Raw genomic sequence first — 230,686 nt, 5'->3', positions numbered from 1 at the left:
GCTGGCATATTTGCACGGTTTCGGATGGCATTCACTGCTTCTCTAGCACTCAATGCACTTGCTCCTGATGCTTTAGATGGTACTGCTGCATCCGCTCCTACAGAATTGTAAGCCGCTTCTGCAAAGTTTAAATACAACTCTCCTAATCTGAAAATTTTCATTAAACCATCCTGATCAACGGTAACACTTGATTTGTAGTTATTAAATTTCCTTAAATAATATCCCGTTCTTGTAAACCTAGTTTCAGTTAAGTCGGATGAGATTCTCGCATTTCCTCCAACAAATGTTTCCACTGGAACAGGTGCTGGTGGTGGAGTAAAACTTTCGATTTGGAAATTACGAATGGTAATTTCATAACCTGGATCACCGCTAGCATCGAAACGTAAGAAGTGATTCGAAGGAGCTTGACCTCCACTATTATTTACACCAAAGCCAAAAGTATTGATAGCATCAGTCAAATCAAATTCAAAACGCTTCCATTCTGTAGAACCATCAATACGGATGTTTTCTGGTGAAGAAACACCACCTGCTGGTCCACCTGCCACACAATAAAAGAACTGTGCATTCGTAACGGTTTTGTTACTTTTATATTCAAACGTAACTAAACGTTTTTCTCCTGCTGGAATTTCTTTCCCTAATAAGGAAGTAAAAATCCACGGATCACCTCCAGTAGTGTTAATTTTCGTTTCTCCATTCGTTGTATTAAACGTTATATTATTTAATGGCGAACGGAAAGACATTGGAATCAATTGCTTATCAACGTTTCCTGTGGAAAGTGATCTAGGAGAATTATTATAATAAATAGAAGCATAAAACCGCGGATCTCTTCCTACATAAGGGTTCGCTGCATCATATCCAGAAGCTTGATTGATAATCGGTTGTAAATGTTGTGCATCTGAATACCCTGTGATAGGCATTTCTCCTGTGGCCTGCATTCCATAAGCATCTACTAATTCCTGTGAAGGACCAGAACCAGCCTTTTCAACACCAGCCATAAACGGGGTACCCGCCCACTTCCATACATTGCTACGAGCTGCAGTAGTTTCAAATATTGTTTCTTTATCGATAGCTCTACTTGGATCTGAACGATTAATGAAATAATAAGCATATGCATTTTGAGCGATATCTCCTGCTGGAGCTAAATCAAACAATTCAAAACCATGGGCTAAACATTGATCCAATGCTTCTTTGGTAATTTCAGTCGCTTTTTCCCAAGTATATTTACTTCCTGAAGTATTATACAATGGACTTGCAGCAAATAAGGCTGCTTGAGATTTTACCGCATAGGCAAATGCACGAGTTACAGAGCCACGATCACCATCATTGATATTCCATCTAAAACCAATATTTGCATCGGAAGTTTCAGGAATTGCTAATGCCGCATCACAATCTGCCAAAATAAAATCGATACACTCTTCAATAGTTGCACGTTTATCTTGTGAAAAATCATGGTTTACTTCATATGGAGCTGTAATCAAAGGTACTCCACCATAGCGCTTCACTAACTGAAGGTAAAAGTATGCTCTCAAAACCAATACCTCACCTATCCAACCATTCTTTTCAATTTCTTTTATCTGAGCAGTAGCAATAGCTGGGTCGTTGATGCTACTTAAAAAGGTATTACATTTTCGGATTCCTTGGAAAAAATGATTCCATCCATAAGCACCATCCACTGGATTATTGGTCGATGATGCACGGTTATTATACCAATCATTCACATCACCATTTACCCCATCACTTGCATCATGTGCTTCATCACTAAATGAAGCTAATGGAGTACGTTGACCCTGGTACATAAATCCCACCTGAGGAATATAGGATTTACAAATTTCATAGTAATTTTTTGTTCTTGGATAAGTACTAAATAGATCATTTAATGCCAACCTACCATCAGAAGGTAAATCAAGATCAGCACATGATTCCAAAGTCATTAAACCCAAAGCAACAACACATATTTTAATTATACTTCTTTTCATGATCTTAAATTTTAGAAGTTTGCACTTAAACCAAGATTAAATACTCGATAGGGTTGAAAAGTACCTCTACTACCAATTTCTGGATCGATATATTTAGTCTTCATTTTGTTAATGGTAAATAAATTCTGAGCAGTAAAAGCAATACGAATATTATTTGAATGTATTTTTTCCGATATATGCTCAGGTAATGTATAGGCTAATTCTACATTTTTCAATCTCCAGAAAGACCTGTTATTTAAGAAAAAGTCACTGGCAACATGATTAGTTGTTGGTGATAAAGATAGTGCAGGAAAGGAAATCGCTTCACCTGCAGCATAACGATCCGCCGTCCAAGAATTTAAATGAATATCATTAAATATTCCTCTTCCTTGGTTCTCGTATACACCCATTCCGCTTAAGAAGTTTGAATAATTACTCACTCCATGAATAAGGAAAGAGAATTCAAAGCTTTTATAGTTTGCGCCTCCAAGAATGGAATACTCTTGACGTGGTGAACTTGGATTTCCCATAGGAGCCAAATCTTTTACATCCACAACACCATCACCAGTTAAGTCTTTATAGATTAAATCACCTACTCGTGGTGTACCAAATGCATAAGTAACTCCAGCATTTGCTAATTCTGTTGCAGAATTAAACATACCTGTACCATTGCTATAGTCTACTTGATACCCCCATAATTGACCAACTTGATATCCTTCCGTTCTACGGCTATAAGCATAATCATCTCCTAATGAAGCTTCATTTATGGAAACTACTTTATTTTTGGTATCCATAAAGTTTCCTTGCACATATACCGAGAAATCCTGATTTACATTTTTATTAAAACCTAATGAAATTTCATATCCACGATTTTCCATTTTACCATTATTCAATTTAGGGTAAAATCCCAACGGAATACCTTGATAGTCAGGAATCATAGCGCTACTACTGATCAACATATTATCCACTTTATTGTCGAAGTATTCCGCATCGATCGTAAACATGTTGAATAAACCAAGATTCACACCAACATTCGCTTTTTTGATTTTTTCAGCTTGCAGTAATGGATTTCCTCTTTCTAACTCTGATCCATTTGAACGAATGTTATCCAAGTATAAGAAACGAGCACCACCTAACTGATCATTCGCACTAACACCATATGAAGCCTTAAATTTCAATAATGAAATGATATCATCGTTAAAGAAATCTTCTTTTGAGGCTATCCAAGCTGCAGAAATTGCCGGTGTCATTGTGTACCTGTGATCTGGATGGAATTGTTCTGAACCTGAATATCCCAAATCTCCTTTTAAGAAATAGCGATCTTTATATCCATATAATGCAGACACACCAAAATTTTGACGCATGTATGGTAACACATTATTTCCACCACCTGCAGATTCAATCTCTTGCTTCAAGTAATAAGTATGAGCAGAAGCATCTATACTGTGATCTCCAAAACGACGATTATAATCCAGTCTAGCAAGCAAGTTTAGGTAATAAAAGAAAGTCGAACCCTTTCCATATGCTAATGGAGTGTTTTCGAAACTTTTGTAGATGGAAAAATCATCTAATTTAGATAAATCATCTCCTCTTAATACTCTTCTAAAATTTTGACTAGTAACAGTTTCGTTTCTAACATACGTTTGATAAGCCATCCCTCCGGAAGCTGATAAACCCTTTGTTAAAAAGTCCATGTTCAGCTTAAGGCCTGCTTGTGCTATGATGTTGGTTTCAATAACCGTATTATATCCTGAACGATTTAATCGACCATATATCGGTGTATCAAATCCATCTACGGTTACCACTTGATTACTAATATCTTCTTGACCTTCAATGATTGGAGATAAAGGACCATATACCGTAGATGGTATATTGAACATACTGCTGTAAATATCCCAACCCATTTGACCACCTGCTAACTTTTCACGTTTTAGATTACCCGTTAAGCGCATATATCCTGATAAATAATCATTGAACTTCACATCCATATTGGTTCTAAAATTACCAATATTCACATGTGGAGTTGGATCATACTTACGGTCCGCTTCATCAGCTATTTTGAAAGGTTGTTGTTGATTGACAAAACTTAGGTTTGAATAATATTTAAATTTATCCGTTCCTCCTGAAGCATTTACACCTACACGCTGACGGTTGACCATATCACGCATAAACATGTCATACCAATCGTTATTTGGATAGGCTGGATCTTCTCCAGATTTAAACATATCAATCTCCGATTGAGTATATTGCGAATAATCTCCTAAACCATCATTTTTTCCTGCCAAATTCCGCAATTCTGCATATTGACCCGAATTGACAAACAATGGCTTAGTAGTTAATTGTTGAACGGTTTGATCAACATAGGCTTCTACTTTTAATGGACTATTATTACCACGTTTGGTGCTGATGACGATCATACCAGCCGCGCCTTGGATTCCATACGCCGCAGTTGCTGACGCATCTTTCAATACCGTTATGGTCTCAATTTCCTTTGGGGAAATAAATTCCAAATATTGTGTAGGTGCTATCACTCCGTCGATAATAATCGTTGGTGAATTGCCATTTACGGAAGAATAACCGCGTATAGATCTCGAATAATTTCCATATCCAAAAAAGGTTAATTCAGCGATATTATTTTTAACGGTTAATCCTGGCAATCTACCTTGATAGGTGTCAGACAACACATTGCTAGGTGTCCTGTTCAAAACATCTCCTGAAACTACGGATACCGAACCCGTTAATGATTCTTTAGAATATTTTTGGTAACCAAAATCTATATATCCTCCAGTTCCATGGGAATCAAATGCCAATTGAATTTCTCCACTCGAAACCAATTGACTGATTTCAATTCGTTGATTTTGATAACCGGGAGCAGAAATAATGACATACTTATTTTTTGCATCTACTATATTTTCAAATACCCCTTCTTGATTGGTTACTAATGTTAAGTCAGCTCCCTCAACCACGATAGTTGCACCTTTTATAGGCTGATTATAAACATTAACTACACGTGTGCTCGAACCAGTATTGCTCTGCCCATAAGATTGAGCAGATATCATTGAACCTAATATACAAAGTGCAATGAATTTTATATTTTTCTTCATACGTTTTCTATCTCATGAAATTTTACCATCCTGGGTTTTGCCATGGCGTACCAGTTACTGCCTCCAATGTTGCCGCTTCTTCTAATGGTAATGGCAACAATAAATCCCTGTTTTGCCAACCTCCACGTGGATTATTAGTGATATTTCTTCTCGTGTAAGTAAATGAGCCGTTTGGATTTTTCTTAATATCCATGGCTGTAAAGTATTTACTGGTTTCAGCTAAATCTCCATTTGGACTTTCCCATCTTCGGATATCGAAATAACGATTCTCTTCCCACGCTAATTCCACCCGACGCTCATTTCTGATTCGTAAAATCAAATCTTCTTTACTTAATGATGCTGGTAAATTTGGCATTCCAGAACGTGAACGAACCTCATTAGCAGCTGTTCTAGCTTCTGCTAATCGACCTGATTCTGCTGCGGCCTCTGCAAGATCCAATAACGTTTCACCTAAACGATAATATTTCCAATTCGCATTATTATGTTGCACTTCATTACTTGATCCTGGACGAGTCATCTTCGCTTGGTAATAGCCTGTCCTGGTACGTGAACGATTGGTTACATCCCAACTCGGTGCATTATCTCCACCTTGATAGATTTCTGCAACATGCGGCACGTTATTCCAGTAAACAATTGAACCATTACGTATTACCGTTTGCTCCATACGTGGATCACGATTTACATAAGGATTTTCTTTATCATACTGCGTATTAGCGGTGTTAAAATTCGGCTGCAAATGTTTCTCGTCCAAATAAGGTTTAGCTAAATTTAATACAGGCTCTCCATTAATGGTCTCAAAAGCATCCACCAGCTCTTGTGTTGGAGCTGTTCCAGTTTTATAAACTCCTGGAAATCGTGATCCTGAAATATAGCCTATATGCCAAATAAAATTACTACCATCTTTAGCTTGAAAAATAGTCTCCTTATCTCTTGGTGAAGCTGAAAAATCAGCGTTTTGAGTCATTAATTGTCTTAATGCTGCTGCTGGGCCTGTCCCATAAACTGCTGGCTGCGTGGTTGTTTTAAACAATTCATAACCATTTGATTTAAGTTTTGTTACCGCGTCTAAAGCTACAGTATAGGCTTCATCCCAATGATTTTGACCTTCATTATGCAATGGGCTTGCAGCAAATAACATCGCTTTAGCTTTTAAAGCTGCTGCTAATGCCTTGGTCACACGCATGGCGTCATTCTCATTGTCAATACGCCATGGCAAACTAGCTTCTGCAAGTGCTGCATCACAATCTGCGATTATAAATTTGGCTACATCATAAACTGAATTACGTGTCAATGTGGTAAAGTCTGCGTCAAATGGTATAGTTGCATCCAATACCGGAACCTTTCCAAACCATTTAACCAACTCCATGTAAAAGAAAGCTCTTAAAACTCTTGCCTCTGCCTTAAACCTACCTCTATTGGATTCTGAATGTACAGCCGCATTATCAATAACTTCTATAAATTGAGAACATAGTCGAATTTGTTGCCAATACCTAGACCAATAATTATTTAAATAAGTATTTGGATGTCCATCATCTGCATCCCTGATAGCATGATTTGAAGCACTGTTATTATCATTATAAAGTCGAGTAGATGGAACTCCCTGTGCTTCATCTGAGGTATAGCCATCATCACTCGCCGCTACAACCAATGATTCAAAAAACCAATAGTGATAACCTTTTCTAGGAATATTCTCATAACATCTGTTCAGTAATCCTTCTACACGATCAGGATTAGATAAAATATCTTCCATTTGCATATTGCCATCAGGCGCCATATCTAACACATCTGAACAAGATGTACTAAATAACATCATGGCAATCGCAGGTGCTATTATATATTTAAACTTCATTTCAAAAAATTTTAAAAATTAAAATGCAACATTTAACCCAAAGTTGAACATCTTAGTAATTGGATAAGCCAATACTCCTGGTTGTTCTGGATCCACGGTATCAATAGGCATTTTATCAAATGTTAATAAATTATTCCCATTTACATAAACACGAATTCGCTCTACCCCAATAGGATCTAATAAGGACTTAGGTAAATTATAACCCAATTCAATATTTTTTAGTCTTAAGAATGATCTGTTCATAATAAATACAGAATTGGCTTTATGACTGACACCACCTTCAGAAACACTTAATGCTGGATATAAAATTTCTTCGCCATTTGCATAGCGGTCAGCTGTCCAAGCTTGATTATGCCAACCACTGAAAAAACCTACTAAACCAAATTCAGTTACTCCCCATCCAGCAGTATGTCTATGCGTTTGACCAACACCTGATACTAAGAAAGATACGTCAAATTGCTTATACGTCACTGCTCCAGAAACCCCATAAGTTACTCTTGGAATGGAAGGCTTACCAATTGGCACTAAATCACGGTCATTAATCACGCCATCTCCTGTAATATCTTTGTATTTAAAATCTCCTAATCTTGGAATTCCCCCAACTTGATAATCAGGTAAATTATCCAATTCTTCTTGGGTATTGATATAACCATTTCCATTTGAATAATCTATTTCATATCCAAAACTCTGACCTATACTAAAACCAGTAGATCTTAAACGGTAAGCATAATCGGAACCAAATTGAACCTCATCCGCAAAAACAACGGTATTGTTATTGTAAGCAAAGTTTCCTTTCGCTAGAATGGATAAATCAGAGCTTAATGATTTACGATAGGTTAATTCGGCTTCAAACCCTTTATTATCAACCTTACCGATATTCACTTTAGGTATATTTCCTAATGGTACACCTTGTAATACCGGAATAGTACGACGTGAAATTAAAATTTTATCACGTTTTTCTTGGAAGAAATCGACGGTTAATGATAAAGACTTATATAATTCTAAATCAAGACCAATATTTGATTTTTTAGCCATTTCCCATTGAATTGCCTGATTACCCAATGCACCTTGCACCACAGATTGACCGCGACCAAGTGATGGGAAAATCCCTCCTGACATATTTAGAAAACTTTGATACAAAAATCTATTTCCGCCTAATTTATCATTACCTGTTAGACCAAATGATCCTCTAATCTTTAAACTAGTAACTATAGGATTATCCTTTAAAAAGGATTCATTACTAGCAACCCATCCCAAAGAAAATGCTGGGAATGATCCAAAACGATTTGATGGTGCAAACTGCTCAGAACCATTATAACCATAATTAAACTCTGCTAAATAGCGATCATCATAATTATAAGTAGTACGACCAACAAAACCAACAATATTATACGGTAAACCAGCACCATATTGATCCCAGTTATCACGTTGAGTCAATGCCATACCGGTTACATTATGTTTACCAAAAGATCTTGAATAATTCAAAGAAAGTTGATAATTCGTAAAATAACGAGTCTGCATACCTTTAATCAAAGTAATTGCAGGGTCAGCATTGGTTACTAATGGTGCATAAAAACTTGTTTCAGAAGCATCTCTTGCTACCTTAAAGGAATAAGAATCCAATGCCTTATAACCTTGTAATACGGTTCTTCCTTGACTGTCGAAAGCAACCAAACCTTTCATAGATAAACCTTTCGTCACAAAATCCAATCCCCAATCAAAATTAAATGAAGAATTTAAATTGTTATTCATCTCCTGACGATATCCCCTACGGTTGATTTCTCCATAAGTATTACGGTCTTGGCCTGATTGAGCAATAATTTCATCAGCTGGAAATCCATATCCTTCTACAGTAACTGGTCCCACATCTGTTGGCGGAGTCGCCCAGGTATACGCGATCATATTGGTAACCATATTATCATTATTTTCTCCAAATAATGCAACAGTCTGAGGCGTATTCATACGTTCCAAATAGGTGGCTATATTTAAGGAGGTCTTTAAATTACTGGCAATTTTATAATCAATATTCCCCCTGAAGTTGTAACGATCCATTTTATAACTTGGATCGTATCCCAATTTCTCTTTAGGTTCCGTCTTAAAATTACCTCCCTGGCCAATGTATCCAACATTTAGAAAATAGGTAAATTTATCACCTCCACCATTAAAGTTTGAATTTAAACGAGTTTGAGGTGCCCAATCTTTAAAATAATCATGGAAGACATCACGATCTGGATAAAACACTCGGTCTGCCCCACTTTTATACATATCAATCATGTATTGCGTAAATGGTAAATCTCCATCGACAGCTGTAGGATTATCATTTCTAAATGCCTGATTTCTTAATTCGGCAAATTCCCAAGAATGGGTTCTATCAGCTTTTGCCAAAAATCCTTGATAGGTACGATCTAAGGAAATATTCAATTCAGCCTTTCCTGCTTGGCCACGACGAGTGGTAATGATAATAACTCCATTTGCACCACGCACACCAAATGCAGCAGTAGCTGATGCATCCTTCAATATACTTACTGATTCCACCTCATTTGGATCCATTTTACTAATATTTGATCGTGGAACCCCATCGATTAATATCAATGGTGAAGCATCATTTAAAGTTCCAACACCACGTAAGTATAAATTTACAAGGTCATTTCCTGGCTGTCCAGAAGTCTGAACGGTAGTTAAACCCGGTAATCTACCTGATAAGGCAGATGCTAAATTGGGTGCTGCACTTTGTTTCAAATCCTTCGTCTCTATCGTTGATATTGCGCCAGTAACGGAGATTTTTTTCTGTTGACCATAACCAACCACAACAACCTCATCAATATTTTCACCATCTTTCAATAATTGAATGGTTAATTTTCTTGATGAATTCACTTGGACTTCTTGGTTTTGATAGCCTAAAAAAGATATAATCAGTGTTCCTGCTTTTGGCATTTCCAACTCAAAATATCCTTGATCATTGGTAGACGTTGCAATAGTACTATTTTGCAATCGTATAGTAGCGCCTGAAACTGCTTCTTTTGTCTCTGAATCAACAACAGTACCATCTACTTTTATTCCAGTTTGCGCTTGCAATGGAAAACTTCTAATCAATAGAAGTAGTAAAAGACCTAATGTCTTTACCATTAAATTTTTTCGGTAAATACTTTCTTTCATTTTTTTGTGGTTAGCTTTTAAAAAGGGTAAAACCATTTTTAACATAATGTTTCTAACATTATAATTGTAGGGGGAAATCCGTTTTTATTAAACGTATTGAATCCCGAAATTTTACTCTTCAACACCCAAGAGTGGAATGAGTACATTTTAGGTTTAGTATTAAGTTATATCCATAAGCAGTCAATTATTTAATATAGGTTTATTGGTTTAGATTGATTATCTACGTGGAGTAAAAATAAACGCTAAGGCTCCATCGCTCATAAATTCTTTTTATTTAAAATATACTTTTCGCACGAATGAAATCCTTAAAGGAAATTCGGTGTAATTGGAAATTTGGTTTAACAATATTTGTTTTTCTAAGATAGATTATTGTGAATCAATAATAACATCAAATGGCTTACAATTAATTTAATCTCTATATTCAAATATAATAAGGTAAAATCAAACTAGCATCCTGCCCTATCCTGTCAAATTAAACAATAAACGCCAAAATATTAACCACGTTTTATCGATGTAAATATTTGAAAATAAAGAAGTTAAAACATATATGTAAATTTAAAAAAATACAAAACAGTGCTTTAAGGCGATTTTTCAAACCTTACTCATTTCGTAAAATAAAAATAGCTAACCTGGCGGTTAGCTATTTAAAATTAAGGCTGGGTTGATCACCTATTAGATGATGATCGGATCAAAATTGCTGTCATCACTTTGATTCAGCGGATATATTAAAAAAATAAACTTCTTTTTAAGCCCTGAAATAACGTAATTCGATTAAGTTATTCGGGATAGGTTGACTATTCCATTCCTCATGAATAACGAGTGCAGCTCCAATGGCAGTTGCCTGCGCCATCGAAGCAGCATAGATTTCCAATTGAGGATATGCTCTAGCCAATAAATTCATATAAATAAGATTCTTACTAAAACCACCATCCACAAAGATGCGAGTAGCTTTCGAATCTCCTAACACCAAATTCGTCGATTTAAGCTGTGCCTTCACTAAATGTAACATCAACGAGTGATAAGCAACAACATAGTCAGAAAACTGACTTAAATCCAATTTGGAAAAAGCATCTAATTCTTCTTCAACAGTACCTTGCTCTAACGTAGCGATCAAGGCCCAGTCAATATCTAAATTTTTAAACTTTGCCGTTGTAGTTCCAAAGAAATCAACAATTCGTTTAGCCTGATTATCATGTTCAAACCCTGCAAATAAACGAGACGCTTTCACTGGAGTTCCCGCATAAGATAGATAAAACAAACAATCCTGATCCAATTCGCTCTTTGTTAAAGCAGAATCGTTAAAAGGGTTCAATGAAATACACCAAGTTCCTGTAGAAATTAATACAAAAGGTTCGTGAAAATTCAACAAGTAAGGTATCAAAGCAGAAGAACTATCATGAAGCCCTACACCGATCTTGAACGTACTACCAGGAAAATTTGCTGGGAATACCTCATTCGCAGGTACAATAGGAGCAAATTTCTCAGCCAAGCCTGAATCCTTAACCCATTGGTGATAATCTTTGGTATTAAAATCCCATAATGCCGTATGACAACCAATACTAGTCATGTCTGTATAAGTCTGACCCGACAATAAAAAACTTAGATATTGCGGAAGATGCAAAGCATATTTCACTTGATCAAAAAGTGCTGGTCTTTCTTGTAAAAGACGGTAAACTTGAAGACCTGAGTTCAAACTTCCTAATACAGGAGAAGCTGTTTCCAAAGAAAATTCAGCAGTACCACCGTATTTCGTATGTAAGTTTTGCATCATTTCCTCTGGAAAAGTTTTTAAATAATTATACAATGGCGTAAGTGGCTGACCACTATCATTAATATAAACAAAACTAGCTCCGTAGGAAGTGAAATTTATGGCTTTAACGTCAAATTCTGTTTTCCTAAATATCTCATGTAAGGAATCGAATACAGAAAGACGTAGACTTTCCAGGTTTTCACATGGATCGCCATCTTCGTCATTGGTTTCTAAAAACCGCGCTGATTTTTCGAATACGATTTGGTAATGCTCATCAAAAAGGAACAATTTCTTATTCGTTTTTCCTACATCGAAAACTGCAACTACCGGTATACGTTGTTTTTCCTTCATGCTATAACTTATAATCCAGTTGCTACTGAATTGCTTCCTCTTTCACCAACCAATTGACCACGAACATCCAATTCATTAAACAATGCAAGAGGATCTAATGCTGCACCGCTACGTAAGCGAGACTCGGCAACAATAGCACGAACATCTGTACGGAAAGTATCTTGTAATATTTGTTGTGCTTTCACCAAATCATTCGCTTGTTGTGCAGCTTTAAGGGCGGCGCGATCAACTAACAAAGCTTGTGCGTAAGCAATCGTAATAGCATCTACAGATTGTAATAAATCTACTAATGGATCTTTTAAGTTATGAGATGCATCAATCATCCATCCTAAACCAGAAGCATGATCTAATCCTTGAGCATCCATACCTTCCACCAATTCATTAAAAATTAAGAACAATTGGTAAGGTTTAATACTTCCAGCAGTTAAATCATCATCTGCATATTTACTATCGTTGAAGTGGAATCCACCTAGTTTACCTTCCATTAATAATAAAGCAACAATTTGCTCAATATTCGCATTCGGTAAATGGTGACCTAAGTCTACCAAGGTATATGCTTGAGGACCTAATTTGTTTGCTAATAATAAAGATTGTCCCCAATCTCCGATAGTCATCGAATAAAAATAAGGCTCAAATGCTTTATACTCAACAAATAATTTCCAATCAGCAGGTAAATGAGCATAGATTTCTTTCAAACTTTCCAACGTATTTTGGAATGCCTCTCTAAAATTCAATTGACCAGGAAACGATGAACCATCCGCTAACCATACAGTCAATGCTTTTGAACCCAAAGCAATCCCTTGATTAATAACGTCAATATTATGATCTACTGCTTGTTTACGTACTTTTGGATCCACATGATGTAAGGAGCCAAATTTATAACTATACGCTTGATCTGCTTGATCCTGAAAAGTATTGGAGTTTACTGCATCAAATACTAAATTATACGATGCTGCCAATTCTTTAATTTTTTCAGCATCTTGAGGGATATCCCAAGGAATATGCAATGAAATAGCGCCACTTGAATTATTTAAAGCATGTAATAAACCAACATCTTCTATTTTTTGCTCCAAATTTCCCGGTTCTCCAGGTCCAGAATATCTTCCAAATCGTGTACCACCAGTACCTAAAGCCCAGCTAGGAATAGCAATTTGAAATTTCTGTAATTTGGCAATAACTTCTTCTACTTGACTTATATCTTCAGCAATGAAATTGAAAGCACGCTCATGCTTCGCTTTCAATTGTGCATTGTGTTTTTCTATTTGTTCTTTTTGAATTCTCATTACAATTTATTGTTAATCAACCTACGAGAGGTAAATTTTTATTATCTAACAAAAGCCATAGCTACACCACCATCCACATTCAATATGTTTCCTGTAGATTTATTTAACAAGCCACCGACAAAAGCAAAACATGCATTTGCAATATCATCTGGTAAAATAACCTCATTTAATAAGGTACGCTTAGCATAAAACGAAGGTAATTCAGCTACAGTAATACCGTACGCTTTAGCACGACCTTCTGCCCATCCACCTGCCCAGATATTACTATCTGAAATTACAGCATCCGGATTTACAACATTAACACGGATTTTATCTGCACCTAATTCAGCTGCATTCAATCTACTTAAATGTAATTGAGCTGCTTTAGCACTTCCGTAACCAGCATTATTTGGACCACTTACCAAAGCATTTTTACTAACTACATTCACGATATCTCCACCAACTTGCTGTGCTTTCATCACTTTAACACATTCTTGAGTGATAAAAAACTGACCTTTTACTAACACATCGTAAAGTAAATCCATGTCTTTCGCGGAATGATCTTCAATCGATTTAGAGATGGACAATCCAGCGTTGTTTACAACAATATCAATACCACCAAAACTAATGGCTGCTTTCGCAAATGCCGCTTGAATTTGTTCCACATTAGTAACATCCAATTGCGCAGTGATCACGTTATCCCTACCGAATGCATTCACAAATTCTTCTTCTGTACCGGCTAAACGTTCCAAATTCAAATCATTCAACACGATAACAGCACCTTCGTTTGCAAATTTCTTCGCAATCGCTTTACCAATACCACCAGCACTTCCAGTCACTAAAGCAATCTTTCCAGACAAGGCTTTCGGTTTAGGCATGCGTTGTAATTTAGCTTCCTCTAACAACCAATATTCAATATTGAAAGCTTCTTGACGAGGTAAAGAAGTATATTCACTTACCGCTTCCGATCCTTTCATCACATTGATTGCATTCGTATAGAATTCTGCAGCAACACGAGCAGTTTGTTTATCTTTTGCAAAAGCAAACATCCCCACTCCAGGGTAAATAATAATTACAGGATTTCTATCACGAATTGCTGGACTATTCTCATGTTTACACGACTCATAATATTCGGTATACATAGCTCTATAATCTTCGAATAATGGCTGTAATTTTTCTTTTAATGCAGCAACATCACTTAGATCATCATTTTTATCCAAATTCAAAATTAATGGTTGAATTTTCGTTCTAAGGAAATGGTCTGGACAACTTGTTCCCAATGGAGCCAAACGTTCCAAATCATTCGAATTAATGTATTCCAATACACGAGCATCATCTGTAAAATGACCAATCATATGGCGTTCACTTGAACAGAATCCACGCAAAATTGGTGCAATTTTAGATGCTTGAGCTTGACGATCTTCCGCAGAAAGACTTTCTACTTTTTGACCTCCAAATACAGGTCTAGTTTTACCAAAGTTTTCCTCTAAATAAGCGGCACAAGCTTCAATAACATCCAAAGAATTTACATAACATTCGTATGCTGTATCTCCCCAAGTAAATAAACCGTGAGATCCTAACATGATCCCTCTAATACCTGGGTTAGCTGCTAAACAGTCTCTTAATTGCAAGCCTAAATCAAAACCAGGTTTTTGCCAATCAACCCATCCGATAGTACCATTAAATAATTCTTCCGTTATTTTTTTACCATCTTTCGCTGCAGCAATTGCTATGGCAGCATCTGGATGAAGGTGATCGATATGTGCAAATGGTAAGAACCCATGCAATGGTGTATCAATAGATGGCGCTTTAGAGCTTAGGTCATAAATGCAATGATTGAACAATTCAACCATTTCATCCTCATGCTCAATGCCACGATACACATTCTCTAAGTTTCTCAATCGATCTACATACAAAGCGGCAAGTCCAGATTTTTTCAATGTTCCGATATCGCCTCCGGAACCTTTAATCCACATCACTTCCACTTCTTCTCCAGTTAAGGGGTCTTTATCCACCAACTTACAGGACGTATTTCCACCCCCATAATTTGTGATTCTTAAATCCGAACCCAATAAATTCGAACGGTATAATAGTAGAGCTACTTCATCCCCAACTAAGGATTGAGCTTTCTCTTCGTTCCACAAATAATTTACATGCTTGTATGTTCTCACTGTTTTGAAATTTTTAAGTTATTATTCTAGTGTTTTAGCAAATCCAACTATACATATAGACAGTATAATGGTAACAATACCGGCTATAATCGCCCTATATGTTGGCTTACTAACGCCTTTCCATTCTTTTAACGCAATTCCCCAAGCATTGGATATCAAGATGATAAATGCCATATGAAGAATCCATGAGCTTGCTCCATTCCCTAAACGACTCTCTCCCATTCCATAGAAAAAGAATTGTAAATACCAGGTCGTACCTGCAACGGCACATAGGAGAAAATTCTTACCTAGTGGTGTCGATGATTTGGTATAATCACCAAAACTTCTGTTCTTAAATAATAAATATAAACACCATATAAAATTGGTGGTAAAACCACCCCACAAAATCACAATGTAGGTAACATTGTTTTGGTATAAAAACTCGCCTTCTCCAGGATTTGCAGCTTTCCATAAATTATTAGCTACCTCTGCCATGGGTTTGCCTGACTCAATTCCGAAGTTAAAACATGCGCTTAATACGCCTGATACGATCGCAACAATTATTCCCAATCCAAAGTTATATTCTGTTGAATTTTCATTGGTTGAATTGGCTAAACCTTTCTCCTTTAACACACCAGCCTTTCCACACAAATAAATACCTAACACACAGACCATCAAACCTATCAAAACACATATCCCTGCACTTTCAGTAAAGAAATAGTCTATACCATGCTTTCCATCAGCTTTGTTAAAAAAGTAATATATGGCTGGCATTAAAGACCCAAAAACCATACTTAAACCTAATATAACACTACTTCCGAGCGAGACACCAAGGTATCGAACCCCAAGTCCATAGGTTAATCCTCCGATTCCCCATAGGGTACCAAATAAAAACGTATATCCTAAAATACTACGCTCTGTATTACTTATAATTTCTACAAAATTTGGAATAGTTAAATACGCGGCGATAGGTGGAACAATGATCCAGGAAAACAATCCCCCCAATATCCACATCGCTTCCCAAGACCAGCCTTTGACTTTCTTGTACGGAACATAAAAACTTCCGGATGCAAATCCTCCAATTAAATGAAATATAACACCTGCTAATGCATTCATAACTTCCTTTTAAAAATATTTTAGGTTATAACTTAATCCGAAGATATTCTAATTTTTATTTTTAACTGTTATGGACTGTCATGGTATTTTACTATAGCAAAAATTAACTTGTTTGATCGTTTGAATAGAAATTATTCAAAATGAGAAATTTAAACCATAAAATAAGACCAAGTATTTACTTGGTCTTAGCTCGCAATAAAAAATATCTTTAATAAATCAATTTTCCCGCGGTACTCTTTTTTACCTCTTCTAAGGATACCCCTTCATGCAACTCGATTAATACAAAACCTCCTGAAGGATGAATATCATAAACAGCCAATTCAGTAACTATTCGCTTGACACATCGTATCCCCGTTAGTGGAAGTTCGCATGCCGGCAGTAACTTAGATTCCCCTAGTTTATTCACCTGTTGCATAGCAACAATGATATGATCAGCACTGGCCACCAAATCCATTGCTCCTCCCATGCCTTTCACCATTTTCCCCGGTATTTTCCAATTCGCTATGTCTCCATGTTCGGAAACTTCCATGGCACCTAGAATAGTGAGATCAATTTTTCGGGATCGGATCATCCCAAAACTCATGGAAGAATCAAAAAATGCAGCCCCCGGCAAAGAGGTGATGGTTTGTTTTCCCGCATTGATGTAATCCGCATCCTCCTCTCCTTCCCAAGGAAAAGGCCCCATACCCAACATGCCATTTTCACTTTGCAATACCACTTGCATATCCTTTGGTATATAATTCGCCACCAAGGTCGGAATTCCTATTCCTAAGTTGACATAATATTTATCTTTGATTTCTTGCGCTATACGCTTTGCAATTCCAAACTTATCTAACATATCCTAGCATTTTTTAATAATCATGGCACTCGCGCCACCACCACCATTACAGATAGATGCCAATCCATAAGAACCATTTTCTTGTTGTAGAATATGGCATAAAGTCACCAATATCCGAGCACCTGAACAACCTAGGGGATGTCCCAAAGAAACAGCTCCTCCATACACATTGAGTTGATCTGTCGAAACCCGAAGTATTTTCGCATTTGCTAAAGCCACCACAGAGAATGCTTCATTAAATTCAAAATAATCTATATCATCAATGACCATATCGACTTTTTGCAATACTTTTTGTACTGCCAAAGCAGGACTCGTTGTAAACCATTCAGGAGTTTGCTCCGCATCCGCATAGCCGATAATCTCAGCCAATGGTTTAACCCCTAATTCCAACATTTTCTGTTCACTCATTAAGATTACTGCTGCAGCCCCATCACTTAATGTCGATGAATTGGCTGCAGTAAGGGTACCCTCTCGATCAAATGCAGGCTTCAACTGCGCAATTTTTTCAAAATTGACTTGCTTATACTCTTCATCCTGTTGTATTATTACGTTACCCATCCGGTTTTCGATCATCAAAGGAGTTATTTCCGCATTAAATTTTCCAGTTTCCCAAGCTATTTTACTCCGGGTATAAGACTGGATAGCATATTGATCTTGATCCGCTCGACTAAATCCATATTCCTTTGCACAAATTTCCGCACATGAACCCATTGCTTGCTGACTATACACATCAGTCAAACCATCTTTTACAATTCCGTCAATTAGTATTTGGTCTCCAAACTTAGCTCCCCACCTATTGGAGCTTTGATAATATGGAACTAAACTCATATTTTCCATTCCTCCGGCTGCAACCACCTCTGCATCTCCTAATAGAATTTGTTGCAAACCTACCGCAATCGCTTTCATTCCACTTGCACAGACTTTATTGATCGTAGTTGCTGGAATATGATCCCCAAAACCTGCATATTTTGATGCTTGTCTAGCTGGTGCCTGCCCCAGGTTCGCTTGAAGAACAGACCCCATATAAACTTCATCTATATGATCCGAAGTAATCCCTGCAGCATCTACAGCGGCAGTTAACACGTGCGCACCTAATTTCGTTGCCGGAATTTTGGATAAACTTCCTCCAAAAGATCCAATCGCCGTCCTTTTAGCTGCGACAATAAATACACGTTTAAGCATAATCTTCTTTTTTTCTTACTGTACGTTGTTCTATCCTTTTTTCATAATTAGCCCCTTGGAATATTCGATGAACAAAAACTCCAGGGGTATGAATAAAATTAGGATCGAGTTCACCAGGTTCTACTAATTCTTCCACCTCGGCAATCGTAATTTTACCACACATCGCCATAGCATGATTGAAATTTTGAGCAGTACCACGATAAACCAAGTTTCCAGACCGATCCCCTTTCCAAGCTTTCACAAATGCAAAATCAGGCTCAAAAGCATATTCCATTAAATAATCTTTCTCCACTCCATGAAAAGTAAATCGACGTTGTTCTTTGCCATCGGCTAATTCTGTTCCTATTCCCGCTGGCGTATAAATAACAGGAAAACCATATCCACCAGCCATGAGTCTACTCGCCAATGTGCCTTGAGGAATAAGTTCAACTTCCAATTCGCCACTTAGCATCTGCCGTTCAAATTCTGCATTTTCACCAACATAGGAAGCAATCATTTTTCTTACTTGTCGATTCTTCAATAAAATACCCAATCCAAAATCGTCTATACCAGCGTTATTGCTGATGCAGCATAATTCTTTTATACCTTTTTGCCACAATGCTTGAATTAAATTCTCCGGGATCCCACATAATCCAAATCCTCCAAAGGAAATGGTCATTCCATCTCTTACGTCTTGGATGGCGGCAAAAGCATGCTCTACAGTTTTATCTATCATCTCAAAAAATTGAAAAATTAACTTGTATTCAATTCTCTTAAACAAGCAGATTCCTTCAACCCAAACCTTACCCTTCTTACTGCTTTATCAAAGAATCCTGATCCTGATTCATCGGCTTAACTAGAATTATGGAACTCTTCCCATTACTGAAAACCAATGGTTTAATACGTTTATAATCAGGTTAAAGTTAATTAAAATTCATGCACAGGAAGTTGGAAGAGCTATTTTTACTAATCCTTTAAAAGAATAGAAACATTATTTAAAACTTGATATTAAATAAGTTTAGCTACTGAAAAAAAAGAAATAACTGAACGTAGAATCGCTAAAGAACAATCGCATTCCTTAAGATTAAGTAATTTTAAAAAAGTATTAATCTATTTATTAAACAGGTTAAATTTGAGTTTATTTTAGATTTTTTAATTAAATTGCTAAACTTGATTTTATTAAGCGAGAAAAACATTTTTAATATGCGAATTTTATCTTTTTTAGTATTGTTTTGGGTGTTAACACCTACAGTGTTTGGTCAAACACTTCAACAAAAATTACGGTCAACAAGTCTAGATAGCCAATTTGTGATTTTAAACATTCAATCTAGATCTCAAGATGCGGACTTCAAAATAATTAGGAAAAGCAATTTGGACATCATCCGCCAAAATGTAAAAGATTCCTTAAGTAGATACAAAAAAGAAATCACCGAGCTGAATGGTAGTGCATCTTCTTCCGCTGGAAGTATCAAAGGATTGAAGGATTCTGTGCAGCATTTATCCGCAAGCTTAGAAGTAGAGCAAAATAAAACCGACAGCATCAGTTTTTTGGGTATTAATTTCTCCAAAAGTTCCTATCATACCTTAGTATGGTCAATTATTATCGTTCTCGGATTAGCTTTCTTTGCAACTTTGGTTGCTTTCCGAAAAGCGAAAGTAGATACCGACGAAAGTAAAAACACCGTAGACCAATTACAGGAAGAACTGCAAAATCTCCGTAAAAAATCTATGGAAAAGGAACAATTGCTCAAACGCCAATTATTGGACGAACAATTGAAACGAAATTCTTAAATTCTAAGAGATTAGATTTTAGTAATTAAAACATAAGCCTGAGCTGTACGCTCAGGCTTTTTTATTTCTAAGCATGTCTTAGTGTTTATTTAAAAACGTTTAAAAATCATTCAATACTCCATTGGATTAACTATGGAGATTCATCGGAAATTTACAAATAAGATCCAAACGATGTCCGACGAAGATCCGAAGGAGAAGCGTCTAAAAGCTGAAAAAGATTCTATGATGCGGACGATGGAATGTGGTAGATCCGCTTGCGGAGAAAAGTAGAAGATGGTCAGCATTCACCTATGCATTTAATAATCCAATCAGATTTATAGATCCTGATAAAAGAGATCCTATTTATGTTAAGAATTTTTGGGAGACTGTTAAACTTATTGGAGATGACGGTAAGTCCGACGATACGTCTTTCTAGTCAAAGGATCTGTTAAAAGAGAAGTAAAGCAGTCAACAAAAGCGGGCGAAAACTATCGAGGAGATTTGTCTGAAGGTAAAATGTTATGAAAGTACCTAAAGGTGGTGTTTGATGTTTGCTTTAATAGGTTTGTGTATCTCATGCACGTCGATGCAATGTACTGTTAATAAGAATAATCTTAAACTTTGGGATATTCGATATCTGTATTCGATATCTGTAGGTAAAAGGATTGAAAGCCCGATCTCTCTAGTTCGGGCTTTTTACGTTAGTATCGCCTGCATCTTATTTTTGGCGAGGAACGCATCGAGCAGTGCAAACACGTACTGCTTTTCACCTTCGTCAAGCGGGTATAACTGTTGAAGATGTAGAAGGGTATTTAAGAAGCTGTACGTTATCCGTTGCCGATTTTTTTATAAATGTGGTGCTACTAGCTCAAGCGTAGCTTCCTAAGGTTAAACGTCTTTTCGAGGATAGTGTTGAACCACTGATTACCTGATTATACTTATTTTAATTAAGGATAAATAATATTCAGTTCTTTTCAGAATAATCATTTCCTCTGTGGTTCGAAATCGAGTTAATGTACTTGAATATATCATCGCGAGCTTGCTTCGCAAGCTCGCGATGACGGCAGCAGTTGATCTGGCGGAGCCTGAGCTACCCTTCAGACTTCACCTGATGCTCTACTTTACCTCCTTTAGCGCTATCAATAATAATTTTAAGGTTTGCTGGTTTTCCTTTCACAATCCATCTTACTTTTACCGCAGACATCCCTTCAATACTAGGCACTTCAATTTGAGCGGGTTGAAAACGTTGTTCTACTGTTTCATTAAAATCCGCGTTCAAGACGCGCATACCGGTCAATACTTGTGCGCCTTCTAAATGAATAAGGTTTGGTCTTTCAATTTTATAACGCACATCATGATCGGAGTGAGTTGGAATAATCCGATCGTTCCATATCGTGGCATTAACTTCATATAAATTAGCACCCAAGGATTTTACCGTCGTTTCCAACACTTCTAACTTGGGCATATGGTAGGCATGATAAATGGTAAATGCGGCATTTCGATGAGCATCTTCTAATAATAAAAATCCTGGATGATTTCGAGTATAGTTCTTTTTAGCACCCCCTATTTCGATTTTACCAAATTGCGGATGGTCATATTCCTTCCAAGGCACATAGGCATCACCAAACATCAGGTATTTATCAAAATCAATATATTCATCCGAACCTCTTAATCCAGCATCTTCCTTGTTGTTAAACAGTTTATAACTGGTCATTAATTCATTGGAGAAGGTAAATATCCCACGAGTTAAAGCCAGAAAATCAATTTCACCACCATACACCGTATATAAATCTTTATGGATTACAATGTAATTATAACCTGGTAACATCTTAGCTCCTGCCGTTCCTAGCGCATCATATACTTGAATATCCTTTCGAGAATAAAATTGTTGATCTTCAGCTGCTCCAGGCCCCCTTAAAATCATTCCTCCATAATTATGGTAAGATTGTGCTCCTGCAATATTGGGATGTGCATAAATAAATTTCTTAACGGCTTGAGTTTCTGGCAATGTACCTGGATAATATAAGGCTCCATGCTGTACATAACTAGGCTGCCAATTCCATCCCCAATCGCGATTAGGATCATAGGTACCTGTTATATCCTCATTAACCAATCCATCTCCATCATTATCAATCCCTTCAAAACCCAACATTTCATACGCTCCAATTTCCCCAGGTTTAACCATCAGCATGCGGTTAGGATTTTCCGGATCTACTTTATATTTTCCGGTTTTAGTTTTTCGACGCATCATCACAATTTGACCATCATCATCTAAATCATCGTATAAATCTTCAGCAACCAACCCGTCACCATCATTATCAAATGGTCGTCGACCTGTCCTTGAAGAATGCATGTTGTTTGGTTCATAAATAAAGTATTCTCGAGAATCAGGGTTGATGGTTGGCGCAATATAAAACACTTTATCTTTCAATAAGTCCCGAATAAAATCTACTGTATGTACATTCTCTACTAAATACCAAGCCGTATACATAGCGATTTCGGAACCTTGCAATTCATTGGCATGGATATTCCCATCGATCCACATAGCAGGTTTACGATTGGCATCCCCATGTTTAAAATCTGTAACAGTCAATACAAATATATCTCGGCCTTCATAACTTTTACCAATAGATTCATATTTGACATATTCTGGGTAGGCTTTTTGCAGATCCTTATAAAATTGTTCCATTTGCTTTAAGTCATGATAGCGACTCCAATTCATTTGTACCTTAGGATTGGAGGGCGATCCTACAGCGCGTAGGCCAGCAATTTCTTCCTGAATATCGCTTTTTTTCTGTTGTGCATACCCATCAAAGATCCCAAACAAAAAAACTAATAGGGAAATTTTTATTATTAATTTCATCATGATATGGCTTAAAGATTAATGCTAATTGTTTTTTCTCCAGCGGATGGACACCCCACCGTTAACTGGACCTTACCTTTGCCTTTCACTAACCAAGAAAAGCTTTTCGATTCACCCGCCTTCAAGGATGGATGTAATTGAAGGCGCTTTCCACTTAAAAACTGCTGACTTTTTTGTAAATCCAAGATGGATTTCATTTTCGACACCTGTTTCAGTCGGTCTGCAATTTCTGGATAGGTTGGCATTTCACCTGTATTATACACGTTTATTTCTATTCGATAAATATCCTCTCCTAAAGCTTCAATCTTTGGTTCTGTGAATTCAAGGACGGCCATTGCTTTCAACAAGCGAACAATAAACCGTGTATGTAGGGTAGCCGACTCTTCTAAAAAATTCAGAGGAGGATTATGTATAAATCGTTCAACAACACCACCTACTTCCACCTCTTGATTTGGAAAAGCAGGATGATTTACTTTTGTCCATGGTAAAATGGCTCCTTGTATGGACTGATCTTTTACCCATAACATAAACTTCTCTTCAGGCTTACTCGTGGGTAAATTTATTTTTTGTGCACTAGAATCTTTTACCGCTGGCACCCACCAGGTAGGAGTAACAAAGCTAAATTTACCAGTATGGTAATATATGGTATTACTTAAATTACCTTTATTGGGATTCAACTTTGAGGCCTCTCCCAATGGTTTCATATGTTCATTGTAAAATTGACTAACCAAGTTAGATACTTGCACATCCTGATTGGTCCAGGATTGCACAATACGTTCGGATGCTTTTCGCTGATCAAATTGTTCTGCAATGGATAAATTATTCTGTAACCCAAAATGAAGTACTGTTGCAATTTGTGGATGATTGAAAATTAAATCAACGATAGCCTTAGTCTCTGGTTCAGATGCTGCATAATCGCCAGATTCTTGTTCAAAAAACGGATAATCAAAAGTAAAATTACGATCAATATTTACCCCTCCCTCGCCATCTTCTCCAAACCATTCATCCATATCGGCGTTTAACCCTTCTGCATAGAGTTCATAATTTCCTTTATCCCCTTTATTAGTTTCCACCCGTTGCATATAGTCTGCATTCAAAACATGGGGTTTATATGGGCCTACGGGCATTTTCACCCGCATCTGAGCGATTACTCCGTCGTTATTTAAGTCTTGAGGAGGATCTTCGTCCAATCGACCATCTCGATCATTGTCAATATTACGTGCATTCCCTGAGGACCAATGCAAGGCATTGCTATTTCGCTTATACGCATCAGGGTTTAATAAAGGCACTATCCAAATCGATTTTTTATCCAATAGTACATTCAGCTCATCAGCAGGCAATGATAGTAACTGTTGACTAACATTTAATGCATTAATAATTCCTGCAGGATGTTTACCATCTACGCCAGCAATGATTAATAAAGTAGGTTTAATCGCTGTTCCTTGTTGGATTTTAATAATAGGAATGTCTTCATGAGCATAACTTTTTCCTATGTTAGTGACCGTAGATTGTTTCAAAGATCCTATGGATTTAATTTGTTGTTGAAGTGCTTGGTATGTCGGATAATTCCATTGCGCAGAAAGCATTCCTGGAAAACTCAGACAACAGCATAGAAGCAGCAGATATTTCATAAATAAGGGACTTAGTTCCTTATAAAACTAAGGATTCTAAGACGCATATTCTGTCCTTTTGTAATAAAAACTAAAATTGTTTTAAGGAAATAGCATCATAAATGTGGATTCTGTTCTACCGACGAGTTAAAAAGTCCATGCAATAACTTAAAAAACAAGCGTCAAAAGTTAAAATGAATGGGTTTCTGAAAAAATAAAAATTAAATATGCTTATCTCTTTTGGTTTTAACTAGATAAAACTTATTTTTGCATTCCAAAATGGAGCCTGTAAAAAGGCTGTATTTAAATTGATTAATAAATTTTAGTCCCCAGAATATGCCCAATATTGGTAAAATAGCACAGATTATCGGCCCAGTGGTTGACGTCAACTTTGCCGACAATGAAAATCTTCCTAAGATTTACGATGCATTGTACATTGAAAAAGAAAATGGACAACGTGTTGTATTAGAGGTTCAACAACACTTAGGTGAAGAACGTGTACGTACAATTGCGATGGATGCTACCGAAGGTTTAGTTCGTGGTATGAAAGTGGTTGACACAGGTGCCCCAATCAAAATGCCTGTAGGTGAAGAAATTAAAGGTCGTGTATTTAATGTTGTTGGAGATCCAATTGATGGGATCAAAAGCTTGGATAAATCAAACGGTCGTTCGATTCACAATGTTCCTCCAAGGTTTGAGGATTTATCTACAGAATCAGAAGTATTATTCACTGGTATTAAGGTTATCGATTTATTGGAACCTTATTCGAAAGGAGGAAAAATTGGATTGTTCGGTGGAGCGGGTGTTGGTAAAACAGTATTAATTCAAGAGTTAATCAACAATATCGCTAAAGGTCACGGTGGTCTATCCGTTTTTGCTGGTGTTGGTGAGCGTACTCGTGAAGGAAACGATTTACTTCGTGAAATGTTGGAATCTGGTATTATTAAATACGGAGATCATTTCATGGAAGAAATGGAAAAAGGTCAATGGCCATTAGATACCGTTGATTTAGAATTAATGAAAGAATCAAAATGTACGTTTGTATTCGGTCAAATGAATGAGCCTCCAGGTGCACGTGCTCGTGTAGCATTATCTGGACTTACTATAGCGGAATATTTCCGTGATGGTGATGGCCAAGGAAAAGGTCGTGACGTATTATTTTTTATCGATAATATCTTCCGTTTTACACAAGCAGGTTCTGAAGTATCGGCATTATTAGGTCGTATGCCTTCAGCAGTAGGTTACCAACCTACCCTAGCTACTGAAATGGGACTTATGCAAGAGCGTATTACATCCACTAAAAACGGATCAATTACTTCCGTACAAGCGGTATATGTACCTGCAGATGATTTAACTGACCCTGCGCCAGCTACAACATTTGCTCACTTGGATGCAACAACAGTATTATCACGTAAGATTTCGGAATTAGGTATCTATCCAGCAGTGGATCCATTAGATTCAACTTCTCGTATTCTTTCTCCAGCGGTTTTAGGTGATGAGCATTATAATACTGCACAACGTGTGAAAGAAATTCTACAACGTTATAAAGAATTGCAAGATATCATCGCCATCTTAGGTATGGACGAATTATCTGAAGAAGATAAATTAACAGTACACCGCGCACGTCGTGTTCAACGTTTCTTATCTCAACCTTTCCACGTAGCAGAGCAATTTACAGGCTTAAAAGGATGTTTAGTAGATATCAAAGACACCATTAAAGGATTTAACATGATCATTGATGGAGAAGTTGATGAATATCCTGAAGCTTCTTTCAACCTAGTAGGAAGTATTGATGAAGCGATTGAAAAAGGTAAAAAATTATTAGCAGAGGCTGTTTAAGTTTTAAAAAAGATTGCTGACAAGAGCTATGGGATTTGAGAATATAATTTAATATTGTATTCTCAAATTTTTAAAGATCTCAGATCTCCTGTCGAACATCTCACATCTCAATATCGAATGAAATTAACTATAATTACTCCAGACAAACTAGCTTATGAAGGTGAAGTAACTGCGGTTACCGTACCAGGATCGGCAGGATCTTTTCAAATTTTGAAAGATCACGCGGCTATTGTGTCTACGCTAGAAGATGGTAAGGTCATTGTCAAGAATAATAATGAGGAAATTGTCATTATTATTAAAGGTGGTGTGGTCGAAGTTAAGGAAAACAATATCGTCATATTAGCTGAAGGAATATCCGGATAATAGCGCTATAAAAGATTATAAAAGCCCTTAAGACTTCCAGTTTTAAGGGCTTTTTATTTACAGTAAGATTTTCCTAAAATAAGTCCAGTTTTTCATCAAATCCAGTTCACCCATGCGCTTAGATTTTAAATAAAAATATACCCCATTTTTGATTTTTAGGAAGAATTTGGATAGAAATTGAAAAAAATAGCCATTTTAAAAAATATACCAATTTTAATTCGAGTCTACAGACTACAAAATTATATTAACAATAATAGCTATATTAGTAAAATATAATTTTCCAAAAATTATAAATACGAAATAATAAACTTATTCAAAATAATTAGATTGCCTATTGTAAAGAATTTTTATTCGGCTTAACTTACCATTGTATTAAATAAGAAGCCTTGTGTTTGCCTAAGTATTATGCTGACATAAGAAAACCATTGAGGGATTTATGGAATATTATAATCAAGACACGTTAATCTATTTAAACACTGATTTTGTGCAAGCAAGCAGTGCAGGAATAGATATGTTTGGACAATCCCTACATTATGGTTATGGTGCCTTCGAAGGATTGCGTGCCTATAGTACCCATAACGGGACAAGAATATTCAAAGCAGAGGAACATTTTGCACGATTAGCAAAATCATGTGAGACCATCGGACTTCCCTTTGAATGGGATAATCGAACGCTTATAGAAAAGTCCTATGAATTATTAGAACTGAACAATCTGCGGGAGGCTTATATCCGTCCCTTGGTTTTTTCAGGTTCAAACATGCATTTAACATCTTCAAACGTTGCCAACATCATGATTGCTGCTTGGGAATGGGGCCCTTATTTAGGACAAAACTTATTACGCGTAAATATTTCAAAGATTGAGCGACCAAATCCAAAATCCTTCCCTACTGAAGCGAAGGTTTCTGGGCAGTACATCAATTCTATTTTAGCAACTAGTGATGCGATAAAAAATGGATTTGATGAGGCCTTATTATTGGATCAAGATGGCTTTGTAGCTCAGGCATCAAGTGAAAACTTATTTATAGAAAAAGATTTCAAAATTTACACCCCACCATTGGGCAATATATTCCCAGGAATTACGAGGGAAACGGTGATTGAAATCTGTAAGAGCTTGAATTTTGAAATAATAGAAAAACGACTAACCATCAAACATATATACGAAGCTGATAGTGCCTTTTTAAGTGGCACTGCAGCTGGTATAATAGGAATTAAACAAATCGACAATATGATCTTCTCCGAAGATTGGGAAGATAGTATTGGCGCATCTATTCAACGAAAATATAAAAACTTAGTATTAGAGCAAGAGAATTATGAAGTCATCATCTAATAACGAAAAGGGGATCAATAAGTACAGCCGTATCTTCACCCAAGATGAAACACAACCAGCAGCTAAAGCCATGCTTTATGGAATTGGGCTTACGGATGCAGATATGGAAAAAGCACAGGTCGGTATTGCCAGCATGGGTTATGATGGAAATACCTGTAACATGCATTTAAATGACTTGGCACAAGTCGTTAAAAAAGGCATTTGGAACAATGACTTAGTGGGATTAACTTTTGGAACCATTGGCGTAAGTGATGGGATGAGTAATGGTACTGAAGGAATGCGTTATTCATTGGTATCAAGAGATGTTATTGCAGATAGTATCGAAACCATTTGTGGTGGACAGTATTATGATGGAGTAATTGCAATACCTGGCTGTGATAAGAATATGCCTGGCGCAATTATGGCTATGGGTCGCTTAGATAGACCTGCTATCATGGTTTATGGTGGTACTATTGCTCCTGGTCATTATAAAGGTGAAGAATTAAATATCGTATCCGCTTTTGAAGCTTTAGGTAAAAAGATTGCAGGAACAATATCAGACGAAGATTATGATGGCGTTATCCGACATACTTGTCCCGGTGCAGGAGCATGTGGAGGTATGTATACAGCAAACACGATGGCCTCTGCAATTGAAGCTATGGGAATGAGCTTACCTTATTCTTCCTCTAATCCTGCGACTTCGGAGGATAAAAAACAAGAATGTTTAGAAGTAGGTAAATACATTAAAATTCTATTAGAAAAAGATATTAAACCTTCCGATATCATGACTCGTAAAGCATTCGAAAATGCAATGAGAGCAATTGTGATATTAGGTGGTTCTACCAATGCAGTATTACATTTTATAGCAATGGGTAAATCAGTGGGTGTAGATATTAGCCCTGATGATTTCCAACGTATGTCTGATGAGACTCCAGTATTAGCAGATTTTAAACCTTCTGGTCAATATCTGATGCAGGATTTACATCAATATGGTGGTATTCCTGCTGTATTGAAATATTTATTGGATGAAGGCTTATTACACGGGGATTGTTTAACCGTGACGGGAAAGACCGTTGCAGAGAACTTAGCAGACGTAAAATCCATCATGGATTATAATCAAGCTATTATTCACCCTTTAAATAAACCAATCAAAGCTACTGGTCACTTGCAGATTTTATACGGAAATCTTGCCGAGCAAGGTTCTGTAGCGAAAATCTCTGGAAAGGAAGGGGAAAAATTTGTTGGTCCTGCACGTGTATTTGATGGAGAGCAGGATTTAGTAAAAGGCTTGGAAACAGGAAGAATTCAAAAAGGCGATGTTATCGTTATTAAAAATGAAGGTCCTAAGGGAGCACCAGGAATGCCTGAAATGCTTAAACCAACTTCATTGATTATTGGCGCTGGATTAGGTAGTACCGTTGCACTAATCACCGACGGTAGATTTTCAGGCGGAACACATGGTTTCGTTGTGGGACATATCACCCCTGAAGCTTTTGAAGGTGGATTAATTGGATTGGTACAAGATGACGACATCATTGAAATTGATGCTGTAAACAACAGCATTAATTTGCAAGTTTCGGAAGAAGAAATTGCCAATAGACGTTCAACTTGGACCCAACCTGCATTAAAAGTTACCAAAGGGGTATTGTATAAATATGCTAAAACAGTAGCAAATGCCTCACAAGGTTGTGTGACAGATTTATAAAGGAGAAATGCGAGGTGAGATTTTATAATTTGCGCTCATTTCGAATGTTTGAAATCTCTATATAATTTAAATAGTAAACAAAATACATTTATTCGGCAGAAATTGTTCTAAAACAAAATGTCTGAAGGCTAATGTTTAACAATAAAAACTAAAAAATGAGTACACTTGAAAAAACGGAAACTATGGAACCAAAAACCATAGCTGCCAAAACCCAAATCTCGGGTTCCCAAGCTGTATTAGAAGCTTTAATCCACGAGGGGGTGGATACCATATTTGGGTATCCTGGAGGGGCTATTATGCCAATTTATGATGCATTGTATGATTACAATGAGCAATTAAAGCATATTCTGGTCCGTCACGAACAAGGTGGAGTACATGCTGCACAAGGTTATGCACGTACCTCAGGACGTGTGGGTGTGGCTTTTGCTACCTCTGGACCTGGAGCAACCAACCTGGTCACTGGATTAGCAGATGCAATGATCGATAGTAATCCTATAGTCTGTGTCACCGGCCAAGTATTTGCATCCTTGTTAGGAACAGATGCTTTCCAAGAAACAGATGTCATCAATATTACCACTCCAGTTACGAAGTGGAATTATCAAGTTACGGATGCAACGGAAATACCTAGTGTATTGGCAAAAGCATTTTATATTGCCCGAACAGGAAGACCTGGACCCGTATTGATTGATATTACGAAAAACGCTCAAATTCAACTGTTTGATTACGAGGGCTATGAACGCTGTAATCATGTACGCAGTTATCGTCCGACTCCGATTGTTCGAAAAGAATATGTAGAGGAAGCGGCAAAATTAATTAATGAAGCAAAAAAACCTTTTGTTTTATTTGGACAAGGGATAATTCTTGGAAAAGCAGAACAAGATTTCAAAAATTTCATTGAGAAGGGTGGTTTCCCTGCCGCAAGTACCGTCATGGGATTAAGCGCCTTGGAGACTGATCACCCATTACACGTTGGTATGCTTGGGATGCATGGAAACTATGCTCCTAATGTAATGACAAACGAATGTGATGTATTAATAGCCATAGGAATGCGTTTCGATGACCGTGTCACTGGTCGATTGGATAAATATGCCAAACAGGCGAAAGTTATTCATTTGGATATTGATCCCGCGGAGATTGATAAAAATGTTAAATCGACAGTTCCAGTTTGGGGTGATTGTAAAGAAACATTACCGATGTTGACAGACCTGTTAGTGAAACAAGACCATACGGCTTGGGTTCAAAAATTTAGAGCACTAGAGCAAGAGGAAATCAAAGAAGTCATTCAAGAAGAATTAAATCCAAGTTCAGACATTTTGACCATGGGTGAAGTCATCAAAGTATTGAATGAATTATCTGGTGGAAATGCGGTAATCGTTACGGATGTAGGTCAACACCAAATGGTAACTTGTAGGTATGCAAAATTTAATAGTTCCAAATCCAATGTAACCTCAGGAGGTTTGGGTACTATGGGTTTTGGTTTACCAGCAGCTATAGGCGCCTGGTATGGTGCTCCGGAACGTGATGTTGTAGCAATCATCGGTGATGGTGGAATACAAATGACAATTCAAGAATTAGGAACCATTATGCAATTTGGCGCCAAAGTAAAGATCTTAATTTTAAACAATGAGTTCTTAGGTATGGTACGCCAATGGCAACAACTTTTTCATGATAAACGCTATTCATTTGTGAATATCACGAGTCCAGATTTTGTTGCAGTAGCCAAAGGATACTATATCGATGGAAATAAAATTTCCGAACGTAAAGATTTGAGAAATGCATTAAAAACGATGCTGGATCATGATGGAGCTTATTTATTGGAAGTCATGGTTGGCAAAGAAAACAATGTATTCCCTATGGTCGCACAAGGAACATCCGTTTCTGAAATAAGATTGAAATAACATGGAAAAACAAGAATATACCATCACCTTATATACTGAAAATTCCATTGGAATGATCGGTCGTATATCAGGGATATTTTCAAGACGCAAAATCAATATTGAAAGCTTAAACACCTCCCCTTCAGAAGTCGATGGAATACATCGCTTCACGATTTTAATTACAGAATCGGAAGAAGTGGTGAGAAAACTATGTCGTCAGATTGAAAAACAAGTGGAAGTTCTTAAAGCCTATTACAATACCAACGAGGAATTAATATGGCAAGAACAAGCTTTATATAAAGTTCCAGCAGATGTTATCGCAGAAAAAGCGTATGTGGAACGTCTATTACGCCAATATGGAGCTAATGTAGTCGTGATCAGAAACGATTATATCGTTTTTGAAACTGCAGGGCATCGCGAGGAAATAGACCGGCTGACCGAAGAATTGGGTAAATACAGTTTAATTGAGTTTGTACGCGGAGCTCGCATTGCAATCATCAAGGACAGTGCAGGTTTTCATACTAAATTAAAGCAATTCGAAAAAGAAGAGCCCGCACCAGAAATGGTGGAGAATGAATTCTTGGATCAACAAGATAAAGTTTTCACGATGTAATTGGGTTTTCAATAACCTATAGTTAACAATATAATGGATAACGTATTTAAATTTATAATAGCAAGTAGAAAAGCATTTATTCAGTTGATTGATAGTTTAACAATCGATCAGTTGAACCATATTCCAACAGGATTCAATAATAATATCATTTGGAATTTTGGGCATATCGTCGTGAGTACCCAAACATTATGCTATGTACGTACAGGCATTTGGGAAAATGCAGATTCAGTGAAATATGTTTCTGCGTATGCAAAAGGCACAAAGCCTACTTACATCGTTAGTCAAGCGGAAGTAGACGAATTAAAAACGCTCGCTATTGATAGCATCGTGCAAATAGAAAAAGATTATCAAGCAGGTGTTTTTAAGCACATTACACCTTACGATACAGCAACATATGGCAATGTACTACAGAGCTTTGAGGATGTTATTGCAACTACATCTGGCCATGATAATGTACATTTCGGATATGCTATCGCTCAAAAACGAATCATTAACAACAAATAAAAATCTAAACTGAAAAAATATTTTAAATAGTATTACAATGGCAAATTATTTCAACACATTACCTCTTAGAGAACAACTCAATCAATTAGGAGTAGCAGAATTTATGGACTCAGCAGAATTTGCTGATGGAATAAATGCTTTAAAAGGTAAAAAAATCGTAATCGTAGGTGCTGGTGCTCAAGGATTAAATCAAGGATTAAACTTAAGAGATAGCGGACTCGATGTATCTTACGCGTTGCGTAAAGAAGCTATTGAACAAAAAAGAGATTCTTGGAAAAATGCTACTGATAATAATTTTACAGTAGGTACCTATGATGAATTAATTTCCTCAGCAGACTTAGTTATTAATTTAACGCCAGATAAACAACATACAGCTGTCATCAATGCAGTTATGCCATTGATGAAACAAGGAGCTACTCTATCCTATTCACATGGTTTTAATATTGTGGAGGAAGGTATGCAAATTAGAAAAGATATTACGGTGATCATGGTGGCTCCAAAATGTCCAGGCTCAGAAGTTCGTGCGGAATACTTGAGAGGATTTGGGGTTCCAACACTTATCGCGGTTCACCCTGAAAATGACCCACAAGGAAAAGGTTGGGCAGAAGCGAAAGCCTATTGTGTAGGTACAGGAGGTCACAAGGCAGGTGTTTTGAAATCATCGTTTGTAGCGGAAGTAAAATCTGATTTAATGGGTGAACAAACTATTCTATGTGGTTTGTTGCAAACTGGATCTATCCTATCATTTGATAAAATGATTGAGAAAGGTCTTGATGCAGGATATGCTTCTAAATTGGTTCAATATGGTGTTGAAGTCATTACTGAAGCCTTGAAGCATGGTGGTGTAAGTGGAATGTTAGACCGCTTAAGCAATCCTGCAAAAGTTAAAGCTTTCCAACTTTCGGAAGAATTGAAAGATATCATGCGTCCATTATTCCAGAAGCATCAGGATGATATTATGTCTGGCGAATTTAGCAAGACCATGATGGAAGATTGGGCGAATGGCGATGCAAACTTGTTAAAATGGCGTGCCGAAACTGGCGAAACTGCGTTTGAAAAAACTGCAGCTGGTGACGTGAAAATTGATGAACAAGCGTATTTCGATAATTACTTATTAATGGTTGCATTCGTACGTGCAGGTGTGGAATTAGCATTTGAAACGATGGTAGAGGCTGGAATTAAACCAGAATCTGCATATTATGAATCATTACATGAAACCCCGCTTATCGCGAACACCATTGCTCGTAAAAAATTATTCGAAATGAATCGTGTTATTTCCGACACGGCTGAATATGGTTGTTACTTATTCGATCAAGCATGTAAACCATTATTAACGGATTTCATGAAAAAAATAGACAGCGATGTAGTTGGTAAAAATTACAATGAAGGTAGAGATGCATCGGTAGATAATATTACATTGGTTCAAATCAATGAAGTATTGCGTAACCATCCTGTTGAAATTGTAGGTAGAAAATTGCGTAAAGCTATGACTGCGATGAAAGCTATTAAAACTATTTAATTACTATTTAATTTTTCATAAATTAGAATGTAAGTTAAGGGGTAAAATTGTCGATTTCACATTTTACCCCCTATATTATTTAAAAAAGATAACAGAATACGAGAGATATGGGAAAAACATTAGTTGAAAAAATTTGGGATGCACATGTCGTCAAGAGTCAAGAAGGGTTTCCGGATATGATTTATATCGATACCCACTTGATCCATGAAGTCACATCTCCACAAGCTTTTGATGGATTAAGAAAAAGAGGATTGCCTGTTTTTCGCCCTACCCAAACCGTGGCAACGGCTGACCATAACGTTCCTACATTAGATCAGCATTTACCCATAAAAGAAGAACTTTCCCGTTACCAAGTAGATATGCTTAGCAAAAACTGCAAAGAATTTGGTATAGAGTTGTACGGATTAGGTCACCCCTATCAAGGAATTGTGCACGTAATTGGTCCAGAACTAGGCATTACCCAACCCGGGAAAACGATGGTCTGCGGAGATAGCCATACTTCAACACATGGTGCCTTCGGAGCAATCGCTTTTGGTATAGGAACTTCTCAAGTAGAGCAAGTCTTTGCAACACAATGTCTCCTTCAACAAAAACCGAAAACCATGAAAATCGAAGTCAATGGTGAATTAGGAAAAGGTGTTGGAGCTAAAGATATTATCCTTTATATCATTTCAAAAATATCGGCGGCTGGTGGCACTGGATACTTTGTAGAGTACGCCGGATCCGCTATTCGTGCTTTAAGTATGGAAGGTCGGATGACCATCTGTAATATGAGTATAGAAATGGGCGCAAGAGGAGGATTAATTGCACCAGATCAAACTACATTTGATTATGTTGAAGGACGTGAGTTTGCGCCTAAAGGTGCAGAATGGGAAAAATCCCTAGCTTATTGGAAAACACTGTATTCGGATGATGATGCTACATTTGATGCGGTATTAACTTATGATGCTGAAGCTATTCAACCGATGATTACCTATGGTACGAATCCTGGAATGGGTATAGGCGTTACGGAGCAAATACCAACAACAATTTCTCAACCAGATTCTGAAAAACCATCCTTTCAAAAAGCTTTGGATTATATGGGCTTCCATGATGGTGAACAAGTGCTAGGCAAACCCGTAGATTATGTATTTATAGGAAGCTGTACCAACTCCAGAATCGAAGATTTACGCCAAGTTGCAGCCTTCGTTCAAGGTAAACAAAAGGCGAGTAATGTCGAAGTTTGGATTGTTCCTGGATCGAAGCAAGTAGAGGCTCAAGCTAAATTAGAAGGAATCGATAAAATCTTTGAGGAAGCTGGCTTTATGTTGCGTGAACCTGGATGTTCTGCCTGTTTAGGGATGAATGAGGACAAAATTCCTGCTGGAAAATATTGTATTTCTACTTCGAATAGAAATTTTGAAGGAAGACAGGGACCAAATGCAAGGACCTTATTGGTTAGTCCTCTCACAGCAGCTGCCGCTGCCGTAACTGGAAAAATTGTAGATGTAAGAGAATTGGTATAATTAGAGTGTATGAAAAAATTTGAAAAACTTTCCTCTCGTGTAGTACCTCTACCGATTGAAAATATTGATACCGACCAAATCATTCCGGCACGCTTTTTAAAAGCAACAACACGGGAAGGTTTTGGCAACAACTTATTCCGTGATTGGCGTTATGACAGCAATGATCAGCCTAAAGCAGACTTTGTTATGAATAATCCAACTTATCAAGGAAAAATATTGGTAGCTGGGAAAAACTTTGGCTGCGGATCTTCTCGTGAACATGCTGCATGGGCGATTCAAGATTTTGGTTTTGATGTAGTGGTAAGTTCATTCTTTGCAGATATATTTAAAGGAAATGCGTTGAATAACGGTGTATTACCAATTACAGTTTCTGAAGAGTTTTTGGAAAAAATATTTGACCAAATCTTTGCAAAACCAGACGCGGAAATCGAAGTTGATTTAGAAGCTCAAACGATCCGTATAGTTGCGACTGATGATCAGTATGAATTTGAAATTAATCCATATAAAAAATCTTGTTTGATCAATGGATATGATGATATTGATTTTATATTAAGTCATAAAGCAGAAATAGAAATTTTCGAACAACAACGATAATGAAACCCTTTGTCCAAATACACAATCTATCTATTGCATATGCAGGAATTCCCGTATTGCAGGATTTGTCATGGACAATTTACCCTGGTGAACAGGTTGTGTTAGGCGGTCAAAGTGGTTCAGGTAAAACCACATTAGCCAAAGCATTGGCTGAACAAATGAACAGCAATGCTTTGGTTCAAGTAAATTATGCGAGCAACAGTCAATTAGCTTCCAAAACGATCTATATCTCCAATTGGTATCAGTTCACGAATTTGGAGGGTGACCGAAACTTCTATTATCAACAACGCTATAATAAGCATCAAGGTCATGATACCTTGACAGTACAGGCTGAATTACAGCATTATGCACATAAAGAAAATCTAAACTGGGAATCTTTATTACCAAAAATTCAACAATTTGGATTTACAGAACTTCTGTCTTCTCAACTGATCGAATTATCAAGCGGAGAACACAAAAAATTACAATTATTAAAAGGGCTTTGGTTAAAGCCTCAATTACTGCTTATTGATGAACCATATACTGGCTTAGATAAAGCTTCTAGGCAAGTATTGAACTGCTGGTTGGATGAACTTGTTGAAGAAGGTGTTCAATTAATTTTAATAAGCAATGACCAACAATATCCATCGTCCATCAATAGCTTTGCACATATTGTTGAAGGAAAGCTTGAACGTGTTTCAAAATATGAGGATTTGGTTCAAGACCGACCTCGGGAACGTAAGGAGCTACCAAGCTTTTTAAAAATAGCTCCTAATACACCTTTTGAATATGTTGCAAGATTACGAAACATCGTAATTCGTTATGACGAAAAACAAGTCTTAAAAAATGTTTCATGGGATATAAAAGTTGGGGAGCGCTGGTTATTACAGGGTCCAAATGGATCAGGAAAGTCTACCCTACTTAGTATTCTGAATGGAGATCACCCTCAGTCCTATGGTTTAGATATCGAACTTTTTGGACATAAAAGGGGCACTGGTGAGAGTATATGGGATATTAAACAGAAGATCGGTATGATCTCTCCAGAAATGCATTGGTATTTTGATCCACATGCTACGGTATGGCATACTATTGCATCTGGTTTTTATGATAGTATAGGTTGGTTTATAGACGTGAAATTTCAAGAAAAGAAACAGTTGGACGACATATTGGATTTTTTTGAATTGACGAACTATAAAAATCAGCTATTACATACGTTACCCTTAGGAAAACAACGCTTAGCCATGTTAGCTAGGTGTATCATTAAGAATCCTGCATTGTTAGTATTGGATGAACCTTGTCAGGGATTGGATGCCCAGCAGGCCCAATATTTCAATGATGTAGTAGATGAGTTAAGCCATTTTGGGAAAACCCTCATTTACGTAGGGCATTATGAAAGTCAGTTACCAAATAACTTGACTCATCAAATTCGATTAGAAAGAGGCGCAGTTGTAGCCCTAGAAAATATAGAAGAAAACGTTTTATAATTTATGAAGAAGAATATTCTTATTATTCCAGGAGATGGAATTGGACAAGAAGTCACCACCTGGGGTAAACAAGTACTCCAACATATTGCCACTCTATACGGCCATGAATTCAGTTTTGACGAGGCCATAATGGGCCATACCGCTATTGAAGCTACTGGCGACCCATTACCTGAAGAAACTCTTTCAAAAGCTAAAGCAGCGGATGCGATATTATTCGGTGCGATAGGCCACGCTAAGTACGATAATGATCCTTCTGCTAAAGTTAGACCAGAACAGGGTTTATTAAAAATTCGTAAAGAATTAGGATTATATGCCAACTTGCGTCCAATCTTGTTATTTGATGAATTGCTGGATGCTTCTAGCTTAAAACCTGAAGTATTAAAAGGTACTGACATCTTATTCTTTAGAGAATTAACAGGAGACGTTTATTTTGGCGAAAAGAAAAGAAATGAGGATAATACATTTGCTTCAGATTTGATGAATTATCACCGTTACGAAGTGGAACGGATAGCACGTAAAGCATTTGAAGCTGCGAGAACTCGTGGTAAAAAACTTTGTTCTGTGGATAAGGCCAATGTACTAGAAACCTCTAGACTTTGGAGAGAAGTCGTTCAGGAACTTGCGAAAGAGTATTCAGATGTAGAAACAGAACATATGTTTATCGACAATGCGGCTATGCAATTGGTAAAGAATCCGAAGAAATTTGATGTGGTATTAACCGCAAATTTATTTGGTGACATTCTAACTGATGAGGCATCTCAGATAGCCGGTTCTATGGGTATGTTAGCATCCGCATCAATAGGAGATGGAACAGGATTTTTTGAGCCTATTCATGGTTCTGCACACGACATAGCTGGACAAAATAAAGCGAATCCATTAGCATCAATTTTATCCGTGGCCTTAATGTTGGATATTGCATTTGGCCTCCAAGAAGAAGCTAAAACCGTAACTAATGCTGTTGCAGAAACACTGAAAGCTGGTTGGAGAACTGGTGATATAGCCAATGCTGACACCGCTGCTGCAAACATCTTAGGCACCCAAGAAATGGGCGCTAAGGTATTGGAATTTTTAACAAAGAATTAATTAAGGTATAAACATAAACAGTAAACGTATGTTACACGATCCTAATCACTTATATATTTTCGACACAACTTTACGCGATGGTGAGCAAGTACCTGGCTGCCAATTAACGACCAATGAAAAAGTCGATATTGCCAAAGATTTGGAACGTCTAGGTGTAGATATCATCGAAGCTGGCTTTCCTGTATCTAGTCCAGGCGACTTTCAATCTGTTGTCGAGCTTTCGAAAGCTGTTAATGATGTAATTATCTGTGCGCTTACTCGAGCGAATAAAAATGATATTGATGTTGCTGCAGAGGCACTAAAATATGCGAAGAGACCACGTATCCATACGGGTATAGGTTCATCGGACATGCATATCAAGTACAAATTCAACAGCACACGTGAAGAAATTTTGGAACGTGCCATACAAGCAGTGAAACATGCAAAATCCTATGTTGAGGATGTGGAATTTTATGCAGAAGACGCAGGTCGTGCAGATTTAGCATTTCTGGCCCAAATGGTCGAAGCGGTAATTGCTGCAGGAGCAACAGTAGTAAATATTCCTGATACCAATGGTTATTGCCTTCCCGATCAATATGGAGCAAAGATTAAATATTTGACTGAACATGTGCGCAATATTGATCAAGCCATCATTTCTGCACATTGCCATAATGATTTGGGTTTAGCTACAGCAAACTCTATATCGGCGATTCAAAATGGTGCTAGACAAGTGGAATGTACCATCAATGGAATCGGAGAACGCGCTGGAAATACATCTTTAGAAGAAGTGGCCATGATTTTGAAAGTTCATAATCAAGTTTTTGGCGGATTAACATCTAATATTGACAGCAAAATGTTTACCTATATCTCTCGCAAAGTGAGTGATATGATGAATATGCCTGTTCAGCCTAATAAAGCTATTGTGGGTCGAAACGCGTTTGCCCATAGTTCTGGAATACATCAGGATGGATTTTTAAAACATCGTGAGAACTATGAAATCATTAGACCTGAGGACGTAGGTTTACTGGAAGCAGATATTATCTTAACAGCAAGATCTGGTCGTCATGCATTGAAACATCATTTAGAACGTTTAGGTTATCATTTAGATAAAGATTCTTTAGCGGATTGCTACCAACGTTTTTTGATATTAGCCGATGCTAAAAAAGAAATAGTCGATGAGGATTTATTAATCCTAGTCAAAAATAATTAATTTAAAGGCTGTAGCAATACAGCCTTTAAATCTACCTATCAAATCTAATAATCAGCATGAGCTTAGATCTAACTACTTTAAACATAGACTCTATACAAGCAAAGGAAAGAATTAAGGATGTGGTTACACGTACACCCTTGCAATATAACCATCATCTTTCGGAGAAGTATGGGGCAGAAATTTATCTTAAACGAGAGGATTTACAAGTAGTACGTTCCTATAAATTACGCGGAGCATATAATAAAATAAGCAGCTTATCTGCGGAAGAACTAGCCCACGGCGTGGTTTGTGCAAGTGCAGGAAACCATGCTCAAGGTGTCGCATTGTCTTGTAAAAGATTGGGTATTCGGGGGGTAATTTTTATGCCTGGCCCTACTCCACGTCAAAAAATTACGCAAACTGAAATGTGGGGGAATGGCAATATTGATATCGTATTAACTGGAGATACTTTTGATGATTGTCAAATAGCTGCTATTGCTTATGCAAATGAGCATATCATGACTTTTATTCCTCCATTTGATGATTTAAAGATTATTGAAGGGCAAGGAACTGTTGCTGTAGAAATACTTGAAGATCTTCCAAATGTTGACGCCATCTTTATCCCTATTGGTGGTGGCGGTCTATCGTCGGGTGTTTCATACCACCTGAGCCAAGTAGCACCTCATGTGAAGTGTTATGGGGTAGAACCCGAAGGTGCTCCTTCCATGCAAGCCGCAATGGAAAATCAAGGACCCATCGAGTTGCAACAAATTAACAAATTTGTGGATGGTGCTGCCGTAAAAAAAATTGGGAAATTAAACTACGATATAAGTTCGCAATTACTTAGTAGTGTTAAATCCATTCCAGAAGGCAAAATATGTACGACCATTTTAGAGCTCTACAATAAAGATGCAATTGTCGCAGAGCCGGCAGGTGCCTTGTCAATAGCTGCCCTGGAGTTTCATAAGGAAGAAATAAAAGGAAAAAAAATAGTTTGTATAGTTTCTGGAGGAAATAATGACATCGATCGCATGAGCGAGATTAAAGAAATGTCTTTACTATACGAAGGATTCAAACATTATTTTATTGTTCGATTCCCTCAAAGACCTGGTGCTTTACGATTGCTCGTGACAGAAGTTTTAGGTCCTAAAGATGATATTACTCGTTTCGAATATATTAAAAAAACCGAAAGAGAACGCGGTCCAGCATTAATAGGTATTGAATTAAACGATCCAAATGACTATATTTCATTTATAGAACGTTTGAAAGCATATAAATTTGACTATATAGAAATCAATAAAGACCAGACATTGTTTGAATATCTGGTTTAAAAGGAACTAACCCTCCAAATAATAGTTAATGTAACGGCCGGTGATTTCACTGGCCGTTGCTTGTTTATAGTGCGTTTATAAATTAGTTTGTTACAAAAGGAGTGGTTTTCTACGATTATTATTTTTGAGTCCATGAATGTTTTATTTTTATTCACTCGAACTTTCCACTCTTCGAGGAATAAAGAAGAAATTACTTCGTTTAAATGCCTGAGAATGGATATAACTTGAGGCTATCAACCCAGGCTCTGTAATAACGTTTAAGTTGAGAATTATTTCCTAATAAAAAATAAACAAATTTCATACAACAATTCTTGATATTTTAGGTTATCTATATGATTACCAATTAATAAGGAGGTACATATGAAAGCTACAACATTAATTATTGTGCTTATTTGCACAATCAGCACTGCATTCTCGCAGATTAAATTAAAAGCTCCAAAGACTAGTCCTACAGACAGTTCACACGTAAAAACGAATGATGGAGTACAAATAATGATTAAATATGGCAGTCCATCTTTGAAAGGAAGGGCCATAGGAACAGATTTAGCGACTTTCGGTCAACGCTGGAGGACTGGAGCAAATGAAACTACGACTGTAACGTTTGATCAAGACGTTACCATCAATGGCAAAAAACTTGCAGCTGGTAAATATGGTCTGAATACAATTCCTGGTAAGGCTAAAACAACCTTGATTTTTAATAAAAACTGGGATCAATGGGGAACCAAGTTTGATGAGTCTGCCGATGTCTTAAAGCTGGATGTAGATAATAAATCGGATGGCAAAAATCAAGAACGCCTGAAAATCAATGCAGAAAAATCAGGAAAAATTAATCTAAATTGGGGTGACTACGGTTGGTCTGTTCAGGTAAAACCTGATTAAAGAATTTATAAATGCATAAAGTGACCTAAAAATCCTCGTCATTTTATGCATTTAACTTAAATCCTGTTTTTCAATCAGGCATGTCCATCCTTTTTGGATTGGATTGACTTTTCGAGTAAATCAATTTTATGATTCAACGTTTTAATGAGCTGAAATTGTGCTTCCTGGGTTTCATACAGCCCTTTGATCTGCTCTTCTAACAATACATCCATTTTTTGGTGAAGACTTCTTATTTCCAATTCAGCTTTCAAATTAATCATATAATCATTCTCATTCCTCATCCTATCTTTCTCTTCTTGCCGGTTTTGACTCATCATAATTACAGGTGCTTGTATTGCAGCAATACAAGAAAGAATTAAATTCATCAAAATGAAGGGGAAAGGATCAAATTGATCTTTGGAAGGAACCATACTGTTGTAGATAATCCAACTAATGAGTATCACCGCAAACAGAATAATAAAAGACCAACTTCCACCAAATCGCGCTACTTTGTCGGATACTTTTTGTCCTTTTGTTAATATTTCTTTGCTTGGATGGATGAGTTTGTCCATTAAAACCTCTTCTTCGTCTATCGTACCCCTAACAATAGTATGTAGCTTTGCTATATATTCAGAATTCTTCTGAATTATTTTGTGAAAATCCTTATTACTTTCCATAATATGCTTGCTTTTCTGGTTTAATTGTTATTAAATATTAGGTATAAAACAATTAGAACGTCAACAAAGATTTTATTTTGGAAAATAATTTTTTTTGTGGATCTGAGGCTTATTGAAAAAGAAAATTAATCCTTATTATTCGCTTATATTTTAGAATGATGCAATCTATTTTTTTGAATCTCATCAATTCAAATACAAAAGATTGCATTTTAAAAAATTTCGTATGAGTTTGTTCAATTTCAATTGAATTTAGTTGATAAAGGCCTGTACAGGAATTTTTTATTTTATAAAATGAAAGGTTATTATTATATACAAAATTTGCTGTAATATCACAATATTTTTCATCTATTTTGACAATAAAAAAACGAAGTATTTACTTGTTCAAATTGGGCTATAAAATAGCTCACACAAGTTATCCACATACTTACTGGTTTGAAAAACAAAGACTTATCAAAGTATAGATGTTTCCTGACGTGTTTTAACCCAATTGTTAATTCAGATGTGGAAAAGTATAGTTAGCACTCGGGAAGAAATTATGGGATATTTGTTCTACTTGAGAATATAACCTCTCAATTCAAACGTTTTTTATATTACTAAAGAGTAACGCTAATTAAGTGATATTCTTTTAAATCTTAACATAACATGGCAAGAATCATTAAGTTCGAAAAAAATGACTGTGCGCCATGCGCACAAGTATCGGCATACCTTGACAATAAAGGATTAGCCTATGAAACTATTAACCCATTTGATGAGCCTGAATTAGCTGTTAAGTTTAAAGTTCGTACGGTCCCTACTGTCATAGTATTGGAAGACGAAGAGATTAAAAATCGTATTATTGGATTTAAACCTGAAGAATTAGATCAAATCGCTTTATAATTAATCACCTAATCCGTTTAGCCACATGATTAACTTATATTACGACTCAAGAACTGGAAATGTGGAACGCTTTATTCATAAAGTGATTCAGATTACAGGATGGACTGCCACCCGAATCGAGGAAGGCATGGAAATTACTGAACCAGGACATTTGGTGACTTATACCACCAATTTTGGGAAAATACCGGAAAAAACACAACAATTATTAGCTACACAAAGCCAATTGATTTATTCAGTGAGCTCCAGTGGAAATCGTAATTGGGGTAGAAATTATGCCATCGCTGCCGACAAAATCGTTGAAGAATATGCAATTCCATTTGCATTAAAATTCGAATTGTCAGGAACAATGGAAGATATTAATTTATTTATTGACATCATCAAAAATCAATACTATGATCGCAAACGAGGTAGCGAAAAGCTGGATATTGCTTAACAACGAAATCATGATCAAACATGAGGACGAGTATAGCTTACATAAAGATAAAGAAGCTGTACGCGCCTATTTTCTTGAATATGTAAATAAGAATACGGTATTCTTCTATACATTGAAAGAAAAAATCGACTATTTGGTAGAAAACAACTATTATATTGATTTCTATCAATGGTTTACGTTTGAGCAGATGGAGGAGGTTTTTAATTTTGTATATGCCAAGAAATTTCGCTTTCAGTCGTTCATGGCTGCCTTTAAATTTTTCCAAAGTTATGCGTTGAGAGACGATTCTGGCGAGAAGTTTTTAGAACGCTACGAAGACCGTGTTGTTGCGGTATCGTTATTTTTAGCGAGAGAAGAAGGTGTTAAAAAAGCGATTGAATACGCTGAAATAATGATCAACCAAGAATACCAACCCGCTACGCCTACTTTCTTAAACGCAGGAAAGAAACGTTCAGGAGAATTGGTGTCTTGTTTCTTGGATGAGATTGGTGATAATTTGAATGGAATTGGTTATGCCGTAGACTCGGCTATGAAACTGTCATCTATCGGTGGTGGTGTTTCCTTTAACATTTCTAAAATTCGTGCACGAGGTGAAGCTATCAAAGGAGTAGATGGTCGTGCTGGCGGTGTATTGCCAATTATGAAAATCATGGAAGATACGTTTTCCTATGCAAATCAATTAGGCCAACGCCCAGGTGCTGGAGCAGTTTATTTAAATATATTCCACTCCGACATTGAAGAGTTTTTAGATTGTAAAAAAATCAATGCTGACGAGAAAGTTCGTATAAAATCCCTTTCCATTGGAATTATTGTTCCTGACAAGTTTATGGAATTAGCAGAGAAAGACGAACCATGTTATTTAATCTACCCGCATACGGTGATGCAAGAGTATGGTCAGTTTTTGGATGAAATGGATATGGATTTAATGTATGACGAGTTAATTACAAATCCAAACGTTAAGAAAAAGAAAATTAATGCCCGCCATTTATTGGTTAAAATAGCACAAACTCAAAAAGAATCTGGATATCCTTACATCTTCTTCAAAGAGAATACCAACAGAGCACATGCCTTAAACGGTATAGGCCGTGTAAAATTCTCTAATTTATGTACTGAAATCATGCAAGTTTCTGAGGTTTCAGATATCAATATTTACGGTCAAGAGGATACAATTCGCTATGGTATATCGTGTAACCTTGGCTCATTAAACATTGCGACAGTAATGGATAATAAACGCATCAAAGAATCTGTAAAAACAGCCATGCGTGCCTTAACAGTTGTTACAGATGTAACCGACATCCAAATGGTTCCTTCCATCGCTAAAGCAAACCGTGAATTACATTCAGTAGGTCTTGGAGCGATGAATTTACATGGCTTCTTAGCAAAAAGCTTTATCATGTATGAATCTTCTGAAGCATTAGATTTCGCGAATACATTTTTCATGATGATGAATTATTATTCCTTGGAAGCTTCTATGGAAATCGCTAAAGAAAGACAACGTACCTTCGTTGGATTTGAAAAATCTGCTTATGCAGATGGATCCTATTTTGACATGTACTTAAATCGTGATTACAATCCAAAAACTGATAAAGTCAAAGAATTATTTGGAGATATTTATATACCAACGGTTGAAGATTGGAATAAATTAAAAGCGCAAGTGGCAGAACATGGCATTTATCATGCTTATCGTTTGGCTATTGCTCCAAATCAATCTACATCTTACATCATGAATGCTACCGCATCGGTGATGCCTATAGTAGATATCATCGAAGTCCGTGAATATGGTGATAGTACGACTTACTACCCTATGCCTTACTTGACCAATGATAATTACTTCTATTTTAAATCGGCATACGATATGGATCAGATGAAAGTATTGAAACTGATATCTGTTATTCAACGTCATATCGACCAAGGGGTTTCAACCATATTACATACCAATTCAAAGGATTCTACACGTGATTTGGCTAAATATTACATTTATGCGCATAAATTAGGATTGAAATCCTTGTATTACACGCGTACTCGTAAATCAACAATCGAAGAATGTATCTCTTGTTCAGCATAAGCAGATTAATAAATCCTAGATAAACAAGAAACGATTATAGTACAATTTGAGCTGAATTGATGGAGTCACACGACTTACTCAGTTCAGCTTCTTTAACAACAGACAAGCTACATCATGAGTAAACAATATACTGCGGTAAACTGGAATACACCAGATAATGACTATGCGTTAATGTTTTGGGAGCAAAACATTAGACAGTTTTGGATTGATACAGAGTACATTCCTTCGAAAGATATCGATAGCTGGAAAGGTTTGTCCTGGGATATGAAAGAATGTTATAAAAAAGCATTAGGTGGTTTAACCTTACTTGACACCTTACAAAGTCATACAGGTATGCCTAAAATTATTGATCATATCGATTCCTTACAAAACAAAGCGGTATTGTCTTATATGTGTATGATGGAAGCCATTCATGCGAAATCATATTCTACCATTTTTACTACAGTATCTACCACCAATGAGATCAATGATGTATTCGGATGGGTTTCTCAGAATAAGTTTTTACAATTTAAAGCGGCAACCATAGATTCCTATTATCGTACTATAGATAAAGAGAACGTAAGTAATGAAGAATTGTTTATGGCCTTAGCAGCTTCTGTTTTATTAGAATCTTTTCTGTTTTACTCAGGTTTCTTCCTACCACTGTGGTTATGCGGACAGGGCCAAATGGTTGCATCTGCTGACATTATTAAAAAGATTATCGCCGATGAATCTATTCATGGGGTATTCGTAGGTTTAATAGCGCAAGAGGTATTTGCTAAATTGCCAAATAAAGAGGAAGTAAAACAACGCTTCTTAGCTTTATTAAACGAGCTTTATGAGAATGAAATTAAATATACTGAAGAGTTGTATACGGTAGTCGGTTTGACTGCTGAAGTAAAAGAATATGTACGATACAATGGAAATAAAGCGTTAATGAACTTAGGTTTCGATCCTATATTCGAAGTAAAACAAGTCAATCCAATTGTATTAAATGGATTGAATACGGAAACAACACAACATGATTTCTTTTCGAAAAAATCCACCAACTACGAGAAAGCCACAGAGATTGTTCATCTAAAAAATGAAGATTTCTTTATGGATGCTACCGTAGAAGTTTAAGATAAATTCTCTTTGTTATCAAAAAGCCCTCTCTACTTCTGTATTGAGGGCTTTTTTTATCCCATTTAAATAGTTTAAAAATAAAAGCTTGGGTAATTACCCAAGCTTTACATTATTTACTAAAACACTATTGTCCTGATGGGTATCCAGGATTTTGTTTCAAATTAGGATTTATAGCCAATTGCGTTTGAGGAATTGGAAATAATTCTAAATGTTCTTTATTTGTCGCTTCGTGATCCCACCAATTGCCGGAGGTAAATTTCCCAAAACGGATTAAATCCGTTCTACGTTTCCCTTCAAATATAAACTCCCTACCTCGTTCAGCTAATAACTCATCCAAGGTTAATGAAGCTACAGTATACCGATTGGCCGCCCAATCGGCAGCCGCAAAGGCCCTTTGTTTGGATTGATTAATTAAATCAACTGCTTCTGCATTGGCATTACCTCCATTTTTCCGCATAATAGCCTCAGCCTTATTAAAATAAAGCTCTGTTAACCGGTAAATCAGGTAATCATTCTCTTGGTAATTGTCATCGGATGTTCTACCCGATTTATATTTATTAAATCGAGCTCCTGAGTTTTCTTCCCCAAATTCCATTCCTCCTTGACCGGTCAGGTCTCCTTCGCTCTCCCTACGAATAGAATTCACAAAGACTAAAGGTTTTCCAGCATATTCCTCCGTACCTAATACCGGAGTATTGGTACCCAGTTTATACTGTGGCCCGAATAAAAACCATTCTTTCTTACGAAGATCTTTTGCCGAATACGCATCAAATGCCGTAGGGATTACAACGAATGCGTTCCAGCCCCCATAACTCACCCCTAAAGCTTCCTTCATGTAATCGTAACCCATATAAAAGCCACCCCAATCAAAAGTAAAACCTCCTTTTCTACTAAATTGAAATTGAAATATACCTTCTGAATGCATATTATTGGTATTGCTAAAAACCGTATTGATATCGGTGGCCAATTTAGGCCCTCCTGCTACAGCTCCAGCCTCTCCAGAAATCACTTTATTACTTGCAGCAATACATTCATCCCACATGGCAGTTCCTGACCATTTCTGCGCATTTAAATAAAGCTCAGATAACATTGCATACCCAGCTGCTTTATTTACTTTTCCAACAGTCTCCCCATTCAAAGCTGGAAGATTTGGCACTTCGGTTTCTAATTCTTGTTTAATAAAATCAAACACCTCTTTTCTACTCTTGGTTTCCGGATTTATAGGTTGGTCTACCATTTCACTGGAAATTGGGATATTCCCCCATAGGTCTATTAATCGGATATAGTGGTAAGCTCTTAAAACCTTCAGCTGAGAAACCGTCGATTTGATTTCTTCCGCAGTCATTCCAATTTGGGTTGGATCTAGCACTTCAATATCAGCGATGGCATTATTAATAAACCCTACGCCCGTCCACATTAATTCCCAACCAGAACGCATTCTATTTTCCGTATCAGTCCAAGTATGATAATGCAATCTAAAATGATCACCTCCATCATAACCATGTCTACCTTTTTGCGGCCATGCAACTTGATCTGCCGATAACTCAGAATGATAATAATAGCCATTATTTCCAGTAGGCGCTAACCAAGCTTGCATATGGGTAAATGGGCGTAATGCTGCTTGAGCTACCTCCAATTTATTTTTATAAAACCTATCTTTTTCTAAAGTACTATATAGGTTTTCACTCAAATCTGTACAACTATTTAATGAGGCTATAGCCAATAATCCGACGGTAGCCATGCGTAAACTCTTCTTATGATTAAGTTTCATGATAATTTCTCCTTAAAATCCAATATTTAAACCCATAGACCATGATTGCGTTCTTGGATAAAATCCTCTAGCATCAATTCCTCCATCAAAACCAGTATCTTGCAGTTCCGGATCAATCCCTGAATACGAAGTAATGGTTGCTAAATTACGTGCCGTTAAATAGACGTATAGATTTCGAACTAATGCGGTTTTCATATTGAAATTATAACCCAAAGTCACATTATCGATTTTAACAAATGATCCATTTTCTAAGTAATAGTCCGAATATTGTGGGCCTTCAGCGAGATCAGCATGTTTCCCAAATGCGGAGGATAGCACATTATTAGGCAACCATTTTTGGTTACCAAAGAATAAATCCGAAGTATTTAGAATGCTGTACTTAAATTTACCTCTTAAAAACACGGTTAGGTCAAAACCTTTATAACTGAAACGGTTACCTAACGATGCTTGAAATTTCGGAATACCGTTGCCTAAATATACTTTGTCCTCATCATTCGTATCGCCGGTCAAAGCTGTTGAGCCATCCGCTTTATGGAATAACCAACGGCCTTCATCGTCAAAGCCTGCAAATCGTTTTCCATAAAAATTCCCTACTTCACCCCCTTCTTCTAAGCGTATCGTATTACCTAAATTCCCTGGTGAAGGAAGTCCACCAAACTCGATCCAATTGCTCTTAAACAAATCACTCGATAATTTGGTCAACACATTCTTTTGGTAATTTCCTGTAAAATCAACCTGCCAAGTGAAACGTTCATTAGCAATAGGTCTACCTGACAATTGCAATTCCACCCCTTTGTTCACCACTTCCCCTACATTATACCATATACTTGGTTGCACATAGGAGGGTTGTTGCGCACGATATTCATACAATAAATCAGTAGTCTTCCGATGATAAACATCCAAGGCACCTGTGAGTCGATTATTAAACATGGCGAAGTCTACACCGATGTTTGTCTCTGCTTTTTGTTCCCATTTCAAATCGGGATTTTGATTAGCCGCTAAACCATAAGTTTGATAATAAACATCATCCTGAGGATATACTCCACCCGTTCCAAGCCTCAAAATAGATTGATAATTGGGTAAACCCTGATTACCCGTCACCCCATAACCAACGCGTAGCTTCAACTCATTAACCACTTCTTTATTGCTAAAGAAATCCTCATTACTGATGGTCCAACCTGCAGATATTGCAGGAAAGTTACCCCATTTATTATTCATACCAAATCGGGAAGAACCCTCACGTCTAAGAATTGCTGTTGCGAAATATTTTCCAGCATAATTATAATTTACCCTTCCAAAGAATGCAATTAAAGTATTATCCTCTTTAAAAGACCCTAAGCTTGGTCGAGGAAGTTTATCATTACGTATAGCTGTTCCAGAATTCATATCCCAGTCCAAAAATCCATCCGTAGTAAAACCGTTATTGTCCATACTAAAATTCTCTCCCGTAGCATATTGATAACTATAGCCCAACAAACCGGTGAGGGTATGCACATCATTAAAAGTTTTATTATAATCGATGGTACTTTCAAATGTTTTGGTCCAATTCACATCATTCCTTTTAGAAGCATAAGCCATCCCTTGATAATCCGTACCCACCCGTTGATCCCAATCTAGGGTAGAACGATATTGTCGGTCATTCCAGTTATCACGCACGTAAGATCCAAATGCAGAAACACTTAATTCATCGATTATTTGAAACTTCAATCGCGCATCACCCGAAAACGTTTGTTGATTTCGTTCTTCAATTCGATGAGCTAAACGACTAAGCGGATTGTAATTATTAAATTCTTGCGTTTGGTAGAATGTGCCATCAGGATTAACGATTGGCGCCGTAGGGTTACGTTGAATAGCTTGTTCAAAGTCACCAGTTTTACCCCCTAATAAATCGGCTTTATTAAAATTTGCAGCTAAATTAGCAGACATCGTAAGGCGATTATCCAAACCCGTTTGGTTGAAATTTATCCTTCCCCCAAATTGCTCTCTCCCGTTTTGTTTGGCAATACCATTCGCTTGTTCATAATTGAAAGAAGCTCGGTAAGTGGAATTTTCACCACCTCCACTGGCAATGAAATTATGAAAATGAGAAAAATTATTTTTATTGATTAGCTCATCGTATAAATCTGTACTTGCCCCTAAATCATAATTAGGTTTGTTCAAGCCATTTACCACTTTATCCCTAAATTCAGCGGCAGATAGCATGGTTGGTCTACGATTTACAATTTCAGTTTGACCGTAGGTCAGGTATTCAAATTGTGCTGCTCCTGCTTTTCCTTTTTTTGTCGTCACTAAAATAACTCCACCATTACCACGAGTACCATAAATCGCCGCAGCAGACCCGTCTTTTAACACATCAATCGATTCGATATCTCCTTGTTTAATCAAGTCAAGATTTCCCCCTGGAATACCATCGATAACCACCAAAGGACTATTCGTTCCTTTTAGTGAGGCCATACCCCGCAATTGAATGCTTGTACCCGCATTGGGATTACTCCCCTGCGTACGCGTAATATTTAGGCCCGCCACTTTACCTTGCACCAATTCCATCGGGCTTCGCATTCCTCCTCGGTTAAAATCTTTTTCCTTAACGGAGGCCACGGCAGATGTTATTTCCTTTTTCTTTTGTGTGCCATAACCCACGACTACCACTTCATCAATAGCCTCTTCTTCGGGGCTTAGATTAATTTGAACTTCAGCAGCACTCACTTGAATTTCCTGATTCATAAATCCGATGGAACTTATCTGTAAGATATCCCCTAGCACAGCTTCAATGGAAAATTTCCCTTGACTATCGGATTGAGTGGACACATTTTTCCCTTTTACACGGATCGTAGCTCCTGCAATGGAAGAACCTGTAGCAGTATTCTTAATAACTCCAGTAACAGATTGTTGGAAGCTCATGGACAAGGATGTATAGGAAGTTTCCTTTAGTTTCTCCGCAGAAAAACCATAGCTGCTTGCCAATAGCGCAAAACAGAGTAAACTCCCCCTTACATATCCATTGCCATGAATTTTTGTAAAGTAAATAGTCGGCATATTAGTATATGTTAGTTAATAAATAATAATTAAAAAATAAGGTTTATAAACAAAGATCCCACAGTTAAAACGTTTTAGTTTTTGATTCAAATCAATACATTTTAACTAAATACTAAAATACATAACGTAAAAACGTTTATTTTATTACAAAATGTTTAAAAACAAAGGGAGAATTTTCCAATTCTCCCTTTAAAATTCTTATAAGAAATTATTTTTTGTTATTTATCTAAAACACACTAATAAACAGTGTATAAATTAACTCCCTAATAATGAGCTAATCGAGCATACATTTCCACAAAAGCCAATTGATCCAACAACCATTTTTTATTTGGCTTTTTTTGTGTTGTCCAATCTTTAATAAATAAACCATTTTTATCACGCATATGGTTCCATGCATAGGTTAGATTGGCTTTAAAACTATTGATATATATTGGGTTTTGATCGATTTCAAATAAGGATGCATAGCCTCTCATCATAATTGCAATAAACCAGATATCCGAATTTTTCAATAGCTTAAACGATGATGCGCCGTGAGTTTCTGCTGTATTAAAGAAAAATTGATGTCCCGCTTCCCCTATTTCCTTTGCCTCCTTTAAATACCGCGCTTCCTTGGTTTCTGTATATAGTAAAACGGCGGCCTGAAGCATTTGCCCAGAATTATACGGATACTTAGCTTTCCCAATCTTACCAGTCAACTGGATATTATCAAAATAAATGAAATCTGTAGGATCCTGTAAATTCTTTTTCGTCCAATCGTACAACGATTTAGCTAAATCCAAATACCGCTTATTTTTCGTGCCTTGATACAATTTCACTAAATAGACAACTCCAGGTGCATTTGAACAGGTGTTTTTAGATTCCTTACGTTGCTCACACCAATAAATGCCACCGCCTAATTTATCGTCCATACCACTCTCCACAAATTTCCATATCTCTTCTGCCTTCTTTAAATACTGCTTTTTGCCCGTCTCTAAATAAAGATCTGCAAAATCAATACCTAACCATACATTATCGTCATAGAAACGATCTGATTGTTTAGCCGTATTGATGTAAGAAGCATAGCCATGCGGACTACGTTTATCGTAATATTGTGCTAATCCTGGTAAAACTTGATTATTAATAGCTTTCAATACAGAAGCCGATTGATCTATTTCATACAATGCTACTTGCGCAGATAAAGAACCCGAGAAAGGCCATAAATAGGAATAAGCATTGCCTGCATTTTGAGGTTCATTTGTCCCTAGATACGAGGCTTGATATCCTTGATCAAAAGGATAATTTTCCCTTAAAAGAGAACTGTTTTTTACCGAGTAATATTTATATACCGAATCGAGCGTTGCTTTCGCTTTTTCTTGAAAATCTTTGGCATTAAATGTTACTTGACTAAATCCCAAGGGGATTGACAGGATAAATACATAAAGTAAAAGTAAATTTTTCTTCATCATTCTGGTGTTATAGCGTTGGTTAAAGGTTGATTTAAAAAATTGCCACGGCTTTCAATATTCCGATGAACGCCGTGGCAATTGATACATATAGGTTTGCCTTACTCTGTCGTTAAACAGGCAAGGTGATGCAAGTTATAGATTTCCTTTTTTCAATTCTTCCACAGCAAAATCAACCGCACGTGCAGAAAATGCCATATACGTTAAGGATGGGTTTTGGGTAGCTGTTGAGGTCATACTTGCCCCATCAGTAACAAAAACATTTTTACAAGCATGCAATTGGTGCCATTTGTTTAGCATAGAAGTCTTTGGATCTAAGCCCATACGAACCCCGCCCATTTCATGAATATCTATACCTGGAGCTTTAACATGTTCGTGGCGCCCTATGTTTTTAAATCCAGCAGCAGTAAACATCTCTTCCATGGTGTCTAAATAGTCTTTCTGCATCTTTCTATCGTTCTCATCATAATCGACCGATATTTTTAATAAAGGCATCCCCCACTCGTCTTTTTGCGTAGCATCTAAAGTCACAAAATTACTTTCTTTCGGAATTGTTTCGCCCATCATGTGCGAGCCCACACCCCAATTTCCGTATTTTGGAGTATGAATTGAATTTTTCAACTCTTCACCCAAACCCGATTCATCTGACCAGGTAGAACGATATGCACCAAAGCCTGCTGCATAGCCCCGTAGGAAATCAGTTTCTTGTTTATGTAAATTTCTAAATCTTGGAATATAGCCTCCACCAGCAGGATTTCTTCCATCAGTTTTATAATCTAAAAATCCTTCATATTCACCAGAAATAGTCGCACTGTAGTTATGAAATGCCACATATTTCCCTAAAGTTTCACTGTCATTTCCAAGACCATTCTGAAAACGATTTGATTTAGAATTCAATAAAATAAGATTCGAATTCAATGCCGCTGCGTTCAAGAAAATTACTTTTGCAAAAAAATCTATTTCTTCTTTGCTCTCCTTATCGATTACTTTCACACCTATGGCTTTGCCTTTACTTTCATCATAAAGAATAGAATGCACCACCGAATTAGGTCTTAGAGTTAAATTGCCCGTTTTAGCTGCCCAAGGTAGTGTAGAAGAATTTGAACTGAAATACCCCCCAAATGGACAGCCTCGTTGGCATAAAGTTCTATTTTGACATTGCGCTCTTCCTTGATCCAAATGGATCTGATTCGGCTTTGAAATATGTGCACATCGAGCAGAAATAACGGACCTTCCCGGAAATTTTTCTGCCACTTGTTGTTTGAAATATTTTTCCACAATATTAAGTGGATACGCTGGTAAAAATTCTCCATCAGGCAATTCTGGTAAACCATCGTTATTTCCAGATATACCAGCAAATCGCTCTACATGATCATACCAAGGCTTGATATCCGCATAACGAATAGGCCAATCAACTGCAAAACCATCCCTTGCTGGACCTTCAAAGTCAAAATCAGACCAACGTTGAGTCTGACGAGCCCACATTAAAGACTTTCCGCCAACTTGATAGCCCCTAATCCAGTCAAATGGCTTTTCTTGAACATAAGGATGCTCCTTATCCTTTACAAAGAAATGGGTTGCATCTTCATTAAAGGCATAGCACCGACTTACAATTGGATTCTCTTGCTTTATTGCAAAAGGAACCTCACCACGATGTTCAAATTCCCAAGGATACATATTCGTTGTTGGGTAATCTTTAATGTGTTGAACATCACGCCCCCTTTCCAGCACCAATGTTTTTAATCCTTTTTCACATAATTCTTTAGCAGACCATCCGCCACTAATACCAGAACCTATTACGATTGCGTCATAGGTTGTGTTTTTCTCCGCATCTATATTAAAATTGGCCATAATTATGCGTTGATTAAAAATTCACCATTATACCTTCCAGGTACTAATTCATATTTTAATTTATTCTTCATCACGTATTCTGAATTTTTGTACCCTTGAATAGTACGCCATTTAAGAATGGAAAAGAATTTATCACCCTCAGGCAATCCTTTTAGGTAGGCTAATATCTCCTCAGCAGTATTTGCCTTTTGCTCATGAGCTGCTTTGAGGCTTTCCAAAAATAATTTTTGATCTTCAGGGCTGCTGCAATCGTCTAACATCTTCATAACAAAAAGATGTAAATTCAATTCTTTTGCACCAGGACTATCTGTTTTAGGTAGGATAGCTTCGACATAGGCTGCCAATAACTGCTCATCCTTTTTGACCATTTGGATATTCTTCAATTCAATGCTCGTCGCATTAGAACTCAAATCACAAGAGGTCGCAATAGCTATTCCCCCTGCTATAATAAATAATTGTTTTATTGCAGATCGTCTATTCATAGGTTTAGTAATCAGACTTAAATCTACGAATAAAGAGTGAATAATTTAAATCGAATTTAATTAAACATGTATTTTTCTACTTCTGCTAAATCGTTTAATAATTTATCTGCATGATTTAAACGTGCTCTTTCTATTTCGTGCATACTCACCCCCAAACAAAAAAGTCCAGCTGCTTTTGCAGAAGTACATCCGGTACTCGTATCTTCAATAACCACTATTTCCGATTTCGCTAAACCCAATTTCTCCACAGCGAGCAAATAGGGCTCTGGATTAGGTTTTGGAATTTCCACTAATTCTCGGGTTATAAAAAAAGAAAAATAACCTAATAAATTATGTTTACCTAAAACCGCATCAACCGTTGTTTTATAACTTGAAGTCACTAAACCAATGATCAAATCCTCTTTTTTTACACGGTCCAGAATTTCCTTTGCAAAAGGCATAAGGCGAATATTTTCCATATTTGCTTTCGCATAACTCGCTCGAGTAGCAAAAAAGATATCTTCCTCATCCACTGTAAGATTATATTGCTCTCTCAAGGTGAGCACATTATGATGTAAGGTATGTCCCGCAAAATCAGTAATCCAATCTTTAAAATCAATCTTCAATCCATAATCTTCCTCAAGTATTTTACTCCAATTGGTAAAATAGAAATATTCCGAATCTATTAGCGTACCATCTAAATCAAAGAGTATTGCTTTTCTTTTATTCATACTGCAAATTTACGGATATCAATATTAACTTTTCGTTAAGAAGTTTTTTTACAACTTCTAGAACCTTTAATCTTTTACAGAACCAAGGAACTTAATCATACCGCCATTTTTTAGAATTTTGGTTAACAAGTGTGGTTTTAGTAAGTTTGTTACCAGGAAAACTATTTGTGACATTTCCACCAAATAATAATTAAGAACTCCATGAAAATCATTGCTGTAGGAAGAAATTACGTAGATCACGCGAAAGAGCTAAACAATCCTGTTCCCGAAAAACCGGTTATCTTTTTAAAACCAGATACCGCTATTTTAAAAGATAACAAAGATTTTTATTTCCCAGAATTCTCAAAAGATGTTCATTATGAAGTTGAAGTTGTATTACGCATTTGCAATGAAGGCAAGCATGTGGCGCATAAATTTGCCCATAAATATTATGATGCGATAGGATTAGGGATTGATTTTACAGCAAGAGACCTTCAATCGGAATACAAAGCAAAAGGATTACCTTGGGAATTGGCCAAAGCCTTTGACCATTCTGCCGTGATTAGCCAATTAATCCCAAAAGAAGAATTTCAAGATTTAAAAAACCTCTCATTCTCATTGACTAAGAATCAACAAATTGTTCAAGAAGGCAATACCAAAGATATGTTATTTGATTATGATACACTGATAACGTTTATATCACAATATATTACCTTAAGAAAAGGTGATTTAATTTACACAGGAACACCTGTTGGCGTTGGCCCCATACAAATTAACGATGTATTGGAAGGGTTTTTGGAAGGAACCAGCATGTTTACATGCCACATTAAATAAACATGAATAAAATAAGTCAAATTTTAATTGCCTTCCTCACGACGATAACCGTCCTACAAGCGCAAAATAAAAACATCATCACCTCCAGGAATTACCCACAAGGATACTTCCGGAATCCATTGAATATTGAACAAGATGCATCTGGAACCTTTGGAGAACTGCGTTCCACACATTTTCATGCCGGAGATGATTATCGCACACAACAGCGTATTGGTCTCCCATTGCACGCGGCGGCCGAAGGATACGTTTCTCGAGTGCGGGTACAGATTGGAGGAGGAGGAAATTCCGTTTACATCACACATCCGAATGGCTTTAGCACCGTCTATTTGCATATGGAAGACTTTAACGATGCTTTAACCGCCATCGTAAGAGAAGAACAATATAAATTAAAAAGATTCGATGTAGACATTCCATTAACGGAAGAACGAATCAAATTATCCAAAGGTCAATTTATTGGGCGTGCTGGGAATACAGGTGGATCTGGAGGACCACATTTACATTTTGAAATAAGAGAATCTGCATCTCAAAAACCCTTAAACCCACAATTATTCGGCTTAAAATTTAAAGACCAATTTGCTCCAACCATTCAGGGTTTAATGATTTATGATCTCCAACAATCGTATTTTAATGAACAGACAGGAAGAAGAGCAATCCCCTTAAAAGCCGCTGCTGCAGGACGATATACATTGAGTAATAACCAAGCAATTCCAGTGAATGGTAAATTTGGCTTAGGAATTAACACCATCGACAGACACCGTGCAGGTGGGTTTCAAAATGGCGTTTATTCCATCGAATTGTTTTTAGATGGTAAAGCAATCTCGACGGTAATATTTGAAGAATTGGACTTTAGTACTTCTAGCGCTATACATTCCTATATAGATTATCCACAATTCAAAAAAACTAAATCCAAAATCCAAAAAAGCTTTAAAGATCCAGGAAATCCTATTCAAATATTCAAACATTTAGACCAGCATGGAATTATAGAATTGACAGATAATGCCGTTCACGAAGTTAAATATGTCGTAAAGGATGTACAAGGAAACTGCAGCGAGCTGAATTTCAGCGTTCAAAATAGCGCAAATTATAAGCCTAAAGAATATGCAGCGAAAGGAACTTTATTCAGCTACAATAAGTCGAATTCATTCGAATCCGAGGACATCAACCTTCAAATTCCCGAAGGCGCACTTTATACTGATGTGGACTTTACCTACCAACAGGCAGCGCCATTGGCCAATAGTTACTCGAATGTCCATCACGTTCATAATACACTTACTCCTTTGTTTTCAACCTATCATTTAAAAATAAAGCCGACTTCTTTACCTCCACAGCTTGAAAGCAAAGCATTAATCAGCAGTGTAGAATCAGGTTCCATTGGCGGAAAATTTGAAGATGGCTATGTTTCCGTAAACACAAAACTATTTGGTTCTTTTTACATCACTGTAGATACCATACCGCCAACGATAATTGCTAGAAATCTTACCCATGGTAAGCGTGTGAGCAACCAAGCAAAATTAAGCTTCAGCATCGCCGACAATTTCTCAGGAATTCAATCCTTTAATGCCTATATCGATGACCAATGGGTATTAATGGAATACGATTCAAAAACAAGACATGTTTGGCATACCTTCACCAATGCAACTACAAGCGGAACCCACAAATTCAAATTGGTAGTCAACGATTGGAAGGACAATGAACAAATTTATGAAGCAAGTTTTATAAGATAAAAATAGGATTACCATGTCAACATTAACTATTGGTGAACAGGCACCAGCTATTAAAGCGACCAACCAACAAGGGCAAGAAATCAATTTAAGTGATTTTCTAGGCAAAACTGTTATTCTTTATTTCTACCCAAAAGACAATACCCCTGGTTGTACAACGGAAGCTTGTAATTTCAGAGATAATTACCAAAGCTTAGTAAAAGATGGTTTTGAAATTATTGGAGTGAGCATAGATAGTGAACAATCTCATCAAAAATTTATTGCTAAATATGAATTACCCTTTCATTTATTAGCCGATGTAAATCAAAAAATCGTGCAAGATTATGGGGTATGGGTAGAAAAAAACATGTATGGTAAAAAATATATGGGAACCGCTAGAACTACTTTTATTATCGATAAAAATGGTATTATCCAACATATTATTAAAAAGGTAGATAACAAAAACGCTAGTCAACAAATTCGAGACTTATTGAACAAATAAGTCATTCGAATACATTATATTTGCCCCTTATGAGCAAGCAAACAGACGATTTTTTCAAAAATATTATTTCGCATGCTAAGGAATATGGTTTTGTATTTCCTTCGAGCGAAATCTATGACGGATTAAGTGCCGTATACGATTACGGTCAATTGGGTTCAGAACTTAAGAACAACCTAAAGACCTACTGGTGGAAATCCATGGTCCAGTTGAATGAAAACATTGTAGGCATCGATGCCGCAATCTTTATGCATCCAACCACTTGGAAAGCCTCAGGCCATGTGGATGGCTTCAACGATCCCATGATTGACAATAAAGATTCTAAAAAAAGATATCGTGCCGATCAATTAATTGAAGATAAAATTGATCGTTACGAAAAAGATGGTAAAACCGAAAAAGCAGCGCAACTGCAAAAAGATTTAGATGATGCCCTAAATGCAGATGATTTAGGCCGTTTAAAAACTATTATCGAAGACCATAATATCGTATGTCCTATATCCGGCACAAAGAATTGGACGGATGTCCGTCAATTTAATTTGATGTTCGCAACACAAATGGGTGCCATGGCAGATGGGGCTGAACAAGTGTATTTGCGTCCGGAAACTGCACAAGGTATTTTTGTAAACTTCTTGAATGTTCAAAAAACAGGAAGAATGAAGATCCCTTTTGGTATAGCACAAATCGGAAAAGCTTTTCGTAACGAAGTCATTGCCCGCCAGTTTATCATGCGTATGCGTGAATTTGAACAAATGGAATTGCAATTCTTTGTAAGGCCAGGTTCCGAGTTAGCGTGGTATAAGCAATGGAAAGAAACCCGACTTAAATGGCATTTAGCCTTAGGAGCAGATCGTACTAAATATAGATTTCATGACCATGTTAAATTAGCGCATTACGCTAATGCTGCCGTGGATATTGAATATGAATTCCCATTTGGATTTAAAGAAGTGGAGGGTATCCATTCTCGTACAGATTTTGACTTGAAACAACATCAGGAATTCTCAGGAAAGAAACTACAATATTTCGATCCGGAAATCAATCAAAGCTATATTCCTTATGTCATTGAAACTTCTATCGGTTTAGACCGTTTATTCTTGACCGTATTAGCGAATTGTTTAGTTCAAGAAGACCTATCCACCGAAGAAAAACAAGATGCAAGGGTTGTGCTTAAATTCCATCCTGCTATTGCACCAGTTAAGGCTGCTATCTTACCGTTAACCAAAAAAGATGGCCTTCCCGAGAAAGCAAGAGAAATCATGGCTAAATTGAAATTAGATTATAACATCCAATACGATGAAAAAGATTCTATTGGAAAACGTTATCGTCGTCAAGATGCCATCGGTACTCCATTCTGTGTGACAGTAGATCATCAAACGTTAGAAGATAATACCGTGACTATTCGTCATCGAGACAGTATGCAACAAGAAAGAGTCAATGCCGACAATTTGGAACAAATTATTGGAAATTTAGTAAGTATGAGCAGTTTACTCAAACAACTACAATAAGATCCATCCAAACATAAATAGAGAACCTGCTTTTATCAAAGCAGGTTCTTTTTTTTTAACAATATAATAAGAAGGGTTAGTTACAGGTTGATTTTAACACCTCATATTTCAACTTGAAAACATTTTAAGCAAAGGAACACGCAATTGCTATCAAGGTATTCCTTCTACTAACTTTTTACTTCCTGTGCAGGATAACAGCCCTATACTTAAAGCAATGAACCATAACTCCTTAAATTTTTGCAATCAATAACTAGAGCTAACCAAAAATCATAGATCCTGTGAAAAATTTTCAATGCAGGATAGCACTGGAAATTGTTCCTGCGTTCAACCGCAAAGTGCTTAGCTTGCACCTGTTTTATTTCTACCTGTTTATTCCTTTTAGTTGCTATTTTTTTTTCTATTACCTTTTTAAGTCTGTTAAAGTGAGAATGAATACCCTCCCTTTGTTTAGTTGATAACTGGTAATTTAACTGAGACTGTGCTACCCACAGTTTACTGTGTTTTTTGAAGACCAATTTTTTACCCCCTAGAAAATAAATAAGTATCAGCAAAACCAATGTTGCATAAATGGCTTCTGAAAAGGTATGCCAGGTATTAAAGTCATAAAATAAACTTGAAAATACGGTCATACTTATAATCACTAATTTTATATAATATAGTCTTCTAGCCAATTGACCATCGATAGAAGCCACTAATCGATTTCCATTGTTTTTTTTACCCTGAAATAACACCCAATCATACAGCATGCTAAATGCGAGTAAACTAGATTGAGCTTTCACAAAAAAGAAGTCTAGAATCACGTAAACATCTCCCTTATAGAGCTCAAATGCGAAAATATGGTGAAAGACATAGAATATGTAAAACAACGTAAATGGAAACATGGCTAAAAAAACCAAATAAATTGAAGTCCTGCTTTCCCAAACCACTTGCCGAAGAAATAAAGACGAAAATGAAGCGAGTGATAATCCGATGCTACAACTGAAATATTGCTGAATATTACCTTGGAATATTGGGTTTATGAATGTATTAAATAAAATGATGGTGGCAGTTATAATTAATATTTGAACAAATATTCGACGCTCAGCCCGGAGAGATCTCAGCCGATAAAAGCTATTAATCATCAGCACATGGATTAGAGTCAATGAAATGATTATGGACATGCAACAATTATAAGGCAATACTATTAACTAATTAAAAAGGCTTGGTTAAATTTTCCTTGTAATTCTATTCATCTAAAAAAACTTATCAATTTCAGTCCACTGAAGTTAAACTTCCATCCAATAATCCCAAGATATGATAGGCATAAGAAATTTTAGAAGCATTCCTTCCAATACCCAAATTGTTGCCAGGACTATTAATTACCGAACTAGATGATTTTAAATAATAGTATAATATATGTTCTAACATATAAAAAAACAATTATTATGCGGAATAAACAGATTTCAAGCCTAACAATTAATATATTTATACTTCATTTTAAAAAAACCTATCTACTATGAAAAAATTTACCCACTATGTATCTTTTGTTGCACTGCTGTTAACATTAGCTTCCTGCTCAAAAAGTGAAAGCCCACCACAAGAACAACCTGCAAAAGAAGAAACTGCTGATTTAGATCAAAATGTTCCAGCAATAATTCCCCATATCACTATTGATATAGAAAACAATCAAGAAGTGGTCGATAAAGACACTTATTTAAAAGCCAAAGTATCTATAAATGGGAATAAAGTCAATACAGATTTAGCTGAAGTAACAACACGTATTAAGGGTCGTGGGAACAGCACTTGGAGTAAACCTAAAAAACCTTATCGACTTAAACTAGATAATGATGCCAGTGTATTAGGACTACCTGCTGCAAAAGACTGGGTTTTATTAGCAAATTATCAAGATTACTCCTTTATGTGTAATGCCGTAGCAATGAAGATCGGACAGCAACTTGCGATGCCTTTTACCAATACTGTCATTCCAGTTGACTTAACAATCAATGGTCAATATCGTGGTAGCTATATGCTAACCCAGCAAATTGAAGTAAAACAAAATAGGGTAAATGTTGGTGATGATGGCTATCTATTAGAATTTGACACCAATTACGATGAAGAATTTCAATTTAGATCGGCAAACTTTAATCTACCAATTATGATTAAAAGTCCAGATATCAAAAGTGATGATCAATTCAATGCCATTAAAGATGAAATTGAAAACTTAGAAGCGTTGGTGTTTAGCAATCAGTTCCCAAATAATGATTATGGAAAAATATTTGATAAACAACAATTAGTAAATTATTTTATCGTTTATACGCTTACAGGAAATAGGGAATTGACACATCCTAAAAGTGTGTATATGCATAAATCCAACACAGGTAAATTTACCATGGGGCCAATATGGGATTTCGATTGGGGATTCGGATTCAATGAGGAAACTAAAAAATACTTTGACTTTACTGAAATTCCTTTAATAACAGACAATGATACGCGTATAGGAGCAACATTTTTCAGAAAATTCTTATCCGATCCGGAGATAAAACAATTATATAAAACAACTTGGACGAGCTATAAGAATAATCAATTTCAATCTTTGTTGAATTATGTGGAGGAATACGCAGCGCGTATCCGAGAATCGCAAAAAAAGGATTATACCCTTTGGAAAATTGGAGAATCTAATTTAGGCGAAACTAAGAAATCCATGAAAAACTATTTGAAGAAACGAGCTGCTTATATGGATAGTTTTGTTTCAAAATTATAATAAGAACTAAAGCATATTTAAAATGATAAAAGGTTACCAGCTCCAGAGCTAGTAACCTTTTATCATTTTAAATGCAACACGAATTCTCCACAAATAATGATTTTCTACTGATATTCTACCACATCTTCCCCATCCCAATCTTCGTTTAAGGAAGATATAAAATGTCCAAATCCCTCTTCCTTTGGATTTAATAATCCTTTAAAAGTTAATTGTACGTTATTTTTTATACTAGCCGTTACTTGAAAATTGCGAACAGCCTGCTTATCATCCCAAACTTCTACTTGATAACGAATTATTTTGGGTTTATCGACATTTCCAATAAATTGATTAAATACTGCCGATGGATCCATAGAAAAGTTTTTAACGATTTCAATCGGTTTCTCATTAAAATTTAAGGTATGCAGTAGGATGCTATTTGAAAATGGGGACCATAGTATAGGTTCATGCAGTGGGTAAATCACTAATTTTTTCACTTCCGACAAGTCCGATAAATCCGTAAAAGAAAATTTTATCAAGCTGTATAATCGTTTCATTGGTAAATCTCTCTTAAAACTTTGCGATACCTGAATTTGATCCAAATTAGAAAAAACACGGGCATGTTTATTATTAGGTTGAATACTCAAGTAAAAGTCCGTTTGAAAGTTGATATCATTGGATACTAATAAATCCTCTTCGGATTGATTGTAAACAAATAAATTTTCAAAATCCCCATAGGGCAATTTTATTACTAAGTTGGATAAATCACCCTTCTGTTCTACAATGCCTTTGCTAAATAGCTTCTTATTCTCTTTTTGAAAAACATAATAATGAAATTTAGCTAGCTTAGGTAGGGCAATATTATTTAAATATCCATGTATTTTTATATTATCGATCAGGACCGTTCCTCGATCGACCACAACACTGGTTTCTTTATCATCGGGGTTTGGTAAAAATGAAATCAATAATTTAATCTCTGTTTGATCAATGGGAAGTTTACTGAGATCAAATCGAGCGTTGTGCACTTTGAATGGCGTCTTTCTATCCATTAGTTTAAAATCTTCAGAATAATATTGAATAGTCTGTCCTTGATTATTTTGCACCTTTAAGTTTATTAATTTCGGACTTTGATTTCCAGAGGCGATATCAAATTCCAACACATCCAGTCTCTTCACATGCTTAACATTGATCTCGATATAAAATGTTTTTATTCCAGTCTCCTGAATTGCAAAATCTGAAGGGTTATTGATGGAATTAAATCCGGGCACATAATTGATCGTTTGCTTATCAAAATACAATTTGCTACTTATAGTATTGCTAAAATTGGGATCAAGTTTCTTGGAATCAAAATTCCAAGAATAAAGCAGGCGTCTTGCTTCCAAATTTTTAGCATCTGCTCGCTTGTCTAAAATGGTATTTATGCTGGATTTACCAGCAGATAGAGGAGGTCCAATATTTCCATATTCCTTTTCAAAACCTGAAAAGTCATATTGAATTTCATAGAGTTGTTTATCTTCTATTACTTTGGGTATTTTTTCCTTGCACGATAGCAAGCCGAGACAACAGCAAACAAACAATTTAAAAAGCAAAGCAATAAATTTCACAACAAAAAAATTAAAGTATTTAACCGATACTTTAAAGTTATAACTTCAATGAAATAAAAACTAAGCGGGTCTGAAATGGTAATAAAAGGTTAACAATCTTGTAATTTCCCCAACCTATAAATCCAATATAGAAATTGGGGAAATAAAATACTTATAAGACCAACGAGACTTGTTCTTGATTAACTAACACGTTTACCTTTGATCCTTTTTTTCCGCGCACTTGATAATCAATTACCTTTCCATTTTCCCAACGAAAATCAACTTCAAAATTGCCACGTGCTTTTAGTCCTTTCACTGAACCATTCTTCCAAGCTTTTGGTAATGCGGGCAGTAAATGCACATAACCATCGTGACTTTGCAAAATCATTTCGGAAATTCCTGCAGAACCTCCAAAATTTCCATCGATTTGAAAAGGGGGATGTGCACAAAATAAATTAGGGTATGTACCGGCTTGGGCACCAGCATATGCCACCTTTGAATCAAATGCAGGTTGAAGAAGTTGCCTTAATATTTCCAAGGCATGATCGCCATCGTGCAATCTTGCCCAAAACAAAATTTTCCACGCTCTAGACCAACCTGTTCCTTCATCCCCACGTACGGTTAAGGTCTTTTTTGCAGCATCTGCCCACTCTGGGGAACTTACTGGAGATATAAAGTTGGCCGGATATAATCCATACAAATGCGAAACGTGTCTATGTTTTGGCTCTGGCTCTTGGTAATCGATTAACCATTCCATGACTCTACCCGATGAACTTACCTGAACCGCTGGTGGCAACTGTTGAATAGCTCGTTCTAAGCTTTCCGCAAAGGGATCTGCTAATGCTAATAATTGATTCGCTTTGATAACAGATTCATATAATTCACGAACAATTTGATGATCTATGGTAGGTCCCATTACTACAGATGCCCGTTTGCCATTTGCCATCTGAAATGAATTTTCGGGTGAAACCGACGGGGAAGTCACTAACCAACCCGTTTTAGGATCAGTAATTAGGGTTGCCTGATAAAAAATCGCAGCTTCTTTTAAAATCGGATAAACATCCTTTAAATACGTTAAGTCTTGGGTAAACTGAAAATGTTCCCACAAATGATTACATAACCAACCCGAGGCAGTACTCGCTCCCCATGACGCTTGTTCTCCAGGTGCCGTGTATCCCCAAATATTACTCATCATGAAAACTACCCATCCTGGGGCATTGTAATACGCTTTTGCGGTATTTTTACCCTCTTTAGAAAGTCGGCGAATAAATTCGATAAAGGGTACATGATATTCAGAAAGGTTTCCAACCTCCAATCCCCAATGATTCATTTGTGCATTTATATTCAAATGATAATCCCCATTCCATGGCGTTTGGATTTGATGAGCCCATAAACCTTGCAAATTGGGAGGTAATGCTTTGGGATGATTTGGGGAGGTGCTAGATAAGGTTAAATAGCGACCAAATTGATAATACAATACGGCTAACGCATTATCTTGACCAGGAGACTTGTAAAAATTCTCCAATCGTTCCGAAGTTTGAAACAAGGAGTTATCCCTTACATCCTCAATAGTTAACGATACGCGATTGAATAAAGGTTCATATTTTTTCAAATGGGCTTTTTTTAAAGCCTTAAAATTGGATTTTTCAGCAAATCGAAGCTGTTCATCGACTATTTGAACAGGATCTCGATCGTAATAACTGGTTGATAAGGACAAAAGAATGGTTGCTTCATCTGCATTTTTCAAAATCAATTGATTATCATGTTGCGTTAATTCACCTGATCGCGAAAGCACCTTTATTTTAGCTGCAAATTTCAACCCATTGCCCCCAAACCCATTAGGCAGGTATCCAGAAATTAGAATTTCGTTTCCCCTAATTTGATAACTGCTTACACGTTCATCTCGATAAAAATGCAAAGCAAATCCAATGGATTTCTTTTGACTAGCTGTCAACTGAATGACGCCAACATTTTGATCAAAAGACGTAAAGTAGTCTCTTTTATACGCAATTCCACGACTCTTAAAACTGGTTTCAGCCATCGCAGATTTTAAGTCTAATGTTCGTTTATAATCACTTACTTCTTCCTGATCAAAGTGCAAAATATTTAAAAAACCAAAATTCTGATAACATCCATAAGGTACGTTTGCACCGTTACCAAAACCAGAACCTTGACCAGAACACACAAAATTCTTATTAACTAATTGCTCTGCTTCTAAATTTTTACCTTGAAGTAATAAGGATTGTATTTCCTTCAAAGCACCGTTTGCTTGGTAATTATTTGCATCTTCAGGCGAACCAGACCACAGGGAAATTTCATTTAAAACAATGCTTTCATCAGACACCTTTCCATCTGGCATCATTCCAATAAATCCATTGCCTAATGGTAAAGTCTCTTCCCATATTTTTGCGGGTTGATGATACTTCAACTTTAAATCTTGCGCAAAGCTCCCAAAAACGGAAACTACTGCGCAAATGGCTAAGCCTATCCTTTTCATCAATTTAAATAAAATTCAAATTCCGCAACAGCGAATTGCCGATTTTCACTTAGGTTATTTAATGGAATAAACCGAATATAATGGGCTTCAATTGGCTTATCAAATACGATTTCTTGGGCTATAGGATTACTCTTAATATTTGAAAATTCGCCCTCTTTCGCTAAGGTCCATTTCTTTCCATCCACACTTAGTTCTACACGGTATTGTGTTGGAACACCTTGGTTATTTTTATCCTGACGAGGCAAATACTGCATCCCTTGGATGGTATAGGTTTTAGACAATCTAAATTCCACATACTTCGCATTGCCTAACACACTTTCCCAAATGCTATTTGGATCCGCATCCAACGCTTTCTTCCAATCTTTATCGGAAGAAATAATATTAATTTCTGAGTTTGCTAATTTATTTTTCTTCTTTCCTTCAAATTGAAAATCAGAAAATGATTCTTTAAAAAGAGCAAAATCACTGAGTGCTGGAGACACAGGTGCAAATAATTGCAGACGCAATTTTTTGGCTTTGACTAGCTTTTCCAATTTAATAATTCGGGTTGCCCCAATACTTGTCGCTGATGCTAACGGTTCCCATTGATTATTTTTCCAAACATCAATCTTCACACTATCTATTCGTTGTCCAAGTTTTATGTTTTCTCTTAATCGTATCAAATCAAATTCTTGTTCCTGACTTAAAACTATTTCAATCGTTGGATTTAACACCTTGTCATCTGATGCGTAATACGTATATCGATCCTTGTCAAACAACTTTTGCGCAGAGAAAAACGAATGATTTTCTCGAACATTGGACGCTTTAGCTTGAGCCCCTTCTGCCAAGTTTACCGCAAACGTATTTTTTATCTTCTCTCCAAAAGCTGTTAACGACTGTACATCATGCTCGTGAAGGTAACCTGCTGGCATAGGCGCTAATCCTAAATTCATACCCCCTCCGCGTCCCACAGACTTTAGGTAAATTTCAAACAATTGATTTGGGGTTTTTACTAAATGGTTTTGATTTTCATGATAAAACCATCCTGGTCGTTGAGGCACATCACATTCTGCAGGAATCCAATGCTTTCCATGGCGATCACCAGTAGATAAATTAGATTCATTTACAGCGCCAGGTACGGCAGGTTTACCATCCTGTCCTTCAGGTGTTAAAGTAGCCCAACTGGTCTCCGCAGCGAAGCCTTTTTCATTTCCAACCCAACGCATATCAGGACCTACATCGGAGAATATCATGGCCATAGGTTGCAATTTTCTTACGATAGGCCAAGTTTTTTCATGCCATTCATAATAGGTTGTTCTATCAATGGTTCTTTTCTCTTTTTTACCTCCATAATACCCATCTCCTCCATTCGCCCCATCATGCCAAGAGGTGAATAACTCTCCATAATTGCTCATTAATTCAGTCAATTGCTTTCTATAAGCTTCGGCATAGGCGGGAGTACCATAACGCTCATCATTACGATCCCAAGCAGATAGGTAAACACCAAACTTCAATCCATAGTTTACAGATGCATCGCGGAATTCCTTGACCATATCCCCTTGACCATTTTTCCACCCGGAACTGCTAATGCTATAGCTTGTCGTTTGGGTGGGCCATAAACAAAAACCATCGTGATGTTTGGCCACTGAAATCAAGCCTTTAAAACCACCAGCGGCAGCCGCGGCAGCAATTTGATTCGCATCAAAATGCGAAGGATTAAAAATTTTAGGATCTGCATCGCCAAAACCCCATTCTTTATCTTGAAAGGTCGTTGGAGTATAATGGATTAAGGTATACATTTCCATTTCATGCCATTTTATTTGACGTTCGCTTGGTAATGCACCATAGGGTTTAGGTTCCGTTTGCGATTGAGATAAAAATGGGTACAGCAAAATTAAACTAAATAGTATAGACGTTCTCTTCATAGCTAGGATTTTAAAGTCTCAATATACATATTTTGCTCCAAGTAATTTAAAGTTAATATTTAGTTTTTAGAAAGAATTTTATGGAACTTCCTTGATCTTCTTCGGATCTCCTTTGGATATAAGACGGATTTTACTCGCATACTGCACGGAATACGCCGAACAATATCCGATGAAAGTGCAGACTTGATGCACTGATTGAAGCCAGAAAACCAATACACTTATGCTTTTTAACAGCTGTTTTCGCGAATCTAATTACTCGGTTTTCTTTGTTTCACGTTTACCGAAGAAATAAGTTCTACATCTGCATATTTCCAGGCTTCTAAGAATTCAGCTTTTACTTGGGCGGCCTCATTTATTTTTTGTTGAGCTTCTAAACTTAGCTGCAAACCTTTTAAAGCCCAGCCATTCTTTTTCCATTTTTTTAAATCTTCTTGGTATACTTCAACGGACTGATCATAATGTTTTGCCTGAAAAAGTGCTTCCCCAAGATAATGCCTTACTGAAAAGAACCAGTCTGGAGGTTCATTGTAATTTAGGTTATCTTCCATCGCTACGGCTTCCTTTAAATATTGGATTTCATCCTGATGTTGACCTTGGAATCTGGCGATTTTCCCGACTAAAATTCGTTCAGCAATTCCTACTAAATCAGCACAAGTATTGATGCCCCAAATTGTCAATTCCTGTAATGAGGTATCTGCAGCGATTATTTTTAGTTTGGCATATTCCTCTTTTGCTAAGGAAAGATCATTATTACCTAAGAATGCCATTCCTCTAGCATAATGCCAAATTGCATTGGGATAATGCAATTTTTTATCAGGTGCAGCTGCTGTTAAAACTTTATCCCACATTTCAAATTTTACCGCAATGTATAAATCACTGATATAATAATGCTGCAAGGTAGACCAAGCTACTTGATCCATATAGGAAACAGCCGTATGTTCACGTAATTTCACCGCGGCATGCCAAGCTAATGCGGCATCCCCAGCCAAGCTGGCCGTTGCTGCCAAAAAATGATAATTATGAGGATATAATGCCATTGGATATATTCCTTGCGCATGACATGCGGCAGTATAAATACTATCCATTTGGATCGCTTTGATATTGGCTAAGCTTCCTAGATGATAATCTCCTGTATTGATGTAAATATGGGAAGGCATATGTAAAAGATGACCTGCGCCAGGAACGAGATTCGTCAACAATTCAGCGCTTTGAAGTGCTTTTTCGGGTTCATTGGAAGCCTCCATTGCATGGATATAGAGGTGATGTGCGGCAGGATGCTTAGGAAATTTTTGAATTAAATTCTCTAAAGTTGCAACGATTTCTGAAGTCCACGCTTTTGGTTTTTTAGTATGTTTATCGTACAAGTCCCAAGGATGAAGATCCATTAACGATTCTACATATAGGGAACCAATATCTGGATCATTTGGGTATTGCTCATACACTTGTTTCATAGCAGCTGCATAGTCTATATCCAGCGAAGCTCTGTCGGAAGAATTTTGCAATTTATACCGCTTGGATAAGGCCTTAATTAAAGCTTGCTCTTTCAGACTCGCAGAATGAGCATACGAAAGTGCTTTCTGACTCGCATCATAGGCTCGTGGAATGTGAGCTTTCTCCATGGCCGCATTGTAGTTTGGCCCTAATACTAAGGCAAAACCCCAATACGCAATTGCACAGGTACTATCCAACCGAATTGCTTCATAAAAAGAACGGGCAGCTTCTGCATGATTGAATGCATGGGATAACATTAAGCCTTGATTAACGTAGGCTTTAACACTATCCTTTTCACTGCTAACCTCAAAATTTAAGCCTTCCAATCCTGGTAATAACAAGGCTTTCTTGCCTGATTCATACCAGGCTAAATCATGATCTGTTGGCCGGTAACAACGTGTTTCAGTTGTAACAATATTCTTAGGTTTTTCATGGATGCAAGCAACAATTAACCAAATAATGATGCTGTAACTATAGCTTATTCTCATAACGAAATTTTTAAAAAATTATGGAAATGAATGCTTTAAGTCGGTAAAATTGGGAATTCTTGAATGTAGATTTTGAAGGAGATGTTATTTCTTCAGCGCAAGAGCTAATATGCAATACTGAAATTTACATAAATAAAATTAAAGGATAAAATTTTCCTTTTAAAAAATAATATAAAAATCAAGTATTGCTTGCTGATTTAGTATTTTGCTTTTTTTTATGACACTTAGCCCAATCGCGGATATCTAAATCATTTAGTGGTGAAAACAGCACATAAAAAAAAACGCTAGCAATTCGAATGAATCCCACTAGCGTTTTATTAATTAATTGGTTTGGTAATACCTTCATGTAATGTTTATTCCTACAATCACATTATTCTCCGCTTCAGTTTACCAGTGCGGAAACAATCTTTATTCGTTTTCCTTTAAATAATCGCTAATTGGGTAAAAAACGATAGTATTAATATTAAATCAAGCTAATTGAAAACACTAGGCTTCTATTTTAATACTTGATAGGCAGAAAATGAATACCTTCGAACTAACCTATAAATGTCTGATAAGACCGTTTTCTCTTACCTAAACATTTTTGGAAACAAACCAGAATAGGTCAGTGATTATTTCCTTCACAAAAAAAGGAATTATTGTTCGAATATGTGGAATAACAAGGGTGGACAAAAGGTGGACAATTCAACTTATACGGGTTAAACAATTGATTATTAATGCAATAAACAATAGTTACCAGAATTACTTATCATCCTTCTAAATTTAGGCATAGCCTACCTACTCAATGAGGCTAAACAGAATAATAGTAATGTTTTTGGTAAAAAAACTACCTTTTTACAAATAATATTTTGGATACCTTCCTGTTTTAATTTAAAAGTAGATAAATTTGCAAATCATGAATAACGAACAATCCAAAATCATACGTGAACAAGCTCAACGCTCTTCCCTTAGGGAACATTCCGTACCACTATACCTAACATCAAGTTTTATTTTCGACAGTGCCGAACAGGGTCGAGCGGTCTTTGCGGAAGAAGAAGAAGCAATGGTCTATTCTCGATATGCGAATCCGAATACCACTGAATTCATTAATAAAGTATGCCTATTAGAACAAGCGGAGGCAGGATTAGCATTTGCATCAGGTATGGGCGCTGTTTTTGCAACCTTTGCAGGATTTATTCAACAAGGTGATCATATTGTTTCATCGAGAGCAATTTTTGGTTCTACCCATCAGTTATTCACGCAACTATTCCCGAAATGGGGAGTTACGACCACCTACGTAGATGCCATAGACCAAGATTCTTGGGAAAATGCCATTCAAGAAAATACAAAATTTATATTTTTAGAATCCCCATCTAATCCAGGATTAGAATTAGTAGACCTTGCTTGGTTAGGTGGATTAAAAAAGAAATATCCGCACATCATATTTGCTATTGACAACTGTTTTGCCACGCCCTATTTACAAAAGCCATTAAATTATGGTTTTGATTTATCCATACATTCGGCTACCAAATATATGGATGGCCAAGGCCGTGTTTTGGGAGGTGTCATCGTTGGAAAACAGGAGTTAATTGATAAACTAATGTTTTTCATTCGTCACACTGGTCCAGCCATGTCCCCATTCAATGCCTGGGTATTATCCAAAAGTATTGAAACATTGGGTTTACGGATGGATAGACATTGCTCTAATGCATTAGCTGTAGCTCAAGCATTAGAATCACATCCGGAAATTATTTCTGTAAAATACCCATTCCTTCCTTCCCATCCTCAATTCGAATTAGCTAAAAAACAAATGAAAGCTGGCGGCGGAATTGTGACGATTGAAGTAAAGGGTGGAAAAGAACGTGCCTTTACATTTTTAGATGCACTAACTATGATTCTATACACTTCAAATCTGGGTGATGCAAGAAGTATAGCTACGCATCCTGGATCCACCACGCATTCTAAATTATCGGAAGAAGAACGAGAAAAACTAGGAATTAAGCCTGGTTCTATTCGATTATCTATAGGGATTGAAGATCAATCGGATATCCTTAATGATATTTTACAAGCCCTAGATGCTAGTAAATAGCATCCGGAAAAAGTTATTCAAATAAAAAGGGGGAGTATCGATACTCCCCCTTTTTATTTGAATATTTTTTTTTGAGAAAAAAAACCTAGAAAGGTTTTTAGTTCATCTTATTTATTATAAAGCTGCTAAAGCTAAATCATATTGTGGTTCATTCACGGTCTCTTCCACTTGTTCAGTATAACTTACTTTACCTTCTTCATCAATAACAACGACAGATCTACTCAATAAACCAGTTAGTGGTCCATCAACAAATTTAACTCCATAGGCTTCATTGAAAGAATCGTCTTTGAAATCGGATAGACTAACAACATTTTCTAATCCTTCAGCTGCACAAAAGCGACTTTGAGCAAAAGGTAAATCTTTAGAAATACAAAGTACAACGGTATTATCTAATTTGGATGCTTCTTCATTAAAATGTCTTACTGATGCAGCACATGTGCCCGTATCAACACTTGGGAAAATGTTTAAAATTACTTTCTTCCCTTTAAAATCTGCTAATGATTTTTGTGACAGATCGCCTGCAGTCAATGTGAAATCTGGAGCAGTAGTACCTTTAGCTGGTAATTGACCACTGGTATGTACTGGATTGCCTTTAAATAATACTTGAGCCATAAATAGTTTATTTTATACCTATAAAACTAAACAATATAAGCCAATTTATGTTCTATTAAGTGAAAATATATTGTGGAATATTTATTAATTATTGTCAAAAACTTGCAATTATAAACAAAAATTTACTATGTTAGCATATTAAATTGATATAAAGATAAACGCTAATCAATATTTTTATGAAACAATTGTTACTGAGTATATTACTACTCTCGCCCTATTTCCTATTTGCGCAGGGATCACAGGTTAACACTCAGAGCCAGAAGGCTGTAGGTATGGCCGGAGCAGGTTCTGCGTTATTTATAGATGAAGCCTCTATTGTTTACAATCCTGGTGCTTTGGTTAAAATGGATCATAACGCTATTCAATTGGGCGGTAGTGCTGTCATGTATCGATCAGCCTTTCAAGAGGCTGGAAGTACCCAAACACATCATACCCGTTTTCAAATATCACCACCTTTTGCGGCCTATGCCACATTTGGCCCTAAAGGATCTTGGTGGAAAGCAGGAATTGGGGTATACACACCTTTCGGTGGTGCAGTAGATTGGGGGAAAGAATGGCCTGGACGATTTTCATTAACGCATTTATCCTTACGCGCGATTTATATCCAACCGACATTGAGTTTTAAATTGACAGAAGAATTTTCTGTGGGTGGAGGTTTTGTTTATAATGTAGGTTTGGTAGATTTAGGACGAGCACTACCCGTTTTTGATAACAATGGCAAGGCCGGACAAGCAAATCTAAAGGGCACAGGTACCGGAATGGGTTTTAATTTAGGGGTACACTATAATTTGGGCGACCAATTTGCCATTTCCTTAAACTACCGATCGAAAGTTATTACGAAACTAGAAAATGGCGATGCTAATTTTGAGGTTCCAAGTTCCTTGGCAGCGAACTTCCCAAATGGCAAATTTAATGCTGAATTACCTTTGCCTTCTTCCTTTAATATCGGCCTAGCATTCCCATTATCTGAAAAAGTTAAGGCAGCCCTTGATGCCTCATTTATCGATTATAGCATCTACAAAGAATTAGTTTTTGATTATGAAAACAATACTCCTAGTTTACCTGATACGCGTTCCGTTAAAAAATATCAGAATTCATTCTCCGGTAAAGTAGGTATTAATTACGATGTGAATGAAAAATTAGCCTTGCGTACCGGTGTTGGATACGTCTATACTCCCGTTCAGCCGAAATATGTCTATCCAGAAACTCCGGATAACAACCGCATCATGGCTGCTGCTGGCTTAACATACAAGTTTAATCCGAATTGGAATATGTCTGCAGCCTATGTATTTCAAAATATATTGAAACGTACTACCACGAATGCAGAGACCAATTTACGCGGCGCTTACGAAACTTACATTCATGCTCCTGGCATTTCGGTATCCTACAATTGGTAAACACTAAAATGAATTAAAGATGAAAAAGAATTACAAATTTTATATAGGAATAGGAATTTTAGGATTTGCTTGTTCCTGCGCGCCTACACTAGAGGAATACCAAGTCAAAAAAGGGTCTGCTGATTTTACAAAATATATTGCCATAGGAAATTCCTTGACCGCAGGATTTGCTGATGGCGGATTGTATTTGGAAGGACAACAAGTTGCCTTTCCAAATTTAATCGCAGAACAAGCAAAATCTGTAGGCGGCGGAAACTTTACCTCGCCATTTTTTTCTGCGGATCAATCGAATGGATCAGGATATATTAGTTTAAAGGCTTTGGTAAACGGAAATCCAGTAACCGAAAATGTGACTACGAATCTTGCCATTAGAGGATTAAATGCGGCAAATAAACCCCTATATACGAAGTTTACTGATCCGGTGAATAATATTGGAGTTCCTGGTATGCGATTAGATTTAGCCTTTATACCAGAATTTGGATCCACATTGGGAAACCCCTATTTTGAGCGGCTATTACCTGATGCAGATGCTGGTACTAAATCTTATTTTACTTATGCTACTAGCCAAGGACACAGCTTCTTTTCGTTTTGGTTGGGCAATAATGATGTCTTAGGTTATGCGACGAATGGCGCAGTAAGCAATCCACAAGACCCAACAACCACCCTTACTTCGGAAGCACAGTTTGCCCAATTGTATCCAACATTTTTAGCTAAACTAACCGAAAATGGCCAAAAAGGTGTGGTTGCTACCATACCTGATGTTGCATCAATTCCATATTTTAAAACAGTTACAGTTGCCAGAATTAATGCAGCATTAGCCGCAAATCCTGCAACGGCAAATTTTAAATTATTGATACAAACCAAATTAGCGGTGAGACCAGCGACTGATGAAGATTTAATTGGATTGACATTTAAAACCGACACTATTGGCAAAACAAATGCTAATGGCCCTTTTTATGGTTTATCTCCTAATAACCCCATATCTGACCAACAAGTTTTAGATAAAGACGAAGTTGCAGCTGTTTCAGCACATACCAATAAATTAAACAAAATCATCAGCGATGCCGCTAAAGAAAAAGGTTTAGCAGTTGCGGACACGCATGGATTGTTAAATAAAGTAAAAGCAGGATACCTATACAATGGCGTTGGTATAAATTCCTCTTATATTACGGGTAATGTGTTTTCATTAGATGGAATCCATTTGACTCCTATGGGAAATGCTATTTTAGCGAATCTATTCATAGATGCCATCAACAAAACTTATAATTCAAAAATTTCTAAAATAGATATTAGCACCTACCGTGGGGTTAAGTTTCCAACTGGACAATAAACGGATATACTAATTAATAGTATTTGGGTATAGTTTCGGGGGATGTTTAACCACATCCCCCCTTTTTTACCTTTGAACCATTTGGTAATAGCAGGTTCAAATTCAACTGTATTCTGATAAAGCCAGCGTACATTATGCATTTAAATTGGTAAATTTGACTGTATTAAATGGAATATACATGATGAAAATAAATTTATCTAGAAAGAATCAAGCCGTTCATTTTGAAGCATCAAGCGAACTTTCAGCTATTAAAGTTCAAATAGATGGATCGGAGGCAATTGGTGGTGAAGGAAAAGGCGTAAGACCAATGGAATTGGTATTAATGGCATTAGGATCTTGCAGTATTTTTGATTTGACTAGTATTCTTCAGAAACAGCGCCAAGATATTCAAGACATTCAAGTTGAAGTGCGTGGAGATCGCCGTGATGAAATTCCAAACATCTTCACGAACATCCACATCTCTTTTACATTAGTGGGAAATATAGATGAAACTAAAGCCTTGAAAGCAGCAGAATTAGCTGTAAAAAAATATTGTTCCGTCCATGACATGTTGGCCAATGGAGGAGTAGACATCACCTATAGTTTAAAAATTAACTAATTTATTTCAAGACTAATTTAGATGGAAAGACTACGTGTTGAGGTGTAAGCACATGGTCTTTCTTTTCGATGCAATCAAATAAGATTTCAGCCGCTTTTTGAGCCTGCCGGTCTGGATATTGCTCTATACTTCCCATAGGTGGATTATCCATATATTTCCATAGGGGATAATTGGCATAGCTAATAAAAAACATATCTTGATTTAACATAATTCCTTTATGTTTCGCATAGCGAATGACATCAAGAGTGACGAAATCATTGAAAGAAACTACAGCAGAAGGTCTATCCACTAAATTGCACAATTTCTCCATAGCTTCCTCATTTCCTTGTTCTGTTAAATCCGTGTGGACCACATAACTTTCTTGCGGATCAATACCTTGTTTTTTCAAAGCATGAAGAAATGCATTAGAACGTTCCTTAGAAGCTAACAAAGCTTCAGGCCCATTAATTAACGCTATTTTGCGATGACCTCGCTCCACAAATGCTTCGATCGCTTCAGCCATTCCAGAAGATAAATCACTAAAGACTTTATGGACGTTCCCTAAATCAGGAACACAATCAAAAAAAACGATGGGTATTTCAGACTTCGCTAGGATATCTACAAAATCAGTGTCTCGAGTATTTTTTCCTAGGGATATCAGAATCCCATCTACTCGATGGTTTTTAAAAGTCTGAATTATACTCGCTTCACGCAATTCATTATCTAATGATTGTCCTAAGAGTACCGTATACTTCTTGTCCTCAGCATAGGATTCAATAGCACTAATGGCATTAGAAAAGAAAGGTTCAGAAAGTTTAGGTAGAATCACCCCAATAGTAAATGTTTTACGCTGTTTAAAAAAAATAGCCGTTTGATTCGGCTCATAAGCCATTTCTTCAGCCATCTTCTTTACCCTCATCGTAGTCACTAAGCCAATACTGGGATGGTCATTTAGGGCACGAGAAACAGTAGAAGGTGATATTTTTAACTTGCGGGCAATCTCTTTGATTGTCGTGGGTTTATTTCCTGCCATGAAGTAAATATAATGAATTAATACCTATTTTCTATCCTTAATTAAATTACGTTCCCGTATTTTATTAACTGGTTGAGGCTTATCGGTTCTTGTATTTGTCGTTCTAGCACCTATTCTTGCTGATGGAGACCTACTTGGATAAACTCCAGTTTCAATATGTGCGAGGGCCATAGCCGTCATCGATTCCCTAGTATCTCCAAAATCTTTGCTTATATCATCTAAAACGTTCTTCTTGTCTGCTTCTATTCCATCCCAATAATCCGAATATCCCGCTGAATTAACAACCTTAAAAGAAGCAGCCCAAAGATTAATCTTATCCATTATTTTTTGAGGGAAGAATCCTACTGGTTTTCCATAAGTACTAGAAACTTCAGCAATGATTTGAACATTCATATATGGTTTTAATACTGAAATCAGTATTTCACTAGCAGAGGCCGTATAATCACTGACTAAAAAATACACATTTTGTATTTCGGTATTATTATTCTTACGGAAATTAACATCCTTAAAACTACCTTGACCGGAACGCTCGGATTGCAAGTTTTTGTTCACGTCATAGCTAAACATCAGTTTATTATTTCCAGCTGTATTGATGACTTTATTAGCTAAATAGGTCGCTGTACTCACATATCCCCCACCGTTGTAACGGATATCTATGATGATATCTTTGATATTATTTATGGCGAATTTGCTGAAAATACGTTCTAAATCGGTTCTCATTTTTGTAAATGAACCATCATCATATGCGAGTTCTTCAAACGAAGAATAGGCTAAATAACCTACCTTTTTATCAGCAACTGTAAATACTGAATCTTTGACTATCGGATATATTTCATACTCTTTAGAATCAATACCAACGGTAATACTCGTTTGATTGCCTCTCAATACCACCAGATCCAAGTGCGTTTTATTCAATTGGTTGTTTACATAACTAAAATTTGAATAAGTGATATTTGTATTGCCATTTAGGGAGGTAATTTTATCCCCTCTTTTTAATCCAGCATCATCTGCTGGAGAACCGCCTTCTACAAATCCAATATACAATGGAGCAGCAGGTTCAGTGGATTCAAAGACGACAAATAAGCCAAACCCGTCATATGTGTCAGCTTTACCTGAATTTTCAGAGCTCGCACTGATATCTTCTATAAATGAAAACCGATCAAATGGTCCATTATAATCTTTATGAAATACATAATCGTTTTTTAATGGAGTTTGTCCCATCAAATAATTTAATAAAGACTGATTGCCTGTGTATTTATCTGTGAGTGTTGAAATAGGGTTCACGACCTCAATGGATGATTCCCAGTACGATTGCATTTTATAATAATAGTATATACTATCTTTAATTTTTTGAGCTTCTGTACGATTATCAACTGGCTCCACAGGTTTTGGAGGAGATGGAATACGGGTAGGATCTTTTTGACAACTGATTATAGCAATTGATAAAAGCATTATCCATAAGCAGTTTGACAGATGTAGTTTCATTGAAATAAGCTAAGTAAATAGTAATAGCAAAAATGTGACCATTTATATAGATTCCACTCTAATCTATAAGTTTAATTTAATGAGGCACATTTGGTAAAAATTGTTTTGAAAACTTATACATACCTATTTTATACAAATCCTTTGGCTGTCCAGCTTGTTCAATGATATACTTATCTTTTGTTTTTGTAGATTTCTTTAGCGATGCGCTGGCGGATAAGGTTCGATAGGTATCGAAATTTATATGATACAAAGCTTCATTCAATAAACCTTCATTGCTATCTCCAAGTTGAAGACTGAAAGATTCATTCGCATTTTTCTTTGTTCCAGATAAACCTTGAAAATAATCTCCAAAGCCGGCTTTATTGGTCATTTTAAATGAAGTAATGTATAAATCAGCGTAACCATTAACCACAGGTAAGGCAAAATATCCCACCGGTTTTCCATAGGTTCCCATATTCTGAGTACTTATGATTTGTACATCCATGTAAGGACGAAGTACATTGATGACCAATTCACTAGCAGAAGCGGTGCTCTCTGTAACCAAAAAATAGACTCTTTGTAAATCCAACTGATTCGTTTTGTTAAAATAAACGGGCAGAAAAGGCGCCGATGTATTCTTTGGATCATTCCATCCCCACGCAGTTAAATACCTGTTGATTTGGTAATCGTACATTTTATCTTTATTTGCCGTTTTAGGTGCAATTAAATTCGCTAGTAGTTCTGCTGTTTCTGTAGAACCTCCCCCATTATACCGTAAATCGACCACCAACTCATCAATACCTGCCGTTTCATAGGTCTTGAAATTATTGATTAAATCTTGATAATAAGAATTTGGTTGATTTTGGGTTGTGACAGAAATAAAGGAACTATAAGCCAAATACCCAACTTTTTTATCATTCAAATTAATGATGCTGCTTAGTTTGATGGGATTCATTTTATAATCAGAACCAGTGACCGTGATGGTACTTGTTTTATTATCAACGGTGAGTACTTCAAGTTTCAAGGTCTCTCCACTATAAAACTTATAGAACAGCTTATGACCATTGCTACGTCCTGAATTGAAATCAACCTTATTATCTCCATTTATACTTAATATCTTCATGCCCCTGACTAAGCCAGCACGGTCTGCTGGAGATCCTTTTTGAACAAATTTAATGTAAAGATTAGCATTGCTGGAATTTTCTGAATCCAGTAAATAAATGGGGTTCACCCCTGTTTCTTTAAATACTCCTTGACCAATTTGTGTACTTACACTTTTTTCCCGATCAATAAAACTAAATCGATCATCAGGCATATAATTCTTTTTAAGATCAGTAAGCACCGCCTCCGCATCATTAAATTTATTGGTATACTTTTTTAAATCGATTTCATCCTCCGATAACATGGATGGCTCTGGAATTTTATCGGTCCATAAAGAAATTAGAAAACTGTAGTAATAGGTTGAATCTTTCAGAAGGATTTCATTTTCATAATTCTTATCAATCTTTTCCTCCTTTTTACAGGAATAAAACAATATGGTCAAGAGACCGAAGATCAGGAGTGTATTTTTCATTATTTAACAAGTTAATTGGCTTGTAACGAAAAACAATTCACCGTTAAGCAAACTGTTTTCTGAAGCAATATAGTTAATAGGATCTAAATTTCGAAATTCTAGTTCATCTACAAAATATACCTTAATATCTTTATCAAAACCTTTCCAATCGATATGCTTTAATTTGTTCAATTGTAAAGCAGGATTTCCTTTGGTTAATATGCCAATTTTAGCATCTCTTTCTAAAATGGAAGCAAATAATAATTGGATTTCCTTAAATAATAATAGTTTTAAAGGTAAATGTGCATTGACCTCTAATCGCTCATAATTCTCGCGATAATTATTTGTAAATTCATAATTCATAGCCAGGGCTGGAATGACAGCCTCCTCTCCTTGTTCTAAATACACATTTTTCATGAACTCCACCAATTCACCAGCAATTGTTTTCGCCTCATTGAATTCAACAAATTGAGCAAACAAATAATACACTTGTAAAAGGTAATCTTGCTTAGGAAATAGCACATCATCTACTTCAAACAGATACATTTGTTTATCTACTGGAACATCCTTTATATTCATATACCTAATTTATATTGTACATAATGCCAATTCTCCTTCATCGTCAGAAGTTGCAAATAAACCACTGATATTAACAATCAACGAATTATTGGAGGTTAAACTTTTTCCCGCTAAATAGATATCCGCTTGCACATTATTACTAGGGTTTTCCATAATCAGTATATCTGTCAACTGATCTAATTCAGGACATAACACCGCAATTCCATATTCCTCAAAGAGCAATTTAGTCGCTGACAGCGCTTTAATTTCTTCTAGGCCTAACGGTAAAACATACTGGATTTGATGATCTAGGCAAAACTTTAATAATTCATGAGAAAAAGTAGGATTAGCACCTGTTGGTATTGGCAAAAATTTCGAGGTTAAAAAGCGAGGCACTTCTTCGGAAGTAGCCATCAATAGCTCAAAATCATGTTCAAACTGATTCGCTAAACGTTGTGAAAATGCGCGTGTGCCAAAGGTAAGCAGCATCTTTTTCATAAATAATGTCCTTATAGTAATTAATAAATAAAACCATCCCGCATATGGATCGTACGATCGGAAATACGTGCTAGTTCTTCATTATGGGTAACAATGATAAAAGTTTGTTGCATCTGATCTCGAAGATCAAAAAATAGTTGGTGCAATGCTGTCGCATTTTCAGAATCTAGATTTCCCGAAGGTTCATCCGCAAGTATTAAAGTTGGATTATTTATTAAAGCTCTAGCTACAGAAACTCGCTGTTGCTCACCACCTGACATCGCTGAAGGTTTATGCTGTGCACGATGGGCGACCCCTAAGATATCTAATAATTCCAGCGCTCTTTTTTCCACCGCTTTACGATCCTGACCAGAAATATAACCTGGAATAGCTACATTTTCTAATGCTGTAAATTCAGGAAGTAAATGGTGAAATTGAAAAACAAAACCAATATGCTTATTTCTAAAATCACTTAGTTGTCTTTCATTCATAGAAAAGATATCTTTTCCTTCGATAATTACAGTGCCACGGTCAGGCTTGTCCAAGGTGCCAATAATGTGTAGCAAGGTACTTTTACCTGCACCAGAGGCTCCGACAATGGAAACAATTTCGCCCTTATTCACAGAAATACTTACTCCTTTAAGGATTTCTAATTCTCCATAGGCTTTAAAAATCGTATTGGCTTGTAAAATCATCTGGCTAAATTAATAAAAATACTTTAGGCCTTTTGTGCTAGAAAAAGTAAATATTTAGATAAGGCACCTGTCTTTTCATTAAAGCTTTAGGTTAAATCCCTTCTATTAAGAATAAATATAGGGGGATTTCAACTAAATTTATGCAAATATAAACTTGCCCCTTCGGAATAAATACGCTATTTTTACATCAAATTTTTTTATCAATGAACATTCACGAATATCAAGGAAAAGAAATACTTAAAAGTTTTGGAGTAAGAGTACAAGAAGGTATTGTTGCCGAAACCCCTGAGCAAGCTGTAGAGGCTGCAAAAAGACTGAAAGAAGATTTCAACTCGGATTGGGTTGTTGTAAAAGCTCAAATTCATGCTGGTGGACGTGGTAAAGGTGGTGGTGTGAAGTTGGCTAAAAACCATGACGAAGTTTTACAACGCGCTACCGACATCATAGGAATGCAATTAGTGACTCCTCAAACCGGTCCTGAAGGTAAGAAAGTAAACAAAGTGTTAGTCGCACAAGATGTTTACTATCCTGGAGAAAGTGATACAAAAGAATTTTACATGTCTGTATTATTAGATCGTGCAAGCGGTCGTAACATCATCATGTATTCTACAGAAGGTGGTATGGATATCGAAGAGGTAGCAGAAAAAACTCCTCACCTAATTTTTAAAGAAGAAATCGATCCTAAAGTAGGAATTCAAGGTTTTCAAGCACGTAAAATTGCATTTAACCTAGGATTATCTGGAACTGCACATAAAGACATGGTAAAATTCGTAGCGGCTTTATACAAAGCTTATGATTCTATCGATGCTTCTATGTTTGAAATCAATCCTGTATTGAAAACTTCTGATGACAAAATCTTAGCTGTAGATGCCAAAGTTAACTTGGATGAAAACGCTTTGTACCGTCATGCTGATATCGCAGCAATGCGTGATGTAACGGAAGAAGATCCTACCGAAGTTGAAGCTGGTGAATCCAACCTAAACTACGTAAAACTAGATGGTAACGTAGGTTGTATGGTAAACGGTGCTGGTTTAGCAATGGCTACTATGGACATTATTAAAATTGCTGGTGGCGAGCCTGCAAACTTTTTAGATGTAGGTGGTACTGCAAATGCAGAAACGGTAAAAGCTGGGTTCAATATTATCTTAAAAGACCCTAACGTTAAAGCAATTTTGATTAATATCTTTGGTGGTATTGTTCGTTGTGACCGTGTAGCTCAAGGTGTTATTGATGCATACAATGAAATAGGTAACATTCCAGTTCCAATTATTGTACGTCTTCAAGGTACCAATGCTGCTGAAGCAAAAACACTAATCGATGAGTCAGGATTGAAAGTATATTCTGCAATCTTATTGAAAGAAGCTGCTGAGTTAGTTACTCAAGTATTAAATGAGGGTAAATAATTTCAGCATAAAATAAAAAAAAGGCTACCTGTTCGGTAGCCTTTTTTTTATGAAATATGAATTTGATTTTAAAATCTAACATTCAAGTCATAAAGGAGATTAATCTTCTTGATATTGTATCTTAATTTTCCATAGTACAATCTAAATACTAATTTTGTGTCAAAACAATTCTAATAAAAATGAATACATCTGTACCCGATATTTCTAGGGATAAATCAACTGCATTATTTGAGAAAGCTAAAGAATATTTCCCTGGAGGAGTTAACTCTCCAGTCCGTGCATTTAAATCTGTTTACGGCTCCCCCCTATTCATAGAGCGTGGAGATAAAGCTCATCTTTGGGATGCTGATGGAAATGAATTTATAGATTTTTGTTGTTCTTGGGGGCCCTTAATTTTAGGTCATAATAATCAGGAAATTAGAGAGGCTATTCAAAATCAATTGGGCAAAGGACTTAGTTTTGGTGCTCCAACAGCCTTAGAAAATCAATTGGCGGAACTCATCCTAACCCATAATAAAAAGATTGAGAAGATCCGTTTTGTAAGCTCAGGTACTGAAGCAGTAATGTCGGCCATCCGATTAGCTAGAGGCTACACAAAACGAGATAAAATTGTAAAATTTGAAGGTTGCTACCATGGACATTCCGATTCTTTGTTAGTGAAAGCTGGTTCTGGATTAGTAACTTTTGGTGAAACTTCTTCTGCAGGGGTACCAAAAGCTTTTGCAGATGAAACATTGGTACTCGCACTAAATGACAAAGAAGCATTAGATAAGGTATTCACAGACTATAAAGACCAGATAGCTGCAGTGATTATAGAAGGTATACCTGCAAATAATGGTTTATTAATTCAGGATAAGGCTTATATCTCTTATTTAAGAGAATTGACTGCTTCTCATGGCACTTTATTAATATTTGATGAAGTTATTACAGGTTTTCGTTTGGGATTTGAGGGAGCTGCTCAATATTATGATATACAACCAGATATACTTACCTACGGAAAGATTATTGGTGGAGGAATGCCTGTTGGTGCTTATGGTGCATCTAAGGAATTGATGAGTTGTATTTCACCAGACGGAGCAGTATACCAAGCAGGAACTTTATCTGGGAACCCTGTGGCGATGGCAGCAGGTATCGCAGCATTAAGCATTTTATCGCAACCTGGTTTTTATGAAAGCTTAAAAATTACGACTGAAAAGTTTGTTTCAGACCTTAGGGAATTTATTGAACAGAAGCAATATGATGTTCAAATATTCACGATAGGATCTATCTTTTGGTTTGCCTTTTCAAATAATTCATCTATTCAACGTGCAGATGAAATTGACCCTGAGTCTATGACCAACTACAAAGTAATGCACCGAGAATTATTAAATAGAGGAATATATTTTGGTCCTTCAGGTTATGAAGTAGGGTTTATTTCTGCTGCTCATACCGAAGATGACTTGGATAAGACAAAAATTGCGTTAAAAGAAGCATTGAATATTGTGTTTCAATAAAAACATAAACAATTAAAAATTATATTTGTTAAACAATTAGAAATATTGACTAAATATATAATCATGAAAACACTAAAATCAGCATTCGCAGTAATCGCTGCATCACTAGTACTTGCTTCATGCAACAATTCTACTAAAAATCAAGATGGTGGAGTGAAAGATTCAATTAATCTTAATGATTCATTGGGAGCAATTGCCGTTAATCCATTAGCGCATGCCAAAGATTTCCCTGGTGCTACATTAACTGTATCATCCTTAACTTCTGAGAAATTAGGGACAGATTCAGCTAAAATCACCATTAAATACGCTGTTCAGAACTTCAATCTAACGGATCAAACTGAGCACAATCATCATATGGCAAACTCTCACGATGGTCAACATATTCATTTTATCCTAGATAATAAACCATACGTAGCGTTGTACAAACCTGAACATACGTTTACCGTACCTGTTAATTCAGAGCATTACTTATTATCTTTCTTATCTCGTTCATTCCACGAATCCATTAAAACAGCTGATGCTTCTAAATTGCAAAAATTTAAAGTTGCTGCCAATGGTAAAATTGAGGAATTACCTACTCCAACGGAGGCTTCTATTTTTTATAGCAGACCAAAAGGAGATTACAAAGGTGATGACACCAACATCTTATTGTTAGACTTCTTTGTTTCAAATACTACGCTTGGAGCTGATGGCAACAAGGTTAAGGCTTCAATCAATGGGCAAGAATTCACATTGGATCAATGGGCACCCTATGAAGTTTTAAATCTTCCAAAAGGTGAGAACACCATCAAACTAAGTTTAATTGACAAAGATGGTAATGCTATCACTGGCGACAATGTATCGGTGGAAAGAAAAATCAATTTGTTAGATAAATAATCTTTCAATATATATATACAAAAAAGGCTTCAAGTATACTTGAAGCCTTTTTTGTATATATCGAATTATACCTATTTAAAAGCCTACAGATTTTAAATTTAATCCTGTTCGCTCATCTAAGCCAAACATCAGGTTCATATTCTGAACAGCTTGCCCAGAGGCTCCTTTTAAGAGGTTGTCTGTGGCATTCAAAATAAGCAAGTGACTTCCATGCTTCTCGATATGAATAATGCTTTTGTTTGTATTTATTACCTGCTTTAAATCAATATTAGCTTTAGAAACATGCGTAAATGCATGGGTAGCATAGTAAGATTCGTATAAAGCATAAGCTTCCTCCTCAGACAAGTTACACTCCACATAACTGGAAGAAAATATTCCTCTTGTAAAATCACCGCGTTGAGGAATAAAATTAATTTTTTGAGCGGCCTTTGCTAAAAGCGATTCATCTCCTGAGGATAGAAAGCCATCCTGTAGCTGATCTAAAGATTCTGAAATCTCTTGCAAGTGTTGATGCTCAAAAGCTTTATATGCGGATAGGTTATTGTTTCTCCATGAAAAATGTGAAGTAGCATTTGGTTTTTGACCTGCGCCAGTAGAACCTGTGGTTGCCTGTACATGAATTTGATTAGGTAATAAACCTTTACTAGCTAAAGGTAATAAGGCCAGTTGGATGTTAGTCGCAAAACAACCAGGATTAGCAATATATTGTGCCGATTTAATAGCTTCACGATTCAACTCAGGTAATCCATAGATAAAATCTTGGCCTTGGAATTCGTGATGATCGCGTAAACGATAATCTTGTGATAAATCAATAATTTTCACTGTTTTATCCAGGGTATTTGCTTCCAAAAATCTCTTCGCATCCCCGTGCCCTACACATAAAAATAAGACATCAATATTTGAATGAAAATCAGAAGAGAAGGTTAAATCGGTATCTCCAAACAAATCATTATGCACATCGGAAATTTTATTCCCTGCATTCGAGGCACTGTTTGCAAAAACGATATCAACTTGGGGATGATAAATGAGGATTCTCAATAATTCACCACCTGTATATCCTGCAGAACCAACAATTCCTACTTTAATTTTTTTCATAGTTAAGAAATATATATCGACTAATAAAAGCAAACCAAGGTCCTTAAGAATAAGCCACCTTGGTTTGTCAATAAATGTTATAAAATAGACGTTACTATTTAGTCTTTTGAATTTACTTTATGCCAAATGATGGTTTGATTTCCAAAAATCTTCGAGAAGCCTTTTACATCATCACCTGTATACCCTTTATTCATTTCACCATAGCTTCCAAATTTATTAGACATTAAATCATGTTCAGATTCAATACCAATAATTACGAATCGGTGTGGATGAAGTTCAACAAAAACGCGACCTGTTACTGTGCCTTGAGAGCTTTGTAAGAAAGCTTCAAAATCACGCATTACTGGATCATGCATCTGCCCTTCATGCATATAGTTACCATAAAATGCAGCCAATTGATCTTTCCAAGACAATTGCCATTTGGTTAAGGTATGTTTTTCTAAAGTATGGTGAGCTTTTATGATGATCACTGAAGCTGCGGCTTCAAATCCAACGCGACCTTTAATACCAATAATCGTATCACCGACATGAATATCGCGACCGATACCATAAGGTTGAGCAATAGCCTGTAATTCTTGAATAACTTTTACCGCTCCAATTTTGTCACCATTTAGGGCTACAGGTTCCCCTTGTTCAAAATCTATCGTAATTTGACGAGGTTCAGTAGCTGTTATCGGCGTAGGCCAAGCTGATTCTGGCAAGTATTGATTGGAAGTCAAAGTCTCGGCACCTCCTACAGAGGTTCCCCATAAACCTTTATTGATTGAATATTTCGCCTTTTCAGCAGAATATTCCACCCCATGCTTATTTAAATATTCAATTTCATCCTCACGGGATAATTTCAAATCACGGATTGGCGTGATGATTTCAATACCAGGTACTAGTGTATGAAAAATCATATCAAACCGTACTTGATCATTCCCAGCACCAGTAGAACCATGCGCTACACATGAAGCACCTATCTTTTTAGCGTAATTTGCAATTGCAGTAGCTTGTGATACCCGTTCAGCTGATACAGAAAGTGGATAGGTTGCGTTTTTCAACACATTACCAAAAATGAGGTATTTAATGGTATTGCGGTAATAATCTTCTGTTTCATCAATAGTAGTGTGTGATTTTACCCCTAACTCATAGGCTCTTTTTTCGATTGTCTGTAATTCCTCCTCAGAAAAACCACCGGTATTTACAATTACGGAATGTACTTCTAATCCTAAATCACGTGATAAATAAATACAACAAAATGAAGTATCTAATCCACCACTAAATGCTAAAACTACTTTTTTCATCTTAAAACGATTAATATGCTGATAATAACAAAAATACAATTAAAAACCTTTTGCGGGTCTAGTACCCACAGGAATAATCGCAGAAACGAACTTTTTACTCGATTTCCACAATTTAGCCTCTATCCTTTTCAATAACGATTGTTTCTTAGAAATACGATCTAAGCGCTCCTTTGCTTCTGCTCTTCGTTGAATTTTTTCTTTCAATTCCCGTTCTTTCTCTACGGGATCCCAAAGCATCGCTGTACACATACAATTCTTGCGTTCTTTGGACATTAGAATATCATAATTCACACAAGATTGACAACCTTTCCAAAATTCTTCATCTTGGGTTAATTCCGAATAGGTAACAGGTTCGTATCCCAAATCAGAATTTATTTTCATCACCGCTAAACCAGTAGTTAATCCGAAAATTTTTGCTTTCGGATATTTCTCTCTAGACAATTCAAACACTCGTTTTTTAATTGCCTTAGCAAGACCTACCTTACGAAAAACAGGATTTACAATAAGGCCTGAATTGGCCACGTAATCCCCATGACTCCAAGTTTCAATATAACAAAATCCGGCCCAAGTACCGTCTTTGTGCAAAGCGATTACCGCCTTACCTTCTTCCATCTTACGCGCAACATATTCTGGTTTTCTGCGCGCAATACCCGTCCCACGAGCTTTTGCGGATTCAAACATTTCATTGCAGATGTCCTCCGCATAGTGAATGTGATCTGCAGCGGCTGGAATAATTATAAAATCTGAAAGTGTCATTAATTGTGTCGACCTAAAAAATGAATACCGAAGTATTTGAATTATTTAATTTTTAATATCGTTCATCGAGCTAGATGAACCATTTTTTGGAAAGCTTGCCTGCCTCGTTATCAAGCTCGAGGCAGAATAGGTCGTCGGAATCGTAGAACCGGACAATTAAACGTTTTTAAGGCCGTCCATACCATCTCCACAAGCCTATGTAAAGCTTGCCCCAATGATGTGATATATACCTTATTACAATTCATTTAATATCTAGTTTTTACCTCTTGGATTAGACTGCGCAAAAGTAATCAAATATTTTTTTCTTTTATACAATATTAATGTAGTTTTTTTAATTAATAACCAATCCAAGTCATCTGTAATTGTAAACCTTTCAATTAGACTTCCTATTTATTACAACGTTTAAAATTATTCATTATTTTGTAAGATTTTCTTCGAGGAGCGATCCTATGGTGGATTACTTAAATAAATCCTTAATTTTGCGGAAATTAAAGTTAAAAACATGGTAGGTCCGAGTATTATATTTTATACCCTTTTTGTAATTCCATATATCTATTTTATGTACTGGTTGATTAAACAAGACAAGAAAAAGTATGTATGGGGCATTATTGTAGTCACGGTTATCGCTATTCTAGGGATAGTCGTATCTCAAAGGGCAAGTAAAATGGCCATAGAAAATTACAAACAACATCAAATTGATGCTCGTGAATTAGAAAAAGAAAGTTTAAACGAAAGTAGCCCAACAAACTAGGTTGATTATCCCTAAGTACTATTTGGCACCTTCTTTATAAAGCCGTATATTTCTTCATTAGAATATAAAAAAAAGGCATTCGATACCGAATGCCTTTTTTTATATGGTGACCACTAGAAATTAGGGCTGTATTCCTTCCAACTTAAATAAGAAGGCATAGGTTAACGCTACATCTTTTAAATAATCAAATCTACCAGAAGCACCTCCATGTCCATAATCCATATCTGTTTTCAACAAGATCACTTGTTTTCCAATTTTGGTAGCTCTTAATTTAGCCACCCATTTTGCAGGCTCGAAATATTGCACTTGCGAATCATGAAGACCTGTTGTCACCAAGAGATTTGGATATTCTTTCGCCTCGATATTCTCATAAGGAGAATACGATTTCATATATTCATAAGCTTCCTTATTATTGGGATTTCCCCATTCATCATATTCATTGGTTGTCAATGGAATAGATTCATCCAACATGGTATTTACGACATCCACAAATGGCACTTGAGCGATTACCCCATTCCATAAAGTAGGTGCCATATTAATCACAGCCCCCATCAATAAACCACCTGCACTGCCACCTTGCGCATATAAGTGTGCTGGACTTGTATATTTTTGATCAATCAGAAATTGGCCACAATCGATAAAATCAGTAAACGTGTTGATTTTCTTCATCATTTTTCCATCTTCATACCATTGTCTTCCCATTTCCTCTCCTCCACGTATATGCGCAATGGCAAAAATAAATCCACGATCTAGCAAGCTAATTCTCGAAGAACTAAAACTTGGATCCATCGAACTACCATAAGAGCCATAAGCATACAATAATAATGGAGCAGAACCATCCTTAGTTATTCCATTTTTATAAACTAGCGAGATAGGCACTAAAGTTCCGTCTTTCGCTTTTGCCATAATACGTTCTGTTGTATATTTTTTCAAATCATAGCCTCCTAATACCTCTTGTTGTTTCATAAGAGTCTTTTCCTTACTGACCATATTATAGTCAAAAGTAGAAGAAGGAGTTACTAAAGAAGTATAGCCATACCTTAAGACCTCACTGTGGTATTCGGGATTAGCACTCGCATATACTGTATATGCAGCCTCGTCAAATTCCATATAGTGTTGGCTTTGATCACTTAAATTCCGTATTGCAAGATTCGTTAATCCGGCTTTCCTTTCCGAAATGACCAAGAATTTTTCGAATTCATCTACGCCTTCAATCAGTACATCTGGACGATGAGCAATGTATTCTTTCCAATTTTCTTTGGTCGTTTTATCCAATGGAGATTCCATTACTTTAAAATTTTGAGCCTGATCATTTGTCACAATAAGAAAGCGATCGGCTAAAGCAACAACAGAATACAACACCTCTTTCATTCTGGGTTGAAATACTTGAAAAGAGCCCGTAGGATTATCAGCTTTCAAATACCGCGTCTCTGAACTAAGTGTACCCCCTGAATAAATAAAAATATATTCTCCGTTTTTGGATTTATCTACACCGATGTAATTGGTATTATCTTTTTCTTCATATACCACAGCATCATCAGTTTCCTTAGTGCCTAAACGATGCCTCTTGATTTTCTCACTTAATAAAGTGACTGGATTTTTAGAAGTATAAAATATCGTTTGATTATCCGAAGCCCACACTGCCCCGCCTGAGGTTCTTGCAATACGATCTGTTAATAGTTCGCCAGTTTCTAAATTCTTAATCTGTAAAACATATTCCCTTCTGGATACTGTATCTACCCCATACGCTAATAACTTATTATCAGGACTAACAGAGAATCCTCCTAAAGCATAATATGCATGCCCTTGCGCGAGTTGATCTACATCCAAAAGCACTTCTTCAGCAGCATCAAGACTTCCTTTCTTGCGACAAACTTTATAATATTGCTTACCTTCCTCGGTACGATTGTAATAATAATAGCCGTTTTTCAAATAAGGAACACTTTCATCCTTTTCCTTGATTCTACCCTTCATCTCTTGAAAAAGTGTCTCTTGAAAGGGCTCTGTGTCTTTCATCATGATCGCGGTATATTCATTTTCCGCCTCCAGATACTTAACCACATCAGCGGAATCTGCCCCTTTTTTAAAATAGTCGATCATCCAATAGTAAGGATCATTTACCGTATCACCATGTATAACACGTTCATGGTTTTTTATTTTCGCTATAGGAGTGCTTGCATCTGGCCAAGCTACCACTTCATTTTTCATCGTATTATTTTGTTTACAAGCAGATATGCTAAGTAGTACGATTAAACCTATACTAATTTTCCGATTCATATGCTTAATTTTAAAATAGATAATTTTTCAGGTTAAATTTAGCAGAAAATATCTTCATTTTAGATTAATTAACAATTCAGTGTAGTTGAAAACAGTAACTTTGACAAATTATAATCTTTGCTAATATGTTAAAAACAAATAAAATTCTTTGTTATCTGGCACTAGGCGTATTGCCTAGCTTAGGTTTTTCACAAAATAAAGATACTCCCCCAGCAAATTGGTACAATCTAGATTTCCAAAAAGATGCGACCATGGGCATAAGTACGGAAAAAGCATACGAACTCTTAAAAGGCAGAAAAGCGACTCCAGTGATTGTGGCGGTACTGGATGGTGGTGTAGATGTTCAGCATGAAGATTTAAAAGACGTATTATGGACCAATCCGAAAGAAATCCCTAATAATGGAAAAGATGATGATGGGAATGGATACATTGACGATATCTATGGTTGGAATTTTTTAGGTAACGCAAAAGGTGAAAATGTTAATCAAGACAATTTAGAAGTAACTCGATTAATTCGTATTTACGAACCCAAATACGGTTCCGTATTACCAACTACCCCACTTACAGAAGCTGAACGAAGAGAATTTGTAGCCTATCAAAAGATGATTACTTTTTACACTTCCAAAGTGGATGAAGGCAATATGGGCAAAATGACTTACAATCGCTTGAAGGAAGAGTTAGATGGAATTATTAAAGCTATCGGTAAAGAACCTAAGGATATTACAGTAGCCGATTTAGATCAATTCAATGACGCTACAGCGCGGCAAAAGTCAGCGATCCGCATTGCCAAAAAAGAAATGGATACAGGAACATTCCTGAAATTTTACGAAGACATAAAAGATGGAGCCACTCATTTTAATGACCAAGTAGATTATAACTTAAATCAGAAATTTGACCCTAGAAATATTATTGGCGATAATTACGAAGATGCCTCAGAACGTTATTATGGCAATCCTGATGTAAAAGGACCAGATGCAGGCCACGGTACGCATGTTGCTGGTATCATTGCTGGCAAACGGAACAACGGTATTGGAATTAATGGGATTGCTGACCAGGTAAAAATAATGTCTGTTCGTGTGGTGCCTAATGGTGATGAGCGTGATAAAGATGTTGCCAACGCGATTCGTTATGCCGTTGACAATGGAGCTAAAATTATCAACATGAGTTTTGGTAAAGGCTACGTTTATAACAAAAAAACAGTGGATGAGGCTATAAAATATGCCGAATCAAAAGATGTGCTGCTTGTGCACGCTGCAGGAAATGATGCCAGCAATAATGATATAGTTAAGAATTACCCTACAAAATACTTTACAGATAGCTTGGATGCTGTCGTAGGCGAAGCAAAAAATTGGATTACTGTTGGAGCTACTGCTTGGAAACTTGATGGAGATTTATTAGCCGAATTTTCCAATTATGGCTATCGCAGTGTCGATGTATTTGCACCAGGTGTAAAAATAAATTCGACGATGCCTGAATCCAAATACAAAGAACAAGACGGAACAAGTATGGCCTCCCCTGTTGTTGCTGGATTGGCAGCCTTACTTAGGTCTTATTATCCAAATCTAACTGCTGTCGAAGTAAAACAGATAATATTAAAAAGTGTGACAAAAGTGGATCAAAAAGTAAAAGTTAAAGGTGAAAATGGAAATAAGAAAGTTTACCTCGACGAAATCAGTGTTTCGGGAGGAATTGTGAACGCTTATAAAGCCATTACAGAGGCCGATAAATTACTTTCCAATAAAAAGTAAAAAAATGTTAAATTTTTCACAATAATCCTAAGTATCTTGCGTTTAGTTAATAAAAACAAACGCTGCTTATGGTTGAAAATTCTACTAAAACAAAGGAAGTAAATTACGAAAGTCTACCGTCAGAAATGACAAAAGAGGAAAAAGTTGAAGTGACATTTGAAGATAAAATTAAAAGTTGTATATCACAACTCGAAAAAAATCCAGAAGATAAAACAATAGCTAATATACTCAACTACTCGAAGAACTTACGTAACTTATAATACGAATCCACTCAAATAGGGTGGATTCGTACATTTTATACCTATCCGTTATCCCCTAGCAGATTAATTCCCTACCTTATTTTTATTACTTATCTTTGCCGTATGCTCATAAAAGATCGATACAAGGCATTTATAGAATACTTTTCTACGCACAATCCAGAAGCTCAAACGGAATTAAATTACAGTAATCCATATGAATTACTAGTTGCCGTTATCCTATCTGCGCAGTGTACTGATAAACGAATTAATCAAATCACTCCTGCATTATTCCAACGATTTCCTACAGTCGAAGATTTGGCAGCTAGTTCCGTTGAAGAAATATTCTCGTATATCCGATCCGTGAGTTATCCAAATAACAAAGCCAAGCATCTATACGGCATGTCTCATATGTTGATTGAGCAGTTTCAATCTGAGGTGCCAGAAAAGATAGAAGAACTGGTAAAACTTCCTGGAGTTGGTCGCAAAACTGCAAATGTCATCTCCTCCGTTGTGTTCCATAATCCTGCCATGGCTGTTGACACTCACGTATTCCGTGTAAGTAATCGATTGGGACTAACTAATCAAGCAAAAACACCATTGGCTTCAGAAAAACAATTAGTAAAACATCTTCCAAAAGATAGCATAGCTGTTGCACATCATTGGTTAATTTTACACGGGCGATACATCTGTCTAGCGCGGAAACCCAAATGCGACATATGTCCCATCACGCATTTTTGTAAGTATTTTGAAAAAACCAAAAAAGCAGTTCCAATCCCCATAGATTCATAAAAATTTATTATTTAAATGATTAAAAGATACTTTATAAAAAGTATCTTGAATAGGAAATTATAATTAACTAATTTTTTTAGCATAAAATTTGTAATTAACAATATTATATCTTACTTTTGACAACAATATACTAAAAATATGAGTAACGCAGACAAACTTAAAGCATTACAGCTTACCCTAGATAAATTAGAAAAATCTTACGGAAAAGGTACGATTATGAAATTGGGGGATTCCGCTGTTGAACCCATTGAATCTATTTCTACAGGTTCTTTAGGCTTAGATATCGCATTAGGAATCGGTGGTGTTCCCAAAGGACGTATTATCGAAATATATGGACCAGAATCTTCTGGAAAAACTACATTAGCAACCCACATCGTTGCAGAAGCACAGAAAAAAGGCGGTATTGCTGCAATTATTGATGCGGAACATGCTTTTGATAAATATTATGCTCAAAAATTAGGTGTTGATATTGAAAATTTACTTATATCTCAACCTGATAATGGAGAGCAAGGATTAGAAATTGCTGACAATTTAATTCGTTCAGGAGCGATCGACGTAATCGTTATTGACTCTGTAGCGGCATTAGTTCCAAAAGGTGAGATTGAAGGTGAAATGGGTGATTCCAAAATGGGCTTACAAGCAAGATTAATGTCTCAAGCCTTACGTAAACTTACAGGTACTATTTCCAAAACAAACTGCTGTTGTATTTTCATTAATCAATTACGTGAAAAAATCGGTGTTATGTTTGGTAATCCGGAGACAACAACGGGTGGTAATGCACTTAAATTTTACGCATCTGTACGCTTAGATATTCGTAGAACATCACAAATTAAAGATGCTGATGAAGTTGCGGGTAATCGCGTAAAAGTAAAAATCGTGAAAAATAAAGTTGCACCTCCATTCCGTATTGCAGAATTTGACATTATGTTTGGTGAAGGCATTTCCAAAGTCGGTGAAATCATTGATTTAGGAGTAGAATATAACATCATTAAAAAATCAGGTTCATGGTTTAGTTATGGCGATACGAAATTAGGACAAGGTCGTGATGCTGTGAAATCCTTATTAGCTGACAATCCAGATTTAATGGATGAATTAGAACATAAAATCCGCGCTGAAGTAACGGGTGAAAACATAGACCAAGTTGCTTCTGGTCAAGAAGGTTAAAAATACACAACATACTCCCTAGGTTTCATAAAAATAGGAGTATATGCTTTGAAAAGGGTATTCGAAAGGATACCCTTTTCTATTTTACTACTTTTTGGCCATAAGAATTCAATAGAACCTCCACGAATTCAATAATCTTGTTACACTTGCTTCGTTCTTATTCCTAGAATAAATCCTAATTTTAAAAGAATATTTAACCTAATTATCATCGAGCATATGAGTTTCAACAGGCGTAATTTTTTAAAAGGCATTGGACTATTAGGCTTAACGAGCAGCAGTGCTGTATTGAATGCTCAACAAAAGCCAATTCAACAAGATGTCCCATTTGACTTTCTATGTCCAGCCTATTTACAACAAGTATCAGCAGGACAAACTAGCGTCTTGTGTCTTTTCAATAAACCTTGCCTTGCATGGGTTGAATTATTAAATGAACAGAATCAAGTGCTAAAAACCATTTATCAAGTGGAGGATGGAATGCGAAACGCGAATACAGATTTATTTAAATTCCGCGTTGTCCATACAGAACCTAATTTTCGGTATAGAGTAGTCGCTAAGGAAATACTCAAATTCGAAGCCTACAAAATTGAGTATGGGAAAACAATCACTTCCAAAATCACCACTACAAAATTAGCACAAGCGCAGCAAGATCAAATTCATTGTTTAATTCTGAATGATATTCATGAAAATGCTCAAAGTTATGCGACATTATACAATCAGAGTAAATTACCGCGCAAAGATTTGGTATTCTTAAATGGCGATTCCTTCCATTATGTAAGCAATAGTAAAGACTTAGTCGATAAACTGTTGCTTCCTGTTGGGCAGACATTCGCTACTGAGACCCCGTTTGTTTTGGTTCGTGGTAATCATGAGACTCGAGGAAGTTTTGCTAGAGAATTTAAAAAATACTTCGATTTCAAGGATCAGAAATTTTACCAAGCCTTTAAAATGGGTCCAATCTTTTGGATCGTATTGGATAGTGGAGAAGATAAACCAGATAGTCATGAGGTATATGCTGGAACGATAGATTACGACAATTACCGATTAGAACAAAAGCTATGGTTAGAAAAAATATTAAAATCCAAAGAAAGGAAATCAGCCAAGCATACCATTATCGTTACCCATATTCCATTTCACCATTCTGATGACTGGCACGGTACCATTCATAACAAGGCTTGCTTTCACGAGCTCATTCAGCATAATAAAGTAGATGCTGTGATTTCAGGTCATACGCATAAACATGGTTTTTATCCTCCAGACCAGGAACACAATTATCATGTCATTATTGGAGCAGGCCCTAAAGTAGGTGAACGGACATACATCGAAGTCTCCGCAGAAGGTAAGCAATTGAAAGTTTCCCTAAATCACGAAAACGGAACACTTATACAAAGCTTCACTAAAGCATAATTCCAAAATTTGGAAAACATCATCAAATTATAAAAACGATATAAACCAATAATCCGAACACCCGCATAACCTTAGCATTACAATATTAATGCTAAAGTTATGCGTCTAATTGATTAAAAAAAGCTTCCAACTCCACTAAGGTCTCTGCTGATGTTTGAATATCTTGAATTAAGACTCCTTTTTGCAAAACAAGTATACGGTCGGAAATGTCCACTGTATGCGATAAATCATGACTAGAAACTACAATGGTTTTTTCTCTGGTACTTGCAAGCTCTTTTATAATACTTTTTAATCGAAATTGCGTACTGGGATCTAAATTAGCAAATGGTTCATCCAATATAATCAATTGGGGATCTCCGATTAATGTAGAAATAATCCCAACTTTTTTTTGATTTCCCTTTGATAAATCGCGTAAGTATTTTTTCTTCCCCAAGACCTCATCATTAAAAAAGTCCTTGTACATTTCCAACAACCGATCCACTTCAGACTCATTGACTTCCCTTAGCTTACCAATAAAATAAAAATATTCTTCCGCCGTCAAATAGCTAATTAAAAAAGATTCATCCAAAAATGAAGTTGTTATTTTCTTCCATGAATCATTGGAAAAAACCACTTGCCCATCTATTTTTATTTCTCCTGAATCCGGAACGATAAGATCAAGTAAAAGACTAAACAAGGTTGTTTTTCCCGCACCATTATTCCCTACTAAACCTACACTTTCTCCACGTGGGATATGCAAAGCAGGGATATTTAAAACAACCTGTCCATGGTAGGCCTTAACAATTTGATTGATATTGATCATTTTCTACTTTTTAATAATTGTACCTATTAACTTTGAACTTCTTTAAATCCTGCAATAGTTTTATGTTTTTTATACAGGTATTGATCCGTCACAGCTGCCATAATAGGCTTTCTCAAGACCAATCCGACAATCCCCAATATACCTAAAACACTGCTTGCTACCATTTCATCCGTGAACATCTTCGTAACTCCCCAAATGATCATTGGAATTAATAAAATTGGAATACCTACAATCCATTGGGCTATGCCCATTCCTTGATAATTCATCATCGAAGAAGCATTCAAATCAATACGTTTCTTATTATAGGAACCAAAGAATAAGATTATTGGAATATTCACTCCCAAATTATAAAGAGCACAAGAGATATTGATTAAAAAAATATTCCATCCAAAATAAACATAAGCAGAACTCAAGATAGTCAGTATGCAGATAGACATGACCATTAATAAGACTTTGGCTTCTAAATATAAACGCATAGGAATATTTTGAACCATCAACATCGAATAATAAGTACTATCCCAAGCTGGAATAAATTGTCCAAAATTAATCATGAAAATACCTGTAATAAATATTCCTACAAAAACGAGGATGGTAGATTGCTGATAAGTTTCATTCGGATAAAATATCAATCCATATAATAAAAACAATAATCCTAAATATATAGTTGACTTCGAACGCTTGTTCCTCCAAATTAATTTAAGATCTAATTGTAAAAATGGAGCCAAAGCACCAAATCGGTTGGTCCAAGTCAAGTCACTCGCTTTATAATCTGTATGCTTTTCTTTTAAATAAGCATCCACGTAGAAATAAGCCAAAATTTGTTTATGGTTCACCGAGTATACCATAAAACTCAAGAATATTGGAACAAGGGCTAGCCAAGGATATAATAACACGGAATCAAAAAACCTGCCGGTTAATGTAGCCAAAGAGAATACGTCCAAGTACTCCAATAAGTAAATTCCAGCAATTACAAATAGAAAAATAATCATCGCTTTTAAGTTACTGGCAAACCACCGTTGAACAATAAAACTTAAAAACTGAATGAAAAGTACACTAAAGAATAAAGCAATCAACCAAGAAAAAAACTGAAAAGGTGTTAAACTGTTTTTCGAAATGGAAATCCATATAAATGGAATTCCCATAAACAAAATGATACTATTATAGAAAGAAAAGCAGCTTTTTACTAGAACATAATGCACAATTTTAGACCTGCTAATTTGTTGTACGAGTAAAGGTTTCACATTTATTATTGGGATATTCTGAACAATAAACCTAAAAACCAGCTCTACAAGCAACCAGTACAATAGAAATTTATTAACGATATAAATAGGCTCTGTATCAGGGAAATAGTTTTGTAGGCTACTGTACAAACCTATTCCAACTAAAAGAAATATAGATAAAAAATAAATAGCCATTATTCCCAAAAACACCTTAACAGCAATATTTTTCCCTAGACTAGCTGATCGAAAAAAAGCTTTCCATTCTAAGGTCAATAATTCTTTTATCATAAATACGTCAATTAATAGTTTTCGAAAATCTCAACCTCCTAAAATTAACCTCGAAGATCATCACCAATATAATGAATTTTAATGGTTTTTTAACCATAGTTTTTAAGTGTAAAAACAAAAAATTCTACCATAAAGAAATACCATCTAAAGGTCATCGATAAAAAACAAAATAAATCTTCAACTAGTATTCAGGAGGTTTAACCAATTGTAATTTTCCAATGTAGACAATTTATTGAATCAAAACAGCAGCATTTCTGTACTTATCAAAACCCCCACTCCTGTATGGCTAAATCAATTGAAGCTTTATCATAAACACAATTATTTGACTCTTACAGTAAGATATGATTCCATTGTATGACACTTTTGATGCATGAGTGTTACAACTTTTCAATGGTATATCAATATTTTTATAACGCATTTAAAATAAATATGCGAAATGATGCTGAGTTTAATAATAATGGTATTATTTTAAACAAATCTTTTCTGTATTTGAATATTTGCAATTAGAAATGATAGATCGACTTTGTAATAATTAGCTATACTTATTACTAAGACGAGAGATACCACTAAACCTACTTAATTATGAATTTCAATAAAATTACTATGTTTAATTTATTAGCTGTCATTGTTGGGTTATTGCCTAGCTGTGAAAAGGTATTTCCGAACAATGGTTCTGATAATGAGAAATCATTAGAGATTCAGATCAAAATTGATCCTAGCATCTCAACAACAGTTGTAAAAAATATTTATTCGGATATGAATATGTGGGACTTCAAAACCTATTGGACCACCGCCGCTGAATCAATGCCGGATGATTATTTTAAAACCAAGTATCCTTTTGTTAAAACTGTTCAGTTTATGACCGCAACTGGTGGGGAAGCAAATCGAGATTTGTTTCTTGATCCAACAGATAGAAGTGTTTTGGACGATTATAATTTTGAACCCTTAAAAAAGGGATTAAGAAATGTGATTAGACAAGGACTTAAACCTATGATAAAAACTGGAGCAGTTCCTTTAAAATTTTCCACGACTCCTAAGATTGGTGGCTTTGGTGTAAATGTTAGGCCTCCTGATGATTACAATCAATATTATGTCTATATAAATGCCCTAGCCAAAGATTTAGTTAGTGAATTTGGTATCAACGAAGTCAAAACATGGAGTTGGGGAGTTTTAACCGAATATGAAAATGCGGATTGGTTTGAATCAGAAAACAAATTAGAAACTAAAGAAGCCTTTTTTAAACTATATGATTTCACGGTAGCAGCTTTACAAGATGCCATAGGTGTATCCAATCTGGTGGTAGGTGCGCATAGTATGACTTGTAATCCAGGCCTGTGGAATGAGGAAGAGTTTATTGCGCATTGTGCTACTGGGGTAAATTATAAAACCGGGCAAGTTGGAACACAAGTCAACTTTCTAGCAGCTTCGTACTACGATCAAATACCAGGGGTTCCAGTGGGAGTAAATTTGAGCTTAGAAAACACCATTGGTTTATTGAAAAATAAAGCAACAGCAAGCGGATTAACCAATTTAAGATATGGTATTGACGAAGGACGTATACTTGACGGTCCAGATGCCAAACCTCTTGCTTCTCGCGTTGTAGCACATTCCTTTCAGGCATCAGCAGATGCGGCAATGTTCAAATTCATGAATAATATTGGTGCTGATTGGATTTCAAACTGGGGATTGAATTCAGAAGATGTATGGGGAAGTGTTGATTTGGTAGGTGCGCACGTTGCGAATCTTTGCTACAAATTAGTAGGTAATAAACAATTGGATTTCAAAATTCAAGGCAAACCATCCAATTTTTCTAACATCATTGATGGAATGTCTACTTATGATGCCGCGGCTAAAAAACTATATGTTTTAGTATATAATCATAATTTGGATATGGAATCCACTACTTCAGAAAAAATAAAGTTAAGTATTGACAAAATTAAATCTTCAAATTCATCAATTACGATTAAAGAATGGCTAGTAGATGATAATAATGGTAATTTCTGGCCTACTTGGCATTCCGATATGCAATCACAAGGAATGACATCCGATTCATTTCATTGGTCTTACTATTCCACCAATATACCACAGCAAATAAAGTCATCAGCTGATTTAGCGTTTTGGAGGTCAAAAGAATCGGCATATAGCGATTTGTCTAAATTAAAATCTACAACAAAAACAGGAAAAATTGAAAATAATTCGTTAAGCCTGGAATTTCCATTGGAGCACCATGCTGTAGTATTATATGAAATTGAAAATATAGAAATAACGCAATAAATCATACTAATAAATATTGACCTAAAATGATTCGAAAATGAAAAGATCGTATACTTTAAAATCGATAGGGAAAGCTCGTGTACGTTCAGTGGTAAAAAAACATGTCTTACTTCTTATATTATTAGTAGGTGTAGTATTTCAAGGGAATACACAGACGTCGCAAATGGAAGTTCCTGGTCGAGTTATTGATCAATTTGGAAAGCCAGTGTCTGGAGCTACAATCTCCATAGAGGGGACGAGCAAGAAAGTAATGACAGATGCTAAAGGTGAATTTGCCATTCAAACTGCAAAAAATGAAAAATTAATCGTTACCGCTATAGGTTACGAAACACAGCAAGTAACATATACTAACCAAACAACCCTGTTAATTACAATAACAGAATCGGTTACCTCCTTAGAAGAAGTTGTCGCTGTCGCATATGGTACGCAAAAGAAAGTATCTGTAGTAGGCGCTGTCGCATCAGTCAGTAGAAAGGAAGTATTACAGAGTTCTGCCCCAAATTTAGCAGCATCACTTGCTGGACGTCTTCCAGGTTTAACAACGATGCAAACTAGTGGACAACCCGGTAGAGATGATGTAGAAATGTATATTCGAGGTGTATCTACATTTGGTGGAGGTACTCAACCATTAATATTAATTGATGGTATCCCAAGAACTAATATTAGTTCCCTGAACCCTTCTGATATTGAAACCATTTCAATTCTTAAAGATGCATCCGCTACAGCAGTTTTTGGCGTACGTGGTGCAAATGGTGTTATTTTAATAACTACAAGAAGAGGTAAAGAAGGTAAAATGGATTTTGATATTATGGCAAAGCATAGTTTACAAACACCATTATATCATCGCGACCAAGTGAATTCTTGGGAATTTGCGCATTTACGAAATGAAGCATTAAGAAATGACAGCAAATTACCAGAGTTTGATGATGTTGACATCATGAAATTCAAAAATGGTGGTAATCCATTTTATCCGAACCGCAACATTATGGATGAAATTTTCAAAAAGTTCTCCCCACAATCGCAAGTTACAATGAATACGAGTGGAGGAACTAATTCATTACAATATTATGTGAGTGCTGGATTTCTTAATCAAGGTAGTTCATTTAAGCAAGATATTGATCATTCAAGTAGAGGTTACGATCCATCATTTAAGTTGAACAGGTATAATTTACGGTTGAACTTGGACTATAAATTGGCAAAAGGGTTAAATGCTAATTTAGATTTAGGATCAGATATTAGTGAAGCAAACTCTCCATTAGCTGGAGGTTTAACTGGTATAGATTTCAACAGTGTCGCTGGTAGGCTATTAGATTTTGTTCGAAAAACTAGACCTGTAGATGTGGGTCCTGTAACCGTTGCAGGATATAAAAACAATTTTGGAGAAGATGTTCCAGCAGGAATTCCTTTATATCCACAAGGAGGATTTAATTTTTGGGAATTAATGAATGCAAATGGATATTCGAAACAAACTACCGCAAACTTTAACAGCTCATTGGGTCTAAACTGGGATTTGAGCGCTATTACTCCAGGTCTTTCTACCAAAGGATTAGTGGCATTTGATGTTTTCGGGGTTTCTACACTTATGGGCAGAAGTTCTGGTGATCATCGTTACATAGTACATGATCGTAAAGATGAAACTTATTTTTGGTCAGAGCCTGCAGATTCCGGTAATCAAATCGCAAACATTGTAAATCTTTCACGAAACTACCTTTCTGATTATAAGGTAAATATGCAGTATCAGATTAATTACAATCGCACTTTCAATGATGTTCATAGTTTTGGAGGTTTATTTTTAGCACAACGAGATAGTTGGATTTATCAATCCTCGGGTGAGCATGCACTAACATTTAACATGTTGGGCGTAGCTGGCCGTGCTACCTATGCATATGATAATAAATATTTAGCAGAGATAAATGTTGGATATAATGGTTCAGAACAGTTTAGTCCAACACGTAGATTTGGCTTTTTCCCAGCATATTCATTAGGTTGGGTAATTTCCAATGAAAGCTTTTTAAAGGATGTTGAGCAGATTAAAATGCTGAAATTGAGAGGTTCTTACGGTAAAGTAGGAAATGACAAATTAGGCGCTAACCCACGTTCAAGTGCTCGCTTTTTATACCTAGATAATATCTCCATCTCTGGTGGAGGTTTGTTTAATTCTTTTGGACTAGGAAATAGAGTAAATTTTAATTTGGTAGGTAATCCGAATCTATCTTGGGAAACAGAATTGAAACGAAATATTGGTATAGACCTTGAATTAAATAATGGTTTCTATTTCAATTTTGATTATTTCAATAATTATAGAAAAGGAATACTAATTATAAATAATAATATTCCTTCCTTCCAAGGGATAACGCAGTTGCCATTACTCAACATTGGAGAGATGAAAAATTGGGGTTATGAAGCTGTGCTAGGGTACAAAAAAGTATTTAACGAAGATTTTAGTATAAATGCAACCGCAAATCTTTCTTTCAATGACAATGAAGTAATAAACTCTTCAGAGCAGAAGAGAGCAGAAGATTTTTTACATCGTAATCGCAGTGAAGGTTATCGTTATCGTCAAAACTGGGGATATAAGATTGATTATAGCAACGGTAATGGATACATCAACACAGATGATGAGTTAACTAAATATAAAGTAATGTACGAAAATGGCACCGTTGGCTCTCCAACTAAAGGTGATTTTGTATACCAGGATTTGAATGAAGATGGAAAAATTACTGAAGCAGACCAAGTTCCAATTGGATGGAGTTATATTCCGAGAATAAGTTTTTCTACTTTTATTAGTACACAATACAAAGCTTTTGATTTTTCTTTCCAATTACAGGGCATTACACAGGCATCCTATGGAAATGAAATGTTTATTAACGAGGCTCCAGATGGTTTCGCCGGCTATTACAACGGGGTTCACCGTAGAGCTTGGACAGAAGAACGTTATTTAAATAACCAAGAAATTTTACATCCCGCATTACATATGTCCCCAGCAAATGCTTCGAGGCATAATAATGATTATTTCATTCAAGATAGAAGTTATTTAAGATTGAAACTGATTGAACTGGGTTATACACTTCCTAATTCTTATGTTCAAACCTTAGGAATTCAAAACGCTCGAGTTTCTTTTAGCGGTCAAAACATGTTCACCTTTAACAGACTTAAATCAACCGATATTGACCCAGAGCAAAATTCTGTGTATTCCTATCCTTTATCACGTATTATGACCTTTAATTTAAGTGTTAATTTTTAGGGAAAAAATAGTAAAAATATAATTATGAAAATGAAATTAATAAAGCTGTTTTTCTTAATCTTCGCTATAGTTATTTGCTCATGTAAAGATACATTGGACAAATCACCAGATGGAAGAATTGATTTAGAGGATATATTCTCTGACAGTGATCGAGTAGGTGCACTTTTAAATTCATGCTACGGTTATTTACCGGGCAAATCGCTATATTATCAAGGCTGGACCAATTATCCCACAGCAACCAGTGATGAATCATGGTCTTATGCTGCTGAAGAAGCATTGTCAAATTATTATAATAATGCAGTGACCGACGTCAACCATCCTTTTTTGAATGGCTCTATGGCGAATATGCAGCGTTACTGGTCTAATTACTTTGCACAAATTCGTCTTTGTACACAATTTTTAGCCGGTATAGACAATGCTTTAGTCGTAGAACCTGCGCTTAGAAGAAGATGGAAAGCGGAAGTCTATGTATTAAGAGCATTCTATTTATCGGAACTTTTGAAATGGTATGGTGGCGTACCGCTAAATAATTTGGACCTCTATGCACTTGATCATGATTATTCTAAAGCCGTTAGAAATACGCCTTGGGAGGTAGCAGAAGCTATTGAAGCCGATTGTCGTGAGGCTATTAAAGCGAGTAATACCGATTTTCCATTTAGAAATCAATTTGTTGCCAATCAAACCTCGCATACTGCAGGGGAAGAATTGAGAGTCAACAAAGCATTAGCATGGGCTTTAATGTCTAAGATGTATTTATTTGCTGCCAGTGACTTACACAGTAATGGAGTTGCAAAAGAAGAACGCATTCAACGTTGGAAGAAGGCATATGATGTAAATAAAGAAGCGATCATTGCATTAGAAGGAAATGGATTTGCACTTTTTACAACACATACAAGAAGTATCTATAATTCATTCGGAAAAGCTGCGGCATTTCATCAAATTAATTCCAGTTATGATGCTCCTGGGGTAGATAAGGAAACGATTTGGCAAAACAACAGCAATCCAATCAGAAGTTGGGATTTAAATGGCCCTCCGGGAATTTCGCCAAATGCTGCGATGTATACAGCCTATTGGCCAACACAGGAATTGGTAGATGCCTTTGAAGTAGTTGAATATAATGGGAATAATATTGTCAAAGCTGAACCATTATTAGACTTAGCAAACCCTTATGTCAATGGTCAATCGGGACATTTAAGACCCAATTTAAATCCTGCAGCTGTAGCTATAGGATATAATGATTCAAATCCTTATGCAGCTCAAAGAGATCCTAGACTCTATGCTACGGTCTTAAGAAATGGCGATAAGGTGTCTTGGTATGGAGAAAATGATTTTGAAATCGAGTCTCGAGTTGGAGGTAAACATGAAATTGTATTTGGAGGAAGTTCCTATAAAAACACCAAAACTGGCTATTATGCACGTAAATTTTGGACACCAGGTGCATCCGATAGAAATCAAACCAAAGATCCAGCATGGAAATATTTTAGGCTGGCAGAATTAAAATTAAATTTTGCAGAGACAGCAACTGAATATGCCCTTGCGAAAGGCGGAGATCTAACCTTACAAAATGAGGCCGCAGGTCAAATCAATCAAATCAGGGCAAGAGTAGGTATGCCTGGACTTTCAAGTGCTGTTGTGAATGATGAAAATAGCCTAAGATTATACCTAAGAAATGAAAGAAAAGTAGAATTAGCCTTTGAAGAATGTAGATTTTTTGATGTCCGTAGATGGTCAAAACCTGAAGGTGATTTAAGTGCTACAGATATGTATCTTTCTGGTATGGAGGTGATAAAAGATGATTCAGACAATCTAACTTTCAAACGTATACATATTAATAAGAAGAACTCAGGTCCAACTCGAAATGGTGGCTGGCAAAACAAATATTTATTTCTGCCTATCTCGAGAGAAGATGTAACATTAATGCAGAATCAGACTGGCCAAAATTGGCAAAATCCAGGCTGGAACTAACGTAAGAACGAAGAGACATGAAATATATAAATATAAAATATTTGATACTATGCTGCTTAATTTTTTGTGTAGCTGGTGTTCATGCTAAAACTATAAAGGGACTAGTGGTTAATGAGTTTTCACAACCTCTCGAAGGTGTAAAAGTGGGCAACGCTGTATTTTATACCCTAACAGATACACAAGGAAACTTTGAGTTGGAAGTTGAAACAGATCATACGGAAGTAACGTTCTCCCTTAATGGGTATAAATCGATCAGCCTATCAAACCATGATGAGAAACCTTTAAGTATCACGATGTATGCTGATGCACATGGTAGCGATGATATTATTCAATTGGGATATACCACACAATCTCGAAATTCCATTTCAGGATCAGTTTCCACTGTTACTGGGGAAGTGCTTGCTCATCAACGTACAACAAATATTACACAGGCTTTATCTGGTAATTTGTTGGGTTTAAATTATTTCGAGGAAAATAATAATTTATTCGAACCAACCGTTGGGCTTGTATCTAGAGGAATAGCAACCCTAGGTACTAGAAATATGTTAATCGTCATTGATGGCGTTGTTTGTCCAACGGATGATTATAAATGGCTAAGACCTGAAGAAATTGAAAGTATCACCTTACTTAAAGACGCTTCCACTACAGCGATATATGGAATTCAAGGTTCCAATGGCGTGCTCGTGATTGCGACAAAACGTGGACATATGGGGCAGTTGAAATCACGTTTCTTCTATAACCATTCGTTCCAGCAAATGACCAAACGGCCTATGTATTATAATTCGGTGGATTACGCTACAATGAGAAATCAGGCAGCCTATAATGATAATCCATCTGCAGGATTGTTTTCTCAGTATACACAGGAAGAGTTGGACGGATTTAAAACCGGTGAAGGTTATTACCCTAATAATGATTGGGTTGGAATGCATCTTAAAGAACTTGTCCAAATGCAACAAGTTGGAATGGATGTTTCGGGAGGATCCGAGCGAATTCGATATTATTCACATCTAGCTTATGGTCATCAAGGCTCTCAATTTTGGACTGATAAAGATGTAAATGCATATAATTCACAACCTGATTTGAGTTTATTCAATGCTAGGACTAATTTGGATTTTAATCTTAGTAAAAATTTAAGTGGATTTACTTCGTTATCGGCCAACGTAAATAGGTATAAATTATCTAATGTACCCGGAGATAATGGTGTTGAAAATAGCAACCTCATCTATAGCAGATTGCAAAATTTACCACCAACAATTTACGGACCTACGACTGAGGGTAACGGATTGGGTGATGTCACGACCACTGACAAAGAAGAATATCCTGTATATGGTGTTTTAAATCGTTCAGGTTATAATACACGTACTTCTACTAACTTTTTAGCTCATGCAGGTCTTAAATTAGATCTTGGATTTCTAACCGATGGTCTTTCTATAACTGGATCATTAGCTTTTCAAGGTACAGCAGCACAGTTGCAGAGAAATAATCAAGATTACTTTAGAAAAGTGCGCAATTTGTCGAATGGGTATGTCGTAAACCCTATGTTTTCTGATATCTTTCCCATACACAGGAATACAGCATTATCAAATAACAACTCAGGCTACTTTGCCTATAATCTAAATTATTTTGCGAATGTCAATTATCAAAAGTCTTTTGGTGATCATAGTATTCTTTCAAAAGTATACACATTTTATCTGAAACAAGTCTTGGCAAGTGGTAATACGGGGGTAGCAGTAATGCCTTACAACCGTCATACATCTGGTTTAGAGCTGCAATATGATTATAAGAAAACGTATTTTGCCAAGTTCGATTTAAGTTATGCTGGATCAGACCAATTTGCCCCTGGATCAAGATATACCTGGATACCAGCCATTTCTGCAGGATGGGTATTGTCAAATGAAGAGTTTATGGAAAACGCAAGTTACTTCTCCAATCTGAAGATTAGAGGATCATACGGTATCGCTGCGAATGATCAAATTGGTAATCAACGTTTTCTATATCTAGATCATTTATCTACAGGAGGTGCAGAAAATCTTTTAGGTAATCCCAATATCAGTGCAGAAAGAGTAAAAAATCAAAACTATGGGATAGATGTGGGGCTATTTAATGCCTTCTCATTATCCTTTGATTACTTTAATATGAATAACAATAACATGCTTATTGATTCACGCAACCTTTATCCAAATTTCATGGGTACTAGCGCACTATCTGCAGTCAATCAAGGTATCATGAACAATAAAGGATGGGAGTTACAGGCATCATACAAAAAAGCGCTTAATCAAGATGTTTCTTTATGGCTAGGTGCAGGTATTTCGTACTCCAAAAATAAGGTGGTTTATTCCGGTGAAATTGCTAATGCAGGCTATTATCAACCGTTTAGAAGAGATGGTTATGGCGCATCAACTGTGTTTGGATATATTGTTGATTATTCCAATGGTAATGGATTTATCAATAATCAAGAGGAATTAGCACGTTATGGTAACATGTATGAGTTGGGAGGAATTGGAACCCCTAGAATGGGTGATCTAATTTATAAAGACTTGAATAATGATGGGGAGATTAACCAAAAGGATATGGATTATTTAGGTCAAGGAATACCTGAGTATTATTATTCTTTAAATGGGGGTATGACCTATAAGTCATTTGAACTTAACTTTCTATTTATTGCAAATAGTGGCGCTCAAAAAATGATGATTGCGCAACCCAATTATCTCGATGGAATTTTCACCGATATTCATCAAAATGCTTGGACCGCTGAAAGACATCAAGCTGGTGAAAACATTTCCTATCCAGCTCTATATATTCAAAATGCAACGAGTAATCAGTCAAGTGATTTCTTTTTGAATAATGCCTCTTTTGTGACCCTGAGAAATGTAGCCCTAACCTATAAACTTCCAGAAAATTTGACCAATAAAATCAATGCAAATAATCTGCATCTTACCCTTACCGGGAGAAATCTCTTTTCAATAGATTATATGAAGTCTAAATACGTTGATGCACAGGTGGCAAATTTTTTCAAATTTCAACCCTATCGTCAATTTAGTCTTGGTGTAAATCTGTTTTTTTAAAATGCTATAATAATCTGATATGAAAAAGTACTATAAAATAGGTGTATTGTTTCTGGTCTCGCTTTCCTTTAGTTGTAGTAAATTAATGGATGCGCCAAAAGATGATCGAATAAATTTGGACGATGTATTTCGTTCAAAAAATATGTTGCAAAATTATTTAGGGCATATCTACTGGTACATGGGCACCAATGGGTCTGAAGGTGGTTTTCTCTACGATAATAATAAAACAATGTTAGCTTCTTTTAGCGATGAAGCTGTGGATGCACGTAATTTCGAGCCTAACTCGAAAATCAGTATGTGGTATGATGGAAAGAATACGCAAGAGTCTTTCGGTTTTAATAACGAATTATTGAATTGGAATAATTTCTATGCTGCCATAAGACGGTGTAATACGGTTATTAGCTATTTGGAAGATCCAAATTATAATATTTCCATTGCTCAATTTGATGATGGATACCGTAATTACTACCTAGCCCAGTGTTATATTATTAGAGCGTTTAATTACTTAGAACTTATTAAAAGATATGGCGGCGTACCTATTGTCAATGAACGATTGGAGATCACTTTTGATTTTTCAAATTATCGCAAAGCCTCTTTCGCTCAAAATGTAGATCAGATCTTGAGTGATTGTAATAAGGGTTTAGAGTTAGGTAGTCAAAAAGCTCAACCTTTATTACCTTGGATTTATGGCGCTGGTCTTAGTCGGATGGATATGACTGCTGCTATTGCTTGGATGATTAAATCTGAGGCGGTAACTTTTGCGGCCAGTCCACTTTGGGTGGATAACCATGCTGGGACCGAAAAATATACCTGGGATAGAGCTTTAGCAGTAACCAATGAAGCCCTTGAACAATGCCTAGAAAATGGGTATGCACTACAAAACTTTGCTGGTGCTGATATTAATGCTACAGCAAATAATTTAGTTAATTACTTTCTAACAGCCCCAGATTTCACCGGAACTATAGACAAAGAAACAATTCATATTGTCTTAAACAATGATAACGATATCCAACGCGTACGTACAAAGGTTTGGCAATTCAGTGGAGTCCCAGTATCTGGTCAATTAAGTGCTGGCTCTTGTCCTACCCAAGAACTTGTTGATTCCTATGAAATCACCAATGGTGTTCAGGCACAGCCCATATTAAATCTTGCTAATCCTTATATAGCAGATTCGCATGTGCCAAATTTTAATCCTAAGGCATTAGAATTAGGCTATGTGGATAATGGTAACCGCATGTATTTAAATAGAGACCCTCGTTTTTATGCTACCATTTATTACAATGGTTCTAATCGTGGGGGAATGACGGTTAACACCTTCCTAGGTGGAAGTCATCAGATTAGTGCTGACCCTAGCAATATTCGCAATACCAGAACAGGTTATTATTTGAAAAAATACAGCAATCCTGAATCAACTGTTAGTAATAATTTAGATGGATATTTTCGTTTTTATCGTTTATCAAATCTGTATTTAAACTATGTAGAAGCATTAAATAATGTATATGGACCAACTGGATCCTTAACCAATTCAGCAGTACCAGAAAAAAATGCACTTGATGCCTTGAATAAACTTCGCTCAACGCGAGGCATGCCTGCCGTAGCTGCCACAGAGGTCGCTGACCAAGCAACATTCGAATTACGATATAAGAATGAGCGTAGAGTAGAATTAGCATTTGAAGGAAAACGATTTTTTGATGTCAGAAGATGGCAAACTCCAGATGGTTCGTTATCAGAAACCGAAAAGATTTTGAGTGGTATTGAAATAAACAGCAATCAAACTGTAAATACACGTAAACCTCTTCGGGAGCGGATGAGCCATAGTAATAAATACCTGATGTTTCCTATACCCTATGATGAAGTTCAAAAGGTGAATAGATTAACTGGAGAAAACTGGCAGAATCAAGGCTGGTAAATAAATCATCTATATTATAGCTAATTAAAAAACCAACCTTTTGTTTAAAGGAAAACAATTAATAATTGATCAAATCAAAAGTGTCATGACACATATATTAAAATCATTTAGTGTATTGACTTTATTATTAGCTCTTCTTTACGGGTGTAAAGAGAACGCATTTGATGATATCGTCTATAATGGAAAAAATGATATTTTAGAATTTTCTATTTTATCAGAGAATAATGGGATTTACCAAGATCCTGACGATGAATCTATCCAACATCTGAATTTTTATAAGGATGCTAAAGGGATGATTATAGATAATAAAATTATTGTTTTAGCCCCTTATTATGCGAAAAGCTGGAATGGTTTAAAACCTTCATTCAAAAAATCTGATCGCTCGATCATGTATCATCATGGAGAAATTCAACTTAATGGGCAATCAGAAGTTGATTTTTCAAACCCTACCACGTACACAGTTGTCGCGGATAATGATGAGTCCAAGGATTATATTGTTGAGTTTTATAAAGAAAAACCAATTTTCAGCTTTGCTATTTTAAAGGAAGATAATCCAAACTTATCTTTTGATGCAGAGGTCGAAATAGACTCGTCAAATAGAACAATAATTGTTGAATTCTCGCTGGGAACCAACCTATCTAGTTTGATCCCACGTTTTGTCATTCCTGATGATGTAGAAATCACGTTAAATGGAGCTCCACAAACCAGTGGTACCTCTACCGTAGACTTTTCAACAGTAGTGGAGTATAAAGTATCAATGGATGATGACTATCCTGAAACTTGGAAAGTATTGGCTAGAACGCGTGAGCCAAATCCTGAAAATGACTTCTTAACCTTTAATTTTAGTACCGCTAAGAATCCTTCATTATTTGCTGATTTAATTGGGGAGGTTGATACGGTTAGTCATGTCGTTAGAGTTGCCTCGTACTGGACTACCGGTATAAATCCGTTATCCTTAGTGCCGAATTTTACGATATCTAAATATGCGAAAAATGTGTCTGTCAATGCCGTTACTCAAATAAGCGATCAAACGGCCGCAAATTTTGCGTCTCCAATCGTTTATTCCATCACAGCAGACGATGGTCAAATCCAAGAATGGACAGTTATATTTTATAAACCTTCTAAATTCTATATTAAAGACCGGTATTTTAGACAACTTCTAAAAACACACTATGCTGATCTGATGGAAGGTGATAGTTTGTTAATTGAGAAAGCAATTAATAATCGTTTAGTTGGTGGTACTGATTGGTGGGGCGATGGTATGCGTAATAAAGATGACTTACCGATTGGAAGTTTCAGTGGTATTGAGTTTTTCCAAGCCATTCCGCTATTAGGAATACCAGGAGTTCAATTAGGAACGAATACATTAGATTTACGTAAAAACACAGGATTAGCGGAGGTTGTGTATTGGAATTCCAATATTGACACTTATAACATCAGTGGATTACCAGGTACCAACGGGCAGTTTATCATCAATGTAACTGCAGGTAAAACTCCAGGAAGAATAATAGCTCAAAATGTCAAAGAAATTCTCTTTAGAGGTCCAACAGCCTATATCTTGAATTATTTAGACTATAGGGGATTAAATGTTAATAATTTCAACATGGGGTCTACCGTTTCATTTGCTTCAGGTTCAAAAGTCTTGATGACTAAGCGTAGATGGGACGAATGGGAACAGTCAGCAAACCCTTGTGTAGCACTTATTAAATCGTCAAGTAATATGACGCTGGAATTATGGAATGAGGCTGGAACGCAGGTAGTTGAAACGAAGCGTTTTAATTAACTGCTGAACTATCTAAACGTTCCGTGCTGATATGCTTTGTAGAATTTAACTTTTTATAAGCATATCTTAACATAAAAAGCAGGAGGTGATAAATATCACCTCCTGCTTTTTAAAAATGTATAATGAATGAAATACTTTCCTTATAGGTTCTTACAAATTTTTCTAACCTAAATATTTCGTTACTTTTACTTTGAAACCTAAAATACCCTAGCATACATAAACCCAAAAAATAATAGCTAATAAAGATGAAATATCTTTGCCTGATCCTTCTGAATTTTATATTGTTAAATCCATTAATAGGACAAAAGCAATTGGAGTTTGAATACCTTACAAATGATGATGGGTTATCTAGCGGAGCAATCTCTTCCATTTATCAAGATAAAAAAGGGACTATTTGGTTTGGTACTTGGGATGGGTTGAACGTATATAATGGGCGAGAAATAAAAATTTATAAATCTATTCCCAATGACCCCACGACCTTAACAAATAACTTAATTAAAGGAATTACAGAAGGACTTTCTGCTAATGAAATTTGGGTTACCACATTTCGAGGTGTAAATAGATTAAATAGTGAGTCAGGTAAAATTGATCAATTCTATTTCGGTTATGAATCCATCAATCCGCCACATTATTCTGCATTTTTTACCGTTAAAGCAAAGGATAATATATATTGTGCCTTATACAATTCCTCCTTATATCATTATAATCCTGTTGAGAATAACTTTGACAGTCTCGGTAGGGTATTTGACAATAAAGAAGTAACATCTATTTTTTCTGATGGGGGTGAAAATTTTTTAATTCAATGCGATAAAAAGGAACTTTATAGATATGTACCAAAGGTTAATAATGATGGGACTCACAGTATAGGTGATGCTTATCGAGTTTTAGAAAACATCAATGTAGGTTTTATATTTCAAAAGGATGAGAGTACTTATTGGGTAGTTGATCATCAATATAACCTCTATTTGTACGAGAGTAAAGTCAATAGATTAACAGCCATTGTTAGTTTATCTACCATAAACCTTGGTGATATTTCCTCCATAATTCAAAAAGAAGGTGATATTTATGTTGCCTCCTCTAGAAATGGTATCTGGAAATACTCCTATAATAATAATCAATTAGAAATTCTTAAAGGGATAGAAGCACAATGGATTTTATCTATGCATTACTGCAGTAAGCAAAATATATTGTGGTTAGGTTCAAACGGGAATGGTGTAATAAAAATTTATCCAAATAACCTGTTATTCAACTCTTTCTTAAATAAAGACTTGTTGAGATACTTTAAGAAAAGCCAAATTAGATCTATTTATGAACATAAAAATGGGGATATATGGATTGGAAGTCGAGGAGATGGAGTTAGTGTTATTTCAGGCATTAACACAGATCATCAGCGCATCACCCATGTCGACTTGCTTTCAAAGCAGTCAATAATGTCTATTGTAAAAGGTGAAGGAGATGATATATTATTAGGCACAGAGGAAGGAGAAATTTATCTATATAAGCAGAACAAGATCCATAAGATTAACCTAAATGAACATATTGGAGCCCATGAGATTGATGGAATATATTGTATGTATTGGGATTCAAAAAGAAGTGTTCTGTGGAGTGGCACGAATGGTAAAGGATTAATAAGATTTGATGTCGTTCCTAATGCGACAAGCTATCGGGTTAAAAGTGCACGTAGGTATCATTTTTCAGCCAATAATCCAGAAGGAATTAATAACGATAATTGTTTTTCCATTTTACCATTAAATAGTACTCATTTGTGGATAGCAACTCGTGGAGGTGGTGTCAATTTGATGGATATTGAAAGTGAAACTTTTTTAGCGATAAATAAGAAAAATAAAGTTTCCTTAAGCGATGATGATGTATTGTCCCTATATAAATCAAAAGGAAATTCCATATGGATTGGAACTAGTTATGGCCTAAATAGACTGAGTTATGACTCCTTTGACAAGATGTCTATAAAGCATTATACGTTAATCGATGGTTTATTGAATCACACGATCCATGGAGTTGTGGAAGATGACGATGGTTTTGTATGGGTAAGTACGAATAAAGGGATAACAAAATTAGACCCGAAAAATGGAAAAATAGTCAACTACAGTAATGGATACGGGCTACAGAGTAATGAATTTTCAGACTTGGCCTATCTTAAAGCCTCAAACGGAGTCATTTATTTTGGTGGTATAAATGGTATTAACTACTTTAAACCTTCCCAGGTTTCAGAAAGGAAATTTGTTCCTCAAATTGCTATATCATCCCTCATGATTAACAATGTAGCTAGCACTTTAGGGAATAAAAAAAAGACCATTGATCATGAAGAAGTACTATGGTTACGCCATAATGAAAACTTCTTTAACATAAGTTTTGCCGCGCTGGATTTTATAAACAATTCCAATTGTGAATATATGTATATTCTTGAGGGCTTCAATAAAAGTTGGGTGAATCTGGGAACAGATAATTCCGCTGTTTTCACCAATGTTCCTCCTGGAAAATATACCTTACGAATTCGAAGTACCAATGGAGATAAGGTATGGGTAGATAATGATTTTTATCAAAAAATAATCATTGATGTTCCTTGGTGGGGAAGCTGGAAAGCATTTATACTCTATGTGTTATTAATTTCCGGCAGCGCATATGTCATTTATCGAATTGTAAACAAACGCTTGAAATTTAGGAAAACTCTATTTATGGAGCGATTGGAGAAAAAGAAGCAACAACAAATCCACGATGCCAGATTACAATTTTTCACCAATATTGCCCATGAGTTTATTACTCCCCTCACCTTAATTTATGGTCCCGTAGAGCGTTTGCTCAAGCTTAATAAATTAGATGAAAACAGTGTAAAATACCTAAAAGTTATAAAATCTAATTCTGAAAGAATGCAAAAACTGATCAATGAGTTGATGGAATTTCGGAAAATAGATACTGTTCATAAAGAATTAAACTTGGTAATTGTGGATTTAGAAGAATTGACATTATACATAGTAGACAACTTTAAAGAGTATGCCGAAGAGATGTCTATTTCATTTAATTGTACGGTCGATTCAAGCTTAAGGGAATGGGTAACCGATAGAAATCATTTTGAAAAAATAATCTTCAATTTAATTTCCAATGCATTTAAGTATACGAATATGCATGGTTCTATTGATTTAATATACGCTAAAGATCCTCAAGGAAATTTGGAAATTAAAATTCGCAACACCGGCAATGGTATAAAACAGAGTAGCTTGGAATCAATTTTTGATAATTTTCATATTTTAGATGATTTTGAAAATCAAGTAAAAAAAGGAGTGATTAATCGTACAGGAATTGGTTTAGCATTGACTAAAAGTTTAGTGAAATTATTAAATGGTGAAATCAGTGTCTTTAGCGAAGTAAATTCCTTTGTTATTTTTCAAATCCAACTTCCAACCTTAGAACTCATTGAAAATAAATTCCAATTAGATATTCAAGATGTGATGCGTTCCGATGTTGAGTGCATTAATCCTAAGAACAAATTAACTATTCTGCTGGTGGAAGATGAATACCAAATACGAGACTTAATTAAAGATGTTTTGGGAAATAATTTTATTGTTTTAGAAGCAGAAAATGGCGTGGAAGCTCTAAAGGTGATCAAAAAGAAATTACCTAGTTTGATTATTAGTGATATAGAAATGCCTAAAATGAACGGTTTAGAATTATTAGAGGAGCTTAAAGCAAATAAATTTACTAATCATATTCCCGTTATCTTCTTGTCCGTCAAAGGAAGTATGGAAGATCAGATTTCTGGTATTGAAAAAGGCGTAGAATATTTTATTTCAAAACCCTTTAGTCCACATCATTTGGAAGTAGTCATTAATCAATTGTTAAGTACTAGAGAATATTTAAAGGAATACTATAATTCTTCCAATTTGAAGCCGAATGAAGAACCGACTGCTTTTATAACCGCAGAAAATGAAGAATTTATCAAAAAGGTTACTCAAATAATTGAAGCAAATCTAGAAAATGAAGAACTTAATGCGACCTTTATTTGTAATGAATTGTACATTAGTCGGATTCAGTTATATCGAAAAATAAAAAACATTTTAGACTTATCACCAAGTGATTTTATACGTAAAGTCAAGTTGAGACATGCTGTTAATTTACTTAAATCTAGCAGTTTGACTGTTCAAGAGATTATGTTTAAATCGGGTTTTAATAATCGAGCTTATTTTTATTCGGTTTTCAAAAAAGAATATGGAATAGCACCATTAAATCTGAGAGATAAAGATTTTAAATCAACTTTAAACAACAATTGACCTGCTGAAGTGGGCTTTCCCAAATTTTACTCCGTCTTAGCTCATGTTGCCAATAATACGGTTTACAGGCCTCCTCTATTTTGGCTTACTGGTATCCTAATGCTCGACATCTCCCCTAGCTCTGCTTTTGCAACAGTAGGTATAGCTCCAGTTCCTTAGATAATTTTATAGCAATAGCCTAATTTCACCTCACATTAACGATCTTAACTAGGGTTTCTATTCCGAGGCCAATAATTCCATTATCGAAAATAGCTGTCATAAACTCTGCTATTTAGCATCATTGCCTGAAATTCTTAACAAAGAAAAACTGCCTAAAATTCATAGATAAAAATAAATTTTCATCCAAGAATCCAGGCAGTTTAACCTATTTTAATTTACCCAATTATAAGCTTAGTCTTCCATTAAAAATGGATAGCGGTAATCGGTGTCTGGGTTGAAAGTCTCCTTAATTGTTCTTGGAGATACCCAACGCAATAGGTTAATCATCGAACCGGCTTTATCATTGGTTCCTGATCCCCTTGCCCCACCGAATGGCTGTTGACCAACAACAGCACCTGTACATTTATCGTTAATATAAAAATTACCAGCAGCATTTCTTAAGGCATGTGTAGCTTCCGAAATGGCATAACGATCTTGAGCAATTACAGCACCTGTCAAGGCATAGATAGATGTGCTATCTACTAATTTTAAGGTTTCTTCCCAAGATTGATCTTCGTAAACATATATAGTTAATACTGGACCAAATAGTTCTTCGCTCAATGTTTCATAATCTGGCGTTTTCGCTAAAATAACTGTAGGATGAATAAAGTATCCTTTAGATTTATCGTATTCCCCACCAATAAGCACTTCAGCATCATCAGATGCTTTCGCACGGTCAATGTACTTTGTTATTTTATCGAATGCTTTTTCATCAATTACCGCATTAATAAAATTGGTAAAATCTTCCGTACCACCAATTTTAAAGGATTTAATATCCTGTTCCATTGCTGCTTTTAAATCATTCCACAAAGATTTAGGCACATAGGCACGTGAAGCTGCAGAACATTTTTGTCCTTGGTATTCAAATGCTCCGCGAACCAAAGCCGTATTAAGCACTTGAAGATCTGCAGATGGATGGGCAAGGATAAAATCTTTACCTCCAGTTTCCCCAACTATACGTGGGTAGGTTTTATAGCGATGAATATTTTCACCAATCGTTTTCCAGATGTCTTGAAAAACTCCTGTAGAACCTGTAAAATGTATACCTGCAAAATCAGGATGCTTAAAAATAACATCACCAGCATCTGGACCTGAAACATAGACAAGATTGATTACACCATCAGGTACACCAGCTTCTTTAAAAATCTTCATAAGCACATTCGCTGAATAAATTTGAGCGTTGGAAGGTTTCCAAACGACCACATTACCCATCATCGCCGCACTTGAAGGAAGGTTACCGGCAATTGCCGTAAAATTGAATGGTGTTAAGGCAAATACAAACCCTTCTAAAGGTCTTTGTTCCACTTTATTCCAAACATTTTTTGGCGAAATCGGAGGTTGTTGTTGATAAATCTCCGTCATGTATTTCACATTGAAGCGCAAGAAATCTGCAAATTCACATGCAGAATCAATTTCTGCTTGATAAGGATTCTTAGATTGACCTAACATGGTCGCCGCGTTCAATTGATACCTATATTTTGTAGAAACTAATTCTGCAGCTTTCAAGAAAATTGATGCGCGATGTTCCCAAGCTAAATTTTCCCAGCTTGATTTTGCGGATAACGCAGCATCAATAGCCGCTTGAACATGTTCCTTGGTACCTTGACTATAATTCCCTAATACATGTTGATGATCATGCGGTGGGCTAATCTTAACTTTCTTGTCTGTATGTACTTCTTCGGATCCAATGTACATTGGAATATCAATTGCAGTAGATCTTGCAGCTGCAATCGCTTCCTTCAATAAACTTCTTTCTTTTGTTCCTGGAGCATAGCTATATACTGGCTCATTCGTTGGAATTGGAACGTTAAAAAATCCTTTTAACATAATTCAATTGTGATTTAACAAATTAATTCAATGGGCGGAAAGACTAAACTATCCAAATTTTAATAACGGATTAATCCTCATTTTGTTACAAATTTTTACCTGAAAAAGCAAAAGTGAAACGAATCCCTTATTATCTATTTTGCTTAAGCTATACCATTACTAATCAACTTATTCTGTTCAGCTTAAGATATACGAATTTAGCTATAAAAGCCGATCAAAATAAAACATATCACAACCGATTATAAACGTATTTTGCCAATATTCTTACAAACACCAGCACAAAGGTTTAAAAAAGGTAAAACACATGGGTATTCTCGCCTGAATAGGGAATACAACATAAGCTGAAAACAAGCAGCACAAAACTAACCCGTATTTCGAGTTAAAATTTGAAATCACTTGAATTATCATCGGAACTCCTTCGGAAACATTAAAACTATTTCCGAGTAACAACCGAAGGAGATCCGAAGGAAATGCAAGGAAGTGTTGGCTGAAAAACAAAAAAAAACGGATAACAGAAAAATCTGTTATCCGCCTCTATACTATACAACGAGGTTGTATTAACTATTTTGCTTGTGCATAACGTTCAGCAACAGCATCCCAATTAATTACATTAAAGATAGCTTCCAAATAGGCTGGACGTTTATTTTGATATTTTAAATAATAAGCATGTTCCCAAACATCTATTCCTAAGATTGGAGTACCTTTGACTTCAGCAACATCCATCAACGGATTATCTTGATTAGGCGTCGAAGTTACTGCCAATTTACCTTCAGCGTTAACGATTAACCAAGACCAACCTGAACCAAAACGTGTAGCTCCAGCTTCTTGCAATTTTTTCTTTAGTTCATCAAAAGAACCGAAAGTTTCATTGATTGCTGCCGCTAATTCACCAGTAGGTTCGGTAGCACTTGTTCCTAAAATAGACCAGAACAATTGGTGATTAAAGTGTCCTCCACCATTATTACGAACAGCAGGAGCATATTTACTGATATTGTTTAACAAACCTTCTAAAGATTCATTTTCAGCATCAGTACCTGCAATCGCTTTGTTTAAATTATCTACGTATGCTTGATGATGGCGATCGTGGTGGATTTCCATCGTTTCTTGATCAATATGTGGTTCTAATGCGTTTGATGCGTACGGTAACGCTTCTAATTGAAATGCCATAATACTTTATTTAAATGTTTTTATGTAACAATATACGAATATAACAAATTCGTAAATCTTATGTTTGGTTTAAGTGTTGAAATGTGGATAAATCAACGTTTTTTACGAAAAAATGATGTCATCAGCTCCGCACATTCAGCTGACAGGACCCCAGACACGATGCTGGTTTTAGGATGAATAATTTTATCGTGTATAGCGGAGTACCCACGTTTATTGTCTTTTGCACCGTAAACAATACGGCTAATTTGGGTCCAATAACTCGCTCCAGCACACATGACACAGGGTTCAACCGTAACGTATAAGGTACAATCTTTAAGGTATTTTCCCCCTAAGTAATTGGCTGCGGAGGTAAAAGCCTGCATTTCTGCATGCGCAGTGACATCATTTAATTTTTCAGTCAAATTATACCCCTTACCAATAATCTTCCCTTGACATACAATAATTGCTCCGATAGGAATTTCATCCTCTTCTTCGGCGCGTTTAGCTAACTTCAAGGCTTCAAGCATATATTGCTCGTCCAAATTAGCAGGCTGTTTAAATTCGTCTGCTTCGAAATTATAAATCTTCATTATTTTAATCTAGCCCCATTCGGTACAGTCCGCTCGACGGTAGTAATCACTATTTCCCCTTGTTCATTTTCAAATCCAGTGACTAAACATTCGGACATAAAATTGGCAATTTGTTTCTTAGGAAAGTTAACCACTGCAACCACTTGTTTTCCTATTAATTCTTCTTTTTGGTAAATGGCTGTAATTTGGGCAGAGGATCTTAAGATGCCAATTTCAGCACCAAAATCTATCGTTAATTGGTAAGCGGGATTTTTAGCCTTAGGAAAATCATCGATTTTCAAAACAGTCCCTACCCTAAGATCAACGTGTTCAAAATCCGCCCAACTGATCAAATGTTCCATAGCATTACAGGCTATTGGAAGAAAGATCCCTTAATTCCTTTGACAAGGTAAAAACCACATAATCAACATTTCTATTCAAGCGAGTGGCTAAACGCTGAAGCAATTCTTCTTCTTGACCCTCTTGAAATTGTAAATCCTCTTCCGTTAAACGATTATATTTTCGCTGCAATTTCAGCTTTAAAATCGACCAATCTTGGGCTTCAATCTTAAAATTATACATGTTTGATTTCAATAATTTAATAAAAACTTAGTACTTTAGTAACTAGGAAATAGTAAATATATAAATTTTTGATATGAAAAAAATTATACTAGGGATTGTTGCACTACTATTTTGTGTGCAGGCGAGTCAGGCTCAATTGATACCAAGCTTAAAACTAGGGGTTAAAGGAGCATTAAATTTTTCCAGCTTAAAATCTGACGGAAAATATTTGAACAAAGAATCAAAAGCAGGATATCAACTTGGTATTTGGGGGCGTGTAGGTGCAGCAGGATTTCATGTACAACCCGAACTATATTACAGCCAAAAAAACATGAACGTAGAAGCGACAGCAGATAATGAATCTGGTGAAGCAACTTTCAAAAGTATGGATTTGCCTATTTTATTAGGTACAAAAATTGGATTAGGACCTCTTGGAGTTCGTATCCAAGCAGGACCCGTATTTTCATTTGCCCAAGAAGGAAAAGTAACACTTAAATCAGCAACCAAAATAGAAAACTATAAAAAATCTTCCACAGGTATTATAGGTGGTATAGGCGCTGACATTAAAAATTTCACCGTGGATCTTCGTTACGAACAAGGCTTATCAAATATTTACAATAATAACGATGACAAGCAAAAAGTAGGACTTTGGTCTATCGGTATAGGATTTGCTATTTTATAGAAACAGTTAAAACAAAATAAAAAAAAGGCTTGAATGGATAACGTTCAAGCCTTTTTTTATGCGTCTTCATTAGAACAATTCTAAATTAGTTGTTTTTTAAACATAAATCTCACAATTATGTCATCAAATAGATAGATTTGCGGAACTAAATTAAATTCATAGTAATAATGAGTAAATCAAAGCCAGTATTATCATCTTCATTAGGGAAGAAACTAATCATGAGCTTGACAGGACTGTTTTTATGTACTTTCTTAGTAGTTCACTTGATTGGTAACTTACAACTATTTAAAGATGATGCAGGGTATGCGTTTAACAACTACGCTTATTTCATGACCCACTTCACCCCGATTAAGGTTGTATCTTATTTACTTTACTTATCCGTTATTGTCCACGCTGTTTACGCTTTAATTTTAACCTTAAAAAACAAGGCTGCAAGACCAGTTGGCTATAACCAAACTGATGGTAAAGCAAATAGTGCTTGGAATTCTCGTAACATGGGGATTTTAGGTACGGTATTGTTAGTTTTTCTAGTAACTCACATGCAAAATTTCTGGTACCAGTACAAATTTGGTTCTACACCTTATGTAGAGTACCATACGGATTTGGCTAGTGGAAATCAAGAGATTCTAAGTTCAGAAACCTTGCCAGCAGATTACAACGGGTTTCTAAAAACAGAGAGCAATGGAATAGAAACAATTAAATCGAAAGATTTGTACAAGCAAGTTGCTGTTGCCTTTCAAAATCCGTTATTGGTAGCTCTTTACCTATTAGGAATGGCCGCCTTATCCTTTCACTTAATTCATGGATTTCAGTCCGCTTTCCAAACCTTAGGTTTTAACCACAGACGTTATGTAGGAATTGTCAAATGGATTGGAATATGGGTGTTCGGTATCTTGGTACCAGTTGCGTTTGCTGCTATGCCCTTATATTTTTATTTTATTAAATAGATTATTTACAGATTTGGCCGTTGTTCAAATCTACTGAATAAATAAATGAATATGTTAGATTCAAAAGTACCTGCAGGCCCACTAGCCGAAAAATGGTCAAAGCATAAATTTGACATGAAGCTGGTAAACCCAGCCAACAAACGTAAGTTTACAATTATCATTGTTGGTACTGGTTTAGCTGGAGCATCTGCAGCAGCCTCATTGGCTGAATTAGGCTATAATGTAAAAACTTTCTGTTATCAAGATTCACCACGTCGTGCACACTCTATTGCGGCGCAAGGGGGTATAAATGCGGCGAAAAATTATCAAAATGACGGGGACTCGGTTTACCGTTTATTTTATGATACCATCAAAGGTGGAGATTATCGCGCACGTGAAGCAAACGTATATCGTTTGGCAGAAGTATCCGTAAATATTATTGATCAATGTGTGGCGCAAGGGGTTCCTTTCGCTAGAGAATATGGCGGTTTATTAGATAACCGTTCATTTGGTGGTGCGCAAGTTTCTCGTACCTTCTATGCACGTGGTCAAACTGGACAACAATTATTATTAGGTGCTTACTCGGCACTTAATCGTCAAATACAAAAAGGTAAAGTAAAATCCTATACCCGTCACGAAATGCTTGACATCGTAAAAATTGATGGCGAAGCTAGAGGTATCATCACCCGTGATATGGTTACAGGAAAAATTGAATCTCATGAAGGCCACGCCGTATTGCTGTGTACAGGAGGATATGGAAACGTGTTTTTCTTGTCGACCAATGCGATGGGATGTAATGTAACGGCAGCTTGGAGAGCACACAAACGCGGTGCTTACTTTGCTAACCCATGTTACACACAAATCCACCCGACTTGTATCCCTGTAACTGGAGATCACCAATCGAAATTGACTTTGATGTCCGAATCATTACGTAATGATGGTCGTGTTTGGGTTCCAAAAACAGTGGAAACAGCTGAAAAACTTCGTAAAGGAGAAATTAAGCCTAAAGATATCAAAGAAGATGATCGTGATTATTTCTTGGAAAGAAAATATCCATCTTTCGGAAACTTAGTACCACGTGACGTTGCCTCTCGTAACGCGAAAGAAATGGTAGATGACGGTCGTGGTGTAGGTAAATCAGGTGTTGCCGTATTCTTAGATTTCTCCGAAGCGATTCAACGTTTAGGAAAAGATACAGTAGAAGCAAAATATGGTAATTTATTTGATATGTATTATCAAATTACTGATGAAAATCCATACGAGCAACCGATGCGTATTTATCCAGCAGTTCACTACACGATGGGTGGTGTATGGGTAGATTACAACTTGATGACTACTGTTCCAGGCTTATATTGTTTAGGAGAAGCAAACTTCTCTGATCACGGAGCAAACCGTTTAGGTGCGTCTGCATTAATGCAAGGTTTATCTGATGGTTATTTTGTTATCCCATTTACTGTTGGAGATTACCTAGCGAAAATTGGAAACTTTAAACCTGTAGACAAAAATCATCCTGCTTTTGAGGAGACCCGTAAAGACGTAGAAAGTTATGTCAACAAATTATTATCGCTTAGAGGTAGTAAAACGGTTGATGATATTCATAAAAAGCTAGGTCAAATCATGTGGGAATATTGCGGTATGGCGCGTACTTCCGAAGGTTTGACAAAAGCAAAAAGTTTAATTCAAGAATTGCGTAAAGAATTCTGGTCAGATGCTTGTGTATTAGGAGCAAATGAAGAATTAAACATGTCTTTAGAAAAAGCTGGTCGTGTTGCTGACTTCTTAGAATTAGGCGAATTAATGGTAGATGATGCACTTAACCGTGCGGAATCTTGTGGAGGTCACTTCCGTTTAGAGTCGCAAACTGAAGAAGGAGAAGCAAAACGTGATGATGAAAACTATGCTTATGTAGCTGCTTGGGAATACCAAGGAGATAATCAGCCGGAAGTTCTTCATAAAGAAGAATTAGTTTTCGAAAATGTGAAGTTAACACAAAGAAGTTATAAATAACCAGTAGCCCTTATGGGCTATTGGATACTCAATATAATTATTATGAGTGGACATATGAATTTAACGCTTAAAGTTTGGCGTCAAAAAAATATAAACGATAAAGGTCAATTCGTAACATACCAAGCGAAGGATATTGCAGATGACATGTCTTTCTTAGAGATGTTGGATGTCGTAAACGAAGAAATAACGCGTAAAGGCGAAGACCCTATCTATTTTGATCATGATTGTCGTGAAGGTATCTGCGGAATGTGTTCATTGGTTATCAATGGCCGTCCTCATGGACCGAAATACGGAATCACCACCTGTCAATTACATATGCGTTCATTCCATGATGGACAAACTATTGTCATTGAACCATGGCGTGCTTCTGCATTCCCTGTATTAAAAGATTTAGCGGTAGATAGAACTTCTTTCGATCGTATTCAACAAGCTGGTGGATATGTAAATGTTAATACTGGTGGAGTACCTGATGCGAATACGATTCCTATTCCTAAACGTGTCGCTGATGAAGCTTTTGAATCTGCTACTTGTATTGGCTGTGGAGCTTGTGTAGCTGCATGTAAAAATGCTTCAGCGATGTTATTTGTTTCTGCTAAAATATCACAATTCGCACTATTACCTCAAGGTCAAACAGAACGCTATGAGCGAGCTCAAGCAATGGTAGACCAAATGGATGCGGAAGGTTTTGGAAGCTGTACCAATACGGGTGCATGTGAAGCAGAATGTCCTAAAGGCATAAAACTAACGAATATCGCAAGAATGAATCGCGAATATTTTACAGCGAAATTCTTCCGTCAAGAAGATATACACGCATAAGTAGTCGATAATTCGATATAAAGTCCTCGTAAACATCACTTACGAGGACTTTTTTATTTATATTTACTTGGAAGAAAAACTAAATAAATGGGCAATAAAATAAGGATTCTACTCTTAATTCTTACAGTATCATTTTTAGCTACGGCTTTTATGATTAATAATATCATCAGTCAGGATGATATGTTGGAACTAGACACAAAAACCTTATCCGATAACTTGCATGAAAAAGAATCCAAAATTGATCTCATATTTTCTGATTCTGCCCTATTAAAAATGTTTGCTAATGTTGAATTGTACCCAAGTCAAGTCTTGGAATATACAAATCAACAATATGATAATGACCGGTTATTTTTCTACATCTACAAAAATCACCAACCTATATTTTGGAACAATAATATATATGTTCCCCTCTCTGATTTAGGATTAAATGGCGATGTGGCTTTTATAAAAGATAATAATAGATCTTTTGTAGTAAAACGAAAGGTTTTGAGTCCAACCATGACTGTATTGGCCTTAATTCCAACTAAAACGCACTTCCCCTTCAATAATGATTACCTCATCAATATATTTGCTACTCGATTAATTCCTACAAACAACTTAACCATAGCTGATTATTCAGACACGGAAAACATTAAAAATATCTATAGTAAAAATGGATCCTATTTGTTTTCTGTAAAACTGAATCCAGGCAAACATGATAACATCTTCATGACTATCCAATTCATGTGTTGGATTTTTGCCACATTGACCTTTTTAATTTTAGTCAATAACATCTGCTATCGATTAGCTCGCAATGGTAGGCCCTGGCTTTCCATATTTACCTTTCTCATTATATTGGCCCTCACCCGGATAGTAGACTTAAATAGTAATTGGTTAGCTTCTAAATCTAGTTTAGGACTTTTTGACCCTAAATACTATGCCTACAATCCTGCATTACCAAATCTGTGGTCCTTTTTTATGACCACAATTTGTGTGATATGGCTGGTTTTTTATATTCGATCCATTCAAATCTATTTACGAGTACCTTTAAAGAAATTTTCACAATCGATTACTACCCTATTTGCATTAACGGCGATATTAAGCATTTATATCATCAGTAATCTGTTGTTTTATCACTTATCAACCCTAATTACCAACAGCACCTCTGTCGCCTTAGATCTCACCAATTTACTATCCTTTAGCAAATACAGCTGGCTAAATATGTTGATTATTTGTATCAACATGGTCATCTTGCTCTATTTTATAGATGCCATCGTCAGTATATTAAAATCCGTATTACCCAATACCACCTCTTTTCTTAATGTACAATTAATTGCGCTGGTCTCTGCTATCATTCTGAATGCGATAATAATCGGAGAAAATACCTTCTTCAATATCTTTTTAGCTTCCGTAATTATGATTCGCGCTTACAGTAAAGTACGCGTAAATCTCAATATGTCTACTTTCATTTTAACCTTAATCTTTTTGGCTTTAATGACTACCTCTGTGTATATGCGGAGTTTGCATTATAAAGTCGAGCGCGAAATGAAAATTACGATCAATCAATTGGAGGCTGAGGATGATTTAAATGCCACCGCCTTATTTGTTGATATCGAAAAAAAGATACTAGCCGATGAGCAATTAAAACGATTCTTTTACAACAGTCTACCCAATGTACCGATTCAAAACATCAATAATTACCTCAAAACATATTATTTTGGGGGCTATTTATCAAAATTCGAATACACAGGGTATTTTTATTACAATAACCAACCATTAGCGAACTATGCAAACGATAAGATAGAAGAATTTAGAGAAAAGGTAATTAGTAAATCGACCAAAATCCCTGAAACTCAAAACTTTTATCGTGTACGAAGTGAATTGGGTACGCATGAATATTTTTTACAGTTTGAAATTCCATTACCGGGTATCAATACCCTGGATGGGAATGAAAATTCAGTAAAGATTTTTCTAAAATTAAGAAATAGAGCTTACGGTACAAGTTTACCTTATCCGGAGATTCTGACGGATAACCGAGTGGAATTTGTACATAATTATCACCATAGCTCCTCTTCTTTTGCCTTGTACCGTGATGGCACCTTAGTGACTCAAAATGGATCATTCACTTACCCCAACAACGATGACGGTTTTGAAGCCGAAGTAGAAGCCTATCGATCACTTAGTGATTTCAACGGTTATTTTCATGTTATCTATAAACCAGACTCCGTAACGACCTTAGTGGTGAGTACTCCACAGTTAACATTCTGGCAAACAATCGCTGTATTCTCCTTCTTATTCTTATGTTTATACATCTTCTTTATTTTATTCAATGCGATACGTTATATCGTCCTAACCTTAAATCAAAAGTCTTTTAATTTTAGAAGCATTAAATACCATTTTAAATTATTAGTCAACCGAATTCAGTATAGTACGAGGATTCAAACCATGATTATTGCCGTAGTGATTTTTACGGTGGTGATTTCGGGATTGATCTCTTTCATTAGTATCAATAGTCAATTAGAAAAGTCAAAAATCCAACAAAGACAAACGTATATATTGGATGTGGTAAAAAAGATTGAGAATAGCCTTCAAACTAGCAATAAACAATCTGAAGTTCAAATCAAAGAAATCATAAGTCAATTGTCTGAAACAACCGTCACGGACTTCAATCTCTACAATAAAAATGGCAAACTTATATTCACCTCACAACCTCGAATATATGAATCCAAATTAGTGTCTAGTTTCATGAATCCACAGGCTTTTAATAGTCTAAATGTGTTGAAAAAGACAGATACATTTTTAAAAGAACGTATTGTTTATTTTGAATACAATTCTTCCTATGCCACGATCAAAAACAACGATTATAACACACTGGTATTTCTAGGCATCCCTTATTTTACTTCCGTAACAGAAGAAACGGAAAGTCAAAATTTATTATTAAATACCTTGTTAAATATTTATACGATCATTATTCTCGTGCTCGGATTTTTAACCGTCATGGTTGCCAACTCCATTACCAAACCATTGAATTTGATTGGGAGAAAGCTATCAGAAACCATCTTCAGCAATAAACCGAATGAGCCCCTATATTGGGAGCGTGACGATGAAATTGGAGCTTTAGTAAAAGAGTACAACTTTATGATTGTAAAGCTAGAGGAAAACGCAAAACAACTGCGAAATGCCGAGAGAGAGTATGCTTGGCGAGAAATGGCTAAGCAAATAGCGCATGAGATAAAAAATCCATTGACTCCAATGAAATTAGGGATTCAACAACTCATGAGGAGTTATAATGAAAATGATCCTCGGTTTGAGGAACGATTTAATAAGTTTTCAAATTCTTTTGTGGAACAGATTAACAGTCTTTCTAGAATTGCTACGGAATTTTCAAATTTTGCGAAACTTCCCGATACCATCATTACCAAAATCAATATTATTGAAAAGATCAATAAATCTGCAAACACCTACCATGACAGTCAAAATACGTATATAAAAATCATTAATAACACGGATAAAAACGAAGTATTTGTATTGGGTGATAAGGATCAATTATTACGATCTTTTAATAACTTAATTAAAAACTCTATTGAAGCATCGACTGGGCGTAAGAAACACTTAATCAGTATTATTGTGGAAGATTTTAAAGACCACAAAATAAAAATTATTGTGAAAGATAATGGAATGGGAATCCCATCGGATGTCATTCCTAAGATCTTTCAACCTAATTTTACTACTAAAAGCTCCGGTACTGGTTTAGGCCTAGCCTTTGTAAAGAAAACGATAGAATCTATGAAGGGAGAAATTTCCTTCAGCACCTTTGAAGGCGTAGGAACGACCTTTAATATTATCCTGCCGAAATACCAAGAGGAAGACCATTTTAACAGGGATTAAGCGTGTTTTAAATTGATTGTGGTACTAGTAGAAAGTTAATCTCTAGTAAGCAGCAATAAGGTATTAGGTTGAACCAGGTTTAATGGCTTGAGTGTAGATCAAATACCTGTTGGCAAATAGACTTCAAGCAGTAAGTTGACATAACTTGAAAGCTAAGGTACCCTGTAAGTAATAACCAAAATCATTAGGCCGTAGAATAAGCCGTAATAGGCTAAAGGAAAATATGAGGTAAAAAAGAAAGGTTTAAGAGAGCTCTTAAACCTTTTCTGCTTAATATTAAATAATCATTCCTATTTAAATACAATGGAAGATCTTCCCATGATCGCATTATCTGCATATAAAAGAATGGTATAAGCCCCCTTTTCAATGCTGTTTTTGCTATCAGACCAGTTCATCTGATATTCTTGACCGTTATTGGAAAAATTTATTTTTTCTTTAAAAGTATACTGTAGTTTCTCCCCATGGACAAGAAAAATATCTTCCGAGTTTGCCACCAAATTACCTTTTGGATTAATGATACGTACAAAAATTTCCTTATTCCCGATAGAAGCCAATGGATTATCAGCAATACTAAAGTTTATTTGAAGGAAATCTATTTTTTTAGCTTTCGTTTCAATTTCAGTTTCTCCACTTCGCTTTTGTTCAATACCTACAATATGAATATTGGATATTTTTAAATTGGAAGCTTTTGAAATTTTATCATTCAAATTCCTACGGTCTGCATCTACACCCTCTGCACGATTTTTAATAACCGCATTTTGATCTTTCAAGTCCGCATTATTTTGATTTAATAATTCGTTCTTGATTCGTAAACTTGTTATTTCATCTTTAATTTTGGACACCTGATTTTTAAGGTTAGCCACATCCATTTTAGCGGATTCAATTTGTGCATCAGTCACCTCACCACTCTCTAAGCCTTTACGAAGTTCTTCAATCTTTAAACGAGCAACTTGTTCAGCTGCTTGCATAGCTGGATCTGGCAGCATGCTTTGCACTTTTAAGTTATCTAATTCAGCTTCTATCCTATCGATTTCGGTTTGGAGATTCTCTTTCTGTAGTGTGACTGTGTAAAGCTTCTCACCAGAGGATTTAAATTTCACGTAGAAATATATATTTGTAGCTAAAAGAGCAGCAATAGCAATTATAAAAAAATAGACTTTAGAATTGTCACGTTTTATATTTGGTACCGAAGAATTTTTTTGCTCTACTATCTTTATATCTTCTTTATTCATCTCTATAATACGATCGTTCTATTGTAGTTTCCACACTACATTAAGAATTAAAAAACGATTAATTAATATTTTCGTAATGTTTAGCAAATATTGTTCCAACTTATATTATTCGAAATAATTAAGTGTATCAAAACCAGCACTTTTCAGAAGCTCTTCTTTTTTCATTAATTTTAAATCAGCAAAAACCATTTCGTTGACTAAACTTTCTAAATTATATTTAGGCTTCCACCCTAATTTATCATTCGCTTTTGTCGGGTCGCCAATCAATAAATCCACTTCTGTAGGTCTATAATATTGAGGATCAACCTTTACGACCGTTTGCCCCAATTTTATATGCTCCTGGTCTATACCACTAGCTTTAAGTTTTTCAAGGTCTATATCGATAACCACACCTTTTTCAGCTTCATTCTTTCCTGAGAACTCCACCTCTACCCCTAATTCGGCAAAGGCAAGGCGAACAAAGTCACGTACCGTTGTGGTAATTCCAGTAGCAATGACAAAATCTTCGGCTTGTTCCTGCTGAAGAATTAACCACATGGCTTCAACATAATCCTTTGCATGCCCCCAATCCCTCTGAGCAGATAAATTTCCTAAATATAATTTATCTTGAAGCCCTAAAACAATCTTAGCCACTGCCCTTGTAATTTTACGGGTTACAAATGTTTCCCCGCGCACAGGACTTTCATGGTTAAATAATATCCCGTTACATGCATACATTTGATACGCTTCTCGGTAATTTACGGTAATCCAATACCCATATAATTTCGCAACGGCATAAGGACTTCTAGGGTAAAATGGGGTAGACTCACTTTGAGGCACCTCTTGAACCAAACCGTATAGTTCTGAAGTCGAAGCTTGGTAAATTCTAGTTTTTTGGATAAGTCCCAACAGCCTAACAGCTTCAAGAATGCGTAATGGACCCAACGCATCTGCATTTGCAGTATACTCTGGAGTATCAAAACTAACTTTAACATGGGATTGAGCAGCCAAATTATAAATTTCATCAGGTTGGGTTTCCTGAATAATTCGAATCAAATTGGTTGCATCGGTTAAATCACCGTAATGAAGTACAAAATTTCGTCCTAACTCGTGAGGATCTTGATATAAGTGATCAATGCGGTCCGTGTTAAAAGAAGAGCTTCTTCTTTTAATCCCGTGGACAACATATCCTTTTTTCAATAAAAACTCAGCTAAATAGGCACCATCTTGACCTGTGATTCCTGTAATGAGGGCAACTTTGCGATTATGTGGAGTCATTCTACTAATAATATCATGACAAATATATTTAAAATAACCGCAACCGTTTGATAATAATTAAAAAAGCCACAGAAAATTTCTGTGGCTTTTTTTAGATTTCTTTTTATTTAATGTTTATTCAGCGACTTTACTGAATTTAAACAATAAAGAACCCTGTCCTTGCTCTAAAGGAATAGGCATGCGCATTTCTAATGCATTAGCATCAGCGAATAAAAGATCTAAACGGTAACCACTGGTTACATTTGCCGCTTTATCTCCTGCATAGATTTTCTTAAATTGAAAAGATGGCTGTCCACCTGTATTACCAGGATTAAAGATAGACCAAACGATGTTTCGAACAGCACCATTTGCACAAAGGGTTCCATCTGCATTAAAGGTTATTGTTCCGCGTTGAGCACCACCAGGAAGGTTCCAAATTGATCCGATAAAACAATCTACTGGAGCTTCATCAAAAATGTTTTTAATGGTATAGGAACTAGGAATATTTTCACGCTCTACTGCATTTAAAACCCATTTACCTTTAACACCAGCACGCCATTGCGATGCAGAAGGACCTTGGGCAGAAGTGGTTGAAGTTTGTCCTGCTACAGAACCACCTTTTTTAGGTGCTCCGCAACTACCTAAAATTAACGCAAATGTTAATAAAGATAATACTGATAAAATACGTTTATGCATATTTGAAAATTTAAAAATAGTATATTAAATGTATATTAGTGACTTAAAATATTATGTACAATTTTGATGAAGTCCACTTCCAAAAATCATACCATTAGCAAAATTATAGCAAAAGCAGTACTAAGATTCGTCTTAATCATTCTTATTTTAGGAATCGTTTTTGCCTACAGCAAAGATGCTAATTTACTCAGCAATATTTCGTTATTTTTTCCACATAAATGGGCTATATTTGCACCCATTTCCTTATTTATTGTATTCGTGATCCTCATGTTTATGATGTTGAAGGAAAAATATAGCCGAATGGATATAAATTGGCTGTTTAGTTTAAGTGGTATTTTTTTAACTATTTATCTCTTGTTGCTATATTCCCGAATTTATCCAGCTATCTAAGACAGCTAATTTAAGTGCGATGAAAGAAACAAAACTCTGGGCCATACTTAAAAATGTAATTAAAGTAATTATTACGTTGGCGGCATTGTATTGGGTGTCTACAAAAATTTCGTTCAGCGAGTTAAAACAAGCGCTCCAAAATTGCAATCCCCTATTTTTAGTTTTAGCCTTAATACTCTATTTATGTTCTATTCTGGTCGCATCTTCCCGATTGAATTCATTCTTTAAGGCGATTGGACTTGAAATAAGTGAACGATACAATTTTAGACTTTATCAGTTAGGTTTACTTTACAATTTCTTTTTGCCTGGAGGTATTGGAGGGGATGGCTATAAAATATTCTTCTTGAAAAAAAACTTTCAAGTATCTCGTCGTAAACTTTTAGGGGCCATTTTTTTCGATCGCTTAAGTGGTCTTTGGGCTTTAACCATAATTTCTGGTGCATTAATCATATTTATGCCTCGATTAGCTATACCAAATAGTGTGACTATATCGGTATTAGCCATTGGAACAATTAGTTATTTGTATTTGTTAAGGTTGTTTTTCAAGCAATTTTTCGGAAACTTCATCATTACACATTTTAAAGCCTTATGTGTTCAAGGTTTGCAAACAAGCAGTGCGATCTGTATTTTGTACGCGATGAACTTTGATGGAAAATTTTCTCCATATATTTTCATATTTATGGTTTCTTCATTGGTTGCAATAGTACCTTCCATTGGTGGCGCAATCGGCTTACGAGAAACAGTCATTTTTAGTCTAGCAACTTATCTTAAATTGGATGAGCATCTTGCAGTGACAATTAGTTTAATATTCTATCTGATTTCCTTGGTGGTGGCATCAAGTGGAATCTACTATATATTTAGACCGAAACGCTTGGGTACTGAAAAACTACCTACAGCAAAAGAAGTGGAACAAGAAATAGAAATACAAGATTAATGGCAAATATTATAATAACAGGAGCTAGTAGTGGAATTGGGTTTGAAGCCGTATTGGATTTAACGGCAAATAAAAACAATCAAGTTATTGCATTGGCTAGGTCTGCGGACAAGCTTAGAAAGTTACATGAAATAGCCACTTCTCTAAATCCTGATGGAGGTACCTTATATCCTGCAGCATTTGATATCGTTTATGATAATTATGCAGATTCATTAGTCCCATTCATCACTTCAAAATTTGACCAAGTAGATATCTTAATAAACAATGCTGGTCAGTTAATAAATAAGCCTTTCTTGGAAACCAGCAATGAAGACTTTGCCCGTATGTTTCAATCCAATGTGTTGGGACATGTACAAATGATCCGACATATTGCACCTTTAATGCCTGAAGGATCACATATCGTCAATGTTAGCAGTATGGGAGGTGTGCAGGGTTCCAGTAAGTTTGCTGGTCTTTCTGCCTACTCCAGTAGTAAAGCTGCCTTGGCTGTATTAACAGAATGCTTAGCGGAAGAATTTAAAGAACGAAAAATCCGTGTGAATTGTCTGGCATTAGGATCCTCACAAACTGAAATGTTTGAAGCTGCATTCCCAGGTTTAGAAGCAGGAACCTTAGCTTTTGAAATGGGAAGATATTTAGCGGAATTTGCTCAAAATGGCCATAAATATTATAACGGTAAAGTTTTACCTGTTTCCAATACGACCCCTTAATGTAAATGATTGGCGTTCGTTACATTAACGAATGCCAACTATATATTGATCATAAAAACCCCTTCTTTTTAAATTAAATTAAAAATTTAATTCTTAAAAAAAATTAAATCATAAGCGCGAATTATTCCTTATGATTAATAAAATTTTCTTGTGAATTAATTTAAAAATTTTATCGTTGAATCTTCCCTTTTAAGCTTTTCTAGGCTATATTTTTTTCTAAATTTATAAAAATATTGCCTAGTAAAACAGCTAAACATTAAACATTAGAAAACCATTATTTATGAAAAAATTGCTACTATTAATGGTAGTGGTTATGATTTGTGCAGTACATGGATTTGCTCAAAATAAAACCATTACGGGTAAAGTCACCGATCGCGAGACTAATCAACCAATTGCTGGCGCAACGATCCTCATTGTAGGAACTAATTATGCTGCGCAGACTAATCAACTTGGGGAATATCAACTTGAATTGAAGCAGGAAGTAGCTTCCATTAGCTATTCTTCAATTGGATATGCTACTCAAATAATCAAATTTCAGAATCAAAACAACATTGATGTCGCATTAATTTCCTCTGCTGCTAATCTGGAAGAGGTGCTAGTCGTGGGTTATGGAACTCAGATTAAAAAAGATCTAACGGGCTCCGTGGCAAGCGTTAAAATGTCAGATCTACAAGATGTACCTTTACAAACGATGGAAAGCGCTTTACAGGGTAGAGCCTCTGGTGTATTCATCAATAGTGGGAGTGGAAAATTAGGACAAGCCTTACAAATTCGTGTTCGAGGGACTTCTTCCATTTCAGCAGGAAATCAACCCTTGTTTGTGATCGATGGGGTTCCAATCATTAGCAGCGATTTTGGCACCTATGACGAACCAAGCAACCCGTTAGCGGCTATCAGTCCTGATGATATTGAATCTATGGAAGTACTGAAAGATGCGGCTTCTGCCGCAATTTATGGCGCCCGTGCCTCCAACGGGGTCGTACTTATTAGCACTAAGAAAGGTAAAGCAGGTCGTACAAATATTGATGTTGGATATTATGCAGGTTATAGCAATCCGACAAAAAAAGGAGAATTCTTAAATGCCGATCAATACCGTCAATTATTAACCGAATCGGCTACCAATGCATCCTTAATTGGAGCAGGAAATAGATTCGCAGATATGAATGAGTTTTGGGAGTATTGGGGAGAATCTGATGACTGGAACAACAATTACAACTCCAATTGGGTCAATGAAACTTTTCGTACTGGAAATATTCAACAAATTAGCGGATCCATGAATGGTGGGGATTCTAAAACTAGGTTTTTAGCTTCCGGAAGTTATAATGACAACAAAGGAATTTTAGTTGGGAATCGCTTTGCAAGGACTTCTGGACGTTTGAGTTTAGATCATAGTGCCAATAATTGGTTGGACGTTGGTGGAACTATAAATGTAAATAAAGCCGATAATTACCGTGTAAGTAGTGATAATTCATTCTCGAATCCTCAGCAATTAAACGCCCTCCCTCCCATTCAACCTATTCGTATCAATGGGGAATTAAATCGATATACAATTTATTATAACAACCTAATTGAATTAGAAGATAGTAATAATACCTCCTCCACTTATCGGACATTTGGTACTGCTTATGCAAATGCACGTATTTCTCCTAACTTAACCTTCAGAAGTGAGTATGGTATGGACTTCCAAAATTTAGAGGAAGATCTATACGCAGGTGTTCGTACCGAATTAGGAAGTTCAGGTGGTTACGGATTTAGTTATCAGGCAAGATCTATCAATTTCAACACGAATAATACTTTAACATACCGACAAGTTTTTAATGACCTCCATGAATTAAGTTTAATGGGTGGCATGTCTTACCAAGAAGGACAATTTAGAACGACCACAGCAGAAGGAGAAGGATTTCCCTCCGATCGCTTTAAAAAAATCACTAGTGCAGCTGTCAAATCTGATGCTTCATCGACTGAATCTGATTTTTCATTCTTATCCTATCTTGCAAGAGCGAATTACAAGTTTAGTGATAAGTATTTACTAGATGGTTCGATCCGTGTGGACGGCTCATCTCGTTTTGGTAAAGAAAATAAGTATGGTTTCTTCCCTGCTGCAGGTTTGGGATGGTTAATTTCCGAAGAATCATTTCTTCAAGGGAATCAGACCTTAAACTTTTTAAAATTAAGAGCGAGTTTAGGAAAAACAGGTAATGCCGAAATTGGCAATTATCGGTGGAGAACCTTATATGGTGGGGCAAACTATGCTGGAACTGCTGGAACAGTGCCTATCCAATTAGGAGACCAATCATTAACTTGGGAAAATACACTTTCATCGAATATAGGTTTAGACTTTGGTTTGATTAACGACAGACTTTCTGGATCTATTGAAGGTTACTACAAAAAAACGACGGATTTATTGTTAGATGCTCCAATTGTTTCTACCTCAGGGTACCAAACTATTTATAGAAATATTGGTGACATGGAAAACAAAGGATTAGAAATAACTCTAAATAGTAAAAACTTAGTTGGCGAATTTAAGTGGTCTACTTCATTTAATATTTCGTTCAATCAAAACAAGGTGCTGAAATTAGTTAATGGACAAGCCATTTATGATGGTGGCCGATACCTAGGTCGTGTAGAAGAAGGGCAGCCATTTGGTGTGTTTTATGGAGTAGCCTATGCTGGAGTAAATCCAGATAATGGAGATGCGCTCTTTTATTTAGATGAGACTAGATCTGCCACAACCAATGATTATTCGGAAGCAGGCTTGCAACATTTAGGTAGTCCACATGCGAAATTTTTTGGAGGATTTGGAAACAAATTCAGTTACAAAAACTGGGACTTAGATATCCAAACGCAATTTGTTTCTGGTAATAAAATTTATAATGCTGCCGGTGGATTTCAATCTACCAATGGTGATTACTTAGATAATCAAACTATTGATCAAATGAATTATTGGACCGAAACTAATCGTTATACTGATATTCCTCAACCTCGTTTTTATGATGAAAATGGAACAAACCCATCTTCGAGATATATCCAAGATGGCTCCTATTTTCGTATTAAAAACCTTGTACTTAGTTATGCATTACCAGCAGCTATTGCAAATAAGTACGCGATGCAAAGGGCACGATTGTTTATCACAGGGACCAATTTATTAACCTTGACGAAGTATAATGGTTATGATCCTGAAATCAGCACTGCTTTTGTGGATGGGTACCAAATTGGGACAGATTTTTACACCTCACCACAGGCGAAAACTATAACATTCGGAATTAACATTGGATTCTAACAAAACATTAAAAGAACATGAAAACTCTAAATAAATTTGCAATTCCACTACTAGCCCTTGTTTTAACAGCAAGCTCATGCGCTAAAAAATTGGACCTTGAACCTGTGGATAATATTTCATCTGATGTAGCACTGGAAGATGCAAATGATGTAAATAACGCTTTAATAGGGGCTTATACGATCATTGCCAAAGCATCTTTATACGGCACAAATTTAATAATGGTCCCCGATTTATACGCAAGCCCAGACTATGTGCTTTGGACAGGATCCTTTGACACGTATAGGCAGTTTTATAATCAAACGGTTCTAGCACAGAATGAAGACATCACACGTACCTGGACGGACGCTTATCAAGCGATCAACATCGCTAACACGGTATTGGAATCATTAAATGTAGTGACCGACGAGGAGCAAAAGGCGGAAATTCAAGGTAAAGCACTGTTCATCCGTGGAATTATGTATTTCGAATTGGTGCGTTTGTATGGTTTACCCTACGAAGCAGGGACTGCAAATAGCCAACTCGGTGTACCCATTAGCTTGAAAGCTGTTAAAGCTTTTGAAGATATTATTGCTGATGTTAAAAGAAGTACTGTTGCTGAAGGATATACACAAGCAGAAAATGACTTAACACAAGCCATATCCTTATTAACTGAATATCCATCGGATTTAAATGCAGCTAAAGGTATGCTCGCTCGTTTATATTTGCAACAAAGTAAATTTGATCAAGCGAGAGATTTAGCCGATGAGGTTATTAATTCAGGTGACTATAATTTAATAGACAATCTAGAATCCCCATTTCGTATAAAAAACTCAAATGAAGGTGTTTTTGAAATCCAACAAAACCAACAAAGCAATGCAGGTTCATCAAATGATGGATTGGCAACCTTCTATTCTAATTACTTAAACAATAGTGGAGGTGAAATAGGACGCGGTGATTTAAGCATTGAACCCGCATATATAAACAGTTTCGAATCTGGAGATCTTCGCGTTAGTTTGTTAATGTATCCTGGAATAAATTCAGGTACCTATAGTAAGAAATGGTATAATTATTTTGACAATATCCCTGTTGTTAGACTTACCGAACTTTATTTGACTAGAGCAGAATGTAATTTTAGATTATCGACGAATGTTGGGGATACTCCATTAAATGATCTTAACACCCTACGCACACGTGCAGGTGTAACGCCATTTAACACCTTAACCCTCGAGCAAATTTTAACAGAAAGGGATAGAGAACTCTCTTTCGAAGGTTATAGATTACATGATTTGAAAAGAACCAAACGTACGGTCGGATCATTACCTTATAATTCTGGGAAATTAGTGTTCCCTATTCCAGCGCGTGAACGAGCAGTGAATCCTCAATTGGAACAAAATCCAGGATACGCAAACTAAATATTCAACGCTTAAAAAAAGAAATCCACCTTGATAAAAGGTGGATTTCTTTTTTTTAAGCTTAATTATTTGAGCGATTTGATCCACATGACAATGTCATTCAATAGTTCCTCGTTCAAAGTTTCTTCAATTTCACTATACTCGGCTACAGCTCCAGTCTTTGCCTTTTGAAATAAATGATTCAATTCTGGATAAACTTTGATTGCATTCAATTTACCTTTAGGTAAATTATCTGTCAAGCTCTCTGCATTTGCTAAAGCGGGCACTTGAATATCCTTTCCTCCAAAAGCAGCAAAAACAGGAATATTAATTTTTTTAATCTGTGGGATGGGATCAATTTTCAAGAAATATCGGTACCAAGGGGTTAGCAATGTTGCTATTCCACGTGCAAATTCAGGATTTTGACTTTCAGGTAAAGCCTGCATATTCTTCATTAAAGAATCCATTGCTTGACTTGCAGGTAAATCACTCATTACAATACGATAATTTTCTCTTTGCACAGCAATTTCTGTATTGGTCATTGATTTGCCCATACTTTTCATAATTGCTTGGCTCTGTAGTAATAATAAGGAATCCATGGGAATGGTAGGGCCTGCCAGAGAAACCATAAATTTTAATGCAGGAACTTTTTGCCCTGCTAATAGGAATGCAATTAAACCTCCTTCACTATGTCCAATAATTCCAATTCGTTTCGGATTTACAAATGGCTTAGTTTTTAAATAATTCAATGCCGCTATCGCATCTTTCGAGAAATCAGCACTAGTAGCTGTTTTAAAATCACCTTTCGACTCAGCTACTCCACGATCATCATATCGTAAGACCGCAATACCATTTCTAGTTAAAAAATCTGCTAAGATTTTAAAAGGTTCATGCCCCATTAAAGACTCATTTCGGTCTTGTGGCCCACTTCCTGAAACTAAAACCACTGCAGGATATTTATCCTTCCCTCTTGGATAAGTGATGGTACCCGCTAAGTCAATTTGATCGTTTTCATTTCGAAATGACACAGCTAATGTATCATAGGAATAAGGTGTTTTCACCTGTTGGCTACGTTTAAATCCTATCGAGTTTTTTAAATCCGCTGAATTAGAAATCTCCAAGCGCATAGGCGCTTCCAGGGCGCCTTGCTTGATGGTTCCATTAATTTGTTTTTTGTCAGATGCCAACTTCCCTTGATAACTTAATCCAATTGATTTGACCTCTAAATAAACTGAATCTTCTTGTACTCGAAAGGAAGACAAGGGAATTTTAGCAGTAGATTGCTTCGGACTTTGCATGGTTCCAGTCCATTGATCTAATAACTTTAGTTCAAAGACGATGGGCAATTCTAATCCAGGAACATTTAAGGTACCTCTCCAAATACCTTCAAAATTTTGGGCTAATACGGAAAAACAAGAAGAAAGAATGGCGATAATAAGAAAGTATTTTTTCATAAACTACAGGATATATGGATAAGAAAATTTTAATACAGCATCTACTAGTAAAGTTATGACGATTAACAATATGGTAAAAGTTTTTTTTTTTATATTCATGGCAATTTTCATACCTGTGACCAATAAATAGAAAAAATAGAATATTCCAAATAGTGCAAGTATACCCATTCCGCCCATCAATACTAATTCATATTTTGGTACAGTTTTAAGTTGAAAGTCATGGTTTTCTATAGCGATCTGAATATGTGCAGTATGCTTTTGAACAAATGGATTAAATAAGATAATCGCAAGGAATACTTGTGTTAATTGAGCAAACCATACGACGTTTAACACATCAATAAATCGTGTTTTAGAAAAAATAATCTTCCCATAAATAAATAGAACTAGGGTTAAGACTAGGGTATTAATTGCATTATTAACCAATGAATACCCTAAAGGCATAGAAGAAATTTGATGAAGTTGAATAATACCATCTGCAATGTAATTCCATTGATTACTAAAAATGGAATGAACAAAATAACCTGCAAAGCCTAAAAAAAATAATTGATTATCAGTTAGGTTATCGAATGGATTGATAAGAGTTTTAATCATTGGATTTCCTTAAGTATAAATCAATCATTTTTTGAACTTCCTCGGGTTGTTGTGTTCCAATTAGGATTCTTCGTCCATTCATCAAAACCAATTGAATACCATGTTTGCCTTTGGCATTAATGGCTGTGCCATCCTTTCCAAATCGATAGCCCCAACCTCCAAAATCCATTAACGTATAGGTACGCATATAGCCTGTTTGAACATCTTTCCAAAGGATGGTTTTATTCCAAACCAATGGTATAAATCGGATATGTATACCTATTTCATTATAGCTTGTTCTTAATTTTACCACATTTAAAAGCACAGCAATGGAAATTAAAATCCAAAAGCTTGGATTCTTAATAAGCTTATTCAAATCGACATTTGCTTGGTATAAAAAGACGGCCGCTAGGGTAAGTAAGATTATAATCAGCCATTTACCGTACATACTTTGTACTTCTTTAAACATCATAATATTTCATTTATTTTTTTTAACTTCTCTATTAAGTCATCTAATTTATTTCGAACGGTAGGATAACTTTTCCCCAACTTAATAGCCATCTCCTTAAGACTTCCAGAATTTAAAAGGAACTGCACAATAAACTCCTGATCTTCAACATCTAAACGAGATAAATTTGGTAAGGAAAATTTACCTAAGACTTCCGTTTCACAGGATGTACAGGATAATTTAATCACCTTCATTTCTGAATCACAAGATGGGCAATGTAAAGGAAATCTCATGTTTATTAGATTATTTTTAATAAAGTTAAAAAATAAATAAACATTATTAAACATTTAATCAATATTATTTAATAATGTGGTTTAAATCGGTTGGAAATATTCAATTTTGTATATTTGCTCAATTTAAGTTGAAATGAGAAAATTTATAGGCTTTATCCTGACCCCCCTATTTTACATTTGTTTTGCATTATCCTTGCTCATCTTTCATCCTATCCAATGGATATGTTTAAAATTAGGTGGATATAAGGCTCATAAAAGAAGCGTTGATATCCTAAATGGTTTACTTGTAGCCTGCAATTACACATTATTCAATAGGACGCAATTCATTGATAATTTCAACATACCCACAGGTAGAGCTGTAATTTTCGTTGCAAACCATCAAAGCACCTACGATATACCTCCTTTAATTTATTTTTTAAGAAGATTTCACGGTAAATTTATTTCGAAGATTGAATTGGCTCAAGCTGGTATTCCAAGTATATCCTATAATTTAAAACACGGAGGAGCAGCTAATATTGATAGAAAAGACCCTAAACAGTCCATAGCTGAAATCTTAAAATTGGCCAACAACATGAAGGAAAAACAATGGTCAGCTTTTATTTTTCCGGAAGGTACCCGCACTAAAACAGGTAAAATGAAATCCTTTTCCGTGGGCGGTATTGCGACACTACTCAAGAAAAATCCAGAAGCATTAGTTGTTCCCATTGCCATCAATGGATCCTACAAAATGGTGGCATATGGTGCATTTCCCCTACGTCCATTCACACACATGACCTGGGAAGTGCTTGATCCGATACAAACTACGGGATTAAATGTTGAAGAAATTGTTCAATTAGCTGAAAATGCTATTCGCAGCAAAGTCAAAGAAGAGAATTAACCAATTTATTTAACAGACCTTCCCTTCCAATCGTACTTACCGATATTCCCCATTAATCCGATATACACTAAATATAAGGAATGAACAATAGTCAGTAAAGGAAGATGAAATAACAGCTCTTTCCGGTTAATAAAAGTCACTATTGGGTACAAAAAGAATAATTCAATTAAAAATTTAAGCAGTATTGAAATGCCAAGCAATCCTAATCCATCTTGCGGATAGAAACAGCATAATAATAAGCTCAGCACATAAGCCAAATTAAATAACCAAATACATATCCCCAAAACGACGACTTTCTTATCCTTGTACTTCGTGCTTTTGGAAGCCCAACGTCTACGTTGACTGATGAATGCAGGCAAATTCTCTTTGGCATCGGTATATACTACAGCCTCTCTGGATTTACAAAAACCAATTTGCTTGGGATTGGAGGCTGCTACCTTATGCAAAAGTAATTCATCATCTCCTGACGCTAATTCGTCAATTCCTTTGAATCCCCCCATCTCAAAAAATAAGGATTTCCTATAGGCCAAATTCGCTCCGTTACAAGTCGTTGGATTTCCATTTCCAATACCCGCAGCACCTAGTCCAATTAGGTAAAGAAATTCCAAGGTTTGCAATCTTTCAAAATAGGATTTTTCCTCATGGTAGGATACGGGAGAAGAGACCATTGATTTGTGCTGCTGTTCCATAAATAGCATGATTGTGCTTAACCAGGATTCGCCCATTCGACAGTCAGCATCCGTCGTCACAATTACATCTCCTGAGGAACAGTTTATCGCTCTATCAATCGCTAATTTCTTATACGAGTTTAATTTATCTCCTTCGTTTAACTGTAGTAAACTCACCCCACGATTTTCGTAGGTACGGACAATAGCTGCCGTCTGGTCAGTAGAATGGTCATCAACAACAATAATCTCTATTAATTCTGAAGGATAATCCTGTTTTACGATACAATCTAATGTTTTACTGATATTCTCCTGCTCATTACGCGCGGCAATGATAACCGAAACTTTGGTTTTAGGTTCTGCTTTTAACGGAACAAAGTAGGATAATTTTGTCCAACCATAGCGCATATATAGTACTAATACTACATATACTACCGTCATTACAAATAAGAATAAATTAAGATGTTCGATCACTTAAATAATTTACGTTAAATACAAAAAATGAACCTATGATCGCTGGTAAAATCAAATTGACAAACCAAACACAGGAAACAATAGCCATTACTGCAATTTCTTGCGTAGTAATATATGCATACAAATTACTAGCCACGAAACTACGTACAGAAAAATCAAATATATCTAAGGATGGAACAGCAGACTGGATAAAAAACATAATAAATATCATCAAAACCATAGATACCAATGGTAAATCTGGAATGATAATCATCATTAATAGTATATATTGGGAAGTGAATATACAATATCGTAAGGCAGAAATAAATAAAACACGCGAGAGTTCTTTTAAAGTAAAATTCTCAAGAACGGTAAAATAGGGTTTAATTTTAGTTAGAAATTTAACTTTACCTACTAAATAATCCACCCAAGAAACATTGAAATAAAGAACTACAAATGCTAGCGCATATATAGCTGCAAGGATCCATACACCAAATTTTACTGGGGTTGGCGTTTCCAGAAAAGTAGTGACAAACCAAGCGATTCCCATGGCTCCAAATACACTGGTCAGCACCAATTGTCCAAATAAACCTACACCCATCGCTACAGCTCCAGATGCCCGGTTTTCGGGTTTTAATAACAGCACCCTACCTCCATACTCGCCTATTCGATTAGGCGTAAAAATGGCCCAAGTAAGTCCGCAAAAAACAGACTTAATCGCTCTCCACCAACCTATTTCTTCAATCCGCCTACTTAAAAACTTCCATTTCGCTACTTCTAAAAACCAATTGACGAGCATTAAAATAAAGACAGCAATCATTAAAATCCGGATGGTTACTGGATCAATAGTTGATATCAACACTTCAAACTCTTTGAGGTTTTTTTGATTGTTAACTTTGCTTACGACAAACCACATCGCTAAGCCAACGATTACAATTTTTATAAGCAGATTGAGATATTTTCTTTGTGTCTTTGTCAATTTCTCGAATAAAAGCACAATTTTAATGATTTTTTAATAAATAATGGATTTTCAATGCTATTCTTTAGAAAATCGTATTATTGTAACATGCAAAAAGAGCCAGCGAAGGAACGTATTATTTTAGGAATAGATCCAGGAACAGTTGTTTTAGGTTATGGGATTATTAAGGAGGTGAATAAAAAGATTAGTCTTGTAACACTAGGGGTAATCAAAATGGGGCATTTAGACGATCATGCCCTTAAATTACAACGCATTTTCAAAAAAACCGCTGCACTAATTGCAGAATATCAACCGGATTGTGTCGCATTGGAAGCTCCCTTTTACGGAAAAAACATTCAAGTTATGCTTAAGCTTGGCCGAGCTCAAGGAGTAGCGATGGCGGCAGCTCTAAACGCAGATATCCCTATAACTGAGTATTCACCAAGGAAAATAAAACAATCGGTTACAGGCAACGGGAATGCTAGCAAAGAGCAAGTAGCTTCCATGTTGCAAACGCTATTAGGCTTTAAAGAAACACCTGAGTTTTTAGATGCCACAGATGGGCTCGCAGTAGCGGTATGTCATTCGTTTCAACAAAATCAAAATACTACTTCTAAAAGTTATACAGGATGGGAAGCTTTTGTTAAGGATAATCAAAAAAGGATTAAATAATCTGCTGTGTTATAATTGCACTTGACGAATGACATTCTTCACATTCAATTCAATGATATCTGTCATGGACTCACAATTAAAATAGTTTTCATTCTGATAGTATTTTGCATAACTCTCCCTCAATTGCACTATGTTCTCACGGGTAGACAATTGCTGAGTTTTAGAAGCATCCCTTAAATCTTTTATGCGATGTCTTTCACTACGTACTCGATGAACGATGGAAGATCGTTCCTCTTGTTGATATTGCAGCACCGTTGCTTCATTCAAATGCTCCATAGACAATTTTACATAGGGATAGTTTTCTTTGAAAAACTGTGGCATGTACACCTTGATGTTGCCTTCATAAAACTGTTGATCAAAATCTATCGATCGAATTCTAAACTGAAAGTCGTCAAAGTCTGGGGTAATTTGCATAACAAAATTATAAGCGCGCATATCGCCTAAAAGTGAAATGACACATCGCTCATTGAATTTAACAAATTCCTTCGCTATTCTAGTCAAATTATAATCTGGTGTATACATTCTCGTTTTTGAAAACACATCTCCAGGAATACCAACGATATGTTCCTCCACCAAGGTTTCTCGATCGTATAAATAGTTTACTTGATTGGGTGAAAGAATTTCCTCCAGTTCTAAACCGTAAATGCGCGAAGCATCTGCTTGCTTGATATAGAAATAATCATAAACATCATTTAACTGATTTACGATCTTTATTCGAAAAGGATGGGTATTTCCAAATGCACAAAACTCAATTTTTTCTATCAATTTATGCTGCACAATACGCGTATTTCCTGAAGCTTTCAATTTAGCATACACAATTTTCAATTGACTATATAAAGCATCTTGAACATATTGAGGGTAAATAGGTATCTCCCACAGGGTATCATTTCCAAATTTATCAATCGATGGGATGGTCTCATGGAAGTTCAATAAATCATGGTAGGCTACTGGTAATTTATCCTCACGCTGATATGCCTTTAAATACTTGAATAAACCTGGACCAATAGGATAAATAGGTTTTTTTCTAGAAATTTTAACATCATCTTCCATCCGCTTTCAATTAAATATTAAAAATCTAATGTACAAAATATAGACTAATATTGAGATAAATGGTTAATGCGAATATGCTAAAAAAAATGACATTATTTTATTAATTAATTATTAGAATAACAATTATTGTTGTTATTTTTGAAAAATCATAATTCGTTATAACATACATGTAAATACATATAAAGAGAAGAAGCTCCCCGGGCGAGGAGCTTCAACGCTAACCAATTATAAACCTATGTTATTTTGAGGGAAGTAACATGAAAAAATTTTGTGTTTTATCACGTTTGTTGAAACAAATTTATGATTTTTAATAAAATAATGGAAATTTTTTTCATTTTTTTAGATATTTTTAAAAAAAATTCATTTTTATAACAGATAAATACCATTTTTATGGAAAAAAACTATTCAAATTACGATTTAGACAACCTAGATGTTCAAATTTTATCCATTTTAATGGAAGATGCATCAATTCCATATACAGAAATAGCTAAAAAACTAATAGTTTCTGGAGGAACCATCCATGTTCGCATGAAAAAAATGGAAGAATTAGGAATAATTAAAGGATCTAACCTAATTATTAACCCTCAGAAGGTAGGATTTGACATTACAGCCTTCTTAGGTATCTATTTAGAGAAAGGATCTCAATATGTAGATGCCGTTGAACAGTTAAGACAGGTGAAAGAAGTTGTAGAATTACACTATTGTACTGGACAATACAGTATGTTTGCAAAAATTGTTTGCAAAGACACATCCCATTTGCGTAAAGTACTTAATGAAGATATTCAAGGATTAAAAGGAATTCAAAGAACTGAGACCATTATTTCACTTGAAGAAAGCATAAAAAGACAAATAACATTGTAAAAGTTGTTTTGTCCGAATAAAAAAAGCCCTAAAAATATTTTTTAGGGCTTTTTTTATTTGATTTTATGAAAACAAACCTTGTTTAGTCTATTTTTTCATTGGATTTTATCAATTCATTCAAAATATTGATGTAAAAATTGATTCCATCAGTTATTTCCTGTAAATAGATATACTCATCTGCCGAGTGAGATCGCGCAGAATCTCCAGGCCCAACTTTCAAAGATGGTATAGGTAATAACGCTTGATCACTCATTGTGGGACTTCCATATACCGATTTGCCTAATTTTTGACCTGCCCGAACTATTGGATGGTCTAAAGCAATTGTAGAAGGATTTAAACGAGTTGATCGGGCTTGAACCTCACACGTTACAAACTGCTTAATGATCTCAAGCACCTCCACATTACTATATACATCGGTAGTTCTCACATCCACCACAAATTTACAAGAAGCTGGAACTACATTGTGTTGAGAGCCTGCCTCAATCATAGTCACGGACATTTTTATAGGTCCTAGAAACTGTGATTGCTTTGGAAATTGATAGTGTTGAAACCATTGAATAGCATCAATGGCTAAATAAATGGCATTGATACCTTCTTCACGAGCGGCATGTCCAGACGCTCCTACTGCTTCACAATCTAACACCATTAAGCCTTTTTCTGCAATGGCAAGTTCCAATTGCGTTGGCTCACCGACTATGGCAAATGCACAAGGAGGAATATGCTTATAAGCTTCCTCAATGCCTCCCTTCCCTGACACCTCTTCCTCTGCCGAAGCAATAAGACATATATTAAATGGTAAGTTCTCTTGATTATAAAAGTATCTAAATGCTGCAATGAGGGAAACTAAACAACCTCCAGCATCATTACTCCCCAAACCATATAATTTACCATCTTCTACCAAAGGTTGAAATGGGTCTTTAGTATAGCCAGGGTTAGGCTTTACCGTATCGTGATGAGAATTTAATAGAATAAAAGGCAACCCGGGATTAATGTATTTATTAAAAGCAATAATATTATTCCCAACTTGCTTTGTTTCTATTTGATTATTATTCAAAAATTGAGTTAGTAAAAACGCAGTTTCCGTTTCTTCCCTACTAAAAGATGAAGTTGAAATCAAATCTTTCAGAAGTTGAACACTATCTTCAATTAATGAATCTATATTAGTCATTATATAAACCTCCAGCTTTCTTAGCTGATAATTTTATTCCTTTAATAAAAGCAGAACTAAATCCGTTATGCTCCATTTCATTCAATCCTGCAATAGTACATCCTTTTGGAGAAGTCACCTTGTCAATTTCACTCTCTGGATGGGTTTGCATTTGCAATAACAAATCTGCCGCTCCCTTTGCGGTTTGAATCGCCATTTTTAAAGCATCATGGGCATGAAAACCTATCTCTACTCCACCTTGTGATGCAGCACGTATACTACGTAAGAAAAATGCGATTCCGCATGCACATAAAGCGGTTGCTGAAGTCATCAAGTCTTCATTAATTACCACCACTGAACCTACTGATTCAAAGATGACACTGACTTCGTCCAATTGCTCCTTAGCAGCTGCATCACTCGCGATACAAGTCATGGATTGACCTATTGCAATGGCGGTATTGGGCATAGCACGTATCACGACTTTATCTTGTCCCAAAACATCTTTTATATCCTGGCATGAAACCCCAGAAATTACAGAGATCAGGGTTTGATTGGCTTGAACAACATTCGCTAATTCGTCCATGATTTTACGAATTTGCTGAGGAAGGACAGCTAATACTATAAAGTCTGCTCCCTGAATAGCTTCCACATTGTTTTCACTAACTTGGAATCCAGCTTGCTTCTCTTCATCTAAAGAAGCTAAGCTTCTTCTCGTAATAGTAATATCTTGAGGGGAACAATAATTAGATTTCACTAAGCCTTTGGCTAAAGATAGACCGATGTTTCCACCTCCGATAATGGTAATTTTATTCATCTGTGTTTAAGTTTAGGCAATTAAGCATGTCCCAAATTTACGCTGTTGGAACAAATGCAGGTTATTTGCGTTGCCAATGTACACATTATTTACGCCTTTTGAAATAGCTTCAAATGCATTATGTAACTTCGGAATCATCCCGTCATGAATCACCTTATTCTCCTTTAATTGCTCGAATTCCGTCGACTTGATTGTTTCAATTACAGAATGCTCATCATTGACATCAGACAACACACCATTTTTCTCAAAACAATAAATCAGAGATACCTCATATATGCGAGATAAAGCAATAGCCAAAGAAGAGGCTATTGTATCCGCATTGGTATTTAACAACTGACCAGAACCATTATGGGTAATAGCAGAAAATACAGGGGTAAATTCGACTTCCAACAATTTCTTGATAGCCGAAGTATTGACAGAATCCGCTAATATATCTCCCACAAAACCATAATCTATTTCTTTGACAGGTCTCTTTATTGCACGGATAACATTAGCATCTGCCCCACATAAACCAATAGCATTACAATTATATTTCTGAAGTTCGGCAACGATATTTTTATTCGTCAATCCGGCATAAACCATAGTCACAACATCCAGCATCGCTGCATCTGTGATACGTCTTCCTTCCACCATTTTAGCTTCAATGCCCATGTCAGCTGCTATTTTTGTAGCAATCTTACCACCGCCATGAACCAAAATACTACGTCCTGGTAAAGAAGAAAACTTTTCCAAGAAACTTTTCAATTGTAGGGGATCATCAATGATATTTCCCCCAATTTTAACAATGTTTAAGCCAGACATTTATCCCTTTAAATTTTCCAACATTTTCGTTAACACCACTTGTGCTGCCCAAACCCGATTACTAGCTTCTTTAATAACTAGTGAATTCGGCCCGTCTAAAATCTCCGAAGACAATTCCAAATCTCTTCGCACAGGTAAGCAATGCATTACTTTGGCATCATTTGTCCAAGCAAGTTTTTCATTATCCATCATCCAATTTTCAGAAACTGGATATACTGAACCATATTCTTTAAAAGAAGACCAATTTTTCACATAAACAAAATCAGCATCTTGCAATCCCTCTTTTAAATCATGGGTAATATTCGCACCATCAGTAAATTCTTCAGACAATTCATACCCGGCAGGATGAGCAATAGTAAAATCAACTAAGCCATCTTTTTGAGCACGAGACATCCATTCAGCAAAAGAATTTGGCACTGCTTGTGGCAATGCTTTCACATGTGGAGCCCAGGCCAAAACTACCTTAGGTTTTGCTATTTTTTTATGTTCTGTTATGGTTATTAGATCCGTTAAACTTTGTAAAGGATGGCGTGTTGCGCTTTCTAAAGAAATAACAGGCACCCCACAATAGTTAATAAATTTATTAAACAGATCTTCGGAGTAGTCTGCTTCTTTATCTTTCAATGAAGGAAAAGAACGTAGACCCAAAATATCGCAATATTCACCCATCACTGCTGCAGCCTCCCGGATATGTTCAACGGTTGTGCCATTCATTACAACACCATCTTGTGTTTCCAATGCCCAACCATCTTTATCCATATTCATCACCATCACATTCATCCCAAGATTCATAGCAGCTTTTTGCGTACTTAAACGAGTACGTAGACTAGGATTTAAAAAAACCAAGCCTAAGGTCTTAAATTTACCCAATTCAGGCGCTTCATTCGGACTACCCTTTATTGTTAAAGCTTCTGAAACCAACTCTTGTAAGTTCGCAACATCAGCAACAGAAAAAAACTTATTCATATAATTCTTGTTAGGCTTTTAATCGATCATCAAAAGCAGTTAAAAATTGATCAGCGATCGCCTTCGTAATATTCAACGCTGGTAAAAGACGAATAACATTGGGCTTAGCTTCCCCAGTAAATATTCGGTTCTTCATAAGTAAATCTTTCTTTACATGAGCCAATTCGACAGGTAATTCAATCCCAATCATTAAACCCCGACCTCTTACCTCTAACACTTTATCAAAACCCCTCAATTCTTGAATTAAATAATCACCAACCGCTTTAGCATTCGCTAATAAATTTTCATTTTTAATGACATCCAATACAGCAACTCCAGCAGCACATGCAAGATGATTACCCCCAAAGGTTGTACCTAGCAATCCAAAAGAAGCTTTGAAATTCGGTGCGATAGAAATCCCTCCTACTGGAAAACCATTCCCCATACCTTTTGCCATGGAATAAATATCCGCATTTACGCCAGCGTAATCATGCGCATAAAAATCTCCCGTTCTACCATAACCACATTGAACTGAATCTGCAATAAATACCGATTCGTATTGATCACATAAAGACCGGATTAATCGTAAAAAATCAACCGAAGCTTCCCGAATCCCCCCTACACCTTGTATACCTTCAATAATAACTGCAGCTACCTCATCCCCATATTCTTCAAAAGCTTTCGTTAACGCTTCTTCATCATTAAAAGGCAAAAAAACCACATGATCCGTTTCATTCACTGGAGCTATGATCGACGGATTGTCGGTAGCGGCAACAGCCAAAGAAGTACGACCATGAAAAGATTTCGTAAAAGCGATAATTTTTTTTCTACCCGTATGAAAAGAAGCTAACTTAAGCGCATTTTCATTTGCTTCAGCACCAGAATTACAAAGGAATAAACTATAGTCAGTTTTTCCAGAAACCTCACCAAGCGCATGCGCCAATTTTTGTTGTATAGGTATCAATACGGAATTGGAATAAAAGCCAATTTCATTCAATTGTGTAGTAATTGCATCCACATAACGAGGGTGAGTATGCCCTATCGAAATAACCGCATGACCACCATATAAGTCAAGGTATTCTACACCTTGATCATCCCATACCATAGATCCCAAAGCTTTGGTAATATTGATAGGGGTAACAGGATAAACATTAAAAAGTTCCATGAAAATGAAATAATATTTTTAATAGTATTAAGAGATTCAAATTTACAAATAAAATAATGATGACAAATGCCAAACAGCATATAAAAAAAAAGTCCTCTTTTTGCAAAGAGGACTTTCTATAGCTATAAGATTTGATTATTCACCAACTTTCTTATCTTCAGATTCTACGATTGCTTGATCTTCAGCAGCTACTTCAGTAACCTCTTCGGATTTAACCTCAGACGTTTTCTTTTTTGAAGCACTACGACGTCGAGTTGATTTTTTATCAGTTTTAGCAGTTTTGCCATAAACTTCGTTATAATCAACTAACTCAATGAAAGCCATCTCAGCGTTATCACCTAAACGATTTTCTAATTTAATGATACGTGTATAACCACCTGGACGAGTTGCTACTTTTTCAGAAATCTCGCGGAATAAGATAGTTACTGCATCTTTATCTTTTAAATATGCAAATACAGTACGACGTGAATGAGTCGTATCGTCTTTCGACTTCGTGATTAATGGCTCCACATAAGTACGTAAAGCTTTAGCTTTAGCCAAAGTTGTAGTAATACGTTTGTGTTTAATTAAAGAAGTCGCCATATTAGCTAACATCGCCTTACGGTGACTGTCAGTGCGGCCTAAGTGGTTGAATTTTTTTCCGTGTCTCATTGTTATTTTGTTTTTGTGCGTACCGTTCTATCGAGCCTAGTTAAACTAGTAAAGAGGAATTACGCAACAGGTCGCTTATTTATTAATTTCAATATTATTCTTCGTCTAATTTATATTTAGACAAGTTCATACCAAATGATAATCCTTTAGATTTTACCAATTCTTGGATTTCACTTAATGATTTTTTACCGAAGTTACGGAACTTCAACATATCAGCAACATCATAAGTTACTAATTCCGCTAAAGTACGAATATCAGCAGCTTTTAAGCAGTTCAACGCACGAACTGAAAGATCTAAATCAACAAGTTCAGTTTTCAAAATTTTACGCATATGTAAAATTTCTTCATCTACCACTTTCGTTTCTTCTTTCGTTTGTGATTCTAAAAGCATATTCTCATCCGAGAACAACATAAAGTGTTGAATAAGAATTTTAGCTGCTTCTTTAAGCGCATCTTCTGGATGAATAGAACCATCTGTAGAAATATCTAACAACAATTTCTCGTAGTCAGTTTTTTGTTCTACACGGTAATTTTCAATGGTATATTTAACATTTTTGATCGGAGTATAGATCGAATCAATTGCAATAACGCCAACTGGTCCATCGGTAACTTTGTTTTCCTCCGCATTTACATAACCACGACCTTTACCTACTGATAATTCCACTTCAACAGTAACCGAATTATCCATGTTACAGATCACTAAATCTGGGTTTAATACAGTAAAGTTGTTTGAGAATTTGGTAATATCACCTGCAGTAAACTGATCTTGACCATTGATAACGACAAAGATCTTTTCGTTATCGCCTTGCTCTCCAGTTTTACTGAAACGAACTTGCTTTAAATTCAAGATAATCTCTGTCACGTCTTCTACGACTCCTTTAATTGTAGAGAATTCGTGCGAAACGCCAGAAAATCTTATCGACGTAATTGCATATCCTTCTAAAGAGGACAATAGAATACGGCGTAAAGCATTACCAATAGTAACTCCAAAACCTGGCTCTAATGGACGAAATTCGAAGGTACCATCAAAATCAGTTGATTTTTGCATGATAACTTTATCCGGTCTTTGAAATGCTAAAATTGCCATTTATGTTTTTTTAAGTTTAATACTATTTTGAGAAAAAGCAATATGTATTTTATTCAAATACATATTGCAATCAATTATTATTTAGAGTATAACTCTACAATTAAGTTTTCTTTAATATTCTCAGGAATATCTACTCTTTCTGGGTAAGATACAAAAGTACCTTTCAATTCATTTGCATTCCAATCTAACCAACTGAATTTGTTGATTTTTCTTCCTGCAACAGAATTCACGATAGCCTCAAGAGTCTGAGAACGCTCACGTACAGCGATTACATCGCCTGGACGGATGCTATATGATGGAATATTAACGACAGAACCGTTAACAGTAATGTGCTTGTGGGAAACTAATTGACGAGCAGCTGAACGTGTTGGAGCAATTCCTAAACGGTAAACAACGTTATCCAAACGAGCTTCTAATAATTTCAAGAAGTTCTCACCGGTAATACCTTGTTTTGCAGCAGCTTTTGCAAATAAGTTTGCAAATTGACGCTCCAATACACCATACGTGTATTTCGCTTTTTGTTTTTCTAACAACTGAACTGCATATTCAGATTGTTTTCCTCTTCTTTTAGATGGTCCGTGTTGACCAGGAGGATAATTCTTTTTTTCTAATGCCTTATCTGGGCCGAAAATTGGCTCTCTAAATTTACGAGCTATTTTGGACTTAGGTCCTGTATATCTTGCCATTTTTTTATGCTGTTTGAAGTATCTATCAGTCTGAAACTGTAGAATCTTATCTTAAACAATTCTGTTATTAAACTCTTCTGCGTTTTGGAGGACGACAACCATTGTGTGGAAGTGGAGTAATATCCTTAATGGTAGTTACATCAATTCCAATAGTTTGTAATGAACGAATCGCAGATTCACGTCCAGCACCTGGACCTTTAACGAAAACTTCAACTTTACGTAATCCTAAGTCATAAGCAACTTTACCACAATCTGTAGCTGCTTGTGAAGCGGCATATGGAGTGTTCTTTTTAGAACCTTTGAATCCCATTTTACCTGCTGATGACCATGAAATAGTCTGACCTTGATTATTAGTCAAAGTTACGATGATGTTGTTAAAAGTAGCGTTGATATGAGCTTGACCAACAGGCTCGATAACTACGATACGTTTTTTAGTAACTTTTTTACTTTTAGCCATTTTTAATTATTATTTAGTAGCTTTTTTCTTGTTTGCAACTGTCTTACGTTTTCCTTTTCTAGTACGTGAATTGTTTTTTGTACGTTGTCCACGAACTGGAAGATGTTTACGATGACGTAGGCCACGGTAACATCCGATATCCATTAAACGTTTGATATTCAATTGTACTTCAGAACGTAAAGCGCCTTCTACCTTAATCTCATCATTGATGATGGTACGGATTGCTGACAATTGATCATCATTCCATTCCTGTACTTTCACGTCGTGACTGATACCTGCCTTATCCAAGATATAAGCAGCTGTATTACGACCAATACCGAAAATATAGGTAAGGCCAATAACACCTCTTTTGTTTTTAGGTAAATCTATACCTGATATCCTTGCCATATAATACTTTAAGCGATTATGATTAAATTAACCCTGACGTTGTTTGAACTTAGGGTTCTTTTTGTTGATTACAAAAACTTTTCCTTTGCGGCGAATAATTTTACAATCCGCACTACGTTTTTTTATTGATGCTCTAACTTTCATTACGTTTATATTTTAAAAGCTATGTTGAAGAAACCAATTCTTATTTATAGCGATAGGTAATTCTTCCCTTTGATAAATCATAAGGAGACATTTCAAGTTTTACTTTATCCCCAGGTAATATTTTTATATAATGCATTCGCATCTTTCCTGAAATATGAGCGATGATCTCATGACCATTCTCTAATTCTACACGAAACATCGCATTGGAAAGTGCTTCTTTTATAATGCCGTCTTGCTCTATTGAGGCTTGTTTAGCCATATATACTGTTTTTAATTATGTATTAACCCGCAAACAGGAGTGCAAAGATAAATAAAATAATTGAATACCAACTACTTTTTACTCAAAACTTTCTCTATCGCTTCGAAATTCAACAACACATCGGGAACTCCTTTTCGAATGGCAACCATCTGCTCAAAATGTGCCGATAATTTACCATCGATCGTACTTACAGTCCAACCATCATCCCAAAATTTTACGGCAGCCTTTCCCGCATTAATCATAGGTTCAATACAAATCACCAAACCTTCTTCTAATTTTGGACCAGAACCACGTTTACCGTAATTTGGAACTTCCGGCTTTTCATGTAAATGAAACCCAACCCCATGGCCAACTAATTCCCGAACAATACCATAACGATATGGACTTACATATTCTTGAATGGCGGAAGAAATATCTCCTACCCGTTTGCCAACCACAGCTTGTTCAATTCCTGCATATAAAGAGGCCTTCGTAACTTCAAGTAATTGTTTGGCTTCTTCCGAAACTTCTCCAACAGCAAAAGTATAGGCCGAATCACTGATAAATCCATTCAGATTTACACCTCCATCTACTGATACAATATCACCCTCTTTCAATTCATAATCACTCGGGAAACCATGAACGATCTGATCATTCACTGAAATACACAAGGAAAATGGAAAGCCGTGATAATTTAAAAAAGCTGGAGTACCCTTATGATCTTTGATAAATTCAAAAGCAAATTTATCCAATGACAAGGTCGTAATTCCTGGTTTGATTATTCCAGCGATTTCAGCAAGCAATTGCGAGAGTACATTTGCAGACTCTCGCACTTGACTAATCTCTTCTTCTGTTTTATAATATACCTTTGACATTAAAAACTATAATGCTGACTGATCATAACCCTCAACAGTACTTGCCGTACTTCTTCCCTTCACTCTACCAGTTTTCATTAATCCATCGTAATGACGCATTAATAAATGACTTTCAATTTGTTGAATGGTATCTAAAACAACACCAACCAAAATCAATAAGGAGGTACCTCCATAAAAATGTGCAAACTGATTATCAATACCAAATAGCGTAGCTACAGCGGGTAAAATCGCTATTATAGCAATAAATATCGCGCCTGGAAAGGTAATATGAGAAATTACATTATCTATAAACAAGTTTGTATCAAATCCAGGTTTAATACCAGGAATGAAACCTCCATTTTTCTTCATATCCTCCGACATTTGTTGAGGATTAACCATGATTGCCGTATAAAAGAATGTAAATGCAATAATCAATAAGGCAAATACAACATTATACGTAACCGAGGTATAATTACTCAATGAATTTAAAAAGTCAGATTGGACATTCGGGAAAAACTGAGTCAAAGACATAGGCAAAAACATGATTGCCTGAGCAAAGATAATCGGCATAACACCCGCAGCATTTACTTTCAACGGAATGTATTGGCGTACCCCTCCAATTTGTTTATTACCTACTATTTTCTTCGCGTATTGAACCGGAATCTTTCGTACACCCTGTACAATTAAGATGGTAAAAATAACCACAAAGAACAAAGCAACAAACTCTAATAATAGAGGAATCGCACCTCCACCTCCTGGACTCATTCTAGAAGCCCATTCCGAGGTAATTCCTGCTGGTAATTGTGCAATGATACCCGCCATAATAATTAACGAAATACCATTTCCAATTCCTTTGTCAGTAATCTTTTCACCAAGCCACATCACAAACAATGTACCTGCTGTCAATACAATAGCGGAAAGAACGGAGAACATCGGATCTGCAATAGTTTTAGCTTCTGGACTGATTTGAGTCTTCACATAAGCCACTGCTTGTACCAATGTAATTGCTACTGTTAGGTAACGAGTAATTTGAGTCATTTTCTTACGTCCTGACTCGCCTTCTTTCTGCATCTTTTGAAAAGCAGGAACAGCAATCCCCAATAGCTGCACTACAATAGACGCTGAGATATATGGCATGACACCTAATGCAAAAATAGCTGCTCTAGAGAAAGATCCTCCGGCAAACATATTGATTAGATTCATTATGCCATTACCACTTTCCCTATTTACGACCAAAGCATCAGGATTTACACCTGGCAATACCACGTGACATCCAATGCGGTATATTAAAAGAAATAGTAACGTATTTAAAATACGATTACGTAATTCTTCTATCTTCCATATATTGGTTAAGGTTGTGATTAGTTTCTTCATGTATGATTACAATTTAACAATTGAACCGCCTGCTGCTTCAATCGCTTTTTGTGCTGAAGCTGAAAATGCATGTGCTTTAACTTCGACTTTGGTAGTAAACTCACCACGACCTAAGATTTTAATTAAGTCATTTTTCGAAACTAAACCATGAGTTCTTAACGCTTCAAAGTCTACTGAAGTTAAATTGTGTTTCTCTACTAAACCTTGTAATACATCTAAGTTAACACCTACATATTCAACACGGTTAATGTTTTTGAAACCAAATTTAGGTACGCGACGTTGCAATGGCATCTGTCCACCTTCGAAACCAATTTTGGTCGAATTACCTGAACGAGAACCAGCTCCTTTGTGACCACGAGTGGAAGTACCACCACGACCAGAACCTTGTCCACGACCTATACGTTTTCTGCTTTTTGTTGAACCAGCTGCTGGTTTTAAATTACTTAAGTTCATTATAACTTTAAATTATGCTACGCCTTCGCTCTCACTAAACAGGCCATAACAATGAATAACTTGAATTAACAAAATGGAAAGGACTGTGAGCATCCTTCCCATCTTTATAATCTTATTAGATAGATTCTATCGCTACCAAGTGGTTCACTTTGCGAACCATACCGATAATTGCTTGCGTAGCTTCTACTTCTACAGAGTGGTTAATACGTTTCAATCCTAACGCCTCAATTGTTCTTTTTTGACGCTCGCTTCTATCGATTACACTCTTAATTTGAGTAATTCTGATTTTTGCCATGATATTAACCGTTAAATACTTTGTTTAAATCAACACCACGATGTTGAGCAACTGTATATGCATCACGCATATTTGCTAATGCATCAATTGTTGCTTTTACTACGTTGTGTGGGTTAGATGATCCTAATGATTTTGCTAATACGTCTGTAATACCAGCTGATTCTAAAACTGCACGCATCGCACCACCTGCTAGTACTCCTGTACCACTTACTGCTGGTTTGATTAATACTGAACCACCTGAATATTTTCCGTACTGCTCATGAGGAACTGTACCTTTGATGATAGGAACTTTAACTAAATTTTTCTTAGCATCATCAATACCTTTAGTAATTGCTTCAGTTACTTCTTTAGCTTTTCCTAAACCGTATCCTACGATACCATTTTCATCACCAACAACAACAATAGCTGAGAAACTGAAGGTACGACCACCTTTAGTAACCTTCGCTACACGTTGGATGCTTACTAAGCGATCTTTTAATTCAATTTCGCTTGATTTTACTCTTTTAATATTGCTTAATGCCATCTTCTTATTAAATTAAAAGTCTAAACCGCCTTCGCGAGCACCTTCAGCCAATGATTTAATACGGCCATGGTATAAGTACCCATTACGGTCAAAAACTACTTTGCTAATTCCTGCTGCAATCGCTTTCTCAGCAACTAATTTACCAACAGCTTTCGATTGATCCACTTTATTACCAGTTTCAGCAAACTCTTTAGATAAAGTAGATGCTGAAGCTAAAGTTTTTCCAGTTACATCATCGATAACTTGTGCGTAAATTCCTTTATTGCTTCTAAATACAGTCAAACGTGGACGTTCAGTTGATCCAGCCAGGTGTTTTCTAATTCCTTTTTTGATTCGCTCTCTGCGATTTGATTTAATTCCTGCCATGGTTATTATTTTTTAGCTGATTTACCTGCTTTTCTTCTCAATACTTCACCTGCAAACTTGATACCTTTACCTTTGTACGGTTCTGGCTTACGGAAGCTGCGGATTTTAGCGGCTACTTGACCTATTAATTGCTTGTCTGTAGACTCTAAAGTGATGGTCGGGTTTTTACCCTTCTCAGCAGTAGTTGTAACAATAATTTCCTTTGGCAATACGAATACAATCTGGTGAGAGAAACCTAAAGTTAACTCTAATGTATTACCAGTGTTTGAAGCACGGTAACCAACACCCACTAGTTCTTGTGTAGTTTTATACCCTTCTGTTACACCAATTACCATGTTGTTCAACAGGGAACGGTATAAGCCGTGTAATGCTTTGTGTTTCTTTTGTTCAGTAGGACGACTGATAACGATGTTGCCATCTTCTTGACTTACGCTAATGTCGCTGTCCACTTGTTGTGATAATTCACCTTTAGGACCTTTTACTGTTACCAGGTTCTTGTCTGAAACAGTAACCGTTACACCAGAAGGTATAGCGATAGGTGCTTTTCCAATTCTTGACATTTCTTTGTGTTTTTCCTAGATTAATAAATGTAACATAAAACCTCACCACCAACATTTTGAACTGCCGCTTCCTTGTCAGACATTACCCCTTTTGAAGTAGATAATATCGCAATTCCTAAACCATTCAAAACACGTGGCATGTTTTCCACACTTGCATACTTTCTTAAACCAGGTTTACTCACACGTGTCAAAGTGCGAATAGCCGGTACTTTGCTAATCGGATTGTATTTTAATGCAATCTTGATAGAACCTTGAGGTCCTTCTTCAATAAATTTGTAATTAGCAATGTAACCTTTGTCGAAAAGAACTTTCGTAATTTCTTTTTTAAGGTTCGATGCAGGAATTTCAACAACCCTGTGGTTGGCCTTAATGGCATTCCTTACTCGGGTAAGGTAATCCGCTATTGGATCTGTATTCATTATGTATTAAATTATGACAATGGTTTCTAAAAACTAACCGAAGTTTTAGACCTGTTATCTGTTAAAATATTGCAATGCAAAAAAAACCCGATAAATCGCGTTACACGATTTATCCGGGCAAAAGTAAATATTTTTCTTTGATTACCAAGAAGCTTTTTTCACTCCCGGGATTTTTCCGTCTAAGGCCATCTCACGGAATGTTACACGAGAGATACCAAATTGACGCATATATCCTTTTGGACGACCAGTCAATTTACAACGGTTGTGTAAACGAACTGGAGAAGCGTTCTTAGGCAATTTATCTAAAGCTGCGTAATCACCAGCAGCTTTTAAAGCTGCACGTTTTTCAGCAAACTTAGCTACTAATTTTTGACGCTTAACTTCACGCGCCTTTAATCCTTCTTTAGCCATTGTTATTTGAATTTTGATTTTTGAACGGTAAACCGAATTGTTTCAATAACTCCAATGCTTCGATATCATTTCCAGCAGATGTTACGAAAGTAATATCCATACCTTGGATCTTGTTGATTTTGTCAATGTTGATCTCTGGGAAAATGATTTGCTCAGTGATACCTAAGTTGTAGTTACCACGACCATCAAAACCTTTATCGTTAATTCCACGGAAGTCACGAATACGTGGCAATGAAACCGCGATCAAACGATCTAAGAATTCATACATGTTGTTATCACGTAAAGTAACTCTTGCTCCGATTGGCATTCCCTTACGCAATTTAAAGTTAGAGATATCTTTTTTAGATTTGGTAGAAACCGCTTGTTGACCAGTGATTGTTGTTAATTCACTAATAGAATTATCAATTAATTTCTTGTCAGCAGTCGCAGCACCAACTCCTTGAGATACTACAATTTTCTCCAGTTTTGGAACTTGCATAACGCTTTTATACTGGAATTTTTCTTTAAGCGCTGTACGGATTTCCTCCGCATACTTCGCTTTTAATCTTGGTACGTAAGTCATTATTTAATTTCCTCCCCTGATTTTTTAGCGTAACGAACTATTTTCCCATCAGCATTTAGTTTACGACCAACGCGAGTAGTATTACCCGTTTTTGGATCGATTAAAGCCAAATTAGAAATGTGAATAGCAGCTTCTTTCTCAATGATTCCTCCATTAGGATTCGCTGCACTTGGTTTAGTGTGTTTTTTAACGATGTTAGCGCCTTCAACGATTGCTCTATTAGCATCAACTAATATTTGCAATACTTTCCCTTGTTTTCCTTTAGAGCTACCAGCGATAACTTTCACTAAATCTCCTCTTTTGATTTTGATCTTGTGAGTAGTTGTTTGTGTTTTCTGTGCCATAATTATAAAACCTCCGGTGCTAATGATACAATTTTCATGAACTGCTTCTCACGCAACTCTCTAGCTACTGGGCCAAAGATACGTGTTCCACGAGGCTCATCGTTATTATTTAATAATACTGCCGCGTTATCATCGAAACGAATATACGATCCATCTTTACGACGAATTTCTTTTTTCGTACGAACTACTACAGCTTTAGAAACTGAACCTTTTTTTACGTTTCCTGAAGGTAAAGCGCTCTTTACGGTAACAACAATTTTATCACCGATCGATGCATAACGCTTCCGCGTTCCGCCCAATACACGAATTACTAAAACTTCTTTAGCACCGCTATTGTCAGCTACATTTAGTCTTGATTCCTGTTGTACCATCTTATTTAGCCCTTTCTATAATTTCTACTAATCTCCAGTTCTTAGTCTTACTCAGCGGACGCGTTTCCATAATTAATACCGTATCGCCGATACCGCAGGTATTTTGTTCGTCATGAGCTTTAAATTTAGTAGTTTTCTTAACGAATTTACCGTAAATAGGGTGTTTCACTTTACGTTCAACAGCTACAACGATAGATTTGTCCATCTTATTGCTAACTACTAAGCCGATTCTTGTTTTTCTTAAATTTCTTTCCATTTCGACTTAAATTTTATGCCTCAGCGGCTGTTTCAGATTTTGCTGCATTATTACGCTTAGAAATCTCAGTAGAGATACGAGCTATAGTTTTGCGAGCTGCTTTGATCACATTTGGGTTTTCAACAGCAGAAACAGCATGTGCAAATTTCAATTTGTTTAAGGCAGCTTTCTCTTCTACAAGGCGAGCTGTTAGATCCTTAGTTGATAATTCTACGATTTCTGAATTTTTCATTTCTCAATTTGTTGAGTCGGGTTATTATTTGTTTGATTGCCTTACTGGTAACGGCAGTAAGGCGAAACCGATAACATTACCGACGATTATTATGCTTCAACGTAATCTCTACGTATCACAAACTTCGTTTGAACCGGTAGTTTTTGTGCAGCTAAACGCAATGCCTCTTTTGCAACTTCTAAAGGCACACCTTCTGCTTCAAATAACATACGGCCTGGGCGCACTACTGCTACCCAATATTCTGGAGCTCCCTTACCTTTACCCATACGTACCTCTGCAGGTTTCTTGGTAACTGGTTTATCAGGGAATATACGGATCCATACTTGACCTTCACGTTTCATAAAACGTGTAACAGCAATACGAGCTGCCTCAATCTGACGGCTAGTGATCCATGCTGGCTCAAGTGATTTGATACCGAAAGATCCGAAAGCTAATTCTGCTCCACGAGAAGCATTACCTTTCATGCGGCCTTTCTGCATCTTTCTGAACTTCGTTCTTTTTGGCTGTAACATGTTCGTATTTTATTTAAATCTGTCGTAACAGATACTTTTAAATCTTATTATTTAATTAATCTCTCTTTGCAGAACGGTTGTCACCACGGTTATTGTCTCCACGACGTTGACCACCACGGTTATTTCCTCCACGACCACCACGGTGATTGTTGTCACGACGATCTGATCCACCTTCATTACCTGAACGTGATTTTACTCCAGATGCTTGACCAATGTTTGGTGATAAATCTCTTTTTCCGTAAACTTCTCCTTTACAGATCCATACTTTTACCCCAATTTTACCGTAAGTTGTTAATGCTTCTGCTAATGCATAATCGATATCAGCACGTAAGGTATGCAAAGGAGTTCTTCCTTCTTTGTACTGCTCTGTACGAGCCATCTCAGCACCACCTAAACGACCTGAACACATTACTTTGATCCCTTCAGCTCCCATACGCATGGTGGAAGCAATTGAAGTTTTCATTGCACGACGGAAAGAAATACGAGCTTCTAATTGTTTTGCAATTCCTTCAGCTACTAACTTAGCATCTAATTCTGGACGTTTGATCTCGAAAATGTTGATTTGTACATCTTTCTTAGTTAATTTCTTTAACTCTTCTTTGATCTTATCAACTTCTTGACCTCCCTTACCAATAACGATACCTGGTCTAGCTGTATGGATAGTTACAGTGATACGTTTTAACGTACGCTCAATAACTACCTTTGCAACACCGCCTTTAGCGATACGTACAGAAAGATATTTTCTTATTTTTTCGTCTTCAACCAACTTATCAGAATAGTTGTTGCCTCCGAACCAATTAGAATCCCATCCTTTGATGATTCCTAATCTGCTACCTATTGGATTTGCCTTTTGTCCCATTCTAAATTTTGCTTAGTTGTTAACGTTATTTAAACTATCTACTACCAAAGTTACGTGGTTTGAACGCTTACGAATTCTGTATCCACGACCTTGTGGAGCTGGACGCAATCTTTTCAATTGACGACCACCACCTACAGATACTTCCTTTACAAATAAACCACCTTCTTCTAATGAAGCACCTTCGTTTTTAGCTTCCCAGTTTTTAATTGCTGATAACAACAATTTTTCAACACGGATTGCCGCTTCTTTTCCAGTATGTTTTAAGATATAAAGAGCATTCTCTACTTTCTGACCACGGATAAGATCCACTACTAAACGCATCTTACGTGGTGAAGTAGGGCAATTCAATAACTTGGCAGTAGAAGCTCCTCCTACCTGAGCTTTTTCCTGCTCTTTGCGCTGCTTAATTAAGACAGACTTTTTGAGTTTTTTTGTTGCTTCCATTACCTATTATTTTTTCTTTTCTGCGTGGCCTCTGAATGTACGCGTAGGCGCAAATTCACCAAGCTTGTGACCAACCATATTCTCTGTTACATAAACCGGAATAAATTTATTCCCGTTGTGCACTGCGAAGGTATGTCCAACAAAATCAGGGGAAATCATTGATCTACGAGACCATGTTTTAATAACTGATTTTTTGTTTGTTTCATTCATAGAAAGAACTTTTCTCTCTAAGTTGTGATCGATATAAGGACCTTTTTTAATTGAACGAGCCATTATTTTTTCCTTCTCTCAATGATGTAACGATTCGATGTTTTCTTCTTGTAGCGTGTTTTGTAGCCTTTAGCTAATAAACCTGTGCGTGAACGAGGGTGACCTCCAGATGAACGGCCCTCACCACCACCCATAGGGTGATCTACTGGGTTCATGGCAACACCACGAACGCGAGGACGACGACCTAACCAACGTTTACGACCTGCTTTTCCTAATACTTGGTTAGACTTCTCAGCATTTGATACTGATCCAATTGTCGCAACACAAGTTAATAAGATCATACGAGTCTCACTTGAAGGCAATTTGATAATAGCATACTTACCATCACGTGCAGACAATTGTGCATATGTACCTGCTGAACGTGCTATTGAACCTCCTTGACCAGGATTCAATTCAATATTATGAATGATAGATCCTAATGGAATGTTCGCTAATGGTATAGTATTACCTACTTCTGGGGCTACTTTCTCGCCTGCGATTACAACTTGACCTACTGTTAATCCAGCTGGAGCAATGATGTAACGTTTCTCACCATCAGCATAATGCAATAATGCAATACGTGCTGTACGATTTGGATCGTATTCAATGGTTGCTACTGTTGCAGGGATATCTTTTTTATCGCGTTTGAAATCAATTAATCGGTATGATTTTTTATGTCCCCCACCGATATAACGCATAGTCATTTTACCGGTATTGTTACGACCACCTGACTTCTTGATGCTAACTACTAATGATTTCTCAGGAACGTTAGTTGTAACGTCTGAATAATCAGCACCTACTCTGAAGCGAGTACCAGGGGTAACCGGTTTGAATCTTTTAACTGCCATTTCTTATTATAGTGTACTGTAAAAGTCAATAGTTTCACCATCTTTCACCGTGATGATGGCTTTTTTATACTTAGGGCTTCTGCCGGATACAAATCCTGCTTTCGTGTGACGGCTTTTTGCTTTACCAGCAACAACCGCTGTATTTACTGCTACTACTGTAACACCAAACATTTGCTCCACTGCATTTTTGATTTGAATCTTGTTTGCTCTATGATCTACTTTGAAAGCATAACGGTTTAATTTTTCCGTCAATGATGAAGCTTTCTCTGTTAAAATAGGTTTTTTGATAATCTCCATATTACTTAGCGAATGCTTCCTCCAAAGTTTTAACAGAATCTGTTGTTAACAATAATTTCGTTGCATTCAATACATCATATGTATTCAATTCTGATGCTACGATAACTTTTGCTTTTTTCAAGTTTCTGCTTGATAAATAAACATTGTTATTGTATGCTGGCAATACTAATAAAGTTTTCTCGTCAGCAATATTCAATGCATTAACCAATGCTACATAGTTCTTTGTTTTGATGCTATCGAAAATGATTTCGTCTAACACAACCACATTGTTCTCTTGTGCTTTGTAACTTAATGCTGATTTACGTGCCAATTGCTTTAATTTCTTATTCAATTTAAAGCTATAATCACGTGGTTGAGGACCGAATACACGACCACCACCATTAAACAATGGAGACTTGATTGAACCCGCACGAGCACCACCAGTACCTTTTTGTTTGTGTAGTTTACGAGTAGATCCCGCAATCTCATTACGTTGTTTGGATTTGTGTGTTCCTTGACGTTGATTTGCTAAGTATTGTTTGACATCCAAATAGATAGCATGATCGCTAGGCGCTACACCAAATACCGACTCAGGAAGTTGCACCTTGGCACCTGTTTCTTTACCTGATAAATTTAATACGTTAACTTCCATCTCTACTATTTGTCTACAATTACAAATGAACCCTTAGCTCCTGGAATGGAACCACTTACCACGATCAGGTTTTGCTCTGGATAAACTTTCAAAATTTGTAAATTCTGAACTTTAACGCGCTCTCCACCTGTACGACCAGCCATACGCATTCCTTTGAATACTCTGGAAGGCCATGATGAAGCTCCCAATGATCCTGGTGCACGTAGTCTGTTGTGCTGACCGTGAGTCGCACCTCCTACACCACCAAAGCCATGACGCTTCATAACACCTTGAAATCCTTTACCTTTAGAAGTACCAACTACGTCTACGTACTCGCCTTCTGCAAATAAAGTGACATCAATGATGTCTCCTAGTTCTTTTGAATCCTCGAAAGTCTTGAATTCAACTAGTTTACGCTTAGGACTAACTCCTGCTTTTGCAAAATGTCCTTTTAAAGGTGCTGTTGTGTTCTTTTCCTTGGCTTCATCAAACCCAAGTTGAACAGCAGAATAGCCATCCTTCTCTACCGTACGTATCTGCGTTACCACGCACGGCCCAGCCTCGATTACTGTACAAGGGATATTCTTCCCTTCAGTGTTGAACAGGCTGGTCATTCCTACTTTTTTACCAATTATTCCTGACATGTTATAAATTAATTAATTATTCGTCCATCGAAGCAGTAGGGCTCCGCTCAAGACACAATTCCCCATTAAGGGACTGCAAAAGTACAAACAATTTTATAACTATCAAATAGTTAGTAAATTATTTTTAAATAATTAATTATCAATCAACAACAATTCTACTACTTTTTAGAATTTTATGATCGATTCACCTCGTAATAAGCGTTGGTACCTCAGCAAAGATTCTACGTAATAATAATCCGCATACGTCAAGGGTACATCTATCTCTCCTTGTAAAGGAAGTGCCCCGACACTATGCTTTAAAATAAATCCTCCAAGCTCCCCTTCCTTCGCAAAATATGTGGAACCCGACAATGTTTTTAGCATACTTTCAGCACTTGTAAAATATCGCTTAGCAGATTTACCTTTCGAATATTGAGCTAATTCCAATAAGGCAGAAGCCATAATAGCCGCTGCAGAAGCATCCCTTAACTCTCTTTTGGCATAGATCTTACTAGCTGTCGAAATTTTATCAAAGTCAAAATCCCAATAGGGTATTAAATCTTTTGGCATATTTGGATGTGACAAGACAAAGTCAGCAATTTTTTGTGCCTGCTTTAAATAACTTTTTAAACCCGTTTCCCGATATAGCATAGTAAAACCATACAATCCCCAAGCCTGGCCCCGAGCCCATGAAGATTCATCAAACGCACCCTGATGGGTCTTCTTTGATAACACAGTGCCGTCTAGCGGATTATAATCAATGACATGGTAAGTACTGTTGTCTTTTCGGAAATGATGCTTAATCGTCGCATTGGCATGGCTTATTGCAATGTCTTTGTAAGTCGGGTCGCCAGTTATTTTTGACAGCTGCGTCAAAAACTCCAAATTCATCATATTATCTATAATCACTGCAAACTTCCATGAGCCATGATCCCATGAACGAATTGTTTTCGTCTTGGCATTATACCTGGAACTTAATGATTCAGCCCCATTTCGTAAGATCGGTAGGTAAGCCGCCGTATCGTTGCTTAGTCGAAGTGCGTTTCCAAAACTACAGAATAACATAAAACCTAAATCGTGCGTGCCTTTATTAAACTGCTCCCCTTCCAAATCGGGTAATTTCCGAAGCGCTAATTCTTTTAGACTTTCATCTTTTGTTCCCTCAGAAACCAATAATAGCGAGCCCGGAAAAAAACCTGAACACCACCAGGATGAATTTGAAAACCTTAATTTCCCCTGTTCAAAAGTTTGAGGAAATTTACCAAGGGGGGTTGAGCTTGCCAAAATCCGCAATTGATTTGCCGCTAAACCCAATTGCTGATCGATAAACTTTTCATCCATTTGAAAAACTTGTTTCGATTGAGCTCTTAATCCCTGTGGATTAAATAGGAATAAACAGATCCAAAGAAAACAGGCTTTTGGAATTATCCCACAAGCACGTAAATGCCTTATGCCATGACGATCAAAGAGGCGAGCGTATAATAATAAATTTTTCATTTTCGGTATGATATGAATCAAGAATAAATTGGTAATACAATTGCAAATTAATAAACATACAAAAAAATGCGAAGTCATAAACCTCGCATTTTCCAATTATCTTTTTTTATAAACTAATATTGTCCCGTATTTAGCATGACCAGTGTACATGCCTCAACGACTTCAATACCATTTTCTCTTGCCTTAGCCGCTAATTCCGGATTTTCAGCTCCCGGATTAAAAATTAAACGTTTAGGCTTCGTATTTAATATATAATCATAATATGGAGCTTGATTTTTTGGCCCTACATATAACGTTATCGTATCAATATCTTCATATAAATGCTCAGCAGGTTCGATTTCTACACCGGCCACTTTACCTGTCTTCCTACCTACATTGATTATGGTATTTCCCTTTCTTACTAATTTATTGGCAACTAAGTAAGAATATCTTGCTGGGTTGGTGCTTGCACCTAAAATTAATGTTTTTTTCATACACGCTTATCTTTTATTCAACGAATTCCCCATTTGCATTATAGGCATTTTGTCTCAAAATAGGAATTTCTAATATCTTATACAAATTATCTAACTGATTCAAACTACCATTTGCCATGTTTGTTAGCAAGACAATCGTCACATCATTCTTAATATCGCGAACATATAGACTTTTAAACCCATGCCACCAGCCCGTATGATAAACCACTTGGTTATTCGGCGGGTAAAACGTTCTCCATCCATACCCATAGCTAAACAAACTACGCTTGGCATCACTCCGTGGCATATAAGCCGAATCCAATGTCGCTTGTTGCAATACTCGACCTTCCCGTAGTGCCCGGTCTAATAAAAACAGATCTTGAACCGTACTGTAAATCCCCTTATCCCCTACAGGTCCATCCAAGTAATTTTGAACAACAGATCTTCTCCATACCTTATCATGTCCAATGACTTTAGTAGGTATTTTTTCATAAACCGCTTTCGAATAAACATTGGTATGCTTCATCCCTGCAGCATCGAAAATCTTTTCCTTCATGTAAACAGCAAAATCTTGCCCAGTTACTTTCTCCACAATTGCCGCTAACACCATATAATTTGAGTTATTATAATGAAATCGACCATCAGGAGCTCCATACCGCCCTGGATGATGCTCAATAAGCAAATTCATTGCATCTTGATTAGTCATTCCTTTCTTACGGTCTTTCCATACCGTTTCGGCAAAATAAACGTAATTTGGCAATCCAGATCGATGCGTTAACAGCTGTTTAATCGTAATTCCTGGGTAAGGAAAATTCGGATAAAAATCATTAACCGTTTGCTCAAGCTTTAGCTTTCCATCTTCCACTAATTTCAAAACACCTAAACCCGTCATCGGTTTTGTAGCAGAAGCTAATTCAAATTGAGAATCTAGTGTTAAACTATCTTTCAACAAATGATTTGCCCATCCAAATGAATTTTGATATAAAATTTTCCCTTTTTTAGCCACCAATACATTCCCGTTAAAACCAGAACGCTGATGTAAATTTTTCATAAATTCATCAATTTGCGGATCTGCTTTACTCGGATCATAAAGTAAGCTGATGCTATCTTTTTTGTTTTGATCTTCTTTTACTTGCAATTGTTTCGCTTCAGGCGAGGAACAGGAAATAATCACGGAAACCCCGAATCCTAAGCATAAAAACACATTCCTTAAATACACGCTTACCTAATTTTTAAATCTATTGTATATAATTCTATCTATGGATAACAAAATAACACTTATACAATCAAAATACAATAATATTTAACTTTCTATGGGTATTTTTTAGTAACAAATTCATGAGTTAATAAAATCAACGAGGACCTGATCAAAAAAAATGACATAAAAAAAAGCTGCATCGTATGATGCAGCTTCATATCCTGATGCCAAAGGCATGCTTGTTTACGCTAGTAACTTAATAGGAGCTTCTAATAGACCCTTTAAAGTTTGTAAAAATTGTGCGCCTGTAGCACCATCAACTACGCGGTGATCACATCCTAAGGACAATCTCATCACATTTCCTGGTACTACTGCAGCATTTTTAACAACTGGTATTTGCTGAATAGCACCAACAGATAAAATAGCACCATCTGGAGAATTAATAATCGATGTAAAGTCATCAATACCAAACATCCCAAGATTAGAAACTGTAAAGGTAGAACCTTCCCAATCCGATGGTTGTAGTTTTTTAGCTTTCGCTTTTTGCGCAAAATCTTTTACTTCCGCAGAAATATGAGACAAGCTTTTGCCATCAGCAAAACGAACTACAGGAACTAATAAACCATCTTCTACGGCCATAGCAACCCCAATATTCGTGTGCTCATTATAACGAATCTTATCCCCTAACCAAGATGAATTTACATTCGGATGCTGTTTTAATGCTACAGCAACAGCTTTAATAATCATATCGTTAAAAGATACTTTCACTGGTGCAACCTCATTAATTTGCGCACGAGCAGCAATCGCATTATCCATATCTATACTCACATTTAAATAAAAATGTGGAGCAGTAAATAACGATTCAGAAAGTCTTCTCGCAATAGTTTTACGCATTTGGTTCACTGGTTTCTCCGTGAAACGCTCTTCACCAATATATTGAGGTAGACTTATACTTTTTACTTCTGTAGCCGTAACCTCTGTTGCAGCTTTAACTGCAGGAGCTGCCGCTACAGCAGGAGTATAGTTCTCTACGTCTTTTTTTACAATTCGACCATTTTCTGCAGAACCTTTAATTTGAGTTAAATCAATTCCCTTGTCTTTAGCAATTTTTCTTGCTAAAGGAGATGCTTTAACACGTGAATCGTCAGCTACAACAGCGCTAACTTCTTCTTTTTTGGTATCTGATGCCGCAGCCGCTGTATTTTCAGCCTTCGCCTCCACTGCTTTCGCTGGACTCGATGACTTCTTGTTCAATAATGGCGTAATGTCTGTACCTTCTGGACCAACAATAGCAATGATATCATTTACTTTTGCTGCACTTCCGGCTTCTAATCCAACATAAAGCAAGGTTCCATCCGCATAGGCTGTAACCTCCATCGTTGCTTTATCCGTCTCCACATCCGCTATTGCATCATCCGATTTGATGGTATCGCCTACTTTAAAATTCCATTGAGCAATGACCCCTTCAGTCATTGTATCACTTAACAATGGCATGGTAATCACGGTAACGCCTAAATCTTCCGCAGAAACACTTGAACCCTCTACAGGTTCAGCTTCCGCAGACGCAGCCGCTACTGGAGCTGCTTCCTTAGCCGTGCCAGCTGATCCAGCTCCACTGATTAATGATTCAAATTCTTCACCTTCTTCGCCTAAAACAGCGATTACGGTATCCACAGGAACTGCTTCACCTTCTTTCGGACCTACATATAGTAAGGTACCCTCTTGATAGGATTCAAAGTCCATGGTTGCTTTATCTGTTTCAACTTCTGCGATTAAATCACCAGAGTTTACTTTATCACCAACTTTTTTGTGCCATTTTGCGATTACGCCTTCTGTCATCGTATCGCTCATTTTTGGCATTTTTACTACTTCAGCCATTTTTTAGGTTTTGTTCTATTTAGTTAAAGTAATTATCTATTCTTAATCCAATATAAATGGATAATCTTTTTGCACATATACATCTTTGTAGATCTCATCTGCAGTAGGGTATGGAGATTCTTCAGCAAATTTAACTGAATCTTCTACGACTTTCTTCACATCTGCTTCTACCGATGCAAACCATGCATCATCTGCGTATTTATTTTCTATAATAGCATGTTTTACTCCAATAATTGGATCACGCTCTTTGTATTCTTCCAATTCTTCTTTCGTACGGTATTTTGCAGGGTCAGACATGGAATGTCCTTTATAGCGGTAAGTACGAATTTCTAAAAATGTTGGGCCTTCACCTGCACGAGCACGTTGAACAGCTTCATCCATCGCGTTGTGAACAGCAACTACATCCATTCCATCAACAGGTGCACTAGGCATATCAAATCCTAATCCCATTTTGTAGATGTCCTGCATATTCGTTGTACGTTGTACCGAAGTTCCCATCGCATAACCATTGTTTTCACAAACAAAGATTACTGGAAGTTTCCATAACATGGCCATATTCAACGTCTCATTGAATGCACCTTGACGTACAGCTCCATCTCCCATATAACATACATTTACATGGTCTTTACCTAAGTATTTCTCTGCAAATGCAATTCCTGCTCCTAAAGGAATTTGACCTCCTACGATTCCATGACCACCCATAAATTTATGTTCTTTGGAGAAAAAGTGCATCGAGCCCCCTTTTCCTTTAGAACATCCAGTAGCTTTTCCATATAGCTCAGCCATACAAGCATCAGCTGAAACTCCTTTAGCCAATGCATGTGCATGATCACGATATGCAGTGATTAAGGAATCTTCCGGTTTAATAACCGACATAGTACCTGCTACTACAGCCTCTTGACCAATATATAAGTGACAGAATCCACGGATTTTTTGTTGGCCATATAGTTGACCAGCTTTCTCTTCAAATTTGCGCATGAGTAGCATGGATTTATACCACTCTAGGTAGGTTTCTTTTGTTATAGGTGTTGAACTCATTTCTAAGTGTTGAATTTCTTTACTTAACTGACCACAAATTTAATCAATTTCTACGATATTTTTGATATTTTTTAGGTTACATTTCCTGCTTTTATACGCAGTATTGTCAAATTATCTTCATGTTATTCTTTAGACTTTGCATATCCCTGTCTAAAAATCAGCTAAGGCCCGAAAAATGAAGAATAGAATCTGTTAAAGATCGTAAAATTCCATCTGACTTACGATGCCCTTAGCAAGCAGTAAGAAACTGTAATCTAACCCAATATACGTATTAAATCTTGTTTACTAACTTTTTGCTGTTCTCCTGATTTCATATTCTTAAGCGTCAATTGGCCTGATTGCATTTCTTCCTCTCCGACCAGCAATACATATGGAATTTGATTTGCATCCGCAAAGCTCATTTGTTTTTTTAATTTAACCGGAGAAGGATAAAGTTCTGCAGCAATATTTGCTGCTCTTAATTCTTGCAAGATCGGCAAGTTAAACGTATCCATGGCCTCATCAAAATTAATAATGAGTAATTGGGTCCGGTCATTATCACTTGGCGGAAATAAATCCAATTCTTCTAACACATCGTATATCCGATCGGCCCCAAAGGAAACACCAACACCAGTTAAATCCTTCAAGCCGAACATGCCTGTCAGGTCATCGTATCGACCGCCTCCACCAATACTCCCCATCTGCACTTCGTTGGTTTTCACCTCGAAAATACAGCCCGTATAATAATTCAAACCACGAGCTAAGGTAATATCGACTTCAACTATGTTTTCTAACAAAGCTTCTTGTCCAAATTTTTGGATATACTCAAATACGGTTTCCATCTCGGAGATGCCCTTTAAGCCAATGGTTGAATGCTGCAATACCACTTTAAGTGCTTCAAGTTTCTGTAGATTATTCCCTTGAAGCGCAATAATGGGCTCCAATATCCTAATATCTTCCTCGGTGAATCCACGGGTTAAAAGTTCATTTTTAACTCCATCAAAACCAATCTTATCCAATTTGTCAATTGCCACAGTCATATCCACAATTAAGGATGGTTTCCCAACAATTTCAGCAATACCAGATAAAATTTTCCGATTATTTAGTTTGATGTTAAAATCCTTTAAGCCCAATTTGCTCAAAGCTTCTGCATAGATCAGGATAAACTCGGCTTCATTCAATAAAGAATCAGAACCAACGACATCGACGTCGCATTGGTAAAACTCCCTATAGCGACCTCTTTGCGGTCTGTCTGCTCGCCAAACGGGTTGAATTTGAAAGCGTTTAAAAGGCAATGCAATTTCATTTTGATGCATCACCACATATCTTGCGAATGGAACGGTTAGATCATAACGTAAGGCTTTTTCACTAATATGAGGGATTAATGAATTGGAATCATTAGCATCCAAAATAGCTCCAGGAACTTTACTCAAATAATCACCTGAGTTTAAAATTTTAAAGATTAGCTTATCTCCTTCATCCCCATACTTACCAGTTAATGTGTTTAAATTTTCAAATGTTGGTGTTTGAATTTCGCTAAATCCGAACTTTTTGAAAATGGGTTTTAAGGTGTTGAATATATAATTTCTTTTCTCCATTTCTCTTGGAGAAAAGTCACGAGTACCTTTTGCTAACGAGGGTTTAATAGTTGCCATGTCGCAAAGGTAGGAAAATTCGTATGATTAATTTGGAGCAGTTTACAATTTGCGTATGCGCTCTTTGGAAGGAAATTGATGACCTACGGGTCAAAAGATTTAGGAGATGGATTCTTCAAAAATCTTTAAATATTCACAGGCTTTTTCCGCGGCGGATTTCTCGGCACTTTTCTTATTAAAATCTCGACCTATACCACAATCTTCGCCATCGACCACCACTTTAATAGAAAACATTTTCGTCGACTCGCCTTCGGGATTGTCAATTTGTAAAAAAACAACTTCTTTTCCAGAGTGCTGGCACCATTCGATCAAGCGACTTTTGAAATTCGTCTCCGTCATTTCCAGGTGATGGATATCCACATGGGTTTTGATAATCCGACCAAGCAGAAATTCACGTGTAAATTGATACCCTTTATCTAAATAAACGGCACCTATTAATGCCTCAAAAGCATCACCTAATAATGAACCTTGTTTATTGGGGTAACTAATCATGCGCGCATCGTATTCGATGAGCTCATTAAATCCTAGCTTTTTGGAAAGCTGATTTAAATTGACACGGGAAACTATTTTTGACCGCATTTCAGTCAAAAAACCTTCATCCTTGTAGGGATATAATTTAAAAAGTAATTCTGCAATCACAGAACCTAATACAGCATCACCTAAGAACTCCAGTCGTTCATTACTGTTTTTCACGCCATCTTTAACCCAAGTGGCCACAGACTTATGTCTAAATGCCATTTGGTATAAGCGTACATTTCCAGGAACGAACCCTAAAATATTCCTTAGTTTTCGTACATAGATTCGATTAGGAGACAGATATAGATTATAAACCTGTTTAATAGGCATGTTTTGCAAAATAAGAAATAGGTAGTTGCTAGCAACTACCTATTATTTATGTCTAGCCTGAAAATAGCATTCAACATATTAACCGTTGAATTTTTTAACTATGATTGTTGCATTATGCCCACCAAAACCAAATGTATTGCTTAAAGCGGCATTAACAACCCTTTTCTGGGCTTTATTAAATGTAAAATTTAATCGACTATCAATATCAGGATCGTCGGTGAAATGATTAATTGTAGGTGGTACAAGATCATTTTTTACCGCTAGGATTGAAGCTACTGCTTCCACTGCTCCAGCTGCACCAAGAAGATGACCTGTCATCGACTTCGTAGAACTAATATTCAAATTATACGCATGCTCTCCAAATAAATCAACGATGGCTTTCGTTTCACTAACATCACCCACTGGGGTCGATGTACCATGAACATTGATATAATCAATATCCGAAAAATCCATTCCCGCATCTTTAATTGCCATAGTCATCGCCAATTTAGCACCCAAACCTTCAGGGTGTGAAGCGGTGATATGGTAAGCATCTGCACTCATTCCCCCTCCGACAATTTCTGCATAAATTTTGGCACCACGTGCTAATGCATGTTCTAAACTTTCCAAAATAATTGCGGCTGAACCTTCTCCAGAAACAAAACCATCCCGATCTTTATCAAAAGGTCTAGAGGCTGTTTTTGGATCATCATTCCGTGTAGAAAGCGCATGCATCGCATTAAAACCTCCTATACCCGCTTCATTTATTGTAGCCTCAGAACCTCCGGTAATAATGATGTCCGATCGACCTGCACGAATGTAGGTGAATGCATCTATCATGGCATTGGTTGCCGAAGCACAAGCAGAAACTGCAGAAAAATTTGGCCCTTGTAGTCCATGACGCATCGAGATGTGTCCTGGCGCAAGGTCTATTAACATTTTTGGAATAAAAAATGGATTGAATCTTGGGGTACCATCCCCTTTAGAATAAACAGCAACCTCTTCCGTAAAAGTTGTCAACCCTCCAATTCCTGATCCCCATATTACTCCAATTCGGGTTCTATCAAGTTCATCGAAATTTAATCCGGCATCCTTAACCGCTTCATCGGTGGATGCAATAGCATACTGAACGAAAGGATCCATTTTACGGGCCTCCTTACGATCCATATACTGCAATGGATCAAATCCTTTTACTTCACAAGCAAATTGTGTCTTGAATTTCGACGCATCAAAATGCGTGATAGGAGCGGCTCCACTTACGCCATTGATCAACCCATCCCAATATTCTTGGACTGAATTACCAATAGGTGTAAGTGCGCCTAATCCTGTTACAACTACTCTCTTAAGCTCCATTTATGATGTTTGGCCTAATAAAATTAGTTAGTTAACGTTTTTTTCTAAGTAAGCGATTGCTTGACCTACAGTGCTGATGTTTTCAGCTTGGTCATCAGGAATTGCAACGTTGAATTCTTTTTCAAATTCCATGATCAACTCTACTGTATCAAGTGAGTCTGCACCTAAATCATTCGTGAAAGAAGCTTCTGGTGTTACTTCATTTTCGTCTACACCTAACTTTTCAACGATAATTGCTTTTACTCTTGATGCGATATCTGACATGATTTTCTAATTTAATTGTGTAATAAATCTGTGCAAAGAAAAAATAAATTTCCCCAAAAATCAAATCTTTTTGATTTTTGAAAACAAATAAAGAACAAAGTTAACGTAATTATGGTTTAAAACCTATTTAAGTTAACCTTATTCAATAATAACAAATCTAAAATAGTTTTACAAACATAATCCTGATTTAATGAAATTTTTACTTAATAAATTATTTTAAACAGCATATTTCTGTAAATTTGTTAATTATTAAGAGCTGAATCGTTTTGAGCAAAATTACTTTTAAACTAGAAACTGACTTCGACCTCGAATTAGATTTCGTTCTAATTGGGATTAGCTCTACCTTGAAAGATTATCGATTATGTCATTTCATCAATAAATTTTCAGGTCTACAACTGATCAAAGGGAAGGAAGATTACAAAGATCATAACGGAAAAGAAAAGGAAAAACCCAAAGACGAACTCGATTATCATATCCTTTTTGAATCTAAAAAAACGAAACCCTCCATACTGCATCACTTTAATATTTTCAGATACCATAACCAAACATTCGATTTTGAATATTATTTAATGAGCAATAAATCGATTGAAGGTGGTTCTTTAATTCCTGAAATAATAAACTTTGATTATTTTCTATTAATCAAACATTATATTGATGAAGAAGACTTGGAGGCCTTAATCGATAATATTAAAGCAATACCTGAGGTGCTATTAGCAAAAGAATTAGACCCAACAGTATTGAAATCTAAAGAAAATCTAATATTTTAGCGAATTATTAGATAGTGTAACTTTTACACATAAACCTAATTTGTTATTTTCTAAGGGTAGTGGAGAATAATATTAACAATAAAAGTTAAATAAAATTTAAAATTAAATTTAAATGGATAAACTAAAAAAGCGGACCAAGATTGTAGCTACATTGGGACCAGCTTCTTCAAAAAAAGATGTTTTAACTCGTATGATTGCTAAAGGTGTCGATGTATGTCGCCTTAATTTTTCACACGGTAGCCAAGAAGATCACCTAAAAGTGATCAACACCATCAATGAAATTAACCAAGAAAACCCTTTCAATGTAGGTATATTAGCGGATTTACAAGGTCCAAAAATTCGTATCGGAAAGATGAAAGAAGGAGGAGCAATTTTAGTTAATGGCTCTGAAGTCGAAATCACTACGGAGGAATTAATTGGGGACGAAAAAAGAATCTATATCACCTATGAGAATTTTCCTAACGATGTAAAAGAAAATGAAATTATTCTTTTAGATGATGGAAAACTTCAATTGAGAGTGCTTCATACCAACCATAAAGATACTGTTAAGTGTCAAGTCGTTCATGGAGGTATATTGACTTCACGTAAAGGAGTTAATCTTCCAAATACAAAAGTATCCATTCCATCGTTAACAGAGGAAGATTTAGATAACCTAAATTTTGCATTAGATCATGGGGCAGACTGGATAGCGATGTCTTTTGTACGTTCTTCTGAAGACATTTTCCAATGTAAAGAAATTATCAAAGCAAAAGGATCTCATGCAAAAGTTATTGCAAAAATTGAGAAACCAGAAGCTATTGAAAATATTGATGCCATCATTGAAGCGACAGATGCTGTGATGGTAGCTCGTGGTGATTTAGGGGTAGAACTGCCGATGGAAGAAGTACCTGGTTTGCAAAAAATTATTGTACAAAAATGTCGTAATCTTTCTAAACCAGTAATTATTGCTACACAAATGCTTGAGAGTATGATAACGACTCCAAGACCAACTAGAGCAGAGGTGAATGATGTTGCCAATTCAGTGATCGATGGTGCTGATGCGGTGATGTTAAGTGGTGAAACTTCGGTAGGTGAATTCCCGGAAATCGTAATCGAGACTATGGCAAAAATCATTACCCATGTGGAAGCGACTTCATACCCTTACTACAGTGAGAAAGAAACATCTATTCCCGTAGACATCACACGTATTCCTGATGCTATTTGTAGTTCATCGATCTTCTTAGCCGAAAAAACTAAAGCTTCAGCTATCGCAGTAATGACTTCATCGGGTTATACTGCATTAGAGATTTCTAGCTACCGTCCAGACGCTGACATCTACGTATTTACTGGTAACAAAACTTTATTACGGACCTTGAGTTTAGTATGGGCTGTGCAAACTTTCATCTATGAAAAATATGAAAGTACCGATGGCACCATTCAAGATGTGAATAAATTATTGTTACAATACCATTTGGTAGAACCAGGAGAAATTGTAATTAATACTTCTTCTACACCATTACACGCTAAAGGTAGAACCAATACCATCCGTGTTTCTGAAGTGAAATAAGTAAAAAATGATGAATAGGCTTAAATTTGAGTAAATCGTTCCATCGAAATTCTTCAAATTTATTCCCTAATCTCTAATAAAATAAATGGGGCTTGTATGTGCAAATCATACAAGCCCTTTTTACTTAAGTTTACCTAGCTATCCTCCAAGGCCATTTCCAGAGACCTACAAAAAAACACCCCCTCCTACCCAATCTGATAAATTCAATCCCAGCAAATCGCCATGTCAAGTAAAACCTTGGATTTCAATCGGCTATTCAACGGATCTCCTACGGATATTTACACAGCTGTTCCGAACTACCTCCGAAGGAGATCCGACTAAGATCCACTGAAATTAACAACAAACATGCGATCATGTACAGCACAAGCAGGCAATTTGGTTTATTTTCAGGATCTGTTGATAAGAAATAATTTAGACTAAAAGTGCTGGCCATTTTGGAGTAGAAGGATACTCTTTTCAAATAAAATAACAAGAAACTTATCTTACGGATTATTTTACTTATTTTAGGTTTCAGCAGCCAAAAGACCAAGATTTATTGCTTAGGGCATGCTGATCGTTGAGCCTAAAAAAAACTAAATTCGCAATTCTATAAAACCTACTATAGTTGAAGTAAAAAGAAAATACCTTGTCTTTGCTGTTAAATTGTGTTAAAAGAGAAAATTGGCATATTTAGCTGCTTATTTTTGTAACAATGAAAAAAAGAAGTATTGCGCTTATTATATGGTTAATGTCTATAGCCCTAATTGCAGTTATGGCTATGCAATATTACTTTGTACGGGAATCCTTTCGCCAAAAGTCAAAGTTGTTTGATGAAGCCGTAAACGCTTCTTTAGCCACGGTAGTAAGTCGCATTGAACGTAAAGAAATTTACGATTTTGCCCGAGAACAAGAACGACAAAATCAAGAACGATACCGAATTACCCAACAAAATCAGGAGAAAAAAGAAAAACAATTAGCTCAACAGCTCAGGATTCAGGATGAAATAAAAAAGAGCCAAATAGAAATTTTCAACTATCAACAAAAATTTCAGCATTTGGAGAAACAAATGAATGATGAGTTTGTAAACACCATTCCTATTACCAATGAATTTTTCGAAACTTATGTAAGGCGCAAAGAATACCGACACCTCATCACGATTCGCTTAGAAAAATTCATTAGCCCAGAAATGAAAGTTCAAGAGTATGCAAGAATAGATGCACTTAAACAAATTCCATCCCTTCCTGTCATAGACGATAGTGTTCGTTTTATTATTCCCGAATTTGAACCTTTTTACAATACCGCATCGAGCTTTCAATGGGTTACTTTGCCTCCTAGGACAAACTACCCCTTAGCCATGAAAATTATTGGTTTAGAAAAGCAACTCGCCGATTTATCCAATCAGAGTCTTCACTCGAAATCGGGTATGATTACCTTATTCGATTCCGTTGCTGTATTAGGCGGTAAAAAAAGTTCCGTTGTCGCAGATGTTGCGATGGGCATTGAATTAGCTAAAAGACCTCTCGAAAAAAGATTAAACCGAAATTACGTTAAGCAATTATTGGTGGATGAATTGGCTAAAAGGGGTGTCAAATCCTCCTTTGTAATGTCTGTTAAAAACGACAATAATTTCCCCTTGGTTTTTCAAGAGATTTATGTGGTGGATAATGAAAACTTAAAGGAAGTAAAAAATCTAACCCCATATACTGCCAAACTCTTTCAAGGTGACGAAGGCAAATCACCAGGTGAATTAAGTATCTTTTTCCCTAATAAAGAGTCCATAATAGCGGGAACCATGGGTTATTGGTTGTTTCCTACCATTCTCGCGCTATTAGCGCTCCTTATAGGCTGTTTCGCCTATACGTTAAGCATCATCTTCCGACAAAAGAAAATATCGGAAATGAAGACGGATTTCATCAATAACATGACGCATGAATTTAAAACGCCTGTAGCTACAATCATGATTGCTAGTGAGTCATTAAAAGACCCAGAAATTTCTTCGGATGATAAGCGCGTAAATAAGTTGGCCAATATTATTTATGATGAAAACGTTAGGCTTGGAAATCATATTGAACGCGTACTGAATATCGCACGTTTAGAAAAAGAAAACTTAAAAATAGAACGGGTCAATGTCCAAATAAACGAACTGACGAATGCGGTTATTGAAAGTATGAAATTGCAACTCGAAAAAGCAAAGGGTACGATTGACATCGATTTATCAGCAAAGAATGATGTCGTTATTGGCGATGAATTACACCTCTCTAATGTATTATTCAATTTAGTGGATAATGCGATAAAATACAGCAAAGATGAGCCTCACATCACCGTAAAAACGATGAATAAGAATGGGAATATCATCATTAGTGTGGCTGATCGAGGAATCGGAATGACTAAAGATCAACAAGAAAAAATATTTGATCAATTTTATCGCATTCCAACAGGAAATATACACAACGTGAAAGGCTTTGGCTTAGGGCTAAGCTATGTAAACGACATCATAAAACGCTTGAATGGAAAAATTTCTGTGAGAAGCGAAAAAGATAAAGGCACACAATTTGAAGTAACTCTTCCTCTGAAGCATACATCAGAGCAGGTTGCATAAACTTTTAGAATGAGCATATGAATCAAAAAATATTATTAGCAGAGGATGACCCTAACTTAGGGGAATTGCTTAAAGATTATTTGGAATTAAAAGGAAAATTCGATGTTATCTTATGTGTGGATGGACAGGAAGCCTTGGACGCTTTCCGAAAGGATGATTTTGACTTGTGCATTCTAGATGTGATGATGCCCAAAAAAGATGGATTTTCATTAGGTAAAGACATTCGCAAGATCAATCAAACTATTCCGATTATATATGCGACGGCAAAGGGTATGATGGAGGATAAAACGCAGGCATTTGAACTGGGAGGTGATGATTACATTACGAAACCATTTCGTGTAGAAGAACTTCTTTTGCGTATAAATGCATTGCTAAAAAGAGCTGCAAAAGATAAGGATGAGGAGATTTCGGATAAATTTGAAATCGGAGACTATTTCTTCGATTACACCAGTCAAATCGTTTCTTTTAAAGGCCAACAACAAAAACTTTCGACCAAGGAAGCTGAGCTATTGAGATTATTGTGCTTGAAGAAAAACGATGTATTGACCAGGGAGGAAGCCCTAATAAAAATATGGCATGATGATAATTATTTTACAGGTCGTAGCATGGATGTATTCTTAAGTAAATTAAGAAAATACTTGCGTGAAGATCCTAATGTAGAAATCGTTAATGTTCATGGTAAAGGATACAAATTGTTGGTAAGCTAGTTTAAATACCTCAAAAAATATATAAAAAAAGGTAAGGGGAAATTTCCCCTTACCTTTTTTATTAGAATACTTTTTATTTTAGATCAATCTGCCAGGAAATTGTTGAATATTTTCTAGCGTTAATTGTTGCATTACTTGGTAAAGTTGTGCTTTAAACATGTTGATGGTATGATCTCCACCCTCATCTCCTAGTGCACCTACACCGTACATGAATGGTCTACCCATAAAGTTGAAATCAGATCCTACAGCATGCGCTCTTGCTAAATCAACACCAGAACGGATACCTCCATCTAACATAATTTTTAATTTTGATTTATATGCTGGATTACTTGCTAACCTGATTAAGGAATGAATGGATGATTCACCCGCATCAATTTGTCTTCCGCCATGATTGGATACAATAACTCCATCGACACCTATAGCTATTGCAGCTTGCATATCTTCATCGGTAGCAATGCCTTTCAATACTAAAGGGCCTTTCCAAATATCCCGAATCGCTTGAACTTTCTCTATGTTTACTTTTCCGGTGAAGGTACGATTCATAAATTGTCCCAATTGTGATAAATCCAATCCTTTCTCCATATATGGTTTTAAAGTCGCAAATGATGGAATTCCATGTTGCAATGTTTTAATTCCCCATTCAGGACAAATCATTGCTTGAAACACATTACGAATATTCATTTTTGGAGGCATAGACAATCCACTTTTAATTTCACGGTAGCGAAGTCCAAAGGATGGGACATCTACCAATACAACCAATACGGGACATTCTACCACTTGTAATCTTCTCAAGATATCATCACGTAAACGATCTTCAGTAGGATGATACAATTGAAACCAAGCTTTACCTTCAGAAACTTCAGCAATGCGCTCTATGCTGCTTGTAGAAACCGTACTTAGGGTGTAAGGAATATCGTGTTTTGCCGCTGCCTTAGCCAAAATCTCTGGAGCATTAGGCCACATTAAACCTTGAAGTCCAATTGGAGATACTCCAAATGGAGCGCTATACCGACGACCGAATAATTCAACAGACATATCGATATCACCTGCCACATGCAGGTATTGTGGCTTTAAAAGAATATCATCAAAGTCACTTTCATTTCGTGCTAAGTTCAATTCTTCATTGCAACCACCTTCTAGATAGTCAAATGCGAATTTAGGTATACGCCATTTTGCACGTTTTTTCAAATCGGCAACTGATGGATAATTGGAATTATATGAAAAAGTTATTTTTTTACTCATTTTAACAATAGTTTTGGTCTAGCAAATAGACCTCTAAAGTACATGAATAAAAATGAAATAACCATCCTGTGCTTTGATGTTCCAATGGTTTTATAGGATGACATCAATGCGTTTCCACACTTCCGTAACTAGCGTCTCTTTATTATTATCGTAGGGATTGTTAATGGGATAGGTCAGCTTTAATTCCTTAGCATCAAAAGATAAACTGTAGGGCATACCCTTTTTAAATTCTTTATCTACAGTAAAATTCTTGCTGTTATGAATTGCTTTTTCAAAAATCTCCTTATCCGTAAATTTAAACATACCGCTATGCGCGATAATATATCCGTTATTCGTTGGTGTGATGATGGTATAGTTTTGATCGCTGTTGTAAATTTTAATATGACTGATTGGAACATTTTCTGTAGCTCCATTTTCACTGATTAATTGCGTTAATTGCCAGATGCCAATAGGATTTGGTTTTCCTTTTTTCTGCGCTAATGCGTTGTATTGAATCCCAATACTCCACAGCAATACAAGGATAAAGTATTTCATTTTTCTAGGTATTATAGGTTAACATGTTGTATGGAGTTAAATTAAGGCAAAATGTTAATACGTTTCCAAACCTCTGTGGATTTTATGGTTGTTCCATCTGGTCTATTTAAAGTATAATAATACGTTAACGTATTTTGATCACTTGAATAATGGTAAGATATGGGCTTAGACAAATCTAAACCATTAAAGCTCATGAAATTACTCTTACTGGTGACCGTTTCTTTAATTTCCTTATCATTTAGCACTGTATAAGTTCCACCATGACTTACCAAAAAACCACCGGCTCTAGCTGTTAGAATATAAAATGTTTGATCAACATTAAAGATTTTTAGATATCCTATAGGAATATTTTGGATCTCATTACCAGTTGCCTGTATGGTTTTTAACTCCCACATTCCTACAATAGTTTCTTTGTTCAAAAGACTTAAAGGCTTTGATTCATTATTTTGAGCAATAGCATAAGTGCAGATAAAAACAAAAATAAATGCTGTCAAAAGTTTGGTTTTCATAATTAATTAATTAGTTCATAAAGACTTAAATCTACAGATTATAAAATTAATTTAATAACAGTTTCTTTATTTTTGCTGATGCCATAAAACAGTATATATTCTACTTTCGTGTTTAATCCTGAAGTCCCCTGTTTAATATTTAAGAATATACGATTTAATTGGATGGTTTGATTATTCACTGTTGTTTCTACATATGGTTTCCCTTGTACAGGTATGATTAATCGCATTTTCTGAGACGGCAAGGAAACAATTTTTGCTTCAAATACATGGGCATTTATTTGATCAGTTTCGATTCCATAGGCAAAGTTTTGCTGCAGTTTCGTGATCGGACGAACAGAAGCATCCTTATCAAATAATTGACGGGAAACTACGATTGGTTCTTTGAGATCTAATTGGTTGTTTTTTTGAATATTTAATCGATAAATAAAGGTGTTCTTACCTTGGTTATGTTGAATGTAAAAAAGTAAATTTTCTTTATTAGTCGGTGAAGGATGATGATCTTGGGCATATATACCTTTAACGTAAAAGAGCAGCAAGAAGAGCAAATAATATCTAACCATAAAGCACAAATAATTGGCTCAATTTACAGATTTGAGAAGAATCTAATTAAAAATTTATGTTAAATTTTATTTAGGAGAACCTCCTGAAAATTTTGAAATCAACCAAATAATTAATGCTACAATTGCCACCACGACCAAGATACCAAACCACATTCCTACTTTAAAAATTCCTTCCACAACAGAACAACTTGTCAATAAGAAGCTAAATATGCTTATAACGTAAAAAATAGATAGTCTATTCATAAGATTTGCTTTTAACTATAGAACAGCCTAGTTTAAAAATGGTTTGATTATTTTATACTATCTAGCCAAAATTAGTTTCGATGGTATGGATTACCATGGATAACATCTTAACAGCAAACTAAATTTTTAAGAATCTTAATCAGTAAGAAACATCACAATCTAGCAAGACTTGACATGATTAAATTAAATAAATTAATAGTATAATTCTATTTTATTTGTACGTTTGGTCGATAAATCTAAAATATGAAAAAACAATTAAATCTTTGGGATGCCACCATGATTGTAATGGGCTCTATGATTGGTAGTGGAATATTTATTGTTTCCTCCGATATGATGAGGCAATTGGGATCTGGATACTGGGTCTTAGCTGTTTGGTTAATCACGGCTGTTGCTACCGTTGCAGCGGCTATCTGTTATGGTGAGCTATCGTCTATGTACCCAAAGGCAGGCGGTCAATATATCTATTTAACGGAAATATTTGGAAAAATGACCGGTTTCTTATACGGATGGAGCTTATTTTCCGTAATCCAAACAGGAACGATAGCAGCAGTTGCGGTGGCCTTCGGAAAATTTGCAGGATATGTTTTCCCCGCATTGAATGACTCCCCTCCCCTTTTTCAAAATGGTTCATTTATGATAACTTGGATGCAAATCCTCGCCATTATAGTCATTCTGTTATTAACCTATATTAATACCAAAGGTGTTCAGAGTGGAAAGATCGTACAATCCATTTTCACAGCATCAAAAATTATCGCTTTAATCGCCTTAATCATCGGTGGAATTACGCTCATAAAAAACAATTATTTTCTAGAGAACTTAAGTATGGGTTGGACTTCTACCCAAAATTTTGATCAAGTGAGCTGGAAGGATATCTCTGGCGCCACATTAATGGGCGGCATAGCGGCTGCGATGGTGGGTTCCATTTTTAGTAGTGTGGCTTGGGAGAATGTGACTTTTATTTCTGGAGAGATAAAAAATCCGAAAAAAAATGTAGTCATCTCCATGGTTTTGGGAACTAGCTTGGTCATGGTCTTGTATCTCTTGTGCAATTACGTTTACCTGGCGTCCCTCAGTCGGGATGAAATAGCTTTCGCTGCCAATGATCGAGTAGCTGTAGCTGCTGCAGAAAAGCTATTAGGACACACAGGAACAATCATTATGGCTATTTTAGTTATGGTCTCTACATTTGGATGTGTAAATGGTATTGTGCTCTCTGGTGCAAGGGTATTTCAGTCTATGGCAAAAGATGGTTTATTCCTCAAACAGGCGATTCCTAATAATAAATATGATGTGCCTGAAAAATCATTATGGATTCAAGGCGCCTGGGCATCTGTATTATGCCTAAGTGGTCAATATGGAAACCTATTAGACATGGTTTCTTTTGTCATCGTTATTTTTTATATGATTACCGTATTTGGGGTTATCTATCAACGCTGGAAAAAACCTGAATTGGAAAGACCTTATAAGACATTTTTATTTCCACTGCCAGCTATCCTTTACCTAGTGATTGGTTTAAGTTTTTGTGTACTCCTAATCATTTATAAACCGCAATACACTTGGCCAGGATTTATTCTAATCTTAATTGGTTTGCCTATCTATTATCTAACACAACGAAGAGCGAAAAGCATATAACAAAAAAACGCCTGAACTTTTGATTCAGGCGTTTTTGATTTATTTTATACTACTAATTCTCGATTATTCAGCTCTTAATATTTTAGCTGCTTCCACCATAGATTCTAAAGCGGCTTTGGTTTCTGGCCAAGCACGAGTTTTCAATCCACAGTCAGGATTTACCCACAATTGCTCTGCAGGAACTACTGCTTTAGCCTTGCGTAATAAATTCACCATTTCTTCGGTACTAGGTACACGTGGAGAGTGAATATCATAAACACCTGGACCAATATCATTAGGATATTTAAAGTCTGCAAAAGCGTCTAATAATTCCATTTGAGAACGAGATGTCTCAATCGTAATTACATCGGCATCCATTGCTGCGATATCTTGAATGATGTCGTTAAATTCAGAATAACACATATGTGTATGAATTTGAGTATCATCATCTACATTCGAAGAGGAAACACGGAATGAACGAACAGCCCAATCTAAATAAGCTTGTTGATCTGCTTTACGTAAAGGGAGTCCTTCACGGATAGCTGGCTCATCGATTTGAATAATTTTAATTCCTGCTTTCTCTAAGGCTTGTACCTCATCTAAAATTGCTAAAGCAATTTGATAAGTTGTCGTAGAACGTGGTTGATCGTTACGTACAAATGACCATTGAAGAATCGTAACAGGACCTGTTAACATTCCTTTTACTGGACGGTTAGTTAAAGATTGTGCATAAGAAGACCAACGAACAGTCATATCTGCAGGACGGTAAACATCACCATAAATAACTGGAGGTTTAACACAACGTGAACCGTAAGATTGTACCCATCCGTTTTGAGTGAATGCGTATCCAGCTAATTGTTCACCGAAATATTCAACCATGTCATTACGTTCGAATTCTCCGTGTACTAATACATCGATATCCAATTCTTCTTGTAAACGAATAGTTCTTTCAGTTTCTTCAGCGATTTCTTTATCGTATTGCTCTTGGCTGATCGCTCCTTTTTTCAAATCTGCTCTCCATTTACGGACATCTTTTGTTTGTGGGAATGAACCAATAGTGGTCGTAGCGAATGCTGGTAAACCAAATTTAGCTAATTGAGCAGCTTTACGTTCGTCAAATACGGAAGTACGTTTTGCATCCTCATCTGTAATATTGTTCACACGATTTTTAACATCAGGCTTATGAATCAATGGAGATGTACGACGACTTTCTGCAGCAATTTTATTGGCTTCGAAACGTTTTTGTGTCTCTGCATCAACCTCAGCATCTGCCAATACCGCTAAATCTTTTACCTCTGCTAATTTTTGTTTAGCGAAAGCTAACCAATTCTTAACTTCAGCAGGTAATGATTCTTCATTGTTTTCATTGTCCAAATCAAAAGGAACATGCAATAAAGAAGAAGAAGGTGCAATCCATACACGGTCTTTACCTAAGGCATCTACTGCTTGTTTAATTTTTGTTAATGATTTTTCATAATCATTTTTCCAAATGTTACGGCCTTCAACAACACCTAAAGATAATGTCAAAGAAGCAGGAACTTTGGCTAATATGCTGTCGAGTTGGTTTTCTCCACGTACTAAATCGACATGAAGTGCATAAACTGGTAAATTTAATGCAGTCTCTTCATTATCACGTAGAGCCTCGAAGTAAGTTGCAACGATTAATTTGATACCTTTTGCTGCTGTAGCGAATTTCTCGAAAACACGAGCATATAGTGCACGAGTAGCATCATCAATATCTAAAGCTAGGAATGGCTCATCAATTTGTACATATTGAGCACCTGCATCTGCAAGTTTTCCTAAAATCTCTTCATAAACTGGTAATAAATTATCGATCAAATCGATACGGTTGAAACCTGTTTCTTTTTCTTTACCTAACAATAAGTAAGAAATAGGACCAAGTAAAACTGGTTTAGTTTCAATTCCTAATTGTTTTGCTTCATTATATTCATTTAAGAATTTTTCTGAAGTCAATTTAAATTCTTGGTTTTTTACAAACTCAGGCACAATGTAGTGATAGTTTGTGTCGAACCATTTTGTCATTTCCATGGCAGTAACATCTACTCCACCTTCTTGGAAACCACGTGCCATCGCAAAATATAAATCTAGGTTATATTGACGATCTATTTTATTCAATAATGAATTATAACGTGCTGGGATAGCTCCTACAGTTAAAGATAAATCTAAAACTTGGTCATAAAATGAGAAATCATTGGAAGGAATCAAATCGATACCATTATCTTTTTGAGTGTTCCAGTTGCTTTCACGGATTTTAAGTCCTGCTTGCAATAATTCTTCCGCGCTGATTTTTTTCGCCCAATAAGCCTCATTAGCTTTTTTCAATTCGCGGAAAGCGCCCACGCGTGGGTAACCTAAATTGTTTGTTAATAACATAAAGTATTGTCCTTAAATTAATTTACTAAAATCATTTGCTAAGAGAAGGCTATCATAGATTAGTGAAGCCAGCTTATCTTTCCCTTTTCAGGTAGAATGTAGCACCTTGTCAAGTGACAGGTTGCTAAGGCTTCATTGGGTCTAGTCCCTCTGCCTTTCTCTATAAGCGGTGCTAAGGTATGAATTAAAATTCTTATTTCCAAGAAACTCTTTTACAGTAATCGGAAAGACAGCTTAAATTCACAATAATGGGACGCAGAATTACGGATGATGAAAATTATTCACTGTCTATTTTAAAAACAAACCCATTCATCTTCTTCAGATCATATTCGTTGCTAAGTTTTCATTTTTCATTTATTTTTTCCTATAATAGTCAACAAATGAAAAGAATAGTCAATCTTCTACTGTTTGCAAGTCTTATTCAAGCCTGTCAAACAAATTCTAAATCTACAGAAACGTCTGCTAAATTTCCGGATGATTCGGTTGCTTTATGCAGTACTACAAGTATACCCTCACGATTTACAGCTGCACAAAATAGCCCAACGGATTCCATCGTACGTAAAGGAAAAGATGCTGCCGAAATGGTTCGCATGCCAGGTGGAAAGTTTACGATGGGAAGCGCCACTTTTCAAGATGCACAACCCTTACATGAAGTTGAACTTTCTCCATTTTTAATTGATGTACATGAAGTCACCAACGCACAATTTGCAAAATTTGTGGAAGAGACTGGGTACAAAACAGTTGCTGAACGACCTTTAGACCCCAGTGATTTCCCTGGTGTAGATCCTCAATTATTAGTTCCGGGATCTGCGGTGTTTAAAGCGCCTGAACACGTTCAGGGAATGGAAAATCACCTGCAATGGTGGTCTTATGTGCCAGATGCTAATTGGAAGCACCCAGAAGGCCCCAAAAGCTCCATAAAAGGGAAAGAAAATCATCCTGTTACGCAACTCGCCTATCAAGATGCGGAAGCCTATGCTAAATGGGCTGGCAAAAGGTTGCCCACAGAAGCTGAATGGGAATATGCAGCCAAAGCGGGTAAACACAGTAATGAAACTTATTATTGGGGTGCTGAAAAATTAGAAAATGGCAAATGGTTAGCTAATATTTACCAAGGTGAATTCCCTAGCCACAACAGCAAGGAAGATGGTTTTGAAACCAGTGCGCCTGTAAAATCATTTCCACCGAATGATTATGGTCTTTACGACATGGAAGGCAATGTTTGGGAATGGTGCTCTGACTTTTACAGACCCGATTATTACCAACAAAGCTCAAAATCTAATCCAAAAGGTCCTTCCGATTCTTACGATCCTCAAGAGCCAAATACCGTAAAAAAAGTACAACGTGGAGGATCTTTTCTATGCAACGATCAATATTGCGAACGCTATAAAGCTGGAAGTCGTGGAAAAGGAGAAATCAACTCCCCAACCAACAATGTGGGCTTTCGATGCGTTATGGATATTTAATAATTAGGTTTATTAACTCCTAAAAAAAGCGCTGTTTCGTAGGAAACAGCGCTTTTTTTAGGAGTTTGTTCTATGCTTATTGCGCATTTAAGAACATTGATTTTGTACTGTATAATTCTCTAAAATGAGGATCTTGTAAATCTTTTATGAAGCGAATAGCTTCTCCAGTAGATTTCATTTCAGGGCCTAATTGTTTATCTACCTCTGGGAATTTCGAGAAGGAGAATACAGGCTCTTTAATGGCATAACCTTGAAGTTTACGTTCAATAGTAAAATCTGACAATTTATTCTCTCCTAACATTACCTTGGTGGCGATATTAATATAAGGAACATCGTATGCTTTAGCTATGAATGGAACCGTACGTGAAGCTCTTGGATTTGCTTCAATCACGAATACGTTATCATTTTTAATCGCAAACTGAATATTCAACAAACCTCTTACGTTTAATGCTTTTGCCAATTTGATGGAATACTCTTCCATTTTATCTTGAACCGCTTGTGTTAAACTAAATGGAGGTAATACGGCCGATGAATCACCCGAGTGAATACCAGCAGGTTCAATGTGTTCCATCATTCCGATGATATGAACATCATCCCCATCAGAAATAGAATCGGATTCTGCCTCTTCAGCACGATCTAAGAAATGATCGATTAGGATATGGTTGCCTGGAAGATTCTTCAATAAATTAACAACTGCTTTCTCTAAGTCCTCATCATTGATGACGATACTCATTCCTTGACCTCCTAATACATAAGATGGACGGACAAGAACTGGATAACCTACTTCATTTGCTACTTTGATTGCTTCTTCAGCAGAAGTTGCTACTCCATATTTAGGATAAGGGATATTTAACTCTTTCAATAGATCAGAGAAACGACCTCTATCTTCCGCTAAATCCATATCGGTAAATGAAGTTCCAATTATCTTAACTCCGATTTCCTCAAGACGTTCAGCCATTTTTAAAGCAGTCTGACCTCCTAATTGTACAATTACACCAACAGGTTTTTCCAATTCAATAATCTCGCGAACATGCTCCCAAAACACAGGCTCGAAATATAGCTTGTCTGCCATGTTAAAATCAGTAGACACCGTCTCTGGGTTACAGTTCACCATGATTGCTTCATAACCACATTCTTTTGCAGCTAACAATCCATGAACACAAGAATAATCAAATTCAATTCCTTGGCCGATACGGTTTGGACCAGATCCAAGTACAATTATTTTTTTACGATCTGAAGCTATAGATTCATTCTCTTCTTCAAACGTTGAGTAATAGTAAGGGGTATGTGCGGGGAATTCCGCTGCACATGTATCCACCATTTTATATACTCTATTTATTCCTAATTCCTTACGACGAGCATATACTTCATCTTCATTCGTATTTCCTAATAACCAAGCGATCTGAACATCTGAATATCCTTTTTGTTTCAAGGTCATAAAGAAATCACGAGGTATGTTATTTAATTGATATCGACGAAGCTCCACTTCCAATTGCACCAATTCTTGGATTTGTACCAAGAACCATTTGTCTATAAGGGTCGCTTTTCTTATAGACTCCAAAGGAACGCCTAATTCGAAAGCATCTTTAATATGGAAAAGGCGATCTGCACTTGGGTGTTCCAAGCTATACATAATCTCCTCTAAATTTCTTGATTGTCTGCCATCAGCTCCTAGCCCTGCTCTACCTGTTTCAAGAGATTGAGCTGCTTTTTGCAATGCCTCAATGAACGTACGTCCTATCGCCATTACTTCCCCAACAGCTTTCATTTGAAGACCTAATTCTTTATTAGCTCCTTTGAACTTATCAAAATTAAAGCGTGGTACTTTAACAATTACATAGTCTAAAGTAGGCTCAAAATACGCCGACGTAGTTTTTGTAATCTGGTTTTGTAATTCATCTAAATTATAACCAATCGCTAGCTTAGCTGCAATCTTTGCAATCGGATAACCCGTAGCTTTTGAAGCTAAAGCGGATGAACGAGATACACGTGGATTGATTTCAATAGCGATAATTTCTTCATTTTCTGGATTTACTGAAAATTGAACATTACAACCACCAGCAAAATTACCAATCGAGCGCATCATTTTGATTGCTTGATTACGCATATCTTGGTAACATTTGTCCGAAAGTGTCATTCCTGGAGCTACGGTAATCGAATCTCCGGTATGGATACCCATTGGATCAAAATTTTCGATGGTACAGATGATAATTACATTATCATTTGTGTCGCGCAATAATTCCAACTCAAATTCTTTCCAGCCTAATACAGCTTGTTCTACAAGAACCTCATGCGTAGGTGAAGCATGCAAACCTCTATTTAAGGCTGCATCAAACTCCTCTTTCTTGTGCACGAAACCACCTCCAGTTCCAGCCAAAGTATACGATGGACGAATTACTAATGGAAATCCAATCAGTTGGGCAGCTTCTTTTCCTTCTAAAAAGGAATTCGCAATTTTAGAATTTGCGACGCCTACACCAATATCGACCATCAATTGACGGAATTCTTCTCTATTTTCTGTTTTTTCTATGGCGGCAACATCAACACCGATCACTCGAACATTATATTTCTCCCAAATCCCACGATTCGAAGCCTCAATACATAGATTTAATGCAGTTTGACCACCCATAGTAGGTAATACCGCATCTATTTGACTTTCTTTAAGTATTTGTTCGATACTTTCAACCGTTAGTGGAAGTAAATAAACATGATCCGCTACTACTTTATCGGTCATGATGGTAGCTGGATTAGAATTGATAATGGATACGGAAATTCCTTCTTCTTTTAATGATAACGCGGCTTGTGATCCTGAATAATCAAACTCACAGGCTTGACCAATAACGATAGGTCCAGATCCAATGATTAATACCGAATTGATGGAGGTGTTTCTAGGCATTATTTTTTATTTCAAATGTTAAATACAAATAATTCTGTGGACATTGCAGACAGACTTTGCCTTAATTGAGAGGGTAGTATTCCGACTGCTTTGTCGGAGTGCAAAGTTACATTTTTATTTTAAAATTTGATGAATATTCTTTCTTTATTCTATTTTTTTATTCTTCGAACTATTCATCAAATAAAATACCGCCAAGAATCTAATCCTACCCTAATAGATAATGATCTCATCTGTAAAAATATAACCTTTCATCGTATTACTAGCCTTGATCTGCACATACCTAGCCATCACAGGCTTCGGTAATTTAATTTCATATTTTTGAAATTTCAATAGGGGATCACGAATTCCTTCTTGATTAACAACCACCCCTAATTCCCGATAGTTCTTTCCATTATCGGAAATAAGCACCGTAAATTCCTTCGGAAAGAATATTCCAGGTCCAACCACCTGCATAAAATTCATTGCTACAGAATTAATTTCCTCACGGCGTTCAAAATCAATGATGACATCTAGGTCTTTAGTAAATCCTTGCCATTCCCCATCGGTATAAGACAAGCCACCTTTTTTTCCATTCGTCAGTGTCTTTTCGCCTTTAGCAGGATAACCTTCCCATTTATTTTTATACGTTACCAATTTACCAATAGCCCGATGTACATCAAGCTCTATCCATTCTATTGGACTTACTCGTGCAGAATCTAGAAAAGATGCCGATTTAATGGTTGCGGATTTTGATAATTCGATAGGCAGGTTATACAAAGTAGAACTCGCCTTAGGATCAGAGCCATCAACGGTATACCGAATATTGGGCTCGTATTGTTCTGTGAACAGACTAATAGTATTCTTGTTATTTAGCGTATCGTATTGCACATTATAGGTAATACCATAAGAAGGTCTCGCATAATTTATTTCCTTTTTCTGCAAAAGATGATAATGCTGTTGAAGACGTTTATTGAAATCTTTCCATGAACGATATTCTGGAACGGTCCAAGCTACCTCTGCTAAGGCTAATAGCCTAGGAAACAACATATATTCTACTTGTTGATAAGTAGGCATGTATTCTGTCCAAACATTACCTTGCACTCCTAAAATATGCTTTTTCTTATCGTCAGGCAATCCCGCTAATGCTGGGCTATAGGCATACACTTTATCCAAAGGTATATAACCACCGATAGCTTCTGGTTGAAATCTTGGGTCACCTTGGTATTTATCAAAATATAAAAACTCTTCTGGAGATAAGATAACATCATGCCCTGCTTTTGCTGCGTTCACGGCATGCTCCTCAGCTCTCCAATTCATAATCGTAGCTCCTGCAGGAATACCTCCTTCCATTATTTCATCCCAACCAATTACTTTACGTTGTTTACCCTGTAGATATTCTACAATTTGCTTAATGGCGTGGCTCTTCAGTTCTAATTCATTTTTAAGTCCTGCAGCTTTCATTGCTGCCTGACATTTCTCACAAGTTTTCCAATGAGCAGTATTAACCTCATCTCCTCCAATATGGATATAGGTCGACGGGAATAATTGCACAACCTCATCCAATACATTTTTCATAAATTGAATAGACCCTTCATTGCCTAAACAAAACTCTCCTTGTGTGTGTGCGTGGCCCGAACAAGATAATTCTGGAAATACCGCCAAGACTTCGTCAGAATGCCCGGGAAATTCTATTTCTGGTATGATGGTAATCCCCTTCACATTCGCATAAGACACCAGTTCTCTGACCTGTGCTTGTGTATAAAAACCTCCACTGGCGTTCGGTTTACCTTGTTCTAAATATTGGCGACCATTTTGAAACCAATCCTTCCATTGAGTATGTGTTCTCCAGGCTGCTTTTTGCGTAAGTTCAGGATATTGTTTAATCTCTAACCTCCACCCTGCTGCATCCGTTAAATGCCAATGCAAATAATTTAATTTATACAAAGCCATCATATCGATGTATTTCTTTAGAAAATTAAAAGGCATAAAGTGCCTTGAAACATCCAAATGCAAACCCCGATAAGCGAACCTAGGTTTATCTTCAATCCGAACAAAAGGTAGCTTATCCAAGCCCTCTAAATTACTGAGTTGAACCAAGGAATAAATTCCCGATATCATCCCTGAAACTTGATGCGCTTTTATTGCCACACCCGTTTCATCAATTTCCAAGACATAACCCGTCGGATCAACACGATCTTTTTCTTCCGCTTTAAAAATTCGTAATCCCGTCTGATGCTGTTTTCGGATTTTCTTGATCGTTTCAGAAACCCCGATTTTCAAATCAGGAACTTCATTTAAAAGAATATTTAAGGTTGTGAACTCTTCAGATATAAAAAGATTCACCGGTTTTGATAAATCATAGGTACCATCTAACACCTGTATTTTAGCTGGCCTTGGGATCAAGGAAATTTCTTTATCCTGTGCCTTAAGTAATACTGGAAAAAATAAAATCAGGACCAATACATGAATTAATTGGTTTTTCATCATTATTAATAAGGGTTTGATTTAATTACAAATATCTTAAAAAAATCACATATAGATAACAAATATATCCCTATTCTGTTTTTATGATATTTTGCAAACAAACCAATATAATTAATCTAATAAAAATAGTTGTAACTTTGTCTTATGATTGAACTTCCAGTTATTCCAGCAAATCAGACCCAACGCAAACCTGATTGGTTACGAGTAAAACTTCCTGTAGGAAAAGAATATCGTCATGTGCGCAGTTTAGTGGATGAGCATAAATTACACACTATTTGCGAAAGTGGAAATTGTCCCAACATGGGTGAATGTTGGGGTGCAGGCACTGCCACATTTATGATCCTCGGAAATATATGTACACGCTCTTGTTCTTTTTGTGCTGTAGCCACAGGAAGACCCCTAGCGGTTGAATTAGATGAACCAAATCGAGTAGCCAATTCGGTGAAATTGATGCAAGTAAAACATTGTGTGATTACCTCTGTCGATCGTGATGATTTAAAAGACGGTGGATCAACAATATGGGCCGAAACCATTTTAGCTATTCGTAGAGAAAGTCCCGAAACAACATTAGAAACCCTGATTCCTGATTTTAAAGGCCAATGGGAAAATCTAGAACGGGTTATTGCCGTGAGACCAGAAGTGGTATCCCACAATATAGAAACGGTCAGAAGACTAACGCGTGAAGTTCGTATACAAGCCAAATACGATCGTTCTTTAGAATGTCTACGCCGAATATCTGAAGCAGGCCTTCGTACCAAATCAGGCATTATGCTTGGCTTCGGAGAAACAGAAGAAGATGTGGTAGAAACGATGCAAGATCTATACGATGCAGGGGTTCACATCCTCACTGTAGGTCAATATCTTCAACCCACAAAAGCACATCATCCAGTGGTTGAATGGATTACTCCACAACAATTTGAGAAATACAAACAAATCGGACTTCAAATGGGTTTCAAGTATGTAGAATCTGGACCTTTGGTTCGATCCTCCTACCATGCCGAAAAACATTTATTCGATATGCAGTAATAAAAAAATCCTTAGAAAAACTAAGGATTTTTTTGTATCATAGAGTTGAATTTTAACCAATTATCTATGCAATTTAAAAAAATATTTTGCTCTTTATTGATTACTTTACTTAGCATTATATTTCTCACCTCTGTAATCTACAGCTTGCTAATAGTTAACAAAGAGGCTAATTGGTCATTACTTTTCAAAGGCCTATTCCCATTATGCCTTGCTGCTGTGGTTATTGCATTAACCTATCGTTCAATCCTTCCAAATTGGAATATCAACCTAACGATAAGCTCTTATTTGAATTTAAAGTTTATCGTATTGATTACTGTAATTCCCATACTGAATACGATCCTTTTTCAACCAATTGCTAGAAGTTTACATTATAACTTAGCGAAAGTAGCTACTTTAAATTCCGTACAAGAATTGAAAGCCTTTGAAAAACCAGCCTTTCTTGAAGTAGAGGATTGGTATGTCGATCGGATGCAAGTAATCCCAATAAATACCATAAAACCATTAAGCGCAATAACTTTTGGGAAAGTTGAACAAAAGGTTTTGCTACTCGTCCCTATATTTAATCGTGATGATGCATACAAATCCAATGCGAAGGCATGGCTTGCTTTTGTTTACCAAAAAACCCTAACAGCGGAAGAAGCTAAGCCCGCAAATTATGTGGAATTCCTAAATAGCTCCATTACACATTTTAAACGAATGAATATTGCTGATTTTTCTTATTTAGAAGCCTATCCACGTGGGGAGAATTACGACATACTGTATGAGATGGCCAAAGTACATACTTTTTATAAGAGTGGATTTGACAATATTTATAAGGGGCAATATGTCGATCGAGATACGCTTGCTATATACTATTTGAAATACAGCTTATTCTTTTTCTTAATTGTTGGCTTACTTGCTATTCTACTCATCAGTTTGCTCCTACATTATGTAGCGAATAAACAACCTAACCAGGAATTGCCGGTTTAATTCTTTTTCTTGTATTCGGTATGTCCAGCAATGACCGTCCACAGGGTTTTAATGGTTCTCAATTGCGTTAACGATGCCAGCATAATATCGTCTTCCAACATCACAAAATCAGCGTCTTTCCCTTTTTCAATACTTCCCCGCATCCGATCCTGGAAGCAGGAATAAGCCGCCCAAATGGTCATTCCTTTTAAGGCCTGCACTCGGTCTATCGCATTCTCCATTTGAAATCCCCCAGTTGGATACCCTGATTTATCGACACGCCCTACTGCAGCATGAAACCCATATAAAGGATTAAAATGTTCTACTGGAAAATCACTTCCAAGCGCCAACATACCATATTGATCCAATAAATTCCGATACGCATACGCCCCTTTCACACGGTCAGGACCTAAACGTTCTTCAGCCCAAGACATATCCGAAGTGGCGTGTGTAGGTTGTACAGAAGGAATTATTTGGTATTCTTTAAATTTAGAAAAATCAAGCGGATGCAAAACTTGGGCATGTTCTATTCGCCAGCGTCTATCCTTACCTTTTTTCAAATATTTCCCATACAAATCGAGCATGACACGATTTGCAGAATCTCCAATCGCATGTGTACTTACTTGAAAATTGCTATTCGCCATTCGCTTAACTAGATCTTCTAATTCTGCTATCGGTTGCAATAAAAACCCGGTAGTTGCGGCATCTTGGTATGGTGCTAACAAACATGCCCCTCGCGATCCCAATGCTCCATCGGCCATCAATTTAAAAGAACGAACGGTCAATCGATCAGATTCAAAAGTTCCTTTTTTCAGGTATTCCTTTATTCCCGAAGGGCTTGCCGCCAGCATCGCATAATCTCTAATCTTTAAAGAATCTTCATTATAAAACACTTTAAGGGCATCGATTTGATTTTCTGTTAAGCCAGCATCCACAATCGAAGTCAGCCCTACCGATAATAAAGAATCTTGAGCTCGTTTAAGCATCGCTAACAATTCCCTATTCTGAGGCTTAGGGATATGCTTTGTAACTAATTGCATGGCATTATCGATTAAAATACCATCGGGAAGCCCCGCTTCATTTACGGCAATTAATCCGCCATCTACCTGAAAAGCAGAATCGATGGATGAAATGGATAATGCCTTTTGGTTTGCAAGTGCTGCATGGTAATCTATGCGAGTCAAGAAAATAGGTAAATCAGGAAAATACTTATCTAGGCTATCTTTGACAGGAAATTTCTTGTCGGGCCATAAATTTTGATCCCAACCATTTCCAATAATCCATTTCTTATTGGGATTTTGATCTCGATAAACTTTAATCCGTTCAATAACTTCGTCAAAAGAAGTTGAACCGACAAGGTCCAATTGATCCAAGGCCTCTGCCAACATGAAAAAGTGACCATGAGCATCGTAAAAGCCTGGATAGATGAATTTTCCTTTGGCATCTATTTTCTCTTTGGCCTCGTATTTACTTAATAATTCTTGGGAGTTTCCTAATGCGACAAATACCCCATTATTAATAGCGAATGCCTCCACGACAGAAAAAGTGGAATCTACAGTATAAACTTTCGCATTGTATACAATGAGGTCTACCAATTTATTATTAGTACAATGCGTAAAAGTTAGAATATAAAACAGTGCAAAAAGGTTGATTACAAATTTCTTCATATTCTTGGGCCTATGTTACAAATGTACTAAGAAAAAAAATCATAATAACGCATAAAGAAAAAGCTTCCTTTAAATTAAAAGAAGCTTTTTCCTATTCAAAATCTAAAAATTTTTCGACTAGCAATATTCGTCAAATGCTGCAACCAAATTATCCGCAATCATTTGAGCTGGACGACCTTCGATCATGTGTCTTTCGATCATATGAACTAATTTTCCGTCTTTAAACAAAGCCATAGCTGGGGATGATGGAGGAAAAGGCAACATATATTGACGAGCTTTATCCACTGCATCTTTTTCCATTCCAGCAAAAACAGTGACTAATTTATCTGGATGTTTTTCATTTTTTACCGCTGCTTTTGCCGCAGGACGAGCATTTGCAGCAGCACAACCACAAACTGAATTCACAACAACAAAAACAGTACCTTCAGAAGGGATTGCTGAATCCACTTCTGCAGATGTTTTTAATTCTTGAAAACCTGCATCAACTAATTCTTGACGCATTGGAGCTACTAAATATTCTGGATACATATCTTTTTCTTTTATGATTTAATATGCAAATATAATTCGAAATCATCCCTTTATCAAGTATGTATCCTCAAGATAATGTCAATTTCTAATGAAAGATGCTCCAATGTTTTGAATTAATTTGGTTATCAAGTATTTTTGTCAATTGAAACTTTAAAAATCATATATGTCTTCATTAGAAACTACCTATGTACCTTACAAGGTTAAAGATATCTCTTTAGCAAGTTGGGGTCGTAAAGAAATAGAATTAGCAGAAGCTGAAATGCCCGGCTTAATGTCCTTACGCCAAGAATTTGGTGCTACAAAACCATTGCAAGGTGCTCGTATCGCAGGATGTTTACACATGACTATTCAAACTGCAGTATTGATTGAGACATTGGTTGAACTAGGTGCTGATGTGACTTGGTCTTCTTGTAATATTTTTTCCACTCAAGATCATGCTGCTGCCGCAATTGCTGCCGCTGGAATTCCTGTTTACGCTTGGAAAGGAATGAATGAAGAAGAATTCAACTGGTGTATTGAGCAAACCTTATTCTTTGGCGAAGACCGTCAACCCCTAAACATGATTCTGGATGATGGTGGAGACCTAACCAATATGGTATTTGATCAATTCCCTGAATTAATCGATGGTATCCGTGGCTTATCAGAAGAAACAACTACTGGAGTACACCGTTTGTACGAGCGTATGAAAAACGGAACCTTACATTTGCCTGCCATTAATGTAAATGACTCTGTAACTAAATCGAAATTCGACAACAAATACGGATGCCGTGAATCCCTAGTGGATGCTATTCGTCGTGCAACAGATTTAATGTTAGCCGGTAAGGTAGCCGTTGTAGCAGGATATGGAGATGTAGGTAAAGGATCGGCAGAATCTTTACGTTCCGCTGGTGTTCGTGTTATTGTCACAGAAATTGATCCTATATGTGCTTTACAAGCAGCAATGGAAGGTTTTGAAGTGAAGAAAATGGCGGATGCTGTCAAAGAAGCAAACATCGTAGTAACGACAACTGGAAATAAAGACATTGTTCGTCCTGAGCATTTTAAAGCCATGAAAGACAAAACTGTTGTCTGTAACATCGGCCACTTTGATAATGAAATTGATGTAGCTTGGTTAAATGACAATTATGGTGCTTCGAAAATTGAAATCAAACCTCAGGTAGATAAATATACCATTGATGGAAACGATATCATTTTATTAGCTGAAGGTCGTTTGGTGAATTTAGGTTGTGCTACAGGACACCCATCATTCGTCATGTCCAATTCTTTCACCAACCAAACATTAGCGCAACTAGAGTTATGGTTAAATACAGACCAATACGAAAAAGCAGTGTACACGCTTCCTAAACATTTAGATGAAAAGGTTGCACGTCTACATTTAGCTCATATTGGAGTGGAATTAGAAGTTTTAACTCAAGAACAAGCCGCTTATATCGGTGTAACTGTGGAAGGTCCATATAAACCAGAAGCATACCGTTACTAGCATAAGGATTTTAATAAAAAGCCCATCTTCAAATTGAAGATGGGCTTTTTTTATAGGTTATTATATAGTTTTCGGAAAAAATTAACCTTATTAAATATAACTTACCTTTTAGATTTCCAAAAACTAGTTAGTCCCGTTGTGCCATAAATAATATGGAAAACGATCAACAAATTCTTTTAAACTTATTGTGCTAATGTAGGATCAAATTCATGAAGAATAAACTTTAATCCTGTAGTTTCACTACTCAACCCTTCTTTTATTGTAGGCAAATTAGCAGTTGAAAACTCATATTGATTTGATTTAAATTTCCATCGTGAGGTCATTGGTACGTTAACAAATCCTTCTGATTTAGTTAAAGGTCTCACAAAACTCATTTCTTGTTCAACGACCTTTTTAAGACTTGATATTGGGTGTTTTCCTAACTTAACAATATGGTAGTTAAATGATAATGGAATGGCAACTCTATAATATTGCTTAATGACAGGAATGTCTTGTTGAAAATTTTCATCTTCAATACCGTCTGAAGCATATCTAAATTTTATATATTTCACTTCGATAATACTACCAACTTTAACCGTTGGAATTTTAAAAATTAGTTGACTTATACTATCGTTCAAAAATTTAATTTTGATATCTTTTTTATCAATTTTGTTGCTAATGATTTTACCATTCCATGATGTATATGATATTCCTTCAATTGCTGTTATTGGAATGTTTTCCGGAAAATGAGAAGATCCACTTTTAAAATTTAAAATGACATCCTCCTTTTTTATCCCTTCACTAGAAAGGATTTTTATTCTATAATGGCTCAACGTTTTTACACTGAACATATATGGCTTATAGTAAGGAATTAAACCAAGCTCTCTAGAATCACGTTCAATTGGTGGGGATAGATGTTTCGGATAAGAGGTGTTAATTCCGAAACTCACATCTTTAAATGCCTCTAATATTACGGCAGATTCAGACTGATATTGATTACTATCAAAACTGTTAAATGAGTCTAGTTTAATCCTTTCAAAAGAAGATTTTGTTTTATTTATTTCTTTAGAAGATGAACATCCTCCTATTACGATGTTTATTACAAGTACGATAAACATAATAATCTCGTATTTCCATTTCATACTAGTTAATTAATGGTTATGGATAATTCTAAATATCTTGTATCCTAAATTATTTCTTTACACTTTCATCTATAGCTATAATTAGACATTATCACGGTAATAAAACAGTTATCTTCAATAACTTATTAAAGTTTAAATCCTATTCGTCCTCTTCGCTTATTTGTTTCGATGTAAAAAGTCTGAGGCAGCTTTCAAGCCTGCTTGCATACGCTCCTCTCCCAACCCAGAAATTAATACGATATCCCCGGATAAATTGACTAATTCCTTTTCCCAAACCGATAAAAAATGTGCCCGATCATTTGGAAAGTCTCTCAATGGATCATCTACCCAAGGTAGGTCTATATTCATGAGTAAATAGAGATCATAAGACCTCGTTCCTAACTCTTGCAACACTTCCTCAGGAGCATGATGGAAGAGGTGATCTGACCAAATTTTGACAGTCAAAAATGTGGTATCACAAATCAATACTTCCGGTTTCATCGCCAAAAAAGCATCTTCTAACGCTATCTGTCCATAAAACATATTTAACTCATCCTGAAAAGTATATTGCCTTTCTAGGTTTTTGCAGTAATACCGAGCATACTCAGGAACACTCAGTGTATTTAGCTCTTGAGCAAGATATTGTGCCATACTGGACTTCCCTGTAGACTCGGGTCCTACGATAGCAATTTTAAGAGGTTGCGTTTTTGCAATTGTCATTAAACAATATTACGCAAATTTATGATAGGATTTAAGCCAATTTTTATACCCTTTCCATGCCAAAAACGTGTAAAAAACAAACAACAAACAGGTTAAAAACAATCCTTTGTAGAAAAACAAGGGGATATAACAGCAATCAACGAGGATCCATAAGAACCAGCTTTCCAAGATCTTTCGACTTGTTAAATACTGTGCAACAATACACATCGCTACGCACAATCCATCCGGATATGCGACATCAGTATCCGTATAATTCGCTAATAAAAACCCGATAAGCAGCCCTAATACGACAGTAAATATGACGGTATATATTCGGGTATAAAAACTTAAAGTAAGGATAGGCTTTGCTTTTATGAGGTGTTGCTTATTCCAAAAATACCAACCGTAAATTGCTGTAGCCAGAAAATAAACTTGCAATAGCGCCTCCCCATAAATTTTATGTTGAATAAAAATATAGGCAAAACAAAACACGTTTACGATGCCTATTGGCCAAGTCCAACTATTTTCTTGTGTAGCAAAAATAAAAGATAGTATACCGGTTAGGGTAGCAGCCCATTCGATGGCGGAAGTTTGAATAAATTGGTTAAAAAGTGAAGCGAGTAAATCCTGCATCCTTCAAATACTTTAGGTATTTAAAGATAGCATTATAATCAGAAATAACCCTCTACCGGCTATTGCACTAATTTGTTTGCGCAATTGCTGCTGGCAAAAGATTCAGGTTTCGCCCGAAAGATAAATCCCATACCCAAGATGTAGCCCATGGCTTCTTTGAGTGCGGTGTTGGATTGGAAATTGGGATTAGTGTTGATGTCTGCATGCACTTCTAGGTCTATGTGATGCGCATCGAGTAAAGGACAAAGTTCGTAGGCGGTTTCTATGGAATGCTGAACTTCTAATAGCATTCGCTCTTTAATGGACATGTTGTGGTTTTTACGATCCTTTCGGATAAACATAAATCCACCGCGGTGCTCTCTCAAAAAAACAATCACCGTAGCGAATTCCACTGTCCCTCTTTTTACTTGAGAGTCGGTACCAATAAATACTTTTAATTTATTACCTGCTTGACTCTCTCGAAGGATGGTGTCCTCAACTGCAGACCAAATAGGTAATTTGATTGTCTCTCCATTGTATTTTTGCCATTCCATAGTATGATTTTTTGTTAATTAAATTTACCGATATCTTATTCATTTTCTTGTTTTTACGTATTATTAAATTGCTAATTATTTGTTGACTTATTGTATGGAAATAATTATTCCTTATTTCCAAAAGCGAGATCTCCTGCATCGCCTAGCCCAGGAACAATATAGGATTTGCTGGTTAATTCATTATCCACATCACCAACCCAAATTTGGGCTTCCGGCAAAAAGGCTTTCACATGTTGTAAACCTTCTTCCGAGGCAATAACTGTTGCGATATGAAGCTCTCTGATCGTATATTCACTCAACAACTCTTTGCAACAGAGCACCAAACTTCTCCCTGTAGCCAGCATAGGATCTACGATAATTAAAACCTTATCATCAAGGTTAGGGGTATTTTGATATTTCTTATGAATTTCAAACTCTCCACTCTTTTTCGTATGTCGGAATGCTGCGATAAAAGCAGAGTCAGCACGATCAAAATAGTTCAAGAAACCTTGGTGAAAGGGTAAGCCCGCACGAATAATGGTACCTATTACAGGTTGTTCCATTATCAAGTGCGTATTAGCCACTCCAAGAGGTGTTTCTACCTCACTTAATTTATAGGCTAAGGATTTGCTGATTTCATAAGCCATAATCTCACCTAATCGCTCCAAATTGCGCCTAAACCGCATCCGATCAACTTGAATACGAACATCCCGAAGCTCCGCCAAAAAATGATTGGCAATGCTGTTCTCTTTTGTTAAAATAGTTATCATGACAAAAAGTCTTGTTGAATACCAAAATACAAAATATTATCCGTAATTAATCCCTAGTACTACTGATATATGGTTTGGCATAATATTTTCTACCTTAGCAGTAGGAAAGGTAATCTATGAAATTTCAATTAACATCTGAATATAAACCTACGGGCGATCAACCGCAGGCCATTGAACAATTGGTGGCTGCAGTAAATAATGGGGAAACCTATCAAACCTTACTCGGGGTGACCGGCTCAGGTAAAACTTTTACAGTTGCTAATTTAATTCAACAAACGCAAAAACCTACCTTGATTCTCAGCCATAATAAAACGTTGGCGGCTCAATTATATGGAGAATTCAAGCAGTTTTTCCCAAATAATCTAGTCAACTACTTTGTATCCTATTACGATTACTATCAACCTGAAGCTTTTATATCTTCTTCCAATACGTATATCGAAAAAGATATGGCCATCAATGAGGAAATTGAGAAATTAAGGCTGGCCACAACTTCTTCGCTCATGTCCGGAAGAAGAGATGTTATCGTGATCTCTTCCGTATCCTGTATTTACGGTATGGGAAATCCAGAAGACTTTTCCAGGTCTATATTCCGTTTTGGGGTAGGTACAACCATCAGTAGAAATGCGTTTTTGTATAAATTAGTTGAAATATTATACGCCAGAACCACTTCAGAATTTAAACGCGGAACATTCCGTGTGAAAGGAGATACCATTGATGTTTACCCAGCCTACTTAGATCATGCTTATCGCATATCTTTTTTCGGAGATGATATCGATGAATTAAGTGAAATAGATCCTATTTCTGGGCGCACCCTCTCCAAGCATGAAACCTTGGCTTTATACCCTGCAAATTTATTCGTTACCCCAAAAGAGAAGTTTACCCAATCCATCTTTGCTATTCAAGAGGAACTGTTGGTGCGGAAAAAGCAACTCGAAGACGATGGTCGAATGCTCGAAGCCAAACGATTGGAAGAACGCGTAAACTATGATTTGGAAATGATGCGTGAATTAGGCTATTGTTCCGGGATTGAAAACTATTCTAGATTTTTTGATGGTCGCCAACCGGGAATGAGACCTTTCTGTTTATTGGATTATTTTCCAGAAGATTATTTATTAGTAATTGATGAAAGCCATGTAACCCTACCACAAATTAGGGCCATGTACGGCGGTGACCGTTCTCGTAAAATATCCTTAGTCGAGTATGGATTTAGACTTCCTGCAGCACTAGATAATAGACCACTTAATTTTCCAGAGTTTGAGTCCTTAACCAATCAAACTATTTATGTGTCAGCAACACCTGGTGATTATGAATTGCAACAAACAGAAGGTGTTGTCGTCGAGCAGGTTATTCGTCCAACGGGTTTATTAGATCCGATTATCGATGTTCGTCCAGCAGTTAATCAGGTCGATGATTTTCTAGAACAAGTAGATAAAACCATTCAAGAAGGTGGACGCATATTAGCAACCACCTTAACCAAGCGTATGGCGGAAGAATTGACGAAATACATGACTCGGTTGAATATTAAAGTGCGCTATATACATTCCGAAGTAAAAACTTTAGAACGAGTAGAAATTCTACGAGGATTAAGGCTAGGCGAATTTGATGTGTTAGTTGGTGTCAATTTATTAAGGGAAGGCTTGGATTTACCTGAGGTAACCTTAGTGGCCATTCTTGATGCTGATAAAGAAGGATTTTTACGCTCTGAACGATCGTTGATCCAAACCATTGGCCGTGCAGCTCGAAATGATAAAGGAAGAGTGATCATGTATGCGGATAAAATGACGGAAAGCATGCGTGTCACCATTGAAGAAACAAACCGAAGAAGAGACAAACAAATAGCCTATAATCAGTTACATGGAATTACCCCTAGAACTGTGGGTAAAACCCGGGAGGAAATCTTGGAACAAACCTCCGTGGCTGATTACAAACCAGAAGCCAAAGCCTATATAGAACCCGATCCAAATGCCGTAATTGCTGCCGATCCTTTAATCGCTTACATGAGTGAAAAAGACTTACGCAAGGCGATTGAAACTGTGCGGAAACGAATGGAAAAAGCCGCCAAGGAAATGGAATTCCTTGAAGCCGCCAAATTAAGGGATGAGATGTTTGCTTTGGAAAAAACGTTTGAAGAGAAATTTGCTAAATAAGTTTTTGAATATTTACTGGAAAATAGGGCTTGTTTATTTGGTTAAACAAGCCCTATTTATTACTGTATCTGCTCAAGATTGGCTTAATTTTTTTAATAAAAATTCATAATATGCTTCTGTAAGATTCGATTCAAACAAGTCGAATACATGCACAGCACCAGGAATAACCCATAATTCTGTTTTAACACCTGCTCGCAATAACAACGAAGCATATTCGATTCCTTCATCCCGCAATGGATCTAATTCACATGCCACAATGGTAGTTTCAGGTAACTTCGAAACCTGATCGTAATTTAACAGATCGGCATATTTTAACGATTTTCCGAGATTCTCAGACCCCAAAAAATGTGCCCAGGCAATTTCAGCATAACCTTTATTCCATAAAGGAGAATCTGTAAATTCATTCATGGATGCAGTATTTAAACGATTATGAATAACTGGATAAATTAATACTTGTTGTTTAATTCCTGCTAAACCTTGATCCACTGTCATCTGGGTAACTGCAGCAGCAAGATGCCCTCCTGCACTAATACCAAATAATGTTATGGAATCTGTTTTAATGTTTAATTGTTCCGGGCCATTTTTGATAATCCAGGATAAGGCATCATATCCATCCTGAATAGGAATAGGAAATGGATATTGAGGTGCTAAACGATAATCTACCGATAAAATCACGGCTTTTAAATCCCTGGCTAATCGGAACATCTGTGCATCCACTTGTTCAGGTAAGCCGAAAACATATCCTCCTCCATGAAAATATAAAATAACACGATTTTGAATATAATCGTTTGGTTGGTAAACATGGATTCGGATCAATTCAGCATCGAGTGAGCTCTTAAAAAAAAGATCCTTCACCGTGATGTCTTTAGGTATGACAACTGGATTATTTTTAATAAAATCTACCCGTTCTTGATGTATGCGTTCCGGATGTTCTTTTAAAACAGTCTGATCGATTTCCAAACTCCTAGGTGAATGTTCTAAACTCCATCTTAACGTTTTTTCTATTCGATTATAGTCCATCTGCTGTTGCCCCTTTAAATGATGTGAAATAAAAAATAAAATAATTAAAAAAACCTGATTGACTTTCATATACAGTAATTTGATAATTTTCATAAATTTAACTGCAGAAAGAATAATGAACCAAATTGTTGACCTTTTGTAATTAACTAACAAAAAGGTGAGTATGACGAAAATTAAAGAAAGTTCAACCAACTACGCAAATAAAACATTATTAAATGAAACGTGTTCAGAAATATATGCCATAAACTTAATCAGTGGCCAATGGATACTTTCCATCATCTATCACTTAAAAAACAATAGACTTAGATTTTCAGATTTAAAACAACAAATCCCAAGTATTTCAGATAAAATGCTTGCCGCTCAACTCAAAAAAATGGAAAAATCAAATCTTATCAAGAGGTCTGTATTTCCAGAAGTCCCCGTCAGGGTAGAATATGAATTGTCAGCTATTGCATTAGCTTTCTTACCTATTTTAAAGGAATTAGAAACCTGGGGCAATCTGCACAAAAATTACCATCCTTAAACTTACCCTAAGGGAAAACACAATCAATAAACAGCTATAGCTTTTATTTTATAACCTTGTAAATCACGGCTGCATGTTTATCTAAGGATATCAGGGCCTTGTTTTTACTATTCATTTTCTTTTTACTCAATAGGTCCTTCAAAACAATAGCATTTCCCTGTATCCCCAAGTCCTTAAGCTTTAGCTCCATCGTTTGTTCCTGATTAGAGAAATTAAAGAAGGCGATATACTCGTTTTGTCCTATCTTTTTATGATAAATAGTACTTACTTGCGCATCAGCTTTTGGTGCTAAAGGCAGAAAACTCTTCCCATCCTTTATGATTTGTAAAATTTCCGGATCTTGCAGGTAGTCATTCAACAATTTCTGCCAATCTTCTTTTTTAGAAAAATCATCACCAAGAATGATTGTTCCTGTCACCAAACCAGAAATTAATCTAGCTTCATTGACTTGCGGACTTTCTCCAGTAAAAACAAGGTGATCAGCATCTATATAATCGTATAAATGGGTTTGCCACCATCCAAAACTAACACTGTTTAACGTATAGGCCGTTTGTTCGATGGTCTTCCAAGCATCACAGGCTATCCTTCGCATATGAACATACGGATAGCTCGCTATGGATGGGGAGATCGCCGCATAAATTAACATTTGCCCATCTAGGATATCATTAATTAAACGCATCCCAATGGAATATGCCTGCATACCTGTGCTTATTTTGTGATCATAAAAGCCTGTTGATTCTATCGCTGCATGGGAAAGAAAATCTATTTTAATCATCTTAAAACCGCACTCCTTTAATTTTCCGAGAATAAAACGCATTCGAGCCTGAGTTCCAGGATGAGTCGGATCCAAGGCCCGTCCACCATCTAAATCGTGATAGCCTTTCGCCGTCTTTGTCCACATTTCTCCAAAAGTGTAAGTAGATCCTTCTGCTTTTCGATTAGGTCCAGATCCATGTCCCCAATCGGTAAAAGGAGCCCAATACACCCCTGCCTCTAAACCCGATTTCTCACAATAAGACACAAATTCCTTTAATTTACTGTAATCTCCCGACATACCTCCAGGCACCATATTATCCCAAAAGGAATCTAAATCGATGTAGGCTTTCCCATGTTCATTTCGGAATGATGGAATTTCCTGATTGAAATAATCTACATTAGCCGTAGCATTTTCAAAATTCAATTTCGTTTGAATAACGCCCCAACTGTTCCAACCGATAGGAGTACCCTCCTTCCATGCAGCGACATAACTGGGGCTTAATTGTCTTTGAAATTTAGCATAGCCTTCCAGTGACGTTTGCCAATTTGTACTGTAGTCGATTAAAATTTTGCTAGATAATATTCGATCAGCACTTAAGAATCCATGCCCCATGGAGTCTCGCGTTATAGCCACATCGGTAAATCCATTGATAACCGACAGTTCCTGTAAATTATGCTGATTCCCTTTACTTCGAATACCTGTTTTCCATTGTGACTGATCCAATGAAGCGACTAATAAGCCAGACTGGGAGGCATCATCTAAAATAAGTCCTATTTCAGCGCTGTAATGATCTTGATCTGTTAGGCGATTCTTTTCATAGGCTATAAATGTATCATTGTCAAAAGGGATAAATAGGTTATACAGATTCGTACCTAGGGGGAAGTCTCCAATTGCTTCAAGAGGTATTAATTGGTTGGAGCTGATGTTTTTTCCTAAAAGTTCCAACTGAGTAATTACAATACTATACTGATCATAGGTGTAGAAAATTTGATTAATAGCAACATCTGCCTGATGACCATAGGAAATAATGTATTTTGTACCATAACCTATATGATCTTTAAACCTAAGTTTCTCGAACTTCGCATCAGTTCCAGCCACATACCTCTTTTCTTGACCTTTCAGCTGAAACGCGGCCTTCATATTGGAAAGCAATACCTTATTTCCCTCCACCAAATTGAAGGATGAATAGTCTTGTTCAAAAGTCAGTTTTAAGTTTTTAGAAATCGGAATTTGACCCTGCGAAAAACAAGTCTGTATCCATAGCAATAGGATAAAAAGTGTGTTAAAGAGGTATTTAAGGAAAATGGTCATGATTTAAATAAGCTAATTTAATTGGTTTATGAAGTGCTAAAATAACAATTCCTAAAATAAGGAAAACCTATAATTCCTGGATTTGGTTTAGGTCATGAAAATTTTACCAATAGCTCCTATACAAACCTGTTTTCAACAAATAATCCTTGCGATAAATGATCTATTCCCTACCGCTTTCTCCGGCAATTCTTGGGGACATCACTCGCATCTGGTTCGGAAATTCCCAAGGAAGATCCAATAGATTTCCGATGAAGATCCGATGGAGATCCGAAAAAGAACAAAAGATGCGATCATCAAAACAGGGAATACGTAAATCCATAAAAACCTTAAGGAACGAGTGTAATAAAAATATAGTTAGGGATTAAAATCACTTCCATTAGGGAGTTTCAACGTCACCTCAATAATCCTTTTACCGCATATTGGTTCAATAGCGAAATGAATGGGTGGCTAGGTTTGGAAAAGACCGTAAAGTTTAAAAATGAAGGGTATAAAAAAAGGACTATCTCACAAGGAGATAGCCCTTCAGCCTATATGTTTATCAAATTTTATTATACATCTAGTTGCAGGTTTTTACTTCCTGCTTTTGGGCGGATTTTCGTATTTCCACCGCCATTTAAAGTTAAATCAAATGGTTTGTTGGTTTTCCAGTTTCCACGAGTAAAGTCAGGGAAATCAACCGTTCTGCTATTTTTAGCAACAGACTGAACACTTAAAGGAATAACCGCACTCCAGGAAGCTCCATCATAAACAGATTGATCCAATGGCAAGCCATTACGTAAACAATCGATCATTCTCCAATCCATCATGAAGTCCATACCACCGTGACCACCAACTTCTTTGGCTTGCTCACCGATGAATTTCACCAACTCCGGTGTATATTTAGTATATAAATTTTTCAATTCATCCTCTTTCACAAAGTTATGACCAAATGCGATACCTTCTTTTGGATATTTTTGTGCAAAGCCTTTGGTTCCACTCAATAAATGCAAACGAGAATAAGGTCTAGGAGATGTCACATCGTGTTGAATCATCATGGTCTTTCCTTTCTCCGTTTTGATCAAGGTAGTGTCCATATTACCGCGGTATTTCTGTCCTACGAATTCTTGGAAGAAAGCATCAGATGCAGCTAGTTCACGGGCTTTATCAGCCATCATAAAATCATTGGATTGCATCGCTACCAAATGGGTCATGCGATCGCCAGCATTAATATTTAAACACTGTGCAATTGGTCCAATCCCATGTGTAGGGTAAAGGTTACCATTTAGCTTAATGTTTTCACGAAGTCTCCACATGTTTTCATACCCTTTTTTATCAAAATTAAGGCTTAACAAATCATGGATATAAGCTCCTTCAGCATGCACAAGTTCTCCAAATAAACCTTGGCGAACCATATTTAAGGTCAACATTTCAAAGAAGTCATAACAACAGTTTTCCAACATCATACAGTGTTTCTTTGTTGCTTCTGAAGTTTTAACAACCTCCCAAATCTCGGAAACACTAAGTCCGATTGGAACCTCTGTAGCGGCATGAGCTCCAGATTTCATTGCCTCAATAGCCATTGGTGCATGGTATTCCCAAGGGGTACAAATATATACTAAGTCTAATTCTTCGTTTTTCAACATGGCTTTCCAACCATCTTCACCAGAATAAGACTTCGCTTCTTTCAAACCCTTTTTAGAAAGAATTTGCTGAGCTTTAGTCACTCGATCTGCATGTTTATCACATAATGCTACGATCTCTGCACCTTCTATATAAGAAATACGGTCCACAGCACCCGGGCCACGCATTCCTAATCCAATTATCGCCACTTTCACTTTTTCAATTTTTGGAGCGGCGAAGCCAGCCATATTGAATTGTGAAGCCCCAAATGCTTCATTTTGCAAAGTCGGCAACGTAATTGCTACACTAGATAACAAAGAAGCCTTCTTCAAAAAATCTCTACGTGAATTATTCATAGTATATATTATAATGAAACTAATTTACAAAATTAAGGGGGACTAAGTCCCCCTATAAATCACCTATTTTAAAACAAACTAAACAGTCAAAGCTTAAATAAATATCAAATTAATGAACGGTATAATTTGGTTGAGAAGCTTGATTATCAAACCTCTAATACAAGTATAAAACGAATTTCGCTAATAATAAAACATTTTAAACATGCAAACGTTTGCCCAAATTACACAACCGATTGCTTTTTGTATGATATCTGCTCGAATCAGGTTATAAATCTATATTTCCAATAATTTCTTTCAATTGCAATTCGGATAATTTAGCCTGTAAACGCGAAGAATTAAATCTAGAAATCGCATTAATAAAGTTCTCCTGTGCATCTCTAAATTCAACAGCACTAATACTTCCAATTTTATATTTCTCTAAAGTAATGCTTAAATTTTGCCTTGCAATATCTGCATTGTTGCGTTCCAATCTGGCCAAGGATAAATTGGTTTGATACGTTTGGAATGCGGTAGAAATACCTGTTTTAATGATTAAGTCTTGTTGCTCCATCATTAAATCTGCACTTTCCAATAATGTTTTGGCATTTCGTTCATTCCGGCGTTGATTAAACCCATCAAAAATATTAATGGATGCAGTCACTCCATAATTTAAACCCCTCGCATTTGAACTGGAAACGAAACCTAAACTGGATTCCGATTCTGAAATATTATACCCTGTATTCACACGAACTACGGGATATCGATTTGCCTTTATACGTTTTATTTCTAAATCAGCAAGTCGTCGATTGATGGCGATCAATTGAATATCCGGATTAAATTCCTTGGCTTTTGAGAGTAAATCTTCAAAAACTAAGGTATCATCGTATTCCACTTCACTCTCCACATCAAACTCTAAACTTAATTCCCTAGCCATTAAGCTATTTAAAGTAATTTTAAGGTTTTTTACGACATCGGTTTGCCTTAATCTATTGGATTCATCCTCATTCAAATTAACCTGAACATTCAACACTTCCAATTTTGAAGCCTTTCCAATCGTAAACCTATTCTCGGCAGTTTTGAGTCGTTCCTTGGAAATGTTAATGCTGGAATCGATGGCAAGCAATAAATTTTGTTGTTCTACAATCGTATAATAAGTGGATATCACATCAGAAACTTTCGCTAGCACGGTTCTTTTTAATTCAAACTCGCCTTGTTTTTGCAGTTCCTTCAATTGATCATAACGTGCAAACATGCCAAATCCATCAAAAACAGTCCAACCAATACTTGCCCCCACACTTAAACTGTTGTTTTTAGCATTTTTTAAGGAACGTTGTTCCCCACTGGCTTGCGTTTGTTTGGAGTTTTGAACACTATTACTTTGGGTAAAATTTCCAGTGACTGTAGGTAGCATTCCCGCATTTCCATAAGTCACATTTTCTACCGCGATCTTTAAATCGTTCTGCGATAATTTGATTTCAAAATTATTTTCTAGAGCTATTTCTACAGCTTCTTTTGCGGTTAATAATCCCTGCGCATGTACCATCCATATAGGTGCTATAGAAAACACCATTAACATAAACTTCTTCATATATTATTCTTCAATTTCTTCCAATTCAGGATGAAGATTTTTCTTTCTTGACATCATTAAATAAAACGCTGGAATAACAAAAAGAGTCAAAACAAGGGCAAACATGGTCCCGCCGACAATGACTACCCCCATACCTATTCTACTCGTAGATGCTGCTCCTAAGGATAAAGCAATAGGTAAAGCTCCTAAAGCAATGGCTAAGGAAGTCATTAAGATCGGACGCAATCGGGCTTCCGAAGCATTTACGACCGCATCATACTTATTCATGCCTTGTTCACGTAATTGATTTGCAAATTCTACAATCAAAATTCCATTCTTCGTGACTAATCCAATCAGCATGATGGTTCCAATTTGGCTAAAAATATTCCAGCTTTGCCCAAATAACCACAAAGAGAATAAAGCTCCCGCTACAGCCATAGGAACCGTAATAATGATAATTATCGGATCGATAAAGCTTTCAAATTGAGCAGCAAGAATTAAGAAAATTAATAATACCGCTAGCCCGAAAGCAAACATCGTGTTAGATCCACTCTCTACGAAATCTCGGGATTCACCACCCAAATCAGTCGTAAAGGTTTCATCCAATACCCGCTCTTTGATGGCTTCCATGGCTTCAATACCGTCGCCCATGCTCTTCCCTGGTGCCAAACCAGCTGAAACTGTAGCCGACATATATCGGTTATTATGATAGAGTTGTGGTGGGCTACTACGTTCCTCTAAGGTTACAATATTATCCAATTGAATGAGTTCACCCCTTGAATTCTTAGCATAAATAGAAGCTAAGTCCATTGGGGTAGCCCGATCTTTCCGATCAAACTGGCCCATCACTTGATATTGTTTCCCATTCATCATAAAATACCCAAATCGTTGTCCTGAAAGCGACATTTGGAGGGTTTGTGCTACATCCAATACGGACACCCCTAGGGATTGTGCCTTCTCCCGATCTATAGTAACATAAACCTCTGGTTTGTTAAATTTCAAATTGACATCGGTAATGGAAAAGGTAGGGTCTTTCGCCAACTCTTCCATAAATTCCGGGATTTTCTCTTCCAATTTTTGGAAATTAGGGGCTTGAATAATGTATTGAATCGGCAATCCCCCTCTTCGGTTCACCGAAATTGTAGGTTGCTGAGATACCGCTACTCGAGCTTCAGAAAACTGCCTAGTCCACCTTGAAAGATCGTCTGAAATCTCCCCTTGGGATCTCTCCCGTTCATTTGGCTGGACTAATCCCAATCTGACCATCCCACTATTCGAAGAGGCTGAACCGAAACCTGGTGAGGTAATCACTAAGCTTACTTTCTTCTCTGGAACCGAATCGTTTATCAACATCGTTAATTCCGTCATAAACCGGTCCATATAATCGTAAGAAACACCTTCAGGCGCGGTTGCTCTTAAACTCAAATAGCTGCGATCTTCATAGGGTGCTGTTTCTTTGGGTAGCAATTGAAAAAACAAATAGATCATGCCAAAACAAGCAAGAACTGTCGCAAAACTCAACCATTTAAATTTTAAGAATCCTTTTAATGCGTCCGCATATTCCTTGTTCATCAGCTCAAAATATTTTTCTGTTTTGAGGTAGAACTTGGAATGCTTCTGTTCACCAGACTTCATCAAATAGGCATTTAACATAGGTGTTAAAGTCAGGGACACAAAAGCTGATATTAATACCGCGGCGCCGATGACGACTCCAAACTCTCGAAAGAGCCTCCCCACAAATCCTTCTAAGAATATAACCGGTAAGAATACGGCAGCCAATGTAATGGAGATAGAAATTACGGCAAAAAAGATCTCATTGGAACCTTTAATCGCGGCTTGAATGGGACTCATCCCCTCTTCTACCTTCTTAAAGATATTCTCCGTGACGACAATACCATCATCGACCACCAGTCCAGTTGCTAAAACTATGGCCAACAATGTCAGGACATTGATAGAGAAACCACATAAATACATGATGAAAAATGTAGCGATCAACGATACCGGTATATCAATCAATGGACGGAAGGCAATAGACCAGTTTCTAAAGAATAGATAGATAATTAAAACCACCAAAATAATGGCTATAATTAAGGTCTCGACCACCTCTAATACTGCCTTTTTTACAAATAAGGTATTGTCAATCGCAATATTGAGCTCAAAACCTTCGGGCAAGTCATTTTCTAATCGATCGTATTCCTTGTAAAATTGTTCGGCAATATCTAAATAATTTGTTCCTGGTTGAGGGATAATCGCTAAACTGACCATGGGAAATCCAGAATCAGACATTTTAGTTTCAAAATTTTCTGCTTCTAAAGCAGCCTTCCCCACATCACTAAAGCGAATGATTCGATTGTTATCCGAACGAATAATAATATTGTTAAATTCTTCTTCAGAAGCTAAATTTCCAATGGTTTTAATAGCCAATTCAGTGTTTTGCCCTGTCAATTTTCCGGATGGCAATTCCACATTTTGTGTGGTAAGCGCTGTTCTTACATCCAGTACAGTCAAACCATAAGAGGCTAATTTTATCGGGTCAATCCATAACCGCATTGCAAATTTCTTTTGCCCCCATATTTGTACGGAACTTACTCCAGGAATGGTTTGAAGCCGTTGGGCAATGACATTTTCAGCATAATCCGAAAGTTCCAACACATTTTTCGTGGTACTCTGAATCGTCATCGTAATAATAGGCTCCGAGTCTGCATCGGCTTTCGAAACTACCGGCGGAGCATCAATATCTTGAGGCAAACTTCGTTGGGCTTGGGAAACTTTATCCCGAACGTCATTTGCAGCTTCTTCTAAATTTTTACCGAGGTTAAATTCAATATTGATATTACTAGAACCTTGATTACTGGAAGAGGAAATATTCCGTATACCATCGATGGAATTAATGGCTTTTTCTAAGGGTTCAGTAATTTGGGATTCGATAATATCGGCATTGGCACCTGCATAGTTGGTACGCACCGAGATTTGCGCGGGATCGATGGAAGGAAATTCGCGAATACCTAAAAACGTGTAACCAATGATTCCAAAAAGGATAATCATCAGGTTCATCACGATGGTAAGTACGGGTCGTTTAATACTTAAGGTAGATAAACTCATGGTACAACTATCTTAAGGTGACTTGAACAGGTGAACCATTGCGAAGAGACATAACCCCAGATGTCAATACCGTATCTCCAGCTTGAATCCCCGAAGTGATTAACACATCGGCATCCGTTCTTGCTCCGGTTTCTACTAACACTTCTGTCGCTTTACCATTTTTCATGACAAATAGTTTCTTTCCATTCTGGATAGGTATAAGTGCCTCGGCGGGTACTAATAATCCATTTTCTAAGGTCTCTAAAGGAAAAGTAATATTGGCGAAAGTTCCTGGAATTAGTTTATTGGAAGGGTTATTCGTGATAGCTTTTACTAGAAGTGTTCTGGTATTGGCTTCTACCGCAGGCTCGGTTGCATATATTTTGGCGGTAAATTCCTCACTTACCCCCTGAACGGAAAATTTAATTTGGCCGTTGGTACTTACTTTATTTGCATATTTCTCTGGTATACTAAAGGAAACTTTAAGTCGATTCGTATTGACTAATTGGGCAATATTAATCGTTGGTGAAACGTAACTTCCTTTGGATATATTACGTAAACCTATCGTTCCTGAAAATGGAGCACGAACTACAGTTTTACTTAATTGTGCTTTGATGAGTTGAATCTGAGCTTGGGCAGTCCGAAAATCTGCACTGGCGATATCATATTCCTCTTGGCTGATGGCTTCTTTCTCCAATAATAGTTTAGCCCTACGTTCATTTTCACCAGCTAAGACTGCTCGTGTATTGGCTTGAGCAAGTTGGGCTTGCAACTCCGCATCATTTATTGTAATTAATACCTGTCCTTGTCCTACTCTTCCCCCTTCATTAAAATTAATGGATTCTACAATTCCGGAGATTTCGGTATGTAACTCGATTTGTTCATCTGCTTCAATAGATCCCGATAAGGATAAATAATCTGAAAACTCTTGCCCTTGAATAACGCGACCAAAAACCTTTGCCGCAGTCCGAGCTCCTGTAGGCGCTTGCTGCTTATCTTTGGTTTCTTTGTTTTTCATAATACGATAGCTAACTACACTGGCAAGAATGGCTATAGAAAATAATAAAATAAGGAGGGATTTCTTTTTCATGAAATAATTTGTTTCACTAGTTCAAAAGTAGATAGTATGTGTATAATAAATTGAAATTTATAAAAAATATCAATGGTTTTTATGTAATAATGTTATTATACACAGGTATGCCCAAATATATTATGAAAAAGCAGGAAAAATTTAGAAGAAAAAAAGGGCTTTATTGAGCCGTTAAGGTATAAATAAGGGTGGTGCTATAGGTCCCTTTTGTGGAGCCTATAAACGTAGGCACATGTTTTAGCGCAATGCTATATTTGATATCGTATTGCTGATCTATCACCGCTTGACTCGAGTTAATAAGGGTTTGATTTGTGGTAGAAACCGCGTTAATAGGCAATACCTTTTGCTCTCCCTGAGCTGGACCAATACTTAATATATTGACTGGGATTCTAGATGTACCCATTTGAAAATAGGGGCTGTTTGCTCTTACAGAAACTTGAAAACCGGAGGTTTTACTTATGGTCAAATGACCTTTAATTTCCTTTGAAACTCCTTGTTGATAATCGATTCGATCATCAAAACTTAAATCCACTTGTCCCTCCTTAACCAACATTTCGGAAAGATCTGGAACATCAATACTTAGATTGATCGGAAAATCTTTGGTCAAAGGATAGTCCAGATTGGTACTTGTAAGTCGATATTGCAAGGTATTTGAATAGGTTCCTGAATTTAAGAAGTATCGTTTTAGGTCTTCTGCAGAAATAAAGAATCGCTGTTGATATTCGGTTAAGTTCCCAACGGGTACAAGCCTAGAGCCTAATTGTTGGTAAGCTGTATTCATCCGAATATAATTTGAATTATTGGGTTGTGTATTCTTGACCTGAAGGGCTGAAATAGGACTGCCGGAATTATTTACCGTTGTACTATTTTTGGTATAAGAAAATTGATTATTGGCTGCCTTTTGAAAAAAATTAAAAGGTAAAGAATGTACGGCAGAGATATTATTGATTAGCTGGCTTTCAAATCCTTGGCGAAAATAATCTAATCGATCGATGGTGAAATGGTATTGATTATAGGTAATATAGGGATCTATGAAGCCGGGAACATTAATTTGAAGTTTTTTATAATCCGGTCGGATGTAAGAAAATATATTGATACTTACTAAACGAAAATATAAATCTGCAGTATAGGTTCCTGCTAACCAAGCATAATTTCTAATTCTATTTAGTCGAAAATGCATATTGAAATAACCATTAAAATTTGCTCCGGTGACTGCATTGTATCCGACAATGACTTGATCCGTATTCGATAAATTAAACCAATTGTAGACTTGATTGGCATACTCTACGGTACTCGTAACATTGGAAATAGGATAAAAACTGTTTTGATTATTTTTAATAAAAAAATTTTGATTTGCTCGTACAGCTCCACCACTTAGAAAGCCAAGGAGAATATTGATTTCATTACCCGTAGATATTTTAGTTTGTTCATTATTCTGAATGGTACTTCCATTCAGTGTAAATACGACATCTTGCGCGTAAAGAACTCGAAGGGAATTTAAAAAAAATAAAAAAAAACCTAATTTAATCTTCAACATGAATATTTTTTTCAGCAACTTTTAATTCAGTATCTTTTCCTGCATCCAAAAGTGCTATTAACAAATACTCCCCAGTTGCTAAGGCTGTAGGTATTTTAAAATAGATGTATTGGAAATCCAAAGGCAAGATGGCGAAACTCAGGGGATCCAGTTTTATCTCCTCTCCAGTTTGCTTATTGGTCAACTCTACGTTTATTACTCCATTTTTATGAACTGTTCCCGTATTCTGAATGGAAATTTTCACAAGCGAGGTCTTCGTTACAGAATCTATAACATGTTCCAAATTTTTATAAAGTATAGTCCCGACATCTGCTTTTTCTGGGGAATAAAGCAGCTGTACTCCAAATTCATAACTTACTTTTATCCCTAAGGCTTTGTGATTCGTGGACTTTTCAAATGGATTGATCTGTGTAATAAACAACATGCTATTCGTTGACATACTAGGATCTATTTTCTCAGGAATTTGAATATAAATGGGAAATTCTTTCTTTTCGGCAGGTAATAGTTTAAAGTCTGTTTCGGGAAATGAAACCCAATTCGCATTCGAATGCAACAAAGTTCCAGGATCTGAATATAGTTTATTCCCTAAGGAATCTCTTTTCCAATCCTTCATGTTTACCTGAAATTCATAGGTAGATTTTCCCGTATTGGAGATGTAAATCACGCGATTAATAATTTCTCCAGGTTTACCACTTAATCTCATCACAACTGGAGAAATAGAAATATCTTGACCATTACTGGTAAAATGGCAAAGTCCTAAAAAAATTACAAGTAGAATGGGGATTTTATAACAGGAATATTTATTCAACATAGCACACTGGTAGGCTGTATTTGTATCGTTCTAAAATAAAAAAAATGCTAGTGGAATCTATGAAATCAACCACTAGCATGTTATATTATTGTGCGACAAACGTAAAAGTCAATTCAACGGAATATAATTCTTTAGCGGCTTCAATTAATGCAATATTAGGTTCAATTTCGTATTTGATATCGAAGCTTTGCGCAAGTGTTGGCACTCCATTGGTAAATATAGTTTGTTCAGTTGTGGTAGGAGAAATAGCCGTACCATAGGTATTCTCACCTCCAGGAGAGGTTGATAATTTTAAGATGGATAATGGCAATGTACTCACTGGTGAAATGAAATTAGGATTCAATGCTTTTACAGTGATATCGTAATTTTGAGTGCTTAATACCCTTAATTGATCACTAATTACTTGAGATTTAGTCAACCTATAATCCGCTTCTGTAAGGAATTCAAAGTTTACTTCGTTTGCCCCAGTTGCTGTTCCACCATCACCTTCACCCCCACTACTTAATACATCATCTAAAAATAAATTCACGGTCACATTGCGCGATTGAGCTTGTACTTGACCAAGAAATACAATACTGGTAAATACCAAAACCAATACGGAAATAAATAATTTTTTCATTTTTTTGATTACTATTAAAATGTTTATAAAAAAAGTTTTACAAATCTACGCCAGATATCGTAATGGTTAATAAAAATGCAATCACATCTTGATGTGATATTTGCCTAAATATTTAAAATTTGTAGCTCAAAATTTTTGTAGATCTACCTGACGTGCAGCATTTAAGCCTTCAAAATAAACTAAGTTTTCTTTATTTGCATGAATTTGGATACGTTGATTATTATTCATAATTTGAATCGGAATGGACGCCGGTAAAAGCTGAATTTTATATTCATCTGCTGGAAGGAAAATATTGAATTCCCCAAGTATATTGGTACTCGTTTCATAGAGCTCCCCTTTGTTATCTTCTAAATAAACTCGAATACCGGCTAAATTAACTACTGTCGTTTTGTATTTTTCAGATTTGATACGGATAGCTCCTTTTAATCTTTCTAATTTTATTAAGGGTACTTCAAGGGTTATATCTTTCAGTAAATAAATAGCCGTTTGAGTGAATTTTTTGGAAACAACCCAACCCCAATGATGCTTGATTAATGGAATGTAGTTTTGCTCCTTTAATCCTGTAAATTCAACTACCCCTTTTTGATTACTGATGGCTGAAAGATCTTTAATACTTACTTGAATGTCTGGCACGAACATTTCAATTGGTTCATGCCTCCCATTATTATTGATATCGTGGTAATAGATTAATTTGATTTTGGCTGTTGTTTTATCTGCTCTAGAACCATAGTACTTGCTGATACCTATTCTGATCTGCCTTGAGGCGAGTAAATCTGGATCTCGAACGTTAATTACTTTAGGATCGGTATTTACTCCTTGTTGTGGATTGTATTGCAAGATTCTTTGCAATTGATTAATCCCTAAGTAAACATCGGTGGATAGCTCCCATTGCTTCCCTAATGCCCATTTTGCTTGACCATTAAGTACATAATTTTGACTTTCTGTATTGCCATAATAGAAGTATAGAAAAGAAGCATAAGCTTCTAGTTTCCCTTGAAAAGCAGAAAAATTATATCTAGGCTCCACCGAAAACAGGCTGTAATTTTCTTTCAACTGCGGAACTAAGGCATCCGTGATATAATATGGATTGTATTGGTAATAGGCATTTAAGCTAAAGTTATTTCGACGGATTGAACTTGTAATCTTAGTGGAATAAAAACTTTTTCTAGGGTATTGATATCTTTCTACTTCAGCATATCCCTGGTCGATAAGTATGTTAGCAAATAAAAATCTGTTTTTATGATGGATATTAAACTTCAATCGCCAAGCCTCAGAACCCCAAAATTCATCGGCATTTACCGAAGACCTACTGCGCATAGATTGTTGATAATAATATGGATCAATACCAAAGGTCCATTGTGGGTTTAAGCCCCATTGCACACCTACTTGATACGTATCTTGAGAAAAATTCTTAATTAAATCAACATAATCGCCTAATACTCTTCCGGATTGTTCTATTCTTGTGTTTGAACTATTTATTCTCCCTCGAAAAAGAAGACGCTCAGATAGCGTTCGATCAACAGCATGATCCATTGCTGTTAATCCCCTATTGAGGCCAACGTAATAAGGAGAGCTCCATATAGTCTGCGAATTAATCTGCCATTTGTCCGTGAAGTATTGGTATTTTCCTGATAGAAGATAACCTAAATGACTCCTGTTTTCCATGTCGTAAGCTGTAGCTTCCTGACTTGCAGAAACTTCAGTAGATAATTGATGTTTACCACTCTCGAGCAGGCCTTGTTTCCAATAAACCATTGTACTATTTAAATCGGATTTTTGGTTCTGATTAAATAACCCGATAAGCCGAGTTTTTACCTTGATACCTTCTCCATCCAGATACTCTATGGCTGTTGTATACCCTTTTGGACTCAGGTGTGCATTCTCTCCAAATAATACCATATCGCTATCCAATACATAGGCAGAAATACGCTTCTTGTTTTTTATATAGCTTCCTTTTATTCCTTTCCCATTCACATTGAAATTTAAATCTTCGTATAAACTTCCAACTCTAAAATCCCAATATTGGTTAGCAATATTGACATAACTATTGTACAATAAGCCTTCTTGATCATTGAATGTATTGTTGTAATTGATTTCATAATTTCCTTTCCAATGATTATGAAAAGTAAGTATTCCCGATGTTGATAATAGGGTTGAATTCCTAGAATCATTCGATAAAAAATAGAGTCGACTTTGATGGGCGGTTTGTTGATTAAGATTTGAATATCCATTCGCATAAAGATTTTTTCGATGACTAATCGTTAATAAACGAAAGTTTTTAGAAGTCAAAACCTCCCCATTCGGATTTAATAATTCGATTTCAAACCAGTGATCAAGATATTCCTTGATCGGTTTATGGGAACTTAAAAGAACATCAAAAACTTGTTGACCCATGGCATGAATGGTATCGATACCCGCATGTTCATATAATTCAATTCCTGCAGGCAATCCTTTTGCCCTTAATTTATACGCTATCGGAATAATACCCGCATTATAGATACTGATTTGAAATGGTAGTGGATGATTATTCTCCTTCCAATAGATCTCACGGTCTATGGTTTGGATATATAATTCACCTTCATCTTTTAATACGGTTTCAAATGTATTCTCTTCTAATAAATCATGAGCTTGATAGGCTTGTACTACAAAAGCCTGATTGGATTGCTGTATACTCTCTTTGTTGGCAAAAAATTTAAGATGAAATAATTTGGTTTGCCCTGCTTTAATATGCACAGAATCAGGAAGACCAATATATTCGACATGTTTGAAATTGGTTTTCAAAAATAGATTCAAATCACTGGAATGGGGATTATGAATTATTACTGTGTTTGTAAAGGTTTTGGATACCTGAATAGGGATTTTATAGTTCTCAAAACTAATCAATCGCTTGGTTTCTTGACAAATTCCGGCATTTGCAGAGAGAAAAAAGATAATGAATGGAAATAGAAAAGTCCAGTTTCTAGGAAAAAATAATATAAGCGTTTGATTTCGCGTATATACGGCAAAAGTAAAAAAGGGATACATAACATATAATCTATAAAAAGTTTAATTTCGCAAGCAATTCCCCTTTACTGTTGATCTTAAGCTTTTTATATATTTTTTTTATATGCTCCCGAACAGTATCTAAGGAAATATTATAATCATCGGCTATTAGTTTATAGCTCAAACCATCCAATAGACCTTGTACCACATCCATCTCTCTACGAGTTAATGATTTCAATGCTTTCTCCCGATGCTGTAATCCTAAAAACACTTTTCTAGCTAACAATGGACTAATAAATGAGCCCCCAGCTAAAACTTCTAAAATGACACAATTCAAATATTGATAATCATATCCTTTTAATAGATAAGCTAATGCGCCATATTCTATACACATCTTCACAAAACTCATATCGTAACTTTCTGATACAATAATGAGTACAGCATTTGGAAATTGGAATTTAATTTCTTCTAATCGCAGGGTAATGTTTGCCTCGCTACTAATCAGTCCTAGAATCATCACATCCAATTCTTTAGCATTAAAAGCTAATCTAGGATTGCGATCTAAAATTTTTCTATTATATACCAACTGGTACCTAGGACGATCAAAAGAAGATAATTTTAATCCCACTTTCTCCCTAAAAACAGTATCGGCATCTATTATCCCAACATTTATTATTGGCCTATTTCTAACCACCTTTAACATATCAATAAAACACAGTCAACAAATAAAAGCAAATGCTTTTATCAAAAGTTAAGTGAAAAAACAGATTGTAGCAGAAGTTTTATAATTTAGGAAATATATTTTTTTTTAGGAAATTTTTAAGAAAATAAATGTTTATTATCTAAAATTTTTACATATTGATTGTAAATATTATCTTTTTTAAGCTTTTTATCCGTCTTTCCTGCGAAGACAGTTAGGACAGGAATGCTATATAAGCTGTTATTCGATTGCCAAGAGATTTAATAGTAGCACGACCTCCCTGCCTTAGGAAGGGTATCCATTTTGAATTCCTCAGGGAATGTGATCAGAAGGAGGGAAACGAACCGTATAGGAACCTTTAAAATACATTCTAGTTAAGGATTGCATGTTAGATTAAGCTTTGTGTATGCTGCAATTTGCTAAAGCCTGGTCTACCTATAGGCACAAAAAAAAGGTTCCCATGTTTTACCATAGAAACCTTGTAGTAGCGGGGATCAGACTCGAACTGATGACCTTCGGGTTATGAGCCCGACGAGCTACCAACTGCTCCACCCCGCAATGTATTTTAAATATTTTTAGGTTAAACCTCGCGTTTAACCTTTGTAGTAGCGGGGATCAGACTCGAACTGATGACCTTCGGGTTATGAGCCCGACGAGCTACCAACTGCTCCACCCCG

Annotated in this window: 191 protein-coding genes, 2 tRNA genes and 1 riboswitch (1 of these 194 cut by a window edge); of the genes, 69 read left to right on the top strand and 124 right to left on the bottom strand. The window is 36.3% G+C overall.

Going from position 1 to position 230,686, the window contains the following annotated elements; all coding sequences use genetic code 11:
• The 11 genes from ACFRAE_RS03515 to ACFRAE_RS03465 form a co-directional block, all read right to left on the bottom strand.
• A protein-coding gene (locus ACFRAE_RS03515) for a RagB/SusD family nutrient uptake outer membrane protein (protein ID WP_422795730.1) crosses the window boundary here: on the bottom strand, nt 1-1,976 show its 5' portion. The gene continues 304 nt to the left of window position 1, outside the view; only the first 1,976 of its 2,280 coding nucleotides appear in the window; it begins with the start codon at nt 1,974-1,976; its stop codon lies off the left edge, out of view.
• Between the two features lie 11 nt (nt 1,977-1,987).
• Nucleotides 1,988-5,059, bottom strand: a complete 3,072-nt coding sequence (locus ACFRAE_RS03510; RefSeq protein WP_422795729.1) for a SusC/RagA family TonB-linked outer membrane protein — start codon at nt 5,057-5,059, stop codon at nt 1,988-1,990.
• A gap of 22 nt (nt 5,060-5,081) precedes the next feature.
• Nucleotides 5,082-6,908, bottom strand: coding sequence for a RagB/SusD family nutrient uptake outer membrane protein (locus tag ACFRAE_RS03505; RefSeq protein WP_422795728.1), 1,827 nt, complete (start codon nt 6,906-6,908; stop codon nt 5,082-5,084).
• Nucleotides 6,909-6,926: 18 nt separating this feature from the next.
• On the bottom strand, nt 6,927-10,064 hold the full coding sequence (locus tag ACFRAE_RS03500) for a SusC/RagA family TonB-linked outer membrane protein (RefSeq protein ID WP_422795727.1): 3,138 nt from the start codon (nt 10,062-10,064) through the stop codon (nt 6,927-6,929).
• A gap of 745 nt (nt 10,065-10,809) precedes the next feature.
• A complete protein-coding gene (locus ACFRAE_RS03495) occupies nt 10,810-12,165 on the bottom strand; it encodes an FGGY-family carbohydrate kinase (RefSeq protein ID WP_422795726.1) in 1,356 nt (451 codons plus the stop codon).
• A gap of 8 nt (nt 12,166-12,173) precedes the next feature.
• Nucleotides 12,174-13,448, bottom strand: a complete 1,275-nt coding sequence (locus tag ACFRAE_RS03490; protein ID WP_422795725.1) for a TIM barrel protein — start codon at nt 13,446-13,448, stop codon at nt 12,174-12,176.
• 41 nt (nt 13,449-13,489) lie between these two features.
• Nucleotides 13,490-15,598, bottom strand: coding sequence for a bifunctional aldolase/short-chain dehydrogenase (locus tag ACFRAE_RS03485; protein WP_422795724.1), 2,109 nt, complete (start codon nt 15,596-15,598; stop codon nt 13,490-13,492).
• Between the two features lie 21 nt (nt 15,599-15,619).
• On the bottom strand, nt 15,620-16,693 hold the full coding sequence (gene rhaT / locus ACFRAE_RS03480; protein ID WP_422795723.1) for an L-rhamnose/proton symporter RhaT: 1,074 nt from the start codon (nt 16,691-16,693) through the stop codon (nt 15,620-15,622).
• 208 nt (nt 16,694-16,901) lie between these two features.
• Complete coding sequence (locus tag ACFRAE_RS03475) at nt 16,902-17,531, bottom strand: 3-oxoacid CoA-transferase subunit B (protein WP_422795722.1); 630 nt, start codon at nt 17,529-17,531, stop codon at nt 16,902-16,904.
• 3 nt (nt 17,532-17,534) lie between these two features.
• Nucleotides 17,535-18,713, bottom strand: coding sequence for a thiolase family protein (locus tag ACFRAE_RS03470; protein WP_422795721.1), 1,179 nt, complete (start codon nt 18,711-18,713; stop codon nt 17,535-17,537).
• On the bottom strand, nt 18,706-19,428 hold the full coding sequence (locus tag ACFRAE_RS03465) for a CoA transferase subunit A (protein WP_422795720.1): 723 nt from the start codon (nt 19,426-19,428) through the stop codon (nt 18,706-18,708). The genes ACFRAE_RS03470 and ACFRAE_RS03465 overlap by 8 nt, the downstream gene beginning before the upstream one ends.
• A 467-nt stretch (nt 19,429-19,895) precedes the next feature.
• Here ACFRAE_RS03465 and ACFRAE_RS03460 point away from each other — a divergent pair, with 467 nt between their 5' ends.
• Both ACFRAE_RS03460 and ACFRAE_RS03455 read left to right on the top strand, forming a co-directional pair.
• Nucleotides 19,896-20,483, top strand: a complete 588-nt coding sequence (locus tag ACFRAE_RS03460) for a hypothetical protein (RefSeq protein ID WP_422795719.1) — start codon at nt 19,896-19,898, stop codon at nt 20,481-20,483.
• A gap of 132 nt (nt 20,484-20,615) precedes the next feature.
• Entirely contained in the window at nt 20,616-20,753 is a 138-nt protein-coding gene (locus ACFRAE_RS03455; RefSeq protein WP_422795718.1) for a hypothetical protein, read from the top strand.
• Nucleotides 20,754-21,552: 799 nt separating this feature from the next.
• Here ACFRAE_RS03455 and ACFRAE_RS03450 read toward each other — a convergent pair.
• Together ACFRAE_RS03450 and ACFRAE_RS03445 are read right to left on the bottom strand one after the other, a co-directional pair.
• Nucleotides 21,553-23,328, bottom strand: a complete 1,776-nt coding sequence (locus ACFRAE_RS03450; RefSeq protein ID WP_422795717.1) for a M14 family metallopeptidase — start codon at nt 23,326-23,328, stop codon at nt 21,553-21,555.
• 8 nt (nt 23,329-23,336) lie between these two features.
• A complete protein-coding gene (locus tag ACFRAE_RS03445; RefSeq protein WP_422795716.1) occupies nt 23,337-24,956 on the bottom strand; it encodes a M14 family zinc carboxypeptidase in 1,620 nt (539 codons plus the stop codon).
• A 315-nt stretch (nt 24,957-25,271) separates the two neighbouring features.
• On the opposite strand from ACFRAE_RS03445, the gene atpD reads away from it, so the two are divergent.
• The 15 genes from atpD (at nt 25,272) to ACFRAE_RS03370 (ending at nt 42,684) form a co-directional block, all read left to right on the top strand.
• Nucleotides 25,272-26,774 (top strand): F0F1 ATP synthase subunit beta, encoded by a 1,503-nt coding sequence (gene atpD / locus ACFRAE_RS03440; protein ID WP_422795715.1) that lies wholly within the window; start codon nt 25,272-25,274, stop codon nt 26,772-26,774.
• Nucleotides 26,775-26,891: 117 nt separating this feature from the next.
• Nucleotides 26,892-27,137, top strand: coding sequence for an ATP synthase F1 subunit epsilon (gene atpC / locus ACFRAE_RS03435; protein ID WP_422795714.1), 246 nt, complete (start codon nt 26,892-26,894; stop codon nt 27,135-27,137).
• 436 nt (nt 27,138-27,573) lie between these two features.
• The gene (locus ACFRAE_RS03430) at nt 27,574-28,464 is read left to right on the top strand and encodes a branched-chain amino acid transaminase (protein WP_422795713.1); all 891 of its coding nucleotides are present in this window, start codon (nt 27,574-27,576) and stop codon (nt 28,462-28,464) included.
• Nucleotides 28,448-30,148 (top strand): dihydroxy-acid dehydratase, encoded by a 1,701-nt coding sequence (ilvD, locus tag ACFRAE_RS03425; RefSeq protein ID WP_422795712.1) that lies wholly within the window; start codon nt 28,448-28,450, stop codon nt 30,146-30,148. The genes ACFRAE_RS03430 and ilvD overlap by 17 nt, the downstream gene beginning before the upstream one ends.
• A gap of 155 nt (nt 30,149-30,303) precedes the next feature.
• A complete protein-coding gene (ilvB, locus tag ACFRAE_RS03420) occupies nt 30,304-32,046 on the top strand; it encodes a biosynthetic-type acetolactate synthase large subunit (RefSeq protein ID WP_422795711.1) in 1,743 nt (580 codons plus the stop codon).
• 1 nt (nt 32,047) lies between these two features.
• Nucleotides 32,048-32,638, top strand: coding sequence for an acetolactate synthase small subunit (gene ilvN / locus ACFRAE_RS03415; protein ID WP_422795710.1), 591 nt, complete (start codon nt 32,048-32,050; stop codon nt 32,636-32,638).
• Nucleotides 32,639-32,671: 33 nt separating this feature from the next.
• On the top strand, nt 32,672-33,142 hold the full coding sequence (locus tag ACFRAE_RS03410) for a DinB family protein (protein ID WP_422795709.1): 471 nt from the start codon (nt 32,672-32,674) through the stop codon (nt 33,140-33,142).
• A 37-nt stretch (nt 33,143-33,179) separates the two neighbouring features.
• A complete protein-coding gene (gene ilvC / locus ACFRAE_RS03405; protein ID WP_422795708.1) occupies nt 33,180-34,661 on the top strand; it encodes a ketol-acid reductoisomerase in 1,482 nt (493 codons plus the stop codon).
• 107 nt (nt 34,662-34,768) lie between these two features.
• On the top strand, nt 34,769-36,166 hold the full coding sequence (gene leuC / locus ACFRAE_RS03400) for a 3-isopropylmalate dehydratase large subunit (protein ID WP_422795707.1): 1,398 nt from the start codon (nt 34,769-34,771) through the stop codon (nt 36,164-36,166).
• Between the two features lie 9 nt (nt 36,167-36,175).
• Nucleotides 36,176-36,760 carry a 3-isopropylmalate dehydratase small subunit gene (gene leuD / locus ACFRAE_RS03395; RefSeq protein WP_422795706.1) on the top strand — a complete coding sequence of 195 codons (585 nt, stop codon included), beginning with the start codon at nt 36,176-36,178 and terminating at the stop codon, nt 36,758-36,760.
• Nucleotides 36,760-38,223: an ATP-binding cassette domain-containing protein gene (locus tag ACFRAE_RS03390; protein WP_422795705.1), complete on the top strand. Its 1,464-nt coding sequence runs from the start codon at nt 36,760-36,762 to the stop codon at nt 38,221-38,223. Before leuD ends, ACFRAE_RS03390 begins: the two co-directional genes overlap by 1 nt.
• A gap of 3 nt (nt 38,224-38,226) precedes the next feature.
• The gene (gene leuB, locus ACFRAE_RS03385; RefSeq protein WP_422795704.1) at nt 38,227-39,306 is read left to right on the top strand and encodes a 3-isopropylmalate dehydrogenase; all 1,080 of its coding nucleotides are present in this window, start codon (nt 38,227-38,229) and stop codon (nt 39,304-39,306) included.
• Between the two features lie 28 nt (nt 39,307-39,334).
• On the top strand, nt 39,335-40,495 hold the full coding sequence (locus tag ACFRAE_RS03380) for a 2-isopropylmalate synthase (RefSeq protein ID WP_422795703.1): 1,161 nt from the start codon (nt 39,335-39,337) through the stop codon (nt 40,493-40,495).
• A gap of 56 nt (nt 40,496-40,551) precedes the next feature.
• Nucleotides 40,552-41,805, top strand: a complete 1,254-nt coding sequence (gene ilvA / locus ACFRAE_RS03375) for a threonine ammonia-lyase IlvA (RefSeq protein ID WP_422795702.1) — start codon at nt 40,552-40,554, stop codon at nt 41,803-41,805.
• Nucleotides 41,806-42,165: 360 nt separating this feature from the next.
• The gene (locus ACFRAE_RS03370; protein ID WP_422795701.1) at nt 42,166-42,684 is read left to right on the top strand and encodes a DUF2911 domain-containing protein; all 519 of its coding nucleotides are present in this window, start codon (nt 42,166-42,168) and stop codon (nt 42,682-42,684) included.
• A 74-nt stretch (nt 42,685-42,758) separates the two neighbouring features.
• Here the strand turns inward: ACFRAE_RS03370 and ACFRAE_RS03365 are convergent, their stop codons facing one another.
• A complete protein-coding gene (locus tag ACFRAE_RS03365; RefSeq protein ID WP_422795700.1) occupies nt 42,759-43,340 on the bottom strand; it encodes a DUF1003 domain-containing protein in 582 nt (193 codons plus the stop codon).
• Nucleotides 43,341-43,982: 642 nt separating this feature from the next.
• On the opposite strand from ACFRAE_RS03365, the gene ACFRAE_RS03360 reads away from it, so the two are divergent.
• From ACFRAE_RS03360 to nrdF, 4 genes are all read left to right on the top strand, one after another.
• A complete protein-coding gene (locus tag ACFRAE_RS03360; RefSeq protein WP_422795699.1) occupies nt 43,983-44,216 on the top strand; it encodes a glutaredoxin family protein in 234 nt (77 codons plus the stop codon).
• Nucleotides 44,217-44,241: 25 nt separating this feature from the next.
• Complete coding sequence (gene nrdI, locus ACFRAE_RS03355) at nt 44,242-44,649, top strand: class Ib ribonucleoside-diphosphate reductase assembly flavoprotein NrdI (RefSeq protein WP_422795698.1); 408 nt, start codon at nt 44,242-44,244, stop codon at nt 44,647-44,649.
• Complete coding sequence (gene nrdE, locus ACFRAE_RS03350) at nt 44,609-46,714, top strand: class 1b ribonucleoside-diphosphate reductase subunit alpha (RefSeq protein WP_422795697.1); 2,106 nt, start codon at nt 44,609-44,611, stop codon at nt 46,712-46,714. Before nrdI ends, nrdE begins: the two co-directional genes overlap by 41 nt.
• Nucleotides 46,715-46,828: 114 nt before the next feature.
• Complete coding sequence (gene nrdF / locus ACFRAE_RS03345; RefSeq protein ID WP_422795696.1) at nt 46,829-47,815, top strand: class 1b ribonucleoside-diphosphate reductase subunit beta; 987 nt, start codon at nt 46,829-46,831, stop codon at nt 47,813-47,815.
• Nucleotides 47,816-47,942: 127 nt separating this feature from the next.
• On the opposite strand, the gene ACFRAE_RS03340 is transcribed toward nrdF, so the two are convergent.
• From ACFRAE_RS03340 to ACFRAE_RS03315, 6 genes are all read right to left on the bottom strand, one after another.
• Complete coding sequence (locus ACFRAE_RS03340) at nt 47,943-49,589, bottom strand: RagB/SusD family nutrient uptake outer membrane protein (protein ID WP_422795695.1); 1,647 nt, start codon at nt 49,587-49,589, stop codon at nt 47,943-47,945.
• A gap of 12 nt (nt 49,590-49,601) precedes the next feature.
• The gene (locus tag ACFRAE_RS03335; protein ID WP_422795694.1) at nt 49,602-52,625 is read right to left on the bottom strand and encodes a SusC/RagA family TonB-linked outer membrane protein; all 3,024 of its coding nucleotides are present in this window, start codon (nt 52,623-52,625) and stop codon (nt 49,602-49,604) included.
• Nucleotides 52,626-52,888: 263 nt separating this feature from the next.
• Nucleotides 52,889-54,070, bottom strand: a complete 1,182-nt coding sequence (locus ACFRAE_RS03330; RefSeq protein WP_422795693.1) for a glycoside hydrolase family 76 protein — start codon at nt 54,068-54,070, stop codon at nt 52,889-52,891.
• Nucleotides 54,071-54,202: 132 nt separating this feature from the next.
• Nucleotides 54,203-55,918, bottom strand: coding sequence for a GMC oxidoreductase (locus ACFRAE_RS03325; RefSeq protein WP_422795692.1), 1,716 nt, complete (start codon nt 55,916-55,918; stop codon nt 54,203-54,205).
• A gap of 2 nt (nt 55,919-55,920) precedes the next feature.
• The gene (locus tag ACFRAE_RS03320) at nt 55,921-56,400 is read right to left on the bottom strand and encodes a gluconate 2-dehydrogenase subunit 3 family protein (protein ID WP_422795691.1); all 480 of its coding nucleotides are present in this window, start codon (nt 56,398-56,400) and stop codon (nt 55,921-55,923) included.
• Nucleotides 56,401-56,456: 56 nt separating this feature from the next.
• On the bottom strand, nt 56,457-57,110 hold the full coding sequence (locus tag ACFRAE_RS03315; RefSeq protein WP_422795690.1) for an HAD family hydrolase: 654 nt from the start codon (nt 57,108-57,110) through the stop codon (nt 56,457-56,459).
• Between the two features lie 201 nt (nt 57,111-57,311).
• Here ACFRAE_RS03315 and ACFRAE_RS03310 point away from each other — a divergent pair, with 201 nt between their 5' ends.
• Genes ACFRAE_RS03310 through ACFRAE_RS03295 form a run of 4 tightly spaced genes read left to right on the top strand, consistent with a single transcriptional unit; the run spans nt 57,312 to nt 61,624 of the window.
• Nucleotides 57,312-57,923 carry a fumarylacetoacetate hydrolase family protein gene (locus ACFRAE_RS03310; protein WP_422795689.1) on the top strand — a complete coding sequence of 204 codons (612 nt, stop codon included), beginning with the start codon at nt 57,312-57,314 and terminating at the stop codon, nt 57,921-57,923.
• Between the two features lie 2 nt (nt 57,924-57,925).
• A complete protein-coding gene (locus ACFRAE_RS03305) occupies nt 57,926-59,647 on the top strand; it encodes a M23 family metallopeptidase (protein ID WP_422795688.1) in 1,722 nt (573 codons plus the stop codon).
• 13 nt (nt 59,648-59,660) lie between these two features.
• Entirely contained in the window at nt 59,661-60,125 is a 465-nt protein-coding gene (bcp, locus tag ACFRAE_RS03300; protein ID WP_422795687.1) for a thioredoxin-dependent thiol peroxidase, read from the top strand.
• 29 nt (nt 60,126-60,154) lie between these two features.
• On the top strand, nt 60,155-61,624 hold the full coding sequence (locus tag ACFRAE_RS03295) for a glycine--tRNA ligase (RefSeq protein ID WP_422795686.1): 1,470 nt from the start codon (nt 60,155-60,157) through the stop codon (nt 61,622-61,624).
• A 206-nt stretch (nt 61,625-61,830) separates the two neighbouring features.
• Here ACFRAE_RS03295 and ACFRAE_RS03290 read toward each other — a convergent pair whose 3' ends face one another.
• A complete protein-coding gene (locus ACFRAE_RS03290; RefSeq protein WP_422795685.1) occupies nt 61,831-62,505 on the bottom strand; it encodes a hypothetical protein in 675 nt (224 codons plus the stop codon).
• A 614-nt stretch (nt 62,506-63,119) separates the two neighbouring features.
• Between ACFRAE_RS03290 and ACFRAE_RS03285 the strand changes: the two genes are divergently transcribed.
• Nucleotides 63,120-64,364, top strand: a complete 1,245-nt coding sequence (locus ACFRAE_RS03285) for a CotH kinase family protein (RefSeq protein WP_422795684.1) — start codon at nt 63,120-63,122, stop codon at nt 64,362-64,364.
• Between the two features lie 104 nt (nt 64,365-64,468).
• Here ACFRAE_RS03285 and ACFRAE_RS03280 read toward each other — a convergent pair whose 3' ends face one another.
• From ACFRAE_RS03280 to ACFRAE_RS03265, 4 genes are all read right to left on the bottom strand, one after another.
• Entirely contained in the window at nt 64,469-65,944 is a 1,476-nt protein-coding gene (locus tag ACFRAE_RS03280) for a hypothetical protein (protein ID WP_422795683.1), read from the bottom strand.
• 151 nt (nt 65,945-66,095) lie between these two features.
• Nucleotides 66,096-68,420 (bottom strand): glycoside hydrolase family 95 protein, encoded by a 2,325-nt coding sequence (locus ACFRAE_RS03275; RefSeq protein ID WP_422795682.1) that lies wholly within the window; start codon nt 68,418-68,420, stop codon nt 66,096-66,098.
• Nucleotides 68,420-70,324 (bottom strand): alpha-L-fucosidase, encoded by a 1,905-nt coding sequence (locus ACFRAE_RS03270; RefSeq protein WP_422795681.1) that lies wholly within the window; start codon nt 70,322-70,324, stop codon nt 68,420-68,422. The genes ACFRAE_RS03275 and ACFRAE_RS03270 overlap by 1 nt, the downstream gene beginning before the upstream one ends.
• A gap of 248 nt (nt 70,325-70,572) precedes the next feature.
• Complete coding sequence (locus tag ACFRAE_RS03265) at nt 70,573-72,303, bottom strand: hypothetical protein (protein ID WP_422795680.1); 1,731 nt, start codon at nt 72,301-72,303, stop codon at nt 70,573-70,575.
• Between the two features lie 895 nt (nt 72,304-73,198).
• Between ACFRAE_RS03265 and ACFRAE_RS03260 the strand changes: the two genes are divergently transcribed.
• Entirely contained in the window at nt 73,199-74,371 is a 1,173-nt protein-coding gene (locus tag ACFRAE_RS03260; protein ID WP_422795679.1) for a trans-sulfuration enzyme family protein, read from the top strand.
• A gap of 114 nt (nt 74,372-74,485) precedes the next feature.
• On the opposite strand, the gene tpx is transcribed toward ACFRAE_RS03260, so the two are convergent.
• A complete protein-coding gene (tpx, locus tag ACFRAE_RS03255; protein ID WP_422795678.1) occupies nt 74,486-74,983 on the bottom strand; it encodes a thiol peroxidase in 498 nt (165 codons plus the stop codon).
• Nucleotides 74,984-75,159: 176 nt separating this feature from the next.
• Between tpx and ACFRAE_RS03250 the strand changes: the two genes are divergently transcribed.
• The 3 genes from ACFRAE_RS03250 (at nt 75,160) to ACFRAE_RS03240 (ending at nt 78,308) form a co-directional block, all read left to right on the top strand.
• Entirely contained in the window at nt 75,160-76,380 is a 1,221-nt protein-coding gene (locus ACFRAE_RS03250) for an OmpP1/FadL family transporter (protein WP_422795677.1), read from the top strand.
• Nucleotides 76,381-76,399: 19 nt separating this feature from the next.
• On the top strand, nt 76,400-77,710 hold the full coding sequence (locus tag ACFRAE_RS03245) for an SGNH/GDSL hydrolase family protein (protein ID WP_422795676.1): 1,311 nt from the start codon (nt 76,400-76,402) through the stop codon (nt 77,708-77,710).
• Nucleotides 77,711-77,891: 181 nt separating this feature from the next.
• Nucleotides 77,892-78,308: an OsmC family protein gene (locus ACFRAE_RS03240; protein WP_422795798.1), complete on the top strand. Its 417-nt coding sequence runs from the start codon at nt 77,892-77,894 to the stop codon at nt 78,306-78,308.
• Between the two features lies 1 nt (nt 78,309).
• Here ACFRAE_RS03240 and ACFRAE_RS03235 read toward each other — a convergent pair whose 3' ends face one another.
• The 6 genes from ACFRAE_RS03235 to ACFRAE_RS03210 form a co-directional block, all read right to left on the bottom strand.
• Nucleotides 78,310-79,320, bottom strand: coding sequence for a LacI family DNA-binding transcriptional regulator (locus ACFRAE_RS03235; protein ID WP_422795675.1), 1,011 nt, complete (start codon nt 79,318-79,320; stop codon nt 78,310-78,312).
• Between the two features lie 24 nt (nt 79,321-79,344).
• Nucleotides 79,345-80,772: a S41 family peptidase gene (locus tag ACFRAE_RS03230; protein WP_422795674.1), complete on the bottom strand. Its 1,428-nt coding sequence runs from the start codon at nt 80,770-80,772 to the stop codon at nt 79,345-79,347.
• Nucleotides 80,773-80,881: 109 nt separating this feature from the next.
• A complete protein-coding gene (locus ACFRAE_RS03225) occupies nt 80,882-82,357 on the bottom strand; it encodes a S41 family peptidase (protein WP_422795673.1) in 1,476 nt (491 codons plus the stop codon).
• Between the two features lie 3 nt (nt 82,358-82,360).
• On the bottom strand, nt 82,361-82,915 hold the full coding sequence (locus ACFRAE_RS03220) for an HAD family hydrolase (protein ID WP_422795672.1): 555 nt from the start codon (nt 82,913-82,915) through the stop codon (nt 82,361-82,363).
• 9 nt (nt 82,916-82,924) lie between these two features.
• Nucleotides 82,925-83,392, bottom strand: coding sequence for a hypothetical protein (locus tag ACFRAE_RS03215; protein WP_422795671.1), 468 nt, complete (start codon nt 83,390-83,392; stop codon nt 82,925-82,927).
• Nucleotides 83,393-83,412: 20 nt separating this feature from the next.
• On the bottom strand, nt 83,413-84,063 hold the full coding sequence (locus ACFRAE_RS03210; protein ID WP_422795797.1) for an ABC transporter ATP-binding protein: 651 nt from the start codon (nt 84,061-84,063) through the stop codon (nt 83,413-83,415).
• Between the two features lie 206 nt (nt 84,064-84,269).
• Between ACFRAE_RS03210 and sucC the strand changes: the two genes are divergently transcribed.
• The 3 genes from sucC (at nt 84,270) to ACFRAE_RS03195 (ending at nt 87,838) form a co-directional block, all read left to right on the top strand.
• Nucleotides 84,270-85,469 carry an ADP-forming succinate--CoA ligase subunit beta gene (sucC, locus tag ACFRAE_RS03205; RefSeq protein ID WP_422795670.1) on the top strand — a complete coding sequence of 400 codons (1,200 nt, stop codon included), beginning with the start codon at nt 84,270-84,272 and terminating at the stop codon, nt 85,467-85,469.
• A gap of 179 nt (nt 85,470-85,648) precedes the next feature.
• On the top strand, nt 85,649-86,962 hold the full coding sequence (hemL, locus tag ACFRAE_RS03200) for a glutamate-1-semialdehyde 2,1-aminomutase (protein WP_422795669.1): 1,314 nt from the start codon (nt 85,649-85,651) through the stop codon (nt 86,960-86,962).
• Nucleotides 86,963-87,025: 63 nt separating this feature from the next.
• A complete protein-coding gene (locus tag ACFRAE_RS03195) occupies nt 87,026-87,838 on the top strand; it encodes a hypothetical protein (RefSeq protein WP_422795668.1) in 813 nt (270 codons plus the stop codon).
• A 75-nt stretch (nt 87,839-87,913) separates the two neighbouring features.
• Here the strand turns inward: ACFRAE_RS03195 and argC are convergent, their stop codons facing one another.
• The 3 genes from argC to ACFRAE_RS03180 all read right to left on the bottom strand — a co-directional run bounded on the left by argC (nt 87,914) and on the right by ACFRAE_RS03180 (nt 90,975).
• Nucleotides 87,914-88,933: an N-acetyl-gamma-glutamyl-phosphate reductase gene (argC, locus tag ACFRAE_RS03190; protein WP_422795667.1), complete on the bottom strand. Its 1,020-nt coding sequence runs from the start codon at nt 88,931-88,933 to the stop codon at nt 87,914-87,916.
• A gap of 98 nt (nt 88,934-89,031) precedes the next feature.
• The gene (gene argG / locus ACFRAE_RS03185) at nt 89,032-90,219 is read right to left on the bottom strand and encodes an argininosuccinate synthase (RefSeq protein WP_422795666.1); all 1,188 of its coding nucleotides are present in this window, start codon (nt 90,217-90,219) and stop codon (nt 89,032-89,034) included.
• Nucleotides 90,220-90,258: 39 nt separating this feature from the next.
• Entirely contained in the window at nt 90,259-90,975 is a 717-nt protein-coding gene (locus ACFRAE_RS03180; protein WP_422795665.1) for a GNAT family N-acetyltransferase, read from the bottom strand.
• 559 nt (nt 90,976-91,534) lie between these two features.
• On the opposite strand from ACFRAE_RS03180, the gene ACFRAE_RS03175 reads away from it, so the two are divergent.
• Nucleotides 91,535-91,726: a hypothetical protein gene (locus tag ACFRAE_RS03175; protein ID WP_422795664.1), complete on the top strand. Its 192-nt coding sequence runs from the start codon at nt 91,535-91,537 to the stop codon at nt 91,724-91,726.
• Between the two features lie 120 nt (nt 91,727-91,846).
• Here the strand turns inward: ACFRAE_RS03175 and ACFRAE_RS03170 are convergent, their stop codons facing one another.
• On the bottom strand, nt 91,847-94,003 hold the full coding sequence (locus tag ACFRAE_RS03170) for a S9 family peptidase (RefSeq protein ID WP_422795663.1): 2,157 nt from the start codon (nt 94,001-94,003) through the stop codon (nt 91,847-91,849).
• A 125-nt stretch (nt 94,004-94,128) separates the two neighbouring features.
• Here ACFRAE_RS03170 and ACFRAE_RS03165 point away from each other — a divergent pair, with 125 nt between their 5' ends.
• The 5 genes from ACFRAE_RS03165 (at nt 94,129) to ACFRAE_RS03145 (ending at nt 99,347) form a co-directional block, all read left to right on the top strand.
• Nucleotides 94,129-95,751, top strand: coding sequence for a S8 family peptidase (locus ACFRAE_RS03165; protein ID WP_422795662.1), 1,623 nt, complete (start codon nt 94,129-94,131; stop codon nt 95,749-95,751).
• Between the two features lie 68 nt (nt 95,752-95,819).
• Nucleotides 95,820-96,011, top strand: a complete 192-nt coding sequence (locus ACFRAE_RS03160) for a hypothetical protein (protein WP_422795661.1) — start codon at nt 95,820-95,822, stop codon at nt 96,009-96,011.
• Between the two features lie 102 nt (nt 96,012-96,113).
• Nucleotides 96,114-96,779 carry an endonuclease III gene (nth, locus tag ACFRAE_RS03155; protein WP_422795660.1) on the top strand — a complete coding sequence of 222 codons (666 nt, stop codon included), beginning with the start codon at nt 96,114-96,116 and terminating at the stop codon, nt 96,777-96,779.
• 138 nt (nt 96,780-96,917) lie between these two features.
• Nucleotides 96,918-97,943: a recombinase RecA gene (gene recA, locus ACFRAE_RS03150; RefSeq protein ID WP_422795659.1), complete on the top strand. Its 1,026-nt coding sequence runs from the start codon at nt 96,918-96,920 to the stop codon at nt 97,941-97,943.
• Nucleotides 97,944-98,159: 216 nt separating this feature from the next.
• The gene (locus ACFRAE_RS03145; RefSeq protein ID WP_422795658.1) at nt 98,160-99,347 is read left to right on the top strand and encodes a metallophosphoesterase family protein; all 1,188 of its coding nucleotides are present in this window, start codon (nt 98,160-98,162) and stop codon (nt 99,345-99,347) included.
• Between the two features lie 97 nt (nt 99,348-99,444).
• Here the strand turns inward: ACFRAE_RS03145 and ACFRAE_RS03140 are convergent, their stop codons facing one another.
• Together ACFRAE_RS03140 and ACFRAE_RS03135 are read right to left on the bottom strand one after the other, a co-directional pair.
• Nucleotides 99,445-100,149, bottom strand: a complete 705-nt coding sequence (locus ACFRAE_RS03140; protein ID WP_422795657.1) for an ABC transporter ATP-binding protein — start codon at nt 100,147-100,149, stop codon at nt 99,445-99,447.
• 26 nt (nt 100,150-100,175) lie between these two features.
• On the bottom strand, nt 100,176-101,657 hold the full coding sequence (locus ACFRAE_RS03135) for a DUF5687 family protein (RefSeq protein ID WP_422795656.1): 1,482 nt from the start codon (nt 101,655-101,657) through the stop codon (nt 100,176-100,178).
• 582 nt (nt 101,658-102,239) lie between these two features.
• Between ACFRAE_RS03135 and ACFRAE_RS03130 the strand changes: the two genes are divergently transcribed.
• The 7 genes from ACFRAE_RS03130 to ACFRAE_RS03100 all read left to right on the top strand — a co-directional run bounded on the left by ACFRAE_RS03130 (nt 102,240) and on the right by ACFRAE_RS03100 (nt 120,180).
• Entirely contained in the window at nt 102,240-103,931 is a 1,692-nt protein-coding gene (locus ACFRAE_RS03130) for a GH39 family glycosyl hydrolase (RefSeq protein WP_422795655.1), read from the top strand.
• Nucleotides 103,932-103,968: 37 nt separating this feature from the next.
• On the top strand, nt 103,969-107,175 hold the full coding sequence (locus ACFRAE_RS03125) for a SusC/RagA family TonB-linked outer membrane protein (RefSeq protein WP_422795654.1): 3,207 nt from the start codon (nt 103,969-103,971) through the stop codon (nt 107,173-107,175).
• A gap of 24 nt (nt 107,176-107,199) precedes the next feature.
• On the top strand, nt 107,200-109,140 hold the full coding sequence (locus tag ACFRAE_RS03120; protein WP_422795653.1) for a RagB/SusD family nutrient uptake outer membrane protein: 1,941 nt from the start codon (nt 107,200-107,202) through the stop codon (nt 109,138-109,140).
• A gap of 17 nt (nt 109,141-109,157) precedes the next feature.
• Nucleotides 109,158-112,205 carry a SusC/RagA family TonB-linked outer membrane protein gene (locus ACFRAE_RS03115; protein WP_422795652.1) on the top strand — a complete coding sequence of 1,016 codons (3,048 nt, stop codon included), beginning with the start codon at nt 109,158-109,160 and terminating at the stop codon, nt 112,203-112,205.
• A 19-nt stretch (nt 112,206-112,224) separates the two neighbouring features.
• Nucleotides 112,225-114,114: a RagB/SusD family nutrient uptake outer membrane protein gene (locus ACFRAE_RS03110; protein ID WP_422795651.1), complete on the top strand. Its 1,890-nt coding sequence runs from the start codon at nt 112,225-112,227 to the stop codon at nt 114,112-114,114.
• An 85-nt stretch (nt 114,115-114,199) separates the two neighbouring features.
• Nucleotides 114,200-115,897: a hypothetical protein gene (locus tag ACFRAE_RS03105; RefSeq protein WP_422795650.1), complete on the top strand. Its 1,698-nt coding sequence runs from the start codon at nt 114,200-114,202 to the stop codon at nt 115,895-115,897.
• A gap of 245 nt (nt 115,898-116,142) precedes the next feature.
• A complete protein-coding gene (locus tag ACFRAE_RS03100; protein ID WP_422795649.1) occupies nt 116,143-120,180 on the top strand; it encodes a response regulator in 4,038 nt (1,345 codons plus the stop codon).
• A gap of 390 nt (nt 120,181-120,570) precedes the next feature.
• Here the strand turns inward: ACFRAE_RS03100 and pruA are convergent, their stop codons facing one another.
• The 5 genes from pruA to ACFRAE_RS03075 all read right to left on the bottom strand — a co-directional run bounded on the left by pruA (nt 120,571) and on the right by ACFRAE_RS03075 (nt 124,502).
• Complete coding sequence (gene pruA, locus ACFRAE_RS03095) at nt 120,571-122,205, bottom strand: L-glutamate gamma-semialdehyde dehydrogenase (RefSeq protein WP_422795648.1); 1,635 nt, start codon at nt 122,203-122,205, stop codon at nt 120,571-120,573.
• A 561-nt stretch (nt 122,206-122,766) separates the two neighbouring features.
• The gene (locus tag ACFRAE_RS03090) at nt 122,767-123,372 is read right to left on the bottom strand and encodes a superoxide dismutase (RefSeq protein ID WP_422795647.1); all 606 of its coding nucleotides are present in this window, start codon (nt 123,370-123,372) and stop codon (nt 122,767-122,769) included.
• 92 nt (nt 123,373-123,464) lie between these two features.
• Nucleotides 123,465-123,941: a nucleoside deaminase gene (locus tag ACFRAE_RS03085; protein WP_422795646.1), complete on the bottom strand. Its 477-nt coding sequence runs from the start codon at nt 123,939-123,941 to the stop codon at nt 123,465-123,467.
• A complete protein-coding gene (locus ACFRAE_RS03080; RefSeq protein ID WP_422795645.1) occupies nt 123,941-124,282 on the bottom strand; it encodes a tRNA-binding protein in 342 nt (113 codons plus the stop codon). Before ACFRAE_RS03080 ends, ACFRAE_RS03085 begins: the two co-directional genes overlap by 1 nt.
• A gap of 4 nt (nt 124,283-124,286) precedes the next feature.
• Nucleotides 124,287-124,502, bottom strand: coding sequence for a hypothetical protein (locus ACFRAE_RS03075; protein WP_422795644.1), 216 nt, complete (start codon nt 124,500-124,502; stop codon nt 124,287-124,289).
• A gap of 73 nt (nt 124,503-124,575) precedes the next feature.
• Here ACFRAE_RS03075 and ACFRAE_RS03070 point away from each other — a divergent pair, with 73 nt between their 5' ends.
• The 5 genes from ACFRAE_RS03070 to ACFRAE_RS03050 all read left to right on the top strand — a co-directional run bounded on the left by ACFRAE_RS03070 (nt 124,576) and on the right by ACFRAE_RS03050 (nt 132,779).
• Nucleotides 124,576-125,163, top strand: a complete 588-nt coding sequence (locus ACFRAE_RS03070) for a porin family protein (protein WP_422795643.1) — start codon at nt 124,576-124,578, stop codon at nt 125,161-125,163.
• 167 nt (nt 125,164-125,330) lie between these two features.
• The gene (locus tag ACFRAE_RS03065) at nt 125,331-126,110 is read left to right on the top strand and encodes a succinate dehydrogenase cytochrome b subunit (RefSeq protein ID WP_422795642.1); all 780 of its coding nucleotides are present in this window, start codon (nt 125,331-125,333) and stop codon (nt 126,108-126,110) included.
• 51 nt (nt 126,111-126,161) lie between these two features.
• Complete coding sequence (locus ACFRAE_RS03060) at nt 126,162-128,096, top strand: fumarate reductase/succinate dehydrogenase flavoprotein subunit (protein ID WP_422795641.1); 1,935 nt, start codon at nt 126,162-126,164, stop codon at nt 128,094-128,096.
• Nucleotides 128,097-128,138: 42 nt separating this feature from the next.
• A complete protein-coding gene (locus ACFRAE_RS03055; protein WP_422795640.1) occupies nt 128,139-128,912 on the top strand; it encodes a succinate dehydrogenase/fumarate reductase iron-sulfur subunit in 774 nt (257 codons plus the stop codon).
• A 150-nt stretch (nt 128,913-129,062) separates the two neighbouring features.
• Nucleotides 129,063-132,779, top strand: a complete 3,717-nt coding sequence (locus ACFRAE_RS03050) for an ATP-binding protein (RefSeq protein ID WP_422795639.1) — start codon at nt 129,063-129,065, stop codon at nt 132,777-132,779.
• A gap of 290 nt (nt 132,780-133,069) precedes the next feature.
• Here ACFRAE_RS03050 and ACFRAE_RS03045 read toward each other — a convergent pair whose 3' ends face one another.
• The 3 genes from ACFRAE_RS03045 to ACFRAE_RS03035 form a co-directional block, all read right to left on the bottom strand.
• Nucleotides 133,070-134,011 carry a hypothetical protein gene (locus ACFRAE_RS03045; protein ID WP_422795638.1) on the bottom strand — a complete coding sequence of 314 codons (942 nt, stop codon included), beginning with the start codon at nt 134,009-134,011 and terminating at the stop codon, nt 133,070-133,072.
• A 105-nt stretch (nt 134,012-134,116) separates the two neighbouring features.
• The gene (gmd, locus tag ACFRAE_RS03040; protein ID WP_422795637.1) at nt 134,117-135,268 is read right to left on the bottom strand and encodes a GDP-mannose 4,6-dehydratase; all 1,152 of its coding nucleotides are present in this window, start codon (nt 135,266-135,268) and stop codon (nt 134,117-134,119) included.
• A gap of 114 nt (nt 135,269-135,382) precedes the next feature.
• Nucleotides 135,383-135,943, bottom strand: a complete 561-nt coding sequence (locus ACFRAE_RS03035) for a hypothetical protein (RefSeq protein ID WP_422795636.1) — start codon at nt 135,941-135,943, stop codon at nt 135,383-135,385.
• A gap of 409 nt (nt 135,944-136,352) precedes the next feature.
• Between ACFRAE_RS03035 and ACFRAE_RS03030 the strand changes: the two genes are divergently transcribed.
• The 4 genes from ACFRAE_RS03030 to ACFRAE_RS03015 all read left to right on the top strand — a co-directional run bounded on the left by ACFRAE_RS03030 (nt 136,353) and on the right by ACFRAE_RS03015 (nt 142,648).
• Nucleotides 136,353-137,267, top strand: coding sequence for a lysylphosphatidylglycerol synthase transmembrane domain-containing protein (locus tag ACFRAE_RS03030; protein ID WP_422795635.1), 915 nt, complete (start codon nt 136,353-136,355; stop codon nt 137,265-137,267).
• Nucleotides 137,267-137,977 carry an SDR family NAD(P)-dependent oxidoreductase gene (locus ACFRAE_RS03025; RefSeq protein ID WP_422795634.1) on the top strand — a complete coding sequence of 237 codons (711 nt, stop codon included), beginning with the start codon at nt 137,267-137,269 and terminating at the stop codon, nt 137,975-137,977. Before ACFRAE_RS03030 ends, ACFRAE_RS03025 begins: the two co-directional genes overlap by 1 nt.
• A 280-nt stretch (nt 137,978-138,257) precedes the next feature.
• Complete coding sequence (locus tag ACFRAE_RS03020) at nt 138,258-141,257, top strand: SusC/RagA family TonB-linked outer membrane protein (protein ID WP_422795633.1); 3,000 nt, start codon at nt 138,258-138,260, stop codon at nt 141,255-141,257.
• 17 nt (nt 141,258-141,274) lie between these two features.
• Nucleotides 141,275-142,648, top strand: a complete 1,374-nt coding sequence (locus tag ACFRAE_RS03015) for a RagB/SusD family nutrient uptake outer membrane protein (RefSeq protein WP_422795632.1) — start codon at nt 141,275-141,277, stop codon at nt 142,646-142,648.
• A gap of 65 nt (nt 142,649-142,713) precedes the next feature.
• On the opposite strand, the gene ACFRAE_RS03010 is transcribed toward ACFRAE_RS03015, so the two are convergent.
• The 4 genes from ACFRAE_RS03010 to ACFRAE_RS02995 are packed head-to-tail and all read right to left on the bottom strand — an operon-like array spanning nt 142,714 to nt 145,392.
• Nucleotides 142,714-144,081: an alpha/beta hydrolase family protein gene (locus ACFRAE_RS03010; RefSeq protein ID WP_422795631.1), complete on the bottom strand. Its 1,368-nt coding sequence runs from the start codon at nt 144,079-144,081 to the stop codon at nt 142,714-142,716.
• A gap of 3 nt (nt 144,082-144,084) precedes the next feature.
• Nucleotides 144,085-144,672, bottom strand: coding sequence for a YIP1 family protein (locus tag ACFRAE_RS03005; protein ID WP_422795630.1), 588 nt, complete (start codon nt 144,670-144,672; stop codon nt 144,085-144,087).
• Nucleotides 144,665-145,123 (bottom strand): hypothetical protein, encoded by a 459-nt coding sequence (locus tag ACFRAE_RS03000; RefSeq protein WP_422795629.1) that lies wholly within the window; start codon nt 145,121-145,123, stop codon nt 144,665-144,667. Before ACFRAE_RS03000 ends, ACFRAE_RS03005 begins: the two co-directional genes overlap by 8 nt.
• On the bottom strand, nt 145,120-145,392 hold the full coding sequence (locus tag ACFRAE_RS02995) for a DUF2089 family protein (RefSeq protein ID WP_422795628.1): 273 nt from the start codon (nt 145,390-145,392) through the stop codon (nt 145,120-145,122). The genes ACFRAE_RS03000 and ACFRAE_RS02995 overlap by 4 nt, the downstream gene beginning before the upstream one ends.
• A 133-nt stretch (nt 145,393-145,525) precedes the next feature.
• Between ACFRAE_RS02995 and ACFRAE_RS02990 the strand changes: the two genes are divergently transcribed.
• Entirely contained in the window at nt 145,526-146,269 is a 744-nt protein-coding gene (locus ACFRAE_RS02990; RefSeq protein WP_422795627.1) for a lysophospholipid acyltransferase family protein, read from the top strand.
• Nucleotides 146,270-146,274: 5 nt separating this feature from the next.
• Here the strand turns inward: ACFRAE_RS02990 and ACFRAE_RS02985 are convergent, their stop codons facing one another.
• Nucleotides 146,275-147,408, bottom strand: coding sequence for a glycosyltransferase family 2 protein (locus ACFRAE_RS02985; RefSeq protein WP_422795626.1), 1,134 nt, complete (start codon nt 147,406-147,408; stop codon nt 146,275-146,277).
• Entirely contained in the window at nt 147,392-148,366 is a 975-nt protein-coding gene (locus tag ACFRAE_RS02980; RefSeq protein WP_422795625.1) for a lysylphosphatidylglycerol synthase domain-containing protein, read from the bottom strand. The genes ACFRAE_RS02985 and ACFRAE_RS02980 overlap by 17 nt, the downstream gene beginning before the upstream one ends.
• Before the next feature lie 87 nt (nt 148,367-148,453).
• Between ACFRAE_RS02980 and ruvC the strand changes: the two genes are divergently transcribed.
• A complete protein-coding gene (ruvC, locus tag ACFRAE_RS02975; RefSeq protein WP_422795624.1) occupies nt 148,454-149,017 on the top strand; it encodes a crossover junction endodeoxyribonuclease RuvC in 564 nt (187 codons plus the stop codon).
• A gap of 9 nt (nt 149,018-149,026) precedes the next feature.
• On the opposite strand, the gene ACFRAE_RS02970 is transcribed toward ruvC, so the two are convergent.
• Nucleotides 149,027-150,067, bottom strand: coding sequence for a hypothetical protein (locus ACFRAE_RS02970; protein ID WP_422795623.1), 1,041 nt, complete (start codon nt 150,065-150,067; stop codon nt 149,027-149,029).
• Between the two features lie 390 nt (nt 150,068-150,457).
• Here ACFRAE_RS02970 and ACFRAE_RS02965 point away from each other — a divergent pair, with 390 nt between their 5' ends.
• A complete protein-coding gene (locus ACFRAE_RS02965; RefSeq protein ID WP_422795622.1) occupies nt 150,458-150,928 on the top strand; it encodes an Lrp/AsnC ligand binding domain-containing protein in 471 nt (156 codons plus the stop codon).
• A gap of 82 nt (nt 150,929-151,010) precedes the next feature.
• Here ACFRAE_RS02965 and ACFRAE_RS02960 read toward each other — a convergent pair whose 3' ends face one another.
• The 43 genes from ACFRAE_RS02960 to ACFRAE_RS02750 all read right to left on the bottom strand — a co-directional run bounded on the left by ACFRAE_RS02960 (nt 151,011) and on the right by ACFRAE_RS02750 (nt 181,051).
• Entirely contained in the window at nt 151,011-152,096 is a 1,086-nt protein-coding gene (locus ACFRAE_RS02960; protein ID WP_422795621.1) for a M20 family metallo-hydrolase, read from the bottom strand.
• Entirely contained in the window at nt 152,089-152,889 is an 801-nt protein-coding gene (gene proC / locus ACFRAE_RS02955) for a pyrroline-5-carboxylate reductase (protein WP_422795620.1), read from the bottom strand. Before proC ends, ACFRAE_RS02960 begins: the two co-directional genes overlap by 8 nt.
• 12 nt (nt 152,890-152,901) lie before the next feature.
• On the bottom strand, nt 152,902-153,690 hold the full coding sequence (gene argB, locus ACFRAE_RS02950) for an acetylglutamate kinase (protein ID WP_422795619.1): 789 nt from the start codon (nt 153,688-153,690) through the stop codon (nt 152,902-152,904).
• Nucleotides 153,691-154,656 (bottom strand): acetylornithine carbamoyltransferase, encoded by a 966-nt coding sequence (locus ACFRAE_RS02945; RefSeq protein WP_422795618.1) that lies wholly within the window; start codon nt 154,654-154,656, stop codon nt 153,691-153,693.
• A 10-nt stretch (nt 154,657-154,666) separates the two neighbouring features.
• A complete protein-coding gene (locus ACFRAE_RS02940) occupies nt 154,667-155,800 on the bottom strand; it encodes an aspartate aminotransferase family protein (RefSeq protein WP_422795617.1) in 1,134 nt (377 codons plus the stop codon).
• Between the two features lie 135 nt (nt 155,801-155,935).
• The gene (rplQ, locus tag ACFRAE_RS02935) at nt 155,936-156,451 is read right to left on the bottom strand and encodes a 50S ribosomal protein L17 (RefSeq protein ID WP_422795616.1); all 516 of its coding nucleotides are present in this window, start codon (nt 156,449-156,451) and stop codon (nt 155,936-155,938) included.
• 94 nt (nt 156,452-156,545) lie between these two features.
• Nucleotides 156,546-157,538 carry a DNA-directed RNA polymerase subunit alpha gene (locus tag ACFRAE_RS02930; RefSeq protein ID WP_422795615.1) on the bottom strand — a complete coding sequence of 331 codons (993 nt, stop codon included), beginning with the start codon at nt 157,536-157,538 and terminating at the stop codon, nt 156,546-156,548.
• A 77-nt stretch (nt 157,539-157,615) separates the two neighbouring features.
• On the bottom strand, nt 157,616-158,224 hold the full coding sequence (gene rpsD, locus ACFRAE_RS02925; RefSeq protein ID WP_422795614.1) for a 30S ribosomal protein S4: 609 nt from the start codon (nt 158,222-158,224) through the stop codon (nt 157,616-157,618).
• 67 nt (nt 158,225-158,291) lie between these two features.
• Nucleotides 158,292-158,681 (bottom strand): 30S ribosomal protein S11, encoded by a 390-nt coding sequence (rpsK, locus tag ACFRAE_RS02920; RefSeq protein ID WP_422795613.1) that lies wholly within the window; start codon nt 158,679-158,681, stop codon nt 158,292-158,294.
• A gap of 9 nt (nt 158,682-158,690) precedes the next feature.
• A complete protein-coding gene (rpsM, locus tag ACFRAE_RS02915; protein ID WP_422795612.1) occupies nt 158,691-159,068 on the bottom strand; it encodes a 30S ribosomal protein S13 in 378 nt (125 codons plus the stop codon).
• A 27-nt stretch (nt 159,069-159,095) separates the two neighbouring features.
• A complete protein-coding gene (gene ykgO, locus ACFRAE_RS02910; RefSeq protein ID WP_013665024.1) occupies nt 159,096-159,212 on the bottom strand; it encodes a type B 50S ribosomal protein L36 in 117 nt (38 codons plus the stop codon).
• Nucleotides 159,213-159,252: 40 nt separating this feature from the next.
• On the bottom strand, nt 159,253-159,471 hold the full coding sequence (gene infA, locus ACFRAE_RS02905; RefSeq protein WP_016196832.1) for a translation initiation factor IF-1: 219 nt from the start codon (nt 159,469-159,471) through the stop codon (nt 159,253-159,255).
• 71 nt (nt 159,472-159,542) lie between these two features.
• Entirely contained in the window at nt 159,543-160,325 is a 783-nt protein-coding gene (gene map, locus ACFRAE_RS02900) for a type I methionyl aminopeptidase (RefSeq protein ID WP_422795611.1), read from the bottom strand.
• A gap of 6 nt (nt 160,326-160,331) precedes the next feature.
• A complete protein-coding gene (secY, locus tag ACFRAE_RS02895; protein WP_422795610.1) occupies nt 160,332-161,678 on the bottom strand; it encodes a preprotein translocase subunit SecY in 1,347 nt (448 codons plus the stop codon).
• Between the two features lie 6 nt (nt 161,679-161,684).
• The gene (rplO, locus tag ACFRAE_RS02890; RefSeq protein WP_422795609.1) at nt 161,685-162,131 is read right to left on the bottom strand and encodes a 50S ribosomal protein L15; all 447 of its coding nucleotides are present in this window, start codon (nt 162,129-162,131) and stop codon (nt 161,685-161,687) included.
• Nucleotides 162,132-162,246: 115 nt separating this feature from the next.
• The gene (gene rpmD / locus ACFRAE_RS02885) at nt 162,247-162,426 is read right to left on the bottom strand and encodes a 50S ribosomal protein L30 (protein WP_422795608.1); all 180 of its coding nucleotides are present in this window, start codon (nt 162,424-162,426) and stop codon (nt 162,247-162,249) included.
• A 4-nt stretch (nt 162,427-162,430) separates the two neighbouring features.
• The gene (gene rpsE / locus ACFRAE_RS02880; RefSeq protein ID WP_422795796.1) at nt 162,431-162,934 is read right to left on the bottom strand and encodes a 30S ribosomal protein S5; all 504 of its coding nucleotides are present in this window, start codon (nt 162,932-162,934) and stop codon (nt 162,431-162,433) included.
• 27 nt (nt 162,935-162,961) lie between these two features.
• Entirely contained in the window at nt 162,962-163,324 is a 363-nt protein-coding gene (gene rplR / locus ACFRAE_RS02875) for a 50S ribosomal protein L18 (protein WP_422795795.1), read from the bottom strand.
• Nucleotides 163,321-163,875, bottom strand: a complete 555-nt coding sequence (gene rplF / locus ACFRAE_RS02870) for a 50S ribosomal protein L6 (RefSeq protein WP_422795607.1) — start codon at nt 163,873-163,875, stop codon at nt 163,321-163,323. Before rplF ends, rplR begins: the two co-directional genes overlap by 4 nt.
• Nucleotides 163,876-163,895: 20 nt before the next feature.
• Nucleotides 163,896-164,297, bottom strand: a complete 402-nt coding sequence (gene rpsH, locus ACFRAE_RS02865; protein ID WP_422795794.1) for a 30S ribosomal protein S8 — start codon at nt 164,295-164,297, stop codon at nt 163,896-163,898.
• 138 nt (nt 164,298-164,435) lie between these two features.
• The gene (gene rpsN, locus ACFRAE_RS02860) at nt 164,436-164,705 is read right to left on the bottom strand and encodes a 30S ribosomal protein S14 (RefSeq protein ID WP_093100399.1); all 270 of its coding nucleotides are present in this window, start codon (nt 164,703-164,705) and stop codon (nt 164,436-164,438) included.
• Nucleotides 164,698-165,267, bottom strand: coding sequence for a 50S ribosomal protein L5 (rplE, locus tag ACFRAE_RS02855; RefSeq protein ID WP_422795606.1), 570 nt, complete (start codon nt 165,265-165,267; stop codon nt 164,698-164,700). Before rplE ends, rpsN begins: the two co-directional genes overlap by 8 nt.
• A complete protein-coding gene (rplX, locus tag ACFRAE_RS02850; protein WP_422795605.1) occupies nt 165,267-165,611 on the bottom strand; it encodes a 50S ribosomal protein L24 in 345 nt (114 codons plus the stop codon). Before rplX ends, rplE begins: the two co-directional genes overlap by 1 nt.
• A gap of 2 nt (nt 165,612-165,613) precedes the next feature.
• A complete protein-coding gene (gene rplN / locus ACFRAE_RS02845) occupies nt 165,614-165,982 on the bottom strand; it encodes a 50S ribosomal protein L14 (RefSeq protein WP_002997484.1) in 369 nt (122 codons plus the stop codon).
• Between the two features lies 1 nt (nt 165,983).
• Nucleotides 165,984-166,238 (bottom strand): 30S ribosomal protein S17, encoded by a 255-nt coding sequence (gene rpsQ / locus ACFRAE_RS02840; RefSeq protein WP_422795604.1) that lies wholly within the window; start codon nt 166,236-166,238, stop codon nt 165,984-165,986.
• A 13-nt stretch (nt 166,239-166,251) separates the two neighbouring features.
• Entirely contained in the window at nt 166,252-166,470 is a 219-nt protein-coding gene (gene rpmC / locus ACFRAE_RS02835; protein WP_422795603.1) for a 50S ribosomal protein L29, read from the bottom strand.
• Between the two features lie 89 nt (nt 166,471-166,559).
• Nucleotides 166,560-166,982 carry a 50S ribosomal protein L16 gene (gene rplP / locus ACFRAE_RS02830; RefSeq protein ID WP_033563420.1) on the bottom strand — a complete coding sequence of 141 codons (423 nt, stop codon included), beginning with the start codon at nt 166,980-166,982 and terminating at the stop codon, nt 166,560-166,562.
• Between the two features lie 55 nt (nt 166,983-167,037).
• The gene (gene rpsC, locus ACFRAE_RS02825) at nt 167,038-167,841 is read right to left on the bottom strand and encodes a 30S ribosomal protein S3 (protein WP_422795602.1); all 804 of its coding nucleotides are present in this window, start codon (nt 167,839-167,841) and stop codon (nt 167,038-167,040) included.
• 12 nt (nt 167,842-167,853) lie between these two features.
• Nucleotides 167,854-168,285: a 50S ribosomal protein L22 gene (rplV, locus tag ACFRAE_RS02820; RefSeq protein ID WP_422795601.1), complete on the bottom strand. Its 432-nt coding sequence runs from the start codon at nt 168,283-168,285 to the stop codon at nt 167,854-167,856.
• 6 nt (nt 168,286-168,291) lie between these two features.
• A complete protein-coding gene (rpsS, locus tag ACFRAE_RS02815; protein WP_002997495.1) occupies nt 168,292-168,558 on the bottom strand; it encodes a 30S ribosomal protein S19 in 267 nt (88 codons plus the stop codon).
• Nucleotides 168,558-169,382: a 50S ribosomal protein L2 gene (gene rplB, locus ACFRAE_RS02810; protein WP_422795600.1), complete on the bottom strand. Its 825-nt coding sequence runs from the start codon at nt 169,380-169,382 to the stop codon at nt 168,558-168,560. Before rplB ends, rpsS begins: the two co-directional genes overlap by 1 nt.
• A 6-nt stretch (nt 169,383-169,388) precedes the next feature.
• Nucleotides 169,389-169,679 (bottom strand): 50S ribosomal protein L23, encoded by a 291-nt coding sequence (gene rplW / locus ACFRAE_RS02805; RefSeq protein WP_422795599.1) that lies wholly within the window; start codon nt 169,677-169,679, stop codon nt 169,389-169,391.
• Nucleotide 169,680: 1 nt separating this feature from the next.
• Entirely contained in the window at nt 169,681-170,310 is a 630-nt protein-coding gene (rplD, locus tag ACFRAE_RS02800) for a 50S ribosomal protein L4 (protein ID WP_422795598.1), read from the bottom strand.
• Nucleotides 170,311-170,315: 5 nt separating this feature from the next.
• Nucleotides 170,316-170,933: a 50S ribosomal protein L3 gene (gene rplC / locus ACFRAE_RS02795; RefSeq protein WP_422795597.1), complete on the bottom strand. Its 618-nt coding sequence runs from the start codon at nt 170,931-170,933 to the stop codon at nt 170,316-170,318.
• Nucleotides 170,934-171,098: 165 nt separating this feature from the next.
• Nucleotides 171,099-172,409 carry a glycoside hydrolase family 88 protein gene (locus ACFRAE_RS02790; RefSeq protein ID WP_422795596.1) on the bottom strand — a complete coding sequence of 437 codons (1,311 nt, stop codon included), beginning with the start codon at nt 172,407-172,409 and terminating at the stop codon, nt 171,099-171,101.
• A gap of 113 nt (nt 172,410-172,522) precedes the next feature.
• Entirely contained in the window at nt 172,523-172,882 is a 360-nt protein-coding gene (locus ACFRAE_RS02785) for a CoA-binding protein (RefSeq protein WP_422795595.1), read from the bottom strand.
• 13 nt (nt 172,883-172,895) lie between these two features.
• Nucleotides 172,896-174,080: a serine hydrolase domain-containing protein gene (locus ACFRAE_RS02780; protein WP_422795594.1), complete on the bottom strand. Its 1,185-nt coding sequence runs from the start codon at nt 174,078-174,080 to the stop codon at nt 172,896-172,898.
• 222 nt (nt 174,081-174,302) lie between these two features.
• Nucleotides 174,303-175,937 (bottom strand): 2-oxo acid dehydrogenase subunit E2, encoded by a 1,635-nt coding sequence (locus ACFRAE_RS02775; RefSeq protein WP_422795593.1) that lies wholly within the window; start codon nt 175,935-175,937, stop codon nt 174,303-174,305.
• A gap of 42 nt (nt 175,938-175,979) precedes the next feature.
• Nucleotides 175,980-176,975: a pyruvate dehydrogenase (acetyl-transferring) E1 component subunit alpha gene (gene pdhA, locus ACFRAE_RS02770; protein WP_422795592.1), complete on the bottom strand. Its 996-nt coding sequence runs from the start codon at nt 176,973-176,975 to the stop codon at nt 175,980-175,982.
• A 254-nt stretch (nt 176,976-177,229) separates the two neighbouring features.
• On the bottom strand, nt 177,230-178,609 hold the full coding sequence (gene hisS, locus ACFRAE_RS02765; protein ID WP_422795591.1) for a histidine--tRNA ligase: 1,380 nt from the start codon (nt 178,607-178,609) through the stop codon (nt 177,230-177,232).
• 99 nt (nt 178,610-178,708) lie between these two features.
• Nucleotides 178,709-179,455, bottom strand: coding sequence for a ribonuclease III (gene rnc, locus ACFRAE_RS02760; protein ID WP_422795590.1), 747 nt, complete (start codon nt 179,453-179,455; stop codon nt 178,709-178,711).
• A 78-nt stretch (nt 179,456-179,533) separates the two neighbouring features.
• Nucleotides 179,534-180,787 (bottom strand): beta-ketoacyl-ACP synthase II, encoded by a 1,254-nt coding sequence (fabF, locus tag ACFRAE_RS02755; protein ID WP_422795589.1) that lies wholly within the window; start codon nt 180,785-180,787, stop codon nt 179,534-179,536.
• Nucleotides 180,788-180,814: 27 nt separating this feature from the next.
• A complete protein-coding gene (locus ACFRAE_RS02750; protein WP_079643602.1) occupies nt 180,815-181,051 on the bottom strand; it encodes an acyl carrier protein in 237 nt (78 codons plus the stop codon).
• Between the two features lie 266 nt (nt 181,052-181,317).
• Between ACFRAE_RS02750 and ACFRAE_RS02745 the strand changes: the two genes are divergently transcribed.
• The 4 genes from ACFRAE_RS02745 (at nt 181,318) to ACFRAE_RS02730 (ending at nt 186,649) form a co-directional block, all read left to right on the top strand.
• Nucleotides 181,318-181,818, top strand: a complete 501-nt coding sequence (locus ACFRAE_RS02745; RefSeq protein ID WP_422795588.1) for an IPExxxVDY family protein — start codon at nt 181,318-181,320, stop codon at nt 181,816-181,818.
• A gap of 112 nt (nt 181,819-181,930) precedes the next feature.
• Nucleotides 181,931-183,364 carry a pyruvate kinase gene (gene pyk, locus ACFRAE_RS02740; protein WP_422795587.1) on the top strand — a complete coding sequence of 478 codons (1,434 nt, stop codon included), beginning with the start codon at nt 181,931-181,933 and terminating at the stop codon, nt 183,362-183,364.
• A 691-nt stretch (nt 183,365-184,055) separates the two neighbouring features.
• Nucleotides 184,056-185,942: an ATP-binding protein gene (locus ACFRAE_RS02735; protein WP_422795586.1), complete on the top strand. Its 1,887-nt coding sequence runs from the start codon at nt 184,056-184,058 to the stop codon at nt 185,940-185,942.
• Between the two features lie 17 nt (nt 185,943-185,959).
• Complete coding sequence (locus ACFRAE_RS02730; RefSeq protein ID WP_422795585.1) at nt 185,960-186,649, top strand: response regulator transcription factor; 690 nt, start codon at nt 185,960-185,962, stop codon at nt 186,647-186,649.
• A 78-nt stretch (nt 186,650-186,727) separates the two neighbouring features.
• On the opposite strand, the gene ACFRAE_RS02725 is transcribed toward ACFRAE_RS02730, so the two are convergent.
• The 5 genes from ACFRAE_RS02725 to ACFRAE_RS02705 form a co-directional block, all read right to left on the bottom strand.
• Nucleotides 186,728-187,891 (bottom strand): alpha-hydroxy acid oxidase, encoded by a 1,164-nt coding sequence (locus tag ACFRAE_RS02725; protein WP_422795584.1) that lies wholly within the window; start codon nt 187,889-187,891, stop codon nt 186,728-186,730.
• Nucleotides 187,892-187,981: 90 nt separating this feature from the next.
• Complete coding sequence (locus tag ACFRAE_RS02720; protein ID WP_422795583.1) at nt 187,982-188,425, bottom strand: DUF4488 domain-containing protein; 444 nt, start codon at nt 188,423-188,425, stop codon at nt 187,982-187,984.
• A 41-nt stretch (nt 188,426-188,466) separates the two neighbouring features.
• Entirely contained in the window at nt 188,467-188,934 is a 468-nt protein-coding gene (locus ACFRAE_RS02715) for a DUF4488 domain-containing protein (protein ID WP_422795582.1), read from the bottom strand.
• 38 nt (nt 188,935-188,972) lie between these two features.
• Nucleotides 188,973-189,494 carry a DUF4833 domain-containing protein gene (locus ACFRAE_RS02710; protein WP_422795581.1) on the bottom strand — a complete coding sequence of 174 codons (522 nt, stop codon included), beginning with the start codon at nt 189,492-189,494 and terminating at the stop codon, nt 188,973-188,975.
• Between the two features lie 66 nt (nt 189,495-189,560).
• Entirely contained in the window at nt 189,561-189,737 is a 177-nt protein-coding gene (locus ACFRAE_RS02705; RefSeq protein WP_422795580.1) for a hypothetical protein, read from the bottom strand.
• A 243-nt stretch (nt 189,738-189,980) separates the two neighbouring features.
• On the opposite strand from ACFRAE_RS02705, the gene ACFRAE_RS02700 reads away from it, so the two are divergent.
• Nucleotides 189,981-191,369, top strand: coding sequence for an APC family permease (locus ACFRAE_RS02700; protein WP_422795579.1), 1,389 nt, complete (start codon nt 189,981-189,983; stop codon nt 191,367-191,369).
• A gap of 63 nt (nt 191,370-191,432) precedes the next feature.
• On the opposite strand, the gene metE is transcribed toward ACFRAE_RS02700, so the two are convergent.
• On the bottom strand, nt 191,433-193,742 hold the full coding sequence (metE, locus tag ACFRAE_RS02695; RefSeq protein ID WP_422795578.1) for a 5-methyltetrahydropteroyltriglutamate--homocysteine S-methyltransferase: 2,310 nt from the start codon (nt 193,740-193,742) through the stop codon (nt 191,433-191,435).
• Between the two features lie 70 nt (nt 193,743-193,812).
• Nucleotides 193,813-193,911, bottom strand: a riboswitch (SAM riboswitch).
• Nucleotides 193,912-194,122: 211 nt separating this feature from the next.
• Here metE and ACFRAE_RS02690 point away from each other — a divergent pair.
• The gene (locus tag ACFRAE_RS02690) at nt 194,123-195,208 is read left to right on the top strand and encodes a formylglycine-generating enzyme family protein (protein WP_422795577.1); all 1,086 of its coding nucleotides are present in this window, start codon (nt 194,123-194,125) and stop codon (nt 195,206-195,208) included.
• Between the two features lie 76 nt (nt 195,209-195,284).
• On the opposite strand, the gene carB is transcribed toward ACFRAE_RS02690, so the two are convergent.
• Both carB and ACFRAE_RS02680 read right to left on the bottom strand, forming a co-directional pair.
• Nucleotides 195,285-198,104 (bottom strand): carbamoyl-phosphate synthase large subunit, encoded by a 2,820-nt coding sequence (carB, locus tag ACFRAE_RS02685; RefSeq protein ID WP_422795576.1) that lies wholly within the window; start codon nt 198,102-198,104, stop codon nt 195,285-195,287.
• 210 nt (nt 198,105-198,314) lie between these two features.
• The gene (locus tag ACFRAE_RS02680; RefSeq protein WP_422795575.1) at nt 198,315-200,570 is read right to left on the bottom strand and encodes a family 20 glycosylhydrolase; all 2,256 of its coding nucleotides are present in this window, start codon (nt 200,568-200,570) and stop codon (nt 198,315-198,317) included.
• Between the two features lie 141 nt (nt 200,571-200,711).
• Here ACFRAE_RS02680 and lipA point away from each other — a divergent pair, with 141 nt between their 5' ends.
• Together lipA and ACFRAE_RS02670 are read left to right on the top strand one after the other, a co-directional pair.
• On the top strand, nt 200,712-201,593 hold the full coding sequence (gene lipA, locus ACFRAE_RS02675) for a lipoyl synthase (protein ID WP_422795574.1): 882 nt from the start codon (nt 200,712-200,714) through the stop codon (nt 201,591-201,593).
• A 66-nt stretch (nt 201,594-201,659) separates the two neighbouring features.
• Nucleotides 201,660-202,562, top strand: a complete 903-nt coding sequence (locus ACFRAE_RS02670; protein WP_422795573.1) for a hypothetical protein — start codon at nt 201,660-201,662, stop codon at nt 202,560-202,562.
• On the opposite strand, the gene ACFRAE_RS02665 is transcribed toward ACFRAE_RS02670, so the two are convergent.
• On the bottom strand, nt 202,559-204,208 hold the full coding sequence (locus ACFRAE_RS02665; protein ID WP_422795572.1) for an amidohydrolase: 1,650 nt from the start codon (nt 204,206-204,208) through the stop codon (nt 202,559-202,561). The two genes, ACFRAE_RS02670 and ACFRAE_RS02665, sit on opposite strands and share 4 nt — an antisense overlap.
• 117 nt (nt 204,209-204,325) lie before the next feature.
• Complete coding sequence (locus tag ACFRAE_RS02660; protein ID WP_422795571.1) at nt 204,326-204,736, bottom strand: BrxA/BrxB family bacilliredoxin; 411 nt, start codon at nt 204,734-204,736, stop codon at nt 204,326-204,328.
• 163 nt (nt 204,737-204,899) lie between these two features.
• On the opposite strand from ACFRAE_RS02660, the gene ahcY reads away from it, so the two are divergent.
• Entirely contained in the window at nt 204,900-206,216 is a 1,317-nt protein-coding gene (gene ahcY / locus ACFRAE_RS02655; RefSeq protein WP_422795570.1) for an adenosylhomocysteinase, read from the top strand.
• Nucleotides 206,217-206,398: 182 nt separating this feature from the next.
• Here ahcY and ACFRAE_RS02650 read toward each other — a convergent pair whose 3' ends face one another.
• From ACFRAE_RS02650 to upp, 5 genes are all read right to left on the bottom strand, one after another.
• Nucleotides 206,399-207,337, bottom strand: a complete 939-nt coding sequence (locus tag ACFRAE_RS02650; protein ID WP_422795569.1) for a hypothetical protein — start codon at nt 207,335-207,337, stop codon at nt 206,399-206,401.
• A 156-nt stretch (nt 207,338-207,493) separates the two neighbouring features.
• Nucleotides 207,494-208,036, bottom strand: a complete 543-nt coding sequence (locus tag ACFRAE_RS02645) for an AAA family ATPase (protein WP_422795568.1) — start codon at nt 208,034-208,036, stop codon at nt 207,494-207,496.
• A gap of 9 nt (nt 208,037-208,045) precedes the next feature.
• The gene (pnuC, locus tag ACFRAE_RS02640; RefSeq protein ID WP_422795567.1) at nt 208,046-208,648 is read right to left on the bottom strand and encodes a nicotinamide riboside transporter PnuC; all 603 of its coding nucleotides are present in this window, start codon (nt 208,646-208,648) and stop codon (nt 208,046-208,048) included.
• A 59-nt stretch (nt 208,649-208,707) separates the two neighbouring features.
• Nucleotides 208,708-209,181 (bottom strand): ribonuclease H-like YkuK family protein, encoded by a 474-nt coding sequence (locus ACFRAE_RS02635; protein WP_422795566.1) that lies wholly within the window; start codon nt 209,179-209,181, stop codon nt 208,708-208,710.
• A gap of 104 nt (nt 209,182-209,285) precedes the next feature.
• Nucleotides 209,286-209,930 (bottom strand): uracil phosphoribosyltransferase, encoded by a 645-nt coding sequence (gene upp / locus ACFRAE_RS02630; RefSeq protein ID WP_422795565.1) that lies wholly within the window; start codon nt 209,928-209,930, stop codon nt 209,286-209,288.
• A 116-nt stretch (nt 209,931-210,046) separates the two neighbouring features.
• On the opposite strand from upp, the gene uvrB reads away from it, so the two are divergent.
• Complete coding sequence (uvrB, locus tag ACFRAE_RS02625; protein ID WP_422795564.1) at nt 210,047-212,077, top strand: excinuclease ABC subunit UvrB; 2,031 nt, start codon at nt 210,047-210,049, stop codon at nt 212,075-212,077.
• Between the two features lie 72 nt (nt 212,078-212,149).
• On the opposite strand, the gene ACFRAE_RS02620 is transcribed toward uvrB, so the two are convergent.
• On the bottom strand, nt 212,150-213,190 hold the full coding sequence (locus tag ACFRAE_RS02620; protein WP_422795563.1) for an alpha/beta hydrolase: 1,041 nt from the start codon (nt 213,188-213,190) through the stop codon (nt 212,150-212,152).
• A gap of 70 nt (nt 213,191-213,260) precedes the next feature.
• Between ACFRAE_RS02620 and ACFRAE_RS02615 the strand changes: the two genes are divergently transcribed.
• Nucleotides 213,261-213,620, top strand: a complete 360-nt coding sequence (locus tag ACFRAE_RS02615) for a winged helix-turn-helix transcriptional regulator (protein ID WP_422795562.1) — start codon at nt 213,261-213,263, stop codon at nt 213,618-213,620.
• A 43-nt stretch (nt 213,621-213,663) separates the two neighbouring features.
• On the opposite strand, the gene ACFRAE_RS02610 is transcribed toward ACFRAE_RS02615, so the two are convergent.
• From ACFRAE_RS02610 to ACFRAE_RS02555, 12 genes are all read right to left on the bottom strand, one after another.
• Nucleotides 213,664-215,688: an alpha-galactosidase gene (locus ACFRAE_RS02610; protein WP_422795561.1), complete on the bottom strand. Its 2,025-nt coding sequence runs from the start codon at nt 215,686-215,688 to the stop codon at nt 213,664-213,666.
• 548 nt (nt 215,689-216,236) lie between these two features.
• Complete coding sequence (locus tag ACFRAE_RS02605) at nt 216,237-217,643, bottom strand: Gfo/Idh/MocA family protein (protein ID WP_422795560.1); 1,407 nt, start codon at nt 217,641-217,643, stop codon at nt 216,237-216,239.
• 265 nt (nt 217,644-217,908) lie between these two features.
• Nucleotides 217,909-219,210: a TolC family protein gene (locus ACFRAE_RS02600; protein ID WP_422795559.1), complete on the bottom strand. Its 1,302-nt coding sequence runs from the start codon at nt 219,208-219,210 to the stop codon at nt 217,909-217,911.
• 3 nt (nt 219,211-219,213) lie between these two features.
• Nucleotides 219,214-222,291, bottom strand: a complete 3,078-nt coding sequence (locus tag ACFRAE_RS02595; protein ID WP_422795558.1) for an efflux RND transporter permease subunit — start codon at nt 222,289-222,291, stop codon at nt 219,214-219,216.
• Nucleotides 222,292-222,298: 7 nt separating this feature from the next.
• Complete coding sequence (locus tag ACFRAE_RS02590; RefSeq protein ID WP_422795557.1) at nt 222,299-223,288, bottom strand: efflux RND transporter periplasmic adaptor subunit; 990 nt, start codon at nt 223,286-223,288, stop codon at nt 222,299-222,301.
• 232 nt (nt 223,289-223,520) lie between these two features.
• On the bottom strand, nt 223,521-224,897 hold the full coding sequence (locus ACFRAE_RS02585; RefSeq protein ID WP_422795556.1) for a hypothetical protein: 1,377 nt from the start codon (nt 224,895-224,897) through the stop codon (nt 223,521-223,523).
• Nucleotides 224,884-225,708: a hypothetical protein gene (locus tag ACFRAE_RS02580; protein ID WP_422795555.1), complete on the bottom strand. Its 825-nt coding sequence runs from the start codon at nt 225,706-225,708 to the stop codon at nt 224,884-224,886. The genes ACFRAE_RS02585 and ACFRAE_RS02580 overlap by 14 nt, the downstream gene beginning before the upstream one ends.
• An 85-nt stretch (nt 225,709-225,793) precedes the next feature.
• A complete protein-coding gene (locus ACFRAE_RS02575; RefSeq protein WP_422795554.1) occupies nt 225,794-226,327 on the bottom strand; it encodes a hypothetical protein in 534 nt (177 codons plus the stop codon).
• A 126-nt stretch (nt 226,328-226,453) separates the two neighbouring features.
• Nucleotides 226,454-229,351, bottom strand: coding sequence for a hypothetical protein (locus ACFRAE_RS02570; protein WP_422795553.1), 2,898 nt, complete (start codon nt 229,349-229,351; stop codon nt 226,454-226,456).
• A 10-nt stretch (nt 229,352-229,361) separates the two neighbouring features.
• A complete protein-coding gene (locus tag ACFRAE_RS02565) occupies nt 229,362-230,003 on the bottom strand; it encodes a LuxR C-terminal-related transcriptional regulator (protein ID WP_422795552.1) in 642 nt (213 codons plus the stop codon).
• A gap of 491 nt (nt 230,004-230,494) precedes the next feature.
• Nucleotides 230,495-230,567 (bottom strand) — tRNA-Met (locus ACFRAE_RS02560).
• A 48-nt stretch (nt 230,568-230,615) separates the two neighbouring features.
• Nucleotides 230,616-230,686 (bottom strand) — tRNA-Met (locus ACFRAE_RS02555).

This window comes from Sphingobacterium sp. HJSM2_6, assembly GCF_049316305.1.
Classification (GTDB): Bacteria; Bacteroidota; Bacteroidia; order Sphingobacteriales; family Sphingobacteriaceae; genus Sphingobacterium.
The sequence above is the reverse complement of the archived record's forward strand: the minus strand, read 5'-3'. Positions and strand labels throughout refer to the sequence as shown.

Excerpts from the sequence above, each read along its gene's own strand:
- ACFRAE_RS02965 (WP_422795622.1), top strand. The coding sequence starts at position 150,458 with ATGGAAAAAAACTATTCAAATTACGATTTAGACAACCTAGATGTTCAA.
- ACFRAE_RS03230 (WP_422795674.1), bottom strand. The coding sequence starts at position 80,772 with ATGCTTTTATCAATTGCTATAATCAGTTGTCAAAAAGATCCTACCCGT.
- ACFRAE_RS02605 (WP_422795560.1), bottom strand. The coding sequence starts at position 217,643 with ATGAATAATTCACGTAGAGATTTTTTGAAGAAGGCTTCTTTGTTATCT.
- ACFRAE_RS02790 (WP_422795596.1), bottom strand. The coding sequence starts at position 172,409 with ATGAAAAATTTATTATTATACGCTCGCCTCTTTGATCGTCATGGCATA.
- ACFRAE_RS03060 (WP_422795641.1), top strand. The coding sequence starts at position 126,162 with ATGTTAGATTCAAAAGTACCTGCAGGCCCACTAGCCGAAAAATGGTCA.
- ilvN (WP_422795710.1), top strand. The coding sequence starts at position 32,048 with ATGGAAAAACAAGAATATACCATCACCTTATATACTGAAAATTCCATT.
- leuD (WP_422795706.1), top strand. The coding sequence starts at position 36,176 with ATGAAAAAATTTGAAAAACTTTCCTCTCGTGTAGTACCTCTACCGATT.
- infA (WP_016196832.1), bottom strand. The coding sequence starts at position 159,471 with ATGGCTAAACAAGCCTCAATAGAGCAAGACGGCATTATAAAAGAAGCA.
- ACFRAE_RS02750 (WP_079643602.1), bottom strand. The coding sequence starts at position 181,051 with ATGTCAGATATCGCATCAAGAGTAAAAGCAATTATCGTTGAAAAGTTA.
- ACFRAE_RS03335 (WP_422795694.1), bottom strand. The coding sequence starts at position 52,625 with ATGCCGACTATTTACTTTACAAAAATTCATGGCAATGGATATGTAAGG.
- ACFRAE_RS03275 (WP_422795682.1), bottom strand. The coding sequence starts at position 68,420 with ATGAAAAGGATAGGCTTAGCCATTTGCGCAGTAGTTTCCGTTTTTGGG.
- secY (WP_422795610.1), bottom strand. The coding sequence starts at position 161,678 with ATGAAGAAACTAATCACAACCTTAACCAATATATGGAAGATAGAAGAA.
- metE (WP_422795578.1), bottom strand. The coding sequence starts at position 193,742 with ATGTTATTAACAAACAATTTAGGTTACCCACGCGTGGGCGCTTTCCGC.
- ACFRAE_RS02930 (WP_422795615.1), bottom strand. The coding sequence starts at position 157,538 with ATGGCAATTTTAGCATTTCAAAGACCGGATAAAGTTATCATGCAAAAA.
- ykgO (WP_013665024.1), bottom strand. The coding sequence starts at position 159,212 with ATGAAAGTTAGAGCATCAATAAAAAAACGTAGTGCGGATTGTAAAATT.
- ACFRAE_RS03050 (WP_422795639.1), top strand. The coding sequence starts at position 129,063 with ATGATTAATAATATCATCAGTCAGGATGATATGTTGGAACTAGACACA.
- ACFRAE_RS03225 (WP_422795673.1), bottom strand. The coding sequence starts at position 82,357 with ATGAAAAATACACTCCTGATCTTCGGTCTCTTGACCATATTGTTTTAT.
- ACFRAE_RS03145 (WP_422795658.1), top strand. The coding sequence starts at position 98,160 with ATGAGTTTCAACAGGCGTAATTTTTTAAAAGGCATTGGACTATTAGGC.
- rplC (WP_422795597.1), bottom strand. The coding sequence starts at position 170,933 with ATGTCAGGAATAATTGGTAAAAAAGTAGGAATGACCAGCCTGTTCAAC.
- ACFRAE_RS03170 (WP_422795663.1), bottom strand. The coding sequence starts at position 94,003 with ATGAATCGGAAAATTAGTATAGGTTTAATCGTACTACTTAGCATATCT.
- rpsN (WP_093100399.1), bottom strand. The coding sequence starts at position 164,705 with ATGGCTAAAGAAGGATTAAAGGCGCGTGAAGTTAAGCGTCAAAAATTA.
- ACFRAE_RS03465 (WP_422795720.1), bottom strand. The coding sequence starts at position 19,428 with ATGATAGATAAAACTGTAGAGCATGCTTTTGCCGCCATCCAAGACGTA.
- ACFRAE_RS03015 (WP_422795632.1), top strand. The coding sequence starts at position 141,275 with ATGAAAACTCTAAATAAATTTGCAATTCCACTACTAGCCCTTGTTTTA.
- ACFRAE_RS03390 (WP_422795705.1), top strand. The coding sequence starts at position 36,760 with ATGAAACCCTTTGTCCAAATACACAATCTATCTATTGCATATGCAGGA.
- ACFRAE_RS02775 (WP_422795593.1), bottom strand. The coding sequence starts at position 175,937 with ATGGCTGAAGTAGTAAAAATGCCAAAAATGAGCGATACGATGACAGAA.
- ACFRAE_RS02600 (WP_422795559.1), bottom strand. The coding sequence starts at position 219,210 with ATGAAGAAGTTTATGTTAATGGTGTTTTCTATAGCACCTATATGGATG.
- ACFRAE_RS02620 (WP_422795563.1), bottom strand. The coding sequence starts at position 213,190 with ATGAAAATTATCAAATTACTGTATATGAAAGTCAATCAGGTTTTTTTA.
- ACFRAE_RS03045 (WP_422795638.1), bottom strand. The coding sequence starts at position 134,011 with ATGAATAAAGAAGATATAAAGATAGTAGAGCAAAAAAATTCTTCGGTA.
- rpsD (WP_422795614.1), bottom strand. The coding sequence starts at position 158,224 with ATGGCAAGATATACAGGACCTAAGTCCAAAATAGCTCGTAAATTTAGA.
- ACFRAE_RS03020 (WP_422795633.1), top strand. The coding sequence starts at position 138,258 with ATGAAAAAATTGCTACTATTAATGGTAGTGGTTATGATTTGTGCAGTA.
- ACFRAE_RS03235 (WP_422795675.1), bottom strand. The coding sequence starts at position 79,320 with ATGGCAGGAAATAAACCCACGACAATCAAAGAGATTGCCCGCAAGTTA.
- sucC (WP_422795670.1), top strand. The coding sequence starts at position 84,270 with ATGAACATTCACGAATATCAAGGAAAAGAAATACTTAAAAGTTTTGGA.
- ahcY (WP_422795570.1), top strand. The coding sequence starts at position 204,900 with ATGTCTTCATTAGAAACTACCTATGTACCTTACAAGGTTAAAGATATC.
- ACFRAE_RS03220 (WP_422795672.1), bottom strand. The coding sequence starts at position 82,915 with ATGAATATAAAGGATGTTCCAGTAGATAAACAAATGTATCTGTTTGAA.
- rpsK (WP_422795613.1), bottom strand. The coding sequence starts at position 158,681 with ATGGCTAAAAGTAAAAAAGTTACTAAAAAACGTATCGTAGTTATCGAG.
- argC (WP_422795667.1), bottom strand. The coding sequence starts at position 88,933 with ATGAAAAAAATTAAAGTAGGAATTGTTGGTTCTGCAGGATATACAGGT.
- ACFRAE_RS02940 (WP_422795617.1), bottom strand. The coding sequence starts at position 155,800 with ATGGAACTTTTTAATGTTTATCCTGTTACCCCTATCAATATTACCAAA.
- ACFRAE_RS02700 (WP_422795579.1), top strand. The coding sequence starts at position 189,981 with ATGAAAAAACAATTAAATCTTTGGGATGCCACCATGATTGTAATGGGC.
- carB (WP_422795576.1), bottom strand. The coding sequence starts at position 198,104 with ATGCCTAGAAACACCTCCATCAATTCGGTATTAATCATTGGATCTGGA.
- rpmC (WP_422795603.1), bottom strand. The coding sequence starts at position 166,470 with ATGAAAAATTCAGAAATCGTAGAATTATCAACTAAGGATCTAACAGCT.
- rplO (WP_422795609.1), bottom strand. The coding sequence starts at position 162,131 with ATGAACTTAAGTAATTTAAAACCAGCAGCTGGTTCAACAAAAAGCAGA.
- rpsC (WP_422795602.1), bottom strand. The coding sequence starts at position 167,841 with ATGGGACAAAAGGCAAATCCAATAGGTAGCAGATTAGGAATCATCAAA.
- ilvC (WP_422795708.1), top strand. The coding sequence starts at position 33,180 with ATGGCAAATTATTTCAACACATTACCTCTTAGAGAACAACTCAATCAA.
- ACFRAE_RS02995 (WP_422795628.1), bottom strand. The coding sequence starts at position 145,392 with ATGAGATTTCCTTTACATTGCCCATCTTGTGATTCAGAAATGAAGGTG.
- rplV (WP_422795601.1), bottom strand. The coding sequence starts at position 168,285 with ATGGAAGCAACAAAAAAACTCAAAAAGTCTGTCTTAATTAAGCAGCGC.
- ACFRAE_RS03110 (WP_422795651.1), top strand. The coding sequence starts at position 112,225 with ATGAAAAAGTACTATAAAATAGGTGTATTGTTTCTGGTCTCGCTTTCC.
- rpmD (WP_422795608.1), bottom strand. The coding sequence starts at position 162,426 with ATGGCAAAAATCAGAATTACTCAAATTAAGAGTGTAATCGATAGAAGC.
- ACFRAE_RS03175 (WP_422795664.1), top strand. The coding sequence starts at position 91,535 with ATGTACTGGTTGATTAAACAAGACAAGAAAAAGTATGTATGGGGCATT.
- rplQ (WP_422795616.1), bottom strand. The coding sequence starts at position 156,451 with ATGAGACACGGAAAAAAATTCAACCACTTAGGCCGCACTGACAGTCAC.
- ACFRAE_RS03025 (WP_422795634.1), top strand. The coding sequence starts at position 137,267 with ATGGCAAATATTATAATAACAGGAGCTAGTAGTGGAATTGGGTTTGAA.
- ACFRAE_RS02730 (WP_422795585.1), top strand. The coding sequence starts at position 185,960 with ATGAATCAAAAAATATTATTAGCAGAGGATGACCCTAACTTAGGGGAA.
- ACFRAE_RS03330 (WP_422795693.1), bottom strand. The coding sequence starts at position 54,070 with ATGATGAAGAAAAATTTACTTTTACTTTATGTATTTATCCTGTCAATC.
- ACFRAE_RS03340 (WP_422795695.1), bottom strand. The coding sequence starts at position 49,589 with ATGAAACTTAATCATAAGAAGAGTTTACGCATGGCTACCGTCGGATTA.
- atpC (WP_422795714.1), top strand. The coding sequence starts at position 26,892 with ATGAAATTAACTATAATTACTCCAGACAAACTAGCTTATGAAGGTGAA.
- ACFRAE_RS03000 (WP_422795629.1), bottom strand. The coding sequence starts at position 145,123 with ATGATGTTTAAAGAAGTACAAAGTATGTACGGTAAATGGCTGATTATA.
- upp (WP_422795565.1), bottom strand. The coding sequence starts at position 209,930 with ATGATAACTATTTTAACAAAAGAGAACAGCATTGCCAATCATTTTTTG.
- argG (WP_422795666.1), bottom strand. The coding sequence starts at position 90,219 with ATGAAAAAAGTAGTTTTAGCATTTAGTGGTGGATTAGATACTTCATTT.
- ACFRAE_RS02635 (WP_422795566.1), bottom strand. The coding sequence starts at position 209,181 with ATGGAATGGCAAAAATACAATGGAGAGACAATCAAATTACCTATTTGG.
- leuB (WP_422795704.1), top strand. The coding sequence starts at position 38,227 with ATGAAGAAGAATATTCTTATTATTCCAGGAGATGGAATTGGACAAGAA.
- ilvD (WP_422795712.1), top strand. The coding sequence starts at position 28,448 with ATGAAGTCATCATCTAATAACGAAAAGGGGATCAATAAGTACAGCCGT.
- ACFRAE_RS03445 (WP_422795716.1), bottom strand. The coding sequence starts at position 24,956 with ATGAAATATCTGCTGCTTCTATGCTGTTGTCTGAGTTTTCCAGGAATG.
- nrdI (WP_422795698.1), top strand. The coding sequence starts at position 44,242 with ATGATTAACTTATATTACGACTCAAGAACTGGAAATGTGGAACGCTTT.
- ACFRAE_RS03130 (WP_422795655.1), top strand. The coding sequence starts at position 102,240 with ATGAATTTCAATAAAATTACTATGTTTAATTTATTAGCTGTCATTGTT.
- ACFRAE_RS03030 (WP_422795635.1), top strand. The coding sequence starts at position 136,353 with ATGAAAGAAACAAAACTCTGGGCCATACTTAAAAATGTAATTAAAGTA.
- ACFRAE_RS03090 (WP_422795647.1), bottom strand. The coding sequence starts at position 123,372 with ATGGCATTTCAATTAGAAGCGTTACCGTACGCATCAAACGCATTAGAA.
- ACFRAE_RS03325 (WP_422795692.1), bottom strand. The coding sequence starts at position 55,918 with ATGGCCAATTTTAATATAGATGCGGAGAAAAACACAACCTATGACGCA.
- tpx (WP_422795678.1), bottom strand. The coding sequence starts at position 74,983 with ATGGCTCAAGTATTATTTAAAGGCAATCCAGTACATACCAGTGGTCAA.
- ACFRAE_RS03115 (WP_422795652.1), top strand. The coding sequence starts at position 109,158 with ATGAAATATATAAATATAAAATATTTGATACTATGCTGCTTAATTTTT.
- ACFRAE_RS02945 (WP_422795618.1), bottom strand. The coding sequence starts at position 154,656 with ATGAATAAGTTTTTTTCTGTTGCTGATGTTGCGAACTTACAAGAGTTG.
- atpD (WP_422795715.1), top strand. The coding sequence starts at position 25,272 with ATGCCCAATATTGGTAAAATAGCACAGATTATCGGCCCAGTGGTTGAC.
- rplE (WP_422795606.1), bottom strand. The coding sequence starts at position 165,267 with ATGACTTACGTACCAAGATTAAAAGCGAAGTATGCGGAGGAAATCCGT.
- rplP (WP_033563420.1), bottom strand. The coding sequence starts at position 166,982 with ATGTTACAGCCAAAAAGAACGAAGTTCAGAAAGATGCAGAAAGGCCGC.
- hisS (WP_422795591.1), bottom strand. The coding sequence starts at position 178,609 with ATGGCAACTATTAAACCCTCGTTAGCAAAAGGTACTCGTGACTTTTCT.
- ACFRAE_RS02660 (WP_422795571.1), bottom strand. The coding sequence starts at position 204,736 with ATGTATCCAGAATATTTAGTAGCTCCAATGCGTCAAGAATTAGTTGAT.
- ACFRAE_RS03265 (WP_422795680.1), bottom strand. The coding sequence starts at position 72,303 with ATGAGAATAAGCTATAGTTACAGCATCATTATTTGGTTAATTGTTGCT.
- ACFRAE_RS03245 (WP_422795676.1), top strand. The coding sequence starts at position 76,400 with ATGAAAAAGAATTACAAATTTTATATAGGAATAGGAATTTTAGGATTT.
- rplF (WP_422795607.1), bottom strand. The coding sequence starts at position 163,875 with ATGTCAAGAATTGGAAAAGCACCTATCGCTATACCTTCTGGTGTAACG.
- ACFRAE_RS03310 (WP_422795689.1), top strand. The coding sequence starts at position 57,312 with ATGAAAATCATTGCTGTAGGAAGAAATTACGTAGATCACGCGAAAGAG.
- pdhA (WP_422795592.1), bottom strand. The coding sequence starts at position 176,975 with ATGAGTTCAACACCTATAACAAAAGAAACCTACCTAGAGTGGTATAAA.
- rplB (WP_422795600.1), bottom strand. The coding sequence starts at position 169,382 with ATGGCAGTTAAAAGATTCAAACCGGTTACCCCTGGTACTCGCTTCAGA.
- ilvA (WP_422795702.1), top strand. The coding sequence starts at position 40,552 with ATGAGCTTAGATCTAACTACTTTAAACATAGACTCTATACAAGCAAAG.
- bcp (WP_422795687.1), top strand. The coding sequence starts at position 59,661 with ATGTCAACATTAACTATTGGTGAACAGGCACCAGCTATTAAAGCGACC.
- rpsM (WP_422795612.1), bottom strand. The coding sequence starts at position 159,068 with ATGGCAAGGATATCAGGTATAGATTTACCTAAAAACAAAAGAGGTGTT.
- ACFRAE_RS03055 (WP_422795640.1), top strand. The coding sequence starts at position 128,139 with ATGAGTGGACATATGAATTTAACGCTTAAAGTTTGGCGTCAAAAAAAT.
- ACFRAE_RS03100 (WP_422795649.1), top strand. The coding sequence starts at position 116,143 with ATGAAATATCTTTGCCTGATCCTTCTGAATTTTATATTGTTAAATCCA.
- ACFRAE_RS03500 (WP_422795727.1), bottom strand. The coding sequence starts at position 10,064 with ATGAAAGAAAGTATTTACCGAAAAAATTTAATGGTAAAGACATTAGGT.
- ACFRAE_RS03490 (WP_422795725.1), bottom strand. The coding sequence starts at position 13,448 with ATGAGAATTCAAAAAGAACAAATAGAAAAACACAATGCACAATTGAAA.
- ACFRAE_RS03260 (WP_422795679.1), top strand. The coding sequence starts at position 73,199 with ATGAATAACGAACAATCCAAAATCATACGTGAACAAGCTCAACGCTCT.
- ACFRAE_RS03455 (WP_422795718.1), top strand. The coding sequence starts at position 20,616 with ATGGAGATTCATCGGAAATTTACAAATAAGATCCAAACGATGTCCGAC.
- ACFRAE_RS03460 (WP_422795719.1), top strand. The coding sequence starts at position 19,896 with ATGCGAATTTTATCTTTTTTAGTATTGTTTTGGGTGTTAACACCTACA.
- ACFRAE_RS03320 (WP_422795691.1), bottom strand. The coding sequence starts at position 56,400 with ATGAATAGACGATCTGCAATAAAACAATTATTTATTATAGCAGGGGGA.
- ACFRAE_RS03240 (WP_422795798.1), top strand. The coding sequence starts at position 77,892 with ATGAAAATAAATTTATCTAGAAAGAATCAAGCCGTTCATTTTGAAGCA.
- ACFRAE_RS03120 (WP_422795653.1), top strand. The coding sequence starts at position 107,200 with ATGAAAATGAAATTAATAAAGCTGTTTTTCTTAATCTTCGCTATAGTT.
- rnc (WP_422795590.1), bottom strand. The coding sequence starts at position 179,455 with ATGCCTATTAAACAGGTTTATAATCTATATCTGTCTCCTAATCGAATC.
- ACFRAE_RS03070 (WP_422795643.1), top strand. The coding sequence starts at position 124,576 with ATGAAAAAAATTATACTAGGGATTGTTGCACTACTATTTTGTGTGCAG.
- ACFRAE_RS03305 (WP_422795688.1), top strand. The coding sequence starts at position 57,926 with ATGAATAAAATAAGTCAAATTTTAATTGCCTTCCTCACGACGATAACC.
- ACFRAE_RS02990 (WP_422795627.1), top strand. The coding sequence starts at position 145,526 with ATGAGAAAATTTATAGGCTTTATCCTGACCCCCCTATTTTACATTTGT.
- lipA (WP_422795574.1), top strand. The coding sequence starts at position 200,712 with ATGATTGAACTTCCAGTTATTCCAGCAAATCAGACCCAACGCAAACCT.
- ACFRAE_RS03010 (WP_422795631.1), bottom strand. The coding sequence starts at position 144,081 with ATGAAAAAATACTTTCTTATTATCGCCATTCTTTCTTCTTGTTTTTCC.
- ACFRAE_RS02575 (WP_422795554.1), bottom strand. The coding sequence starts at position 226,327 with ATGAAAAAATTATTTATTTCCGTATTGGTTTTGGTATTTACCAGTATT.
- rplN (WP_002997484.1), bottom strand. The coding sequence starts at position 165,982 with ATGGTACAACAGGAATCAAGACTAAATGTAGCTGACAATAGCGGTGCT.
- argB (WP_422795619.1), bottom strand. The coding sequence starts at position 153,690 with ATGTCTGGCTTAAACATTGTTAAAATTGGGGGAAATATCATTGATGAT.
- ACFRAE_RS02970 (WP_422795623.1), bottom strand. The coding sequence starts at position 150,067 with ATGGAAGATGATGTTAAAATTTCTAGAAAAAAACCTATTTATCCTATT.
- ACFRAE_RS03360 (WP_422795699.1), top strand. The coding sequence starts at position 43,983 with ATGGCAAGAATCATTAAGTTCGAAAAAAATGACTGTGCGCCATGCGCA.
- ACFRAE_RS03075 (WP_422795644.1), bottom strand. The coding sequence starts at position 124,502 with ATGTATAATTTTAAGATTGAAGCCCAAGATTGGTCGATTTTAAAGCTG.
- ACFRAE_RS03080 (WP_422795645.1), bottom strand. The coding sequence starts at position 124,282 with ATGGAACATTTGATCAGTTGGGCGGATTTTGAACACGTTGATCTTAGG.
- nrdE (WP_422795697.1), top strand. The coding sequence starts at position 44,609 with ATGATCGCAAACGAGGTAGCGAAAAGCTGGATATTGCTTAACAACGAA.
- ACFRAE_RS03380 (WP_422795703.1), top strand. The coding sequence starts at position 39,335 with ATGTTACACGATCCTAATCACTTATATATTTTCGACACAACTTTACGC.
- pyk (WP_422795587.1), top strand. The coding sequence starts at position 181,931 with ATGGATAAACTAAAAAAGCGGACCAAGATTGTAGCTACATTGGGACCA.
- map (WP_422795611.1), bottom strand. The coding sequence starts at position 160,325 with ATGTCAAAGGTATATTATAAAACAGAAGAAGAGATTAGTCAAGTGCGA.
- ACFRAE_RS03365 (WP_422795700.1), bottom strand. The coding sequence starts at position 43,340 with ATGGAAAGTAATAAGGATTTTCACAAAATAATTCAGAAGAATTCTGAA.
- ACFRAE_RS03215 (WP_422795671.1), bottom strand. The coding sequence starts at position 83,392 with ATGAAAAAGATGCTGCTTACCTTTGGCACACGCGCATTTTCACAACGT.
- rpsQ (WP_422795604.1), bottom strand. The coding sequence starts at position 166,238 with ATGGAAAGAAATTTAAGAAAAACAAGAATCGGCTTAGTAGTTAGCAAT.
- ACFRAE_RS03510 (WP_422795729.1), bottom strand. The coding sequence starts at position 5,059 with ATGAAGAAAAATATAAAATTCATTGCACTTTGTATATTAGGTTCAATG.
- ACFRAE_RS03250 (WP_422795677.1), top strand. The coding sequence starts at position 75,160 with ATGAAACAATTGTTACTGAGTATATTACTACTCTCGCCCTATTTCCTA.
- ACFRAE_RS03065 (WP_422795642.1), top strand. The coding sequence starts at position 125,331 with ATGAGTAAATCAAAGCCAGTATTATCATCTTCATTAGGGAAGAAACTA.
- ACFRAE_RS02650 (WP_422795569.1), bottom strand. The coding sequence starts at position 207,337 with ATGAAATGGAAATACGAGATTATTATGTTTATCGTACTTGTAATAAAC.
- recA (WP_422795659.1), top strand. The coding sequence starts at position 96,918 with ATGAGTAACGCAGACAAACTTAAAGCATTACAGCTTACCCTAGATAAA.
- hemL (WP_422795669.1), top strand. The coding sequence starts at position 85,649 with ATGAATACATCTGTACCCGATATTTCTAGGGATAAATCAACTGCATTA.
- ACFRAE_RS03290 (WP_422795685.1), bottom strand. The coding sequence starts at position 62,505 with ATGTTTCCATTTACGTTGTTTTACATATTCTATGTCTTTCACCATATT.
- proC (WP_422795620.1), bottom strand. The coding sequence starts at position 152,889 with ATGAATAAAATTACCATTATCGGAGGTGGAAACATCGGTCTATCTTTA.
- ACFRAE_RS03450 (WP_422795717.1), bottom strand. The coding sequence starts at position 23,328 with ATGATGAAATTAATAATAAAAATTTCCCTATTAGTTTTTTTGTTTGGG.
- ACFRAE_RS02960 (WP_422795621.1), bottom strand. The coding sequence starts at position 152,096 with ATGACTAATATAGATTCATTAATTGAAGATAGTGTTCAACTTCTGAAA.
- ACFRAE_RS02665 (WP_422795572.1), bottom strand. The coding sequence starts at position 204,208 with ATGAAGAAATTTGTAATCAACCTTTTTGCACTGTTTTATATTCTAACT.
- ACFRAE_RS02610 (WP_422795561.1), bottom strand. The coding sequence starts at position 215,688 with ATGACCATTTTCCTTAAATACCTCTTTAACACACTTTTTATCCTATTG.
- ACFRAE_RS03005 (WP_422795630.1), bottom strand. The coding sequence starts at position 144,672 with ATGATTAAAACTCTTATCAATCCATTCGATAACCTAACTGATAATCAA.
- ACFRAE_RS03475 (WP_422795722.1), bottom strand. The coding sequence starts at position 17,531 with ATGTTAGATAAGTTTGGAATTGCAAAGCGTATAGCGCAAGAAATCAAA.
- rplW (WP_422795599.1), bottom strand. The coding sequence starts at position 169,679 with ATGGAGATTATCAAAAAACCTATTTTAACAGAGAAAGCTTCATCATTG.
- ACFRAE_RS02570 (WP_422795553.1), bottom strand. The coding sequence starts at position 229,351 with ATGTATCCCTTTTTTACTTTTGCCGTATATACGCGAAATCAAACGCTT.
- ACFRAE_RS02710 (WP_422795581.1), bottom strand. The coding sequence starts at position 189,494 with ATGGTTAGATATTATTTGCTCTTCTTGCTGCTCTTTTACGTTAAAGGT.
- pnuC (WP_422795567.1), bottom strand. The coding sequence starts at position 208,648 with ATGCAGGATTTACTCGCTTCACTTTTTAACCAATTTATTCAAACTTCC.
- ACFRAE_RS03140 (WP_422795657.1), bottom strand. The coding sequence starts at position 100,149 with ATGATCAATATCAATCAAATTGTTAAGGCCTACCATGGACAGGTTGTT.
- ACFRAE_RS03195 (WP_422795668.1), top strand. The coding sequence starts at position 87,026 with ATGAAAACACTAAAATCAGCATTCGCAGTAATCGCTGCATCACTAGTA.
- ACFRAE_RS02680 (WP_422795575.1), bottom strand. The coding sequence starts at position 200,570 with ATGATGAAAAACCAATTAATTCATGTATTGGTCCTGATTTTATTTTTT.
- ACFRAE_RS03495 (WP_422795726.1), bottom strand. The coding sequence starts at position 12,165 with ATGAAGGAAAAACAACGTATACCGGTAGTTGCAGTTTTCGATGTAGGA.
- ACFRAE_RS03085 (WP_422795646.1), bottom strand. The coding sequence starts at position 123,941 with ATGAAGATTTATAATTTCGAAGCAGACGAATTTAAACAGCCTGCTAAT.
- ACFRAE_RS03285 (WP_422795684.1), top strand. The coding sequence starts at position 63,120 with ATGAAAAAATTTACCCACTATGTATCTTTTGTTGCACTGCTGTTAACA.
- ACFRAE_RS02580 (WP_422795555.1), bottom strand. The coding sequence starts at position 225,708 with ATGTTGAATAAATATTCCTGTTATAAAATCCCCATTCTACTTGTAATT.
- ACFRAE_RS02690 (WP_422795577.1), top strand. The coding sequence starts at position 194,123 with ATGAAAAGAATAGTCAATCTTCTACTGTTTGCAAGTCTTATTCAAGCC.
- ACFRAE_RS03410 (WP_422795709.1), top strand. The coding sequence starts at position 32,672 with ATGGATAACGTATTTAAATTTATAATAGCAAGTAGAAAAGCATTTATT.
- rplX (WP_422795605.1), bottom strand. The coding sequence starts at position 165,611 with ATGGCACAGAAAACACAAACAACTACTCACAAGATCAAAATCAAAAGA.
- nth (WP_422795660.1), top strand. The coding sequence starts at position 96,114 with ATGCTCATAAAAGATCGATACAAGGCATTTATAGAATACTTTTCTACG.
- gmd (WP_422795637.1), bottom strand. The coding sequence starts at position 135,268 with ATGACTCCACATAATCGCAAAGTTGCCCTCATTACAGGAATCACAGGT.
- ruvC (WP_422795624.1), top strand. The coding sequence starts at position 148,454 with ATGCAAAAAGAGCCAGCGAAGGAACGTATTATTTTAGGAATAGATCCA.
- ACFRAE_RS03180 (WP_422795665.1), bottom strand. The coding sequence starts at position 90,975 with ATGACACTTTCAGATTTTATAATTATTCCAGCCGCTGCAGATCACATT.
- pruA (WP_422795648.1), bottom strand. The coding sequence starts at position 122,205 with ATGTTAAAAGGATTTTTTAACGTTCCAATTCCAACGAATGAGCCAGTA.
- ACFRAE_RS03135 (WP_422795656.1), bottom strand. The coding sequence starts at position 101,657 with ATGATAAAAGAATTATTGACCTTAGAATGGAAAGCTTTTTTTCGATCA.
- ACFRAE_RS02645 (WP_422795568.1), bottom strand. The coding sequence starts at position 208,036 with ATGACAATTGCAAAAACGCAACCTCTTAAAATTGCTATCGTAGGACCC.
- ACFRAE_RS02590 (WP_422795557.1), bottom strand. The coding sequence starts at position 223,288 with ATGAAAAACAAAGAAACCAAAGATAAGCAGCAAGCGCCTACAGGAGCT.
- ACFRAE_RS02595 (WP_422795558.1), bottom strand. The coding sequence starts at position 222,291 with ATGAGTTTATCTACCTTAAGTATTAAACGACCCGTACTTACCATCGTG.
- ACFRAE_RS03125 (WP_422795654.1), top strand. The coding sequence starts at position 103,969 with ATGAAAAGATCGTATACTTTAAAATCGATAGGGAAAGCTCGTGTACGT.
- ACFRAE_RS02585 (WP_422795556.1), bottom strand. The coding sequence starts at position 224,897 with ATGTTGAAGATTAAATTAGGTTTTTTTTTATTTTTTTTAAATTCCCTT.
- fabF (WP_422795589.1), bottom strand. The coding sequence starts at position 180,787 with ATGGAGCTTAAGAGAGTAGTTGTAACAGGATTAGGCGCACTTACACCT.
- ACFRAE_RS02615 (WP_422795562.1), top strand. The coding sequence starts at position 213,261 with ATGACGAAAATTAAAGAAAGTTCAACCAACTACGCAAATAAAACATTA.
- ACFRAE_RS03505 (WP_422795728.1), bottom strand. The coding sequence starts at position 6,908 with ATGAAGTTTAAATATATAATAGCACCTGCGATTGCCATGATGTTATTT.
- ACFRAE_RS03035 (WP_422795636.1), bottom strand. The coding sequence starts at position 135,943 with ATGCATAAACGTATTTTATCAGTATTATCTTTATTAACATTTGCGTTA.
- ACFRAE_RS02705 (WP_422795580.1), bottom strand. The coding sequence starts at position 189,737 with ATGAATAGACTATCTATTTTTTACGTTATAAGCATATTTAGCTTCTTA.
- ACFRAE_RS03165 (WP_422795662.1), top strand. The coding sequence starts at position 94,129 with ATGTTAAAAACAAATAAAATTCTTTGTTATCTGGCACTAGGCGTATTG.
- rhaT (WP_422795723.1), bottom strand. The coding sequence starts at position 16,693 with ATGAATGCATTAGCAGGTGTTATATTTCATTTAATTGGAGGATTTGCA.
- nrdF (WP_422795696.1), top strand. The coding sequence starts at position 46,829 with ATGAGTAAACAATATACTGCGGTAAACTGGAATACACCAGATAATGAC.
- rpsS (WP_002997495.1), bottom strand. The coding sequence starts at position 168,558 with ATGGCTCGTTCAATTAAAAAAGGTCCTTATATCGATCACAACTTAGAG.
- ACFRAE_RS03295 (WP_422795686.1), top strand. The coding sequence starts at position 60,155 with ATGAGCAAGCAAACAGACGATTTTTTCAAAAATATTATTTCGCATGCT.
- ACFRAE_RS03430 (WP_422795713.1), top strand. The coding sequence starts at position 27,574 with ATGGAATATTATAATCAAGACACGTTAATCTATTTAAACACTGATTTT.
- rplD (WP_422795598.1), bottom strand. The coding sequence starts at position 170,310 with ATGGAAGTTAACGTATTAAATTTATCAGGTAAAGAAACAGGTGCCAAG.
- ACFRAE_RS03315 (WP_422795690.1), bottom strand. The coding sequence starts at position 57,110 with ATGAATAAAAGAAAAGCAATACTCTTTGATTTAGATGGTACGCTAATA.
- ACFRAE_RS02785 (WP_422795595.1), bottom strand. The coding sequence starts at position 172,882 with ATGAAAAAAACATTAATTTTAGGTGCAAGCACCAACCCAGCAAGATAT.
- ACFRAE_RS03370 (WP_422795701.1), top strand. The coding sequence starts at position 42,166 with ATGAAAGCTACAACATTAATTATTGTGCTTATTTGCACAATCAGCACT.
- uvrB (WP_422795564.1), top strand. The coding sequence starts at position 210,047 with ATGAAATTTCAATTAACATCTGAATATAAACCTACGGGCGATCAACCG.
- ilvB (WP_422795711.1), top strand. The coding sequence starts at position 30,304 with ATGAGTACACTTGAAAAAACGGAAACTATGGAACCAAAAACCATAGCT.
- ACFRAE_RS02715 (WP_422795582.1), bottom strand. The coding sequence starts at position 188,934 with ATGAAAACCAAACTTTTGACAGCATTTATTTTTGTTTTTATCTGCACT.
- ACFRAE_RS02670 (WP_422795573.1), top strand. The coding sequence starts at position 201,660 with ATGCAATTTAAAAAAATATTTTGCTCTTTATTGATTACTTTACTTAGC.
- leuC (WP_422795707.1), top strand. The coding sequence starts at position 34,769 with ATGGGAAAAACATTAGTTGAAAAAATTTGGGATGCACATGTCGTCAAG.
- ACFRAE_RS02725 (WP_422795584.1), bottom strand. The coding sequence starts at position 187,891 with ATGAGTAAAAAAATAACTTTTTCATATAATTCCAATTATCCATCAGTT.
- ACFRAE_RS03105 (WP_422795650.1), top strand. The coding sequence starts at position 114,200 with ATGACACATATATTAAAATCATTTAGTGTATTGACTTTATTATTAGCT.
- ACFRAE_RS03160 (WP_422795661.1), top strand. The coding sequence starts at position 95,820 with ATGGTTGAAAATTCTACTAAAACAAAGGAAGTAAATTACGAAAGTCTA.
- ACFRAE_RS02735 (WP_422795586.1), top strand. The coding sequence starts at position 184,056 with ATGAAAAAAAGAAGTATTGCGCTTATTATATGGTTAATGTCTATAGCC.
- ACFRAE_RS02720 (WP_422795583.1), bottom strand. The coding sequence starts at position 188,425 with ATGAAATACTTTATCCTTGTATTGCTGTGGAGTATTGGGATTCAATAC.
- ACFRAE_RS03470 (WP_422795721.1), bottom strand. The coding sequence starts at position 18,713 with ATGCTTAAACGTGTATTTATTGTCGCAGCTAAAAGGACGGCGATTGGA.
- ACFRAE_RS03270 (WP_422795681.1), bottom strand. The coding sequence starts at position 70,324 with ATGAAGAGAACGTCTATACTATTTAGTTTAATTTTGCTGTACCCATTT.